This is a genomic window from Martelella alba (assembly GCF_006516955.1).
Classification (GTDB): domain Bacteria; phylum Pseudomonadota; class Alphaproteobacteria; order Rhizobiales; family Rhizobiaceae; genus Martelella; species Martelella alba.
Window position 1 is genome coordinate 1 of sequence record NZ_VHLG01000011.1, and the last position, 230,686, is coordinate 230,686.

Below are 230,686 nucleotides of genomic sequence, written 5' to 3' on the forward strand. Positions count from 1 at the left end.
GTCAACCGCGAAGACATTCGCCGCGTTGCCCGCAAGGCTTCCTTCTAAGACCTTTACAAAGGCTGACGATCCCTCCTCCCGATTGTCGCCATATGAAACGCCCGCCGGTTCCTCCCCCGGCGGGCGTTATTTTTTGCGCGCGAGCCAATCGGCTCTGCACAGAAATGATGCATGAAACTCTGTCAAAATACCCGTTTTCGCCAAGGATTGCGCCAGACGCATAGCCGCGTTGAGACAAACCACCTGCCTGCGTTGTGAGGAAAGGCCTATATCAGGGTCAACAGCAAGCGATGAACGCCAGCAAGACCTGAGCGACACGCTGAAACCCAATTCACGAGGAGATCGAAAATGAGCATGGCACGTTCCTTCAACAACTGGATGAAGTATCGTCAGACCGTCAGCGAACTGAACCGCATGTCGGGCCGCGAACTGGCTGACCTCGGCGTCAACCGCGAAGACATTCGCCGCGTTGCCCGCAAGGCTTCCTTCTAAGACCTTTTACAAAGGCTGACGATCCCTCCTCCCGATTGTCGCCACATGAAACGCCCGCCGGTTCCTCCCCCGGCGGGCGTTATTTTTTGCGCGCCAGCCAATCGGCTCTGCACAGAAATGATGCATGAAATTCTGTCAAAATACCCGTTTTCGCCAAGGATTGCGCCAGACGCATAGCCGTATTGAGGCAAACCACCTGCCTGAGTTGTGAGGAAAGGCCTATATCAGGGTCAACAGCAAGCGATGAGCGCCAGCAAGACCTGAGCGACACGCTGAAACCCAATTCACGAGGAGATCGAAAATGAGCATGGCACGTTCCTTCAACAACTGGATGAAGTACCGTCAGACCGTCAGCGAACTGAACCGCATGTCGGGCCGCGAACTGGCTGACCTCGGCGTCAACCGCGAAGACATTCGCCGCGTTGCCCGCAAGGCTTCCTTCTAAGACCTTTACAAAGGCTGACGATCCCTCCTCCCGATTGTCGCCACATGAAACGCCCGCCGGTTCCTCCCCCGGCGGGCGTTATGCGTTTGGGGGGCCGGGATCAAGTTCAATGGCCAGCTGATCGCGCCCGGAACGCTTGGCATTATAGAGTGCGGCATCAGCGCGACCGTAAATGGCACTCGGCGTATCGGCCGGACAGACGGCTGCAAGGCCCGCAGAAAAACTGAAGGAAAAGTCCGGCAGATCCGGCATGGGGCGTAACAAGCGGATCTGGTTGAGCATCCGGTCGATCAGGCTTGTGGCCTCGTTGAGGCCTGTTGACGGCAGAACAAGCCCGAATTCCTCTCCGCCCAGCCGGCCAAAACAATCCGTGCGCCGCACCAGCAGAGAAATATTGCGGGCAAATTCAATCAGCAGCCGATCGCCCGCCGCATGGCCAAAGTGATCATTGATCTGCTTGAAGTTATCGATATCGAAAATAGCAAAACAACCCTGACCGCTCCGCGCTTGCGGTCGCCGTGCAAGCATGTCCGTGAGGCGATCCATTATGAAACGATGATTGGCAATTCCGGTCAGATCATCCGTCAGCGAGGCTTGCAATGCCACGTCGCGCTCACGGCGCAGACTGCGTTCCTGCTTTCGCAGGTTGGTGATGTCGCTGGCGATGCAGAGCATCCAGCCATCCTCGTCCACAGTCTCGGTCATCCATAACCAGCTACCGTCGTGAACATCCGTTTCAAAGGCGCGAAAAGGTATCTTCCCACGACGTGAAAGCGTACTCTTGATCCAGAGATCGAAATTCGGATTGTCGATGATCGTCCCACGCTTTGCATGGAAATTGCGCCGCATCAGATCCGGCCAGAGCGGCAATTCAGTCTCATTGAGAAAAAAAGCGGTTCTATATTTCCGGTTGGCGAAAACCATGCGATCGTGTTCGTCGAACACAGCTATAATAACATCAGTCTCGCCCAGAAGGTGCAGAACTTTCCTCAGCTTTTCGTCCATGCCTGTGAAATTCACACCTTTCGTTGGGTGACAATCCGCACCAGAAATCCAGCCTCGCTGTTTTATGTTTCATATATAAGCCATGGTCAATATTAACACCGCCGCCAACGGACGGACACAGACAAAAGCCCAAAAATAAAGGCGCGGACACCATAGCGCCGCGCCTTTTCAGACCTGTCCGTGCCGGTATCACCCCCTGGCGACAACCACACGGAAACCATTGCCGCGCCATGAACCGGAGGGCTCCAGCGAACCGCGATAGATGCCATTGGCCTTCCAGTCCGGACTGGAGAAACAGCCGCCACGCAGAACCCGACGAATATTGCCGGGCGCATCAAGCGCCTCACGCCCGTCTTCGCTCCAGGGAAAGGCAAAATCCGGCCGAGACATGTCAGGACCCCACAATGTGGTGCACCATTCCCAGGCCTGCCCCGCCATATCGAGACAGCCGAAAGGCGAACGGCCTTCCGGAAACAGGCCGACCGTCGAGATATCGTTGAAGCCGGTCTCCTCGCCATTGCCATGCTCAGACGCCCAGACATTGCCCCAGGGCCAGACAAGACCATCCGCACCGCGCGCCGCAGCCTCCCATTCCCGCTCGAGCGGAAGACGAACGGTCTCATCGGCCGCGATCCGCCCTTCTGCCCGCCATTTATCCGTCAGCCAGGCGCAATAGGCACGGGCATCGTGCCAGGTCAGGTCCGTTGCCGGATGGGAAGCCCGCTCGGCCACCCGGCCATTGGCACTCGCCCAGCTTCTTCCGGTTTCCTCGACAAAAGCCAGATAGGCCGCATTGACGACCGGATAGATCGAGATGCGAAAATCACCGACCGGCGCATGATGGGCGGGGGCTGAATTGGGATGAATATCACCGCCCATTGGATAGGTCCCTGCGGGAACCGCGACAAGAGCCTCGAGATCACGTGGATCGCCCAGCCGTGCCAGCATGGCGCCGGCCCGGCGGCGCAGACCGACCGGGGCGCCGCCAGCTTCGATCGCCTGTACCAGCGCTGCGGTAACAAGGCCCGCCGTCTCGCTGCCGGAAACGGCCAGCGTTGCCGCAGCCAGCAGAACCGGCAGGCCGCCGTCAATTGCGGAAAGTCCGCGAACCAGCGCGTCAGCCCGGTCTTCGCCCGGCACCAGCCAGTCACAATAAAGACCAAGCGGCCCGGCAAGCCGCTGAGGCGCTGCTGCCACAGCCTCGACCAGCCGGTCGACGGGCATACGTTCAAGTTCCGCCGCCTTGCGATAGGCAGCCGCCCACCCGGCCGAGACCGGAGCAAGAACGGCAACCTCACGCGGCGCCAGCACCCGGCCGGTTTCAACGGCGAGAAGCCAGAGCCCCGGCAGCACATAATCGCGATCGGGATAGGGCTCGGAAAAGCCGTGAGCTGCGGCAAAATCCGCCCGCTCAGGCCGTGCAAGTCCGAGCAGACGATGTTCGGGCAGGCTTGCCGGACGACGAATGCCTTCCAGCGCGCGGCTTTCACACAGGACCAGCAAACGCAGACGCTCAGACGCCGCCACTGCCGTCATCAGGCGTGATAGCAGGGCTTCCGGTTCGGCGCGCATTTCGAGTGCATCGACGATGAAAAGCACCGGTCCGCGGGTCATGGCCAGCGCATCGGCTAGGGCAGTATCTGCGTCCTCACCCTCAGCGCAGTAAAATGCCTGTGGCAGATCGGGCGGCAGATCCTGCTCAAGACAATCGCCTTCGCTGTTTCGAAACGCGGGACGCGTCAGCCGCGCGCGGTTGAACAGCGCATCGCCATCATGGGTCCCCTTGATGCAGGCAGAAAGCTCGCGGGCAAAAGTGGTCTTGCCGCCGCCATGCGGCGCATGCAGAAGAAGCGCCGGAAACATGAAAGCCATCTCGGCCGCCGTATAATGCACCGGACGGCGCGGCCCGGCGTCGTCCTCACGAAACGCGCGCAGCCCCTTGGCTTCCTTGTCCTCATGGGTAAAGCCGGCAAGAAGCGGAAGCATCACCTCGCGACCCTCCCCGGTATAGCCCCCCGTCAGGATTGGTTCTGCCTCGATCATCATTTGAAAAGCTTCACAACCTCTAGATTGTGGAACCGCTGGATCTCGATCGCATAGCCCGCCGGATCTTCGAAGAAGAAATGCTCGCAATAGGTCCCGCGCAGCATATCCGACTGCCCGGTGACCCCGAGCGCCTTGAGCTTCGCATGCCAGGCGGCAACATCTTCTGAGACGATCGTCAGCAGGGCCGCACTTTTCGGCTGATGCTTCAGATGGCCCTTATTGCCGTCGACAATGCCGAAATAGGCATTTCCGGCAATGCGGTAGATCCGCGCCAGCCCCTGATCAAGCACCAGTTCGAAGCCCAGAACATCCTCATAGAACGGAGCAACGGCGTGAATGTCCTCGTAATAATAGAAGGTGATCGCGCATTCTTTCGGCAGTTCGGTCGTCATGTCAGTCCTCTTTGATGGTCAGGCAATGCGCAGAATACCCTTGGGATCGAGGCTGAAGCCTTCGAGCCCCGGTGCATGCGCCATGCAGTCGATCGGGTGAAACAGATAAAGCCAGTGCGGATTGTGATGCAGATGGCAGAGAACGCGGCCATAGGCGGCGCTGCGCGCCTCCGGATCGACAAGGCGGCGTGCCGTCTCGAACAGATCATCGGCAACGAGATCTTCAACGCCCTGCCACCAGACGGCACGCGACCGGCTGGAAATCTTGTCATCCAGCACCCGGAATGTGCTGTGCGGCGAACTGTCGAAGATCGCCAGATCGCCGGTTTTCTTTTCGCCAAGCTCGCGGGCATAGCCGGGCCGGTCAGTCGCCGTATCGATGGTGACGGCAAACCCCACGGCCTCGAGATCCCGCTTGATAAAGGCGGCGATCTCCGGCGCGCGCTCCGGCATATAGAGCGGTGTACGCAGGACGATCTCGCGCGACGCAGATGTTGCGCCGACAAGGTGGGCCGCCTCGGACGGATCAAAGGGGATCGCCGTCATGCTGTCCGACATGCCGTTATGGAACGGACTGACGATGGTTCTCGCGGGTATGCCGAGCCCGCCCATGACGTCATTGACGAGCCTGTTGCGGTCAATCGCCAGATTGGCGGCAAGCCGCATCTGCGGATGGGCAAACGCCCCGTCCCGGCCGTTCATATAGGCAATCACCGACATTGTGGTCGCCTGCTCGTGCCAGACAAAGCCTTCAAGCGCCCGCATCGGCGTTTCCAGACGGTCAAGATGGGTGGCAAGCTGAACAGTACCGGCGTGCAGAGCCTCAAGCCGGTCTTCCGCCTTCGGCATGGCGATCAGCCGCAGCTTTCGCCCGTCTCGATGCTGAAGGGTGACGGATTTTCCCTTATCGAAGGTCTCGACCTGCCATGGCCCGGTTCCAAGCGTCGGCGTGCCATCGGGTGCCATTTTCGGCAGGTAGAACTCGGAGAGAATATCCGGCAGATCAGGAAAGGGCTTTGGCGTCGAAATTCTGAGCACGGAGCCTTCCGCCGTGATCACCGCCCCCTCAAGATAGCGGGCATAGGACCAGGGCATGCCGAACATGTCACGGGCATCGCAGATTGCGTTGATAAAGTGCTTCGCATCCTCTGCCTGAACGGGTGTACCATCGTGATAGCAGGCTGCATCGCGCAAGCGCAGCATCCAGTGGCAGCCGTCATCGGAGAGCGTCCAGCGGTCAAACAGGCCGGGACGGGCCGCGCCCTTTTCCCAGCGCAGCATCGGCTCTAGCACGAGGTTCTTCAGCGTCAGGACGCTTGCATCATCCGTCACCCGGTCGGGCGGCAGGAAGTCGATCTTTTCAAGCGCAATCGTGATCATGCGGCACTCCTGCGGCGCGGGTTGAACCAGTCTGCAAGCGAATCCCCGATCAGATTGAAAGAGAGGACCGTGATCAGAATGGCAAAGCCGGGCCCGAGCGCCGTCCACGGACTGGAACGGACAAAGGTGAGATTGGCCGAAACATCAGCCCCCCATTCCGGCATCGGCGGCTGCGCGCCCAGACCAAGGAAGCCAAGTGCTGAGGTCTGCAGGATGGCGCTGCCAAAGGCGAGCGAGGCCTGAACCAGAAGCGGGCCGATCGAATTGACGAAGATATAGCGGTTGAGGATGCGCATGCGCGGCAGGCCAAGCGAATTGGCCGCCTCAACATAAAGCCTTGAGGAAACGCCGAGCGCCTGCGAACGGGCAACGCGGGCAAATTGCGGGGCAAGCGTGATGGCGACGGCCAGCATTGCATTTTCAAGGCTTGGCCCGAAGGCTGCCGCCAGTGCAATCGCCAGAACCAGTGCGGGAAAGGACAGGATGGCATCGACGATGCGCATGATGATCGTGTCGACATAGCCGCCAGCAAAACCGGCAACAAGCCCGAAAAATACACCGACGGCAAAGGCAATGGCCACGACGAAAACGCCGATTGCCAGCGTGTAGCGGCCGCCGGTCAGCACGCGCGAAAGCATGTCGCGGCCGAAATTATCCGTGCCGAGCCAGTGCGACCAGGACGGTGGCTGAAGCTTGGCCGCCATGTCGATGGCAAGCGGCGACGGCAGGAAGAAGGGGCCGATCAGCACGGCAAGAAGCATGACGGCCAGGACAAAAGTGCCAGCCATGGCGAGCGTGTTGCTTTTCAGGAAGGTGATGAGTTCGCGCATCATATCGTCCTCAGTTCATCTTGCGCCGGACGCGCGGGTCGAGAACGGCATAGAGAATATCGACCAGCAGCGACGTCAGCATGAACATCAGCGCAAAGACCAGCGTCGCGCCCTGGATCACCGGATAGTCGCGATTGCGGATCGCTTCATACATGTAGCGACCAATGCCCGGCCAGGAGAAGATCGTTTCCGTCAGGATCGCACCACCGAGCATTTCGGCGAATTTAAGCCCGACCACGGTGATGGCGGGCAGCAGCGAATTGCGCAAGGCATGGGTATAGACAACATCATGCTGGCTCAGCCCCTTTGCCCGCGCGGTGCGGACAAAATCCTCATCCATCACTTCCAGCATGGTGGAGCGCACGAAACGGCCAAGCGTTGCCGCGAGGAACACCGCCAGCACAGTGGTCGGCAGGACCATATGGGCAATCGCGCTGCCAACGGCGCCGGGTTCACCGGAAAGCCAGGCATCGATGATGGAAAAGCCGGTGACCCGATCGACAAAAAGATAGGAGGACATGCGACCCGAAACAGGCAGCCAGCCAAGCCAGGTGGCAAAAATCAGCTGCAGCAGCAGCGCCAGCAGAAAGGCCGGCATGGATACGCCGGTAAGCGAGATGACCCGCACGGTGTGATCGAAGCCGGAATTGGCCCGTGTGGCTGACAGAACACCGAGCGGAATGCCGATGATGACGGCGATCAGCACAGCGGCGATGGAGATTTCCAGCGTGGCGGGGAGACGGATCAGGATCTCGTCAAGAACCGGCTTTCCGGATTTCAGCGAGGTGCCCATATCGCCATGCAGCAGGCCGGTGAAATAGTTCCAGAACTGCAGCAGCGCCGGCTGGTCGAGGTCAAGCTGCGCTCTCAGCGCCGCGATCTGCGTGTCAGTGGCACCGGGTCCAAGCAGCGTAACCGCCGGATCGCCGGGAATAAGCCGGACCAGAGAAAAGACGATCACCAGGACCAGAAGCAGGACCGGGATCAGTGACAGCAATCGTCGCACGAGGAAGGCAAACATCAAACCACCTTGTTGGCATGGCCGGTCCGGCGGGGGCGCCGGACCGGCAGAAGCATTCATTCCTTCGGGGGGCTCGAATGAATGCTCCATTCCGTCTTAAACTACTTCCGCATCGCCGGCTGGCCGGTTGGATGGCCTGCCGGACGATGCGAAAGCGGGGCTAGGTCCAGAGGGGAGACAGACCTATTCTTTCGAAACGCCCCAATATTCGTTGAGCGGCGGTGCCGAATTGATCACCAGACCGTCGACATTCGAACGCGCGAAGATGATCAGCTTCGGCGAGAAGAGGTAGGCGGCGGGCACATCGGCAACCAGCTTTTCCTGGATCTCGCCATAGAGTGCCTTGCGGGCATCCATGTCGGGCTCCTGCTGCGCCTTCAGGATCAGCGCATCAAGCTCGGCATTTTCAGGCATACGGAAGGTCATCGCCGAGTTCTTGAGGCTCGACAGATAGCCGATCGTGATGTGGGCATCGGGGTCATTATACCAGGGCTGACGGCCGTCCAGCGCAATATCCCAGTCACCGGCGACATGCAGCGCGCGGTAGGAGGGGAATTCGGTCTGGGCGATCTCAGCTTCAATGCCAACAGCGGCGAGATTGGCCTGAACGAAGGTCGCGACATCCCCCCAGAGCGAACCCTGGAACGAATAGAGCTTCAGCTTCAGCGGCTTGTCGGGACCGTAACCGGCCTCAGCAAGAAGCTTCTTGGCTTCTTCCGGATCATATTTCGGCGCCAGATCCTTGATCTTCGGATCGAAGGCCCAGCTGTTGCTGGTCAGCGGACCATAAACGCGGTCAGCCGTTCCATCAAACACGCCGGAGAGCAGGCCGTCATAATCGATCGCATGGGCGATGGCTTCGCGAACCTTGATATCGGCAACCGGCGAATCCGTCTTGGAATTGTTGAATTCGAGCTGACGGATGATCTGCGAGGGCTTCTCGATGATCTTGATGTCCGCATTGTCAGCAAAGGCCTTCATTTCTTCGGACGGAACGGCCGAGAGCTGGCTCTGCTGCTGGATGATGTCGACGCCGCCATTTTCAAGCTCGAGACGACGGGTCGAGGCCTCGGGAATGATGCGGTAGATGATGCGCTTCAGCTTGGGCGCGCCGCGGAAATAATCCGGATTGGCGTCCAGCACGATGCGGGTATCCGGCTCATAGGCACGGAATGCGAAGGGACCGGTACCAACCGGATGATTGGCGAAATCATCGCCGTATTTTTCAACAGCCGTCGGCGAGACAATGGCCGACTGGGGCTGCGCCAGGATCGACATGAAGGCCGGGTAAGGCGCATTCAGGTGAATGACAACCTCATCATCCTTGGGCGTATCAATGCTGTCGATCATGCCGAGCGTTGCTGCGACATAGGGGTTCAGTTCCTTGGTGCGCTCCAGCGAGAACTTCACGGCCTCAGCGTTGAACGGCGTACCGTCCTGGAACGTGACACCATCGCGCAGATCGAAGGTGAAGGTCTTGCCGTCGTCGGAAATCGACCAGTCTTCGGCAAGCCGGCCTTCAAGCTCGGAAAAATCCGGAGCCTTCCAGGCAACCAGCGTGTCGAACACGTTGAGGATGACTTCACTGCCGACAGGCTCGGCCTTGTTGGCGCCGGGTTCAAGACCGGCAGGATCGGAAGGAACAGCGACGACCAGCGTTTCGCTTTCCTGGGCGGTTGCAGTGGTTGCAAAGGTGGCGACAACACCGGCCGGCGCGAGCGTGGCAAAGCCCATGGCCAATGCAGCACCTGACATCGCTCCGAACATCTTGCGGGTCAGGTTCATTCTGAACTCCTCTGTTTGTTATGACGGTCCGGTTCTCCGAACCTGACTTATTTGAATACTGGTGATATATCTTTTGCAATATCTATTTTCGATTTTTCATTGCTCTCATATTTTTATTAGAGCCAATTTTTAAAAATCGAATGATATTTGTGCATCTGCACATCACCCTGCACAGAATCCATGCATCAAGGATGCGGCCCACGCTTCACCGGCCGGTTAGGGTCGCCAATCCACTGCGACCAGGAGCCCGGATACATCGCCGCCTCAATCCCCACCGCCGCCAGGGCCAGCACCTCATGCGCCGCAGACATGCCCGCACCGCAATAGACACCAACCGGCTTTTTACCGTCGACACCCAGCCCCGAAAACAGCTCCCGCAGCGTCACACTATCGGTGAACGGGCCCGGGTCCGTCAGCGTGTCGAGTGTCGGCGCGCTGATTGCGCCGGGAATATGTCCACGCTTCGGATCACCGCCCTCAACGGCACCACCTATATAATTAGGGCGGATTCGCGCATCGAGTAGGACCCCGCTTTGCGCCAGTGCCAAAGCCTCATCGGCCGAGAACGTCCGCATCTGCCCGGCCGTCAGGACAATATCCGTCTCCGCCTTTGTTTCCGGGGCATTCACCACCGAAAGGCCGGCGGTGAGCCAGGCCGGCAAACCGCCATCAAGCACGCGGACATCCTTGAAGCCCGCCCATTTCAGCACCCACCAGGCACGCGCTGCCGTCATGGCACGATCCGCATCATAAACGACGATGCAGCGATCCTGCGTCAGCCCCCAGCGCCGGGCCGCGTCCTGGAGACTGGCGATGGAAGGCAGCGGGCGATTGCCCTTCTCTTCGCTTCCCGGCGCCTGAAAATCCGTATAGGCCTCGGCCTCGACCGCACCAGGCACATAGATGCCATTGCGCGAATCGACCCCGGTATAAGGATTGACCGACTGAACGGCGATGATGTGCGGCGGCGCATCACCACGGATCATCGCATCGAGCTCCTGCGCAGTCAGCAGAGCCTTCCGCCGGGTTTCCATATCAGTTTTAAACATCGCAGCGCTCCTAATTCGTATCCCAGATATATCACGAGAAACTTTGTGTTTGACAGATTGAATGCAATACGGTGTAAATTGAGGCAAGGAAAAACGATCTTCCGGTCCCCTCTTTCGTGGAAATTGCTTTCATGTCCGTTCTCTCGATCAACAATCTGACCACCGCCTTTGCTACGGCTCAAGGCTGGCGCAGCGTCGTCGACGGCATCAGCTTCGATGTCGATGCAGGCGAGACGGTGGCGGTGGTCGGCGAATCGGGTTCCGGCAAGAGTGTCACCGCTTTGTCGGTGATGGGGCTTCTGCCCAGGGCGAAATCGCGCGTTACCGGCGAAATCAATTTTCGCGGCCGCAACCTCGTCTCTCTTTCAGAAGAAGAGATGCAGGAAGTACGCGGCAATGAGATCGCGATGATCTTTCAGGAGCCGATGACGTCGCTGAACCCGGTCATGACTGTCGGCCGTCAGATCGCCGAGCCGCTGATGCGCCATCGCAGCCTGCCGCAGCGTCAGGCGATGAAGGAAGCGATTCGGCTGATGGACCGGGTGCGCATTCCTGCCGCGGCTAAGCGGGCCTATGAGTATCCACATGAAATGTCCGGCGGCATGCTGCAGCGTGTGATGATCGCCACTGCGCTTGCCTGCGCACCGAAGCTTCTGATCGCCGATGAGCCGACCACGGCACTTGACGTCACCATCCAGGCGCAGATCCTTGAACTGATCAAGGAATTGCAGTCAGAAGACCATATGGCGGTGATGTTCATCACCCACGACATGGGCGTCGTCGCCGAAGTCGCCGACCGGACCGTGGTGATGTTCCGCTCGAAGATGATGGAAGCCGGTGCCACCGAAGATGTCTTTGCCCGGCCCGAGACCGACTATACCCGCGAGCTTCTGGCCGCAGCACCAAGACTTGGTGATCTCGGCGACAGCCCGCTGCCCCGTCCCTATCCCGGACGCGACGGTGTTCTGGCCGCAGCCGTCGACACGGTTGATCATGGCGCTGGCCCGCTGCTGGAGGTGAAGAACCTCTCGACCCGGTTTGACATCAAGAAGGGCGTTCTCGGCCGGGTTCATGCGCGTGTCCATGCGGTGGAAAACGTCTCATTCTCGGTTCAGAAGGGCGAAACGCTGGCAGTTGTCGGCGAATCCGGCTGTGGCAAATCGACCACCGGCCGCTCGATCCTGCAACTGGTCAAACCCGTCGCCGGGACGGTGATGCTGGACGGCCATGATGTCGGCAAGATGAAGCGGCGTGAACTTCTGCGGCTCCGCCAGTCGATGCAGATGATCTTTCAGGATCCCTTCTCCAGCCTCAATCCCCGCATGCGCATCGGCGAGGCGATCGCCGAGCCGATGCTCGCCCATGGCATTGCCACACCGGCCGAAGCGCGCGACAGGGTTGCCACACTTCTCGAACAGGTCGGCCTTGCCGCGGACATGGCCAGCCGCTGGCCCCACGAATTCTCCGGCGGCCAGCGCCAACGCATCGCGATTGCCCGTGCGCTTGGCCTCAACCCCAAGCTGATCGTCGCCGATGAAAGCGTGTCCGCTCTCGATGTGACCATCAAGGCGCAGGTCATCAACCTGATGATGAAACTGCAGCAGGACCTCGGGCTTGCCTATGTCTTCATCAGCCATGACATGGCCGTGGTCGAGCGCATCAGCCACCGGGTTGCCGTCATGCTGCTGGGCGAGATCGTCGAAATCGGTCCACGCGCCGAAATTTTTGCCAATCCCAGCCACCCCTATACCAGACGGCTGCTTTCAGCCGTGCCGGAACCCGACCCTGCCCGCCGGCTCATGCGCCGCCACGTGCCGCTGCAGGAGCTGAAAAGTCCGATCTTCCCTGCAAGCTATGCCCCGCCGCAGCGTGTTTACGATGCCGTTGGGCCCGATCATTTCGTCATGCGCGAGGCTGAGGCTTGAAGCCGCCCGCGAAGAGCAAAGACAGACCATGGCCCGTATCCTCGTTTTGAACCCCAACAGTTCCCGCAAGGTCACTGCATCGATTGCGCTCTGCCTGCGCGACCTTGCCGCGACCACGCATCACCGCATCGATTGCGACCAGTTGCCGGAAGCGCCGCTCGGCATTGAAAGCGATGCCGATGTTGAAACTGTCGCCCCGATGGTGATGGAGCGCGCAAAGGCAACGGACGCCGATGCCCTGGTGATCTCCTGCTTTTCCGATCCGGGCGTCGAGGCCGTGCGCAAGGCCGTCACCCATATTCCGGTGATCGGCATTGCCGAGGCCGGCTACTATGCCAGCCTCCAGCTCGGCCGCCGCTTCGGCGTCGTCTCGCTTGGCCCGGCATCGATTGCCCGCCATGCGCGCCGCATTGACGAGCTTGGCATCACGCCGCGTCTTGCCGGAGACCGTTCGGCCTCGCTGACGGTGGAAGAATCCGGCGATGACGGGCTTGCGCGCGACAAGGTCATTCAGACCGGCAGGCTTCTGGCGCAGGAAGACAGCGCCGATGTCATCATTCTGGGCTGCGCCGGCATGGGCATGCAGCGTCCCTTCCTTCAGGCCGCGATCGGCCTGCCGGTGGTTGATCCCGTTCAGGCCGGCGTCGCCGCCGCCATCTCCGCATTGAATCTCGAATATATCGTAAAGGCATAAAAGCAATGGATCTCTTACTGCGCGGAACCATCATCACCCCGCTCGCCGCGCTTGCCGGCGGCTGGGTTGCCGTCAAGGACGGCAAGATTGCCGCCATCGGAGACGCGAGCGAAACGCCGCCGTCGGCAACCAGAACCGTTGATTACGGCGACAAGCTGATCCTGCCCGGCGTGATTGACGGGCAGACCCATGCCACCAGCGCCAAGGGGCTCGAAGGCATTGCCGACACCACCCGCTCGGCCGTCGCCGGTGGCATCACCACGCTGGTCGACATGCCCTTTGACAGCCCGGAGCCGCTGGACCGCCCGGAACGCCTGACGGCCAAGGTTGAAGCCATTTCCGCGCATTCCTATGCCGATATGGCCCTTTATGCGACCGTCACCAAACATACCGGCGTCGCGCATATCGATGCGCTGATCGAAGGCGGCGTTGCCGCGTTCAAGATTTCCTCCTTTGAAAGCTCACCGACCCGTTTCCCGCGCATTGGTGCCGATCTGATGCTCGACATCATGGAGAAGCTTTCCGACACCAACATTCCGCTCGGACTTCACAATGAAGACCAGGAGATCGTTCTGGAGCGCATCGCCCGCGCCCGCGCTGCCGGCGAAAACGGCATCAATGCCCATTCCACCGCGCGCCCCCCGGCTGCAGAACTTGCGGCAACGGCACAGTTTTTGGCCCTTGCCCAGGCGACCGGCGCCCATGCCCATCCGGTTCATCTGACCAGCGGTTCCGGCTTTGATATGGTCGAAGCCTTTGCCGAAATGGGCGTGCGCGCCACCGGCGAGACCTGCGTTCACTATCTCTGGTTCGATGCCGGTCGTGACGGCCTGCGCCTCGGCCCCCGCATGAAGGTCAATCCGCCGATCCGCCCCGGCGAGGTCGATAATCTCTGGGATGCCATTGTTGATGGCAAGGTCGCCTTCACCTCTTCGGATCATTCCAGCTGGCCAATTGATGGCAAGCTGACAGAATCGATTTTCGATGCCGGAGCCGGTGTTCCGGGTCTCGAGACGCTGCTGCCCGCCTTTTTCACGGCAGCCGAAGCGCGCGGCCTCGATGCGGCGATGCTGGCCGCCGATCAGCTGTCAGAGCGCCCGGCCGTCTTCTTCGGCCTGTCGGATCGCAAGGGTGCGATCCGCGTCGGCATGGATGCCGATTTTGCGGTACTGGAAGAAGGTGCCTTCACCTGGAATGAAGCGAAAGCCCATGACGGACTGACCTGGTCGCCCTTCCACGGCGAGGTGTTCACCGTGCGTGTTGCCGCGACCTATCTGCGTGGCGATCTCGCATTCGACGGCAAAGACATCACCGGCAAGGCTGGCTCGGGGCGCTATGTCGCCCGTGGCGCCGATTGCTGGTTCGGCAATTGAGGAGAACAAGATGAGCCTTCTGACTTCTGACGCAAAAGGCGTCTTCGTCATCTCGGTCACGCCGTTTCATGAGGATGGCCGGATCGATTTCGACAGTCTCGATCGCGTCACCGATTTCTATCTGGAAAAGGGCGTGACCGGCATCACCGTGCTTGGCATGATGGGTGAAGCGCCGAAGCTGACCCAGGCCGAAGCAAAAGAGGTTGTGGCCCGCGTGATCAAGCGCGCCGGCAAAACCCCGATTGTCGCCGGCGTTTCCGCCCCCGGCCTTGCCGCCATTTCCGAGCTTTCCAAGGCGGCGATGGATATGGGTGCGGCCGGCGTGATGATCGCACCGCCCGGCCGGCTGAAAACCGACGGCCAGATTGCCGGCTATTACCGTGAAGCCTGCGAAGCCGCAGGTGACGGTGTTCCGGTCGTTCTGCAGGATTTCCCTCTGTCGACCGGTGTTCAGATTGCACCGACCGTGCTTGGCCAGATCATCGAGGAAAACAGTCAGGTCGTCATGCTCAAGCATGAGGACTGGCCGGGCCTGGCGAAGATCACCGCCCTGCGCAAGGCCGAGAGCGAAGGCCGTCGCCGGATCTCGATCCTTTGCGGCAATGGCGCGCTGTTTCTGCCGGAAGAGATGGGCCGCGGCGCCGATGGTGCCATGACCGGTTTCGGCTATCCGGAAATGATGGCCGAGGTGGTCGCACTGACGGGCAATGGAGACATGGACCGGGCGCAGGATATCTTCGATGCCTATCTGCCGCTGGTGCGTTACGAGCAACAGCCGGGCCTTGGCCTTTCCGTGCGCAAATATGTGCTTGCTAAACGCGGCGCGATTGCTTCTGCAGCACTGCGCAAGCCGGGCGCAGGCCTTACCCCAGCGGCTGTTGCCGAAGTCGAGCGCCTGATCGAACGCCAGACAAAAAGACTGAAGGAACTTGCCTGATGGATTTCAAGCTCAAGGAAAAACGTGCCCTCGTTCTGGGTGCCAGCCGTGGCCTAGGTGCCGCATCAGCCATTCTTCTGGCCGAAGAAGGTGCGACCGTTGTCGCCGCCTCGCGCTCCGGCGCGCTGCCGCAAGGCCTCCCGGACGCCCTCAGGTCAAAGGTCACGGCCGTCACGCTCGATCTTGCCGACCCGGCTTCTGTTGCTGCCATGAAGGAAGAGCTGGCGAAGAACCCGGTTGATATTCTCGTCAACAATTGCGGCGGCCCGAAAGCGGGCCCGGCGCGCGGTCAGTCCGTGGCCGCATGGCAGGCCGCCTTCGCCGCCATGGCAACGCCGGTTTTCGACCTGACCGATGCAGCCCTTGCGGCCATGACTGAAAAGGGCTGGGGCCGCGTCATCACCATCGGCTCGTCAGGCATTGAAGTGCCGATCCCGAGCCTGGCCCTTTCCAATGGCGTGCGCGGTGCGATGGCTGGCTGGTCGAAGACGCTTGCCGCAGAAGTTGCCGACAAGGGCATCACCGTCAACATGGTTCTGCCCGGCCGGATCGCCACTGACCGTGTCGCCGAACTTGATGCCGGCAAGGCCGAAAAGACCGGCAACTCGGTTGATGCCGTGCGTGCGGCATCGCGCGCCACCATTCCCGCCGCCCGCTATGGCCGCCCGGAAGAATTCGCAGCCGTCGTCACTTTCCTTGCTTCCGAGCAGGCAAGCTTCGTCACCGGCTCGATGATCCGTGTCGACGGCGGCATGATCCGGAGCATCTGATGACCGACATCATCGCAATCGACCGGCGCGGCAGCGACAGCAACAAATGGCGGGCCTTCCCGCAAAACGTCATTCCGCTGCCCGTTGCCGATATGGATTACGCCGCTGATCCGGCCATCATCGCGGCCATTGAAAAGCGGCTGGCCCATGGCGTACTCGGCTATGGTTCTGCGACCGACAGCTTGAGGGCCGTGCTGGTCGATGCGATGATGCACGACTATGGCTGGAAGATCGAACCGGACTGGCTCGTTTTCCTGCCGGGCGTCGAACCCGGCTTCAACATGGCGCTCAACGCCTTCACCCGGCCGGGCGACACGGTGATGCAGGAATTTCCGGTCTATAAGCCTCTGCGCACCGCACCGGCCACCTGGGGTCTCAAAACCGCAGCCATCTGGCAGACGCATAGCGAAACCGGCCGCTGGGAAAGCGACCACGAGGCTTTGGAAAAGGCGGCATCACATGCGAGCCTGATGCTGCTCTGCAATCCGCAAAACCCGACCGGCCGCGTATACAGCCACGAAGAGCTCACCTTCAGGGCTTCGCTGTGCCTGAAGCATGATCTGCTTTTGGTCTCCGACGAGATCCATTGCGGGCTGACGCTGGATGGGCGCAAGCATATTCCGGTTGCCTCGCTTTCGAAGGATATCGAAAACCGTTCGATCACACTGATGGCCGCCAGCAAGACCTGGAACATCGCCGGACTGAAGGCAGCCTTTGCGATCGTGCCGAATGCTGCAATCCGGTCCCGCTTCATGGAAGCCAAGAAAGGCCTTGTCGACAGCGTCAACGTACTGGGACTTGCCGCGATGGAAGCAGCCTATCGCGACGGCGGTGCGTGGCGTCAGGCGGTCCGTGAGAAGATCGCCGAGAACCGCGATATGCTGCATCGCGCACTTGATGAAACCATGCCGAAGGCCAAAGCCCTCAAGGCCGATGCCAGCTTCCTGGCCTGGATCGACCTTTCTGCCTACAACCTTAACGCGCCGGCAGCATCCTGGCTTCTGCAGCATGCGCGGATCGGTGTCAGCGACGGTCGCGATTTCGGCGACGGTCTCGAACAGTTTGTCCGACTTAATTTCGCATCTGCGGCAGAAACCCTTGCCGAAGCGCTTCGGCGTATGGCAAAGGCACTGGAAAACAAAGAACGATAAAGAGGGAATGTCATGCCGCGTGGCAAGAGCGACAGCAAGACGACAGCGCGCAAAAATGGCGCGCAGACCGACAAGGCAAAGTCGCTGACGGACCAGGCCTATGACCGCCTGCGTCACGAGATCATCACCTGTAAGCTGCAACCGGGAACGGATCTTGGCGAACAGGAACTGGCCGAAAAGCTTGCCATGAGCAAAACGCCGGTGCGCGAAGCGCTGGCGCGACTGACGCTTGAAGGCCTTGTCGAGGCCTTTCCCCGGCGCGGCTACCGTATCACCCCGGTGACGGTCAAAAGCGTCAATGACGTTTTCACCGTGCGCAAGGCGCTGGAAGGCGTTGCCTGCGAGCTTGCCGCAGACCGGCTGACCGATGAGGAGATCGACCGGATCGAGGCTCTTTCCGACGCTACCTATGTGCCGGGCGAGGAGCCGACAATCGAGGCCTTTATCAAGACCAACAACGATTTCCATGCGGCCATTGCCGAGGGCGCGCGCGTGCCGCGCCTCGTCACGCTGATTTCCTCCTATCTGGAAGAATCAACCCGGCTTTTCTACATGGGCGCCGCCATGCGCGACGTGAATCCGGAGACCTCGACCGACCACGCCCGGATCGTCGCGGCCCTGCGCCGGCATGACAGTGATGCCGCCCGCGAGGCCATCATCCAGCACACGGAAAACACCCGTCGCGGCCTGCTGACCGCGCTGATATCCGACAGCGAGTCGCTGCTGGTGCTGTAGGGTCAAGGGCCGGGATTTACCCGGCCTGCGCCGCTCGGCTCAGTCCAGTGCCAGCGAGCGCTCGGTCTCGACATCGAACAGATGCATCTGGTTCATGTTGACCGAGAGCGGCACCTCAGTGCCCGCCCTGAGGCTTCCTTCCGGCTCGATGCTGGCACAGATGCCTTCATTTGCTACATTGAAATAGATCATCGTCGTCGCCCCGAGCGGCTCCACCAGATCGACAGCCGCTTCAAAGGGTTCGAAACCCGGACGGTCCTGGCGGATGGCGATGTTTTCCGGACGGATACCGAAGGTGACCGCCCGTCCGGCATGCGGCCGGAAACGGGCAGCCTTCTCGTCAGGCACGCGAAGCCGCGTTCCGTCATCCAGCACGACGAAGAGAGCACCGCCGACCTCTTCCAGCCGGGCGGGCAGGAAATTCATCGATGGTGAACCGATGAAGCCGGCCACGAAACGGGACACCGGGTTCAGATAGAGATCCTGCGGTTCGCCGACCTGCTCAACCAGACCGCCATTCATCACCACCACACGATCGGCCATGGTCATGGCCTCAACCTGATCATGGGTGACATAGACCGTGGTCGTCGGCAGGATCTGATGCAGGCGCTTGATCTCGGTGCGCATCGTGACCCTGAGCTTGGCATCAAGGTTTGACAGCGGCTCATCAAACAGGAACACTTTCGGATCCCGCACGATCGCCCGGCCCATGGCAACACGTTGACGCTGGCCGCCCGACAGGGCACCCGGCCTGCGCTCAAGCAGTTCGCTGATATGGAGCGTTTTCGCCGCCTCATCGATGCGCCTGGCGATCTCCGCTTTGGGCATGCGCTGCTGCTCCAGGCAAAAGGCGATATTTTCCCGCACGCTCATATGCGGATAGAGCGCGTAATTCTGGAAGACCATGGCAATGTCGCGCTTGCCCGGCGCCAGCCGGTTGACGACATCATCGCCAATCAGGATTTCACCGCCGGAAATATGTTCAAGGCCTGCAATCATGCGCAAAGTGGTCGACTTGCCGCAGCCAGACGGGCCGACGAAAACGACGAATTCCTTGTCGGCGATCTCCAGATCGATACCGCGTACCGCTTCGTAGATGCCATAGGACTTGACCACATTCTTCAGTGTCAGTCGTGCCATTTTCCGCTCCTATTCTTCCCCGAGCCAGACCTGCATGGCGCCCGCCTCGCGATTGGCCCAGAGGTGATAAGGGATTGCCCTGAAGGGCTTTTTCTTCAACACCGGCGGCGCGGTGGCATAAAGCGCGCCTGCCCAGCCATCGGTCGAAGCCTCAAGCCCCTCGCCTTCCAGAACGACGGCTCCGCCCAGAAGCGTTGCCTCGAATCGTGGCGTGAGTTTTGCGCCCGAGGCGACCCGGAGCCGCTGCGGCTCGATGCCGAGATCGGCTTCCTCGACGCAATAAACCACCGGCCCACGGCGGAAGGAAACCCGGTGGGCATCCTCACCGACAGCCGGGTGGGCATAGAGCCGCTCGACCGGCATATCGAAGGACAGGCGGATCTCGTCGCCATCGGCGAAGGTCGCGGCAATCGTCGCATAGCCCTTTTCGGCCTTGAGCGTGACCGCCTCGCCATTCAGCGTGGCGGTCGCCTTGCGGCACCAGCCGGGAATTCTGAGTTTCAGTTCCAGTTCGGCCGGTGCGGAAAGCCCCAGCGACAGGCGGATATCACCGTCCCAGGGATAGGCCGTATCCTGTTTCAGGCGCACGAAAGTTTCGCCAATTTCAAACTCGGCACTGTTGGCACCATAAAGATGCACGGCAATCGCATTGCCCTTGGTCGAATAATAATACTGGCCGAGCGAGGTGATAAAGCGGGCGATATTGGTCGGGCAGCAGGGGCAATAATGCCATTTCCAGCGCCGGTTCTGACCATGGCTTTCAAGCACATTCTCATAAAAATAATGCTCGCCATCCCGTGAAATGCCGGACAGCGCGCCGTTATAGAGTACCGTTTCCAGTCTGTCGGTGAATTTGGCATCAAGATCGATCTGCGCCATGCGGTGGGTCCAGAAGCCAAGAGCAACGGCAGCACAGGTCTCGGCATAGGCCGTTTCGTTCGGCAGATCATATTCGCGGGTAAAGCCCTCATTGGCCGCCGACGGACCAAGCCCGCCGGTCACATAGAGCTGGCGGCTGGTCAGATTGTCGAACAGCCGGTCGCAGGCCGCTTTCAACGTCGCATCGTCATTTTCATAGGCGAGATCCGTCATCGCCGAGAACAGATACATCGCCCGCACGGCGTGGCCTTCGACCCTGGTCTGCTCGCGGACCGGCTTGTGCGCCTGGCTGTAGGCATAGGTCTGGAACACGTAGTCATCGGGGTTTTCGCCGCGCCTGCGCGCCTCCTCGTCATAATAGGAGGGCATCTGGCCGCGCTCGTCGATGAAATAGGTGGCAAGCTTCAGGTGACGCGGATCACCGGTAACCCGGTAGAGCTTGACCAGCGCCAATTCGATCTCCTCATGCGCGTCATAGCCGCGCAGCTTGCCAGGCTCGGCACCGAATGTATCGATGATATGGTCAACGGCGCGGATCATCACATCGAGAAAGCGCCGCTTGCCGGTTGCCTCAAAATAGGCGACGGCCCCTTCCAGCAGATGGCCCATCGAATACATCTCATGCAGATCGCGCAGATTGGTCCAGCGCTTTTCCGGCTCGCGGCGGATGAACCAGGAATTGAGATAGCCATCGGCCATCTGGCCCTGTTCAAGCTTTTCGACAATCGCATCGATCTTGGCTTCGACATCCGGGTTGGGATTGTTCTTCAGCGTGTAGCTCGCCGCTTCGATCCACTTGCCGAAATCAGAATCGAAGAAATGCTGCATTGAAAGGCCCGAGGGCTGGATCGGCCGCGCCAGCGGTCCGGCCGGCTTGTCGAAATCGAGCACTTCGAGAAAGCCCTCCTCTTCCAGCCGCATATGCTGCGAGGGGATGGTGACATCACGGATTGTCTTCTGCCAGCTTTCCCAGAAACCGCCGTTAAAGGCGACTTTGGTGTGATCAACGGGCTCGAAGCGCTGAAAAAGGTGATCGGTCACGCCGGCAGCCTTCGTCTTGAGGGTCGAGGACATGAAAACTCCTATGCGATAAGGTATTACTTGACGGCGCCGGCGGTAAGGCCGCGCACGTAGTAGCGTTGTAATGCGAGGAAAAGCAGGATGCAGGGCACCATGGTGACGGTGATACCGGCCTGAAGCGCCCCCCAGTCGATGATGCCGTAGAGGCCGGATGAAACATTCACCAGCATGATCGGCAGGGTGAATTTGTTCTGATCCGACAGAAAGATCAGCGCCGCCAGAAACTCATTCCACGAATTGAGAAAGGCGAACATGGCAACTGTCGCCACGCCGGGCAGCACCAGCGGCAGAAGGATCCGCCGGACAAGTGTGAACTGCGAGGCGCCATCAATGCGCCCGGCCTCGATCAGCGCCAGCGGTATGGCATCAAAGGCGTTGCGCATCATGAAGATCGAAAAGGGCAGCTGGAAGGTGGTGTAGATCAACACCAGACCGAGCAGCGAGTTCTGCAGATGCAGGAATTTCAAGATCAGGAACAGCGGTGTCAGGATCGACTGAAACGGGATCATCATGGTCGCCATGATGATGACGAAGATCAGCGACTGGCCGGGAAACCGGAATTTGGAAAAGCCATAGCCGGCCGGCACGGAAACGGCCACGGTGATGAGGATTGTTCCCAGCGCGATGAACACCGAATTTCCGGCATAGACATACCAGCCCGCGCCGACATCCTCGAGGCGGCGGTAGTTTTCCAGCGAAAAGGCTTTGGAAAACAGCGCGACCGGATGGGCCAGGGCATCGGCCGCGGGCTTGAACGAGTTGGCGAAGGACCAGATCACCGGCATCAGGAAAAAGGCGGCAAGCACCACCATCACGGCGAACAGGATCATACGGCCCGCAAGCGCGCGGTAGCCATCTTCAGGCGCGACAAAGATCGGTTGCTTTCTCATCGTCCCCCCTCCGGGCGCTGGCGCATGAAGGACAGTTGGATCGAACTCAGCGCCACCAGCACGACCAGCAGCGCGAAGGACAGCGCCGAACCGTAACCGAGGCGGTAGGAGGAAAAGGACGCCAGATAGATGGTGAACACCGCGGAAATGGTCGAATTATTCGGTCCGCCCTGGGTGATGATGAAGAACTGGTCGAAAGCGAGCATGGACGAAGTGACGTTGAGGATCAGCGCCAGCAGCACGGAATTGCGCATCAAAGGCAGCGTGATCCGGCGGAAGCGGGAAAAGGGACTGGCACCATCGATGCGCGCGGCTTCGACAATCTCGTTGGGAATGCTCTGAAGACCGGTGAGCAGAATGACCATGGTAAAACCGGCCGTCTTCCACACCACCATCAGGATGATGACACCCAGCGCCGGCCAGAAGCTTTCCAGCGGCCGTGGCGCATGCGAGACGATACCAAGCCCGGTCAGGAGATGGGCGAAAACGCCGTTATCAGGATTGAGCAGCCACATCCATAGCGTCGAGGCGGCAGAAAAACCGATCACCACCGGCATGAAGAAAATGGTGCGGAAGAAACCGACGGAACGCAATGGCCGGTCAACCAGAAGGGCCAGCGGAAAGGCGACAGCCATGATCGCCGCAGTGACAAGGACTGTATAGAGCAGGGTGAAGCCCAGCGAATGCCAGAGCTGCTGATCACCGATCAGTTCGGCATAATTGTCCATGCCGATAAACTTGCGGCGGCCAAGCAGCGGCCAGCGGAAAAAGCTCATCCAGATCGTCATCACCAGCGGAATGACGAACAGACCGATGATGAACACCATGCTTGGCGCGATATAGGCAAGGCCAAGCCAGCCATGCGGCTCCTGATCGCCGTCGGGAGCCTTTTTTGCTCTCAAGCGCTTGAACGGCAAGATTTCACATCCTTCTCATCGAAGATTTCGGCTTTGGGCAGCCAAGGCACATCGCCTCCGCGCAGCAGCGGGAAAGCGTGGCGGCTGGCAGGCTAAAAGGCCCGCCGGCCGCCCTTCGCATTACGGATTGGTGCGGTCGAGGATCTTGGTGAACGCATCCTGAGCCGTGGAAATGGCGCCATCGATATTGTCGTCGAAAATGCCGGTCTGGATCAGGTTGATGAAGGGGCCGGTGCGCGACACGAACAGCTCATCGGAGGCGTATGTGTAGGGCGTGCGGGCCTTCGACAGGATGTCATAGGCAACGAGGTTGCGCTTGTCGAACTGGGCATAAGCCTCATCCGCCAGATCGGTGCGCGACGGCATGCCGGATTCCTGAGTAATAAAGACCTGCTGTTCCGGCTCCATGTAGAACTTGACGAAATCTTCGAGGATCGCCTTCTTCTCCGGGCTGATACCCTTGATCATCGCCAGCGTATCGCCACCGGCAAAACTGGAGGCACCGCCTTCAGGACCCGGGATCGGAGCGACGTCGAAATTGACGTCCGGATATTTGCTGGTCAGCAGATTGACGATGTAGGAGCCGGTCATCAGGATCCCGACCTTGCCGGATGCGAAGGCTTCAACGGCATTATTGCCATTGCCGGAACGCGACGTCGGGTGGATGGCGCCAGCCTTCCACATATCGGAATAGTCTGCCAGCGTTGCGCGCATCGCCGGCGTGTCGACAGTGGCTTCACGGCCATCTTCCGACAGAATGTCATCGCCAGCCGCCCAGATATGCGGCAGGAAGTCATAGATCAGCCAGGAACCGGAATTGGCAACGAAATAGAAGCCGTAAGTGTCATCGCCAAGTGCGCTGATCTTCTTGGCGTCAGCCGCGATTTCATCCAGCGAGGCCGGGGCCTTGGTCGGATCAAGACCGGCTTTTTCAAACAGGTCGGTATTGTAGGCGATGATCGAGGCATCGGGCAGCGCCGGCACGCCATAGATCTTGCCGTCATAGGTGGCAAGCCGGATATGCGACGGGCTCAGCGCATCGGCATAGGGCAGGCCATCAACGAAATCAGTAATGTCTTCCAGCGTGTCATTGGCGGCGAAGGTCGGAAGATAGATCAGGTCGAGTACGGCACCATCCGGCGGCGTACCGGCGGCAATCGAGGCACCAAGTTTCGGCACCATCTGTTCGGCAATCACCTGCGTGACATTGACCTTGTCGTCATGGCTGGCATTGTACTTGTCGGCAAGTGCCTGCAGCACCGGCCCCGACGACGTGCGCACCCACAGCGTCACATCTTCGGCGCTGGCGGCGGAGGTCATGACAGCCAATGTTGCTGCAGCGAGCATCAATTTGCGTTTCAGCATCTGCTTCCCCTTTTTGGTGGTTCGTCGTCGTTTAACTTCGACGTGAGTTCACGGTAGGTGAGATTATTTTTATTGTCGACACGTTGCGTGCAGAATTGTGCAAAAACCTTTTTGCAGCTTTGAAATCATTTGCTAAAAGGTTTTATCAACCGAGGGATACTGATGACGATCAAGCAGATCCAGCACCGCAGGCGAACGCTGCGCGACGTTGCCAAAGCGGCAGGCGTCAGCCTCTCGACCGCCTCGAACGCGCTTAACGGGGTCGGCCGCGTCAATGCGGAAACGCGTGACCGCGTGGCCCAGATCGCCCAGGAGATCGGCTTCCGCCCCAATGCGCTGGCCCGGTCTCTGCTTTCCCATCGCAGCCTCACCATTGGCATCATCACCGATGACACCTATGGCCGCCTGACCCTGCCGATCAGTTCCGGCGTTTCCGAAGTGCTGGTGGATCATGGCGTTTCCGCCTTTCTCTGCGCCACGAGCGGCGACAGGCGGCTGGCGCAACTGCATCTTCAGGCGCTGCTCGACAAGCAGGTCGACGGCATCATCTTCACCGCCATCCGGCTGGACAGCGAACCGCCGATCGATCTGCATTCCCTGACGATTCCGGTCGTCTATGCCTTCGCCATCGGCCCGAAACATTCCACCAGCTTCGTACCCGATGATGCCCATGGCGCCCGCCTCGCAATCAGCCATCTTCAGCAGGCCGGTTGCCGCGACATTCTGCACATTACGGGTCCGCGCGCCTGGCTTGCAGCGCGCATTCGCGCCGAGGCCTACCAGCAAAGCTGCCCATCCTCGCGCGATGTCATGTTTGGCGACTGGTCGGAAGAATGGGGCCATGAGGCCATCGATCAGCTGCTCTCAAGCGGCACGCCCCTGCCCGACGGCATTTTTTGCGGCAGCGACGAGATTGCCCGCGGCGTGATTGATGCGCTTCGGGACCGGACCATCCTGGTGCCCGATGACATTCGCATCATCGGTTTCGACAATTGGGAAGTCGTGTCGCGGCAGACCCGCCCACCGCTGACGACGATCGATATGGAGCTGAAGGAAATCGGACACCGGGCAGGACTGGCTATGCTCGATCTGACGCGGGGTGAACCCGTCGCAACCGGCATCGTCCGCCTGCCTTGCTCTCTGGTCAGCAGGAAAAGCGTCGGGGCCGAAGCCCCGGACGCAGCAAGGGAATAGATCAAAGCTTGTAGAGCAGTTCCGCCCGCAATGGCTGTGACGGTGTTTCGCCTTCCCTCGCCTGGCGGCTCAGATGGTCCCAGAACGGCTGAAACTGGTCAGCCGGATAGACCGCACCTGCGAAGGGATCGATGACCACGGCATCCGGGCTCCAGCCCTCATCCGGCCGCCCGATATCAAGCCCGTCACGCGACATTGCACCAACACCTTCCGCATGGGCTCCTGACGTTACGCGCGAGTAGCGCTCGCGATCCATCACGACAAATTGGTGATCCGGCAGACGGCCGGTCATATCGGCACTTTCAAGCTTCACCGGAATGCTGACGATCTCGATACTGCGCGCATATCCGCGTTTCTTCAGTTCCAGCGCGGCCATCTGTGCCATTTCCGAACTGCCGCCAATCTTCTCTTTCTTGCTCAGCCTGCTGTTCATCTTCATGTGATCTTCCCAGGCAAGCTTCTTCGCGCGCGCCTTCGCCCTCGGGGATGCGTCCAATTCCGTTTCATCGGTAGAAATCTTGCGCATCGCCGGCAAGCGCACCTTGGCCAGAAAGCGCGCAATATCACCCTTCCGCAGGGGCTGCCCGCTCGACGTCAAAGTCAGGCCGCTCAGGTCCGCCTCAGGCCGTGCAGGCACTTTCTGCTGCACGCGTTGCACGACCTTCCGCGCCAGTTCCATATTATTGCCGAGCCGCATGAAGGAACCGCTGCTCGTGCTGGACGAAGCGCTGGCATGGGAGGACCGGCTCGCTGTCTGCAATGACGACGCCGAGCTATGGACACTCGAAAAACCAGGAGGCGCGCTGGAACGCGGCATGGTCCGGGATGGGCCGGGCTGAGGGCTTGGCGGCCGCTCCTGTCTTTGCCTGCTCTCTTCACAGGCTCTGGCGATATCGGGGCCGCTCGGAATGGCCTTGAAGTTTAACATAGTTCGGCTCCTTCTTCTTTTTCTTTCTGATGTGGCCGAGCCGAAACAGCGAAGACGGAACAGTGATCAAGCAAGGGCCTGACAATCTTGAGGGGACTCACAGAAACCGGCAAGCCTGCCGTTGCGGCTCGACATGTAACCTCACCCCGACACTACAAATATAAAATTCACTTTTTGAAATGATTAAGAACTTTCAACAATATAAATAAATCGACTATCATTATAATTTATCCATATACAATAATATCTGAATTTTGCCACATATCAAATTCAATATATACTCAAGATTTTCGGATTCATCCAAAGCATAGGAAAGCACCGGCGAAATGAAGGTTGAAATACACAATAGCCCGATCAGCGCCAACCTCATCAATGAGATCCAGCCTTTTATGGCGGCCTGCTGGCGGGACACATATGCGGACACGCTCGGTCGGGAGACTGTTGAAAGACTGGTCGCCAAACTGGGTAACGGCAGCCTCGCAGACGATCTTCCCGGCATTGGTGAAACGCTGGTGCTCATCCGCGACGGCGGCTCCATCATCGCCACCTGCATTTACATCTTTGGTGAAAATGGCGGCGCGGTTTGGGGGCTCTATATCAAGCGGTCCTATCAGCGCCAGGGGCTTGGCAGCCAGCTTCTGCGCATTGTCGCAGAAGCGGGAGAGCAGGGCGACACGATACAGCTCCTTGCGCTGCAAGACAGCAGCCAGGCGATCAATTTCTACCTGCGCAACCAGTTCGTCATTCAGGAACAGATCACCACGGAACTCGTGCCGGGAATTGAGGCGCAATGTCTGCACCTCTCGACCCCCATCGAGGCTCTTCTTTCCACGATACCGCCAGCCCGCGCGCTCGACATGACGTGGTCAAAAAGCGCTACGGCCTGCGGCTGAGCATCATTTGGCACCGTCCTCAGCCATAAGATCAAGCTGCGCCCGCGCAGAAAGGGATTGCCCATCGGGACTGATGGCGATGATATCGTCGATTTTCAGATGGCCGCCTTCATCCACAAGCAGGAAACGGGTTTCCGAAAAAGCCTGATAGGCCGGTTCGGCGCCGATACAGGCCATGAAGCGAAAGCGGGCCGTTTCCACTGTGGTTCCACCCGTCACAAGCGGCGGCGAGATCGTCAGATCTTCAAGCGGGCATCCATCCTGAGCGTTTACGACGACGTCATAATCGAAGGGGCTGCCGCCATCGCCGACACCCGAAACGGCCACGGCCTTTTCAAAACGCGCATTGAAATCACGGCTGAAAAGGCGTTTCAGGCGATCTGGCGAAAACAGATCCTCCTGCACCGCTGCCTCGGGCGACCAGTTGTTGACGGTGACCGCCATGACCTCGGCGACGGGGTCATCCGTCGCACCGGCAAGAGCCGGCCCGGCCGCGATGAGGCCGAGCAGGCCAATCATCAGACATGCTTTCGGCATCATCTTGCAGCCCCCTTACACTTGCAGCCCCTCGCACAAGCGAGCGTACTATTGCTGCGCGCGCCGGCGATCTTCGGCCTGCGCTGCGAGGATTTCGGCAACCTTGGCAACAAGCTCTGCTTCCGGCACCGTCTCCTGCGCCACGCGCGCTTCGCGCCAGCTGGCATTGTCCTCGATCTCGCCCGAAAGCCGCTTGCCCTCGATCAGATCCTTGATCTGCACCACGCCCTCTGTGCGCTCATCACCACCCTGGATGATGGCAATCGGGCAGCCGCGACGGTCGGCATATTTCAGCTGATTGCCGAATTTCTTCCAGTTGCCCTGATACATTTCAGCACGAATTCCGGCAGCCCTGAGGGCCTGGGTGAAGCGCTGATAACGCCCCATCGCATCGCCATCGCCATCCATGACCGTGACCAGAACCGGCTCGATCACCGGGGTCTTGCCGAGCTTGCCGAGGTTTTTCAGTGCCGTCATCAGCCGTGAGACACCGATGGAAAAGCCGGTCGCTGGGACCGGCTGGCCCATGAAGCGCGACACCAGGCCGTCATAACGTCCACCGCCACCAACGGAGCCAAAGACAACCTTTTCACCCTTTTCATTGGTGACATCGAAGGTCAGCTCCGCCTCATAGACCGGACCGGTGTAATATTCGAGACCGCGGACAACGGAGGGGTCGATCTTGACCCGGTCAGGGCCATAGCCGGCTGCGTCAAAAATCCTCTGCATACGTCCTAACTCACTCAAACCATCGTAGAGAACATCTACGTCGAGCACATTAGGGAAGCCCTTTGGGAAACTCCCTTTCATGTCCGATATTTCGGCACCATTGTGATCGGTTTCGACAACAAACTTAAACTCAAACATGCAAAACAGAGCTTTAATCTGCTGCGCATCAAGCCCCGCGCCCTTGGTGAAGTCGCCGCTCTCGTCCTTGCGGCCTTCGCCGAGCAACAGCTTCACGCCTTCGACGCCGAACTTGTCGAGCTTGTCGATGGCGCGCAGCACCGTCAGGCGCTGACCGGCCTTGTCATCACCGCCAAGACCGATCGCTTCCAGCACGCCATCAAGCACCTTGCGGTTGTTGACGCGGATGACATAGTCGCCGCGCGGAATGCCAAGCGCTTCCATCGTATCGGCCATCATCATGCACATTTCGGCATCCGTCTGCACGCCGGGCGCGCCGACGACATCGGCATCGAACTGCATGAACTGGCGGAAACGGCCCGGACCGGGCTTCTCATTGCGGAAGACGTAACCGGCGCGATAGCTGCGGAAAGGCAGCTGGATCTCGTTGAAATTCTCCGCCACGTGGCGGGCGAGCGGCGCCGTCAGATCATAGCGCAGGCTCATCCACTGCTCGTCATCATCCTGCAGCGAAAATACGCCTTCATTCGGCCGGTCCTGATCCGGCAGGAACTTGCCGAGCGCATCGGTATATTCGAACAGCGGCGTTTCCACCGGATCGAAGCCATAAAGCTCATAAACGGCCTTGATCTTGCCGACCATTTCTTCCGTCGCCCGGATATCGCCGGCCTGACGGTCGACAAAACCGCGCGGCAGGCGGGCTTTCAGTTTCTGCGGCTTCTTGTTCTTCTTCTCGCTCATGATGCGGACCGTTTCATAGGTGATGCTTTGAAATTGCCGCTTGTCTTAGAAGATCAGGCGTCCTGCGGCAAGCCTCGCACGCCTGCCGATTGCCCTTCGGCCACGGCAAGAGCCACCATTTCGGCGGCAGCCTTGCTCAAATGCCGCTCACGATGGGACAGAAGGTGAAATGCCCGCGAGGGCAGTTCGAAATTGACCCGCGCCAGATCACCCGCTGCAAGCCAAGGGGCTGCGACAGAACCGGAGATCGCCGTTGCCGCCTGCCCGGCCCTGACCGCCGTCAGCACCGCTTCATTGGATGGCAGGACCATCGCGACGTTGAGTCCGCCGGCAGCAATACCGAAATCTTCCATCGCATGTTCGAATTCGGAACGTGTGCCGGAGCCGACTTCGCGCAGGACAAAGCTTGTCTGCCGCGCCAGCTCACCCGGCGTCACCGGACGGCCATCGGCGAGCGGATGAGACGGCGCAACGACGACTAGCAGCGCATCATCGGCCAGATGGCGCTTGCGCACCAGATCATGCTCGAAAGCCCCCTCGACGAAGCCGAGTTCGGCAGCACCTTCGGCAACCGCAGCCCCGACAATCGCCGTATTGCCGATAGTCACCGACAGTTCGATGCCGGGATAGCGCGCATGAAAGCGCATCAGCACGCGCGGCAGCCAGTAGCTGGCAATGGTCTGGCTGGCATAAATCGACAGCGCGCCGCGCTCCAGCCCGCCAAGTTCGGCCAGAACCTGCTCGGCCGAGCGGATCCGTTTCAGCGTCGCCCGCGCCTCTTCCAGAAACACCCCGCCTTCCGCTGTCAGCACAATACCGCGCCCGACCCGGTCGAACAGTTTGACCGCGTAAAACTCCTCCAGCTTGCGCACTGCACTGGAGACTGCCGACGGGGTCAGATGAAGCGCCTCTGCCGCCCGCGTCAGATGCTCGCGCTCGGCGACTTCGACGAAAATTACAAGTTGTTCAAAGGTCATCATGGGGAAATTATTCGCGCTGATCGAACAGAACGTAAATTATTATTCGATGGAAGTCCACAAAGTCCGATGAGAGGATACGGCCATCCCAAGATATTGCCGCGCCCGTTTCGCGCTTGCAAAACCGAACATCCACAAGACTGACGCCCTCCCCGTGCGCCTGATCAAACAAGAGATAAAAGAATGCAGATCGTTATCGATCAAGAAGCCGACCGCAGCCGGCTCAACCAGATAGCCAGGCTCATGCCCGGCCTTGGACTGGCCATCCTCGTTTCGGTTGTCGCCTTTGCCGCCGAGGCGGTTGAGGTGCACCTGACCGGTCACAAATTCATCGAGAATCTCGTCCTCGCCATTCTCATCGGCACGGCCATTCGCTCAACGGTCACCTTGCCGGATATCTTCCATCCCGGCATTCGCTTCTCGGAAAAATTCGTGCTGGAAGTGGCGATCGTCCTGCTCGGCGCCTCGATCAGCGTTCAGGCGCTGAAGGCAGCAGGCCCGGCGCTCGTCATCGGCATTGTCGGCACGGTGGCGGTCGCCATCTGCGTCAGCTACATGATCGGTCGCGGCCTCGGCCTGCATCACAAGCTGGCTACGCTGGTCGCCTGCGGCAACTCGATCTGCGGTAATTCCGCGATCGCCGCCGCAGCCCCGGTGATTGACGCTGAAGCCGAAGATATCGCGGCCGCCATCGCCTTCACCGCTGTACTCGGCGTGATCATGGTGCTGGCCCTGCCGCTGGCGCTGGCAACGCTTGGCCTGTCGCCATCGCAATATGGCGTCCTGTCGGGCCTGACGGTCTATGCCGTACCGCAAGTTCTGGCCGCAGCCCAGCCCGGCGGCATTATCGCCGTCCAGACCGGCACGCTGGTCAAACTCATCCGCGTCATGATGCTCGGGCCGGTCCTGTTCACGCTTGGCATGGTCAGCCGCGCGGCCGCCAGTTCAACCGGCGGCGCCAAGGTCAGGCTGAAGCATATCGCCCCCTGGTTCATCATCGGCTTTGCCATCATGATGGCGCTGCGCTCGACCAATGTCATTCCCCCGGCCATGGTCGCGCCGCTGGCCACGACCTCAAACATGCTGACCGTCATCGCCATGGCAGCACTCGGTCTCTCGGTCGATATCCGCTCGCTCGCCCATGCCGGTGGCCGTGTGATCCTGACCGCCATCCTGTCGATCGGCGTGCTGACGGCGATCGCGCTCAGCCTGATTTTCCTCCTGAACGTCGGCTAAACCGTTAAAACCGGCGCATCTTACTCCGGACGGATGAACGCCGCCCGGAGCTTTTCCGTTTTCTCCCGGCAGGCACAGCCTTCCAGGTGATCATTGACAAGCCCCATCGCCTGCATGAAAGCATAGACCGTGGTCGGTCCGACAAATTTCCAGCCGCGTTTTTTCAGCGCTTTCGACAGGCGGATCGAGGCTGGCGTCGTCGGATTGGCCCTGAGCGCCGCCAGATCCATCACGGCCGGGCGCTCTTCAGCGCCCGGTTCGAACGACCAGAAAAAGGCAGCGAGCGAACCGAATTCTTCCTTCAGCGCGATCGCCCGGCCCGCATTGTTGATCGTCGCTTCGATCTTGCCGCGATGGCGGATGATGCCCGCATCGCCGAGCAGGCGGGCAACATCGCCCTCATCGAAACGCGCCACGGCATTGAAATCGAACCCGGCAAAGGCGGAACGGAAATTCTCCCGCTTGCGCAAGATCGTCAGCCAGGACAGGCCTGACTGGAAGCCTTCAAGGCAGATTTTCTCGAACAGGCGAAAATCATCGGACACCGGTCGTCCCCATTCCTCGTCATGATAGCGGCGATAATCCTCCAGCCCGCCATGCCAGGAACAGGTAAGCGTCCCGTCTTCATCGGCCCGAAGCCCGTCTTGTACGTCCATCTCAATTTCCACTTTCAACGCGCTTGGCCGCAGTACATTACCGTAGCACCGCCGGTTTTTCACCGCCATAGGCCCAGTCGAGCAGCTCTGCCGTATGCAGAATCGGGATCTCGGTGCCAGTGCCGATCTGGGTGATGCAGCCGATATTGCCGGTCGCGATCACATCGGCCTTGGTCGCCTCGATATTCTTCACCTTCCGCGCCTTCAGCTTCGCCGAAATATCCGGCTGCATGATATTATAGGTCCCGGCCGAGCCGCAGCAAAGATGGCCCTCCGCCGGTTCCCGCACGGCAAATCCGGCGCGCTTCAGCAAGGCCTTGGGCTGGACGTTGAGTTTCTGGCCATGCTGCATCGAACAGGCGGAGTGATAGGCAACCGTGATATCACGCGCTGGCAGTTCCGGCAGATCAATGGTCGCAAGAAATTCCGTCACGTCCTTTGCCAGCGCCGAAACCCGCGCGGCCTTTTCCGCATAGGCGGGATCCTGGGCAAGCATATGCCCGTAATCCTTGATCGTGGTGCCACAGCCGGAGGCCGTGATAATGATGGCATCGAGCCCGCCTTGATCCGCCTCCCGGCACCAGACATCGACATTGCGCCGGGCTTCTTCAAGCGCCTGTTCCTCGCGTCCCATATGGTGAACCAGAGAGCCGCAGCATCCCTCGCCACGCGGCACGACAACGCTAATCCCGAAACGGTTCAGAAGTCGGATCGTCGCCGCATTGATCGCTGGATCCAGCACCGACTGCGCGCAGCCGGTCAGGATCGCCACACGGCCGCGTTTCGGCCCTGTCGCATGATGTTCACCAGGATCACTAAAGCCCCCGCGCGCGGGAAGCTGCGCCGGTGCCAGCCGCAGCATGGCTGAGAAAGGTTTCAGCGCCTCGACCCGCGCAAGCAGTGCGGCGAAGGGCCGGCCGAGCCGGGCCAGACCCAGCGCAAGGCGGAACCGGCCCGGATAGGGCAGCACCATGGCGAGCGCCTGGCGGGTCAGCCGGTTCATCAGCGGGCGCTGATAGGTCTTTTCGATATGGGCGCGGGCATGATCAACGAGATGCATATAGTCCACGCCCGACGGACAGGTGGTTGTGCAGGAAAGACAGGACAGACAGCGATCAATATGGGTAACGATCTCACGATCGGCCGGACGGTCGTTTTCCAGCATGTCCTTGATCAGATAGATCCGCCCGCGTGGGCTGTCGAGCTCATTGCCCAGCGTCACATAGGTCGGACAGGTTGCCGTACAGAAACCGCAATGCACGCATTTGCGCAGGATCGATTCAGCCTCGGCAACCTTTGGATCTTCAAGCTGGGCGGGTGAGAAATTGGTCTGCATCTTATCGTTCCCGAAGCGCACATGTCACTTTTGAGGAGGGAAAAATGCTCCGGCGCGGCCTCCTCTCCGCTCCGGACGCCCTTTCAAGGGCCAGCATCTATTGCCAGGTCAGATCAACCAGCTTGCCGGCTTGGCGATTGGCTCGCTGGCGCTCGCCTTCTGCATGCCGATGATGACGCGGGCAATGAACCAGATGGCGGTGGCAATGAAACCGAACACGCCAATCACCACGAATGTCAGAAGCAGCGAAATAAAACTGTAGAGCAGGCAGATCCAGAATGTGCGGATCGCCCAGACATAATGGCTCTCGACCCAGCCGCGCGCATTCGGCCGGTTGATATAGGCAAAGACAACACCGATCAGAAACGTGATACCAAGCGCGAAGCTCACCAGATAGAGGATATAAACCAGAAGCACATTATTGCGCCCCGGCTCGAACCACCCGTTGGCCGAAGGTGTTTCCGGTGGCTGAATTTCAGGTTCACTCATGCTGCAATCTCCTGTCGCTCCATCTTGCCGGGATTGAAGATCCCCCGCGGATCGAAGGTTGCCCGGATCCGCGCCGTCAGGGTGGCCACCGCCGCGGGTGCTGGCTCAAAAGCTGGCACAATCTGGCGCTCGCCGATACCGGCGCGCAGAAGCGTCGCATGGCCGCCGCCATGCCGCGCGATCAGCGTCCGCAGAATGCGCGCTTCGCAGCCGCCATCCATCCGCATCCAGATGAGACCGCCCTGCCAGTCATAAAAGGCGTCCACCGCCGCATCCTGTCGCAGGGCGGCAAGCAGCATCGCCCCTTTCGATGGTGCGACGGACACACGCCAGAGCGGCTTTTCACTGCCATCGCAATAGGGTCGCACATCAGCAATTTCGCGCCACAGCACCGCAGTTTGTGCCGCATCGAGATGCTGAACCGGGCCGTGGGATGCCAGATAATCGCCAAGCTTTTGCTGGCGGATGGCAACGGCCCCCTCCACCCCTTCAAGCCTGAGACAGGCGACACTGTCGCCAGCAAGATGGCCACTGAGAAAGCTGTTTCTGACCATGAAGGGCAGATGCGCAGCCCCCGAGACCTCAACCGGCAGCCCCATGACCGAGGCCATCAGGCGAATAGCCGCTTCATCATCAAGCCCGGAGATACAAAGCGTCACGGCATGTTTCGGCCGGGGCAGAACCTTGAAGGTCAGTTCCGTCAGAAAACCGAGTGTGCCGTGCGAACCGGCCATCAGCTTGACCAGATCCAGTCCGGTCACATTCTTCATCACCCGTCCGCCAGCGCGGATGATTTCACCACGGCCATTGACGAAGCGGATGCCAAGCAGGCTGTCACGCGCGGCACCGGCAAGGGCGAAGCGGCGCGGGCCGGAAACATTGGCAGCAAACACCCCGCCGATTGTCGGCGTCCCCTCGGTCGCCATGATGCCGCGATGATCCATCGGCTCGAAGGCGAGATATTGCCCTTCCGCAGCAAGCGCGGCCTCGATCTCAGCCAAAGGCGTGCCGGATCGCGCCGTCATCACCATTTCGGACGGATTATAGGCGACGATGCCGGACAGATGCGACGACGAAAGACCGGCTGAAGCAGAAACCGGATTGCCATACCCCGCGCGGGTATTGCCGCCGAAAATCGCAACGCTTTCGTGCCGGTCATGACAGTCGGCGATGATGTCAGCCGCATCTTCCTCGGTTTCGGGGCGATAGATTTCAGCCATCGGCTTTTCTCCCGTCGAGCGGAAAGACCTTGGAAGGATTGAGCAGCCAGTCGGCATCAAAGGCGGCACGCACCGCCATCTGCTGATCAAGATCGGCTTTTGAATATTGATGCCGCATCAGGTCGCGTTTCTCTATGCCGACACCGTGCTCGCCGGTCAGACAGCCGCCCTGATCGACGCAAAGCTTGAGAATCTCGGCACCGGCAGCCTCCGCGCGGGCGGCATCTTCCGGGTCGTTGATATTATAGAGGATCAGCGGATGCATATTGCCATCGCCCGCATGAAAGACATTGGCGACACGCAGTCCGTAACGGTCGGTAATCTCGGTTGTCTTGCTGAGCACTGTTGAAAGCCGGCTGAGCGGCACCGTGCCATCCATGCAGATATAATCGGCAATGCGTCCGGTGGCACCGAAAGCCGATTTGCGCCCCTTCCAGATCAGCGCCGCCTCGGTTGCCGACTGGCACTCCTTGACCGTCATGACCGCATGTTTGCGGGCAATCGCGACGATTTCAGCCAGCATCGCATCCATTTCCGCCTCGGAGCCCTCGACCTCGACGATCAGCAGCGCACCGGCATCAAGCGGATAACCGGCATGGGCGAAGGCCTCGCAGATTTCGATCGCCGGCTTGTCCATGAATTCGATGGCCACGGGGATAATTCCGGCGCCGATGATATCGGTGACGCATTGACCAGCCTGTTCGGAACTTGGAAAGCCGAACAGCACAGGCCGCGCGCCTTCCGGCATGGCGAGCAGCCGCACCGTCGCCTCGGTGACGATGCCAAGCTGGCCTTCAGACCCGCAGACAAGCCCGACCAGATCCAGCCCCGGCGCATCCAGCGCCTTGCCACCAAGCTCCAGCACCGTGCCATCAACCATGACCAGCTTGACGCCGAGCAGATTATTGGTGGTCACACCATATTTCAGACAATGCGCACCACCGGAATTCATGCCGATATTGCCGCCGATCGTGCAGGCAAGCTGCGAACTGGGATCGGGTGCGTAGAAAAAACCTTCAGGATTGGCGGCCTGCGAGATGGAAATATTGGTGACACCGGCCTGAACCACGGCAACCCGGTCATCAAAATCGAGATCAAGGATCGCGTTCATCCGCGACAGGCCGATGATCACGGCATCTTCCTGGGCGATTGCCCCGCCCGAAAGCGAGGTCCCGGCACCGCGCGGAACGACCGGAATGCCATTTTCATGGCAATAGCGCAGAACGGCGGAAACCTCCTCGGTTGTCGACGGCAAACAGACAGCCAGCGGCACGCGGCGATAGGCGACAAAGCCATCCGTCTCGAACGGCACCAGTTCGCGTTCTTCATGCACAAGCGCATCAGCAGGCAGCAACGCCTTGAGTTCCGCAATGATCTGAGCACGGCGGGCAAGGATGTCCGCCTTCGGTTCCAGAAATGCAATCGTACCGGACAAGACCGCCTCCTCCGCCGTTCGATCAAACATGCCTTGCGAAAGGCCACTCCTCTTGGAAAGGCGTTCTAGCACTGGCGCTGAACCATGACAAATGATAAGACTTTTTCCACGGTGGAATAAATCGGAACGATTATGAAAAACTTGCAGGACCTCGCCGTATTTGCCCGCGTCGCAACGCTTGGCAGCATGACGGCGGCTGCCGAAGAGCTGGGGCTGTCACCTGCCGTCGTTTCCAAAAGCATCAAACGGCTTGAGGATCACCTCGCCGCACGCCTGTTTCAGCGCACCACAAGGCAGATTGCGCTCACCGAAACGGGACGTGGCTATTATGAACGGCTGACCCCGCTCCTGGAGGGGCTGGAGGAGGCCGAGCGCTTTATCGAGGGCCAGACCCACCACGTTCAGGGGCGGCTGAAAGTGTCGGCTCCGACCTCCTTTGGCCGGCTGCATATCGCGCCCCATCTTGGCGGCTTTCTCGATCGCCATCCCGAACTGATTCTGGAGCTGGTATTGTCGGATGAATTCGTCGATGTGGTCGGTGGCGGGTTTGATCTTGCAATCCGCATCGGCGAGTTGACGGATTCCTCACTCGTCGCCCGCAAGCTGGCCCCGGTCAGACGCGTCCTCTGCGCCACGCCGGGCTATGTTGCGCGCATGGGCACACCGAAAACCCTTGCCGACCTTGCCCACCATACCTGTCTGCCAGCCCATAATGGCGATTTCTGGCGCTTGGAAGGACCGGAAGGCCCGGTGACACTCAAGCCCGAGGGCCGGCTGATTACCAATTCCAGCGAGGTGATCCGCGAGGCCGTTCTGGCAGGCAACGGCATCGCCCTGCGCTCGACCTGGGATATCGGACCCGAACTTGCCAGCGGCGAGCTCATGCAAATCCTGCCGGCCTATGAAACCGGCAACAAGGTTTCCCTCTCCGCCGTCTATCCCAGCCGCAGCTTCCTGCCGGCGAAGGTCAGGCTTTTCATCGATGATCTCGCCCGCCTTTACGGCCCCGAACCCTATTGGGACCGGGGACAGAAAAGCGCCGCGCAGTTATAGTCCTGCACGACGCGCAACAATGTCGAAATGCCAGATCAGGCGATAATCAGCAGTCCTGACAAAAGCGAAATCAGCAAAATCACCAGCACAATGAAGATCAGGATACGCGCAAGGCCCGCAGAAAGCCCGGCGACACCGCGGAAGCCGAGAAGACTGGCAACGGCCGCGACAATCAGCAGAACCAAAATCCAGTATAACATCCGTTTTCCCTTCTTATTATATTGAACTTGATCAAATAACGGTTCATTCATAGGAAAGTTCCGGGATACGGTTCCGCTCTACCTGCCAGGCACGGGCAATAGCTGTGCGCAACGGCGGCAGACCGTTTCAGCTGTCACGGAAAATTCATAGAGATGATGCCTTCAGCCTTGCATATTCGTGCTAGTTTCAGGCCCCTCCCTCAAACCCAACCGGCGAGTACGAACGGAAAAGGAGTACGGCAAGAATGCCATTCAAGGTTGATATACTAGATGTAAACAACCTAGAGGCCCGCCAACAATATGGCGCCCTGTGCTATCGGCGATCCGGCAAGAAAAAGCAGGACTGCGAAGTTTTGCTGATCACCAGCCGCGATACAGGGCGCTGGGTGACACCGAAAGGCTGGCCGATGGCCAACAAGGCACCGCATGAGGTTGCCGAGCAGGAAGCCTATGAGGAAGCCGGCATCAAGGGCACGGTCTCCGACAGGAAACTTGGCTCCTTTTCCTATCTCAAGCGCCTGAATGACGGCAGCGAAGTACCCTGCGTGGTCGACCTCTATCCGCTGCTGGTCAAAAAGGCCAAGGCGAAATTTCCGGAAGTCGAGGAGCGCACCCGCCGCTGGACCTCTGCCGAAGAGGCTGCCGAACTGGTGGATGAGAGCGGCCTGAAAGCATTGCTGATCGGTTTTGCCGGCGCTATGACCACCCGGTCCTGAAAACCGCCTCTCCGCCTCTTGCAGTGCCCGGACGCGCGGTTATGTATGGGACGCAAAGCGGGCTGCCGACCGGGAGAATGAAACCATGCGCGCCAATTATCGCCTTCAGCGCCTTTTCGTAGCCGATGCACTTGAAGCCGGTTGTCCGGTCGAGGCGACCTCCGACCAGTTTCACTATCTCGCCCATGTGTTGCGCGCCGCAGAAGGCACGGAAATCCTGCTGTTCAACGGTCGCGATGGCGAGTGGCTGAGCAGACTTTCCTATCCGAGCCGCAAGAAGATCGCCTTCGGGCCGGTCGAGCAGACCCGGCCACAGCCGCAACCCTCAACACTTCAGTATCTTTTCGCGCCACTGAAGGTCGGGCGCATGGATTACATGGTCCAGAAGGCCGTCGAGATGGGCGCGGGCCTCATCCGCCCTGTCATGACCCAGCATGTTCAAGGCCGCATCAACAATATGGACCGGCTTGCCGCCAATATTACCGAGGCTGCCGAGCAATGTGGCGTACTGGCCATTCCAGACCTGCTTGAGCCGATCCGGCTTGGCGACCTTGTCGACCAGTGGGAGCCGGACTGCCGCCTGATCTTTTGCGACGAGGGCGAAGAAAGCCAGAACCCCATTGCCGCGCTCACCGCAATCCAGGGCGAAAAACTGGCACTTCTGGTGGGGCCGGAAGGCGGATTTTCGGCCGAGGAACGCGCGCTGCTGCGCGCGCAGCCTTTCGTCACCCCGATCCCGCTCGGGCCGCGCATCCTGCGCGCTGATACTGCCGCCGTTGCTGCCATGGCCGTCATTCAGGCCACAATCGGCGACTGGGATTAAGGCCTGACAATTTTGTCATTCGCCCCTTGCCCATGACAGGTCCGGCCTCCACATGACAGCCAGTCTGATCGACTGTTCAAACAAATTGACTTGATCCCCTGTTCCTTTGGCGCGATGAGCGCTAAAGCCCTATTCCATCCAAAACAGGCGTCATCACCCAAGGGAAGCTTCATGGCACGCGACACGACCGACGAAACACCGATTACTTCCGTCAGCGCGCTTTCCGACTATCTTGCGGCAGGCTCGAAACCGGAAAGCGAATTTTCGATCGGCACCGAGCATGAGAAATTCCCCTTTTTCAGGCAGGACAACAGCCCCGTCCCCTATTTCGGCGACCATTCGATCCGCGCCCTTCTGCTGGGCATGCAGGAAAAGCTCGGCTGGGAACCGATCATGGACGGCGAAAACATCATCGGCCTTGCGGAACCTTCCGGCATGGGGGCGATCTCGCTGGAACCCGGTGGCCAGTTTGAACTGTCCGGCGCGCCGCTGAAGACACTGCATGAGACCTGCCGCGAATCAAACCGGCATCTGGCCGTACTGCGCGGCATTGCCGAACCGATGGGTATCGGTTTCCTTGGCATCGGCGGCAGCCCGAAATGGACGCTTGCCGAAACGCCGCGCATGCCGAAATCACGCTACGACATCATGACCCGCTACATGCCGAAGGTCGGCACGCAGGGCCTCGACATGATGTATCGCACCTCGACCATTCAGGTGAACCTCGACTTCTCCTGTGAAGAAGACATGCGCCGCAAGATGGCACTGTCGATGAAGCTTCAGCCGCTGGCGACCGCGCTTTTCGCCTCTTCTCCCTTTACCGAGGGCAAGCCGAACGGGCTATTGTCCTGGCGCGGTGACATCTGGCGTGACACCGATAACCAGCGCGCCGGCTTTCTGGATTTCGTGCTGGAACCCGATTTCGGCTTTGAGCGCTATGTCGAATGGGCGCTCGACGTACCGATGTATTTCGTCGTGCGCGACGGCAAATATCACGATTGCACCCACGTCACCTTCCGCCAATTCATGGCGGGTGCGCTGAAGGGTGAGATCGCCGATTATGAGCCGACCATGGGTGACTGGACCAACCATCTTTCCACCCTGTTCCCCGATGTGCGACTGAAGCGTTTTCTGGAAATGCGCGGCGCCGATGGCGGCACCTGGCGGCGCATCTGCGCGCTTCCCTCCTTCTGGGTTGGCCTGCTTTACGACGAGACCGCCCTTGCCGCTGCAGAAGACCTGACCAGGGACTGGAAGCCCGCCGACATTCACAGGCTGCGTGACGAGGTTCCACGCCTGGCACTGAAGGCCGATATGGCCGGTACCAGCCTTTACGACATTGCCCGCGAGGTGATCGAGATTTCACGCGCAGGTCTTAAAGCCCGCAACAACCGCAACAGTGACGGCACGGATGAAAGCGTGTTCCTGACACCGCTGGACGAGATCATCGCCAAGAAGACCACCTTCGCCGAAGACCTGCTTTCCCTTTACAACGGACGCTGGAACCAGTCCGTCGAACCCTTGTTCGCCGAATTCCAGTATTGATCGTCAGACAGGGCGGCTCTGCTTTCTGCGGTGCCGCCTTACCTTGTCTTGCCGGCTGAAACCGCAACAAAAATGCCCGGAAACGGGCTGACGTTTCCGGGCAAAAAAGCAGGGCAAGGCTGTTACCCTGCGGGGAAAATGACGCTTCAAGGCCATGGAGGGCAAGGTTTTCGCGATCGAACCCGCCAGGACTTTCAAAGTTCGTCAAACTTCACAAAACGCGCTCAACGGGGCCATTTCATGGCCCTGAGGCGGCGGCGCCTGATGCGGCGCCGGAACCGTGTTCACAGATGTAGTTCGCCGATACGCTTGCGTGCTGCGCGTTTCAGGTCGAGCATCGGATCTGCCATGGCTGGCGCAAGATAGGCGCGTTCCACATCGGCGCGTGTCAGGCCGATATCGTTCAGCAGGGCATCATCCATGTCGACCATGCGCTTCACGGCAAAACGGTTACGGAAGAACCGTACTGTGCCAGCAAAGGCCGAACGTGCGGCGTCAAAGATCGTGTAGGGTCTCTGGGCGATCGCCTTAGTGCCAACCGCCCGATCGATCATGCTCATTGTCGTTTCCTTTCATCGTCAGGCATGCTGCCGGCTCGCGGCCGGTCCACGTATCGTCTTTCAGGAATTGCGCAGGCGATACGCGATTTCTCAGGTCTCAGAGCGACAACGGACATCTCTCTAGATGTCGCTCGCTCCGGGGATGGGTGCGTCGTGATGCCAGAAGCTGGCTGCCGCTCGCGATGAAATATGCCACCCCTTCAGGCCGTTCCGGTCGCTCCGCTTTTCGTCGGTTCGCGTCTGGTTCGGCGTTGGTTGCACTTTCTCAATTTCTTATTGATCAGTCCAACGAATGTTTTTAATATCAAACATCAACAACGCTTATGGGAGCCTGAGATGCCTGCCCCGCTCGATATCGATCAGTTGCAGACCTTTGTCGCCATTGTCGACAATGGCTCCTTCACGCGTGCCGCCGAGCAGGTTTTCAAAACCCAGTCGGCCGTATCCATGCAGATGCGCCGTCTTGAAGAACGTGTTGGAAAACAGCTCTTTACCAAGGATGGCCGTGGCGTTCGCCTGACGGATGAGGGCGAGAAGCTGCTCAACTACGCCCGTAGGATTATCCGGCTGAACAATGAAGCCATGGCGGCTTTTGACGACAACCGGCTGGAAGGTTCGCTCAGGATCGGCACTCCGGACGACTACGCCGATCGCTATATGCCGGACATTATCAGCCGCTTTGCCAAGACCCATCCCAATGTCGAGCTCTATATTGTGTGCGAAGATTCCAACGATCTCGCCGAGCGGCTGAAGCGCGGCGAGCTGGATATGGCGCTTGTGACCCACAATCCGCGTACCCGCGATTCGGAGGTCGTGCGCACCGAGCCCCTGTGCTGGGTCGCCTCGGCGAATCACGCCATGCCCGGCGACCGGCCGGTCCCGCTGGCGGTCGGCCGTCATGATTGCCGCTGGCGGCAACTGGCGATCGCGGCCCTTCAGGGCGTTGATCGCGACTATCGCATCCTGTTCACCAGCTGGTCGGCAACGGTTGTCGCCTCAGCGGTTCTTGCCGGCATGGCGATCTCGATCCTGCCGGAATCAGCCTTGCGCACCGGGATGCGGGTGCTGACCCAGGCCGATGGCTTTCCGCCGCTGCCACCGGTTCAGATCGGCCTGATGCGCCGTCCGGGCGCGCCAGCTTCGCTGACAACCGCGCTTTCAAACCATATCATCGCCTCGCTCGACAATATCAGCCCGGTCGAGCTGGAAGAGCGATATGACAACAGTGCGGCAAACCAGCAGGCACCGCGCCAGCCGCGGCTGCGCCCCGGCCATATTCTCGCCAGCTGGTAAAGCGCCCCGGCGGCAGCAATCAGCCGCCCTGCATCATCAGGCGATACACGGCTGTGCTGCCGGAGTGATGATGCCGTGCGCCCGGCCAACCAATCATAATATCGAATTGCCATTTTCCCGGCTTTCGATAAGATCATCCTATCATGCCCACGATCCGCCAACTCCGTTATTTTGAAGCATTGGCCCGCGAACGCCACTTCGGCCGGGCAGCCGAAGCGGTGCATGTCAGCCAGCCAGCCCTGTCTGCCCAGATCATGGAGATGGAAGCAGAGCTTGGCAGCCGCCTCGTCGAACGCAGCCGCCGAACGATATTGCTGACGGCTGCGGGAGAGCGTGTTCTCGATCATGCAGGCAAGGTTCTGCGTGCCATGGAAGCACTGGAACAGGCGGCAAGGCCGGAAGCAGGGCCGCTTTCCGGTCCGTTTCGTATCGGCCTCATTCCAACGATCGCCCCCTATCTGATCCCCGCTCTGGTGCCCGCGCTGAAAGCCGGCTATCCCGATGCCGAAATCGCCCTGAAGGAGGCGGTGACGGACCGCCTGCTTGATGAACTGGAAAGTGGCGCGCTGGACGCAGTGATCGCGGCTTCGCCCGTCACCCGCGACACAATTCGCTCCCGGCCGCTTTTCACCGATCCGTTTCACCTGGCCGTTGCGCGCAATGACCGCACATTGCTGACATCCCCGCTGACCGAGGCGCATGTCGATACCGAACGCCTGCTGCTGCTTGAAGAAGGCCATTGCCTGCGTGACCAGGCATTGGCGGTCTGCCACCTGGCGCCGCAGCGCAACAGCATCAATGTTGGCGCCACGTCGCTGACAACGCTTTTGCAGATGGTGGCGAACGACATGGGTATGACGCTCATTCCCGAAATGGCAATCGCAACGGAGACGGCCCGTTTGCCACTCACGATCCTGTCTTTTGCAGACCCGGCCCCGGCTCGCGCGATCGGGCTTTTCTGGCGGGCCAGTGATCACCGCAAGGACGATATGCGCGCCCTTGCCGATGTTGTTCTGGAGTGTCGCAAGACTGCCGCGTAGATCGCTTATTGTGGCATAACAGCGGTAGATGAGCGGCTTACTGCGTCATTCGCGCTTGACGGCGCTCAAGGTTTCAGCCGAAATAGTCGCGCTAGAATTGTATTCCGGTACAGACAAATGGGGGTCTGTCAAAACAGGCGGGCGCTGGCTCTTCAGGAGGCTATCTTTATGAAATCATTTCTCAACGGCCTGATGCTGGCCGGATTGCTGGTGTTTGCGCCCGCCATGGCATCCGCCACAGAGCCGTTGGTATTCGGCGGCGATACCTATGATAGCGGCCAGACGCCAACCCTCAGCGAGGCAAGCCCGCGCAGTGCTTTTGTCGCCGGTGCGACCGCCTCGATTACCGCCCCGGTCGCCCGCGATGCGCATCTGGCTGCAGGCCAGGTCAGCATCGACGCAGCCATCGGCGGCGATGTTTATGCCGCCGGTTTCTGGGTACGTATCGATGACAGTGTCGGCGGCGATGTCACGGCCAGCGCCTATTCGATCACGCTCGGCAATCAGGCGTCTGCTGGCGGCAATGTCCGCGCTGCTGCCCGCGAGGTGACGATAGACGGGCCGGTGCATGGCAGCCTGTTGCTGGCCTCGCAATATGCCACCATCAATGCCGAGGTCACCGGAGATGTGATGATCCTCGCAGAGGAGATCCATTTCGGCCCCAATGCCAAGATCGATGGGTCGTTGATCTATGTTTCGGCCAAGGATGTCGACATTCCGGCAAGCGTGATCTCGCCGGATCGCGTCGTCCACAAGCAGGTTCTGGCCTCGGCCTTCGGCGCGTTGTCGCGCCTGAAGATCGGTGAAAAGACAATCGGCATCGAAAACGGCGTCACTGTCACCAAGGACGTTGCCACCCATGTCAAATGGCTGAGCTGGTTCGACTGGTCGCAGACCGGCGACTATCTTTTCTGGCTTGTCGTCAAGCTCGCCGTACTCGCCGCCATTCTCTATCGCCTGCCGGCAAGGGCCGAGGCCATCCGCGAACGGCTGATTGCCCGCCCCTTCGTCTCCTTTGGCTATGGTTATCTTGGCGTTTCCATGCTGATCGGCACAATCCCGCTGGCCGCTATGACGCTGATCGGCATTCCGCTCATCCCGATCTTTGCCCTGATCCTGATTGTCGGCTGGAACATTGCCGTCATCATGGCTGTCTATGCGCTGTCCTGGTCACTCGCCCGCGCCATCAAGCCATTTGAACCGACGCTCATTGCCAAGCTCATCGCCTCGGCGATCGGCTTCATCATCCTGTCGCTCACCAGCCTGTTCTGGATCGGCGGCTGGCTGATCTATCTCGTCATCGTTCTCCTCGGCATGGGCGCGATGATGGTGATCTGCGCGCAGGGCATGAAAGAGCGTCGTGCGCGGCGCAATGCACCGCCACCGCCTTCACCCAACGCTCACCTGCCACCGGCCACCACGGCTGCCGAAGCGCGCTACGTCGAAGAACAGATGCGCCGCCGCGATGAGGGTGATGACTGAGCAAAAAAGGAAAGAGCGGTCCCGGACGTCGGGGCCGCTCTTTTCACTTGCCATCACCATCGCGCAAATGCTGCGTCCTTCAGCGGACGAACACATATGGCTCATCTGCCAGCAATAAACATCGGGCCGCCCTTATGGCGCGGGAAGCCATAGCCGTGGATTTCCACCAGATCGATGTCCTCCGGTTTATGAGCAATCCCTTCGTCGAGAATGTCTTGCCCCTCAGCCGCCATCGCTGACAGCAGCCGGGTGGCAATGGCATCCGGCTCCATCACTGTCGCCGTCCCGATCCGGGCCGAAAGAAGCCTTGCGGTCTCACCGGATCGGACCGGCCGGCGTCCATCATAATCATACCAGCCGCCGCCGGTCTTCTGCCCCTTGCGGCCGGCACGCACCAGAATATCGCCGAGCGTCTCCGCGACCGCCTGCCCCGCCTTGCGCGCGCCCTCGCGCTGCAGGAAGGCGATATCAAGGCCGCCCATATCCTGAGCCTCAAACGGCCCCATCTTGAAGCCGAAGCCGCGCATGGCGGCATCTATATCGGCAATGGCGACGCCGCTTTCGACAAGCTTTTCGGCCTCGGCACGATAGCGCTTCAAAATGCGATTGCCGATGAACCCTTCGCAGATGCCTGCCTGAACCGGCACCTTGCCGAGCCGCTTGCCAAGCGCAAAGGCTGTTGCCAGCACATCACCGGCCGTTACCGGCACCGGCACGATTTCGAGCAGCTTCATCACATGGGCTGGCGAGAAGAAGTGCAGACCGATGAAACGCTCCGGGTTTGACAGACCTTCAGCAATCAGACGCGGATCGAGATAGGACGTATTGGTCGCAAGGATTGCATCGTCCCGGCAAACCCGGTCCAGTTCGGCAAAGACGGCACGCTTGACGGAAATGTCTTCAAACACCGCCTCAATCACCAGGTCGCAGCCGGAAAGCGCGGCATAGTCATACGCGCCGCTGACCCGTTCCATACGCGCCACCTGATCCGCCTCGGAGAGCCGGCCGCTTTTGACAGAGGCTGCGAAAATGCCGTCGAGATTGGCCATGCCACGCGCAAGCGCTTCCGCATCGCGTTCGATCAGCGTGACGGACAGCCCGGCATTCAGAAGCGCTGCGGCAATGCCCGCCCCCATAGTGCCGCCACCGACCACACCGACATGATGAATGGCGCGCGGCGTGATACCGGTAATTGCATCCGGCCGGGCCGCCGCCCGCTCGGCGAAAAAGACGTAGCGCAGTGCCGCAGCTTCATCAGAGCCGCGCAGCGCAAGAAACAGGTCGCGCTCGCGCTTCATCGCCACATCAAACGGCGCGGAACAAGCAAAACGGATTGCCTCAAGCGCTGAAAGCGGCGCACGGTGTCCAGCTTTTGCCGCCGCTTTTTCCGCCGCCTGCCAGAATTCGTCCGGCATGTCAGCCACAGGGCGTTCGCTGACCCTTGGCGGAAACGGTTTTTCGAGTGCAGCAAGCGCGAAGGCAACAGCATCGCGGACCAGATCGCCTTCGGCAACCGCATCCAGCAAGCCCGCCTTCAGGGCGGCCGGTGCCTTCATCGGTTTGCCCGTAGTCGCAAGCTTAACCGCCACTTCGGCACCGGCAAGACGCGGTGTCCGAACAGTGCCGGAAGCGCCGGGCATGACGCCGAGCGTCACCTCCGGCAGCCCGACGGAGGCAGCAGCGGCGGCGATGCGGAACCGGCAGCCAAGCGCAATTTCAAACCCGCCGCCGAGTGCTACGCCATGAATGGCAGCGATCCACGGCTTTTCCGCCGCCTCTATACAGGCGACCACATCCGGCAGATGCGGCTCTTGCGGCGGCTGGCCGAATTCGCGCACATCAGCACCGGCAATGAAGGTCCGTCCGGCGCAGGTCAGGACGACAGCGCGGACGAAAACATCGGCGTCAAGCGCGGCAACAGTGTCGACAAGCGCCTGTCTCAGCGCCGTCGAAAGCGCATTGACCGGTGGATTGTCGATGGTGACGACGGCGATATCGCCGTCATGGCGGATCGAAACAAGGCTCATATCAGATTCCAAGATAGGCTTCACGGACCTGCGGGTCGGCAATCAATGCTGCCGCCGGCCCTTCCATGGTGATGCGGCCTGTTTCCATCACATAGCCGCGATCGGCGATCTTCAGCGCGCCGAAAGCATTCTGCTCGACTAAAAGCACGGTGACGTCGCGGGATTTCAGCGCCTTGACGACATCGAAAATCTGCGCCACCAGCAGCGGCGCCAGCCCCATTGACGGCTCATCGAGCAGCAGGCAAGCGGGCCGGCCCATCAGCGCGCGGGCAATCGCCAGCATTTGCTGCTGGCCACCGGACAACCCGCCAGCGGCAAGATTGCGCTTCTGACGCAACACCGGAAACATCTGGAACGCATCCTCCATATCCCTGTCGACGCGCTCATCGGTAAACAGGAAGGCACCGAGGCGCAAATTTTCCTCCACCGAGAGATTGGTGAAGATCTGGCGGCCTTCCGGCGACTGGGCAATACCGCGCGCAAGCCGTTTGTAGCCCGGCACATCGGTGACGATCTCGCCGCGAAAGATCACTTCGCCGTCAGAAACTTTCTGCAGGCCCGAAAGGCACTTCAGCAGCGTCGTCTTGCCCGCGCCGTTTGCCCCGACGACGGTGACGATCTCACCGGATTTCACCTCGATATCGATGCCATGCAGCACCTCGATGCGCCCATAGGCCGAGCGCAGCCCCTTAACCGTCAGCATCGGCAGGCTCCTCCTCGTCGGCCGTTCCGAGATAGGCGGCAATCACCGCCTTGTTGCGGGCAACCGCCTCCGGCTCGCCCTCGGCAATTTTCTCGCCATGATCGAGAACAACGATATGGTTGGAAATGCGCATCACCATCTTCATGTCATGCTCGACCAGAAGAATGGCGATGCCGGAGGCCGCCAGTTCGGCAATCAGCCGGTCGATCTCTTCCGTCTCAACCGCATTGCAGCCGGCAGCCGGTTCATCGAGCAGCAGAACGCGGGGGGCAACGGCCAGAGCCCGGGCAATCTCCAGCCGTTTCAGCGCGCCATAGGAAAGATTGCCTGCCTGCCGCTCGGCCGCCTTTTCAAGCCCGACCTTTTGCAGCAGGACCATGGCCGCATCCCGTGCCTTTGCGGCGCGGCGGCGCGAACCGGGCAGAGACAGAAGATCGGCCACCAATGCGCCGCGTTCCTGAAGGTGAAAGCCGGCGATGACATTTTCCAGAACGCTCATTTCCTGAAAGATCTGCAGGTTCTGGAAAGTTCGCGTCAGCCCCATGGCCGCGAGCCTGTCCGGGGCAAGGCCCGTCACCTCTTTGCCTTCCAGCAGCACGCGGCCCTCGCCCGGCTGGTAAACGCCGGAAATCATGTTGAAGAGCGTGGTCTTTCCCGCACCGTTCGGGCCGATGACGGAGACGATTTCGCCCGGATTGGCAGCAAAGCCGACATTGTTGACGGCACGGATGCCGCCAAAGGAAATGCCAAGGCCGCTCACTTCGAGAAGGCTCATTCTCCCCTCCCTTTCAAACGCCGCGCAATCGAGGGCAAAAGCCCCTGCGGCATGAAGATCATTACCGCGATCATGATCGCGCCGAGGACCAGCTGCTCATATTCGGCAAACACCGTCAGCACCTGCGGTAAAAGCGTGAGGATCACGGCGCCGAGGGTGGCGCCCAGCACCGAACCAACGCCACCGAGGACCGCCATCGACACCATTTCGATGGAATGCATGAAGCCCGCGACATCCGGTGTGATGAACTGGTTCTGCAGCGCCAGCAGCGAACCGGCAATCGAGGCATAGACGGCCGAAATGACAAAGGCCTGCAGCTTGACGCGGGCGACATTGATGCCGACCGTGCGGGCAGCAACCTCGGAGCCATGCAGCGCCCGCATGGCCCGCCCCGTCGGGCTTTGCGCCAGATTGAGCGCGATCCAGACACCGATCACCAGCACGATGCCGCAGAAGAAATACCAGAACTCGCCGCCGGAGAGCTTGAGGCCCATATCCTTCAAGAGGCCACGCAGACCGAGATCCGGCACCGCCATGCCATCCGGGCCGCCGGTGATCTCGCGTTCATTGGTGAGAAACAGCGTCATCAATATGCCAAAGCCAAGCGTGGCAACGGCAAGGTAATAGCCTTTCAGCTTCAGGATCGGCCGGCCGATGATCGCAGCAATCACGCCGGAAAGGACAGCACCGCCGATTGCCGCAAGGCCAGGGTGAAGGCCGAGAAGCTCCGGCGCCAGCGCACAGGAATAGGCACCGATACCGGCAAAGCCGGCGGCGCCCAGCGAGATCTGCCCGGCATAGCCGATCAGCACGACAAGGCCGACGGCGGCGAGCGCATTGACGAAGATCAGCGCGCCGACGCGATAATAATAGCCGGACGGAAAGAACAGCGGCAAAAGCGCGATCAGTGCCGCAACAATGGCGATCTGGACCCATTTTGATTTCAAGCGCATGCCATCACACCCTTTCGGTCGACTTGTGGCCGAACAGGCCCTGCGGCATGACGAACAGCACCGCGAGGATGACGATGAAGGCGACGGCTTCCTTGTATTGCGACGAGATATAGCCCGCCGTCAGCGCCTCAAGCAGGCCGAGCGCGATACCGCCGACCAGCGCGCCCTTGGGATTGCCCATGCCGCCGAGCATGGCAGCGGCAAAACCCTTGAGCGCCAGCGCCACGCCAACGTCGTATCCCACAAGCGTGATCGGCGTGATCAGCACGCCGCCGAGGGCCGCGATACCGGCCGAAAGCGAGAAGGAAAGCGTCATCACCCAATTGATGTTGATGCCGACGAGCTGTGCGGCCTGGCGGTTATTGGCCGCTGCCAGCACTGCCTTGCCGGTCAGCGTCTTGGTGAAGAAGGCCCAGAGCCCGATAAAGACGAGCAGCGCGCCACCGATCACCCAGAGGCTCTGCGGCAATAAGGTTGCGCCGAGAATGCGGATCGGATCATCACCGGAAAAGGCCGGAAAGCGATGCAGCTGCTTGTCGAAGATCAGCTGGGCCGCCCCGCGAATGAAGATCGACGCGCCAATGGTGATGATGACAAGCGACACCACGGGTGCACCGCGCGCAGGCTCGATGGCGAGCTTGTTCAGAGCAACGCCGGCCGCTGCCGTGACCAGGATCGCGATCACCGCAGCAAGCGGCAATGGCAGACCGGCTGCATAGGTGAAAGCGGTGATCATGCCGCCCATCATGACGAATTCCCCTTGCGCGAAATTCACCACATCGGAGGCGTTGTAGATGATTGTGAAGCCGAGTGCGACCAGCGCATAAACCGCGCCAACCGTGATCCCGGAGAGCAGAAACTGCATCAATGCGTCCATGGAGAATGGTTCCCGAACGAAAGACGAAACAAGTGGAACGGCATGCCGTTCCGCGAAGGCCGGGCCTTTCTGAAGGCCCGGCGGTCAGACGGCGCAGCCTCAGTCGATCGAGGTCCAGCCACCATTCTGGATCGCAAGCATGCGGAAGGCGGAGAGATCGAGACCGAGGTGATTGTCCGGACCCATCGTGTAAATGCCGGTCGTGCCGACCAGACCGTTGGTCGCTTCCAATGCATCGCGGATCGCCTGCGGATCCTCGCTGCCGGCATTTTCCATCGCATTGGTCATCAAAAGGAAGGCGTCATTCGCGTAGCCGCCAAAGGTGGAAACCTTCTCGTTATACTTGCCCTCATAGGCCGTCTTGTAGGCCATGACGACATCCTTCTGCGGATCGTCGGCCGGCAGGATATCGGCGATCAGAAGCGCTGTTCCCGGCAGGCGCACGCCTTCTGCGGCATCATTGCCGACGAGTTCGATAAAGCCGTCGGAGGCAACGCCATGGCTCTGATAGAACGGCACATCAATACCGAGCTGATGGGCATTGCGGGTGACGATCGCCGGGCCCTGGCCGAAACCGGGATTGAGGATCGCCTGAACGCCTTCGGTATTCTTGATCTTGGTGAGCTGCGGCGTCATGTCGGCATCGCTCGGCCCGTAAATCTCGTCCGCCAGGATCTCGACACCGTAGGTGCCCGCCACATCCTTGCACTGGGCCTGCATCGAAGCGCCGAAACCATCGGTACCCGAGATCATGCCGATCTTGGTGATGCCGTTCTTTTGCATGTTCTCGAAGATCTTTTCGCAGGCCATGCGGTCGGTATGCGGGGTCTTGAAGACGTAAGGCTTGACCGGATCGATGATCTGGATCGCACCGGCGAGTGAAATGAACGGGATTTCTGCATCTTCGGCGACCGCCAGGATCGACATGGACGTGCCGGTGGTGGTGCCACCGATAATGGCCGCGACTTCGTCATCCTCGATCAGGCGTGTGGCAAAGGTGCGCGCCTTGTTCGGATCACCGCCGTCATCATAAAGCACGAGATCGATCTTCTCGCCATTGATGCCGCCCTTGGCATTGAGATCGTCGACCAGCATTTCGATGGTCTTCTTTTCCGGATCGCCGAGAAAGGCAGCCGGGCCGGTGGCCGAAACGCTGGCGCCGAGCTTGATTTCTGCATTGGCAGCGCTGGCGATGGTGATAAGCGCAAGCGTTGCAAGCGCCGTGGTTGCAAGATACTTCATTGGATATCCTCCCTAGTTATCCAGACTGAAACTGGCCCCGCCCCTCCTCAGGCGGCTTTGGGCCAGCGGATCATGACGCGCCGGAAACGCGGCGCGACGAATGCAGTGTCGGTCAGGCTGGCATTGCCCGATGGATTGGCGCCCGTGACATGAAAGTCCGAAAACGCCGCCGACTGATTGACGTAGATATTGCCGGTGAGATTGACCGAGAGATTGACGCCGGCTTCGGCAAAGGCCGATGCCGCCCGCTCGATCAGCGCGCCATCCGTGGCATAAAGCGCCGCAGTGATTGCGCCCTTGCGCCGGGCGATACCGGCTGCGCGGTCGATGGCTGCGTTTTCATCCTCCACCGGAATGACAAAGGAAACCGGACCGAAACATTCTTCGTTCTGAGGACCGTCCTCGCGCCCGTCGACGATGACGATCATCGGTGTGGCGCTTTCACCAAGCCCCGTCTCACCGCTTGAACGCACCACGCGACCGGCCTGCCTGGCCATGGCAACGCGTGCCTTGGTGGCGGGATTGGCAATGGTGCCGCAGATGGCGGAAGCCTGCTTGGCATCGGCCAGAAGCATGTCGATGGCGTCCGAAATGCCGGCGGCGACATCCTCGAAGCTCTTGTGACCCTCATTGCTGTCGACCCCGCCCTGCGGCACGTAAAGGTTTTGCGGCGAGGTGCACATCTGCCCGGAATAGAGCGACAGCGAAAAGGCGATGTTGGCACACATGCCGGCAAAATCATCCGTGCCGGTGATGGCGATGGAATTGACCCCCGTCTCCTCGGTAAAGACGAGCGCATCGCCCGCATTGCCGCGGAGCCATGCGGCGAATGTCGACGATCCGGTATAGTCGATGATCGCGAAGGCACCGGAAGCAACAAGCTGCTTGGTGATTTCGCGGCCGGGCTCATCCGCCGCCAGAAGCACGACATCCGGCGAAAAGCCTTCCTCCGCCAGCACGGCACGCAGAACCTTGACCGTGAGGGCGAGCGGCAGGATGGCACCCGGATGCGGCTTGACGATCACCGGATTGCCGGTGGCAAGGCTGGCAAACAGTCCCGGATAGCCATTCCAGTTCGGAAAGGTCTGGCAGCCGATCATCAGCGCCAGACCGCGCGGCACCAGCCGCCAGCGTTTTTCCATGACGATCGGCGCGGCCTTGCCCTGCGGTTTCTCCCAGGTGGCAGCAAAGGCCGAACGGGTCATTTCCGCATGAGCCGCCGCGACCGCTTCAAGGCCGCGATCCTGCGCATGCGGACCGCCGGCCTGAAAAGCCATCGGAAAAGCCTGACCAGTGGTGTGCATGGTGGCATGGCCGATGAGGAAACTCATGGCGTTGAGGCGGGTCAGCGCTTCGAGCAGAATGCCGGTGCGGGTTTCAGGATCAGCCGCCGCCCATTGCGGCAGAGCCTGGCGCGCAGCGGCCAACAATGATGCAACGGAGGCCTTGGGATAGGTGATGCCAAGGCTCTGCCCCCAGGGCGAACTTTCCCGGCCAATGCGGCCTTCTTCGGGATGACCGGGCAGCGCGAAGCCCGCGCCGCTGAGAGCGGCAAAGGCTGCTTCACCATCGGCGCGCGCCGTCTCGCCATAGAATTTGCCAGATGGCACTTCGGCAAAGGGCGTCCAGAATTCGCGCGTCATCAGGGCCTGCCCCGCGCGCTCCAGAAGCGCACGATGGCGGTCAAACAGATTTGTCATGTCTCCTCCCAAATTCTGAAAGCTATTATTGACCGACCGGACGGTTTATGCAACAACAATTATCGACAAAGCGCTGAGGAGAGCGCTTCAGGCACCGCAACGGCCGGGTTTGAAGGACCCGTGGCCAGGCGGCGCCGATATGAAATGAGAGTGGATACCCGAAGCTCACAAACGTGCGCTTCAGGCATTTCAGGGAGGAGACATGACTGCTAGCGAAAGCGTCGCCGTTGCGCGCGCCGGTGCGGTTCTGCAAGTGACGCTGAACCGGCCGGAAAAGCTGAATTCCCTTAATCCGGAGATGCATCTGGCCATGCGCGCCGCCTTTGAGCTTGCGCATGAGGATGGGACAGTCCGCGCCGTTTTGCTGACGGGCGCCGGTCGCGGTTTCTGCGCCGGTCAGGATCTCGGCGACCGCGACCCGCGCAAGGGCGGAGCGAAGCCCGATCTCGGCGAGACAATCGACACCTATTACAATCCGAACCTGCGGCTGATCCGCACGCTGGAAAAGCCGGTCATCTGCGCGGTCAATGGCGTGGCCGCCGGTGCCGGTGCCAACATCGCCTTCGCCTGCGATATCGTTCTGGCTGCAAAATCGGCGAAATTCATTCAGGCCTTCTCCAGGATCGGCCTCATTCCCGATGCCGGCGGCAGCTGGTCGCTCACCCATATTCTGGGTGAGCCGCGCGCCAAGGCGCTCGCCATGACGGGCGAGCCGCTTTCAGCCGAAAAAGCCGCCGACTGGGGCCTGATCTGGAAGGCTGTCGATGATGACAGCCTGATGGAGGAGGCAAACGCCCTTGCCGAAAAGCTGGCCGCTGGCCCGACGAAAGGTCTCGGCCTGACCAAACGGCTGATCCAGGCCGCCTCCACCCATGACCTTTCCACCCATCTCGACATGGAACGTGACTGCCAGCGCGAAGCCGGCTTTTCCGATGACTATGCCGAAGGCGTGACCGCCTTTCTGGAAAAGCGCGTACCAAGCTTCAAGGGGCACTGAGATGAGTGACGTGATGGAAACGATGACCCCGCAGCAACTGGCCGAAGCCTGTGCAAAGGCCATGTGGAACGACGACAATGCCACACAGAAGCTCGGCATGCGGCTCGAGCGCATTGCCCCCGGCGAGGCAGTGCTGTCGATGACCCTGTCGGAAGCCATGACCAACGGCCACGGCAATGCCCATGGCGGCTATATTTTCACGCTCGCCGACAGCGCCTTTGCCTTTGCCTGCAACACCTACAATCAGGTGACGGTCGCCCAGCACTGCGCGATCAACTACATCGCGCCCGGCGCGCTGGGTGACAGGCTGACGGCGACAGCCCGCGAGGTTTCGCGCCGTGGCCGCTCGGGCATCTACGATATTTGCGTAACCCGGCAGGACGGAACGGTGATTGCCGAATTCCGCGGCCTGTCGCGTACCATTAACGGCACATTGCTGCCGACGGCCGGTTGAGGAGCCGGAGCATTGAAGGAGGAAACCATGAACGCAATGCATAACCTGACCCCGGCGCGGGAGATCCTCGATCCGATCGAGATTGCCAGCCGTGACGAGATTTCCGCGCTCCAGCTGACGCGCATGACCTGGTCCCTGAACCACGCCTATGAAAACTCGCCCTTCTACCGCAAACGCTTCGATGAGAATGGCGTCCATCCGAGTGATTTCAAGACGCTGTCCGATCTCGCCAAATTCCCCTTCACGGTGAAGACGGATCTGCGCGACTGCTATCCCTTCGGCATGTTTGCCGTGCCGCGCGAGAAGCTGGTGCGTATCCACGCCTCCTCCGGCACCACCGGCCGGCCCACCGTTGTCGGCTATACGCGCAAGGATATCGACACATGGGCCGACTGCGTTGCCCGCTCGATCCGCGCATCCGGCGGCAGGCCGGGCGATATCTGTCACGTTGCCTATGGCTATGGCCTGTTCACCGGCGGCCTCGGCGCCCATTACGGCGCAGAGCGTCTCGGCTGCACCGTGGTGCCGATTTCCGGCGGCATGACCGAGCGCCAGGTGACCCTGATGAGCGATTTCAAGCCGGATATCATCATGGTGACACCGTCCTACATGCTGTCGATCCTCGACGAGTTCCGCCGCCAGGGCATTGATCCGCGCGAAAGCTCGCTGAAGGTCGGCATTTTCGGCGCCGAACCCTGGACCAATGCGATGCGCAACGAGATTGAAGAGGCCTTCGACATGCATGCCGTCGATATCTATGGCCTGTCGGAAATCATGGGACCGGGCGTCGCCAATGAATGCGTGGAAACCAAGGACGGCCTGCATGTCTGGGAAGATCACTTCTACCCGGAAATCATCGACCCCGTGACGGGCGACGTGCTGCCCGATGGCGAGATGGGCGAACTGGTCTTTACCACGCTGACCAAGGAAGGCCTGCCGATGGTGCGCTATCGCACCCGCGACCTGACCCGCATCCTGCCCGGCACGGCGCGCTCCATGCGGCGGATCGAGAAAATCACCGGCCGTTCCGACGACATGATCATTCTGCGCGGCGTCAATGTCTTCCCGACGCAGATCGAGGAAATGATCCTGAAATGCGACGGGCTGGCCCCGCATTTCCAGATCGAGCTGACCCGCAAGGATCGCATGGATGTAATGACGGTGCATGTGGAATGCACGCCCGATCGTGCGGCAAGCGAAGCCCGCGATGCCTCGGCGAAGGAGCTCGCCCACCACATCAAGTCCGTGATCGGTGTGTCGACGAAGATCAATATCTGCGATCCGGAAAGCGTTGCCCGTTCGGAGGGCAAGGCCAAGCGGGTTGTCGACAACCGGCCCAAATGATCGCCTGACCGATTGGTCAATCATAAATCCAATGATAGAAGGGGCGAGACCGCCCCTTTTGCCTGTCACAACAGGAGTTTGCCCTTCATGTCGAGAACCCGCGCCAATGATTTCGAGGAAAAGCGCCACAATCTGCTGCTGACGGCCGCCCATGTCTTTGCGGTGCAGGGCATGGAAAAGGCGTCAATGTCGCAGATCGCGCGCGAGGCCGGCGTGTCGAAATCGCTGCTCTACCACTACTACCCATCAAAGGAAGAACTGATCTTCGCGATCATCCATACCCATCTGGCGGCACTGGATGCGGAACTGGCCGCCGCCGATGATGAAGGCCTTGAACACAAGGCGCGGCTGCAGAAACTGGTCGCCACCGTGCTCAACGAATATCGCGGCGCCGATGACCAGCATAAGGTGCAGCTCAATGCCGTGGCGGCCCTGTCGGACGAGCAGCGCGCCGCCATCCGCGCCCTGGAGCGCAGCATTGTCGGGCGCTTTTCCGCCGTGATCCGTGAGATTCATCCCGATCTCGACAAGCCCGATCGCCCGCTGCTGATGCCTGTCACCATGTCGCTCTTCGGCATGATGAACTGGGTCTATATGTGGTTCCGCGAAGGCGGCGTTGTCACCCGCGACGACTATGCCGAGATGGCAACAACGCTGATCCTTGAGGGCGTCAAGGCCGTGCGCTGAAGCACGGCGACGTCTGGAACAATCCGGCCGGATTGACCCGCATCGCCATCCGCAATGCGGGTCATTTCGTGGTAGCTCATTTGTCCCGGCTCACGCCGCCTCGGGCGGCCAGGTCTTGGCGACCATGGTCAGCACATCATATTGGGCCACAACCTCATCCTTCTGATTGGTGACGCGGCAATCCCAGCGCACCTCGCCGTGACCGGCATTCTCGCGCGGATTGATCGCCTTGCATGTGAGCCGGACCTTCAGTGCATCACCGAAATAGACCGGCGTCAGGAAACGCAGATTGTCGACACCGTAATTGGCCAGTACCGGGCCCGGATCGGGATCGACGAACAGACCGGCGGCAAAGGAAGCAATCAGATAGCCATGGGCAACACGGTCTTCGAAGAAGGGATTGGCCCTGGCCGCATCACTGTCCATATGGGCATAGAAGGTGTCGCCGGTAAATTCGGCAAAATGCTCGACATCCTCCCTGGTGACTTGACGCGTTTGCGTGACGATCTGATCGCCGATCTTCAGCTCTGCCAGCGACTTGCGGAAGGGATGAATATCGCTGCGGCTTGTCGCCCCTTCGACCCATTCGCCGGTAATGGCGGCAAGCATGTCCGGCGTACCCTGCACGGCGGTGCGCTGCATGAAATGCTTGACCCCGCGCATGCCCCCCATTTCCTCACCGCCGCCGGCCCGACCCGGCCCGCCATGGATCAGCGGGGCGAGCGGCGAGCCATGCCCGGTGGAGGTTTTTGCCGAGAGGCGGTTGCCAACCAGCACGCGGCCATGATGGGAGGCAAGCCCCGTGACGGCTTCAGCGGCAACCGCAGGATCATTGGTGAAGAGTGAGGAAACCAGTGATCCCTTGCCTTTCTCGGCAAGTGCTACGGCCTCGGCGAGATCGCCATAGGCCATAATCGTGGCGACCGGCCCGAAGGCCTCGATCGCATGAATGGTCTCAGCCTCTGCAGGATTTCCGGCCCGCAGCAGAACCGGCCCCATAAAGGCGCCTTTCGCCGCATCACCGGCAATCAGCTCGACATGATCAGGATCGCCAAAGACGATCTCGGCATCTTCCCGCAGCATTGTCAGCTTCTCGCGCACGCCGTTACGGTCGGAGAGCGACGCCAGCGCGCCGACGCGCACGCGCTCATCATCGGGAAGGCCGACAGGCGCTGCCTGAAGCCGCTTCGCCAGCGCTTCGATGACGGCATTTTCAAAAGCCTCGGGTACGAAGATCCGGCGGATGGCGGTACATTTCTGCCCGGCCTTGACCGTCATCTCATTGGCAGCCTCGCGGATGAAGAGATCAAATTCCGGCGTCCCCGGTCCTGCATCCGGCCCGAGGATGGCGGCGTTGAGGCTGTCGGCCTCCATGTTGAAACGCACGGCATTTTCAACGATGGCGCGGCCGGTCTTAAGCTTGCGGCCCGTCTCTGCCGAACCGGTGAAGGTCACGACATCCTGCCCGCTCACGTGATCGAGCAGATCGCCTGCGCTGCCGCAGACAAGCTGCAGCGCACCTTCCGGCAGAATGCCGGTTTCGATGATGCGGCGGGTGACAAGCTCGGTCAGATAGGCGGTCTGCGAGGCGGGCTTCACCAGACATGGCATGCCGGCAATCAGCGCAGGCGCGATCTTTTCCAGCATACCCCAGACCGGAAAGTTGAAGGCATTGATGTGAATGGCGACACCGTTGAGCGGCGTCAGGATATGGCGGGCGACAAAGCTGCCATCCTTCGACAAGGTCTCGACATCGCCCTCGGGCAGGACACGTGTATTGGGCAGTTCCCGCCGCGCCCGCGAGGCATAGGTCAAAAGCGTGCCGATACCGCCTTCAATATCGACCCAGCCGTCACGTCGCGTCGCGCCGGTGGCGAAATTCTCGGCATAGAATTCTTCCCTTTGTGCCATCAGCGCCATGCCGACGGCTTTCAGCATCAACGCCCGCTCATGGATGGTCAACGCCCGAAGTGCAGCACCGCCCTTTTGCCGGCCAAACTCCAGAGCCTCGGCAAAATCAAGCCCTTCCGCACCGATCAGCGCCACTGTCTCACCGGTTGCAGCATTGGCAAGCGGCCTGCCCTCGCCTGTTCCCGTTTGCCAGGCGCCAGCCAAAAAGCTTTGCAGACGGCGCGGCTTTAAAACCGTGTCGGTCATGAAAATTCCTTTCTGAATTCGATCAGTCGGCGCGGCGACCTATTCGTCGTAGCTCAGCACAACCCTGTCGGTGAGCGGCAGGCACTGGCAGGAGAGCACGTAACCGGCCTCCACTTCGTAATCTTCCAGCGCGTGATTGGTTTCCATCTCCACCTCACCCTCGATTACTCTCGCCCGGCAGGTGGAGCAGATCCCGCCCTTGCAGGAATAGGGCGCATCGATGTGGTTGGCGATGGCCGCATCCAGAATGGCGGTTCCATCACGATGCATCTCGAAGGAACGCGTCGCGCCATCCAGCGTGACGGAAACGGAAACCGTGCCGGTGGCCGCCGCCGCCTCGGCGGAGAGTTCCGTCTTCTTCGCCCGCCCCGGCTGCGAGGACACGAACAGCTCGAACTTGATCTGCTCATCCTTCAGCCCGTGCTTCTTCAGCGTATCGGCGATGGTCAGCATCATCGGTTCCGGCCCGCAGATGAAGGCGGTATCGACGGCATCGATATCGATCCAGAGCCGGAAGAAGGCCTCCAGCTTTTCCGCATCGATGCGACCGGTGAACAGATCGATATCCTGACTGTCGGATTCCAGCACATGAATGACCGAAAGGCGGCCGAGATAGATGTTCTTCAGATCCTCCAGCTCCTCGCGGAACATGATCGAGGAGATGTGGCGGTTGGCATAGACGAGGGTGAAACGCGATTTCGGCTCGCGGGCCAGAACCGTCTTGATGATGGACAATAGCGGCGTGATGCCGGAGCCGCCGGCAAAGCCGAGATAGTCCTTCTCCGCAGCCTGATCGATCGGTGTGAAGAAGCGCCCCATCGGCGGCATGGCTTCGATCACGTCACCGGCCTTCAGTTCCGCATTGGCAAAGGAAGAAAAGGCGCCACCAGCGACACGCTTGATGCCGACTTTCAGGCACCCCTCGTCGAGGCCGGCGCAGATGGAATAGGAGCGGCGCAGTTCCTCGCCGTCAAAATCGCGGCGGAAGGTGAGATATTGCCCCTGGGTGAAGCCGAACAATTCGGCATCCTCGGGCCTTGGCCGCAATGTGACCACGACCGCGTCGCGCGTGTCATGGCGGATATCAGTTACTTCCAGCGGGTGAAACCGTGCCATCTGATGTCTCCTCCCTCAGATACACTTGAAATAGTCGAAAGGCTCCAGACAGTCCGCACAGCGATAGGACGCCTTGCAGGGGGTCGAGCCGAATTGCGAAACTTTTTCCGTATTGCCCGAGCCGCAGCGCGGACAGGCAACACGGAAATTCGAGCCGGCAGCCAGCCGGGACGCCCGGGCGGCAAGCCGCCCATCCGCTGCCGTTCCGTCAATCGGCGGGGCGATGCCAAAGGCTTTCAGCTTCGCGCGCGCCGCCTCGGACAAGAGGTCGGTGGTCCAGGGTGGCGAGAGCTGCTGCTCGATCCTGATCTTGCCGACCCCCTTTTCGCGCAGCAGGGCCTCGATCTCAAGATTGATCAGCGACACTGCAGGACAGCCCGAATAGGTCGGCGTGACAACCACAACCAGCACCGCGCCGTCGTGGCGCACGGCCCGCACGATGCCAAGCTCGGTCACCGAGATCACCGGAATTTCGGGATCCGGCAATTCACCGAGCCAGCCCATCACCGTTTCCGGTGACGGCAGGGCAAGCGTGTCAGCGCTCACCATTCAGCTCCCGGATAGGCGCGCTGCAGGAACTGCAGCTCGGCCAGCAGAAAGCCCAGATGCTCGGTGTGCCGGCCGGTTTTGCCGCCTCTATGGGCGTAGCCGTCTTCCGGGATCGAAAGCGTCGCTTCCGCCAGAACAGCCTTCACCGTCTCCAGCCATTCATCCTTCAGGCTTTCCGGCAAGGGCGCGATCCCGGCATCCGCGATGGTCTGATCGACGGCATCGCCGATGAACATCTCACCCGTATAGGACCAGAGATCATCGAGCGCCTTTTGCATGCGGGCATGGCTTTCCGCCGTGCCATCGCCAAGGCCGATCACCAGATCAGCGGAGCGTTCCAGATGATAGGAAACCTCTTTCAGTGCCTTGACCGCAATCTCGGCCACGCGGGGACTTCTGGAGGCAACAAGCGCTGACAGCAGGCCATAATGCCAGGCATCAACCAGAAACTGACGCATCACGGTCTGGGCCATATCGCCCTTGGGCAATTCGGCAATCAGCAGATTGCGGAACTGGGCGGCATCGCGCAGATAGGCAAGATTGTCGGCTGACCGCCCCTTGCCCTCCACCTCACCGGCAAGGCCAAGCCACATCTGGGTATGGCCGATCAGATCCAGGGCGCCATTGGCGAAGGCGATATCTTCCTCCAGCACCGGCGCATGGCCGCACCATTCCGAGACGCGATGGCCAAGCACCAGCGTGGTATCGCCAAGGCGACAGAGCCACGCGAACAGGGCCGGCGCAAGCTCAGCATCGGCGACAAAGGGATCCGGCGTGGTGGAAACCGGCATGGGGCGGATGCTGCCCGTATGGAGAGATTCGCGCGCAGTACCCATCACATATGCCCCACTTCATCGGGAATATCGAAGAAGGTCGGATGGCGATAGACCTTGCTTTCCGCCGGATCGAACAGCGGCCCCTTTTCAGACGGCGCTGACGCGGTGATGTCGTTTGATTTCGCCACCCAGATCGATACGCCTTCCTTGCGGCGAGTATAGACATCACGGGCGTGGCGGATCGCCATTTCCGCATCCGGCGCGTGCAGGCTGCCGACATGACGGTGGTTCAGCCCGTGCTGCCCCCGGATGAAGACTTCATAAAGCGGCCATTCCTTGGACATGTTGAAACTCCTCCCAGTCTCGCAATTATTCGGCGGCAACAGCGCTTGCCCGCGCTGCACGTTTATCAGCATGGGCGGCAAGCCCGTCGCGGAACCACTGGCCGTCTTCCCAGGCCTTGACCCGGGCAGCGAGCCGTTCGCGGTTGCAGGGACCATTACCCTTGATCACCGCGAAGAACTCCGACCAGTCCGGCTCGGAAAAGTCGTAGCCGCCCTTCTCCTCGTTCCATTTGAGATTGTCGTCAGGCACGGTGAGGCCGAGATATTTCGCCTGCGGCACGGTCTGATCGACGAATTTCTGCCTGAGCTCATCATTGGTATTGATCTTGATCTTCCAGGCCATGGATTGGGCGGAGTGGACACTGTCCTTGTCAGACGGTCCGAACATCATCAGCGACGGATACCAGAAGCGGTTCAGCGCATCCTGTGCCATCTCCTTCTGCTCCGGCGTGCCAAAGGCCATTTTCATCATGATCGAATAGCCCTGGCGCTGATGGAAGCTCTCTTCCTTGCAGATCCGGATCATCGCCCGCGAATAGGGGCCGTAGCTGGTGCGCTGCAGCGGCACCTGATTCATGATCGCCGCCCCGTCGACCAGCCAGCCGACCGCCCCCATATCCGCCCAGTTCAGCGTCGGGTAATTGAAGATCGAGGAATATTTCATCCGCCCGTCATGGAGCTTCTCGATCAGCGCGTCGCGCGAAACGCCAAGCGTCTCGGCGGCTGAATAAAGGTAGAGCCCGTGACCGGCCTCATCCTGAACCTTGGCCAGCAGGATGGCCTTGCGCTCCAGCGACGGGGCGCGGGTGATCCAGTTGCCCTCCGGCAATTGCCCGACAACCTCGGAATGGGCATGCTGGCCGATCTGACGGATCAGCGTCTTGCGATAGCCCTCCGGCATCCATTCCTTCGGCTCGATCTTCTCGCCATTGTCGATCCGCGCCTGAAAGGCCATCTCCTCCAGCGACATGTCTTCGCGGGCTTTCATGCCTTCCGATTTCACCATCTGTGCATACATGGTTGAGGCCCTTTCCTTCAGATCCGTTCCAAAATCATGGCGATGCCCTGCCCGACGCCAATGCACATGGTGCAAAGCGCATAGCGGCCACCGCTGCGGTGCAGTTGATTGACGGCGGTGAGCACCAGCCGCGCGCCCGACATGCCAAGCGGATGGCCGATGGCGATCGCCCCGCCATTGGCGTTGACATGTGGTGCATCATCTTCAAGACCCAGTTCGCGCAGCACGGCCAGCGACTGGGCGGCAAAGGCCTCGTTCAGCTCGATCACATCCATATCGGCCAGACGCAGTCCCGCAAGCGACAGGACCTTGCGCGTCGCCGGTACCGGCCCAACGCCCATGATACGCGGCGGCACACCGGCAGCCGCCATGGCGACAATGCGGGCGCGCGGTGACAGATCATTGGCGCCTGCCGCCTCTTCCGAGGCGATCAGCAGACCGGCCGCACCGTCATTGACACCGGAGGCATTGCCCGCGGTCACCGTCAGCTCCGGCCCGTTGACGCCCTTCAGCCGGGCGAGCGCGGCCATATCCGTTCCCGGGCGCGGATGCTCGTCCGTGTCAACGACAACCGGCGCCCCCTTCTTCTGCGGAATGGAGACCGGCACGATTTCTTCGGCAAAGACGCCAGCCGCATGGGCGGCCTGCCAGCGGGCCTGGCTCATCGCGGCGAAGCGATCCTGGTCCTCACGCGAAATACCGTAATCGGCAGCGACGTTATCGGCTGTCTCCGGCATGGAATGGGTTCCGAAGGCTTCATGAAGCTTGCGGTTCTTGAAGCGCCAGCCGATCGTTGTGTCGTAAATCTCAGCCTTGCGGGAAAAGGCGGTCTCCGCCTTGCCCATCACGAAGGGTGCGCGGCTCATGCTTTCCACGCCGCCGGCGATCATCAATGCCGCATCACCGGCGCGGATCGAGCGGGCGGCAAGGCCGATCGCATCCATACCCGAACCACACAGCCGATTGACCGTTGTGCCCGGCACATTGACCGGCAGACCGGAAAGAAGCACCGCCATGCGCGCCACATTGCGGTTGTCCTCGCCAGCCTGATTGGCACAGCCAAGGATCACATCGTCGACACTTTCCCAGTCGACCGACGCATTGCGAGCCTGAAGCGCTGCCAGCGGAAGAGCAGCAAGGTCGTCCGCGCGCACGCCCGAAAGCGCGCCGCCATAGCGGCCGACAGGTGTGCGAACAGCATCGCAGACGAATGCGTGCGTCATGACTTTCTCCTCCGCTGCAGCCGGTTTCTCGCGTCCAGCCGCCTTCAACCTCTGAATTCCGGCCCGCAATCGTCAGATTGACCGGGCAGTACCGGTCGGGAATCTCCACATTCACCGACCGGTCGGTCACTTATATAAAACAAAAAGCATCACGCTGAAAGAGATAAAATTGATTTTTGTGTGATATTTAATTGAAGCGCAGTTTCCGCGTTCAGCGCAGGCTTTCGCGTTTCAGCAGTGAAAGCCGCCTCAGTGTGGCTGCGGTTTCAGCCGGCACGGCACCGGCATCATCCATGAAATGCGCGCCGACATGGCCATCAGCGGCTGGCGACAATGCGAGATAGAGCCGGACAAACAGCCGGCGCGCCGCGCCGCCGCAAAAATCGGGTGGTAGTGCATTGGCCGGAAGGCGCGGGTCGAGCAGCGCGGCAAAACGATAGAGATGAACAAGCCGCAGCCTGAGCGCCAGCGCCACCGGCCCTGCCGGACGAAAGCCATCCGCCAGCGCTGCGGCAACAGGCGCAAAGCGATCAACGAAGTTCGTGTAACGCTCGCTCACCTCGTCCAGCGGCCAGTATCGTCGGGCGGCGGCAACCAGCGCCTCCCCCCCGGCAAGCGCTTCCGCCGCCAGAATTGCCCCCTGCGGGCGCTCAATATCCGACCGGTTCGGTGCCAGCGCCACATCAGCGCCAATCCCCACCCAGTCATCCGAAAGGGGGGCGTCGCCAAAGCCGAGCGCCACCAGAAAACCATCCGGCGCAGGTGCCGGATCGTAAAGAATGGCAGCAGCATGCAAGAATTCCTGCCGCGCCGCAGCCGCAAGCCGGTAATAGCTTTTACGCCCCTGGCGCTCCCCTTCCAGCCGGCCGCTTTCAACAAGCCGCGATACGGCGGTGCGCACCAGGCTTTCGGAAATGCCATGATCGGCGCAGGTCTCGATCAATGTGCCCATCCACAGACGCCCGCCGCGCGGAACCGCAACATCGCCGTAAAGCGTGACGATAAAGGCCGTCGCGCGCGGAATTGCCATATCAAGGCAGGCCGTGACCGCATCCGGCAGATCAGATTGACGCTCGAAAGCAAAAGGCATGAACCATCCTTGATAGCATCACAGATATTCGCGACATTATTTCCAAATGTGACATTTCAGACAAGCCGGAAATGCGGTGGCACCGCAATGCCAGCGCAGGACACCGGATAGAGATAGGCCTTTAGACTAGTAAACATAGAAAAATTTTACTTAACGTTTCCGATCTTCTATAGAGAGAGAAAACAGTCGTCGGGGGACGCAGGGATGGTCACAATCAGGGAAATCGCCAAGGCGGTCGGCGTTTCAGCCGGAACCGTTTCGCGGGTTCTGAACTATGATGCCACGCTTTCGATCTCCGAGCCGAAGCGCAAGGCGATTATCGAGACGGCCGAGGCGTTGAACTACGCCACGCCGCGCAATCGCAACCGGCCGAAATCTGGCCCGCTGCAGCTGCGTGATCGCCAGCAGCCGGTTGCCCGGCTGGCGACCGTGCATTTTCTTGAAGCCGATGAAGAACTGATTGACCCCTATTATATCGGCGTGCGGCTGGGTATCGAGCGCCGCTGCCGGGCCTATGCCACCGACATCGTCAAAATCTTTCATTCCGAACTTCGCAGCGAAGCCGCACAATTGCAAAATGCTTCCGGCGTCATCGCGATCGGCAAGCACAGGCCGGAGGAGATTGCCTTTCTCGCCGCACATAGCGACCATCTTGTCTTTGCCGACTTCGCCCCCAAGTCGGATGATTTTGACTGTGTTTACAGCGACCTGGCGATCGCGACGCGGACAATGCTTGATGGCCTTCGTGATGCTGGATACCGCCGCATCGCCTTTATCGGCGCCCATGACCGCATCAACGGCCCGACCGACCCCTATAGCGAGGTCCGCTGTCGCGCCTATGTCGACTGGCAGCGCGAAAACGGCACATTCGATCCGTCCCTCATCGCCCTCAACGATGATTGCAATAACGGCCAGAATCTACGGCTCGAGGTCGGCTACGAACAGGCGCGCGCGCTCCTGAGTGCTGCAGCCCGGCCGGACGTCATCGTCACGGCCAACGACAATATCGCCATCGGTACCTGCCGGGCGATCATGGAAGCAGGCCTTTCCATTCCCCGCGATATCGCTGTCGCGTCCTTCAACGACATTCCCGTGGCGCAATTCATCAATCCATCCCTGACAACGATGAAGATTTTCGGCGAGGCCATCGGCGAAACGGCCGTCGACCTCCTGGCCGAACGTATCAATGGCCGCCACTATGTGAAGCGGGTGACGATCCCGACCGAAATGATCTGGCGGCAGAGCAGCCTTCATCCACAGCAGACACGTAAAAACGCTGTTTAAAAAAATTTTACTAAAGTTTTCCTTGCGAAGAACAAGAAACTATATTTAGTTTGAGCTGCGGCAGGGAGAGAGCCGCGTTTGAACGACTGTTCTATTGGGAGGAATTCAATGGACACGCATTCCGTGCTGAAGCATGTCTCGGCCGTCGCCCTTGCCGGTGCCTGCACACTTGGTGCAACCGCAGCCTTTGCCGGCGAAATCACCGTCTGGTGCTGGGACCCAAATTTCAATGTCGCGATCATGAAGGAAGCTGGCGCGCTTTATACCGCCAAGCACCCTGATACGACGTTCAACGTTGTCGACTTCGCCAAGTCTGATGTCGAGCAGAAGCTGCAGACCGCCCTCGCTTCCGGCACCACCCAGGCGCTTCCTGATATCGTGCTGATCGAGGATTATGGCGCCCAGAAATATCTCCAGTCCTTCCCCGGCGCCTTCGCACCGATGAGCGACGTTGTCGATTACAGCGGCTTCGCCCCCTACAAGGTTGAGCTGATGACGCTGGACGACAAGGTCTACGGCATGCCGTTCGATTCGGGTGTGACGGGCATGTATTATCGCAGCGACTATCTGGCTGAAGCCGGTTTCAAGCCGGAAGACATGCAGAACATCACCTGGGACCGCTTCATCGAAATTGGCAAGGAAGTCGAGGCCAAGACAGGTCACAAGATGACCTCGATCGACCTCAATGATGGCGGCATGACCCGCATCATGATGCAGTCGGCCGGCCAGTGGTATTTCGACGGCAATGGCGACCTGAACATCAAGGACAATGCCGCGCTGAAGGCAGCCCTTAAGACCCAGGCCAAGATGGCCAATGCCGGGATCCTCTATCCGGCCACAGGCTGGTCCAATTATGTGAACGCCTTCACCTCCGGCAATACCGCATCGGTGATCACCGGCGTGTGGATCACCGGAACGATCAAGGCGCAGACGGATCAGGCCGACAAATGGCGCGTCGCACCGATCCCCTCGCTTGACGGTGTCGATGGCGCGACCCATGCCTCCAATCTTGGCGGCTCCAGCTGGTACGTCCTGTCCTCCTCCAAGGAAAAGGACGAAGCGATCGATTTCCTCAACGAGATCTACGGCAAGGATGTCGATTTTTACCAGAAGATCCTGACCGAGCGCGGCGCTGTCGGATCACTGCTCGCCGCCCGTGACGGTGAGGCTTACCAGGCGTCCGATCCCTTCTTCGGCGGTGAGCCCGTCTGGCAGATGTTCTCGCAGTGGCTGAACGACATCCCGCCGGTCAATTACGGCATCTTCACCAACGAACTCGATACAGCTGTGACCGCCAACCTGCAGTCGCTGGTGGACGGCAAGCCGATTGATGACGTGCTGGGCGCCATCCAGCAGCAGGCTCAGTACCAGATCCAGTAAGATTTCCCGACAGGGGGGCGGGCCCGACCGCCCGCTCCCGATCTGCACTTTAATGACCGCATGCGGCGCTGAAGCGCCCCGTGGCGGCGGGATTCGACCATGGCTAATGCAAGACCCGGCAATCTGAAACGGTTTTACAACGTCAACGGCTGGCTGTTTGTCGCGCCGTCGCTGCTGCTCATCGGCACCTTCATGATCTACCCGATCTTGAGGTCGCTTGTGCTGTCGTTCTACTCGGGACGCGGCATGATGATGAAATTCGTTGGCATCGGCAATATCCAGCGCCTCGTCAACGATCCGGTCTTTCTTCAGGCGCTGACCAATACGCTGACATTCCTGATCATTCAGGTGCCGATCATGATCATGCTGGCGCTGATCCTTGCGAATGCGCTGAACAGCCCCAATCTGAAATTTCGCGGCCTGTTCCGCACGGCGATCTTCCTGCCCTGCGTTTCCTCGCTGGTGGCCTATTCGATCCTGTTCAAGAGCATGTTTGCCACTGACGGCATCATCAATTCGACGCTTGCCGCAATCGGGCTGATCGACACACCGATCCCCTGGTTTACCGATCCCTTCTGGGCCAAGACGCTTGTGATCCTCGCCATCACCTGGCGCTGGACCGGCTATAACATGATCTTCTATCTCGCAGCGCTGCAGAATATCGACAAGTCGATCTATGAGGCCGCGCGGATTGATGGCGTGCCGGCCTGGCGGCGCTTCCTGCATCTGACGATTCCGATGCTGAAACCGGTGATTCTGTTTACCACGATCACATCAACCATCGGCACGCTGCAACTGTTCGACGAAGTTTATAACCTGACGGAAGGCACCGGCGGGCCGGCCAATGCGACGCTGACGCTCTCGCTATACATCTACAACCTGACCTTCCGTTTCATGCCGAATTTCGGCTATGCGGCAACCGTCTCCTACGTCATCGTGGTGATTGTCGCCCTCCTCTCCTTCCTGCAATTCTATGCCGCGAGGGAACGCAAATGATGCCGCGACACGCTTCCCGTTCGGCCGCCAGTTTTCTCAAATATGCCCTTCTGGCGCTGGCCGCCTTCATTTCCGTCTTTCCCTTCCTCTGGATGGTGATCTCGGCGACCAACACGACCGCCGACATCGTCACCGGCAAGGCAACATTGGGAACCGCGCTTTTCACCAATATCGCCACATTCTTCACCCAGGTCGATGTGCCGCTGGTGATGTGGAACTCGGTCAAGATCGCCGTCGCCGGCACCTTTCTGACCCTGCTGATTTCGTCACTGGCCGGCTATGGCTTCGAAATCTTCAAGTCAAAGCTCCGCGACCGGATCTACACGATCGTGCTTTTGACATTGATGGTGCCCTTTGCAGCGATCATGATCCCGCTTTTCATGCTGATGGCCAAGGTTCATCTGATCGACACCCATATCGCCATCATCCTGCCGACAATCGCCTGGGCCTTCGTCATCTTCTATTTCCGGCAGGCGACCAAGGCCTTTCCGAGCGAGTTACGCGATGCCGCCAAGGTCGACGGACTGAAGGAATGGCAGATCTTCCTCTACATCTATTTCCCGGTGATGCGCTCCACCTATGCGGCGGCCTTCGTCATCGTCTTCATGCTCAACTGGAACAATTATCTCTGGCCGCTGATCATTCTGCAGTCGAACGAGACCAAGACGATCACGCTTGTCGTCTCCTCGCTCGCCTCCGCCTACTATCCGGATTTCGGCACGGTAATGATCGGAACGATCCTGGCAACCCTGCCCACCCTCATCATTTTCTTCGTCATGCAGCGGCAGTTCGTCCAGGGCATGCTCGGCTCGGTGAAATAGGAGCACACCATGCGTCACATCACCAAATTCAATGACGGCTGGTTTTTTACCGAAGGCTTCGACAGCGCATGGCCCGGCAGCCTTCAGCCCGGCGCACCGGTCCGGCTGCCGCATACGGCCGTAGAACTGCCATTCAACTATTTCGACGAGACCTGCTATCAGCGCGCCTTCACCTATCAGAAGGTTATTGCGTGGGATTCAGCCTTTGAAGGCCGGATCGTCTCGCTTGTCTTCGATGCGGCCATGGCCGACAGCGTGGTCTATCTCAACGGTGTGCAGATCGCCGCCCACCGCGATGGCTACACGCCTTTCGAGGTGGATCTGACCCCGCATCTCAACACCGGCGACAACCTGCTGACGGTGAAAATCGATGGTTCGGAAAATCCGGAAATCCCGCCCTTTGGCGATATGATCGACTATCTGACCTATGCCGGCATCTATCGTGATGTCTGGCTGAAGGTGACGGGCAAAGCCGTCATCCGCAACATCAAGATCGAGACGCCCGATGTGCTCGCCGCGCACAAGAGCCTCTCCGCCTTGGTCTTCCTGAACGGCATTGCCAATATTGCCAAAGCCAGACTGCGCGCGCAGCTTTGCGACACCGACGGCACACTGCACGCGGTCGCCGACGTTACGGTGACGGGCGACCATGCGCTGATCGAGATGAAGGATCTAGACGATATCCGCCTCTGGGATATTGATGATCCGGCCCTTTACAACCTCACGGTCACGCTTGACGCCGATGGCGAGACGGACGAGATCAGCCAGCGCTTCGGTTTCCGCAGCGTGGCTCTGACGACAGATGGCTTCAGCCTCAATGGCCGCACCATCAAGCTGCGCGGTCTCAACCGGCATCAGTGCTGGCCGCATCTTGGCTATGCCATGGGCCGGCGCGGGCAGGAAAAGGATGCCGAGATCCTGAAATATGAGCTTGCCTGCAATGTGGTGCGCACTTCGCATTATCCGCAGTCGCGCTATTTTCTCGATCGCTGCGACGAAATCGGCCTGCTGGTGTTTGAGGAAATCCCCGGCTGGCAGCATATCGGCGGCGAAGGTTGGAAACAGGAATCGATCGCCAATGTCCGCCGGATGATCGAGCGCGACTGGAACCATCCGGCAATTTTCATCTGGGGGGTAAGAATCAATGAATCCGGCGATGATCACGGCTTCTACACGGAAACGAACCGGCTGGCGCATGAACTGGACAGTACCCGGCCGACCGGCGGCGTGCGCTGCATCGAAAACAGCGAGATGCTCGAAGACGTCTATACGATGAATGACTTCATCCTCGGAGACGAGGAAATGCCGGGGCGCAATCAGGGTCGCGTCTTCACCCGCGATCAAAGGCAGGTGACGGGGCTGCGCCAGCCTGTGCCCTACATGATCACAGAATATTGCGGCCATATGTATCCGACCAAGCGTTTCGATCAGGAGCAGCGCCAGGCCGAGCATGTGACACGGCACCTGCAAATGCTCAATGCGGTTGCCGGCGATCCGGCCATCGCCGGTTCGACCGGCTGGTGCATGTTCGACTACAACACCCATATGGATTTCGGCTCCGGCGACCGGATCTGCTATCACGGTGTTCTGGACATGTATCGCGAGCCGAAATTTGCCGCCTTCGCCTATGCCTCACAAGGACGGCCTGAGGACGCGGTGGTGCTGAAGCCGGTGACCTTCTGGGCGCGCGGCGAGCGCAATATTGGCGGCATCCTGCCGCTGATCATCCTCACCAATTGCGATTATGTCGAACTGACATTCGGCGATGGCGCGCCGAAGCGGATTGAACCCGACCGAACCACCTATCCGCATCTGCCGCATCCGCCCGTCGTCGTTGACCTTCGCTCGGTCACACCGGCAGAATTCGGTGAATGGGGCCGGGTCTGGCGGGACGGCACGATCACCGGCTTTCTCAATGGCAAGCCAGCCAAAACTGTCAAAATGGCCGCCGATCCAGTTCCAGCGCGGCTGGAAATTGCCCCCGATGCTACAGAGATGAAGGCCGGAGAGAAAGATTGCGTCCGCGTGATCCTGCGCGCGCTTGATCAGTGCGGCAATATCCTCCCCTTCTTCGATGACCCTGTAGCGGTGTCGCTTGAGGGGCCCGGGCGTATCATCGGACCGGATCTCATCGCCTTCAAGGGTGGTACGGCCGGGCTCTATATCGAAGCCGGCGACAGCCCTGGCACGCTTACGCTGACAACCCGCTGCCGTCCCTTCGGCGACCAGACCATCACTTTCACTTTGAACTGAGGCAGATTTTCATGGCTGATGTTTCACTGAACGCAATCTACAAGAAATTCGGAAATCTCGAAGTGATCAAGGGCGTCGATCTCGATGTCCGCTCCGGCGAGTTTGTCGTCTTCGTCGGGCCGTCCGGCTGCGGAAAATCGACACTGTTGCGGATGATCGCGGGCCTTGAGGACATTACCGCTGGCAAACTTGCCATTGGCGGCAAGGACATGACCGATGAAGACCCGGCCAAGCGCGGGATCGCCATGGTGTTCCAGACCTATGCGCTTTACCCGCATATGACAGTGCGGGAAAATATGGGCTTTGCGCTCCGCTTTGCCGGCATGGGTAAGCAGGAAATCGCGACTCGTGTTGCCGAGGCCGCGCGCATGCTGGAGCTCGACGCCCTGCTGGAACGCAAGCCGAAAGCGCTTTCCGGTGGCCAGCGACAGCGCGTCGCCATCGGCCGCGCCATTGTGCGCCACCCGGATGTTTTCCTGTTCGATGAACCGCTTTCCAACCTCGATGCGGAACTGCGTGTCCATATGCGCGCCGAACTTTCCGCACTCCATGACCGGTTGAAGACCACAATGATCTATGTGACCCATGATCAGGTTGAAGCCATGACACTTGCCGACAGGATCGTCGTCCTGCGTCAGGGCAAGGTCGAGCAGATCGGCACGCCGTTGGAGCTTTACAACAGTCCGGCCAATCTTTTCGTCGCTGGTTTCATCGGTTCGCCAGCGATGAATTTCCTGCCTGCAACACTTAGCTCCTTGCGGGACGGCCATGCAGTCCTCAATCTTCTGGGTGAGGAAGAACGCGAGATCAGCACCGATGGTCTTGCCGTCAGCGCTGGCACCCCGCTGACCGTTGGCGTCCGTCCGCAGCAGATCCGGATTGCAGCCGACGACGAAGCCGGAATTGACGTCTCCATCACCCTGGTCGAAGCGCTGGGTGCCGAAACAGTCGTCTATGCCGCAACGAAAAGCGGAGAACAGTTGCTGGCCGTTCTTTCCGGCCAGCATGCGCTGAAATCCGGCAAGACCATCCGTCTGACCTTCGACACGGCCGATATTCACCTCTTCAACGAAAAGGGACTGAGATTGGCAGTCGGGGAGCAAGTTGCCTGAACGGAGGATCAGCAGGCGATATTCAGGACGACAGCGCCAAGAAGCGCTGCCTCCTGTGAAAAGGAACTGCCAGCGCTGCCAAGGATTTCATCCGTTCGCGACAGACAGATGAAATCGACCAGCGCATCCTCGATCGCCACTGGTTGGTTCCGATCGCGCGATCTTTTGCGATAGATCAGCGTGTCAGGATATTGCGCACAGATCGCCTGTTCGGCGTCGTCATCATCAGTGGCGAGGAACAGACCGGTAAATCCTTCCGTCGCCATTTTCCGGTCGACTTCACTGAGGAACGTCTCCATCGGACTGTGCCGGATGGCATGAACATGGTCAGTGCGGCGCACGTGAACACCCAGCATCTTTGACGAATATCCAGCCGTTACGGCCTGCGTCAGACCGTCAATCATTGCCGACGGCCTCAGCCATGCATAGGGCACCTCTGGCAGATAGGAGCGCTGCCCGCTGCGAAAGATAATCAGATCCGACGCCGGCATGCGCTCTGCCATGATCGCATGATCCAGGCCCATGGCCCTTTTTTCCTGCGTCAGTTCACCGAAATGCTCCGATGTCAGATAGTGACGACCGGGGAAGCTGATCTTGCGCAAGATCTTGTCATGCAATGGATAGTTGCCATGCGATTGTTCGATAATCCGCACCACGGCATCAGGGACATCGAATAATCGCTCGAAGGGACAGTGAAGGTCGCGATCCATCGGCCAGATCAGTTCAACCGGGCGCTCAAGTCTTGCCGCCAGATCAAGGGCGCAATCGAGGTGACGGAGACGATTGGCGAGCCCGGCCAGCGTGATGGCTTTCACGGGGCGGGCGGATCGGGCAGCGCTCAACAATCGTTCTCCAATCAAATCAGACAGGTCGCTCTAACAAATCCAGCTGGCGATCACCAGAAAATATCCACCTGCCCCTTTATGCTGTCGTCCCTGCCTTGCTTGTCTTGCCTGAACCCGACAGAGCCCCCATGCGCCGGACAGGATCGCACAGACCAGAACAATTTAAAAACCCGACAGGCTCAGCTCGTAAAAACATCCCTGAGCCAGCTGAGTGCCCAGGCGACCATCGCTCTCATCTCGAAAAGGGCAGCGTAAACAGGGTGCCAGGCCCGCCGCCATGAGCGCGCGGCGCGCACACGATGCCGCAGCTGCGTCATCCATCTGGCGCACCCATCTGTTCCATACCGGTCAGTCGGCTTCCACCATGCCGGTACCAAACTGAGCCTCAGAGATAGGTGTCGCCGATCGGTTCGAAAGGCCCGCCATTGCTGCTAAACTGTGGAATATGGGCAAGACCTGCGACAAGCTTTGCATCCTCGCCAAGCGTTTCGAGCCAGTCCCGGGCCTCTGTCAGGATCACGCCGATGCCGACAACCTCGCCACCGGCCTTGCGCACCAGATCAACAGAGCCCTTGATGGACGAGCCGGAGGCAACCACGTCATCGACCACAACGACGCGCCTGCCCTTGAGAAGCGGCAGCGAGCGCCGATCAAGCATCAGGCGCTGTTCACCCTTGGAGGTGATGGATGAGATTGACTGCACCAGAGCGTCACCAAGATGGATTTTCGGCGACTTCTGCAAAATGACATAGTCGTCAAGGCCGAGTGCGCGTGTGACTTCTATTGCCACGGGAATGCCGAGCGTCGCCGCGCCGACAACGATATCCGGCTTCATCGGTGCCAGCTTTTCAGCCAGCTTGCGGCCGGCATGTTCACCGAATTTCACCCCAAGATCGATCACCATCATCAGCGAAATGGCAAAATCCGGCTTGATCGCAACGATCGGCAGTTCCACCTCCATTCCCGCGACATCCACCGTGAAGCGCTGATCGGTAACGTAGGGCATCTCGGTCATGATCTGTTTCCTTTTCAGATTTGAGCGGTTCTCGACATAGAAGCCAAGCTGGCGCAAGGTCATGCGCTTGTCCCGGTCGAGAAGCCGTACATGATAAACGGCAGCGCTGTTGAATGAGCCATGTGCACCGCCTGTACCAGAAGCGGAGCGCGTCGCGCCAGCGCAAATCTGAGCCGTGACATAAAGCCAACATCATCGATTTCCATGCTGTTCATGCAATGTCTTACCTGCCCGCCTTGATCAGCACTAGCCGAATGCGGATGGCCGGATGAGTGTTGACGGGTATCGCAACGACGATGCCCCCGAAACTGGCCGGCAGGCAGGACCACCCTCGGCGAAAGGCGAGTATCCTCCAGTAATCGCAAATCAACAGCAGGAGGCGACGAAAGCGCCGATACTTTATGCTCGGTGCAGATGCGCAAATGCTGCTGCCAGCGACTGCGTCTTTCGCCTGTCATCGCCGAGATCAAGACTGTCCATCACTGCCTGCAGGTGATGACGCATGGCCCGTGCAGCAGCGTCCTCATCGCCTGCGGCAATTCTGTCGATCAGCACGCCATGCCCATCCAGCGAGCAGCCCGCATAGGCGGGCCGCTGATAGAGCGAGACAACCAGGCTGTCGCGGGTCACCAGCTCGCTGACAAGATCGACCATCACTTCATTGCCGGTGAGCCGGGCCAACTCACGATGAAATTCCCCGGTCAACCGATGCGCCCTGCCATTGTCGCCGTGCCCTCTTGCCCGTTTTTCCTCGGCGACAATCTCACGCAGTATCTTCAACTGCCGAGGCTGAACCTTGCGGGTAACAGCACGGATAACGCCTTCCTCAACGATCTGGCGGGCAGCGTTGACCGCGCGCGCTTCTTCAATCGACGGACGTGCGACAAAGGCGCCCCGCATCGGCTCGATGACCACGATTTTCTGATCGGTCAGGCGATAGAGAATCGGCCTGATCCGGGTTTTGCTGACACCAAAGACCCGGCCCAGGTCATCCTGCCCGAGCTTTGCACCGGGCGCCAGACGCCCCTCAACGATGGCGTCGAATATCTCACGATAGATCTCGTCATCAGTCATCGGTCTGCTCTCTGACGCCATCCTCATCTTCAAACTCGCACGCCACCACGATCGGGCCTCATGCATTCATCCTTGCAACACATCAAGTCAGGTTGACAAGATCACAATTACAACCCGTCTTTCTCCGGCCACCGCATCAGGGTTGCCACCGGCAGCCTTCAGATCTCGGCCATTATCGTATACGATGTTTTCGCTATCATAGCCAATTCAATTAAGAATACAGTGCAGTGCGGTCCAGCGATCACCGCCTGCCCCGACGGCGAACCGCGCAAAACTGCATTGTATTCCGAGTTTTAGCAGCACTCCCGATGATGAGGCTTCTTCGGCGGATGCGGTCGCTTGCAGGTTCTCGCATGTGCAAAAGCTCGTCTTGGGATTCGACAGGATACGACCGTGGCAAAAATCGTTGACATTGCTGTAGTCGCATCCCCGCGCATCGCGGAAATTTGCTCAGCAAATCAAAAACGGCATTTGTATAATGCGTTAGCCCTCCCTATGGCCGCAGACTTCTCAAATTGAAAACCTGCAACAGCCGGCGTGCCGCCAACAGAAAAGCCCAAGTCAGCAATTCATTAGACAATAATCGTATACGATTTTAGTTGTGATATGGCAATTTTCATGCAGTATAGCTGCATGTAGAGAGCCTGCCTGCCCCTGAAGGGAGCGACCGGTGCGATCGACCGGACAATCCGTGGTGGCGCGAGGGCCGAACGCCAGGACAGAGGATTGGAACTCTTATGAAACATGCCCTTGCAGCCATCGCCCTTCTCGCGGCATCACCTGCCGCCGCCAGTGACCCCTTGCTCAATGACACTGTCGAATTCACAGGGCAGATCTTTCAACTCGACACGGCAGTGCCAGGCCTCGTGATCGCCGCCGTTCGCGGTGATGAAAGTGTCGTTTACGGCTTTGGCGAAGTGACAAAGGGCAGCGGTATCGAACCGGACGGCGATACGATCATAGGCGTCGGATCGGTGACGAAAACCTTTACCGGACTGACACTTTCCTCGCTCGCTGCCGATGGCACGGTTGCATTGACGGACCCTGTCGGTCCGCATGCCGGCGTGGTCGACGCCCTGCCGCAGAAGGACGGACACGAAATCCGCCTGGTCGATCTTGCCACCCATTCGAGCGGCCTGCCCCGTGAACTCGCCCCCGTTGACGGCGCCGAGAAATACAGCGACGCCTCCTTCAGGGCCAACCTCACCGACCATCCGCTGCTTTTTACGCCGGGCACCGGCGTCCTCTACTCAAATGTGGGGTTTGACGTGCTTGCCATGGCACTCTCCGACATCACCGCAGAGCCCTATCCGCAGCTGCTCAAATCCCGGGTCACCGATCCGATCGGCCTGACAGCCACCAGCTATATCAGACCGGCGGGCGAAAACGCCATGACTGGCTATGACTGGAATGGCAATGAAATGGATCCCGGCGACCCCATCGCCAATCGCGGCGGTGCCTCAGGCCTCTACACCACAGCCAATGACATGGTTGAATATCTGAAATGGAACCTGGACCGCCTTGGCACAAAGGATGCAAACATGCGCGCAATCAGCCATGCCGCCTGGCTGATGCGTGACGGGCTTTCGCCGGTCTATGGCCTTGATGAATCCGGTCACATGGACGCCATGGGGCTTGGATGGGTGATCATGATGCCTGAGGGAGATCACCCGCTGATCATTCAAAAGGCGGGCGGCACGAACGGCGTGTTCAGCTATCTTGCTTTCGCCCCCTCGCGCGGCGTCGGCGTTTTCATTGCCATCAACCAGTTCAACTTTTCCGCCGGCATGGAGATGGCCCATGTTGTCAATGATCTGATCGCGACGCTTGCGCCGCGCTGAGGCAAGCCCGACAATTCAACCCGCGCGCGCCGCAAAGCGCTGTTCATTGCAACAAGCCCTGCCGGGCGGCGCAGAAGCGAGATCCGTTCCTGTCTGGCTTAATGCCCGTCGTCACGACAGAACCGGCATATCCACCTCGTGCCGGTGAATGATGTGGCCGCCATTGCCGTCGATGAAGTGGATTGCATAGCTATATGGGCTATCGACCACGTCGGGCGTGTTTAATGCGTCAACGGACAGATCGAACATGAAGGCGGGACTGCCGGCGGCGCGCACATTGACACCCTTCCAGAGACACGTGATCGGCCGGTGAAGATGACCGCAAAGCAGCGTTACCGGCCTGTCATTCAGCGCCATAAGAGCGGCGAGCGTATCGGCTCCCTCCATCAGCGTTGCCGCATCGAGCACCCCCATGCGGGTCGGGCATGGCGGGTGATGCAGCGCCACAAGCGTCTCGCCCTCGAAGGGAAGCGAAAGACGCGATTCCAGCCAGGCCAGCCTTTGAGCGCACAGCCTTCCACCCACTTCACCGGGAACATGGCTGTCGAGTGCGATGATGCGCACAGGACCTTCCCGCCATTCATAGTGGAGAAATGTTTCATCCGCATAGGGCAGATCGGGAAAGGCAGAGCGCATCGGCCCGCGGGCATCGTGATTGCCCGGGATCGGCAGGACCGGCATCTCAAGCGGCGCAAGCACCTGTTTCAGCAGGTCATAATCTGCGGCAAGACCGTCATTGCTATTGTCGCCTGTCAGAACAACAAGATCGATCTTCGGGCGAAAGGCTGCAAGATCGGCAACGAGACGGCGCGCCCGCTCAACCGCATCCGGCCGCACCAGGCCGTTTGGGTCATAGGTCGCTGAAATGTGCAGATCCGAGATATGGGCGATCAACATGAATTTTCTCCGACAGTGGCAGCGTCAGCGAATGCCGGCGCGCATGAAGCTTTGAACGAATTGACGCTGGAAGATGAAGAAGGCGATCAGAAGCGGCGCGACCGATGTCAGCGTTGCCGCTGTCAGCGTCGGCCAGTCGATCCCCTGCTCAACGGCGGAAAACACCTGCAGGCCGACCGTGATGGGGCGCGTTGTGACCGAATTGGTGACGATCATCGGCCAGAGAAAATTGTTCCAGTGGTAGGACACCATGACAAGGCCATAGGCAAGATAGACCGGCTTTGCCAGCGGCACATAGACCCGCCAAAGCGTGGTCAGCGGCCCGGCGCCTTCCATGCGCGCCGCCTCATCCAGCTCCTTCGGCACGGTCTTGAAGGCCTGGCGGAACAGGAATATCCCGAATGCCGAGGCGAGATAGGGCAGCGCAATCGCCAGGATTGAATCCATGGCCCCCAGCGCCGAAACCGTCTGATAGTTCCGGACCAGCAAAACCTCCGGCATGACCATCAGTTGCACCAGAAACAGCATGAAGAGAAGCTGCGATCCCCGAAACGGGAAGACAACGAAAGCATAGGCTGCAAGCGTGCAGATCACGAACTGGCAGATGACGACCAGCACCACCAGCACAACCGTATTGAGAAAATAGCGATCGAATGGTGCCAGCGCCCAGACATGACGGAAATTCTCCAGTGTCAGAGGCGCAAACAGCGAGAATCTGGTCGCATAGGCAGCGGTGTGAAACGCTGTCCAGACGGCATAGCCGAGCGGCAGGACCCAGATGAGAGCCAGAAGAAGCGCTGCAACAGAGGCAGAAAGCGAGGTTTTTGCGTGCCCCTTCATCGGTAGAAAATCCTTTTGTCCGCATAGGCAAACTGAATGAGCGCAATCACGGCCAGAATGGCCAGAAGCACAACGCTGAGCGTAGCCGCATAGGCCGTGTCCCAATAGCTGAATGCCGTTTGATAAATATAGAAAAGCAGAAGCTGGGTTGCGTTGTCCGGCCCGCCCTTGGTCATGGCAATGACGTGATCCACAAGCCGGAAAGCATCAATGACGGCATTGATGGCCACGAACAGGGTCGTCGGCATCAGCAGCGGCAGAATTACCCGTCGCAGGCGCTGCAGATAATTTGCCCCTTCAAGGGTCGCAGCCTCAATCAGGACCGGTGAGACCTGCTGAAGCGCCGCCAGATAGAAAATCATGAAAAATCCGGCATTCTTCCAGATCGTGATGACGATCAGACTGCCCAGAGCCGTTTTCGGATCACCGAGCCAGTTATTGCCAGCCAGACCGAATATCCCGAGGATCTGATCGATCAGCCCGTAATCTGGCGCATAGAAGAACATCCAGATATTCGCCACCGCGATCATCGGCAGCATGGTCGGCATGAAGAAGGCCAGCCGGGCAAAGCCACGAAAGCGAATCTTCGCATTGACCAGCAAGGCCATGGCAAGCGCCAGCCCCATCGACAGCGGAATTGTCGTCGCTGCATAGATGAGATTATTGATCATGGCCTTGAAGAAGACCGGATCGGAAAACAGGGTGTGATAGTTATCCGTACCGATGAAGACGGCCCCGCGCTTGCCGCGCGGGGTCGAAAAGAAGCTGTCCCAGATGGTTGCGGCCGTGGGAAAGTAAGTGAAGGTCACCAGCAGCACCACCGCTGGCGAAAGCAGCGCCATGCCATAAACGAGGTTGCGGGAAACTTTCATATCATCTTCTCCACGGCCATGATCCAATCAAACAGGCTCCGGCCAGATCAGTTCTGATAGGGGCGCAGAATGCGCTCAGCCTGTTCCTGGGCACGGTCCATGGCGTCCTGCGGTGTCGCCTGTCCGGTGAGTGCTGCCTGCAGGCCGTCATTGAGCGCCTGACCGACACGGGCGCTGTCATAGGTGGACAGTTCAGGAACCGAAACCGCGATCTGCTGACGGGCCACATCGGCAGCCGGCACCTCGGAGACATAATTCTTCAACGTTTCGGTCTGCCATGCATCCTCACGCGGGGCGACATAACCGGTCTGGATGCTCCAGTCGGCCAGCAGGTCAGCCGAGGTCATGAACTTGACGAATTCGAAGGCCGCAGCCTTCTGCTCATCACTGGCATCCTTGAAGATGTAGAGATTGCCGCCGCCCAGCACCGAAGCCGGATCGGGATGGCCCGGATAGGGCGCAATACCGAAATCGAAACTGGCATTCTTGCGGATATTGGTAAGGTTACCGGTGGTGGTCCAGGCCATGGCGAGACGTCCTTCCAGGAAATCCTGAGGCGTTGTACCCCACTGCTGGATACCATCGGGATGGATGCCATATTTCGTGCCGAGATCGACCCAGAACTGCAGTGCCTCAACAACCTTGGGATCGTTGAAATAGGTCGTCTTTCCGTCGTCGCTCATCAGCCGGGCGCCGTTCTGGGCGGCCAGAGCACCAAAGAGCCACTGCGCCGAACCGGAATTGCCGGGAATGCCGATCGCATATTGCGTAACCGTGCCGCTTGCATCCTTGAGCGTCAGCTTCTGGCCCATTTCCACCAGTTCGTCCCAGGTTTTCGGCGGCTGTTCCGGATCAAGACCGGCAGCGCGAAAGGCATCCTTGTTGTAGAATTCAACCGCCGTTGAGCGCTGAAACGGCACGGCCCAGAGGTGGCCATCCACCTTTGCCGAAGCCAGGAAGGCCGGCATGAAGCCTTCAACCCAGGTCTTGTCATCATCCGTTTTGATGAAGTCGTCCATGGGCTCGACAACCTCATTATCCATCAGCGTGAAAATGTCGGTCGCCAGCAGCACGGCAACGGTCGGCGGCGTGCCGTTCTTGGCGGCCGTCATCGCCTTGGTGGTCGTATCGGTATAGTTGCCGGCATAGACCGCATCGACATGAATATCAGGATGGGCCTTTTCGAAATCGGCAACATAGCCATCCATGACCTGGGTCAGCGGACCGCCAACCTGAACCGGATAATAGAAGGTGATATCGGTGGCGAGAGCCGGAACCGAAGACAAAAGGAGAGCGCTTGCGCCGGCGAAGAGCGCATTCTTCATGACAGGGCTGAACATCAGAAACTTCCTCTGGGTTAGGGAATGGCTGGCGCGGCGGCATGGCCGGGAGAAGCCGATGGAACCCGTCGCTGACCAGTTTGCGCATCGAAAAGATGAACGGCTGCAGCCGGCCACCCGATCGAAATTGTCTCACCCGGATGGCGGGTGAAATGTCCGGGCATGCGGGTCTTCAGCTGCAGGTCGCCAAAGCGCACCGCAAGGACCGAATCCGCGCCGAAATATTCAATGGCTTCAACCGTAACCGGCATGCCATCATCTTGAATTGCGATGTCTTCCGGACGCAGGCCAACCACCGTCCCGGCCGGCAGGTTCCGGCCATATTCGCCAAGCGCTGCGCCGTCACACAGGTTCATCGGAGGCGCGCCGATAAAGCTCGCGGCAAACACGGTCTCAGGCCTGGCATAGAGTTCAACAGGCGTTCCGAACTGTTCGATATGACCATCGCGCATCAATACAACGCGGTCAGACATGCTCATTGCCTCGGCCTGATCGTGAGTGACAAAAATCATCGTGATCCCGAGACGCTGCTGAAGGCTGCGGATTTCCGCCCGCATTTCGGCTCTGAGCTTGGCATCGAGATTGGAGAGCGGCTCGTCCAGCAGGCAGACCGGCGCTTCGGCAACCAGCGCACGGCCCAGCGCCACGCGTTGCTGCTGACCACCGGAAAGCTGTGCCGGACGGCGATCCAGCAGCTTTTCCAGACCAAGCAGCGGCGCCACTTTCGCCAGCTTGTCCCTTTGGGCTGCACGGCTTTCCCCGCGCACCGAAAGGCCAAACACGATATTCTGCGCGACGGTGAGATGCGGGAACAGCGCATAGGACTGAAAAACCATTGCCACACCACGTTTGGCGGATGGCAATCCGGTGATATCGCGACCATCGAGATGGATTGCACCGGCCGTTGCCGCGTCAAGCCCGGCAATCAGCCGCAATGTCGTCGACTTGCCACAGCCGGAAGGCCCGAGCAGCGAGATGAACTCGCCCTCACGCGTCTCGAAGCTGATATCATTCAGAACCGTCACCGCGTCGTAACGCTTGCTTAGCCTGCTGACCGAGAGGATAGACATGATCTTGCTCCTCAGGCGAAAATCAGTTTGCGCTTGAGCGCATCCGGCACATCGCCAACGCGCAGGCGCGCCGCCTCGTCCGTGATGATATAGTCGACCTCATCAAGCGATGCCGTCACGGAAAGGGCGGCACGGCCAAACTTCGAATGATCGGCCACGACGACGACAGTCTGCGCAATGTCGATCATCGCCCGCTGCGCCTCTGACATCAGGGGTGAAGAAATGGCGAGCTGGCCACGATCGAGATTAATCGCCCCGACGCTCAAAAAAACCTTGTCGACATTGAAACGGCGGATTGCGTCTGCGGCCAGCGGTCCGGCAAAGCTGTGATTGACCTCGAAATATTCACCGCCCACCACATAGAGCTTGCCGACACTGGCGGCAGAAAGGCAGGAAAAAATATCGGCGCCATTGGTGACGAAGGTGAGATCCTTGCGCCCGGACAATTGCCGGGCGACATGCAGTGTCGTCGTTCCAGCATCAATCAGCACGGCATCGCCTTCCACGACAAGATCCGCCGCAGCCTTGGCAATCCGCGCCTTCTCCGCAGAGCGCTGCACCAGACGCTCGGCATTGCTGAAATCGCGCGTGATCTGATTGAGCCCGACCGCGCCGCCATGGGTGCGTTGGATCAGCCCTCGCCCTTCCAGATCCGCAAGATCCCGCCTGACTGTCGCCTCGGACACGCCAAGAAACGCACAGAGGTCCTGCGTATCAACATAGGATGATGACTGCAAACGCTCAAGAATCTGAGCATGTCTTTGCGGCATCAGGGAATGTGTTGCACGATCAATCAAAGCGAAAAACACCGATATTTACTGAACTCTTTCGCGATCTAAATGCCACTTCAACATGACACTAGAATGAAGGCCGTGCGCAAATTGATCGAAATCGATCATAATAGAGGCATCTCTGGCAAAGCGCTGCCTCACCCGGAAACACGACATCCAGCAAAGAAAGAGCGCCGGAACCTGCAACATTTCTGTTCGATGACACGGGGCGCTTTCCTGATCAGTCAAGCCACTGCCCGTGTTGCGCATGCCTCACCGCCCGCAGCCTGGCAATACACACCCGAATGCCGGAAAGAGACACCCGCGAGGCATCCAGTGACCGGGCGCAAATCATTCAGTCGTGACTTTTGAGTACCACTGCCTCGTCAGAGCTGGTGAAGATGGCTATGATCCCCGCCAATCCGAGATGGCCAAACAGGCCGAGAATTCAGAAAGAGGACGACCATGACCGACGCCGCCAAACCTGCCAAGATCGCCGACATGACCTTTGAGCGTGCGGTCGAAGAACTGGAACGCATCGTGGCCCGGCTGGAGCGCGGTGACGTGGCGCTAGACGAATCAATCGCCATTTACGCACGCGGTGAAGAGCTGAAAAAGCATTGCGAAAAGCTTCTGAATGCAGCAGAAGCCCGCGTCGAGAAGATCCGCCTCGATCGTTCCGGCACACCAGCCGGGACGGAACCGCTCGACGAGGCCTGATCAAAACAAGGAAGCACCGATGTCTTTCTTTCCAGGAAACGATCCGCAACCGGGTGATGCACCGTCCTGCGATGCCATCAGCCAGTTGATCATTCCGCGCACCAGCGACATCGGCGATTTCGAGGTGCGGCGGGCGCTGCCGACCATAAAACGACGGCTGGTCGGTCCCTTCATCTTCTTCGATCGCATGGGCCCGGCCCGCATCACCGGGATCAATGCGCTCGACGTCAAGCCGCATCCGCATATCGGCCTTTCGACCGTGACCTACCTGACCGAAGGCGAGATCAAGCATCGCGACACGCTCGGCAACCAGCTGGTGATCCGGCCCGGTGACGTCAATCTGATGACGGCCGGTAGAGGGATCGCCCATTCGGAGCGCACCCCGGACAATCTGCGCGATGACAGCCACACGCTTTCCGGTGTCCAGACCTGGCTGGCTCTGCCAGAAGCAAAAGAGGTGATGGATCCCTGTTTTGGCCATACCGAGCGGGATCAATTGCCTGACTTGAGCGACAAGGGCGTAACCGGCCGCGTTGTCCTTGGCAATTTCGCCGGATTGACATCCAAGGTTGCCACATTTTCCGACACGCTGATGGTCGATCTCGCACTTGAGGCAGGCGGCCGCCTGTCCTTTGCTGCAGCGCATGAAGAACGGGCGATTTACATTCTTTCCGGCAATCTCGAAATAGCTGACGATACCTTCGCTCCCGAACAGCTTCTGGTGCTCAGACCTGGCGATGCAATCACGCTGAAGGGTGCCGCCCCTGACGGATGCAGGCTGATGCTGTTTGGCGGCGCAGCACTGGAAAGTCCCCGTCATATATGGTGGAATTTCGTTTCATCCTCCAGGGAACGGATCGAACAGGCCAAGGAAGACTGGAAACAGAAACGCTTCGGACTGGTCGCCGGGGACGAATCCGAATTTGTTCCTTTGCCCGGCTCCTGAAATTGGTTAAGAAGAAGCCTTATATTCGTGTAAGCCGACCCTATAGCGTCAGCGCGATGCAAAACCATGAACTGTGACCGCGAGACGGCCACCAAGAGGCAAAAACAGTGACGGTACCGTCAAAAACGCGCCTGCTAGACAAGATCAACCTCCCGTCCGACCTCCGTGCGATCGACGATCGCGAACTGCCGCAGCTGGCGCAGGAGGTTCGCGAGGCGATGATTGATGCCGTGTCACGCACCGGCGGGCATCTTGGTGCCGGGCTGGGCGTGGTCGAACTGACGCTTGCCATTCACAAGGTTTTCAACACGCCTGAAGACCGGCTGATCTTCGATGTTGGCCATCAATGCTATCCGCACAAGATCCTGACCGGCCGCCGCGACCGGATGACAACGCTGCGCCAGGAAGACGGGCTGTCCGGCTTCACCCGCCGCGCCGAAAGCGAATATGACCCCTTTGGTGCGGGCCATTCCTCGACCTCGATTTCCGCAGGGCTTGGCATGGCGGTTGCCGCTGACCTCAAGGGCGAGCCGCGCAATGTCATCTCCGTCATCGGCGATGGCGCGATGTCGGCCGGCATGGCCTTCGAAGCGCTCAACAATGCCGGCGCACTTGGCGCGCGGCAGATCGTCATTCTGAATGACAACGACATGTCGATTGCGCCGCCGACCGGCGCGCTCAGTGCCTATCTGGCCCGCCTCGCCTCGGGTCGCGCTTATCTGGAAATCCGCGATTTCTCCAAGCGGCTTACGCAATATCTCGGCAAGTCCGTCGACAAGGCGATCTCGCGCGTGGTTGGCCATGCCCGCGGTTTCGTCACCGGCGGCACCATGTTCGAAGAGCTTGGTTTTTACCATATCGGCCCGATTGACGGCCATTCCTTCGAGCACCTGCTGCCCGTGCTGCGCAATGTCCGCGACAATGCCCATGGCCCGGTGCTGATCCATGTCGTAACGCAGAAGGGCAAGGGCTACGGGCCGGCAGAAGCCGCCGCCGACAAATGCCATGCCGTCAGCCGTTTTGATGTGGTGACCGGCCACCAGACCAAGGTCAAGCCCAATGCGCCGAGCTATACCAGCGTCTTCGCAGAAGCGCTGGTGCAAGAAGCCACCCATGACGACAAGATCGTCGCCATCACCGCAGCCATGCCATCGGGCACCGGGTTGGACAAGTTCCAGAACGTCTTCCCGAAGCGGCTCTTCGACGTCGGTATTGCCGAGCAGCATGCCGTTACCTTTGCCGCAGGACTTGCAACCGAAGGCATGAAGCCCTTCTGTGCGCTCTATTCGACTTTCCTGCAACGCGGCTATGACCAGGTGGTGCATGACGTGGCCCTGCAGGGCCTGCCCGTGCGCTTTCCTATCGACCGCGCAGGCTTTGTCGGTGCCGACGGACCGACCCATGCCGGGTCCTTCGACACCACTTATCTCGCCACCCTGCCCGGCTTCGTTGTCATGGCAGCCGCCGACGAGGCGGAACTGAAACATATGGTGCGCACGGCCGCCGCCTATGACGAAGGCCCGATATCTTTCCGGTATCCGCGCGGCGAAGGCCGCGGCATCGAAATGCCCGCCCGCGGCGAGATCCTTGAGATTGGCAAGGGGCGCATCATGACCGAGGGCAGCAAGGTCGCGCTGCTATCTTTCGGCACGCGCCTTGGTGAAACCCTTGAGGCAGCTGCGCTGCTGAACGCCTCCGGCCTTCCGACCACCGTGGCCGACGCCCGCTTTGCCAAGCCGCTTGACCTTGAGCTGATCCGCCAGCTGGCGCGTCATCACGAAGTTCTGGTGACGATCGAGGAAGGCTCGGCAGGCGGGTTCGGCGCCCATGTGCTGCAATATCTGGCCAATGAAGGCCTGATCGACCACGGCCTGAAGGTACGGCAGATGGTGATGCCCGATCTCTGGGTGGAACAGGCCAAGCCCGAAGCCATGTATGCCCGCGCGGGACTGGACCGGGAAGGCATTGTCGACACGGTTTTTGCAGCACTCGGCCAACCCCGTATCGCCACCGGCACGATCGGCTGAGTGCCAGCCGCCGAAAGCGCTTGCACCTGCCGGAAAAACCGTTCAAGGACCGCATATGTCCGGATCCCTCGCTCCCATGCGCCTCGACCAGCTTCTGGTCGCGCTTAACCGTTTCGATACGCGCTCGCGGGCGCGTGATGCGATCCAGCGCGGCACCGTGAAGGTCAATGGCCGAAGTGTCAAAAAACCAGGCGAGACCGTGACGCCCGATGCAGAAATCACCATTGACGATCCGGCCAGTCAATATGTCTCGCGTGCAGCCCTGAAACTGGTGCACGGACTTGTCCATTTCGGCCTGTCGCCGGCTGGCTGTCACGGGCTTGATATCGGCGCGTCGACCGGCGGCTTCACCCAGGTTCTGCTGGAGGCGGGCGCGCGGCATGTGACTGCGGTTGATGTCGGTCACGGCCAGATGGCCGCAAAGATCGCCGAAGACCCGCGTGTCACCAATATTGAAGGGTTGAATGCCCGTCAGCTTGCCAAAACTGACATCGGTGACGGCCCCTTCGATTTCATCGTCTCCGATGTTTCCTTCATCTCACTGAAACTGGCGCTGCCGCCCGCGCTCGACATCGCCGCACCGGGGGCCGCCTGTGTGTTACTGGTCAAGCCGCAATTTGAAGCGGGGCGTGAGGCGATCGGCAAAAAGGGCCTGCTGAAAGATCCGGCACTGGGTGCCGAGGTCGCAAAGGATCTGGAAAGCTGGCTGGTCAAGACCTGCGGCTGGACAAGTCTCGGGCTGACCACCTCTCCCATTGAAGGCGGCGATGGCAATATCGAATATCTGCTCGGCGGCAGAAAGGCTTGAAAGGACGCAAGACGGAATGGGTGCTGAAACCGTAATAATCGAGAAACTTGGCAGCCAGGGCGATGGCATCGCCAAAGGCCCCGTCTTTGTCCCCTTCACCCTGCCGGGCGAAGAGGTGATGATCGCCCGCAACAAGGACCACGGCACGCTGCTGGCCCTGAAAAAGGCCGCGCCGGAGCGCATCGCACCAGCCTGTCGCCACTTCGGCCCCGATGGCAGGAACGGCACCTGTGGCGGCTGTGCGCTGCAGCATCTGGGACCAGACAGCTATCGCGCCTTCAAAACCGCACTCGTTTCCGATGCCCTTGCCTTCCAGCATATCGACTGTCCCGTCGCGCCGCTGGTGGAAGCGGCCCCCGGCGAAAGGCGCCGTGCCAGCTTTGCCGGGCGAAAAACGGAAACAGGCATTGTCTTCGGCTTTTCAAGTCCGTCTAGCCATCACATCGTTGCGATAGAGGAATGTCCCGTCCTGTTGCCATCGCTGGTGGCTCGTTTTCCAGCCTTTAAACTTCTTGCAGGTATTCTGACGTCCAGTGCCGAGCCCTTCCGCATCGCGGTTCTGGAAACGGCGACCGGCCTCGATATTTCCTTCTCTGGCCTTAAAAAGCCTTCTGAAAAACGCCGTCAGGCGGCCATCAAGGCTGCGCTGACGCTGAAGGGCATCGCGCGGCTTTCGATCGATGACGAAATCCTTGTCGAACCCGACAAGCCCAGTCTTTCGATCGACGGCGTGGCGCTGGTGCCACCGCCCGCGGCCTTCAGTCAGGCCAGCATCAAGGCCGAGGACGCGATGGCCCAGCTTGTTCTGGACCATCTTGCCGGGGCGAAACGGGTTGCGGATCTGTTTTCCGGCTTTGGCACATTCGCGCTGCGGCTGGCGCAAAGAGCGCGGGTCCATGCGGTGGAATCCAGTGCTCCCGCGCTTGCAGCGCTAGACCATGCCGCCCGCAACCATCAGGGGCTCAAACCGGTCAGCATTGAGCGGCGTGATCTCTACCGCCGGCCGCTAATGCCGCAGGAGCTGAAGATTTTCGATGGCATCGTCTTCGACCCGCCGCGCGCCGGCGCCCGCGAACAGGCGGAAGAACTGGCCCGCTCGATCGTACCGAAAATCGTCGCGGTGAGCTGTAATCCGGCAACGCTTGCCCGCGATCTGGAAATCCTGGTCGCCGGCGGTTACCGGATCGACAAGATTACACCGATCGACCAGTTCCTCTGGAGCCCCCATGTGGAGGCCGTCGCCTGCCTGACCAAGATTGCCTGAGGGACAAATGCAAAAGGCCGGAGACGATGCTCCGGCCTTGTTTCGGTTGGATGCCCGATCAGTAATAGGGCGAATAACACTGCTGACGCGGCCCGTTATAGGGCTGATAGGTGTTATCAGAAGCCCGATAGGACTTATAGCGATCCTCACACCATTGATAATGGCGCGGATTGATGCCGTTGCCGGAGGTTGCATAGTTGTTGTTGTTATTGCCGGCAGCAACCGCACCGCCGATAATCAAGGCGCCCGCGCCAAGGGCGGCAAGCGGCACCCAGGCATTGCCATTCCAGCCCCAGTTGTCATGCGGCGGCGGACCGGGCGGCGGCCTGCGACCGGGGCCGCCATAACCGGGCGGCGGCCCTTGAACCTTGACGATATTTGGCTGATCGCCTGAAACGGGTGCTGCAATGCCAGGCATTGCACTGGCAGGCACCGTCGCAGCAGCAAGAAAGGCAGCGGCAACTGCACCGATAAGGGTCTTTTTCACGTAATCGAGCATCTTCATACTCCCTTCGACCGGATACAACGCATCTGTCAGCGCATGGTTCCCCAAACAGCTTGATTTTGCGTTACCGGAACACGTGTTAGCGAACACTATCTGAACCACGGATTAACACAGAAGCAGACGCTGCACCATTTCTCTCCCGTATGCAGGACCGTCAACGACGGCCAGCTTATTCACACGCAAAAGAGCCGGAGACATTGCTCCGGCTTCAGACGGCTGACAAAGTCATTCAGCTTGTCTGTTTGGAGTGGAATAGCCATCACCTGCGCCGTCATCCCCGTGCTTGTCACGGAGATCCAGATTCACAAGATATTGAATAGAAAAGTTTTTTCGCCGCGCGGACGCGCGTCGGCTGGATGCCTGTGGACCAAGCACAGGCATAACGTCAGAGAAGGGGATAGGCTTCGTCAGCAAACTGAGCCGGAGACGTTGCTCCGGCTCTTCTCGTTCACAATACCAAATCAGTAATAGGGCGAATAGCACTGCTGGCGCGGCCCGTTATAGGGCTGGTAGGTGTTATCAGAAGCCCGATAGGACTTATAGCGATCCTCACACCATTGATAATGGCGCGGATTGATGCTGCTTCCAGGCGATACATAGTTGTTATTATTGTTATTTCCAGCCGCGATGGCACCACCGATGATCAGCGCCCCGGCCCCCATGGCGGCAAGCGGCGCCCATGCATTCCCATTCCAGCCCCAGCCATTATAAGGCGGCGGACCGGGCGGCGGTCCCCAGCCACCACGCGGGGGCGGACCACCTTGCCAGCCGCCACGCGGAGGCGGGCCGCCATGCCATCCGCCACGCGGGGGCGGGCCGCCATGCCAGCCGCGGCCGGGCGGCGGGCCCTGTACTTTCACAATCGCACCGCGATGATCCGGCGCCGTGATCGGCATGGCATTGACCGGCAGCGTCGCAGCCGCCACCAGAGCCGCAGAAACGGCGCCGACAAAAGCCTTTTTCACATATCCTGGCATGGTCCAACTCCTGTCCATCCGAGACAAATGCTTCGGCGGAAATCCGGTTTCGGCAAAAGCGACCGGACCGCCATTCGATGTCCTGACTTAGCAAAAGCGACCTGAACCGGGGCTTAACAATGACCATGTCAAAAAGATATGTACCAGCCGCAAATCCGGCCGGAATGGCAAGCCCCGGCGGCTACGGCTGCCGGCACCCTGCTGCGCTGCCTCAATAATAAGGCGAGAAGCATTGTTGCCGCTGTCCATTATAGGGCTGGTATGTATTGTCGGCCCGGCGATAGGATCGATAGGTCTGAGCACACCATTCATAGTGGCGCGGGTTAATGCCTGTGACGGTGGTCTGGGCAGGCTGGTTCTTGTCATTTTGCGACGCTGCGATGACACCGCCAAGGATCAATGCACCAGCGCCCAGCACGGCAGCAGGCACCCAATCATCATCGTTATCATCGTCTCTGCGCCGTTCACGCGGGGGCGGACGGCGTTCACGATAATAATAGTCGTCCTCATAATAGTAATAGCCCGGCTCTTCATACCAATAGCCGGAACGCGGACCATCGTACCAATAGCCGCCCCTGGACTGAACCTTGACCACATGCGGAGAACCTCCTGCATCTGGTGCCGCAGCGAGCGGCATCGCCCCGGCCGGGGCGGTGGCAAGCGTTGCGAGCACAAGCGTCATGGCGCCTGCGATGTTTTTTCGGGTATTTCCGGTCATCATCAGTTTCCCGTCTGTTCGAAAGATGAAATCACAATCCGTAACTGGCGAAAGAAACCGGCACTGCCTCAAATCAGAATCTGGGAAAAATACCGGCTCGTGGAACCGTCCTAGGCGGCGATGCAGACGGAATACGGGCCATTTCCAGGCACCGGAAAATATAAGAAAACAATAAAGGCGCCGCTCTTCAGCAACGCCCTTTTTGACCGTGTGAACAGTCGGCGATGATTGCCGATCAGTCTGTTGCCTCACCCTTAAGCCGTGCGGCGACCTGATCCACCAGCGCCTGTTCCGCATAAAGTCCGCCCGTTGTCAGATAGAGCAGGCCGCCATCGGGATAGATGACCTGCCCCTTCTGCCAGGCCGTGGTCTGGTCAACGAGATCATTGTCGAGCAGTACCGAAGCCGCGGTACCGGTCTGGCCGATGGTGGCATCGCGATCAAGCACATAGAGCCAGTCAGGATTGGTTTTGAGGATATATTCGAAGGAAACCGCCTGGCCGTGCGTGCCGACATCAAGGCCCGGATCGGCAGCCGCAAAGCCATAGAGATCATAGACATTGCCGAAACGCGAACCAGGCCCGAAAGCGGAAACCTTGCCGCCCGTGGTCAGCAGCACGAGCGCGGTTCCAGCGTCTCTGGTCTGGCCCTGAAGCGCACTTACCGATTGTTCAAGCGCCGAAATCCTTGCCTCGACCTCGTCCTGGCGATCAAAGATCTGGCCGAGCGTGCGGGCATTGGCCTCAACGCTGTCAAGGAAGTGCGCATTGTCGATGGTGAGGTCGATGGTCGGTGCAATCTTCGCCAGCTCCGCATATTTCGGCTGCGAACGGCCGGCGACAATGATGAGATCCGGCTGAAGCGCATTGACCGCCTCATAATCCGGCTCAAAGAGCGAGCCGACCTTGTCATATTCATCACCGGCATATTGCTTCAGCTCATCCGGCAAAGGTGCTGTCGGCACACCGGCCACTTTCACGCCCAGCGCATTCAGCGTGTCAAGCGAAGCAAGATCAAAGACCACCACGGTCTTGGGATCGGTCTCCACCTCACTCGTGCCGCTGGCATGGGTGACTGAAATCATCTCGGCAAACGAAGGCAGCGCGGTGCAGGCCAAAAGGGCCGCCGCAAGAGAGAGGCGGCTGAGGGCAGACGGCATCTGGGACAAGGGTGCATCTCCTATTCTTGAATTTGTTTGTCAACATATTGAAACAAACAGACAAGGCAAGATCGGAGAGCGGCTTTTCACCTCACATTTACGTGCCTGCCCCGGCAGCAACACGTGACCTGAGCCCGAAAAGCCCCCAGACGGCCATGAGCGCAACAAGCGTCAGCAAAAAAATGGCGACAAGGGCGGCAAGGAAACCCAGTCTGGCGAGACAAAGACTGAAAAGCAGCGGTGCAACTGCCGTTGCAAGATTTTGCGGCAGAGCAATCCGCCCGGCCATCAGCGCATATTCACCCGGTGCAAAGAAACCGAGTGGCAAAACAGCCCGCGAGACCGCCCCCATGCCTGAACCGAAACCGTAAAGCAGCACGAAGACGACGGCAGCAGCCGGGGACGGCGCGAGGACGACAGCGACCACGCTTCCCAACAGCGGCAGGCAACCGGCTAGAAAGGCTGCCGGCAGCGGATCATCACTGCGCCCGATGAAAAGATCGGCCGCACGGGCGGAAATACTGAGAAACGAACGCATGGACGCAAGCCACAGCGCAAGCGCCGGGCCTGCACCAGCAAGGCCAAGGAGTTCGATCAGCGACGGTGAAATACCGAAACCGACAATGCTGAAGGCCGTTGAGAACAGGGCGATCAGCACAAAAGCGCGCCGCTTTTCCCGTGCCGGAAGCAATAAGGGCATCCGCGCAGCTTCGCGGCCTTGCGCGGCTGTCTCTGCCGGGCGGGGCCCCGGACCGAAGAAATTGAGTGGCGCGGCGACGAAGAACAGCAGGCCCGCGCCAAGAAGAAGCGCCATACGCCAGCCGGCATTTTCAACGACAAAGGTGAAGGCTGGCCAGGCGAAGCCTGCCGACATACCGGTGAAAATCATCATCAGCCCGATTGCGTGTCGCGCACCGCCCCCTTCCCGCTCGACAATCGCCGCATAGGCAGGATTGGAAAGCGCAAAGGCCCCGCCAAGCCCGATCACGGCCCAGGCGGCAAAATAGCCTACCGGCCCCTGGCATGCTGACAGCAGAACAAGCCCCAGCGCCATCACCATGGCACCCAGCGATAGAAAGGAACGGGCACCATAGCGCGCGACCAGCCGCCCGACCGAGGGCCCGGCAAAGGCCAATATCAACATAAAAAGCGTGAGCCCGCCGAACAACATATCCTGAGCAATGCCGAGCGCTTCGCCCATGGGCCGCACTGTGACGGACAGCATGTCAAAACCGGCCCCCCAACCGATCAGCTGCCCCGCAGACAGACTGCCAATCAGGCGCATGCGCCCCACTTGTGTACCTTGCCCCATCGGACATCCCCATGCCCGGCCCGCGATATCCGCCGTCGCCGTTCTTGACCTGTTATCATCTTGTGTCCATAAGATGAAAAAAATAGTTGACTTCAATGCTCAAAATTTCGCTCATCCTTCCGCTGTCCCTGATCCTGATTGCCGCAAGTCTATTGACAGGCGCCGGATCGGTTTCGCTGTCATCGCTCATGGCTGGCAGCAGCGACAACGCAGGACTGATCCTGCTTGCCAGCCGCCTGCCACGCACACTTGCGCTGATCCTTGCCGGTGGCAGCCTGGCAATCGCCGGCACCATCATGCAGATGTTGACGCAGAACCGTTTCGTCGAGCCATCGACGGCTGGAACGACGGAGTCGGCAGCCCTTGGCATGTTGACGGCGATGTTGATTTTTCCGGACATGCCGGTGATCGGGAAAATGGTCTTTGCCGCGCTCTTCGCCATGGCCGGCACGGCGCTGTTTTTGAAGCTGGTGCGCCACATCCCGGCCCGTTCAGTCCTCATGGTGCCGCTGACAGGCATCATGCTGGCTGGTGTCATCGGCGCGGTGACGAGCTTTCTCGCCTATCGTTTCGACATGCTGCAATCGCTCGGCGCCTGGTCCAATGGCGATTTCTCCATGGTCTTGCGCGGCCGCTACGAGATCTTGTGGATCGGTCTGGCGCTTGCCATTCTCGCCTATCTCACAGCCGCCCGTTTCACGCTTGCCGGGCTCGGCGAGGCGGTGGCCGTCAGCGCCGGTCTCAACTACCGCCGCGCCATGCTGACCGGCCTTGCCATCGTCGCCCTGACTTCCGCCTCGGTGGTGGTCACGGTCGGAACAATTCCCTTTGTCGGTCTTATCGTCCCCAATGTCGTCAGCCTGATCTTTGGTGACAATCTTCGAAAGACCCTGCCGATCATCGCCTTTGGCGGTGCAGCGCTGGTGCTTGCCTGCGATATTCTCGGACGGATACTGATCATGCCTTATGAAATTCCGGTTGGCACAATGATGGGTATCATCGGCTCGATGACATTCCTTTATCTTCTGCTTCGACGGGATGCCCATGCCAGCTGACATCCGCCGCCTCAGAGCCATTGTCACCCTCAGCTTGCTGGGCGCAGCAACCTTGATTGCCATCGCCCTGTTCATGACGCTGGGGGCGAAGGGATCATGGTCCTTCGTGCTGGCCTTCCGTGGCGAAAAGCTCGCAGCCCTTCTGCTGGTTGCCTATGCCATTGCTGTCTCCACCGTGCTGTTTCAAACCGTTGTTGCCAATCGCATCCTGACGCCGGCCATTATGGGATTTGACGCCCTTTATGTACTGTTGCAGACCGTGCTGGTCTTCCTGTTCGGCGCCGCAGGTTTTTCCACACTGGATCCAAACCTGCTATTCCTCATCGAAACAGCGACAATGCTGATATTCTCGCTGCTATTGTTCCGCTTTCTGTTTGCCGGAACGCGACGCAGCCTGCATCTCGTCATGCTGGTCGGCATTCTGTTCGGCGGCCTGTTCCGCAGCCTTGCAAGCTTTCTGCAAAGGCTGATCGAACCGACTGATTTCATGGTTCTGCAAGATCAGTTTTTCGCCAGTTTCAACGGTGTCGATGGCAGCCTGCTCGGCATTTCGGCTATCGCCATCCTTGCTGCATCGCTGATCGCATTCCGGCTCCTGCCCGAGCTTGATATTCTGCTGACCGGCCGCGAGACGGCCATCAGTCTTGGCGTTGCCCATGATCGGGTGGTCACAACAACGCTGATCGTCGTCACGATCCTGGTCTCGGTATCGACTGCGCTGGTCGGGCCCGTCACCTTCTTCGGCCTGCTGGTCGCCAATCTGGCCTATATCATTCTGCCAGGCGGCAGGCACCGGCTGGTTCTGCCGGCAGCAGTACTGATCGCCGCGCTGACGCTGGTCGGCGGGCAGACGCTGCTGGAGCGGGTCTTCGATTTCAACTCTGCCCTTTCGATCATCATCGAATTTGCCGGCGGGATCGTCTTCATTCTTCTTCTGCTCAAGGGAGTGGCGCGATGATCACCATAGACGGTGTCACCAAGAGCTACGGCGCAACGAAGGTGCTCGATAATGTGACGCTTGATATCCCCAAAGGGGGCGTCACCAGCATCGTCGGGCCGAATGGCGCCGGAAAGTCGACCCTGCTTGCCATCGTCGCACGGCTGATGAAGCCGGATTGCGGCCGGGTCACGGTTGGCGGGCTGGATGTCTTTGAAAGCGATGATCGTGCGCTCGCCCGCATGCTGTCGATCATGCGGCAGGAAAATCACATTGCGGCACGGCTGACGGTCGAGGACCTCGTCGGATTTGGCCGATTTGCCTGGTCACGCGGCCGCCTGACGGCCGAAGACCGCGACCATGTTGCCCGGGCCATGGCTGTAACAGACCTGACCCCGTTCGCGGATCGCTATCTCGATCAGCTTTCCGGCGGCCAGCGCCAGCGCGCCTTCTTCGCCATGGTGCTGGCGCAGGATACCGATGTGATGCTGTTTGATGAACCGCTCAATAATCTCGACATGAAACATGCCGTCGCCACCATGCGGCTGATCCGCCGCATGGCCAGCGAATTTGGCAAGACGGTGGTTCTTGTGGTGCATGACATCAATTTCGCTGCCGCCTATTCCGACCGGCTGGTGGCCATGCGCGAGGGAAAACTCTTCGCACGGGGAACCCCTGACGAGATTGTACGCGAAGACGTGCTGGAGGCGATTTTCGATACGCAATTCGCCGTCCGCGATTTCGGCGGCCGGCGCATTGTGGATTTTTACAGCTAACGGTCAGTTACCGTCTTTCTTCTCGGTGTCCTGCAGGTTCTTTTCCAGCGTTTGTGCCTGAGGTGTCTGCTCGACTTCCTTTAGCAGCGTGCCCTCCGGCTCGCCCGGCATATCGCCGTCGTCATCATCCTCTTTGACGTCAACGCCATCCACAGGTGGCAGCGTATCGTCGGTTTCCGCATTGCAGGGCGGCAGCGGTGCATCGCCGCAGGGACCGGGCGGTCCGGACTGGACGCGCGTATGGAGTCCATCAGCAACCGAAAGCTGCATGGCCTGTCCGACAGGGGACATGGCGAAAACAGCACCGGCCTGACATACGAAAATCGTAGCAGCTGCCGAAAGCGCTGCGATCTTATAGGAATAGCTCACGTTAATCTCCATCTCCCGCGCCATTATCAGATAGATCTAGCACAAGGCATAAGCGCATATCCAGCGCCTTAGGAGCCCTGTTCCATCCCGATCAGCACGTTGGCGACATTATAGCCGATCTCCGCCACGCCATAACCGCCCTCCATGACCACGGCGACCGGCAGACCAAGCCCCGCAATCATCGCCCCCATCTCCAGATAATCGTCTGTTGCCAGCCTGAAAAAGGAGATCGGATCTTTCTCGAAGGTATCGACGCCAAGCGACAGGACAAGCGCATCCGCGCCATAGTCGGCGATGCGCTTCAATGCCAGTGCCAGCGTTTCGCGATAGGCGGGCCAGCCGGTTCCGCGCGGCATCGGAAAATTGGCATTGAAGCCGAGACCAGCGCCGGTGCCCTTTTCCTCTGCAAATCCCCAGAAGTAAGGAAAGGCATCCTCCGGCTCGCCATGCAGCGAGACGAAGAAAATATCGTCACGGGCATAGGTAACATCCTGGGTGCCATTGCCGTGGTGAAAATCGACATCCAGGATCGCCACTTTTTCCGCGCCTCTGTCCAGCAGACGCTGGGCAGCAATCGCGGCATTGTTCAGGAAGCAATAGCCACCGAAGAGATCAATGCCGGCGTGATGACCGGGTGGACGGCTGAGCGAAAAGGCAAAGCGATTGGACGCGGCCAGCCAGTCGGCGGCAGAGAGCGCACAATCCTTGGCAGCGGCAACCGCCCGCCAGGTACCCTCGGTAATCGAGGTTTCACAGGAATTGGCATAATAGCCGAGCATGCCGTCGATATTTTTCGGCGGGCGGGCGTGATCGGAACGGCGCACCTGCAGCGAGATCGGGATCGCCTCGGTGGTGAAGCCAGCATCACGCCAGAGCGCCCAGGCTTTTTGCAGAAATTCAACGTAGCCGGCATCATGAAGTTTCAGCGGCACCGACAGGTCGTACCGTTCGGGTGCGGCGACATCGGTAAAGCCCTTTTCGCGCACGGCGGCCAGGATCCATTCGGCGCGAAACGGCCCCTCAAAGGGTTTTGCAAGCTCTCCGCCGTGAAGTTCCGTCTTTGCATCGCGGAACTTGTGATCTTCTGAATAGAATACGCGCATATGGCTCCCCTGCTTTTGTTTAAAAATGTGCTGAGCCGGTTCTAGAACCGGCGGGAGGGCGCCGTAAAGACTCCGGTCAAACCTCAAGCCTCTTGTAGAAAAAAGTCGTGCCGCAATAGCCGCCCGCCGGATAGAGAGCGTAATCGGGAACCGTGCCGACGCGGATCCAGCCGAGCCGGGGATAGATCGCTTCGGCATCCGAGCCGGTTGCAGTGTCCAGCACCAAAAGAAAACGTCCGCGTGCAGCGCTTTCGGCCTCGGCCGCGGCCATCAATGCCCGGGCAAGCCCGCGACCACGCGCTGAGCGCATGACGATCAGTTTCATCAGATCACCGCGATGCGGCTGATTGGGCTTTTGCGCGAAACCGATCTGAACCGTGCCAAGGATTTCACCCGCCTCTTCGGCAATCAGCAGGATATGACTGCCCATGGCGACCCCTTCGGCCGTTTCGCGCCAGAACCTCTCCGCCGCAACCACATCGAAAGGCGCCATAAAGCCCATCGAGGCATTGTCCTCCACACTGTCTTCCAGCAGCGCGACCAGCCCCGGCACGGCCTGAAGGGCCGTTTCAGCATCGAGAAGACGAATTTCAGCCGTCATGACGGTCCCTTTCCTTCACGCGCCCCGCTCGATGATCACGGCGTAGCGCACATCTTCGGCAGTCAGATTTTCAAATGCATGAGTGATGGCGATGTCCATGAAGAGGCAATCGCCGGTCTCAAGGCGGTAATCCCGATCCCCGACACGCACATCAAGCGCGCCTTCCAGGACCCAGAGATATTGCCGCGTTCCCGCAGACCCCGGCTCCGGCGGGAAGAAGATGCGCGCACCGGCGGGAAAGCGGACCGAAACGATATCGACATTAGACCCGACGCCTGCCGGTGAAACCGCGCGGCGGATATAGCCCGTTTCCGGATCGCGCCAGACCGGCTGATCACCGTGCCGCGACAGCGGATCGGCCGGACGGTCGGCATCGGCGAAAAAATCGGACAAAGTCGTGCCGAGCGCCGCACAAAGCTTGGCCAGAAGCAGTGCCGAAGGCGAGGCCTCAGCCCGCTCGATCCGCGAAATCATCGCCCGGCTGACGCCGGAGACATCCGCCAGCTGGTCAAGCGTCAGACTGCGAAGATTGCGCAGCCGTTTCAGGTTCACACCGATGGCGTGGTCAAAATTGCGATCCAGATCATCCATGATGAGATCATGGATTTCCACTATATGAGAGTCAAGCGCAAATTTTTGAGAATTGCGGTCAACCGCCCATACCCCGAAATGTCCGCCTCACTCCGCCCGCCAGGCCGTATCACCGCAAGGGCCGGTGGTATCGAGCACGGCGCGAAGATCACCACGCTTGACTGCGGCATCGATGAAGGCTTTGCGTTTGGGGGTAAGCTGGGCCTCCAGATCCGGGCTGTTGATGGCCAGGATACCGAAGCGGCTACCGGGATCGAGGATCATCCGCTGACGTGCGAAATCCGTGTCGATCAGCGATTTCTTGAGAAAATAGAGAAGATCGGGGTTCAGTTCCGTTCTGTCCGGCTCGCCATCCAGAAGGATCATGTTGAACAGGCCCTCCTCCGATCCACGCGCGGCAATCCGCTCGACCCGACGGATGGTCTCAACCATATAGCGATCCGCATCCGTTACCGGCTCGCCCTCAAAGCGCCCGCAATAACGCACGGTGAAGCGCAATGGCGTCGCCCAGATATCCTTGTGGAGCTTCAGCACATAAGGTGACGTCAGACAGGTCACGAGGTAATCATCACCATAGGCCTCGACGCCGGCGCGAAAGGCCTGATCCCGCTCCTCAGGCGTCCCCTGCCGGGCGAATTCAGGATAATAGCGTTCATAAGCCGTCAGATAGCGGCCGAAATAGTCCCCGCAATCTAGCACCATATTGCTGTCTTCAGGAGACAAAAAGACATAGAGCATCGTCTCGTCGTCCAGATCATGAAGGGCAGGGATGGGGTGATCGGCGAAGGACCAGGCAAGCTCGGCATGCACCGTGGACGCAAGCCCCGACAGCACGCTCAGCAAGACCGCGGCAAACCGCAACAACCGTGAAACGGACAAATTCTCATCCCCCTTCATCCCCGCCAGATACAACCATAAAGAAATTCGATAGAGAAATACACTCGACCAAATGTTTCTCTGTATTGGAAACAACAGCGGCATCGAAATGCCGCCGCCGAAGACATCAGCCCCGCAATCATCAAGATTGACGATCTCAATGAATTGCGCGCGGGCTATATTACGAGAGCGCAAGGTGCTTGGCTCGCGGTTAGGGCCAGAAGAACAACGGCGGCGCCTGCGCAATTTCGCTTTGAAGACGCCGCATCCGCTGCTATATGCGCGGGCATGAGCACAAATGACGATCGCATCCCGCTGGACCATATCCGCAACTTTTCCATCGTGGCCCATATCGACCACGGGAAATCGACGCTTGCCGACCGCCTGATTCAGACATGCGGCGGGCTGGCGGAGCGTGAAATGTCCGCCCAGGTGCTCGATAACATGGATATCGAGCGTGAACGCGGCATCACCATCAAGGCCCAGACCGTGCGCCTGCACTACAAGGCCGATAATGGTGAAACCTATGTGCTGAACCTGATCGACACGCCCGGCCATGTCGACTTCGCCTATGAAGTCTCGCGCTCGCTTTCGGCCTGCGAAGGCTCGCTTCTGGTGGTCGATGCCAGCCAGGGCGTCGAAGCCCAGACGCTCGCCAATGTCTATCAGGCGATCGACAATGATCACGAACTGGTCACCGTCCTCAACAAGATCGACCTGCCCGCAGCCGAACCCGAGCGCGTCAAGGAACAGATCGAGGATGTGATCGGCATTGATGCCTCCGACGCCGTGATGATCTCGGCCAAGACCGGGCTCGGCATTCACGATGTGCTGGAAGCGATCGTTCACCGCCTGCCTGCGCCAAAGACGGAAAAGGGCGAGAATGCCCCGCTGAAGGCGTTGCTGGTCGATAGCTGGTATGACACCTATCTCGGCGTCATGGTTCTTGTGCGCATCATCGATGGCGTTTTGAAAAAGGGCCAGACCATCCGCATGATGGGTACGGATGCCAAATATCCGGTTGAACGCGTCGGTGTTCTGACGCCGAAAATGCTGGTCGTCGACGAGCTTGGCCCCGGCGAGATCGGCGTGATCACCGCCTCGATCAAGGAAGTGGCTGATACCCGTGTCGGCGACACGATCACCGAGGACAAGCGCCCGACCGAACATATGCTGCCCGGCTTCAAACCGGCCCAGCCGGTGGTGTTCTGCGGCCTGTTCCCGGTCGATGCCAATGATTTTGAGGATCTGCGCGCTGCCGTCGGCAAGCTGCGCCTCAATGATGCATCTTTCTCGTTTGAAATGGAAAGCTCCGCCGCCCTCGGCTTCGGCTTCCGCTGCGGCTTTCTCGGACTTTTGCATCTGGAAATCATTCAGGAACGCCTGGAACGCGAGTTCGATCTCGACCTGATCGCCACGGCGCCATCGGTTGTCTATGAAATGTCCATGACCGACGGCTCGGAGATCGAGCTGCACAATCCGGCAGACATGCCGGAAGTGGTCAAAATCAGCGAAATCCGAGAGCCCTGGATCAAGGCCTCGATCCTGACGCCCGACGATTATCTCGGCAGTATCCTGAAGCTCTGCCAGGATCGGCGCGGCATCCAGACCGATCTCACCTATGTGGGCAACCGGGCTATGCTCTCCTATGATCTGCCGCTCAACGAGGTCGTGTTCGACTTCTATGACCGGCTGAAGTCGATCTCCAAGGGCTATGCCTCCTTCGACTATCATCTCGCCGACTACCGCGCTGGCAACCTCGTGAAAATGTCGATCCTCGTCAATGGCGAGCCGGTTGATGCACTGTCGATGCTTGTACACCGCTCGGCGGCAGAAAAACGCGGCCGCGACATGTGCGAGAAGCTGAAGGAACTGATCCCGAAGCACATGTTCAAGATCCCGATCCAGGCCGCAATCGGCGGCACGGTGATTGCGCGCGAAACCATTTCGGCGCTCCGGAAGGACGTGACGGCCAAATGCTATGGCGGTGACGCAACCCGCAAGCGCAAGCTTCTGGAAAAGCAGAAGGCCGGCAAGAAGCGCATGCGCCAGTTCGGCAAGGTGGAAATCCCGCAGGAAGCCTTTATCGCCGCGCTGAAAATGAGCGACGAGTAAAATTCACACCACTTGCGCAATGCATGAAGGCGGGATGGAAGGCATGGCTTTCCATCCCGTTTGCGTTTTCGCCCGGCCCTTTCCCTGCGATCAGGGGTGGATAAACCGCGATCCCGCCGCCATTCGGCCACGCCCCGTGCCATAATAGCGGCATGAGAAACGAAAGCCTCCCCATGCCGAACCAGACCGCCGCCCTGTTCCAAAGCGCTGCCGAACCGCTGGATATTCTGCGCAACGTCTATGGCTATCCCGCTTTTCGTGGCCGTCAGGCAGAAGTGATCAACCGGCTGGTGGCCGGCGGCGATGCGGTGGTGCTGTTTCCGACGGGTGCGGGAAAATCGCTCTGCTATCAGATCCCCGCCCTTTGCCGTTCCGGTCTGGGTATCGTCATCTCGCCATTGATTGCGCTGATGCGCGATCAGGTGGAAGCGCTGAAAGGGCTTGGCGTCAAGGCCGCCGCGCTCAACTCGACCCTCAGCCAGGCCGAATTTGCCGATATCCGCAGCGCCATCGCCGGCGAGGCGCTCGATCTTCTCTATGTCACGCCGGAACGGGTTCTCACCCCCGGCTTTCAGACCCTGATCGGAAACAGGCAACTCTCGGTCATCGCCATTGACGAAGCCCATTGCGTCTCGCAATGGGGGCATGATTTCCGCCCGGAATATGCTCGCCTCAGCGAACTGGCGGAAAGCTTTCCGGGGATCCCGAGGATCGCGCTGACCGCGACCGCCGATCCGCACACACGTGACGACATCATTGCCCGGCTGGGACTGCAGGGGGCCGATGTCTTCACCACCTCCTTCGACCGGCCGAACATCTCCTATGAGATTGTCGAGCGGAACCAGCCACGCGATCAGCTCCTTCGTTTTCTCGGACGACACAAGGGCGAAAGCGGCATTGTCTACTGCCTGTCGCGCGCCAAGGTGGAGGAAACCGCCGAGTGGCTGAACACGAAGGGCATCCGCGCGCTTGCCTATCATGCCGGCATGGACCGGGATCAACGTGACCGGCATCAGGATGCATTCATCCGTGAGGATGAGCTTTGCCTTGTCGCCACCGTTGCCTTTGGCATGGGCATCGACAAGCCCAATGTGCGCTATGTCGCCCATCTCGATCTGCCGGGTTCGGTCGAGGCCTATTACCAGGAAACCGGACGCGCGGGCCGCGACGGCCTGCCATCAGAGGTGTGGATGGCCTATGGCATGGCCGATGTGATCCAGCGCGGCCGGATGATTGATCAGGGCAATGCCCCCGATGAAATCAAGCGGGTGGAACGCGCCAAGCTGGAAGCATTGCTGTCGATCTGCGAGACGGCCGGGTGCAGGCGTCAAGCGCTTCTCGCCCATTTCGGCGAGAAGGCCCCCGAGCGCTGCGACAATTGCGACACCTGCCTGACCCCGGTTGAAACCTGGGACGGCACGGAGGCTGCCATCAAGGCACTTGCCGCAATCTACCGAACCGGCGAACGCTTTGGCGCCGGTCATCTGGTGGATGTGCTGCGTGGCGTTGAAAACGACAAGACCCGCCGTTTCGGCCATACGGACATGCCGGTATTCGGGGTTGGCAGCGATCTTTCCGCCACCGTCTGGCGCTCGGTCTATCGCCAGCTTCTGGCCGCCGGCTTCATCCATGTCGACCACGATGCCCATGGTGCGCTGAAGCTTGATGCGGAGGCCGCCCGCCCGGTTTTCCGGCATGAGCGACAGGTCCAGTTTCGCAAGGACCGAAGCGACAAGGCGCGCAGCACAGCCAGCCGCCGCCCGTCCGGCGCGAAGGATACGCTGGATCAGAAGGATGGCGAATTGTTTGAGAAACTGCGCGCCACCCGCATGGTGCTGGCCAAGGAAAATGCCGTTCCGCCCTATGTCATCTTTCCTGACACGACACTGGTTGCCATGGCGAGGGAACGCCCATCGGACGAAGAGGAAATGCTGGAAATTTCCGGCGTCGGACCGTCAAAACTGGAGCGCTACGGCGAGGCATTTCTCGCCGTCATACTCGAACATGGCTGACCTACAGCCTATTCCGGCTTACTTCGGCTCAGCGGTCAGCGTGTTGAAGCGGTGCTCATATTCACGGCGCAGCTCACGGCGCAGTTCGGCCTCGCGACAGCGGCGCTCCTTTTCCGGTGAATTGAGATCGAGCTTCGGCACCGGCGTTGGCTTGCCGGAATGATCGACGGCAACCATGGTGAAATAACAGGAATTGGTGTGCCGGCGCTCCCCGGTCGGGATGTTTTCAGCCTCGACGCGAATGCCAATTTCCATCGAAGTGCGACCGGCATAATTGACCGAGGCACGGAAGGTCACGAGTTCCCCCACATGGATCGGTTGACGAAAGGTCACCTGATCGACCGAAAGCGTGACGGCATAGACCTGGGAAAAGCGCGCGGCGCAGGAATAGGCCACCCGGTCCAGAAGGTTCAGCAGCGCACCGCCATGCACCTTGCCGGAAAAATTCGCCATATCAGGCGTCATCAGCACAACCATTTCAATCTGGCTCGGATCGTGGGCGCGGTCCATGGGCAGTCCTTTTCTCCGGTGAGGATCGGGTATCGAAGTCTCCAGGCAAATGCAGATTGAATCAAGTCAAGAGCACGGGGCTTCAACATGTTCCGCTTTGAAAAGCAGGGTTGCAGACAGAAAAGCCGGCATTTCGCCGGCCCAGACTGCTGACAAAGCCATTCAGCTTGTCTGTTGAGGTGGGATACCCCTCCGCCGTCATCCCCGTGCTTGTCACGGGGATCCAGTTTCATAAGGCTTTGAATAGGTGGCATCTATCGTCGCGCGGACGCGCGGCGGCTGGATGCCTGTGGGCCACGCACCGGCATGACGTTAGAGAAGGGGGCAAGGTTTGTCAGCAGCCTGAGGCCGGCATTTCGCCGGCCCCTTCCCTCCCATTATTCGATTTTCTGCTACCAGCGCAGTTTCAGCCCGACATTGGCACCGAGACCATAGCTGTCACCGAAATCGGCCAGGGCAGTTGACGCTCTCACTTCGGCGTAAAGCGCATAGTCGATATTCTCGGTTTTCCAGCCATAGGATGTACCGAAGCCGATTTCTCCGGTCCAGCGGTTCGATTTGCTGACACTGTCGTCACCGGCAAGAACAACTTCGCTGTCACCGAGAAACTCGTAATAGAGATTGGCGATACCGTAGACATTGGTATTGCGGGCAAAACCGCTTTCATCCAGCCAGACATTGTTCTTTTCAAGCGCAAGCCCCATGCGGGCGAGCAGGCTTTCGGCATTCTTGAAATCCACACTGTCCTGATAAGCGCCGGTGAAATCATCCGCCCCGACATTGGTGTAGGATAGCTGGCCCTGCGGGGTCAGCGCGAAACCGCTGTCGAGATCAAACTGGCGTCCGGCCTCCAGCGAAAGCGCGACGGCCGTTGCATCGGTCCCATTCACATGGCGCGACAGATCGTCGGTCTTGAGATTGCTCGTATAGAAGGTGGTTTCGGTCTGGGCATCGGCATAAAAACCATTGGTCCCGTACCAGGTGAGGTTGGCACCGATGCCATAACCTGATGGCAGCATGTCACCGGCACCGTATTGCGACCCCACACGGGCCGTCGCCAGGCGGTATTGCCCGGTCACGCCAGCACGCAGAACACCTTCGGCACCATCATAAAACAGACCGTCCACCCCCAGCTGGGTTTCGAATTGCGAAAGATCATAGTCATAGCCCGTTGCACTGGAGGCTGGATTGACATGGCTGCGCCCGCCAACCATCCGCAGCCAGATGCCATCGGATGCCGGAAGTGTTCCCGGATCGACAGCGCCAGCCATCTCATAGCCCTGTCGCTGACCGGTACGCTGACGCAGGGTCGGCAGCCGTGACATTTCCATGAGAACAGGCATATAGGCTTCATAGACCGGCAGGTAAGGTTGAAGGGAAGGCTGCTCATCACCCGTCTGTTCGGGGACAAGATACAGCCCCGGATCCAGACCATTGCCCGGATCACTGGACAGTTGATAGGAATATTTGCCCGACGCGATCTCACCCTTATATCCAAGTGAGAAATGGCTGCTGTCGACTTCTGAATTATCGGCATGATTGACCAGAAGAACAGGAGCCGGCACTGCCGGACTGCCAAGGTCGGCAACCTCGATTTTGGTATTGCCGTCAATACCGCCGCCAATGGTTGTGAGATCACCCTGGCTTGCGCCGAAATCGACATCCACGGCAAGCCTGCCGTCATTGGCCGAATAGTTGCCGCCAATCGCCAACCGGCCGTCGGCAGCACCATCCTGCATCGACAGGGTACCGCTATTGGTAACATCACCGTAAATTCTGGTCCTGCCGGAGCCGATGGAAAAGAAGGTGCTGCCCGCATCGGCTATGTTGAGATTGCCGAAAAGATCGAAATCCCCCGCCTGTCCGACCCGAACGGTGGAATTGTTCTTAAGTGTGAAGTCGCCAAAGCCGTTCGGATTGCCGCCGGAATAGCCATCAAGGTCCAGCTCGTTATCGGTAAAGGTCAGATCGGCATTATCGGCGGTAAACGTCTCCCAGTTGATGATATTGGCACCGACAAGACCGTCATTTACCGTCGAGACGAAAGCGATATCATCGACATCACTGACACTCATGAGGCGCATCGCATCGCTTTGCTGACCGCCCTCACCGTCCTCGCCGCCATCGAAGATCACATCGGAGAAACCATCGACATTGCCAACATAGATCTCGGCCAGATCATTGCCGCCCTGGCCGTAAAAATTGCCCTGAAGCAGTCCGCCAGTCCAGTAAAAGCTGTCAGTATCCTGATATTGCTCGCCCGGGCCTTGCGGATCATAGTCACCATAAATATTGCCCGAGACCACACCGTTGCGCAGGTTGAACCGGGATTTACCCGCGCCGAGCATGCTGTCACCTTTGATGGTGCCTGAGTTGGTGACGGAAACATAGCTGTCGGCGCGCTCCGCACCGTTCCAGATGGCATAATGGCGGCTGGATTTGCTGCCGTCGATCGTGCCGTATGTTCCGATTTCAATTCCACCGTAAAGTGACGTCGACCCCTCCGGCGTTTGCCTGAAGCCGATTGCGGCCTGCGCCTCACCGGTTGCGCTTACCTCACCGCTGAGAACCGAGATCTGCGTTATCCCGGTCATATCGGGCCGGTCATCCGTGTTTGCGTAACCTGTCAGACCAAGGGAACCCGCACCTGACACGGAGACAACGGGATTGCCCTGCCCGTCACGATTGCCCACGGTGATGCTGTCAACTCCGGCGCTATCGTTCGAGACAAAGCTGATCCCGTCAGCCGCCGCCCCTGAGGTGGCGATGAAGCCATCCTGAAAAGCAATATCCACACGGCCGCCAGCAGTCTGTCCATCATGGAGGACATGAATGCCATCGGCGCCATCGCCGCTCGTGGCGATTGATCCGCCATCCATCGCGACCTTGACGTTGGCATGACCAACAGCACTCACGTCAATGCCACGACTTTGCGCACCATGCGTGCGGATATCGGCGACGCCGCCCTGATCATTTTTGCCAATAACCAGATTGACAGGACCGCCAGTGCTGGCAAGGTCGATACCGCTGGACTGATCCCCCTCGGTCTCAATCGCCGCCGCAGCAAGCTGCGCATCAATTCCGGTATAGCCGCTGGCATCCGCCTTGATACCGGCAGAACGTTCCCCCGACGTACGTATATCGACCTGCGGAGCCTCGATCTTGATAAGGCCGCCGCCGTTGTGATGGACGTAGACACCAGCGGCATCATCCCCCTGCGTGGCGACGACCTCGCCCTTTGCTGCATCGTTTTGCAGATAGATTTCATTGGGTCCGGAATTACCGGTCTCGGCATAGATGCCATTTGAGCCATTTCCGGTCGTGGTGATCGTCCCGCCCCGGTAGGAGATGCTCGCAGTGCCAAGCGGGCTCGCCGCCGAAACCTTGACCTGCAAGCCATTGGCGTGATCGCCATGCGTGGTGACCGAACCGCCCGACATCACGATTTGCGCCGCCCCCATGCTGCCTTCCGTTATGGCGGATATGCCGTCCGCTCCGTCACCACCCGTCACGATGACACCGTCGCGCATCAGGACACGGGCAAGCCCGTCCCCCTTGGTCAGCGCGAAAAGCCCGTCCGAATTGGTGCCAGAGGTTGTGAAGGCGCGGTCCCCATCCTTGTCATCCATGGTGATGATCGCATCGCCGCTGCCTAGATTATAGGCCGACGCGGCATAGGCACCACCGCCATCAGTGGTTTGCGTATCCCCATAGGTCGAAACCCGTCCACCCGTTATCTGGACAATGGCATCGCCCGCATCGCTGGCGTCTTCAACCGAAGCCCTTAACCCGGTTGAATTATCACCCAGAGTGGTGACACTGCCGCCCTGAAGTTCAATCCAGGCATTTGCCTGGCCTTTTGCCTGAGCATAGAGCGCTGCACTTGAACTGCCCTTGGTCGCCACGGAAACAGAGGAAATCGTGGCACCTGCGGAATCATCCCCCATGATGATGATGACATCGCCCTTGCCAGAGGCCGTCGCAAATGCGCCATTCGAGCCGTCCCCCTGGGTTTCGATCCGGCCGCGGGAAAAATCGATCCGGGAAACCGCTCCCACCTCACTTTGCTGCGACGTGCGCGAGACCAGGCCATTGCTGTTGTCGCCCTCGGTCTGGACAACCCCATCACTCATGAAGACAAGCGCGGAGCCACTTCCGAGAGCATCAGCGACCAGTGCATTGCCCTGCAGCGAACCAGAATCCGAACGATCACCTTTCGACATGATCGTCCCACTATTCATATGCACTTCAGCGGAAGAGGCGCCATAGGCCTTAGCCATGCCGATAGTCGCATCCGGACCGAACGCGCTGAGCCTGCTGTTCCCGCCAATGACGATGGCAGCCTTGTCGCCAACGGCCGAACTCTCCGACGTAACCGCCTGCAACAGGGTCTGACCGGCGATCGGCGCACTGTCCCCCAGATTGATCGTTGAACTCGAAACGGTGATCGTTCGCGATCCTGGTCCCATATTTTCCGTGCCTAACGTGTAGGCTGTCATATATTCGGATCCATTCAGAGACTGGTCCGCACCCGAGATGACCAAAGTCAGATCCCCGTCATAAGTGTCCGGAGCATTAAGCATTATCGGCGCTCCAGCCGAACTGTCATCTGAGAGCGAAACCGGCGTAACCGCATTATCGACCATTAAGTTAGCATGTAATGACAAATATGATGCATTTGAGTCATTTTTATTGACGGTATGGCCGATTGTTTCAACTGACGTAATCAGATCGGGCATGGTGTACACCGCCCGGCCACCACTGCGCCGCTCCGAGTGAAATCCGGCCTCCCCTTTCCCATCAGAACCGCGACAGTCGACGACATCCCGCGGGCTGCACTCGCCCGCCGCCGCCTCATCAATCGTGCCCAGGCCGACCGCCGCCATTGTCAGTGCAGCTGCAGAAACAGACCCTCTCAGCATTGCAGCCGTCAGCGGCTTCCAACGCGACTGATTCGCTCTTTTTGATACTCGCATGTCGCGCGTTCTGCCGTCATTGGACATAAATTTCTCCAAGTTGGGGATTTATTTTGACGGCCTACGGGTAAGTGAAACCCTATTTTTGTTCAATTTCATTTTACTTATTTCAAAATTCAGGAAAATTTTATTCGTATTCAGCGAGCAATGCCCAAGTTACAAAATACTACCCACGGTTTTACACCGCGACACAACTTGTCACCCTCCTGACTTGCATCACGCTGAGCGCGCTTGTTCCATGCATGGCGTGCACTGCGAGCAAACCCGATCGCCCGGCACCTACAACCATAGAGAAATGCCCGACACGTCACGTTGAAATGAGAGCATGTAAGCTGACTGCAGCAGCACATCTGCACAGCACGGGAACTGCGGCAGTATCCTGCCCGCATACAAATGATCGTCGGCGCAAGCGTCGCCCCATCATTTCAAAAAAACTGAATTCAGTATCGCAATTTCAGCAATTAGACGAATTCTATCGTCACCATTCACAAACGGAGATAAGACGATGCGTGACCACGAGAACGGCGAAAGCAAGAGCATCCCCCGCGCCCGGAACAGCGCCATCAACGACAATATCGAGACGACGGATGCACCGGATCGGCACCCGAATATGATCGGCCTGCCACGACCTCGGCTCTATCGAGATGCAGCCCACCAATGCGTCATGTTCAGCATAGCCCCGGCGAGAAAGCCACCGCATCGAAGGCGCAGAGACCACCATTTCAACGACAGCCAACACCCGGGACCAGACTGGCAGAAAAGATATGCGGGGAGAAGGGAAACACGCAAAAACAAATACTTACCGATAGGCCCGCTGCGACGATGAGTTTATTTCGCTCCGACTGGCCTGTATCTTCGCCCCTACGGAGGAGCCGCTCGTTTCGGGCGCGCACCGCAGAGGCGACCAAGCAATCAGATGCGCCTTTGCCGCTGCACATCCAGAAGCCGACGGTAAGGCCGGGCGCGCTACCCTCTCCTTCGCCCTTGCAATCAGTCAGACCTGACCGAGGGGCCGAACCACAAGGCTCGCCCATGCAGTTCGACAGATATGCCTGTTACAAAATAATAAGACGACTGGGCAAGCGGCAGCTTTTCGATCATTTCGTGATGTATTGCACACTTTTTAGTTCAATTTCGATCACGATTTCGCCCATTATTTCTGTAAAAGCTGCCGATGTCCAATATGAAAGGGCAATTTCTTCAGGTCTTTTGCCGATTATATCGCGCATATAACAAGTCGGAGGATACCGATGAATACAATAAGTATCAAAAAAATGTGGGTATTCGTAACAGTTGTCGACTCCGGAAGCTTTTCCGAGGGCGCAAAGAACGCATTTATTACGCAGCCCGCAGCAGCCAGCATTATAGATGAAATTGAATCGACCGTTGGAAAAGAGTTATTTGTTCGAAACGGGAAAAATAGACGCGCCATACTGACCGAAAAGGGACAGGAAGCCTATGATGTGTTCGTCCGGGCTCTAACCGTCTATGACGAGGCGCTCTCGACGCTTCTTTCCGAGGACCGCAAGCTGAAAAAGCAAAAGATCCTCATTCAGTCACCCTATGTTGACATCGTGTCGGCGACCTGGCTGAACGAAGTCCTGCAAAATGAACAGCAGATGCGACTGATGATCGAGCAGGGAAGCTGGCGAGACATCATCAACGCACTTGAAGACCGCCAGGACTGCATCGCCCTGCTCGACGGTGATGTTAAACCCAAACATGGCGAATTCATTTCCCTTGGCCAGATCGAAATGGTTCTTGCCCTGCCGCGACATTCAGACGAATCAGCCTTGAGCAAGGCGCGCGACATCGACTGGGAATACATTCCTGAAAACACAATTATCTTTTCCGGTATCTGCCCACAGACATTGCAACAGGTCTACAGCAGGCTCCGCGCCGCCAACCACCTGTCCATGAACTTCACCGAAATCGGCTCCACCAGTGTTTTGAGAAGCTGTCTGGAAAAGAGCAACCTGCCGGCTCTGGTTCCGCGCTCGCTCCTGCCCTCCAGCCCCAACGGAGAAGAGATCAAGTTCCTGCCGCTGTCATCGTCAAAAGTGTTTGTCCCGCTCGGCCTCTACATCCCACATGGCAACAGTCTGCGCAAACTCTTCAGCGAGAAAGCCTCGGCCGAACTTATTCTTTCCGAGAGCCTGAGTTGACCGCAAAACCCGCGCGCCAAAACCCGCGCGCCATGTCAGCCATCTGCCCCCCTGATCCAAACGCCCTGCGCCACCTGAAACAACAACAGGCGCACCGCCCCAACTGAGGCCTTAACCCGAAAGACTGGAAGCAAAAATGGAACGCTCATGCAAGGCTCCCCTTCTTTCACGGCGGCGCACCGCCACAAAAGAAAGGAGCCCGGCAGCCAGCCTGACGCCCCCCTCTGGCACCCAGACCGCAGAGCCAATATTACAGATCATTAATCATTTTCAAAATCGAAAATATTGAATCAACTATAGTAAAAATGTTGATATAATGCATATGATAAACAAGCACGGAATATAACATGTCTAAAGATGATCTGTTTGCCAATAAAGATATCGATTTTGACGATATCATATTCAAGGGATCACTTGGTGGGCTCCAGACGATCGAGAAATACATTGAAACACGCAAGGGATTTATTACGCGTGAAATTTCTCGAATTAGTAACTCTGGAGGAGACCCCAGCGAGCATCTAATAGCAATCAATATGCTGGAACGCGCGGCAAGCCTGCTGGATCAGGTTCTGAAGCTTCAGCCCGAGTAGGCGACAAGACCATAGCGCTCCATCTGAAAGCTCCGCAGATCGCAGAGCATAGACGGGGTCACCCTGGAAGAAGTGGAAACGATGATACTCGCACGCGTCAGCAAGGAAGGCCTGGAGGACCGGCTGTTCTCGATAGAGGACGGGCTGTCGAGCCTTGGCTCCGGCCTGGATTGCGACATCGTTCTGCTGGACGAAGAAGTCCAGGAACAACACCTGACTTTTCGTGTAGAGGCCAGTCTGCTTTCGCTGATGCTGGCGCCGACGGCAAACGCCTTCCTTGACCGGAACCAGGAGGGGCAGGAGCCCGTCTTTCTGAGGGCAGAAGAATGGATCAACTGCTCGGGCGAAGACAGGCTTGGCATTGACGGCATCACGATAACATTCAGCGGCATCGCGACGGCGAACGCGGCGGCGTCACCGATCTCATCGGCGCGCCGTGCACTGTCTTCAAAGTTGCTGAAATGGCTTCTTCCCACCTTTGCCGGCCTTGGCGTTGCCTGCGGCATTACCCTGCTCATCAGCTCTTCGCCGGCAAGCAATAACCCGGCCTCGCCGCCTGCTTCGCCAACACATATGAGCGCAATCGAAACCGGTTCCCCGCCTGTAGCCTCGACGCCGGTTGCGGCCCAAAACCAGCCGGGGGCACCTCAGACGCAATCGGTAACTGAAAGCGCTCTGCAGGAGACCTTGACCAATATGGGGCTGCCACCCGCCGACCTCACAGATATCAACGGTGTATGGTCGTTCACAGTGCACGTACCCGACGAGAACGCCCGCGACAACGCCAATGAGGCTCTCGCGGCGCTGAACCTGCCGCTGGCGCCCGACATCATCCTCGACAGCGATATCGCCACCGCCGTCGAAACCTCGCTTTCGAACATGCGCAGCAAGGCGGAACTTGCCTCCGTAAATCTGGGCGTTGTCACACTGAAAGGTCCGCAAGAGACCGACGCCCAGCAGAAGATCATCACAACGCTCGAAGGTGATGTCAGCGGCATCACCAAGGTTGTGTTCGACCACGATGACGCCGACCAGATTGCTGCAATCAAGAAACAGATCAGCGGGCTTTGGAGCGGCGTATTTCCATATGTTCTTCTCAATGACAACACGATCATCAGACCGGGTCAGCAGATCAACGACAATGCCACTCTGGTCAGCGTCGAGGAGCATGCGCTGACCGTTGACCTGGATGGGCACAACAAAAGGATTGAGGTTGAATGACGACCCCTACCATGAGCTATAGCGATGATGACCTCTACATTCTCGGCAACATCGCATCGCTGGCGGTCAAAACGGGAATAGGTGAGCAGGCGCTCCCGATTCTCAAACTGGTACAGCAACAGCGCCCCAACAATGCCGCCGCTTTCATCGTTGAATCGATGTATCTTTTCTCCATTGGGAAAAAGCAGGCTGCTCTTTCGCTGCTGGAAACCTGCGGTGCCTTTGACGCCGAGAAAAACCGCGATGAGGCCCTGGCCTTCCACCTCTACCTCCTCCAGCAGGATGGCCAGCTGAAACGGGCCGTCAGGCTGGGCACGGCCTATCTGGAAGAGCGTCTCATTGATTCAAAATCAGCAATCGAAGCCACGCGCCTGGTCACCACCGAGTGCCAGAAAGCACTCGGCACCTTGCTCGACGGCAAAACAGGCGCAAACCGATAGGGGAAAACCATGGCCATAGCCTTTCCGACAACAATAGCACCCGTTCGGGCAGAACCCCCGACCGGTCTCAAGGAGGTTGGCGGCAACATCACCAAGGCATTTGGAGATGTTGAAAACTACATGCTGGCGGATGCCAAACAGGCGCTCAACCCCAACAATGCGTTCATGCGCCCGATCCCGCTGCCCGTCGAACAGATGTTTAACCGGTATGAAGCGCAGATCAGGACTCCCGAGGAACGCAAGATCTTCGAGACGATGAAGAAAAATACCTACGCGCTTTATGCACGCAAGAACGAGAATACGCAGCAGCAAGTTTCTCGCAACATCGAGAGCGAGCAGATCCAGCTATCCGTCAAAGCCGCAAGCAAGATCATCGCCGCAATTCAGCAGCTGCTGTCTTCACAATAAGCAACCGGACATCGGATTTCCGCCATGCCGTCGCAGAGGCTCAAAGAATGACAAGGCGTATTGCAGCCATCATCTTCATATTGCTGGCTCTGACATCCTGCAAGGAAGTCCTGAATACCGGGCTATCCGAGAGCGAGGCCAATCAGATCCTCAGCACGCTGATACAATACAATGTTGAGGCGACGAAGACCCAGGCCAAGGACGGCACATCGCAGATCCTCGTCGAGCGATCACAATTTTCATACGCGGTGAAGCTACTCGACAGTTTCGGCCTGCCGAAGCAGAAGTTCACCGATGTAAGCCAGATGTTCGAGAAGGATGGCCTCGTCTCATCGCCAACAAAGGAGTGGGCCAAGCTCAATTTTGCCCAGTCGCAGGAATTGGCGTCGATGATCGCGACCATCCCCGGCGTCACCAGCGCCAAGGTGCAGATCGCCAATCCGCGCCAGACCAACCCCTTCGAGGAAAAGCCGAAACCCAATGTGGCCGTATTGGTGCTGGCGGACAGAAACAATATCAGTCCCGATCTGGTACCGCAGATCAAGAAGCTGGTCTCCAATAGCGTCGACAATATCGACTATGACAATATCGGCGTCGTCATATCGCCGGTAACGCCACCGCCACCGCAGCAGGTAAAATTCGAAAGCATTGCCGGCATTTCCATTGCGTCCGGCTCACTCGCAGGCGCATTGCGGCTTTCTCTGCTGATCGCAGCAGGTGGAGCGCTGCTTGGTCTTGGTACCGCTGCGGCCGGCTGGTTCATCTGGAAATGGAGCCGCAAGCGCAAGGAGAACGCGTAATGACGATCCCGGTCAAGGATAAAACGTCTGCAATCGACCCCTTGTTGAACCCTGCGGTTCTGGCCCGGGTCACCGGTGTGAAACAGCCTGAAATCCTGTCAGCCCTTGCTGCCAGCCGGTTCCTAAAAGATGCGCTGACGGACCGCATAAACAGCCAGCTGCCACCGCTGCCGGACAATATTCCTGATGCACAGGAACGCAATTACATCCTTCTGTCCTCGCTGTCGGCCGAACAATTTCATTGCGCCGCACGGCGGATCACGCTTCTGATCTGCCGCCAGGCCGTCTTGAAGACGACAGCGGGTCAGCAGCTGAAAATGCTGAGTGAATGGGTCGGTGATGCGGGCTTCCTGCGCCAGGTCGTCCGCAGCCATAGCGCCGCACCGCAGGCAATATCGCCGTTGTCCGATCTCGACAGCGATCTGCTGGACAGTTTTGACCAGCTTGTTCTCAGCTACCTGTTGGGATTGCTTCACCCGGCGCATCGGGCCCGCTTCATCATGCAGCTTGACGAGGACGACCTGCCCGACGCCGAGATGCTTGGTGACGCCGACAGGAAGCGCCTTCTGGAACTACTTCACGAGGCCTGGCCTGTGCCTGAACCGAATGCAGAACCGGAGGCAGACCATGGCACTTCCCAGAATTGATCTCAGGCCGCTGACGCAGCTGCCCGCCGGCCCCATCATCCCGTCGGCGATGATTGCAGCCTGCGCACAGGCGCGCGACATTGAGCAAGAGGCAAGACAGGCCGCCGAACGGATCACACGCCAGGCGGAAGCCGATGCGGCCGAACGCCTGGTACAGAGCCGGCCTGAAGGCATCGCCGAAGGGCTGGCACTGCTGGCAGATGCCACTGCGCGGCTGCAGGACGAGCGCAAGGCGCTCTCCAGCCAGCTGCGCGCAATCCTGCAGCAATGTCTGGAACATGTACTGGGTGAAATACCGGTTGAAATGCGTGTACCGGCTATCCTGCAAAACATTCTTCAAGACTATGAGGACGAACTCGATATCCGCCTCATGGTGCATCCCGATAATCGCGCCGCCTTTGAAGCGGCCGTCAACACCTTCGTAGCGGCCCGGCCGGCCCGGACACCGATCCGCGTTACGGTCGAACCATATATGTCCGAGACCGATTGCCTCGTCTATGCCGGACCGGACGTCATCGACATCGCCGTGCCGACAATCGCACAGGAAATGATCGCGGCACTGACGCTTGATCCAGTACGCGATGACGGCAATACGACAAGGGGAGCGCAATAGAATGGCGCAGCATCCCGACAGCACGGATCTCGACGAAACGCCCATGCGTGCCAGTCTGGCACAACCTTTCCGCAGACGCGGGCGCGTCATCAAGGTCACCGGCCCATTGCTGCGCGCGACCGGCCAGTTCGGCATTGGCGAAATCTGTTCGATTTCACGCAGCAATGGCCCACCGCTTCTGGCCGAAGTTGTCGGATTTGATGCCAATGAAACCATCCTGACGCCCTATGGCCGCACTGCCGGCATTTCCTATTTTTCCGTCATCGAACCGGTGATGAGCGAATTCGAAGTACCCGTCAGCGAAGCGATTGTCGGCCGCGTGCTGGATTCACTCGGCCGGCCGGTCGATAACGGCCCGCCGCTGGGGCCCTGCGATCGCTACCCGGCCAATCGCCCGCCACCGGATCCAATGACGCGGCCTCCGATCGACCGTCCGTTTTATCTTGGCGTTCGCGCGCTTGATGGAGCGCTGACCTGCGGTGAAGGTCAGCGCATGGGCATTTTCGCGGCGGCAGGCGGCGGTAAATCCACCCTTGTCTCGCAACTTGTCCGCTTTGCCCGCTATGACCGCTGCGTTGTCGCACTCATCGGCGAACGCGGCCGCGAGGTCCGCGAATTTATCGAGCATCAGCTGGGACCGGAGGGCATGGCCCGGGCCGTGATCATCGTTGCAACATCCGACCGCCCGGCTGTCGAACAGGTCAAGGCCGCCTATACCGCCACAGCCATTGCCGAATATTTTCGTGACCAGGGCGGGCGCGTTCTTCTCATCATGGATAGCCTGACCCGTTTTGCCCGCGCCCAGCGCCAGATCGGGCTCGCTGCCGGGGAACCCCCGACACGCCGGGGTTTTCCGCCTTCGGTTTTCGAACAGCTTCCCGGCCTGGTGGAACGCGCCGGGCGAACACCCAGAGGGTCGATCACCGCACTTTATACCGTGCTGGTGGAAGGTGATGACATGAACGAGCCTGTTGCCGACGAGACGCGGTCCCTGCTCGACGGGCACATCATTCTTTCGCGCAAGCTGGCCAGTGCCGGACATTATCCGGCGATTGATGTCAGCCAGAGCGCGAGCCGTGTGCTGAACAATATTGTCAGCCCGTCCCACCTCAGCTCGATTCAGAAACTGCGCGGCCTCCTGGCCAAATATGACGAGATCGAGCTGCTGGTGAGGATCGGCGAATATGCTGCAGGGGCAGACCCGATGGCCGACGAAGCGCTGCAGCGCAAACCGGAGATCGACCGTTTCCTGCGTCAGTCGACGAAGGACTTTTCCGATTTCGATGAAACGCTGCAATTGCTCAGGGAGACCGTCGGCGATGCATAATTTCCAACAGATCGTCATGTTGCGCAAACGCCGGACGGAGCGCGCGCGCCGCGACGAGGTTCATGCCCACGCGGCGCTGGAGAAGAGCCGCAGCGCCCTTGCCGAAGCCCGACAGGCTGTCGATGACTTTCGCGAGGCAACGAAAAATCTCGAATGGGATCTGCTCCAGAGACTTCTGGGCCACGCCGTATCCATCAACGACCTCCTCGATATTGAAGTCCAGCTCAAAGCCGCCCAAAAAAAGGCGCAGGAACTCGTCGACAGGGTTGAGGTCTGCAAAAATACCGAACAGGAGGATGTGCAGCGGCTTGAACAGCAGCGGAGCAGGCGCATTGCCGCCTCACTGAAGCAGAACAAAAGCGAAGAACTGGAAACAGAATTCGCGACGCAGCGCCAGCGCGAACTGACCTTCGCCGAAGACGCGCTAATGGATGAGTTCAGCGAAATAGCATTCAACCGTCAGCAACAGGGGGACTGATGTACGATCCCGCCCCCCTGCTGGCAGCATTGCCCACCATGGAACCAGCCGCCATGCTGCTGGTCAACCGCCTGGCCGCGCGGCAATGGCAGCTACCGATCCAGGGCTCGCTCGAACAGCCCATGCCGATGACAATCGCCTTCATGCCCTGGCATCGCCAGGTCGCCGGCCCCTTTACAAAAGTGACGATAGACTGCAGCGCAGGCACGCTTGCCTTCCTCGTTGAAGCGAAATTCTGCGACCTCATCAGCGACATCACACTGCCAGGATGGCGCACGGAAAAGCGCGACAACCTGCCGACCGACTGGCGACTTTCACTCAGCTTCGAGCACTGGCTGACAGAATTGGGATTGATAGAAACGATCAACACATTTGACATCGCCAGTCTTGACCGCACCCCGTCCCCCACGGGAGCCGGGCCGCAGATCGCCTTTCGCCTCAATATTGGTGATCAGGTCTTCTTTGGATCGCTCGATATTGCCGCGTTCAATCAGGAAACACTTGGCTTTCTTGATCAAATCCCGCCTGTGGCCATGCTTGGCAGTTTCACCCCGGATTTTGCCTGCAGGATCACCTTTCCGCGCGTCAGCCTAATCGATGCCGACTATCGCCGCATCCGTCCCGGCGACCTCATCCTCTTAACCCCGATGCGTGAGGAAGCCATACCCGCCTCATTGCACATCCGCGGTGTTGGCGCTGCCGCCGCGCTGATCCACGAGGATGGCATGATGACATTGAACGAAGCGCCAAGGGAGAACACGCCAATGGAAGATGAAGACGATTACGGCACCGCTGAAGACGAATTTGCTCTGGAAGACGATCTGGAAATGGATGAGCACGACTTCGCCGATGCGCAACCGAACGGGCGGCAAGCGGGAAACACGCTTGGTGAATTGCCAATCAGGATCGACGTTCATCTCGCCGGCACCCGCATTACGCTGGAGGAACTGCAGACTCTCGGACCCGGCACCACCCTGCCACTGGCCGGACAGCTGACAGACCCCGTGACGATCCGGGCCAATGGACGGGCAATGGCAAGCGGATATCTGGTGGTCGTGGACGGCCAGCTCGCGGTGCAGATCAAGACCTGGCCGGGCAAACCGGTGAAAGGGGAATAGAATGGACCAGCTGGCAGACAAGTTCGCGCCCATTCTGCCGACGGCTATCTTGGTGATGAGCCTAAGCCTTTTGCCACTGCTCGTTGTAATGGGGACATCCTTCACCAAGATCTCGATCGTTCTGGTTCTCCTGCGCAACGCGCTTGGCGTTCAAGGCGCGCCATCCGGGTTGGTTCTCAATGCCACTGCCCTGACCCTCACTGTCTTCATCATGGTGCCGGTCGCCGATTCAATCTTTTTGAACCTGCAGGCGGCCCACATACGGATCGTGGACTGGGACAGCGCGGTCAAAGCCTATGATATCGTTTCAAAGGGATATTCCGACTATCTGCTCAAGTTCACCAATCAGAGCGAGCTTGGCTTTTTCAAGGATGCCGCCAAGAAGATCTGGCCCGCCAGTCTGGGTGACACGATTTCCGACACCAACATGCTGATTCTGCTGCCGGCACATCTGACGTCCGAGCTGACCCGCGCATTCCAGATTGCCTTCCTGCTGTTTCTGCCCTTCGTGATCATCGACATGGTCGTCTCGAATGTGCTGCTGGCAATGGGAGCGATGATGGTCCCCCCCATGCTCGTCTCCCTGCCGGTGAAGCTGCTGCTGTTCGTCTCCGTCAATGGCTGGACGTTGCTGCTGCACAATCTGGTGCTGAGTTACGCCCGCTGAAAGGCCGGGCGCCAAGTGAATGCCGCATTTTCGCCGGCCCGATAGAGCCAGGCGAAAATGCGGGAGCTTTGCCGGGTTCGGCGGATGCAACGGATGGCCGTCATCCGCCCCGATCCCTTGCCCCTCATGCCATCAGGGCGCAGGCGGCAGAAGACATCGCTATTGGACACGCAAGAGGAGGTTACGCAGATGTTACCCGATGACGTCATCACAGCAGCACAGAATGCGCTGGCACTGATTTTCTACCTGTCGATGCCGATCATCGCCGCCGCCACAGCGGTTGGCCTGATCATCGCCATTATTCAGACGCTGATTCAGGTGCAGGAGCAGACCGTGGCCTTTGCGGCCAAGCTCTCCGCGGTGGTGGTCATTTTGATGGTCGCCGGTGCCGGCATGTCGAGCGCCATGCAGACTTATGCAAAAGCGGCGTTCAACAATATTCCGAACTTCTGAGGCACAACGCCATGTCGGGCATGCAGCAATTGAATGACGCGCTGGGCAACCAGTCCACCACAATTATCTATTGCCTGGTGCTGGTCATCTGCCGGTTCTACGCCTTTTTTGCGCTTTCGCCCTTCTTCAGCAAATACGCCATGACGGGCTTTGTCCGCATGGGCGTTATAGTCTGTGTAAGCCTGCTTGTCGTTCCCTCCGCCTATGCGGAAGCCATGACCATGGACAGCAGCCTCACGATTAAATTTGCTTTCGCCTTGAAAGAACTGGCGCTGGGTTTCCTTCTCAGCATCCTGACATGGCTTCCCGTTCGCGGGCTCGAAATGGCTGGTGTGATCCTCGACACACAGCGCGGCGCCACGCAATCGCAGTCCTTTGACCCGATTTTTTCTGAGCAAACCACACCGACGTCGATATTTCTGGCTCAGGTTTTTTCGGGCTATTTCTTCGCATATGGCGGTTTTCTGATGGTGTTGATGACCGTCTATAAAAGCTTCGAGCTCTGGCCTGTCCTGCAGCCCTTTCCGACAATCGAAATAGACCATGTTTTGCTTTACCTGCAGATGGCAGGTCATGTCTTTTTCTCTGCCGTTGTGCTCATCGCGCCGATCGCCGGTTTCATGCTGATTGCCGATATCGCCATCGCCTTTCTGGCACGCAGCGCCCAGAGCCTGAATGCACTCACGCTTGGCATGCCGGTTAAATCGGCAATCCTGTTCATCGTGCTTATGTTCTATTGTGGCATTTTATTCCCGCGCACGATGGAAACCTTCTCACAAGCCCTAGACATGATGTCAAAGGTGTTCGCGCCATGAGCGGTGAAAAGACAGAACAGCCAACAGAACAGAAGCTGCGCAAACTTCGTCAGGAAGGGCAGGTTCCGTCGCGCAAGAATGTCGGTGAATTCGCACTTCTGACCTTCACGACATTTCTGATTATTGCATTGATGCCAAACATGATTGCCGCATTGATGGAGTTAACCAAAAGCGTGATCAACGATGTCGCGACCAATGCCGAACAACCCGGCATCGCAACCTATGATGCGATATTTCGGGTTATCTATCTGACACTGAGCATCTGTGGTGCAAGTGCGGCATTCACCCTCTTTGCAACACTGCTTCTGAACCGCTTCAACTTCTCCATGAAGCCACTGGAGCCGAAATTTTCCAAATTCAACCCGATGAGCAAGCTGAAATCGATCTTCGGCAAGTCCAATCTCTACACATTCATTCGCATGCTGATCTATTTTTCAGCGGTCAGCTATCTGACTTACGCGATCATTCGCTACAACATCAATAACGCTCTGCAAGCCAGCTATTGTGATCTGCAATGCGAAGCACCGCTTATGATCGCGCTGCTAAAATGGCTGATCTACGCAATTCTCGCGCTGCTGCTGGTGCTGGCAGCAATCGATTATCTCATCCAATCCAAGCTCTTTATCTCACAAAACAAGATGTCGAAGGACGATGTCAAACGGGAATACAAGGATCAGGAAGGCAATCCTGAAATCAAGGCAGAGCGCAATTCCATCGCCCGTTCGGATGCTGACGCCCCGACGATCGGTCAGGCCACACATATCGTCTACAGCGATAGTCATCTTGTCGCGGTGATCTATTATCGGAATGCCAATATGAAGCCTTATGTTGTGGCCAAATACAGCGGACCACAGGTACAGACACTTGTGCGCCAGCTCAAGCCAACCCGCCTGCAACTCTTCAATCTACCATCCGTTGCCTATGATTTTTTCCGCATGGGGCGTCTCAGCCAATATATGCCGGCTCCGTCAATGAAAGGTATGGAGAAGATCCTGGAGATTGAGGACAAGCGCAATGCCGCTGCTGAACAGAACAGCAATCCAGGCTGACATGGCGGTCGCGGGTCAGCGGGCCTGATATGAAGGAATGTCACCGCTGAACGGCGACATAAAATCCCCTGCCTGCAACCAAGACTATTTCCCCTTCGGCCTTTGCTTTTCAAGCAGGCGAAGACGCAGATAAATCTCGAGACATGCTTTTCCGGGACGCGCTCTATCGCCGCAGGAATTCTACCATCTTGAAATTGCTCTCGGCCTTTTCCTCCGTTACGACGGGCCCCGCCAGTGCCATGGCCTCGTCCTTCTCATTGCTGAGATAGGCCATAAGCGAGAGATTTTGCCGGACTTTGTCATCATTACGATTGGAACGATAGAGCTCGGATTCGAGTGTGTAGCTGGAAGTATAGGCACCGGTCAGCATCAAGGAAAGCGCCAGATTATTGAGCGCGGCCTTGTTGTCCGGTTGAACGGCAAGAATGCTGCGGTAAACCTGTTGCGCCTGGGCGTGCTGGCTCATCGCGTCGAGCAGGACGCCCTGAAGGTTGAGCACGACAATGTCACCGGGTGAATGTTTCAGCAATGCATCAATCGAAGCCTGACTGCCGGAATAATCCCGTTGAGCCAGCTGGACCCGGGCAACACCAAGCCCGCCCTCACGTTTTGCGCCAAGCCCGATGGCACGCTGGTAATAGGTGCGCGCCTTGAGATAGGCGCCCTGGGCAAAATAGGCATCGCCAAGCGAGAGCATGGCCCTCTCTGAGCGAGGATTATCCTTCGCCACCCCGTCGAGAATACCATAAGCCTGATCATAGGCGCCGGCATCCAGACCGCTTTCCCCCGCCGCGATCTGTGCCGAAACAGCTGAATAGGTGCTGTTTGGCCCCGCACAGCCGGTCATGGCACAAAAAAGCGCAATCGCGCCCCCAAGACACAACATCCTGTTGTGACGCCTGACCAAATGTGAGGCCGTATATGTCACCGACATCTCCCCGAAACGAATGGATCGCAGAAACATACTGAAAGAGAATCGCGAATCAGTCCATGATATATACTAACTTTAGGCTAACATCTCCACAGATAAGAAACGGATGTGTATATTTATTTTTACATATAAAATTTAATTATAATTTTAAATAAAAATTTAAATTAAAAAATATGTGCATCTGAACTATAGTAAAAATCATTTATCAACAGGAGAGCAAAATGAACAATGTGAAAAATGAAATAAATATAGATATATTCCCAGAATACATGAATCTTGTGAAAAATATATTTTATTTTGATATCATTGACACAACGAAAATCAATAAGCGATTCCCGACAAATGCCGAAATGATTGATGCAATGACGGAACTCAGCCTTCATGTCGACAGCTCAGATCTTGATGAAGACCTTAAGGCAGAGCTATTGGAACTCATTGATCAGGAACGCGACGTCATCGCCTTCTCCGAAATTTCGCGGAACAGCGTCGTCGCCATATAGCATGGCGTCAGAAGACACCAGGATCACACGCCCCCGGTGAATGGCGCAAAGAAAGGAACGAGCTGCACGGCCGCCGGCATCACCCTTCCGCTACGTCAGCGGTTATGACCCCAACCGGATAGATAACCGTTGTCGGCAACAGTTCAGAATAGGCCAATACCGGTATAAAGACCCCCTGCTCGAACAGCAAAGTGTGAAGCGGGAAGCGAATATCCTGTTGCGTCAGGAGAACAGGATGGCGGCCACGCTGATATTCTTCGCCAACCAGTTTTCGGGTTTGCGCGGCAACATGGCTGGAAAGTTGCGGCTCCAGAACCAGGAAATTTCCTTCATTCGTACTTCGTATCCCTTCGCGCAACAGGGATTCAATCGTGGGCGCAACAACAACGACCTGCAGCAATCCATCACTGGCATAACGCCGGGTGATAAACTCCGAGAGTTCATTGCGGACCTTCTGCAGTAGGAAGCCAGGGTCCTGGGCACGCTCCGACCATTTGAGAATGGCCTCCATAATCTTGACCCGGCTGGAGATCGGGATACGCTCTTTCAACAGCATCTGCAGAATCCGGCTCACATGATTATTCTGCATAGCCTCGCGCAGATCAGCGACCAGCGCCGAATGTTCGGTCGACATCTCGTTCAAAATCCGAAAAGTCCCCTGGAAGTCGGCAAACGCATCAAGATGCTCCGCCGTGGCGCGCCTGAGATGCATCATGAACAGTTCCAGCGCACTCCATGAGCCAATACCAAGCTCAGCGAGTTGGTCCACGTAATCGGTGGAGACCAGGACCCCTTCACGCAAACCATAAGTCTCGATGCAGGGAATACCGATAGCTTCAAGATAGCTGGAATGCGCTTTGACGAACACGCAATCGGTTCTGTATTCGGCACGCGCCACCTCTTCTCCGCGAATGAGAATGCGGTATTCGGTGCCCTCCTCCCAGTCGACTTCAAATCGCCAAAAGCCGGCAGGCACTCCATAATCTTCGCCCGTGCGCGCGCGGATACCGTCAAACAGGACCCAGAAATCATTGACATTCACCGAGCAGATGATGTTCGGCAGCACGACATTGATAATATCCGTTCGCGTCCCCCTCCGGGCAAGCTCACGCGCCTCTTCGTCGAAATGCTCCACGCGCGCGCGCCAATCATGGATCATCAGGCCCATGGAGCGCTTCCGTCGTCGCGCTGTCACGACCACACCGGCGATCATTCCCAGACCTACCGTGCAGAAAATCACCGTCGGAAAACCGGGAATCATCCCGAAAAGCGAGATCAAGACACCGGCAATGATGATTGTCCGCCCATTGGCAATCAGCTGTTGCACGATTTCGAAACCGAGATTGATCCCACCGGCACTGGTCACACGGGTCACCATGGTTCCAGCAGCGACGGAAATCATCAGGGCCGGGATCTGCGCCACCAGACCGTCGCCGACAGTCAAAAGCGAATAGACATGCCCAGCCTCGCCGAAGGACATGCCGCGCTGCATCATCCCGATCATAATGCCACCAAAAAGATTGATAGCTGTAATGATCAGCCCCGCAATTGCATCGCCCTTGACGAATTTCATCGCGCCATCCATCGCGCCGAAGAGCTTCGCCTCCTGCTCCAGGTTGCGGCGGGCGATGGTGGCATCCTGATGATCCATGTTGCCGGCACGCACGTCAGCATCAACGCTCATCTGTTTGCCGGGCATTCCATCCAGGGTGAAACGTGCTCCCACTTCGGCAACACGATCCGCCCCCTTGGTGATCACAAGAAACTGAACCACTGTGATGATCAGAAAGATAACGAGCCCGACAACAAGATTACCACCGACAACGACCTCACCGAAAGTCTGGATTACCTTCCCAGCGTCTCCCTTCAACAGGATCAAACGCGTTGTCGAAATCGAGATCGCCAGCCTGAACAGGGTCGTGACCAGCAAAATGGTGGGAAAGGTCGAAAACTGCAGCGCCGTTTCCGTTTGCATCGCCATCAGGAGGATGATCACCGCAATACTGATATTCAGTGTGATCATGATATCCATCATCAATGACGGCAGCGGCAGCACCATCATCAACAGAACAAGCGCAAAGACCAGAACAAGAAGAATGTCACGCTGCTGGCTCAGCACAAGTCCCAGCTTGGCAGTTTTCATGATATCACTGCCCACCCAGAGTGAGAGGAGCAGCCGCAGGCATGGCAGCCGGCACATCGCCAGCTAACGCCGGCGACGAAGTGCCCAGCCCCGACCCCAGCGCAACGGCTCCGGCACCGCTTCCCGTGAGGCGTGCAGTCGCGCCGCGATACACATTGGTCGAACGCCCATCCGCAGTATCGACAGCCTTCACAGTACTTTCGACGAGATTGACATAGCTCGGTGGCCCCGACGTCATAAGCACCTTGCTTTGCAGATCATAGCTAAAGAGAAATTTGGGCTGAAACAGATCCAGATTCTGCAAGATCGTCAACACCTGCATGCCATCGGCCTTTTGGAGCGAAAACACCTTTTGCTCAACATGGTCAACCGTATCGACAAAAAGGGTCGCGCCGTCGAAATACCAGACCAGGCGGAACTTGTCGGCCAGATAGTCAATATATTCCGCCCGGCTAAGTCCGGGAGGCTCCCCGCCATTTTGAACTGTAGGAACAGAAGGATCCATCACCAGGGACACCCCGATATTCAACGCAAAATATTTAAGGGCCGTGGTGAGCGTCTGATCCTCCCCTGCAAAGCTGTAATCTGCCCCGGCATCGGGCAGAGCCGGCGGCATGTAAAGACGACCATCGGACATCAATCGAGCAGAGGCCGCAGCTACCGAAACCGGCATAAAGACGGCCCCTCCAGCCAATCCGAAAACAAGAAGGACCAGGATTTTCCGCAAATGCGCTTTCATACCAAACGGGCGCTGCAACATCAGTAAATGAACCCCGGATTGCCATAGAGCTGCACAGCAATGCCCTTGCCGCCACGCTTCGTTGTCAAAAGGTTTTCGAGAATGCTCTGCGGCCGGCCGATTGGATCGCTCTCCCGTCCCCGCTGCTCCTTGCCGAAATAGGGCGTCAGGAGAATGATGAACTCTGCATTCGACGCATTGTCTTGCCCTTTCGCCCCACCCCAGACGAGCGCAAGAGCACGATTGATACCCCCCGAAAAACCGCCGCTCGCAGACGAATCCGACTGGGCATTCTTCAAGGTATTGAGCACGAAGCCCTGTCCCGACCGAAGCGTGACCGAGGTTTGAAACGAGCGCGCATTGATATTGGGTATGACGGTGCCATTCCCTACATCGGTGCCGCTACCACTCTGATTGGAAAGCTCGGTATTCACCGCCAGAGAAATGCGCTCGCCAGGCAACAGCTGCGGCGAAACGTCAATCGCCAGACCGACATTTTTATATTCAACGCCATAAAGCGGATAGGATCCGGAATTGGTAATCGCCATCGGAATGGCGATCTTTTCACCCGCATTAAATGTCGCCTTCTTTCTGTTGGTCGTCGTCAGGGTCGATTCACTGACAACACTCGCCGCGCCGGAGCTCAACAACCCCTCGACCACCGCAGCGGCATCAGACATCGAACTCCAGGCAATGCCAAGGCCGCCACCGAAACCACCGGACCGGCCGCGACTGCGCTGAACATCAATGATCTTGACATCAATCTGAATAATACCACTGCCGCGCTCCGAAAGATCATCGACAATCAGTGCGTCGGGAATAATCGGCTTCAAGCTTTCAAGCAGCGCATTGTGGACCCGGTCATCAGGCACCACACCCGACAGCATCACACTGCCACGTGACGCCTTGAGGGTTACCGACGAATCGGGAAACCTGTCGGCAATGAGCCGATTGATTTCACTGAGATTCTGCACCACCACAACATTGACCTTGAAGATCTCCTTGCCAGCGAAATCGGTGCCGATAAGCGTCGTCTGCCCGCTACTCACACCATAGATGAAAAAGCCGCTGGCTTGATCACCCTGAAGGTCGGCAACAGAAGGATCCGCAACAAAAAGAGCGGAGGCCTGCGCGGTACCGCGCACCAGAACGCCTTTCCCTTCCTCAACGAGAAGGCTGTCAGATGCCGCGCGCGCACTCCCCCCGAAAGACAGGGTGAGCAAGAGAAGCACCAGCAGCAGCGCAGGGCGGGCGAGCAGCGTTTTCACCGCCACGGCCAGAATTCCTATCATCACATCGCCCCCGCGCCATCCATTCATGCAGCATTCGCTTTGAGCGGCGCATCGCTGAAGTGCGGATCGCGCTTCCAGCCCGAACTGTCGAAAATATCGGTAAGGCGGGAGAAGGCATCCAGATTGACATGCGTTCCAATCGCGGAAATCGGCATCGGCGTCGAAGCGAGCAGAAAGCGCTCCTGCGCAGCCTCCAACGACTTCGGCTTCCCAGGCGCAGCAAGCTCGGCAGAGGCAACCTTCTCCGCAGACTCAGCTTCTTTCTTGCCCCGCAAACGATTGAGCAGGCTGTCCTCACTCCGCTCCGCCGGACTCGTTTTTTGCGACCGGCGACGTTCACTAACCTCGCTGACCTCCAGCGCTTCGGCATCTTCGCCACCATGACCTTCACTCTCGACACCATGCGAAAGAAGGTGCATCTGCTCGGCGGTATCACCGTCATAAGCCTCGGTCAGCATTGCGGAAAAGGAACCCGCAAAGGTATCGCGCCGCGCAACGAAATCATCCTTTGGCTGCGCGCGCTCCCTTACATCCTCTTTCGACGGCCTCGACACACCGGACGCGACATCCCGCGTCACAATTGCCGGTTCATTCGTTTTACTTTTGACGCTTGTGGTTGTCATTCCGAAGCACTCCTATCTGCGATCAGGCCTTGCAATAGGCCCTTAGTTGAGACGCCGCCTCATCCACATCACCGCAGGCAATCGCCAGTCGTGCGCGTAGGTAAGCGAGATTTCTGGTTTCCAGATGAATGCCCGCCAGAAGCTCCTCAAGATCATCAAGACGACCGTCCAGCAGCAACCCATAAGCATGCATCTCCAGAAACCGGTATTCATCCGGGAAAAGCATCTGACCAGCCCGCCCGTACACAATCGCCTTCTGCACGAAGCCGCACCGAAGGCTGATTGCCGTCAGCATCAGCAATAGATTCAGAGGCGTTTCCGCATTCACGACATTCATCCTCCCGATAATCGGTTCGGCAAACTAACAAAAAAGACTCCTACGGAGAATTATATTTCACACCGCACATAATTTTCAATAAAATATTGAAAATATTTTTACTTTTATTCACTTGATATTAAGTTACATGAAAAATTACATTAATATTAATTTATAGTTCTCACTATTGATGACAAAAGCTTCATAACATTTGACAAATTTCCAAGGAGACGTTGAGATTCAACGTTCGCCATGCTTCGGGCGGCCTCAAAATTCATGTTTTGAATCATTTGATTGTAACTCAATTTTGCATTTTTCAGGCTGCTCGCCGTTAATTCCTGCGCCTGCCGGTTAGCCTGAACAGTCTGCAATTGCGACAGCTGACGCTCGAGCGCATTGCCCTGCATTGACACATCCGAGATCGGGTCCACGCTGCATCCTTTCACCTGATCCGACCTTCTTATACACGGTATATTCAGGTCCGTTTCACACAAATACATCCAGTGACCATTTAAAAAACAACAGTCATGTATATTTCGCTTATAATCTCGCGATATTGACCTATAGTCATTTCAGAAAAAGAAATAAAGTGGGAGAAGGTTCTTCATATGGCACGCGAAAACCAGTTAAGGAAAGCTGTCATCTTGACAGAAAGGCAGTCTTTTCCAGGTGATCCGCCTGCGCGCCATGAAAGAAACCGGTTTGACGGACATGCTTCAGGTGGATTGCCACAGCCGCTCATATTTCCACGATGAGAGCTGGCGAACCGCTTCAGTGGAATCGGCGAAATAATGTTTTCTTGATCTTAATAGTTAATTCTGAACTATTTCAGCAATATAGAGACGTCTATATTGCACAGAGGGAAAATTCAAAGTCCGCTCATCAAACGACACGCCGCAAGTGGCAAGGGAATGCTTCTCTTTCCCATAGAGCGAGGGCGGCCAGCAGGCCCGCCCCCGGTATTTGTCTCGTCAAATCAGCCAAGCGAAATGGTGATTTCTTCCACATCAGCCTTAGAGGCGCCACGATAGGCTGTGACTTCGATCTCAACCTTGAAATCAGGCGCACCAAGCGGCGAGCAGGTAACGGTGCGCTGCGGATCGATGCCGCGGAAACGCTCACCGACATAGGTCATCACAGCCTTGGCGTCTTCGACATAGGGAATGAAGATCTTCGACTGAACGACATCCTCAAGGCAGGAATCGACGGCCTTCAGCGCGCCTTCAATATTGTCGAAGCACTGGCGAGCCTGCTCGACCGGATCGGTCGACATTTCGCGGGTCTTGTAGTTGCGACCAGCGGTGTTGGAAACAAAAATCCAGTCATCGACACAAACGATGCGCGAATAGCTTTCCTTGGTTTCAAAGACGGAGCCGGATTTGACTTTGGTGATCTTGACCATGTTTTTTCCTGTTCGGTTTTAAGTTGAAAAAGTCAAAGGAAGAGCGCATGCGGTCGAGGATCACATGACCGCATGGCAAAGGATGACGATTGAGACTGGGGGGCCGGCGCCGACCGGCCCTGTGTAGGTCCTAGAGCTTGTAGAGACGTTCAGCGACTTCGGCGCTGATGCGGCCTTCCGCAAGATCGCGCCGGATGGCTGCCGGATCGCGTGCAGCCGGATCCCCATAGCCACCGCCGCCCGGCGTGGTGATCGAGACAATCTGCCCTGGCTTCAGGTCAACCATGCCGGAGAACTCAGTCCGGCCATCACCAAAATCGAGCACTGTTCCATGGGCGGAGGTTCCGCCTTCAAGCCCCCAGGGCTCAGATGAGACGCGCGACGCCTCAACCGTGAAACGGCAGGCACGTTCTGCGCGATAGACACGGCGAACGCCCATACCACCGCGATAGGTGCCGGCACCCGCAGAATCATCCACCAGTTCGTAACGCAGAAGCGTCAACGGATATTCAAGCTCCAGAGATTCCACCGGCAGGTTTGACGTATTGGTGAGGCTGACATGGATGCCGGAAAGACCATCGGAGGACGGGCGCGCACCGCCACCGCCGCCGATTGTCTCGAGATAAACCCAGATCGAACCGTCTTCATGCGTGCCGTTGAAGATCGCGCCGGTGCAGCAACCATTTCCGGCAGCCATGACCTTGCCCGGCAGTGCCTTTGCCAGCGCCCCGTAAACAAGATCGCAGACCCGCTGTGCCGCAGCGATACGGCCATCAACGGCGGCCGGATGTTCGCAGTTGAGGATCGAGCCCTTCGGCGCCGTCACCGTCAGCGGACGGGCAAGCCCTGCATTGGGCAGGATCGTTGGATCGACAACCGATTTCACCGCAAAATAGCTGGCCGCCAGCAATGATGTGTAGATCAGGTTCAGACCGGCCCTGAGCTGCGGCGGGCCATCAAAGGCCAGTGTCATTTCATCGCCGGCAATGGTGATATCGACCGACAGCCTGATCTGGTCGCCACGCTGGTTTGAATCGAACTGATCGGAGAAGCTGTATGTTCCGTCCGGGATAGCGGCAATGCCGGCGCGCATCTTGCGCTCGGCATAATCCTGCAGCGCTTCGCCTGCTGCCAGCACCTTATCGGTGGTGTACTTACCGCAGAGATCCTGCATGCGTTGAACGGCGAGGCGGTTGGCTGACATCTGGGCGCGCAAATCCGACAGGCGCTCACGCGGCACCTGGCAGTTGAGCAGGAACATTTCCTGCAGGTCCTCGTTCAGCACGCCCTGACGATAAAGCCGCACCGGCGGAATGCGCAGGCCTTCCTGATAGATATGTTCATGGCCCCGATCGGCGAAGTCGGAATGATGCGCGGTATTGACCGCCCATGCCACCAACGTGCCATCGACAAAAATCGGTTCGGCAATGACGATATCCGGTAAGTGGGTCGCCCCGCCGGCATAGGCGTCATTGGCCATAAAGGCGTCGCCGGGTTTGATATCGTCCATTTTGAAGCGGCTGTAGATCGCGCTGATGACGCCGAGAAAGGAACCGAGATGCATCGGAATATGCTCGGCCTGGCACAGCGTGTTGCCGTTCCGGTCAAAAAGCGCCGTCGAGCAATCGCGCCGCTCCTTGATATTGGTGGAATAGGAAGCACGCACCAGCGCTTCGCCCATCTCTTCGACGATGGACTGGAGCGCCGAGCCGATGACTTCTACAGTAATGGGATCAATGGCGGTCATCGTTCAAACCTCCAGAATGAGATTGAGATAGGGATCGACCGTGCCGGTCATGCCCGGCAGCAGCACGGTGGTCGTATCCATCTGTTCAACAATGGCAGGGCCGGCAATGACATTGCCCGCCTTCATCAGGCTGCGCTCATAGACCGGGCAGGTCACGAAGCCACCGGCTTCGGACATATAGACCTCGCGCTCGCCGATCTTTGCCATCGAGGCATCGGGACCGGCATCATCCTGCTTCTGGAATTCCGCCTTGTCGACAATGCCTGCCGCCTCGACACGCAGCGTGACGATCTGGATCGGCTCGCCCTCGGCAATGAAGCCGAAGCGCTGACGATGCGCTGCCTCAAAGCCCTTTTCAAGCGCAGCGAAGGTCTCACGGGTGATAGGCCCTGCCGGAACGGTGACCGACAGCTCGTAATTTTGACCGGCATAGCGCATGTCCACCGTCCGGGTGACAACACGGCGATCATCGGCAATCTTTTCGGCGTCAAACCAGACACCGGCCTGCTCCGCCAATGCCGAAAAACCATCTTCCAGTGCGGGCTGGGCTGCGTCTGACAGTTCCATCAGCCGCGACAGGGCGAAATCGGATCGCAGATCGGTCAGCAACAGGCCAAGGGCGCAGAGCGTTCCGGGCGTAAGCGGTACGATCACTGTCGACATGTCCAGTTCGCGCGCGAGCCTGGCCGCATGCAGCGGCCCTGCGCCACCAAACGCCATCAACGCATAATCACGCGGATCATGACCGCGCTGCACCGAAATCACCCGGATCGCCTTGGCCATATTGGCGGTGACAACCGAGATGATGCCCTGTGCCGTTTCCATCACATCGACATTGAGCTTGTCGGCTAGTCGCTGGATCGACGCCAGCGCCAGATCACGGCGGACCTTCATGCGGCCGCCGAGGATCTCAACCGGGTTCAGCGTCTGCAGCACGATATTGGCGTCGGTTACCGTCGGCTCCTCGCTACCAAGCCCGTAGCAGACCGGCCCCGGATGGGCACCCGCCGAGCGTGGACCCACTTTCAGCAGGCCGCCAGTATCGACATGAGCGATAGACCCGCCGCCAGCACCGACCGTGTGAATATCCAGCATCGGCGCCTTGATCGGATAACCATGCACATCAGCCTCGCCGGTCAGATGGCAGATGCCGTTTTGCAGCAGCGCCACATCCGACGACGTGCCGCCGACGTCAAAGGTGATGATATTGTCAAAACCGGCCATCTTGCCGATCGCCTGCGCACCGACAACGCCGGTCGAGGGGCCTGACAGCACGGTGCGCACCGGCAGGTTGCTGGCCTGATCGAAGCCGATCACGCCACCGTTCGACTGGGTCAACTGCGGCGCGATTGCAAGGCCAATCTCGGCCAGCCTGTCTTTCAGCCGGCGGATATAGCGCTGCATCACCGGCCCGAGATAGGCATTGACGACCGTGGTCGACAGACGCTCATATTCGCGAAATTCCGGGGCAACGGCATGCGATGCCGAAACGAAGACATCCGGCAGTTCTTCCGCCGCGATTTCAAGTGCGCGCTCTTCATGTTTCGTATTGAGAAAGCCATAGAGGAAGCAGATTGCCAGCGCCTTCACATCCTGCGTCGCCAACGTGCGGAAGGCTTCGCGCAGCGCCTCTTCGTCCAGCGGCACGGCAACGCTGCCATCGGCCTTCAGCCTTTCGGGCACCTCGCAGCGCAGATCGCGGGTGACAAGCTGCTCGGGCTTCTCGGCAAACATGTCATAGAGATTGGGGCGCTTCTGCCGGCCGATCTCCAGAAGATCGCGGAAGCCATCGGAGACAACGAGGCCGGTCTTGACCCCGCGCAGCTCGATCAGCGCATTGGTGGCAACGGTGGTGCCGTGACCGAGGAAGGTGAGATCGGCCGCGTTTGCGCCAACCTTTTCCAGCCCCTCGACCACCCCTTGCGCGATCGCGCGGGACGGATCATCCGGGGTGGACGAGACTTTCCAGATCTCGATTGCCCCACTTTCATCGTTAAAAAGGCAGACATCGGTAAATGTTCCGCCGGAATCGACGCCGATTCTCCAGGCCATATCATGTTCCCTTTTGTTTTTACGCGCGTTGCGAACGAAAAAGTCTGCAACTTTTTCTGCCCGCGCTCTCAGCCGTTGCGCCGCTCTTCAGGCGGCCTTGGCAGTGTTCTTCAAGAAACGTTCATACCGGAACGGAGCCGGATCAACGCAAGGTTTTTCATTGCGGACAAGTTCTGCCATCAGGCGGCCGGCACCGGGTCCACTGCCGAAGCCGTGACCGGAAAAGCCGGATGACAGGAAAAGACCGGGCACAGCTTCAATCGGGCCGATAACCGGAATGGCATCCGGCGTTGCATCGATCATGCCGGCCCAGCTATGGGTCAGGCGCGCCGATGAGAAAGCCGGGAAGGCGCGTGCAAGATTGACGAGCGCATTGCGGTTGAATGGCGCATGCGGCACCGGATCCAGTATCCGGATCATCTCGAACGGCGTGATCTGATCGAGCGACCAGCGACGCGACATTTTCAATTCGGTGATGAACTGACGACCAACCCGAAGCTTCAATTCACGCCAGCTGGTCAGGAGCGTCGGCAGGAAATCGAAGAACAGGCGGAAACTGTCCGGCGTCACCGGCGCAACATTGGCATTGCGCTGGGCAACCGTGTAGCCGCCATCCAGCCGCTTGCGGAAGGCGAAATTGCCGCCGCCAACCGGCATGTTCGGCACGGCGCCAGCACCTTCAATCCGCGCGGCGGTGCCGAGGATTTTCAATTGCGGAAAGTTGAGACCGAGATTGCCAAGGAAAAGCCGCGACCAGGCACCGGCAGCAACGACAACGCTTGATGTTGCAATCGTGCCCTTTTCGGTGACCACTCCTGACACGCGGCCACCCGCGGTCTCAAGCCCGCGCACGGCGCAGTTCTCCATGATCTGCGCCCCGAGACGCACCGCTGCAGCGGCCATTTGCGGCACCGCCTGTTCCGGCTCGGCACGGCCGTCATTAGCGGTATAAAGGCCAAGCTTGTAAGGCGAGGTGATGCCCGGCAGCACCTTCTGCAAGCCGCTGGCGTCAAGAAGCGTCGAGGGCATGCCGGCATCGCGGGCATATTTTTCCCAGGCCGTGAACTCGGCGATCTCCGCTTTGGTGCGGCAGACATAAGTGATGCCGGTTTCGCGAAACCCTGTTTCGATGCCAAAGCGGCGATCGATATCGCGCCAGAGATTGAGGCTTTCAATCGTCAGCGGCAATTCCTTGGGATCGCGCCCCATCTGGCGTACCCAGCCCCAGTTGCGCGAACTCTGCTCGGCGGCAACTGTGCCTTTTTCGCACAAAACGACATTGACCCCGGCCTCCGCCAGATAAAGCGCCGTGGTGACGCCGGCAATGCCGCCACCGATAACGACAACATCGGCACTTTCGGGAAGCGGAGCGGAAAAACCCGGCCGTTGCAAATTCGGAAGCGGCATGGGGACAACTCCTCAGAGCATGTCTTCAAGGCGGCAATTGACCAGCATTTCGGCCATTGCAGCATTGTTCGGCAGTTCAATCGCGGTGCGCACCAGTTCAGCCATGGTTTCCGGCTGGATCATGTCCTCCGGCTTGACCTTGCTGGTGTAGGAGCTCATCTCGGTTCGCACGAAACTCGGGCAGATCGCCGTTGCCCGCACGCCCTTCTCCCAGGCGACATGACGGGTTGTATGGGTCAGCCCCATGACGGCGAACTTGGTCATGTTATAGCCGACAAAGGCATTGCGCACGCGCTTGCCCGACATGGAGACGATATTGACGATACGGCCGCGGCCGGTTTCTTCCAGATGCGGCAGACAAAGGCGGGTCAGACGCAGCGGAGCCTTGACATTGACCGCCCAGAGCCTGTCCAGCGCCTCCTCGTTGTCATCGCTCAGCGATACATGCTCGCCATTACCGGCATTGTTGACCAGACCGTCGATCCGGCCGAAATGCGCTGCCGTCGCCGCCACCCAATCCGTCGCCGTCTGCGGATCATAGGCGTCGAAATGGTGATAACGCACCGCCTCCGTTTCGGAACCATGCTGCTCTTCCAGCGCCGCGACGTTGCGCGCGCCGAGTGAAAGCCGGTAGCCGTGCTGGAGAAGATCCCTGACGATCGCGGCGCCAATGCCGCGATTTGCACCCGAGATCATAATGACCGGGGCATCCGGTGACGAATTTTGCATTTTTCAAATTCTCTTGCAACGTTATGACGAGATGTATCGCATTTTTGCGCACTTACATGATCGTTTATGATTGATTTTATGAAAGCTTGCAACGGTCAATTCGCATCCAAAGCCCATTTTCGGCAAAAAACTGCATAAACAGTAAGCAAAACTGACCGTCTTGGGAGGTTTGATGATCTTTTGTGCATTTTTAGTTGACAGTTTTTGGCAGGGCTGCTTACTTTGACAAATCCGAAGAAACGAACACGTCTCGGAGCCCCGCCAAAAAAGAGAGCGGGCGGGTGCAAACCTTAAGAAAGGGGAACCGAATGACCATCACCAGACGCGCGCTGATGCGCAATGCAGCCATGGCCGGTGCCGTTTGCGCCTTCGGCCGCAGCGCCTTTGCTGCCGACACCATCCGCTGGGACATGGCGGATGAATACAACGCCGACGCACTGTCGGGCAAAGCCGCCAATTACTTCATCTCCGAACTGAAGAAGCAGGTCGGCGACCAGCTGGCCATCACCTATCAGGGCGGCGGCGCACTCGGCTACAAGTCAGCCGACCAGTTCGACGCAGTCCAGGACGGTGCCGTTCAGACGGCCGTCACCCTGATGACCCAGCTCGGTGGCGTCGATCCGCTGTTCAATCTGTCGTCCCTGCCCTTCATCGCCAAGACGCCGCAAGAGGCCTATCAGCTGTGGCAGGCCGCCCGGCCCGAATACGAGAAGATCTTCGCCGACAACAACATGGTTCTGCTCTGGGCCATGCCAAACCCGCCATCGGGCATTTTCGCCAAGCAGCCGATCATCTCCCAGGATGCCCTGAACGGGTTGCGCATCCGCACCTATGATGTCAATGGCACCCAGACGCTGATGAAGGCAGGCGCTGCGCCATTGCAGATCGCCTGGTCGGACCTCATTCCGCAGCTTTCGACCGGCGCCATTGACGCCGTTCTGACCTCGGCCGACGGTGGCGTCCAGCTGTCGCTGTGGGATTACCTCAGCGATTTCACCGAGCTGAACTATGCCATGGGCCTGTTCATGTGCCATGTGAACAAGGATGCCTTCGACGCCCTGCCCCAGGACGTCCAGTCGGCCATGCTCGGCCTTAGCGATGCCTGCGACAAATATAACTGGCAGATCATGACCGACAGTATCGAGGCCTCCTACAAGATCCTGCGCGACAACGGCATGACCGTCACCAAGGCTGCCGACGTGCCGGACAGCGTATTTGCCACCCTCAATGCAGCGGGCGCCGCCGTGCGCGATGACTGGGTCGCAAAGACCGGATCGCGCGGCTCGGACATTCTTGCGACCTTTGATACGATGAAGGCTGGCTAACAGCCTCGTCGCGGCGGCCTGCTGCCCCGATCAAAAGCAGGCCGCCCATAACCCGCATTTCATTCAGCGCAGACGCCCCTGACGGCCTCGCCTTCAGATGCGTCTGCCGCCTGGAGGGCGATCATGGCGCTTGAAGAACACCACTCCCACCGTCTGTCCGAGGCCACCGACGATCCGAAATGGCTCAGGGCCATTTCACATCTGTCGACGGTTCTCAATCGCATCGCAGCTTTCGCGGCTGCCTGCATTCTGGTTTTCATGACAGCCTTCACGCTTCTGGAAATCTGCCTCAGGCTGTTTTCCAAATCGACCTTCATGGCCGATGCGCTGGTCGGCAATGGCGTCGCCGCCGTCTGTTTTCTGTCGGCTGCCTGGGCGCTGGAAGAGGGTTTCATGATCCGCGTGAAGGTGATCACCGACCGCGTCGGACCAAAACTCGCCTGGGCCTGTGAATTCTTCACCCTGATTGCGGTTGAGGCGCTGCTCCTCTTCATGGCGCATTATCAGTGGAAGACCGTCTACAAATACTGGAGCCGGGGTACCGTCTCCGAGACCTATCTGCCGATCCCGCTCTTTATCCCTGAAAGCTTTTTCCTCATCGGCCTTGGCCTGATGGCGCTTCAGGTCATCGTGCGCCTGCTCAGGCTCGTGGCTGTCGGCCACGCCGAAGAGCGCGCATTGACGCTTTGAGCGAGAGAGAAGGAACGTATCATGTCTGTTTCCATGTCCATCCTCGTTCTCCTGTTGCTGCTGGTGCTGTTTCTCGGCGCCGGCACCTGGATTTTTGCCGGCCTGATGCTGGTGGGCGCCGGGGCCATGTATTTCGCCCTTGATTTCAGCTGGGCCCGTATCGGTTCCATCGCGACAAAGGTCGTTTCATCTTCAGCCGTCTCATGGGAACTGGCCGCTATCCCGATCTTCATCTGGATGGGCGATATCATCTTCAGAACCGACATTTCCAACCGGCTGTTCCGTGGCCTGTCACCGCTGGTCTCGCGCATTCCGGGCGGCCTGCTGCACACCAATGTGATTGGTTGCACCATTTTCGCCGCCATCTCCGGCTCATCGACCGCAACGACCGCCACGGTCGGCAAGATCACCATCCCTGAACTCAAGGCCCGCGGTTACGATGTGGCGCTTGCCTCCGGTTCACTGGCAGGTGCTGGCAGCTTCGGCCTCCTGATCCCGCCGTCGATCGCCATGATCGTTTATGGCGTTCTGGCCCAGGTCTCGATCTCCAAGCTCTTTGCCGCTGGCCTGATCCCCGGTCTGATGATGGCGGGGCTTTATTCCGGCTATATCGCCATCGTGTCGCTGATCCGCCCCTCGGTCGCCCCGCCGCATGGCGAGCCGGTGGACTGGCGCAGCATTCTGATGGGCATTGTCGATCTTCTTCCGGTGCTGATCCTGATGACCATCGTGCTCGGCGCGATCTATACCGGCATTGCCACCCCCTCGGAGGCCGCAGCCGTCGGCGTCTTCGGCGCCGTCATCATCACCGTCGTCACCCGGCAGTTTTCCTGGTCGCTCTTTGCCGACAGTCTGAAAAACACCATCCGCGTCTCCTCTATGATCCTGATGCTGATTGCCGCGTCCGCCTTCCTGTCTTCGGCGATTGCCTATCTGCATCTGCCAACCATGATCACCCAGTCGATTGCGGCGATGAACCTGTCACCCTATGGCGTGCTGTTGATCCTGGCCGTGCTCTATATCGTGCTCGGCATGTTCCTTGATGGCACCTCGATGACCGTCATGACCGTGCCGATCGCCGTGCCGCTGATCGTTCATGCGGGTTTTGATCCGCTGTGGTTCGGCATCTACCTTGTCATCATGATCGAAATGAGCGCATTGACGCCGCCGGTTGGTCTGAACCTGTTCATTCTTCAGGCGCTGACTGGTGAAACCATCGGCAAAACAACGCGTGCAGCATTGCCGTTCTTCCTGCTGCTCTGTATCGGTACAGCATTGCTCGCCGTTTTCCCGCAGATTGTTTTATGGTTGCCGAACACGTTATAATCGCGCTTTCCGATCCTGCCGTGTGCCTTCAAACCGGATAAGAAGAATTGAATTTGACCGACGAAAACAACGCCGAAGAGCTCCTGCCCGCCGAACGACGCCAGCAACTTGTTGACTGGTTCAAGAACAACAAGGCGGGCACCAGCCAGGATCTGGCCCGGATGTTCAACATTTCGGTTTCCACCATCCGCCGTGATCTCGACCTTCTGGCGTCAGAAGGCCTTGTGAAACGCACGCATGGCGGCGCGGTCAGCATCCGCTCCCGCGCAACTTACGAACCCTCGACTGACCTGGCGCGGCGCACGGCGCTGGAGGAAAAGCAGGGTATCGCCCGCGAGGCTCTGCGCTTTATCGAAGCCGATCAGGCGTTGCTGATCGATACGGGAGCCGTTACCTGTCACCTCCTCGCCGACGAGATCGCCAATCTCGACCTGCCGCTGACCGTCATCACCAACGATCTCTATGTCGCCAAGGTTTTGACCTACAAGCAGAATATCAAGCTGATCGTGCCGGGCGGCGCCTGCCGTTTTGGCTCCTTCAGCCTGCTTGGCGAGCCGGGCTTAAGCTTTCTTGCCGATATCCGCTGCGACCTGTTCTTCATGTCGGCGGCCGCCGTCGATGAAACCTGCATTTCGGAGACCATGCTGGAGCTGGTTCAGCTCAAGCGCGCCATGATCGAAGCGGCCGGCAAGGTGATCCTGCTGGCCGATTCAAGCCGCTTCATGGAACGCGCCCTGCACAAGACCGCAGCAATCGACAAGGTCAACATCATCATCACCGATGAAGGGCTCAGGCAGGACGATATCGACAAGTTCCCATCCCCCGGCCCGACCTTCATCAAGGCCGCGATGAGTTGAGCGCCGGCCTCACGCCGCCGGCGTTTCACCGGGATAGCTGAGGCCGATCTGGGCGCGGATCGCATCGAGCGTTTCCATGATGGCAACGGTCTCGGCAATCGGCATGCGCGATGACGACCGCGCACCGGACGCAATCAACCGTTCCATCTCGAAGGCCTGAAACTGCATGCCGCGGTTTGCCACCCGGCCGTCATAGGTCTCGATCAGCTTGCCGGCATAATCCACCACCTTGAACATGGTCGGCGTATACCAGACGCTGTCAATCTCGATCCGACCCTTTTCGCCATAGATCACCGCCATATTGGGACCGGCGCAATCCAGCGCGGAAACACTTGCAGACATGGCATCGCCCGCATGGCGCATGTTGACGGCAATCTCGGCATCGACCCCGGTCCCGGTGAAACGTGCCATCGCGCTGACCGCGTCTGGCGCACCGAGAATGTCGAAGGCGAACGAAACGGGATAGATACCAAGGTCCAGCAATGCCCCGCCGCCCAGTTCCGGCGCATTGAGGCGGTGGCTGGGATCGGTCGGGAGAAACTGCCGGTGCTCGGCCTGAACCGAGCGCACGCGCCCGATCAGGCCGGAATCGATGATCTCATGAATGCGGATCATATGCGGCAGAAAGCGCGTCCACATCGCTTCCATCAGCACCAGATCCTTTTTGCGCGCAAGATCTGCAAGCGCCTTCGCTTCTCCGGCATTCAGCGTGAAGGCCTTTTCCACCAGCACGTGCTTGCCCGCTTCCAGCGCCAGAATTGCCGCATCCGCATGTTGAGGATGCGGTGTCGCGACATAAATGATATCGACCTCAGGGTCGGCCACCAGAGCCTCATAGCTGCCATGGGCATTGGCAATGCCGAACCGATCGGCAAAGGCTTGCGCCTTATCCGAAGAACGCGACCCGGCAGCGGTAACGACAAGCCCCGTTGCCAGCAGGTCGCTGGCGAAAGAGGCCGCAATCCCGCCCGTTGCAAGGATCCCCCAACGCAGTTTCTGTTCCATCGCTCATTCCTCCCGGGAGCCGGTTCGCTTGATTCGGCGCTCCGCCCTCACGGAGCAGAATAGGCTTATCCGTCATCGGCATTGAACAAAAGGCCCCGCGAAACCTAAAAAGCCAGCGGCATCCCTCAGTGCCCGGAGAAAACCAGTTGATTAACTGGCAGCGTCAGCACCTGAATCCGCAGGATGGCAGCATGCAGCACGCCGACCGTATCGACCACATGCAGCAGAATTTTCTTGCCCGCGCCAATATCCGGATCATCATAAAGGTCATGATTATTGGTGTAGACATTGGCGATACAGGCGCTGCCCGGCGGGATTTTTGCGGCCTGCCCGGGATAGAGTTCATGCATGCGCACCAGAACCGAGCCGGGATTGGCCGTGCGCGCAGCGGGATCAAGCAGCTCGTCGGTCGGGCGGAATTGACCAGTGGCAATCACATCCTGAACACTGTCGACGACCATAGGTATAATGGCGAAGGGCTGGGAGGCACAGGCCAGTTCGCCGATCATGCCAGGATGAATGACCTGCGCCGTCAGCTGTCCGAAACCGGCAATAAACTGCCCGCCCTCCTGTTCCTCGGGCACAAGAATGCCAGCAGGACGAACGAAGGGATTGACCACATCGCCGGGGCGAAGCTGGAACTGCTGGATCCGCCCTGAGATGCTGGCGCGGATGCTGCGTTTGTCGAGCGCGACCTCTGCCTCTCGAAGCGACGCTTCCGCACTGGCCTTTTCCGTCGGCAGCAATGTCTCGATATGCGCCTCGATCGCCTTTTGTCTGGCGATTGCGACATCGATGGCGCTCTTCGCCTCCTCAACCTGGCCGCTCAGCGTATCGATCACCTGTTGCGCGACAGCATTGGAATTCTTCGCCTGCAGGCCGAGATTGCGATCAAGCTCGGTCTGGATGCGAGCGAGAACGCTGCGGGCCTGCGCCACCGATGCAATCGCCGCCTGAAGATCCTGCCCGGCGACCACCTGCTGCGCTTCGACATTGGCGACCTTTTCACGCGCGGCATCAACGCTTGCCTGCTGCTGCCGGTCGTCCAGCGTGAAAATGACGTCGCCATCATGCACCAGATCGCCGCTTTTCACATGAACCGCCGTCACCCGTCCGGGGCTGTCCGGCAGGATCGTCACTGTGCGGAAAAACGAGGTCACGGCCGTGGATGTCGGATGAAAGAAGAACACTGTAGCAATCAGGATGACAGTCAGCATGGCACAGCCGGTAATGCCCCATCTCAGCTCATACCAGACCGTGAAGAGATTGATCTCTTGGCCGAAGCGCTTGTTCTGCCGGTAACGCCGGTAAAGATAGTCCGGCAGGATGGTGAAGATCGAACAGAACAATAATTCAAGCATCGCCGTCCTCCTTCTTCATACCGCCCGCTTCTCCAGCCTCAGCGGTGGCCATGACCACAGGCTCGGATTTTTCAGCCGATCGCAGCGCGTCCGGCGGCGGGGCCTCAGGCGGCGCTGTGACGGCCGCCGCCGGACGCGGCCTGCTCCGCGCGATGCGGTTCAGCGAGCGCGCCATGGAAACCATCGGCGTGAGAAAGTCCGGAATGCGGATCGCGACAATCAAAAGGGCTGCGACCCAGAAGATGTTGTTATGGGTAAAAAGCGACAACAGCGCGAGAATGCCGACCAGTTGCAGCTGAATGCTGTTGCTTCTGTGCGCCATCCGTTCCGGCAGCGCATGAAGATGAAGGTAAAACACCCCGATCAGGAGCACGATGACCAGCGTCAGAATAATCATCGCCACGAGCAGAACATCGGTCTGCCCCGGCCCCGTAATAAAAAATGGCAGATAGCCGTCATATTCCGTCTGCATTGCCACCCCCAAGCTTTGACCATGTTCCCAAAGTAAGGGTAATTGAATTCATTAAATTAATGAAGACAATATATATACATCCAAATGAAGAGAAATATTGCACCGCATCAAAAAACGTTTCCCCAGATAAAGACCACCCTTTATCGCGCATGCGTGAGATACATATTGTCCGGAGTACGACCCCGGACATGACGAATTACTGCCCCGTTTATCCTGAAGCCGATGCTCAAAACCGGTAACTGAACCGCAACGAGCCGATATGGGACTGATAATCCTTGGCGAAGCTGCCGTCATATTGCAGCTTGATCTCCATGCCCTGCCGCTTTGCGAGATCAAGGCCGAGCGAGACACGCCCGACCGTATCGGCAATCGGCGTGAAGGTGGAGAAGCTGTCCATGGAAGAAATGCCGGCGAAGCGTGCCGTCGTTTCCCATTCATCGGTGGACAGGAAGGAAACGCCGAGATCAGCATAGAGCCGTGCCGGCATATCCTCCAGAAAGGCGATGCGGGCACCGAACTCAACCCCTGGCGTGACACCGAAGGCGGTATCAGAATTGCCGTCGACCATCAGGTTGAGGGCGCCCGCGCCGGTCTCGTTGTAGCTGAACTGCTGCATGTTGATGACGTCGAAATCCACCTTCGGGCGCATATAATAGGCGTCACTGAAGGCAAATTCATAGGATGCGCGGGCGCGGGCAAAGAACATGGCCGAATCCGGCGATCCCTTGGCCGTCGCCGACAGGGTATCGAGATTGATATAGCGCTTCGATTCACCCCAGTTATAGCCGGCACCGCCGACAAGACCGAACAGCCAGGGGCCGATCTCCTTTTTCAGCGCGATCGCGCCGGTAAACGATTCCTGATCAAGCTTCTGCGTACCGGCATCATTGCGGAACCAGCTATCGCCATAGGCCAGGCTGGTGCCGAGGAACCAGCCACCGCCAATATCAGCCTGACCGCCAGCCTGGAAGCCACCGATAGATTTCTGATAGCCCTTCAGGTCACCATTGTCGTCCTGGGTCGAACCGCCACCAAGCACACGCGTCCAGACACATGATCCTTCGTCAGTCATCACACCGGACGTCTCAAAGGCCGGACAGGAAAGCACGCTGTTGGCCGCAGAAATCGCCGCTGCGGGCGAATCCGCCAGTGGCGCAGCGGCGGTCTGCGACGCAACGGTCAGCAGCATATCAGAGAAAGTCTCCGGTGTTGTCTGATGGAAGGCGCCAAAGACCTGCCCCAGCGAGATCTTGTCATCGCCAAAGAAGACTTCGCTCGCCCGGCCATCGGCAAGCCTGTCCCAGGCCTGCTGCAGGGCGCCCGCGGCCGAGGTCGCATTGCGGCCGAGCGCAACGCCGGTTCCGGTAAAATCAGCGCTGGCCACGGAGAACCCGACCCAGCCGTCAGATGAGGTCGTAACATCGGAGAAACTGAACACTGTCGATGACAGGATCGAAAGTTCGGAAAGATCGTCGCCATCGACCTTCAGGAACTCAGCCCTTGTATTCGGCAACAGCGCATTGGCATTGACATCAACGCCCCAGCGACCGGCAAAATCGCCTTCCACATGCAGCCTGTCACCGGCCCCCTTTTCCATGTCGACATCAAGGCTGGCGAGAAGGCCGCCGCGGCTTGATTTCGCACTGCGCCAGGTCTGTTTCTGGTCGCCGCTATAATAGCTGAAGGCGTTGAAATCAGTCGAAAGCCCCAGGCTCGCTGCATCATAAGCACTGCCAAGATCGGACGTGCCGACACCGACGAGATCGCCGGTAATCCGGGTCTCGACCGTATTCCAGGCGCCCCCCAGATCAATGGTGCCCGCATTGACGATGGCATCAATATCGGCAATCGCACCGGTCACAAACGTACCGGTTCCCTGATTGAGGAACATGCCGGTGCCTGCTATCGCCGAAGTCTGCACCACGCCATTGGCAGCTGAACTCGTGCTGTCAAATTTATGCTGCACGATATTGCCGGTGACATTGCTGAAACTGTTGATCGTGACCGTTGTCTTGTTGGCCTGCGATGTGTAGATCGCACCACCGGTGTAATCGTCGCTCGATCCAGCCGCCGTCGAGCCGGAAATCGAGCCTCCGTTCGACACATTGACGGTCAGCGTCTCGCCCGTGGTCTGCGCCCAGACGCCCCAGGATGTCGGATCTGCAACCGTAACCTTGCCACCAACGGTGACAACCAGCCCGCCCGACTGCGAATTGCCGCTCGTCTTGCCGTCCTCCTTGTTGTTGAAGCGCCCGAGCGTACCGGCATAGGTCTTGCCATTGCGGGTGAAGATGCCGCCGGAGCCGCCTATCGACTGGGCGACAATGCCATGGGCGTATTTGCCGGTCGTCGAAATCGTCGTATCCGCATCGAGCGAGACATTCGCAACACCGACCGTTTCCGAATTGCCGTCGTCGGCATAGTAATAGTCGGAGCCCTTGGCCTTGGGGTTGTTGTAATAGCCGTAGAAAGCATTGAGCCGCTGCGCCAGATCCGCCGCAACGCCGCCACCGCCACTCACCGTCTGCGCCAGAATGCCAAAGGCCCCATCACCGCTGGTGACAATCGAAGAACCGCCCTTGAGGTTGACATAGGCATGACCGGCGCTGTTCGGCGCCTGCTTCTGGACGAAGGAAATCCTGTCCATCACCGTCGCATCAGCCGTGATGAAACCACCACCGCCGCTGATCGACTGGGCCACAATGCCAACCGAACGCGTGCCATAGGTGTGGATCGCACCATAATGGTTGACCGTCACCGCCTTGCCATGGGCCGAACCCGCTTCACTGCCGGAACCGAGTGTTACGCTGAGAACATCCTTGATCGTATCATCATTGACCGATGTCTCAGTGCCGAGCGCCACGCCTGCAAGCCCGCCGCCGCCGCCGATCGACTGGGCAATGATCGCCTGCGAGGCATCGCCCTTCGTCACGATCTGGGTATCGGCAAGCGTCTGGACGGTAACGGTTCCGGCATAGCCGTAATTGCCGTTCGATGAGCCGCCTAACTTGATATTGACCTTCGAGACAGCGAGCCCGGAAGAAAAGCCGACACCGCCGCCGCCGGCAATCGACTGCGCAACCACACCATTTGCTGAAAATCCGCCCGTATAGACGTTGCTGGCATAGACGCTCACATTACCGCCGTCGCCGCCATCGCCACCGGATGCGCCGATCTTCAGGGACGCACAGCTATCCTTGTCGTCGGAGCTGGAACTATCCGAGGTGTCACAGTCTGAACTATCCGATGAACTGCCGCTTGAGCCCGTATCCGCATCATCGGAATCGTCACTGCCCGAGGAAACGGCAACCGCACCGCCGCCACCGCCGATCGACTGGGCAACAATGCCGGACGACATGGTGCCATAGGTGCGGATCGTTCCCGTTCCCACAACCGCATTCGAATTGGTAATATCCCGGCCGATGGTGATGGTGCCACCATTACCCCCCTGTCCGCCGGATGTGCCAATGGTGGCGTTGAAGGTCAGCTTGCTGTCACTGTCATCGCCGCCATCATCGCCGCCGCCATCATCACTGGTGGCTGTCGCGGCCACCGTTTCGGCATCATCACCGCCATCATCATCGCTTTCATCCTGCTTGATCGAAAGCGAGCTCTTGCCTGAACCCGCAGCGCCGCCGCCGCCGCCGATCGACTGGGCCAGAATGGCATCCGACCAGTCGCCGCTGGTGGTAATCGTGCCCTTGCTCCAGACATGGACCGCACTGCCATCGCCGCCGCCGGAACCTTTGGCGCCGAGGCCAATGGTCAGCGCCCAGTCGGCATCCCCCATGCCGCCGCTGCCCGAGGAGGCGCCACCGCCACCGCCGATCGACTGCGCGAAAATGCCACGCGACACATGTCCCGTGGTGGTCACTTTCGCCGCGCTTGAGCCAAGACCGACACTGACGATATTGCCATAACTGCCCGCGCCGCCATCAGCGCCCATCGAGATGTTGAGCGCTGCGGTTTCAATCCCCTTGGAGGCCTTGGTTGAACCCGAACCGGTGCCAGCATTGCCGCCACCGCCGCCAATCGACTGGGCAAGAACGCCATCGGCATAGTCCCCCGATGTCTGAACCTGTCCATAGACATACACATTCGCCATTCCGCCAATGCCACCCGAACCGCCCTTGCCGCCCAAAGCAACATCGACCGAAACGGCAAAATCAGCGCCTTCACCGACATCTTCCTCGCCCTCTGCCAGCCAGGATGTAATGGATTTGGCAACCGAGCTGGCGGTTGAATCACCGCCATTGCCGCCGCCGCCGCCAATCGACTGCACGACAAGACCGGCCGCACCATCCCCCTTGGTCACGACCGAAGCGCCGTCATAGACATGGGCAATGGCAAGGTCGCCATTGCCACCATCACCGCCAGTTCCACCATGGGCAACCGACACGGAAAGCGAAAGGGTGTTGCCCTCTTCATCGATGGGAACGCCGGCCGTGATCGCCTTGGCCGAGGCCTGGCCGCCATTGCCGCCACCGCCGCCAATCGATTGCACGACGATCGCATCGGCATCGGTGCCACTGGTCGCCACGGCACCATTAACATAGGCCAGCGCGTAAGCACCGTCGCCGCCCTGACCGCCGGAGCCGCCATGGGCAATGGAAATGCCGATGCCGATACTGGCACTGGTGGACTTGGCATTGCCGCCGACACCGCCGCCGCCGCCGATCGACTGTACCAGCATGGCCGTTGCATGGTCGCCGGAGGTGACGATCTGGCTGGTGCTGCCGAACTGGGTGACCTGGGCATTGCCGCCATCACCGCCAGCGCCGCCTGCACCGCCGGTGGCACTGGAAAAGCCGATGCCCCAGGCTGTCGCCTGGCCGCCGACACCGCCGCCGCCGCCGACCGACTGGGCAATCACGCCGGAGGCATAATCGCCCTTGGTCTGAATGACGACACCCTCTTCCAGACGCACGAACACATGGCCGCCCTGACCGCCGGGACCACCTGCACCGCCGACCGTGTGAAAAAGGCCCTTCTTGTTACGCCCCTGACCACCGCCGCCGCCAACCGACTGGGCGACAATGCCATGGGCTTCCGACCCGACCGTCGTCAGATTGGCATAGTTGTGAATATAGACATGACCGCCATCACTGCCGGCACCGTCCGAACTGCCGCTCGTCCCAGCGCCGATTGAACCACTCGCCCCGCCGCCATCATTGGTGCCGCCGCCTCCGCCGATCGACTGAGCCAGGATGGCGATGCCGCCACCGAGATCGGTAGAATCGGTACTGGCCGCCGCCGTATTCGCCGAGGCATAGCCACCATAGGTCAAGATCGCAGCCTTGTTGGTCACCGTCACCGTCGCGGCAACCGAGCCCGAACTTTGCCCGCCGACCGTCTGGCCCCCGTTCGGGTTGGTCACCGCTTCGCCGGTTGAATAGCTGGTCGTCGCCAATGTGCCGGTCGAAGACAATGCGCCACCGCCGCCGCCGATGGACTGGGCCATAATGCCATGGGAATCGACGCCATAGACCTTGATCACGCCCGCATTGGTAACCGTGACATCGCCGCTGGTAGACCCGTCCGCGCTCGTATCACCAAGTGTCATGGCATTGTTGCTGGCGTAAATGAGAATACCACCGCTGGCGACCGCCGAAGCCGACTGGGCGATGATGCCGTGCGAATGCGCGCCCTTGGTGGTGATGGCGAAATCATTGGTGACCGTAACCGCCTTTGCCTCGCCGCCAATGCCCTCGGTATGCTTGTAGCTCGATGTTCCGCCGCCGCCGAGCGACTGGACAATGATGCCCGAGGAATAGGCGCCCGAGGTGCTGATCTGGCCCCCGCCAGTGATGCTGGCGCTGGCGCCGTAGGAATAGCCTCCCGGCTGTTCGTTGTCCTTCTTGCCGCTTTGATAGGATGTTCCGCCCTGGCTGAGGGCATGAACTGCGGGCGAGTTGTCGCCATAGGTCAGAATTTTCGTTGACGACGCACCATAGACATTGATTTCAGCCGGACCGGCCAGCCCGCCCCACGGCGCCAGCTTGCCATCACGCGACAGGCCATCGCCTCCACGGGCAATCGCCAGCAGCGCAGCACCGGTTTTGCGCGTCAACTGCACCTCGCCATTGACGGTCGAAAAACGCACCGCACCGGCCAATTGCGTCGAAATGGTTCCCGTCATCGCTTTGGATGAACTGCCAAGCGTGATCGTGGCAACCGGGTTGTATAACTCCAGATCCCAGGTGCTGCCACCGTCGCCTCCGGTGACGTTATCCCCAAACTGGTTGGTATTATAGGGCGTATTGCCGCCATAAGAGGCAGCAATGATCGCAGGCCCGCTCACCGTGGCGTAAACTGAATTGCCCGCATAGACGGAGGCAACATGCGCAGTGCCACCGCCGGCCAGATCATCATCACTGCTATAGGTTGAAGGACCGCCAATGCTGAGCGCGGCGATACCAAAAGTAGTACCGGAAACAACCCCGGTCGAATGCACCGACACAGCCCCGGCCGCACCGCCATAGGCTTTTCCGGTATCGTGGGCATGTTTGGACGTCCCGCCCTTGGAAAGGGCGAGGATGCCACCACCGACCGTACTTGAAACGTCACCCGAACTGATGATCTTGATATCACCGCCGTTGCCGGCGCCGGTTTCCATCATGTCATCCGAGCCGCTCCAGTTGAGCGCACCGAGCGAAACGGCACTGAGACCTGCCGTCTGCGTCTTTGCAATCTTCAGATCGCCGACGGAAATGCCATCGCCCGGCTGTATCAGAAGTTCGGTGGCAGCAGCCTCAGTCACCGCAATATCGGCATTGTTGGTGATCGACAGACCGAGGCCGGTCCAACCCCAGTTGGAATGAACGGAATAGATGTGGCCGCGATAGGTATCGTCATTGCCGCCGCCCTCGCCGGGGCGGATCACGGCCATGTAGGAGCCGCCATAGGCATATTGCGATGTGGTCAGATTGCCCGCATCAATCGTACAGGTGATCGTCTCGGCAGCAATATCACCATTTCTCTGTGAGAACTGATCAGAATTGATATTCGAGCCGGTCTCTGTCGTTACACTGGACGGCGAACAGTTCGACTGTGCATAGGCACGGCTGTAGCCGCGTGAATAAAACGGAAGTGGCACGCCCGCCAGTGTGCCGAGAAGCGCAGTTGACTGGAAGAGTATCGATGACGCAACAAACCGCACCTTCGCCTTTTCCGTCTGCCGCGATGATTGCCTTGCAGCAACACCGACAGTAAAGCCGCCTCTCTTTTTCTGTATCATACACACATCCCCTGACAATCCGGTATAACCTCGGACGTCATTCTCCGCATTCGATGAGTACTTACTTTAAAATGAATCCAGATAGAGAGGGCAATAGGGAAAATATTTATATTACATTTTTTTCTACAATTCACACCGTCAATGAAAATGACATTCTGTCTGTTTTGACTTGAATATCGGCACGATAGACATTGAAATTCCATGCACTGCCGGATGCCATCGGACTGAAATATCCGTCTTGGCCTGCGGAATTTGCCGATATCAGCCCGCGACCTGTTTTCAAATGACCGCCCTGCGGGTTCCCCCCAAGGCAAAGGACGAATGAAAGAGACGGCCGGGCAGTGAGGACTTGTAACTGCCTGCCAAAGCAGGCACAGATAGTCGGCCTGGGTCTGAATGGGGAGCAGATCGGATGACGCTTTTCTGGCGTTACCGCTTATTGATAGGAGCCTGCGCGCTTGGCGGTGCGATCCTGTTTCTCTGCGCCTTTGCATTGTCACAGATTTATGCTGCGGAAACGACGGTCAGACATTACGGCAGCTTTGTGCTTCGGCAGGCCTATTCAGTCGGCAAGGAAAGTTCCGACACGCTTACTCTACTGAACCAGAAAACCGGTGAAATCTGTTCCGACGCCGATCTGACAGCATTGCGCAAAGTGGCGTTTGCAGCCGAATACCTGAAAGATGTCGGTCGGGTTTCGGCAGGCCGCCTCGTCTGCACAGCCATTTGGGGACGCCTGAATGAGCCGGCCCTGCTGCCGCCACCCGACCACATCGCCGCTGAAACCCACACCGCCCTATGGCGTGAAAAGGCTGGCATTCTGCCTGGTGGCCTTGCCGTCGATATCGCCGCGTTCGAAGACAGTGCCGTCATTACAGCCCCCAATGCCTTCAATGCAGTTTCGGATTTGCCGGCCGGACTGGGTATCGTCGTTCTGACTCGTGATGGTTCGCATATTTTCCGGCGTTTCGGTGAAACGAAAGATATGGGCGCAGACCTCGCCATCAATCCCGGCCTTGTCAATCTTGACCGTAATCGCTTTTTCTATAGCTGTTCGCCGCTCGATATATGCGTTGTGGCGCGCCTGAGACTCGAAGGCTTCTACGGCGCTGCTACATCGAAAAGCCTCGGCGTGGCGCTTGCCGGAATCTTGACGGGTGCATGGCTCGGGCTGGTGATCGCCTATGTCGATAATGGCCGCTCCTCTATTGAGAAACGGCTGAAACGCGCCATCAGGGAAGACCGCCTGGCGGTGCTGTTTCAGCCGATCCTGCATCACCAGGCAAAGCGCCTTGTCGGTGCCGAAGCGCTCGTTCGGCTGGTCGACGTCGATGGCAGATTGATCTCCCCCTTCCACTTTATAGAGCTCGCCGAAACGCTTGGCCTGTCCTATCAGATAACACAAAGCGTCACCAAGAAAGCGCTGACGGAGATGAAACCGTATCTGCAGGCCGATAGGCGCCTCTATGTCAGCATCAATGTCACCGCCGATGACTTCCTTCAGCCAGACTTTCTGGACTTCATGCAAAAGCAGGCCGCCCGCCATTCGGTTCTGCCTGAACAGATCGCCCTTGAGCTGACCGAGAGATCAACGGCCAGCCACGAACACCTCGCACGCAGAATGCAGGAGGTCAGACAGGCCGGCTTTCAGATCTTTATCGATGATTTCGGAACCGGCTATTCGAGCCTGTCCTATATTGCCAATCTGCCGATTTCGGGAATCAAGGTCGATCAGTCGCTTGTGCAGATGGCTACGCGCACCGATATCGGCATGTCCGTTGTCGACAAGATATTCGAACTGGCGCATACCCTTGACGTCAAACTGATCTGCGAAGGCGTCGAGCGGCAGGACGAAGCCAATCGCTTGTCTGCGGCCCATCCCGAGCTTATCATACAGGGCTGGCTTTATGGAAAGCCGATGCCGATCGAAAAGCTGAAGGCGTATATTCACCAGGCATAGAAACAGTCACCCACAGCGCCAGACGAACAGGAACGCCTGCCCCGCCAATGGCGGATTTGCCAATGTGCGAATGCGTTAAATACCGGAAAAAACAGAGTGGTACGGTTGGGTGGAGTTGAACCACCGACCTCAGGTGCCACAAACCTGCGCTCTAACCAACTGAGCTACAACCGCACAAGGATGATGCGTGATGCATCGCGGGCTGACATAGAGGGACTTGAAGCGTTTTGCAAGCCCCTCTTCATCATATAACCAAATTCATTGTGCATGAAACGCCTGCCCACCCCACCAGATCCCGACCTTTCGGGTGGCAGGCAGGGCTGTTGAAACGGCCTCCGGCATTAACCTTGGCCAGCGATTGCGCGCCCGGCGATCTGGACCCGGCGACTTCATGCTATTATTAAGAATAGGTTAAGAGACGGGCGGAAGCGAGAGATGACCCTCCGGCTGCCCGATAACAGAAAGAGCGCTTCCGGCCGGTGAAAGTCCGGAAAACGCAAATATGGGTGCCAAAGCATGACCACCGAGCCGATTGCCTTTGTCGACTTCGCGACTCATCCGCAGATCTGCGCAGCCTTTGCAGCTGGTCACACGCTTTTTGCCATCCGCTGCGCCGACAGCAGCATCGCCTTTTGCAATGCAGCAGGGGCAGCTTTGCTGGGCCATGAAACCATTCCCGCAGCCACAAGCGCCTGCTTTGCGCCCGACAGCATCACACTTCGCCAGTTTTCAGCCGCCGCCAGCGGCCTTGACCATGCAGGCGAGAGCCGTAACTTCACCATTCATCGCCTTGACGGTTTTCGCCGTACAGCCGTTCCCGCTCTTGCGAGACGGATCACTGTCGACGGCGACGACTTTTTTGTCTTCGATGCCGATCCTGGCCTGCCGAACGTCGGCCTGACCGCCGGCTTTACCGAAGACGGAGCGCAGCTTGCGATCCTCGGCAATGATGGCCGGATCATTGAGGAAAGCCAGGGGTTCTCCGCCATTGGCCTTGCCCCATCCACCCTTGAAACCATGAGTGCGGCATTACCGGAAAGCAATGCACCCGGTCTGCAGCAACTCATCGGTTCCCAGGCAGGCATCTGGCACGTGAGCCTCGCCTGGCTTGATGACGAGCGCCTCATTCTCTTTGTCTCCGGCGAACACGCCGAACCGGTGTTCGACCCGGAACCTGCGGAAAACATCACCCAGGCGCCACCGCTGCCAGCGACGTCCCGCTCCGTGATCGACATGATTGCCGCCATTGATGAGGGCTTTGCGACGATGGAGGCCGGGTCCGCTCCCGCACCGGCTGCCATGCCCGTTGTTGCAAAACGGCCTCTGCGCTTTGTCTGGCGTACGGATGCCGAAGGACGTTTCACCGAGGTCTCTAGCGAACTCACCGATGCCGTCGGTGTCGATGCCGCCGATATCGTGGGGCTGCGCTTTGAAGACCTCGAGAGCCAGATCGGTGTCAGCGGCGCAACAGCGATCGCCAGCCTGCTGACCCAGCCAAGCACCTGGTCCGGCCGAACGGTTGAGTGGCCGGTCGCCGGCACGGACAGGCGCATTCCGGTCGATCTCGCAGCCTTGCCCAGCTTTTCCCGCAAGCGCGCCTTCAATGGCTTTCGCGGTTTCGGCCTCGCCCGCATCGGCGATACCCGGCAGGATCCCGACGCAACCGGGCTCGCCCTGGTAACAACCGACCAGCGCCCAACTCCCGGCCTGAATGATGCCGAGCGCCAGGCCTTCGATGAAATCGCCCTGACGCTATCCGGACCACAGGCCGCCATCGCGGAGACACAGGAAAAGCGCTCTCCGGTCCTCAGGCGCACGGTGACCCATTTTGCAGGCAGCGAGGCAACCGCGGCTGTAGCGGAAAAGCGCACCGACAGGCCGGCCCTTGACCGCGCATCCATTGATGCCCTGCCGGACGCTGTGCTGATCCAGTCCGGAGACCATTTCACCCATGCCAATCCTGCCATGCTGGCGCTGAGCGGCTTTAGGGAACTCAACGAAATCACGGCTGCGGGCGGGCCGGATCATCTACTCCAGCGTGATGCCCGCAATCATCTGGTTCTGATGCGCGCCGACGGCACCGCATTGCCGGTTTCGCTGCATCTGCAATCAATCCGCTTCGAAGACGGCCGCGCCCTGTCGATGACGCTCAGGACCGAGCCGAGCGATCATGCGCTCCTTGCCGTGTCCAGTAACGACCTTGCCGCACCGTCCGTTGCCGCAGCCGTTTTCGATGCTCATGACGAAGACGACGAAGCGCTGCAGGCCATCCTCGATACGACGACGGACGGCATCGTCATCATTGATGCCGACGGACGGATCAGCTCGCTCTCCGCTTCCGCCCTTGGCCTTTTCGGCCGCGAAAGCGAAACGGTTCACGGCAAGCGCTTTACCGTGCTCTTTGCCGAAGAATCGCGCCATGACATCGAGGACTATCTTGACCGGGTGATCGACGGGCAGTCGCTGGCGCTGATGCATGAGGGCTGTGAGGTCATGGGGCGCGAGACAGGTGGCGGCCTGCTGCCGCTGGTGATGACGCTCGGGCGGTTGCCGCGTTCGGGCGGAGCCTGCGCTGTGCTGCGCGACATTTCCGAATGGAAACGGCGTGAAGATGACCTTCGCGCCGCACGCCGCAGTGTGACCCGTATCGAGCAGGAGCGGGAAAGCTTTCTCACCATGCTGAAGCTTGAGCTCAAAATGCCGCTTGATGCCATTATTGCCCTTGGTGACACGCTGCGCCATGAGCCCTATGGAACGCTCGGCGATCAGCGTTACAAGGAGATTGCCCGCGAAGTTTCGGAAAAAAGCCGTCAGGCCCGTAACGCCGTTGGCGACATCCTCGGTGAGACCCCGTCACCGGAGATGACGGAGGACCAGCTCATGTCGGCCTCCGGCATCAATGATGTGATCGCCGAAAGCGTGAGCATGGTGCAGCCGCGCGCCAATGCCCGGCGGATCATCATTCGCGCTGCACTCTCCCCCGGACTGACTGACACGCTGACCGATGCCGAACGGCTGAAGGAAATCGCCCTCGACCTGCTTTACGAAGCCGTTCATTTCACCCCTGCCGGTGGCCAGGTCGTAGTATCCACCGCCCGCGCCCCGGATGGCGGAACGCTGTTGCGTTTCCGTGATAATGGGATTGCGCCGGTCCGCCGCCGCCCGGCAGCCGCAACGGCGACCGGAAAGACCGCCGAACCTGAAAACGCCCGTATCGCCCATGCGCGCCAGCTGGTTGAAAGCCTCGGCGGCACCTTCACCGTTCAGGCCGTGCCGAATGAAGGCATGCTGGTGCAGGTCTTCCTGCCAGTCAATGCCGAGGCCGCATAAGCCCCGGCATCGGCAGCCTCCCCTCGCCCGAGGCCTATTGCAGATCACAGTGCAGCTGGTTCCAGTTGCGCTGAGCGACGATCAGCATCTTGCTGCAGGCGGGCTTGCGCTCAAACTCAGCTGCCTGTGACTGAAACGCTCTAATAAACCCGTCAATGCGCCCATGAAAAACCCGCCATGCCGGAGCATGACGGGTCAGTGCATTGATAAGGTGAAAACTCAGCCGATCTTCGGAGCCAGCGAACCGTCGGCGTAGCGTTTCGCCATATCGGCAAGTGCAATCGGCTTGATTTTCCCGGCATTGCCAGCCGTGCCGAAAGCCTCGAAACGCGCGATGCAGAGCTTGGTCATGGCTTCCATGGCAGGCTTGAGATATTTGCGGGGGTCGAATTCAGAGGGGTTTTCAGCAAAGACCTTGCGGATGGCACCGGTCATGGCCATGCGGTTGTCCGTGTCGATATTGACCTTGCGCACGCCATGTTTGATACCGCGCTGGATCTCCTCGACCGGCACACCCCAGGTCGGCTTCATCTCGCCGCCATACTTGTTGATGATCTCTTGCAGTTCCTCAGGCACGGATGAAGAGCCATGCATGACGAGATGTGTATCGGGAAGACGGCGATGGATCTCCTCGATCACGCCCATGGCCAGCACTTCGCCATCCGGCTTGCGGGTGAATTTATAGGCACCGTGGCTGGTGCCCATGGCAACGGCCAGTGCGTCGACCTGCGTATCCTTGACGAATTGCACGGCCTGGGCGGGATCAGTCAGCAGCTGGTCGTGATCGAGCTTACCCTCGAAACCGTGGCCATCTTCCTTCTCGCCTTCGCCAGTCTCAAGCGATCCGAGAACACCGATCTCGCCTTCAACGGAAGCACCGGCCCAGTGTGCCATGTCGGAAATGCGGCGGGTGATACCAGCATTATAAGCGTAGTCGGCAGGCGTTTTGCCATCCCCCTTCAGCGATCCGTCCATCATCACCGAGGTGAAACCGTGCTGCAGAGCGGTGACGCAGGTCGCTTCATTATTGCCATGGTCGAGATGCATGACGACCGGAATATGCGGATAGATCTCCACAAGACCGTCGATCAGCTTGGCCAGCACCACGTCATTGGCATAGGCGCGGGCGCCGCGTGAAGCCTGGATGATCACCGGAGAGGAAGTCTTGTCGGCAGCTGCCATGATGGCAAGCCCCTGCTCCATATCGTTGATGTTGAAAGCTGGAACGCCATAGCCGTATTCCGCCGCGTGATCGAGCAATTGCCTGAGTGTGATGCGTGCCATTCAAATGACCTCCTGAAATGAGTACGCCTGCCCGGCTTCGGGCGAGGATCGACAAGAAGACTGCCATGATCGCCCAAACCGGACCCGCATTCTTGTCGAATAATAGTGTCTTGGATAAAAATCACAATATGGTTTTATAAATATCACATTCTATGTTATTTTAACCGTTTATAGATGTGATATTTCGCACCTAATGTTGTGTTACATCAAATCAGGTCACACAGGAGCCCCTTTTGAAAGCGGAACAGCGACGCCAGGCGATGATGGAACTGCTGATGGAAAAGGGTGCAGCAAGTGTCGAGGCGCTATCCCAGCGCTTCGCCGTATCGAAAATGACCGTGCACCGTGATCTGGACGAATTGGAGGCGGCAGGGCAGTTACGCAAGGTGCGCGGCGGCGCATCCGTGCAGTCTTCAGCGATGTTTCAGGCCGATTTTCGCTACCGCCGCAAAATGGCCGCCACCGAAAAGGCACGCCTGGCAGAAGCCGCAGCCCGACTGATCGAACCCGGCATGACGCTGATCATCGATGACAGTTCAACGGCCGCCAATCTGTCCCGGCACATGGCAGAACACCTGCCGCTGACGGTGATTTCGAACAATCTCACCGTCATTACCGACCTTGCCGGGATGGCAGGTATCGAGCTTCTGGCGCTTGGCGGGCAATATTCGAGCAAGTTCAACGGCTTTTTCGGCCTTTTGACCGAGGACGCATTGCGCGGGCTGAGAGCCGATCTCAGCTTCATCTCCGTCTCGGCCGTCTATCGCGGCGAAGCCTTTCACCAGGACCCCGAAGTGGTGCAGACCAAGCGACTGATGGTCACATCGGCGGAACGCTGTGTCCTGATGGCCGATCACACCAAATTCGGCCGGCCGGGCCTGCATTTTCTGACCGGGCTCAATACGTTTCACGCCGTTTTCACCGGTGACGAACTTGACGCCACCTTGCGCGAAGACCTTGAAGAAAAGCAGATTGCGCTTCATTGTGTGCCCGGCTGAACGCCGTTCACCAATCAGGATCCCATATGGAAAAGCTGGAAACCATCAGTCTCTACGATGCAATCGGTGGCGAAGCGGCCGTCAGACGCCTGACGAAACGTTTCTATGAATTGATGGATACGCTGCCAGAAGCCCGCCATTGCCGCGCCATCCACCCGGCTGATCTCACAGGATCGGAAGCCAAATTCTACGATTACCTGACCGGCTATCTCGGCGGCCCGCCGCTTTATACGGAAAAGCACGGCCATCCGCGCCTCAGAATGCGCCACATGCCAGCGCCGATCGGACCGGAGGAGCGCGATGAATGGCTGCTATGCTTCCGTCAGGCGCTTGGCGAGGTGGTCGACAATCAGCGCCTTTACGACATCATTCTGCCGCCGATCGAGCGGCTTGCCCACCATATGCAAAACAAGGTCTGACCGCATGCCCGCCCTCGCCCTGCCCGGCCGTATCCTTTTGTTTTTTGCCGGCCTTATCGGCGCATCAGGCGTTGCCCTTGCCGCTGCCGCCTATCATGGCAGCAATCCGATGCTGCAATCAGCAGCGCTCATCTGCCTGGCGCATGGCCCGGCCCTGATTGGCCTTGCAATCCTTTCCGGACGCATCAAGGCAGCGCTTGCCGCCGGTATTGTGATGATTTTCGGAACGGCGCTTTTTGCTGGCGATATTATCGCCAAGACCTACGCCGGAACCAGCCTGTTTTTCCTGGCCGCCCCCATCGGCGGGTCGTCCGTCATCCTGAGCTGGGTTCTGGTCGCCGTTGCGGCGCTGATCCCGGCGCGCGGCGGCGCTTGACGGATTTCACCAGGCTCAGGCTGATAACGTCGCCACTCTCGCCGCCCCGATGACGGCGGCGGCACGGCTGCGGTTTCGGAAAGGCCAGGATCTTGGCGGATTCCCGCGCAGCGCAGCAATGCTCCCCGGCAAGTCCAAGTAATGGCAAGGCAAGCGTTCCATCGGCATTGAAGCCGGTTACGCGGTGCAGGCCAATCAGGCAGCTACACCGCCCCTCAAACCCGGCCCTGATCAATTGTCGCGCTCACTCATGGTCTGCAATGCGCGCTCAAGAGAGGATTTTGAACCGTTTCTGAGCGGAACGAAAGCCTTACCGAACTTCTTGCAGCCGGATTTCACCCGGACACAGGCGTCGTGGCTTATGCAATCGATTGGACAGAAAACACAATCGACTGACGGCAGCACACGATCAATCCGCGAGACCGCTTCGCGCAGACCGCCATCATGATGCAGAAGCTCCGCACCAAAACTCTCGGCTATCTGGCGCAGATGGGCAACCTGGCAATCACGCCCGCCAACATAGAGAAAACTGCGGCCGGAAAGCCCGTCCTCTGTCGCGGCCATCGGCGCGACCAGCTCGGTCGCCTCTTTCCGTATGTCGTTTCTGCGCTTGTTCTTCTTCGCCATCCTGCCCTCCATCACTGCGGCATTCCATGTCGATGGACCGAGCTTACAAAACATGACAAAAAAGGTAAAGTATTAAGATGGGCGAATTTGTCATGTTAAAATTCGACAGCAAATTTGCGCCAAAAGCCCATAAAACCGGCTATACTGTCCCGGGGGACAACGCTGGAGGACAGGTTGATGATTTCGTTCATTCCCGACTTACCTGACAACTGCCTTGGTATTTCACTGACCGGTACACTGACTTCGGACGACTACGAGGATGCACTGATTCCCGCCATGGACGGCATGCTGGCCAATGGCAAGGGCCGCTTCCTCTGCGTGATTGCGGAAAGTTTTGAAGGCGCTGATGCAGGGGCGATGTGGGACGACACCAAATATGGTCTCGGCCATTTCTTTGATTTCGAACGCATCGCCATCGTTACCGACCATACGGCTTACGGCCGTTTGGCGCATCTGTTTGGCTTCATGATACCCGCCAAGGTCAAAATCTTTCCGATGGAACAGCTTGCCGCTGCCAAGGAATGGATCATCACCAGCTGAGGGCGGTCAGCGGCAATAGCGATATCCGCCCTTCCTCGCCATCACATCCAGATGCATGTGATCCTGATGGGTCGCATCGCTGCCGGGCGAGAGGACGGTCGAGAAATAAAGGCAGGCCGAAGCACTTGCGGTGCGCTGAAAAGCACCGATCAGCGCGCTGTCGGTCTTGCGCGGCTTGAGGATCACCTCACTTCCATCGGAAAATTCGAGCGACCGGATATCCACCGCATTGCCTTTGGCATGTTCGGAAATCTTAGCGCCGGCAACACTATTGCGGCTGCGGCAGGCATAGGTCGAGGCCTGATTGATCGCGGTGAGATCAACCGAAGGGCCGAAAGCCGCATGGGCAGCAGGATCGACAAAGCCTTTCGCCCAGCCAGCCAGCGCCAGCGCCGTCTTGCAGCGCATCGGCCCTTCGGGCTTGAAGGCAATCCCTTGCGCGACCTGTTTCAGCATGATTGGTCTGGCGATACCACAACCACCATCGCCGGCGATCGGCGCAACCTCTTCGAAGACAGCGCCAAGTTCTGAAAGATCGGCAAGACAGGCAGCATAGGCTTCAGCATCCTCGGCTGGCGGCGGTGTCGTTTGAGGGGGCTCCGCAGCGTTTTCCGGCGGGTTATCGGCTCGCGCATCCGGGACCGGCGGTGTTTCCTCCAGCGTCACCGCCGCATCACCTGCAGAGGCGGGCGGCGAGACGGCCTCCAACGCAGGCCGCCTTTGCGGAACGGGCGGATCGTCAGGAAGGGAAAATCCCGAGAGGAAGAATACCGCAGCTCCGATCAGGCAGACGGTCCCGATGATCTGTCTTGCAGTCATGCATTCCTCCCTTCAGCCAGCTTTCCCTGCGCTTGTTGCACGGGGAAAGATAAAACGTCTGAGGGCCAGGCTTGTTCCGGAGGCGACAACCAGGCAAGACCGCGCCGCCTCCAGCCATCTCAGCATTTAGTGAGAACTCACCATCTGGTCCTCATCATCGGCGCGGCCATATTCCTCGCGCTCATAGACCTTCTGTTCATGCATGAAGCGGTTGAACATGTCCTGTGAGATCCGCGCTTTCACCGCCATGAAGAACATTGCAAGCGAGAACACAGCGGCAATGATACTGTCGACCGGATGCGGCACGACACCGATGCCACCGCCATAACCGCCGAAATAAGACAGCACCGTCAGCCCAACCATATAGATACCGAACCAGATCGCGCTCTGCGGCTCCAGATCCTCGCGCCCGATAAAAGCAAGGCGAATGAAGAACAGGGCAGCGCCGATGGCCAGAAGCAGATCCAGCAGCCACATCGTGCTCCATCCGGACCAGTAGATCATCAGCGTCGCAATGATGAAGGCGGCGGCGCCAATTGTCTTGACTGCCGGCACACGGAAAGGCCGATGCGCGCCCGGCACCAGCATGCGGAACGCCACCATGGAAACCGGCCCGGCAATGAAGGACAGAACAACAGCTGAACCATTCAACGCCAGGATCGCACTGAAGGGCAGCAGGATCAGCATGGCCAGCGCGACCACATAGTTGAGCAGCAGCGCCCAGGCCGGAACGCCACAGACATTCAGCCTGGCGATCAGGCGCGGAAACACGCCATTGTTCGACATGGCAAGCGCCAGTCGCGCATTGGAGCTGGTCGACACAAGACCGCTGCCGGCCGGTGACACGATCGCTGCGACATTCAACAGGCTCACCATCCACAAAACGCCGAGCGAAGTCGCCAGTGCACCCAATGGCCCCAGATGATGCGAGGCCTCAAGCTTGGCCCAGCCGCCGGCAAGATCCGCCGGGCTCTGTGCGCCGATAAAGGCAAGCTGGAGGCCGATATAGACAAACAGGCAGATCAGTACCGAGAGGATCAGCGCCAATGGGATAACACGCTGGGAATTGCGCACTTCTCCCGCGAGATCGATGGCATGACGGAAGCCGATAAAGGCAAAGACCACGCCGCCGGTGGCAACGGCAGAAAAGATGCCGGCCGTGCCGAAGGGCGCAAAACCGCCTGCCGCCGCATTGGTGAAATTGCCCGGCTCGAAGCGCGAGGCAATCACCACCACCACGAAAATCAGCGGCACGATCAGCTTGAACCAGGTCATCGCCGTGTTCAGCCGGGCAAACCATGTCACGCCGAACAGGTTGACCACAGTCAGCACCGCCAGAAAGGCCGCTGCCGCCAACATGCCTTCAACCGTCAGATTGCCGGAGGCATTGGTAAGCCACGGGAGATAGGATGATGCATAGCCAAGCGAGGCCTTCACCTCAATCGGGGCCGTGGTGCAATAGCCCACCCATGCACTCCACCCCATGGCAAGCGCCAGAAGCCGCCCATGTGAGAATTGCGGAATACGGGCCAGACCACCGGCGATTGGAAAGAGTGTCGCAATCTCGGCATAGGTCAGTGCGATCAGCAGCATTGCCACCGCACCGATCAGCCAGGAAATCAAGGAAGCGGGACCGGCCATCTGTGCCGTATCGAGCGGCGCGAACAGCCACCCGGATCCCAAAACGCCGCTCACGGCGACAAATGTCAGGCCCATAAGGCCAATCTCGCGTCGCATTGCCATTATTATTCCCCTTTATGCTGTACGCGCTCACATCTTGCGGCAGCCTCCCCTGTCAGGCCTTTTTCACGACGCTGCGTGGCCGCATGACCCACTATTCTGGTTGCAAATGATATATGTCAATCGCTTTGGTTTACGTGGCAAATATTTTCGCACAGAGAAAAGGTTGCAACAAAAAGTCCGGCCAAGTGCATTGGCCGGACTTAAGGCTTCAACAGGAAAGCAGTGCTGATTATGCCTGAACGCTTGCACGGATGTTGACGAGATCCTCGACGGGGCGGAAGCTGTCGGAACTCGCCGCCCGCCACCAGTCGCCGTAAATCGTGCTGTCGGGATCTTCCAGCAGGACATTTTCCGGCAGGAAAGGATGCAACTTGTCGAGCGAGATCGTTCCAGACGAACCGACACGATGCATCAGGTGATGCGGCTGCAGATCTTGAGGATGCTTGAAGCCCGCTGCCGCCACGATATCGGCAAGCGCCTCCAGGGTTTTCTTGTGGAAACGGGCCGCGTGACGCCCCTGCTCTTCCGGCACCAGCGCCCGCTGACGCCATTTATCCTGCGTCGCAACGCCGGTCGGACAGGTTCCTTCGTGGCAGCGTTGCGCCTGAATACAGCCAACCGACATCATGAAGGCGCGGGCCGCGTTGCACCAGTCGGCGCCGAGCGCCAGATTGTGGGCAAGCCCCATGCCGGAGAAGACTTTGCCGCTGGCGGCAAGGCGCACATGCTTCTTCACGCCGCCGCCGACGAGCGCATTGCGCATCAGAAGCAGCCCGTCCCAGAGCGGCATGCCGACCCAGTCGGCCAGTTCCAGCGGCGCGGCACCCGTGCCCCCTTCGGCGCCATCAATGACGATGAAATCGGGATAGATGCCGGTCGTGTGCATCGCCTTGACTAGCGCGAATGGTTCATGCGGCTGCCCGACGCAGAATTTCATGCCAACCGGCTTGCCTCCCGAAAGATCACGCATCTTTGCCGCAAATTCCAGAAGCTGCGCTGGCGTGGAAAACGCCGAATGCGAACGCGGCGACAGACAGTTCTCATGGGCCGGAACACCGCGCACGGCGGCAATTTCCTGCGTTACCTTGGCCGCCAGCAGCATGCCGCCATGGCCGGGCTTGGCACCCTGTGACAGCTTGATCTCGGTCATGCGGACCTGATCATTCTTGGCCTTGTCGGCAAACATGGCGGGATCGAACTTGCCATCCTTGTCGCGTGCGCCGAAATAGCCGGAGCCGATTTCCCAGACAAGATCACCACCATGTTCGAGATGGTAGCGGCTGACACCGCCTTCGCCGGTATCATGATAGAAACCGCCCATCCGCGCACCGATATTCAGCGCCCGGATCGCATTGGCCGAGAGCGAACCGAAGCTCATCGCCGAGATATTCAGAACAGAGGCGAAATAAGGTTTGGAACACTGCTCATTGCCAACAAGAACACGCGGTGATTGGTCCGGGTTGGGTTCCGGGCTCATCGAATGACACACCCAGTGATGCGGCTCCTCATAGGTGTCGCGTTCGGTTCCGAAAGGGATCGTATCGGGTTCGCCATTGGCACGGGTCTTGATCAGCTGGCGCGCTGCATAGGAATAGGGCGTGCCATGGGTATCATCCTCCACCGCATAGGCGCGGATAAAGGGCCTGAGCTTGAGCGCCCCCCAGCGAATACGCCCCGCCACGGGATAATTGCGGGTGATGGTCCATTGCGACTGAAACAGGTCATAGGCCGCAAGGCTCATGACCGGGATGGTCAGGATCAGAACCCAGTACCATCCAATCGAGATTGCGCCCGCCGACAGCAGGACCCCGCCGATCGGTACGATGTTGCGAACGAGAATATCCTTCAATGCCGCCCCCCAAAATTCAGGAAATGTCTTTAGGACCAAATCAATTGGCGTTTATCAGCTTTATAGGCGATACGGCCGTCCCGCACCAGCCGTGCGAGCACCTCCAGGCTTTCTTTCGACAGGCACAGCATTGAACGGCGCACAAAAAGGCCGGCGCATCGCTGCGCCAGCCCCCTGTTGCTCTCGTCTTCAGTGTATTATCCGGCGATCGCAGTCCGCCGTCGCGGACGATAGACAATTGCGATGACAACCAACCAATAGGCGCAAAAGGCAAGCAGTTCCATCAGATTTGGCCGGGCACGATAGCCCGTCATCGCGGCGAAGAAGCCGCCGGCCGATGTGCCATCCGACAGCAACGCATTGCTGTTCCACAGGCTCCGTGACAGACGCGGCAGCAAGCCGAGATCGATCATACCATCGACGCCGGTCATCAACAGGCCGCAGGCGAGAAACAGAAGCAGGATCTCGGTGATGCGGAAAAACACCCGCCAAGAAATGATCCGGCTGCCGGCCATCAGAAGACCATAGGTGAAAATGGCGAACACAAGTCCGCAAAGCCCGGCAAGGATACCCGAAAAAACCGATCCCAGCACGCCGGCGGAGAGGATGCCGTAAAGAAAGACAACCGTTTCGCTGCCTTCGCGCGCCACGGCCACCAGTGCCAGCAGGAACACGCCCCACCAGCGCCTGGCGGCAACCGCACCTTCAAGCGACGTCTCCAGGTCGTGCCGCATGGAACGGGCATGAGAGCGCATCCAGAACACCATTTGCAGGATCAATCCGGCAGCGACAAGCACGATCACGGTCTGGTAGATGGTCTGGGCATCGTCCGAAAGACCGTCCCCCAGCACGAGAAGCACTGCCGCCAGCAGCCCGGCGACGATGATACCCGCACCGACGCCCGCCCATAGATAAAGGCGCGGCTGCCGCGACGCGATCTTTTGACTGACCAGCCAGGCATCGAGAATTCCGATCACCAGCAGTGCCTCGACGCTTTCACGCCAGACAACAAAGGCAATGGATGCAAACATGTCAGTCCTCCGGTTCGACCGCGACGAGCACGGCCGGTGCGGCATCAGGGTGGAAATCATCAAAGAAGGCATATTCGCCGGGATCGAGATACTTGATCACAATGAAGGTCGTGACCCCCGGCCCGATCACCTTTTCCTTGCGCAGCGGAATGCTCTCAAATTCCGCTGGCGTGGCCCCGTTGTTGATCAGCTGGATCTCAAACCGGGTCTCGGCCGGGACCTCAAGACGCTGCGGAGCAACAACCCCGTCATCAAAAGTAATCGTGAAAACGGGATCATCGGCGCTTGCAGCAGGACCTGAAAATCCAGCAACAGCGATCGCCAGGCCGGCAGCGGCAAGGCCGCTGCCGGCGAACCGGCCCTGATGGTGCAGACGATCAGTAGCCACCCTTCTTGCCCACCCCGGTATAGACAAAATCATAGGCTGTTTCGAACGGCGCAAACCAGGGCGCGACACCGGTTTCCTCATCCACGTGACGGCCAAAGGCCATGCCATCCGGCGGTGCAATGGCAAAGACCAGATGATATTCGCCAGGTCCGTCCAGCTTGACATTGTCGCCGTAATGCGGCCCGTCAGAGGCAACCATCGGCATCAGCGGCCCGGACGAGACCGTCGCACCATCCTTGGTCAAAGTGTAGCTGATGACCAGATAGGGCATCCAGTCTCCGGTGGCGAAGCCGTTTTCATTATCCCGTGCCGCATGAATGTCAGCCTCCAGATGCACGTCGCTGTCTTCGGCAGCGCGCATCATGCCGGGCGGCTCCATTGCGATCGGCTGCAGGTAAACGGCGGCAACTTCCATGCCACCGGCCTCCTGCGGTTCGCCGATAGGATATTCAAGCGCTGAAGCGGAGCCCGCGAAAAAAACAGCGGCGGCGGTGAATGCGGAGGACAGCAGTACGGTCCGGAACAACATATTGCGGTGCATTGGCGTTTCCTGGTTGATGACGTCGATGCAGTAAATGTTTCACCCGAAGAAATCTGGAGTCAATAAAGAAAGTTTTAAATATCCGACACAACACTTGATAGTTGTCAAATCATTTACTGTTGTGCCGTGCTAAACATGAGAATGTTTATCCTGATTTAGTTTTCATGACGTCTTGAAGACACGACCGGCACCGTTGCTTGCCAACAGTAGAGACCGACAGCCGAAAGTCTTGAAATGACAGAGATATATCATCACCGGGACTTTCTGCCCGAGCCGAGACGCGCAGTGAGGAAACCGCCGGTCAACGCGACCCTCCCCCCGCGTCCGCTCTGGCTTGAGCGCCTGGAAGGCCTGGCGGTAGGCTGGCGCAGTCATTTCGGCTGGATTCAGACCTTGATGTTTGTCGTATTCCTCATTGTGCTCGGCGCGCCGCTTTTCCTGCCGGAACCGAAGCCGGAGACGACCCCGCTCTCAGACTGGACGCTTGCACTGCAATATCTTCTCTGGGGGATCTGGTTCCCGCTGGTCTTTCTGTCTGTCATCGTCTTCGGACGTGCCTGGTGCGGCATATTGTGTCCGATGGGCGCGGCCTCGGAGCTTGCCAACCGCTTCGGGTTTCAGGCAAAGATCCCGGCCTGGATCAGGTGGGAAGGAACGCCGGCCCTGAGCTTCATCATCATGACGCTCTACGGCCAGACCATTGGCGTCCGCGACCACCCGGAGGCCGCAGCCGGCCTGTTTGGCGGCACCATGCTGCTGGCGATTGCGATTGGTGGCCTTTACGGCCGCAAGAAACGGGTCTGGTGCCGGCATCTTTGTCCGATCGGGCGCGTCCTCGGCCTGTATTCGCGCCTCGGCGCGGTGCAGTTCACGCCCAAGATCAGGCTGCCCGGCGGCGACGCCTATACACAAAAGGGTGCCTGCCCGACCATGATCGACCTGCCCCGCAAGGCAGAAAGCCGCCATTGCATCGAGTGCTTTCGCTGCGTCCATCCCAATGCTGCCGGCAGCGTCCGTCTCGACATCCGCCGCCCCGGTCGCGAGATCGAGGACATCCGCGACCACCGCGCCAACCGCGCTGAAGCCTGGTTCCTGTTCATGGATACAGGTGTTGCCCTTGGTGGCTTCCTCTGGCTCGTGCTGCCGCAATATCAGCAATGGCGCCAGGCTTTCGGCGTGTTCGCGATCCGCCATCACTGGACATGGGTCACCGAGGTCGGCCCGGCCTTCCTGATGAGCGTGCATCCCGCGCGCGCGGAAGTGTTCCGCTGGCTCGACTTTGTGATGATTGTCGGCTTCATGCTGGCTGTGATGGCGGTGCTGACGGCGGTTCTGGCCACACTGACCTGCGCAAGTGCCTGGCTGTCACGTCGTGCCGGGGCGGACACAGGCTTTGGCCAGCTCTTCACCGAGCTTGGCTATCAATATGCCCCGGTCGCGCTGATGAGCCTGATCATCGGCCTCGGCGCTGAGCTTCTCGACCCCTTGCGCTATACCGGCCTCGGCGAGGCAGGGGCCGGTGCCATCCGTGGCGGGCTGTTCCTGACGGGGCTCATCTGGAGCATATGGCTCGGCTATCGCATTCTCGAGCGACAGCAGGTTTCCCCCCTGCGCCGTATCCTGCCGCTTCTGCCCGGCATTGCCGGAAGCCTGTTTGTCGGGCTCGGCTGGTGGCCCGCTATCTTCGGGCTTTGAGGCTCAAAGCCTGGAGGGCAGCGGGACATGCAGCCAGCGCAAGGCAATAGCGTTGAGCGCGCCGGATTTCAGCGCCTTGTCGATGCTGCTATTGACCGCCTTCAGCAAGGCAGGCTCCCCTTTACCCACTCCGATATAGCAAGGCGAATTGCTGATCAGGAACTTCGGTTCCGGCCGGCGCAGAAGCCCTGTCTCCATAATGGTCGCGGCGATGATGTTGCCGGTTGCAATCGCATCGACAGAGCCCGACAGGAAAGCCGCGATCGTAGCGCCATTGTCATCGTAACGCATGATCGTGGCATCGGCGGGTGCGATATCGGCCAGCGCCAGATCCTCGATCGAACCGCGCGTCACCCCGACAGTCTTGCCGGCGAGATCCGAGGGATCGGTGATCTTGATGTCACTCGGTGCGAAAATGCCGCTGTAAAAGGGGGCGTAAGCATGCGAGAAATCGATTGCCTGGCTCCGCTCACGGGTCTTGCCCAGCGACGAAATGATGAGATCGACGCGTTTGCTGACAAGCGCATCGATCCGCTCATTACTGGCCACGGGCACCAGAACCAGACGGACAGCAAGATCATCGGCGACCAACTGCGCCACATCGATATCATAACCGACCAGCGCACCGCTTGGGTCCTCGGTACCGAAAGGTGGAAAATCCTCCGGCACAGCGATGCGGATTGCACCCGCCGCCTTGATATCCGAAAGCGTGTCTGCCTGCGCCGGCACCATCCGGGCGGAAATGCCCAAAGCAAGCGCCAACACAACAAGCACCGAGCGAAATGCCTTGCCTGTCATATCATTCCCCTGATGCGCACTTCTGCCCCCTGCCCCGCCGATACGCGATATTGAAGCCTCGTGCGTCTATGGTAACGGAGTATGGCCGGGAACGGTCTATTCTTCAAGTTGCAGCGCCATTGTAAAACCAGGATAACCCGCAGTTTCAAATAGGTATCACGCTTGACTTGTCACAAAGAGCACGAGAGATTTGCTCACGCCCGCCCAAGAGCCATTTCAAGGCCTCTCCGACAAAAGGATCCCATCATGACGACAACGCCCTGGACGGCAGAGCCGCTGACATTTGGCCACGGACCACGCGTTCTGGAGATTTTTCTGGAACCGACCTGCCCCTTCTGCGTCAAGACGTTCAACAAGCTGGATGCATTGCTGGAAGCCGCCGGCGAAGACCGGCTGACGGTGAAACTGCGGCTGCAGTCACAGCCCTGGCACATGTTTTCCGGCGTCATCACCCGCTGCATCATTGCAGCCTCCACACTGCCGGATGGCCGCGAAATGGCGAAAAAGGTCTTCGCCGCCGTTGGCGCGCACCGCATGGAGTTTGAATTTGAAGGTCATGCCCGCGGCCCCAACATGGGTGCAACGCCCAACGACATCATCGCCCGGATCGAGGCCTATTCCGGCGTGCCGCTGAAGGCTGCCTTCGATCAGCAGGGCCTTGAGACCGAGCTCAAATGGCATGCGAAATATGCCCGCCAGAACGGCATTCACGTCTCCCCCACCTTCATGATCGACGGGCTGATCGCCCCGAAAATGTCGAGCGGCGACACGATCGAGCAATGGATCGCCGAACTCGGACTGAACTAGAGTTCAGGCAAGACGAATAACACGTGCACTTTTTCACCTGTTGCTCCAACCAGGCCTGTTGCCCCGGATGTCAGCCATCCGGGGCAAGTCGCAAGCGGATCGGTGGATCAGATACGCGAACTGAAGCCGAGAATTGACTTCACTTCCATGAAGTCGAGCATGCCGAATTCACCCAGTTCGCGGCCATTGCCCGACTGGCCATAGCCGCCAAACGGCGCATTGAAATCAAAGTCAGGATTATTGATGAACACCCGGCCGGCACGGAGCCTTAGCGCGACGGCATTGGCATGGTCCTGATCGCCGCTATAGACATAGGCTGCCAGTCCGTAGGCCGTGCCATTGGCAATCGCCACCGCCTCATCCTCATCACGATAGGTCATGACAGACAGGACCGGCCCGAAAATCTCCTCGCGAGCGATCGTCATATCCGGCGTCACATCGGCGAAGATGGTCGGACGCACATAATAGCCGCCGTTCAAACCGTCCGGCCGCCCTGCCCCGCCAACCACAAGACGCGCGCCCTCTTCCAGGCCGCGCGCAATCATCGCCGTGATCTTGCCGAACTGGGCAGGGCCACTGACCGGTCCGGTGGTCGTCTCCTCAAGCGTCGGGTCACCGACGCGGTATTTCTGCGCTTCGGCCTCAGCCTTTGCCAGCACCAGATCCAGCTGGCTTTCATGCACCAGCATGCGGCTTGGCGCGATGCAGGATTGACCGGAATTGATGAAACAGCGCGCCACGCCATCGCTGACGGCAAGATCAAGATCGGCATCCGGCAGGATAATATTGGCCGATTTTCCGCCGAGTTCCTGATGCACGCGCTTGACCGTCGGTGCTGCGGCCATCGCCACGGCGACACCGGCCCGGGTTGAGCCGGTGAAAGACACCATGTCGATATCCGAATGCGCCGCAATGGCATGCCCGACCACGGGCCCGGTTCCGTTGACGAGATTGAAAACGCCTTTCGGCACACCGGCCTCATCAAGGATATCCGCCAGCATCAAAGCGCTTAATGGCGAGATTTCGCTCGGCTTCAGCACCACGGTGCAACCGGCAGCAAGCGCCGGCGCAAGCTTGGTGACAATCTGGTTCAGCGGCCAGTTCCATGGTGTGATCAGCCCGCAAACACCGATCGGCTCATGCACGATCTTCGTCGTGGCAAGCGTGGTCTCCGGCTGGCGTTCGAAGTCATAGGCCTCCAGCACCCGGGCGGCTTCGCGAAAATAGATCACGCTGGAGCCGGTCTGCATCACGCGTGAGAGCCAGCGCGGCGAGCCCATTTCCATCGTCACGGCTGCCATCAGCGCCTCCTGCCGCGCCTCGAGGAGATCGGCGACACGGCGGAGCAGCGCCACGCGTTCGGCGCGCGGCGTCTCGGCGAATTCTGGAAAGGCGGCACGTGCTGCAGCAACGGCGCGGTCAACATCAGCGGCATTGCCGTAGGCGATGGTCTCGACCACAGTTTCCGTCGCCGGATTGATCATCGGTCCCGTGTCAGATGAGAGCGGTGCGACCCATGCGCCATTGATGTAGAACTGACGCGCTGACGTCATTTCATCACCCCGAAGGCCTTTGCCGTAGCATCCAGCGCTTCACGGGCAATGGCAAAGACGGTTTCCATTTCCTCCCTCGTGATCACCAGAGGCGGCATCAGGCTCATCGTATCGCCATTGGCCCTGAAGGCAAGGCCGCGCCGGGCGGCCTCAAGACTGCAATATTCACCGATCTTCGCCGCTTCGGGAAAGCTCTCTCTGGTTTTCTTGTCGGCAACAATCTCAAGTCCGCCCATCAAACCGACAACCCGGACATCCCCGATCAGCGGATGATCGGCAAAGGCCTGCATTTGCTTCGCGAAAAGCGGTGCCAACACATCGCCCGCGCGCTCAACCAGCTTTTCCTCGTCCAGAATACGGATATTTTCAAGCGCCACAGCACAGCTCACCGGATGGCCGGAATAGGTATAGCCATGGGCCCATTCGCCGCCCTTTTCGATCAGCGTGTCGGCAACCCGGTCGCCCATGACCGAGGCTGACAGCGGCATATAGCCCGAGGTAATCGCCTTGCCGAGCTGGATGAAATCCGGCGTGATCCCGTAATAATCGCAGCCGAACCATTGACCGGTGCGCCCGAAACCGCAAACCACCTCATCAACCAGCAACAGCACATCATATTTCTTGCAGATGCGCTGGATCTCCGGCCAGTAGCTCATCGGCGGGCAAATGGCACCGCCTGCGCTTTGCGCCGGTTCGGCGATAAAGGCCGCAACATTGTCAGCCCCGAGTTCCAGGATCTTGTCTTCCAGCCATGACGCGGCGAGAACACCGAATGCCTCTCCATCCATGCCATCGGGTGCATTGCGGTAAGGATAGGCGGTTTTCACCCGATGGACATTGCCAAGCGGCAGATCGCCGCCGGCACCATGCATCGGAGCCAGTCCCGAGAGACTTGCGGCCATGTGCGTCGAGCCGTGATAAGCGGCTTCGCGGGCGATGATCAGCCGCTTTTCCGGCCGACCTTCCAGATCCCAGAACCGCCTCACAGCGCGGATGGCGGTTTCATTCGCTTCAGATCCCGAGCACTGGAAGAAGACGTGATTGAGGCTCTCCGGCAGCATTGACGTCAGCTTTTCAGCGAGCAGTACCGCACTTTGATGGGTCGTGTTGAAGAAGGACTGGCAATAGGAAAGCTCGGCCATCTGTCTGGTTGCCGCCTCGACCAGTTCTGCCCGGCCATAGCCGAGACAGACATTGCCAAGCCCGGAAAGCCCGTCAATCATCCGGTTGCCGTCGCTGTCGGTCACATAAATGCCTTCTGCCTTCACCGCCACGCGGGCGCCGTTCTGGCGCAGCGCCTTGTGATCGGTGAAGGGATGCAGATAATGGGCACGGTCCATGACCTGCCAGGCTTGGGTTCCACGGGACGACGTATTCATGGGGCACTCTCAATCGGTTTCGCCGCTTGCTGCGGCCTCTCACCGATTTAGCCGTGATCACACGTCAACCGCCAGCAAAGCGGCTGGCCGCTCCAAGCGGCAAAACATGACGGAGAGTGCAAGGGGTGGATCTGCCGGACAGACGGCCCGGCAGATCGCGGTTTGATGTCAGGCAGACGTTGCCGCCTCCAGAAAACGCCGCGCAGCCTTGCCATGCTCTTCCCGGAGCTTGCCGACATCGACACCGAGCGGATTGCCGTCGACGACCTGCCATTTGCCAGCCACCATCATCCGGTCCGCCGCGTGGGCTCCGCAAAGGACCAGGGCAGCAATCGGATCACCCGCACCGGAGAAGCGCAATTCATCCAGCGTAAAGAAGGCGAGATCGGCCTGATAGCCGACGGCGATTTTGCCAATATCGCTGCGACCGATACAGGCAGCCGAGCCTTCCGTTGCCCAGCGCAGCACGTCGAGATGGGTGATGGCCGATGAGCCATAGGTCAGACGGCCGAGCAGCAGCGCCTGGCGCACCCCTTCCATCATGTTGGAATTGTCGTTGGAGGCCGAGCCATCAACGCCAAGGCCAACGATTGCACCAGCGGCCTCGAGATCCTTGGTGCGGCACTGGCCGGAGGCAAGCGTCATGTTCGAGGTCGGGCAATGGCAGACGCCGACACGATGGCGGCCGAGGCGTTTGATCTCGTCATCGGTGAAATGGATGCCATGGGCAAGCCAGACCCGGTCATTCATCCAGCCCACCTCCTCCAGATAATCAACCGGGCGGCACTGGAAGTGATGCATGCAATATTCATCTTCATCCAGCGTTTCGCCGAGATGGGTGTGAAGACGGCAATCATGCTTTTCCGCCAGAATAGCGGTATCGATCATCAGCTGTTTGGTGACGTTGAAAGGCGCGCAGGGCGCCAGCGCCACCGTCGACATCGAACCTTCAGAGCGGTCATGAAACTTGCCGAGCACACGTTCGCAATCGGCAAGCACTACGTCGTAATCCTGCATCAGCCGCTCATCGGCAATGCCGCCGCTCTTGGAGCCCATATTGACCGCGCCACGCGTCAGCGCCACGCGCATGCCAAGCTTCTCGGCCTCTTCCGCCTCGATATCGACGGCATCGGGCATGTCAGCCGCCACCGCATAGAGATGATCCGACGCGGTGGTGCAGCCGGACATTAAAAGTTCGGTCAGCGCCAGACGGACGCCAAGCCGGAAGGTGTCGCGGTTCAGATGCGTGCCCCAGAGCGGATAGAGCACTTTCAGCCAGGGAAAGAGTTCCTTGTTGATGGCTCCGGGATGCGCGCGCGTCAGTGTCTGGAAGAAATGATGATGAGTGTTGACGAGGCCCGGAATGATAACGTGGCGGCTTGCGTCATAAACCTCGTCACACGGCGCTAACGGGCCGTCATTGCCGACCAGTTCAACAATTTTGCCACCTTCGACAACAAGGCCGCCGGGGGCGTTTTCCGCCAGCATGGCGATGGGGTTCTTGATCCAGATGCGCATCATTTCAACTTTCAAGCATATCGGCGGAAAATAGGTCTTCGACGGCGAAATTTGTCGTGATCAGCCCGTCCTCCAGCATGTAACGGATGATGGTTTCCAGCATGACCCGGTTTCCGGCAAGGCCCGCAGGCCAGTAATCCTTGCCCATCACCGCCTCGGTTTCAAGAAGCGCCTCCATCTGCCAGGGCAGCATGGTGGAAAGGGCGGCGGCCTCGAAAAGCTTTGCCCGCGCCACGTTCTGCGCCCGCGAGAAAGCATCAAAAAGTGCTGGCACAACATGCGGATGCGCCTCGGCGATCGGGCGCTTGATCGCCAGAACATGCATGGCCGGAAAGATGCCGGTCTTGTTGAAGTAACCGATCTCGGTGGCCTTTGGATCGGCAAACAGCCGATCGACCTCGGCAGAGGGCCAGGTGCTCGGCGCACGCGCTGTGTAAAGCGCGTCAATCTCGCCTTTCGCCAGAAGCTGGGCCAGCCCCATGTCGCGGCGATCCTCGAAGGTGAATTGTTCGGGATAGAATTGCGGATGTTCATCGCCGGTGCGCGGCGTTTCAAAGCCACCGATCACATAGGTGGGCGATGTCCGGTCAAGGCCGTAAGCATCGTGGAATATGCCGCGCAGCCAGACAGCGGCCGCCATATCAAACACCGGAATGCCAATGCGCTTTCCGGCAAGGTCGGCAGGCTTTTCAAAACCGCGACCGGATTTCACGTAGATGCTGGAGAAGCGGAAATGCCGCGAAGGAAAGATCGGGATCGCCAGATAGGGCTTTTCGGCCGTTTCCAGCGTTCGTAGATAGGTCGCCAGCGGAAATTCGCATACATCGAAATCATGGGTGGAGAGCTGGCGGTTGAACAGCGCCTGCACGCCCATCATCGAAATCTCGGTTTCGATGCCTTCAATCGGCGCCTCGCCATTGGCAAGCGGGCGCGTGCGGTCGCTGTCGGAAAGCCCCAGCTTCAGTTTGAATGCGCTCATCGGTTCCCCGGTTTTTGTTGTTGAGATGTTTCTAAAGGCCAAGACGCGCCATCAGCACGTCGAGCAGTTCCGGCAGGGCCAGCGGCGTGGCATTGGCACCGCCGCGGGCATAGATCGCCTGGGCGTGGCTTTCGGAAATATCAAGCCGTTGCATCAGCCGCTGAACCGCATCCCGGCACTGGTCCAGTGTCGGCAGACATTCGATGCGGGCGGATTTCGCCAACTGGTCATTGGCACCTTCAAGCGTCAGATAACCGGAACCGATCTTGCGCCTTGCCACGACCTTGTTTTCGGACCGCTCTTCGGCGGCGATGACAAAGGAACGATGGGTGAGACCCGGCGCGACCCATGAAATGATATCATCATAGTTGCCGCCGATCCGGGCAACGACGGCGGCCACGGCATCGGCCATGGCATTATGCATCAGCACATAATGGCGCTTTTCCTCATCGCCCCAGCGCCATTTGGTATCCGACAGCTTCACCGCCGTGCAATCGGCCCGCCAGGGCGAGACCGCATTGCCCCGGCCTTCGAACAGGCCCGGATCGTCATAGGCGCAAGCCGGTGAGGCAAGGCCCTTGTACTCAGCGATATGCTCATAGGGCACAACGCCCATCGGCTCGGAAATCACCATGCGGTGGATCACCGTGCCGGCGTCGTTTTTTAGCGGCGTCAGATTGAGCACCTCGGGCGCGATCCCGTCTTCAAGACGCGCCACAAGGTCTTGCGGAAGGCTCAGATTGCCGGTCGGGCGAAACCCTTCGGCAATCAGCCGCTGATTGATGGCCTGATGCTCGGTTGAAAAGGGATAGGGCTTTGTCTTCGTGCAGGGCATGAAGAGCAAGATATGCCGTTTCCCCTCGGGCAGGTCGGGTTGATATTCGTCGCGGACGAAATCGAGCCATGCCGCGATCCGCGGATGCGCAAGCGAATCGACATTATCCTGCGGGGAATAGATGCACAGCTCCGGGTCAACATGGAAAGGAGCCTGTATCTTGCGCTTGGATTCTTCGATCCGCTGCTTACGGTTTTCAATCGAGACCATCAGTTATCCGTCATTTCATTTATGAGGCTTTGGCCGCCGGCAGTTCTTCCATCATATCTTCCGGCAGAACCAGTTCCGGCACGTCATAGGCCTTCAGGGCTTCAAAGTGATCATCCGCCTCGGCCAGGAATAATTCACGAGTAACCCCGCGCGAAACCCGGTCGATGCCGAATTTGAGCGAGGATATACCCGCCGCACCGGCAAGGCTCGGCATGGCGCCATAGGTGTAGTTGAAGACATGGCGCAGGAAGGGCGCCGTGCCCGGCACCTTCTCGGTCAGCTGGAAGCAATCCGAGAGATAGGGGAAACCGGCAATCACCGCATCCTTCATCGGCGCGTCCGGCGTGTAACGATCGCCCCAGACGGCAATCTTGTCGGCAAAACGGGTGAGCTCCGGACGGGAGGCGAAATCATTAACGAAACCGGTCCCGACGATCAGATAATCAAATTCTTCCGTGCCATGCGGGGTCGTCAGCAGCACCTTGCCATCCTTATAGGCAAGGCCATCAATCGGGCTACCGAGCTTCAGCGAAAAATTGGCAAAATCGGCGCAGCGCTTGTAGGTATCGGCAGGCGGCGGCTGGTTGCGGTCAAAAAGCGTCTTCATGATGCGCCATTTGCGGGCATCGTCGAGATCGCCGAAATGACGCAGGAAGCCGGTATATTCCATCCAGCGATAGGGATTGACGACCGGCAGGCGCTTGCGGCGGGCAAAAAGCTTCACGCTTGCAGCACCGGTTTCAAGCGCGACGGCGGCATTATCAAAGGCCGAAGCACCCGCGCCGATGACGGCGATCTTCTTGCCCTTCAATGCTTCGAAAGCAATCATCTCGGAGGTGTGACCATAGGCCTCGCGCGGCAGGTTTTGAGAAACGATGCCGGGTACGGACCAATGACCAGAACCGTCAATGCCGGTCGCCAGCACGATATTGCGGGCGTAAAGCACTTTCTCGCCTTCGGCCGACTTCGCCGTCACCGCGAAAAGGTCATCGCTGAGCGGTTCGACATCCGTCACCTCGACGCCGTTTTGAACCGGAATGCCGACCGTCTCGCGCAGCCAGAGCAGATATTCGCACCACAATTCCTTCGGGATCTTGCCGAGCGCATCCCAGCTTTCAACGCCATATTTCGCTTCCCACCAGGCGCGCACCGACAGCGAGCCAATGCCAAGCTCCGGTCCCGTCACGGTCTTCGGCGTGCGCAGCGTGATCATGCGGGCAAAGGTGCACCACGGACCTTCGGAACCGGCCTCGCTGCGCTCCAGAACGGCAATATTGGTGACTTTTTCGCGCATCAGCTTGAAGGCGACCGTCAATCCCGTCTGGCCACCACCGATGATGACGACATCCTTTACCTTCTGCCCTTGATATTCGCGCGGCTCGACCCATTCACGTGCCGGATAATCGGTGCATTCCAGGTCATGGCGGGCGCGGGCCTGCAACTGCGAAAGTTTGCTCTGATCGTTCAAGATTTCATTCCCCATAAGCTTGCGATTCTAAAAGAGGGAGCCGGACATCACCGCCATTGTCCGGCAGTTGCCCAAGCCCTTGCTGTCTGCTCTTCTTGCTGATGCCCTCATCGAAAACCAGTCGGAATGACACGGGCCAAGTCTATGCCTGCGCCCTGCCTGCTTTCCAGTTTTCTGACATGTCCATCAGTGCGGAAAAGCATAGCCATGTTATTTCGCAACGCAACAAAGTTGCGCGCGACGGTAGTCTCTGGGTGCGATTTCGAAGCGGCTGCGAAAAGCACGGCTGAAATGTGAAAAATCCTTGAAGCCGCGCTTGAGTGCGATCGTCGTGATGGGCAGACCTGCCTGCAACGGGTCTGCGAGATCGGAGCGGATACGCTCCAGGCGCTGCGATTTGATCCATTGCACCAGCCGCTCCTCCTCATGCTCGAACAACTCGTAGAGCGAACGCAACGACAGGCCTTCAGCCTTGGCAATACCGGCAGGAGACAGGGCGGGATCGTCCAGGTGAGCGAGAATATGGGTCTTGATCCGGCCAAGCTGCGCCTCGCGCCCGGCCGAAAGCGGCAGAGCCTCAGAGACCCCGCTCAATGCCGTTGCCAGCAGATCGATGACATGACTTTCGATGCGGGCCGACAGCATGGCCGTCGCCTCTTCCTGACGCATATCGGCCAGCGCCAGCACGAAGTCATAGAAGAAGCGTCCCGGCACGCGCTCAGTGGAAATCACGCGCGCCAGAAGCCGGTCGATATGGGGAATACGGTCAACAATCGGCCGGCGCGGCACTTTCAGCGAGATCTGGCGATAATGCCCCTCAAACGCCATGCGATAGGGCCTGCGACTGTCATAAAGCACCATGGAACGCGGCGTCGTCACCACATCGCGCCCGCCCTGATTAAAGGCGCTCACGCCCTCGACCTGCAGCGTCACCTCAAACCACTGGTCATCGCGATCGATATGTTCTTCAGCACGGCTGACCACCAGATCATTGGAGACGATATCGGCCATGGTGATCTCGCCGAAGGTGAGCCAGGAGAGCTTCCCGTAAAAACCTGCCGGATCGGCGCGCCGCACACCCGTTGGCGGGAAGACAGCATTGGTGGCAGCAAGCCAGTAATCCAGCCGCTCGGACGCAGCCACTGCATCGGTTGACAGCCGGCTCCAGCCGGTACGGACGGGTTCAGGCATGGGATGAAGCCTCCATTGGGACGACGCCATGGGAAATGCGGCTGGCGAAGAAGACAAGCGGACGCCCCTCCTCCACCCTGAGCGCCATGACCCGGCCGATCAGGATGCGATGATCGCCACCATCATAAATCCGGTCGGTCACACAATCGAAATGGGCAAGCGCCCCTTCGATCAACGGCAGGCCGCTTGCAGCCTCAATCGTTTTCACTGTGGCAAAGGGATCGGCCTGACCACGGGCAAAATGCGCGGCGACATGGCTCTGCCGCTCCGACAGGACACTGATGGCAAAGCCCTCCGCCGCCTCGAAGACGGGGCGCGAACGGGCATTGTCGCGCAGGCTCCACAAGACCAGCGGCGGCTCCATCGAGAGCGACGTGAAAGAGGAGATCGTCATGCCGATGGTGCGCCCGTCATGACGGGCAGCAACCACGGCGATACCGGTGGCAAACTGGCCAAGCGCGCGGCGCAGATGAAGCGGGCTTGCATGGATCATATCATGCATTGGAAGATCCCCTTTCCGGCCGGATGAACCGTTCGATTGCCAGCGGCACGCTCATCATCTTTTCCGCATGGGAAACAGCAAAGGGCGCCAGCCGGTTGGCAAGCGCGCTCAGATCGTCATTATCGGCCCGCAACTGCGCCACCGCCTCTGTCACCCGGCTGGCAAGACGATCAAAAGCAGGCGCCGTCAGCATGCGATCGCGAACGACGAACTGTCCGGCGACCATGACATCGCGTACCGTATCCGCCCCGGCACTGGTGATCAGCTGGTTGAGCGGATCGTTCAGCGGCAGGAAGTCTAGATGATCAAGATCGAGGAAAACGAGGTCGGCATCGGCACCGACGGCGATCCGGCCCGCATCGGGTCGCCCGGTCAGGATTGCACCCGCTGTGGTGGCCATGCGGAATGTTTCAAGCGCGGTTGGCCAATGCGATGCCGGCTCACCGTAGAGGCGGGCGCCGAAGGAAGAAAGCCGCATGGCGCGGAACATGTCCAGTGCATCGGAGGAGTTGGCGCCGTCGGTGGCAAGCCCGACGGTGATGCCACGCTCAAGCATCGGCCGCACATGGGCAAAGCCGACGCCAAGACGCATATTGCTTGCCGGAACATGGGCAATTTTCGCACCAGCCGCTGCAATCATGTCAAGATCATCAGGGTCGAGCCAGACGGCATGGGCGGCAACAAAATCCGGCCCCAGCAGGCCAAGATCCTTCAGATAGGCCACCGGAGACATGTCATATTTCTGGAAAGCCGTCACCCGCTGCAACCGGCTTTCGGCCACATGCATATGGATCGGAACTTCGAATTCTGCCGCGATTTCAGCGCATGCCAGCAGAAATCTCTCCGAGCAATGATGGGGAATGGTCGGCGCGATGGCGAGTTCGATGCCCTCAGGCAGTTCGTCGCGCCGGGAAAAGATAGCGCGCACGGCATCCAGTACCACAGCCCCGTCAATCGGTGCTGAAACGGCGGCCTTCAGATCATCGGGCAAGGTATCGGCAAGGCCAGGGATTGCCTGAAAGAAGGAAAGATCGGAGATCATCGGCGCCAGCCGCGCCCTGATCCCGGCATCGGCATAGGCGCGCGCGCAGGCGAAAAAGCCCTCGACCGTCGGCAACGGATATTCATAGACGAGATCGAAACAGGCCGTCGCCCCCTTCTTCAGCATCTCGGCAGCCGCGAGAAGCGTCGAGGCATAGATGGTTTCGGGCGAGCGCCGCCCCGAAAGCCAGGCTGCATGGCTGAGCGAGGTCTCCAGCATGAAGCGCTCGGCCATGCCCTTGTTGAGGCTCATATGTCCATGCGTGTGGCTGTTGATCAAACCGGGGATCACCATGCGCCGCGAGGCATCCACCACGGTCTTGCCGACAAGTGTGCCAGGCCTGGCAATGGCATCAATCCGTCCGGCTTTGACCAGAAGATCGCGATGTTCGACCGTACCGGACAAGGGGTCGGCGACCAGCGCGCCGGAAATCAGCACCGTGCCGTTCATGCGCCTGCCTCCGGCGGATGGGTTGCGATCCAGTGACGCGCGACCTCGGAACGCCCGGCGATCCAGACATCGGGATGTTGGCCGACCAGATCAAGAAAACGCTGCACCGCCTCGAACCGCGACGGCTGGCCGGAAATGCGGGCGTGAAGGCTCACCGTCATCATCCGCGGGCGGCGGGCGCTTTCGGCATAAAGCACACGGAAAGCAGAGGCGAGATGGGCATACATATCCTCGGCCGTGCCGAGCTTTGCGGTCGCAAGCCGGTTATCATTATGGGTAAAGGAATGCGGCACGACCAGATGCGAGAAACCGGCCGTCTTCACCCAATAGGGCAGATCATCGGCATAGCTGTCAGCATCATAGAGAAAGCCGCCATGTTCCACCAGCAGCCTGCGGGTCGCAGCGCTCGGCGAATAGCGGCTCTGCCAGCCGAGTGGACGGGTGCCGACCGTGCACTGCAGGCTTTCAACCGTGCGGGCAATCACTTTCCGCTCTTCCGCCTCGTTCATCAGGAAATGCCGGGCGAAGCGATCACCATGGGCACAAAGATCAAAGCCAGCAGCAGCGATCTCGCGGCCGATCTCCGGCGTCTTTTCCAGCGCCCGTGCACAGGCATTGACGGTGAGTTTGAGGCCCCGGTCGAAGAACAACTCAGACAGACGCCAGAAGCCGACCCGGCTGCCATATTCGTAAAGCGTTTCAGCGACGAAATCGCGCGTTCCGGCCGGCACTTCGCCGGGGATGCCATCGGTCAGCCCGACCTCGCTTGCGCTGTCACCATCGGCAATGGAGGCCTCTGCGCCCTCCTCGATATTGAGCACGACGACCAGCGCCATGCGTGCACCGCCCGGCCATTGCGGGTCCGGCGGGGTTTTGCCATAGCCGATGAAGTCGCGGTCGCCGTCGTTGATCATGGGCGCTCCACCAGCGGCCCGAGCGCCTCGGCAAAGGCCAGCAGCCGCTCCTCGCCGCGATGACCGGCGATCACCGACAGCCCGACCGGGCAGCGATCGACCATGGCCGCAGGGATGGCGATCTGCGGCAGACGGCAAAGGCTTGCGACACAGGTCAGCGCCAGCGTCTTTTCGCGGAAGACGATCTGGGCAGAAACATCGGCATCAAGGAAGGGCGGCAGATCATGGGCCGTCGGAATGACGATCATGCCATCATCGCCGAGCAGATCAAGAAGCCGCGTTGTCAGATGTTCGCGATTGACGACCGCTTTCGCATGGGCCTCCGGATCGACGGTCTTCGACAGGTTGATGCGCTGGTCGACCGATTCCGACAGCGCGCGGCCCGGCTCCATGCACCAATTGCCGAGCGTTGCCCAGAGATCGTGAAGCTGCAATGGCCGGAAGGTATCGAGCCAATGCTCGACGCCCTCCTCATAGAGCGTGATGTCCTGCGCCGGGCCAAGCTTTTGCGCCGCATTCAACAATGTCTCGCCAATGCCGTTGACCGGAATATCAAAGGCATCACGGGCAATCATCAGCCGGGGCGCGGCGATATCGCGCGAAAAAGCACCGAAATAAGCCTCCCCGACCCGCGCCAGCATGCTCGCATCTCGCGCCAGCCAGCCAACGGTGTCGAAACTCGGCGCCATGGCCATGACACCGGCGGTCGAGATCCGGCCGAAGGTGGTGCGAAGTCCGTAAAGCCCGCAAAAACTGGCCGGAACGCGGATCGACCCGCCGGTATCCGAACCGATGCCGAAATCGGCGATGCCCGCACCGACGGCAGCGGCCGAGCCGGACGACGAGCCGCCCGGCGCCCGGTCCGGGGCTGCGGGATTGATCGGCGTGCCGAAGGCCGGGTTCATGCCGAACATGCCGCAGGCCAGCTCATCCGTGTGGGTCTTGCCGATCAGGCTTGCACCGCTCATCAGCGCCGTCAGCACCGAAGGCGCCGTCGACAGCGACGGCTTGCCGTCACGGACGCGGTCCGCATTGCCGCAGGCGGTAACATGGCCTTCAATGTCGAAGAGATCCTTGGCGACAAAACTGCAGCCTGAAAGCGGGCCGCCCTTACCCCTCGCCATGGGCGCGTCAAAACGCGTGATGAAGGCGCTTCTGGCGATATCGTCGATTGTCGGCATCATTTCACTCCGCCGCATCGCGGATCGGGTTCGGCACGTCATAACTGCCCATGAAATCCTCGACAAAGCCCTTCACGCCATCCCAGTCATAGAAACGGAATGAATTGCCGCGCGTGACGAAGGCCGGGCCGGAATAGAACATTTCATATTGCAGATGGCGCGAGCCGAATTCGGAGCCGACCGCATCCCAGGCGAGCTTCATCAGCTTGACCCGTTCATTGCTGTCGCAGATGGCCGAGCGCTGGGTCTTGCCGATGATCGCGGCGGTGACCGGATTGTCGAAATCCTCGACCGAGGACGGCACCATGATCAGACCGCCGCCAGCGAGCGTGCGCAGGGTCTCGACCACTTCCGGATAGGTCGTCTGGGCAATCACCTGCGCAGTGCACAGCATGGTGCGGTCCGGCACGAAATAGCCGTTATGCACCTCACCTGAAATTTCCATCGCCGTGATCAGCGCCTCGATATTATTGACCTTGGCGGCCATCAGGCCGAGCGTTTCGCGCACCTGCGGATAGTTGATGATGTTGTTGGTCTCGGCAATCTTGCGCATCAGCCCGATCAGAAAACGCAGCTTCACCATCAGCCTGATGATGCACTGGTAGTTCTGATAGACATGGGTGCGGGTATTGTGCCACTGCGCCTGCGCCAGTTTCAGGTCCTGATTGACGAAAACGCGGTCCCAGGAAATCTTCACATCATCGAAATAGACGACCGCATCATTCTCATCGAAACGGCTGGAAAGCGGATAGTCGAAAGACGACGTCGCGTCCTTCTCATAGGAGCGCCGCGACATCAGCGTCAGCCCCTTGGCATTGATCGGCGTCACAGCGGTAAACGCATAGGCCTCATCCCCCGGCTGCAAGGCCTGAAAACCCGAGACCAGCAGTTCGTCCGCCAGAACGCCGCTGGTTGCCAGCATCTTGGCGCCACGGATGGTGATCCCCTCGGCATCCTCATCGACCACCCGGCAGACGAGATCGGGATCGGGCTGACCACCGGCGGATTTCGCCTTGTCCGCCTGCGGATTGATGATCACATAGGACAGGAACAGATCATTATCGCGGGCATATTCATAATAGGATTTGACGGCTGCGGCACGTTTGGGATCGAACTCCTCGAATGCCGGCAACCCCATACGGAAAGCCGAAATCGTCGAGGCAACATGGTCAGGCGAACGGCCGATCATGCCGCAGGTCTGAGCCGCCCATTTTTCCAGCGCCTTGCGCCGGAAGACGAGTTCTTCCCAGCTTTTCGGCAGAAACCAGGACTGCGACACGCGCTCGCCGGTCTTAGGCGATGTGAAAGTCATGTCATCGATATTTTCCGGCGCGGCCTGGAAATCATAAAGACCCGCCACCGATTTTACCGCGTTTTGAAACGCCGGATCGGTGACAACATTATCGACCTTCCGTCCGTCAATATAGACGGTGCGGTTGTCATTGTTGATCGTGTCGAGATAGGCTTGCCCATTCCTGGCCATTCATTGGACTCCGTGATGATACAGCGGATTCCGGCGCCAAGCTTTTTACCCATTGCAGTCGGAATGTGATGTTGATCAAAGCTAAAAATTGCCTAAACTTTTGTCAAGCCTGCGAAACGGGCACAACCTGCGGCAAATTGCGTGCGCGGCGCTGCCATCAAGGCAGCGCCATTGGTCGGGCTTCACATCACGCGAATTACACCTATCTTGTAAAAGCGGATGCGGCTCGGTTTCCGATCACATGCGCGCCATTTTCACCTCTATGAAGAGTTGCCCCATGAAATCGATTGGTTTTGCCTGCACCTCGGCCGACGCGCCGCTGGAACCCTATTCTTTCGAACGTCGCGAACCGCGCGACAATGACGTGGTCATGGAGATCCTCTATTGCGGCGTCTGCCACTCCGATCTGCACACCGCTCGCAATGACTGGGGTTGGAGTGTCTATCCGGCCATGCCCGGCCATGAGATTGTCGGCAAGGTGATCGCCGTCGGCTCCGCCGTCAGCAAATTCAAGGTTGGCGATCACGCCGCCGTCGGTTGCATGGTCGACAGCTGCATGGAATGCGACCAGTGTCGCAAGGGCGAGGAACAGCTCTGCCGTCAGGGCAACACCGGCACCTATAATGGTCGCGACCGCGTGACCGGCGAGAACACCTTCGGCGGCTATTCCAAACATCTGACCGTGCGCGAGGAATTTGCACTTTTCGTACCGGAAAATCTCGATCTCGCCCGCGCGGCCCCGCTGCTCTGCGCCGGGATCACCACATACTCGCCATTGCGCACATGGAATGTCGGCCCCGGCAGCCGTGTCGGCGTTGCCGGCATGGGCGGACTGGGCCATATGGCGATCAAGCTGGCCGTCGGCATGGGCGCCAAGGTGACGGTGATCTCCCGCAGCCCGTCGAAAAAGGCCGATGCCATGGAACTCGGCGCCGATGAATTCCTGGTCTCCGCTGATCCAGAAGCGATGCAAGCGGCGGCAGCCTCCTTCGATCTCATCATCGACACGATCCCCGTCCAGCACGATGTTTCGCCCTATATGCCGCTTCTCGACATCGATGGCACCATCTGTCTCGTCGGCCAGATCGGCCCCATGGCGGCCTTCAGCAGCCTGCCGCTGCTTGGTGGCCGCCGCCGCATCGCCGGCTCGCCGATCGGCGGTATTCGCGAAACCCAGGAAATGCTTGATTTCTGCGGCCGCAAGAACATTCTGCCGGAATGCGAAATGATCCGCATGGATGAGATCAACGAGGCCTATAAGCGGCTGGAAGCAGCCGATGTGCGCTATCGTTTCGTCATCGACATGGCATCGCTGGAAATGCCGGCTGCCTGAGCAGCCTTTGCCGATTGCGCAACGGAAAAGCCCGCCGGGTGGTTGCCCGGCGGCTCAGGCTGCTGAGAAAGCCATTCAGATTGCCTGTTTGGGGTGGAATAGCCTCCCCCTCTGTCGTCATCCCCGTGCTCGTCACGGGGATCCAGGCTCTTCATAGCATTGGATTTTAAGAGTCTTTCGCCGCGCGGACGCTCGTCGGCTGGATGCCTGTGACAAGCACAGGCATGACGTCAGAAAAAGCGGGCGCGGTTTGTTCGCAGTCCGAGCCCGCCAGGTATCGACCGGGCGGGCTTTTCAATGGAGAACCAGAACGAAATCAACCGCGTGGCATTGCGGCCTTGACGACGATCTCAAAAGCTTCTGCACCGGCAAATTCAGCCCGGCCGCAGGCGCCGGGCAGCACTTCATGAATACCGGTGGTCATGCCGGTCAGCACGACATCGCCGGCATGGAGAATGCGGCCGCGGCTGGCGAGATTTTCCGCCAGAAGGCGGACGGATTCGAGCGGACCATTGGCAACCTTGGCGGCAGAGCCCTCACCGACAACCGCGCCATCGACCAGCATCCGCGAGGTCATCGCATCAAAAGTCAGCCGCTTCCAGCCATCGATAACCGGTCCGACAACGGCACCGGCATTGTTGCCGTGATCGGAGACAACGGCGGTCGGGCCAAGCGCATTCAGCGTTGCAAGCGGGCTGGAAGCAATCTCGGCACCCGCATGGATCGCACCGATAGCGTTCAGAATGACATCATCACTGAAACCGTTCGGACCGGCTTCGAGATCCTTGGCGAAGACGACCGTGAATTCGGCCTCAAGTGCTGCAAAGCCACCTTCGAAGACGCTGACCTCAGCCATGCCACCCTTGGGCATACGACGGATATTGTCAGCATAGATCGGGCCGACAATGCGGGTTGCGCCGAGCTTTGCCTGCAGATCAGGATGAACGCCAGCGACTTTCCAGCCACCGACCGGGCGCATGTCCAGTTCCAGCGCCTTGTCCTGCACGCGATAGGCCTCTTCCAGCGTGGCCGGCAGATCGCCGGGGAAATCGTCGAGTTTGGTTGCCTGGCGCCGCGCCTCGACAAAGGCTGCGGCAATCGCTTCAATCTCAGTGTCGCTCTTGCTCATCTTCCCGCTCCTCTTCTGGCCATCGCGAGGACAGCCGCATTCGGGTCTTCCCAATATAAAGAATGCAGGCGACGCGAACCGCCGCCTGCAACTGATATAGCGTCTATATAACGCGCGTTTTCACGGTGCCAACCGATTACGGCTGCTTGCCGATATAGGCGAGAATGCCGCCATCAACATAAAGCACGTGGCCGTTGACGAAATCCGAAGCCTGAGAGGCGAGGAAGACGGCCGGGCCCTTCAGATCGCCGGTTGTGCCCCAGCGGTTTGCCGGGGTCTTGGCCAGGATGAAGGAATTGAACGGATGGCCGGGCTCGCGCAGCGGTGCGGTCTGGGGCGTTTCGATATAGCCCGGGCCGATGCCGTTGCACTGGATGTTGTAAGCGCCATATTCCGAGGCGATGTTGCGGGTCAGCATCTTCAGGCCGCCCTTGGCAGCGGCATAGGCCGAAACCGTTTCGCGGCCGAGCTCGCTCATCATCGAGCAGATGTTGATGATCTTGCCGCTCCGGCGTTCCATCATCGACGGCAGAACCGCCTTGGCAACGATGAAGGGGGCCGTCAGGTCGATATCGATGACCTTGCGGAAATCCTTGGCTTCCATCTCGTGCATCGGCGTGCGGGCAATGATGCCAGCATTGTTGACAAGAATGTCGACCGGGCCGACATCTTCGGCAATCTGGGCCACCATCTTCTGCACGGCCGGCTCATCGGTCACGTCGCAGATATAGCCCTTGGCATCGATTCCGGCTTCCTTGTAGGCGGCAAGGCCCTTGTTGAGGAAGTCTTCATTGATGTCGTTGAAGACGATGGTCGCACCCGCTTCACCAAGCGCCGAAGCGATGGAGAAACCAATGCCGTAGGAAGCGCCGGTTACCAGGGCAACCTTGCCCTTGAGGGAGAAATTGTCTGCAAAACTCATGGATCGGGTCTTTCCGTTCTTGAGAGATCTTCAGTGGGATGGACGGTGAATATCAGCGATCAACGCAATTCGTTGATCGGGATAACGTCCATGTCGTTGAAGGTCTGGTTTTCGCCACCCATCGCCCAGATGAAGGTGTAGTTGGTCGTGCCGCAGCCGGCATGGATGCTCCAGGACGGGCTGATCACGGCCTGTTCGTTCTGCACCAGAATGTGACGGGTTTCCTTGCCCTCGCCCATCATGTGGAAGACGGACTGATCTTCCGGCAGATTGAAATAGGTGTAGATTTCCATGCGGCGCTCATGGGTATGGGCCGGCATGGTGTTCCAGACATTGCCCGGCTCCAGCTGGGTCAGACCCATGGAAAGCTGGCAGGTTTCCAGAACGTCGGGATGAATGAACTGGTTGATGACGCGCTTGTTCGACGTGGCGGTGTCGCCCATCGGAACCTTCTTCGCGTCTGCCATCTTCAAAAAGGTGGTCTTGCAGGCCTTATGCGCCGGGGCAGAAACCATGTAGAATTTGGCAGGCTTGGCCGGATCGGCGCTCTTGAACACGACATTCTTGGTGCCGCGGCTGATATAAAGGCAATCCTGGAAATCCAGACCGAAGGTCTCACCATCGGCTTCGATCGAGCCTGCTCCACCGAGGTTGAAAATGCCGATCTCGCGGCGTTCCAGAATGTAGCTGGTGCCGAACGTGCCCATACAATCGATGCCCTTGTCGAGCGACACGGCTTCGCTGACCGGCATGCAACCGAACGTCACCATGCGATCGATATGCGTGTAGACGGCAACGACTGTATCGGCAACGTAAAGGTTCTCGATCAGGAATTCATCGCGCACTTCCTCGGTCGTGTAACGCTTGAAATCCTTCTGATTGACGGAATAACGGATATCCATTTCGAACTCTCCACAATGTCTCGGGGACCGCTTCTCCTCCGCCGGCTGACAACGACGATCTCGTGTGGAGATCGCGCATTGCGGGTCCCATGGGTGAAAGCCGACAGTTTCGCGTGTTAGGGCATAATGCTTTCGTTGAACAAATGACAGAGCAAAACCATCATTAATATGACTGATCTGCAACTAGTATGCATTTTTCTTTCATTGTCCTCACTTTCGTCAAGGCCCACGGACAAAAGAAGCGTTCGAAACGCAAAAAACCCCCTCGCGCGTCTGCGCGAGGGGGTGTGTTCAAGCGGATGATTTTCGTTGCCTCAGGCTTTCGGCAGAGGCTCGGAGACAGTATCTTCCGCCCCCTCATCCGGCAGCTCTTTCACCTGACCGACCTTGCGCCGGAAGACCTTTGAGACCAGCACGAACAGCAGCGGCACAAAGAAGATGCCGAGCACGGTTGCCGCCAGCATGCCGCCGGTGACGCCGATACCGATGGAATTGCGCGCACCCGAACCTGCTCCCGTGGCGACGGCCAGCGGCAGAACGCCGAGAATGAAGGCGAAGGACGTCATCAGGATCGGCCGCAGACGGGTCTTGGCAGCGTTCAGCGTCGCTTCAACCAGCCCTTCGCCATGCTCCTGCCGCAGGATCGCGAACTCAACGATCAGAATGGCATTCTTGGTTGCCAGACCAATGGTCGTCAAAAGGCCAACCTTGAAATAGACGTCATTGGTCTGACCGAAGAGAAGCGCCGCCCCGAGTGCACCCAGCACGCCGATCGGCACAGACAGCATGACGGCAAAGGGGATCGACCAGCTCTCGTAAAGCGCAACCAGGCAGAGGAAGACCACCAGAACCGAAATGGCATAGAGCGCGCCAGCCTGATTGCCTGACAGTTCTTCCTGATAGGAAAGCCCGGCCCAGGCATAGGAATAGCCCGGCGGCAGTTCGCCGACAATACGGGCGACCTCGGCCATCGCCTCACCGGAGGAAACGCCATCGGCAGTGCCCCCCTGAATTTCCACGGCCGACGAACCATTGAACCGCTGCAGGTTCGGCGAACCATAGGTCCAGCGCGTCGAGGCGAAGGACGAGAACGGCACCATGGCGCCGTCATCATTGCGCACCCGCCACTTGTCCAGATCTTCCGGCTGCATGCGGAAATCGGGCGCCGACTGCATATAGACCGATTTGATGCGGCCATTGTCGTTGAAGTCGTCAATATACTGACCACCCCAGGCCGCCGACAGCGTGTCGTTGATATCCGACAGGCTGACGCCAAGCGCGCTCGCCTTGTCGCGATCGATCTCGACCTTCAGCTGCGGCGTATCTTCCTGGCCATTCGGCCGGGTGCCAGACAGAAGCGGGCTCTCCCCCGCCATCTGCAGGAACTGGTTACGCACCTGCATCAGCTTGTCGTGACCGGCACCATTGACATCCTGAAGGTAGAAGTCAAAGCCGCTCGAATTGCCGAGCCCCGGCACGGCCGGCGGTGCCATGGCAAAGACCTTCGCGTCCTTGATCTTGGCAAAGGCGCCCATGGCGCGCCCGGCAATCGCCTGGGCCGAGAGCGACGGATCGGTGCGCTGGTCAAAATCCTTCAGCCGCACGAAGACCATGCCGACATTCTGGCCGGTTCCGCCGAAACCGAAACCGATAATGGTCATCGTGCCTTCAACCGCATCCTTTTCGTCATTCATGAAGTGATCGGTGACCTGTTTCAGCACACGCTCGGTGCGATCCTTTGTGGCTCCCACCGGCAGCGTGGCACTGACCATCAGGATACCCTGATCCTCCTCCGGCAGGAACGAGCTCGGCAGCTTGTTGAACATGAAGCCCATGACGCCGACCAGAACGAGAAACAGCACGAAGAAGCGGAAGGAGCGCTTGAGAATGCCGGTATTGGCCCGGTAATAACCATTGGCGCTGGCATCATAAAGCCGGTTGAACCAGCCGAATGGCCCGCGGGTTGCCGCGTGATGTTTCGGCGGTTTCAGGATCGTGGCACAGAGCGCCGGTGTCAGGATCAGCGCCACCAGCACCGACAGCAGCATGGCCGAGACGATGGTGACGGAAAACTGCCGGTAGATGACACCGACCGAACCGCCGAAGAAGGCCATCGGAATGAAAACGGCGGTCAGCACCAGTGCAATGCCGATCAGCGCGCCGGTGATCTCGCCCATCGACTTGATGGTCGCCTCGCGGGGCCCAAGCCCCTCCTCCCGCATCACGCGTTCGACATTCTCAACCACAACGATGGCGTCATCGACCAGAAGACCGATCGCCAGCACCATGGCGAACATGGTCAGCGTGTTGATCGAATAGCCGAAGACCGACAGAACCCCGAAGGTGCCGAGCAGAACCACCGGCACGGCAAGCGTCGGGATCAATGTGGCGCGGAAGCTCTGCAGGAAGACCAGCATGACGATGAAGACGAGGACAACCGCCTCGATCAGCGTCTTGACCACCTCATGGATCGAAAGCTCGACGAATGGCGTCGTATCATAGGGATAGACAACCTCGACACCGGCAGGCAGCGTGGATGAAAGCCGTGCGACAGCCGCCTTCACCGCATTCGAGGTGCTGATGGCATTGGCGCCATTGGCAAGGTTGATGGCAAGACCGGCGGTCGGAAGACCATTATAGCCGCTGGTGAAATTGTAGTTTTCCGCACCGATTTCCACCGTTGCGACATCATTCAGGCGCACGACGGAACCATCGGTCGTGCTTTTCAGCACGATATTGCGGAACTGATCCGCCGTCTGCAGCTGGCTGGCTGCCGTGACGGTGACGTTCAGCTGCTGGCCCGGAACGGAAGGCTGAGCCCCAAGCTGTCCGGCTGACACCTGCGTGTTCTGGGCCGAAACCGCTGAGGAAACATCGCTCGGCATCAGCTGGTATTTCGCCAGTTTGTCAGGATCAAGCCAGATGCGCATGGCATGGCTTGACCCGAAAAGCTGGGTGCCGCCGACACCATCAATCCGCTTGAACGTGTCGTTCAGCGTGCTGTCGACATAGTCCGACAGATCTTCCGCCGACATGCGGCCATCGGTCGACACGAAACCGACAATCATCAGGAAGCTGGAGGAGGATTTGTTGACCGAAATGCCGGAATTGACCACCGCATCGGGCAATTGCGAGGTGACGAGCTGCAGCTTGTTCTGCACCTCCATCTGCGCCACATCCGGATCGGCCTCATTATTGAAGGTCAGGGTGATCGAGGATGAACCGGACGAGGTTGAACTCGATGTCATGTAATCAAGATTGTCGAGCCCGGTCATGGCCTGCTCGATGATCTTGGTGACAGAATTCTCAACTGTTGTGGCGTCAGCGCCGGAATAGCTGGCATTGATACGCACCGTCGTCGGCGCGATATCGGGATATTGTGAAACAGACAGCGTATTGAGCGCCAAAAGACCGCCCAGCATGATCATGATGGCGATCACCCAGGCGAAGTTCGGTCTTCTGATAAAGAAATTCGACATGGGGGACCTCAATTCGCCTTGGTTGCGGATGCCGAGGTTCTGGCGGCAACATCGCTGGACGATTTGGGCGCTCCGTTCAGGCTCTGATCCCGGCTCTCAACTTCGCCGGTGGTCTCGTCAATCGTGACCTCGACGGTGTCGACATCCTGGCCCTCGCGCACATATTGCGAGCCCTCAACGATGACACGGTCACCATCCTCGACACCGGCATTGACCAGCCAGTTATTGCCGACGCTGCGGCCGACATCGAGCACACGCTGTTCAACCTGGCCATCGCCGTTGACAAAATAGGCTGTCGCCTGGCCATCGGTGTTGCGTGAAACGGCGCGCTGCGGCACGAGGAAAGAATTGTCGGCAACACCTTCTTCCACCATTGCATGGACATACATGCCGGGCAGCAAAAGCCGGTCGGGATTATCAAAGACAGCCCTGAGCGTGTAGGTTCCGGTGGTCTCGCTAACCGTCGATTCGGAGAATTCAAGCTTGCCATCGACAGGGTAGACCATGCCATTTTCCAGCATCAGCTTGACCTTGACGCCTTCACCGGAGATGCGCACCCTGCCCTGGGCGATCGCCTGCCTGAGGTTCAAAAGGTTGGTGCTGGACTGGGTCACATCGACATTGATCGGATTGATCTTGTGTATCGTCGTCAGGGCATCGCTCTGGCTTGCTGTGACCAATGCGCCGACCGTCAGCGACGACTTGTCGATACGGCCGGAGATCGGCGCGGTGATGGTGGTGTGGTCAAGATCGATCTTCGCGGTTTCGACAGAGGCCTTGGCGGCAGCAACCGCGGCATTCGCCTCATCCAGCGCCGCCTTGGCGTCATCAACATCCTGTTCGCTGATCGCCTCATTCTTGGAGAGCTTGGCGTAACGGTCAGCCTTGGCCTGCGCACTCGGTACGGCCGCTTCGGCCTGCTGCAACTGGGCCTTGGCGATATCAAGGGCTGCCTTGTAGCCAGCCGAGTCAATCTTGTAGAGCGCCGCCCCCTTCTCCACCTCGCTGCCTTCCTCGAACAGACGATCGGTGATGATGCCGGTGACCTGCGGGCGAACCTCAGCCTCCAGCGACGAGCTGGTCCGGCCCGGAAGCTCCGCCGTGATGGTGACCGACTGCGGGTGGAGCGTCACGACACTGACCTGGGTTTTGCTGGGTGCTGCACCGGCTCCGGCCTTTGTCGAGGACTGTTCGCTGCAGCCGACAAGTGCTGCACATAGTCCCAGCACAGCGAGGAGCGTGGTCGATCTGGTCAGTCGCATTCAATAGTCTCCGTGAAACGCCGACCCTCACCGGCTGGCAGGGTGGCAGCGACGAGGCCAGGCGCGCAGGGTTTCAGAGGCTTTTCAGGCGCGGCGCTTCGTCTTGCAGGAAAAACAAGGTGGAGCGTCGCTGCGATATCTGCCGAGGGGGGTCGAGAAACACGCAACAACGCTCCGCACCGGGACCTGTTCCGGCCGGCCCCGATTGGCTTGGATGCTATGGGTGTTACGTTGCTGCGATTGGTTAATCGCTCTCGTTTTGTTTCTGAGGGACCCTATTTTTGTAACTGAACGTTGCCAGTTGCACTCCGGCAATGTTCCGTCGCAAGAATCCACTGGCGTGGTGAGGCGAAATACTTCCTATTTCGCACGTAATGAGGCAAGCGAAGAACATGAACAGGGAAGAGCACATACTGATTGTCGATGATGACATGGAAATTCGCCGGTTGCTGGCCCGCTATATCGGTGGCCAGGGCTTCCGCGTGAGCCTTGCGGGCGATCGGCATGGCTATGAAGAACAGATCGAGAGCAGCAACCCGGATCTGATTGTACTGGATGTCATGCTGCCGGATGGTTCCGGTCTCGATATCTGCCGCAGCCTCTATAGTCGCGTGCCGCATATTCCGGTGATCCTTCTGACCGCCCTCAAGGAAGATGTCGATCGCATTATCGGTCTTGAGCTTGGTGCTGACGACTATATGGGCAAGCCGTTCAATCCACGCGAACTCGTGGCCCGCATCCGCGCCGTGCTGCGCCGAAGCCAGCAAAACACGCCGCCATCGCAGGAAGCCCGGATCTATAGTTTCGGAGAATATACCGTGGACCCGGAACTGCGCCGCGTCACCCGTGGCGACGGTGCAGATATCGAGCTTACCGGCGGTGAATTCGAACTGCTTTCGGTGTTCCTCGACCGGCCGGGCCGGCTTCTGTCCCGCGATCAGCTTCTTGATCTCACCCAGGGACGCGAACGCGATCCGCTGGACCGCTCCATCGATGTGCTGATGAGCAAGCTCAGGCGCAAGCTGGGCGAAAGTGATTCCGGCCCGATTTTCAAAACCGTCCGCAATGGCGGCTATCAGCTGACGCTTCCAGTCAGAGCCCAGGCGATCAGCCGATGAACTGGCTGCGCAATCGCATCATCATTCTTCTGGTCCTGTCGATTGTATCAGTTGTCGGCTTTGCGACCTTTGCCGCGATCAAGGCGCTCGAACACCCTTTTCCCGCCGCCGTTTTTGGCCCGATCGCCAACCAGATCCATATTGATGCGACACTCGCCATGTCACAGCCCGAACTGGCCGCCGCCCTTGGCATCAAGCTGCAAGGAGAGCCGCCCGACGGGGCCAGGGACGAGCACTATTCGGCCATGCTCGCCAAGGCGATGCGCCACAAGGGACTGTCCAACGAGGTTGCCATTTCTGAAAACAGAAACAATGCCAGCCTCGAAGCAGCCGTGCGGCTGGGCGAGAACCAGTGGCTGGTTCTGCCCATCCCCGATACGAGGCCGCCGCGCGATGCCCTGATCGTGCTGGCGATCTGGGTGGCATTGATCGTCATGGGCAGCGCGGCGATTTCCGTCTTCGCCGCCTCGATGATCCTCAGGCCGCTGCGCCTGATCCAGGCCGCAATCGAGCGGATCGGCCCGGAAGGCGTTCTGCCGCATGTGCCGGAAATCGGACCGACGGAAACACGCATGACAGCCAAGGCCCTGAACCGCCTTTCGGCCCACCTGAAGGCCGCAACAGAAAGCCGCATGCGCGTGGTCGCCGCCGCCGGTCATGACCTGCGCACACCGATGACACGTATGCGCCTGCGCGCCGAATTCATCGAGGATGACGAAGAGCGGGCCAAATGGCTTTCCGACCTCGAAGAGCTTGATTCGATTGCCGACAGCGCCATCCGGCTGGTGCGCGAAGAAGTCAGCAATGATACCATGACAGAGATCGACATTGGCCGCCTCATTGATGAAGTGGTCGACGGCTTGAAGCCCCTTGGCATGGAGGTGAGCGCCAGAACTCTGAAATCACTACTGATTTCGGGGGCACCACTGGCGATCAAGCGCGCGCTTTCCAATCTCATTGTCAATGCCGCAACCCATGGCGGCGGGGCAACCATCACGCTGGAGCGCCAGCATGCAACAGTGCGGCTAGTGATTGACGACAATGGTCCCGGCATCCCGGATGAGCTTCTCGCCCATGTCTTCGAGCCCTTCTTCCGCGTGGATATGGCACGGCGGAAGACCCTTCCGGGCGCAGGCCTCGGCCTTGCCATCGCCAAGGAAATCATTGAACGTTTCGGTGGTACGATCACAATCGAGAATCGCCTAAGCGGCGGCCTGCGCCAGACCGTCAGCTTTCCACTTTCTGTCCAAAAAGACTGATGCGTCTGCAGAAACGGTCCGCCAGCCCCCAGATGAAATACGTCAATAAGTTGAAATTTTTATAAATACAAGTATAAAGAATTTGTGCAACGCACCGCATTATACCAGAAAAAGTCCGATTAATAGGTAATTACTTAAATACACACAAAGGAAAAAGTCAGAACTTTTCAGTTATATGTGAATCTAAACAATCCAGTTGCAATTTTTCATGTTGTTATAATATTGTCTTTACATGGTAGAATTGCATAACAACTTCACATCTAATTTAGTCAACATGTACAGGCATGGAAGCTTGTCGGGCAAACGTGTCATCCGACGCCCGACCATCTCCGAGATGAAGTTGACCGCCCTGTTTTTTGCAGGGCTTGCGCTTACAGCGCTGACAGTCTGGCAATTATTTCATGTTTTCGACAGCGAACTGAGGACGCAACATGACGAGCTTGTGGCGGCTGCAGCTCTTGATCAGTCGAGCCTGTGGCTTTCAAGCTTCGTCGAAGGCTACGCGGCAGATCTCAGGGTCATTGCAGGCAGCAGCGCCCTGAAGACGATTTCTGACGATCAGGATGGCCCAAAGCGGCTTGCGGGCAACTTTATCGCATGGGTCGCGAGCAAGCGCGACATCGCCCAGCTTCGTTACATTGACGTCGCAGGAAATGAGATCGTTCGGATCGATCGCAACGGCTCGGACATCATCAACGTCACGCCAGATGCACTGCAGAGCAAGGCCAACCGCTATTATGTTTCCGCTGCACTGCAGCAACCAAAAGGCAGCATCTATATCTCGCCACTGGATCTCAACATCGAACATGGGGTGATTGAAGTGCCATGGCGCCCGATGCTTCGCCTGGCCATGCCGGTAAATTTTGTCGCCGGAGCACCAACCGGTGTCGTCGTCATTAACCTCGATGCGGGCAGGCTTATCGACGGGCTGAAGAACTTTGTTGCAAGCCCGCTCGGCGATATCGCGCTTCTCAACGCCGAGGGATATTGGCTTGCTGGCGCTCCGAAAGAAGACCTGTGGGGGTTCATGCTCAACCATGATCGCAGGCTGGCGGCAAGGCAACCGGCCCTGTGGGCAAACATGACATCACAGGGAGACGGCATTTTCTCCGATGCGGGCAAACATGTGGTGTTTCGCCGCCTTACCCCCAAGGGGGATGCCATTGACGAGGATGAAACGCGGAAAGCGACATGGTATCTCATGACCACCTATGCAGAGCCAGCCGGAATCTGGTCGCCTCAGATGTGGCCGCCCATCTTACTCATCACGGTCTGCAGCTTCATGCTGGCGGCCTTTGTGGCCCGGCTGGTATCCGCCCGGCAGCGCGCAGAAGCGGCGGTGCGCAAGGCCGAGCTTCAGCTGGCCCAGTCTACCCGGCTTGCAAGCCTGGGCGGTCTTGTTGCTGGCGTCGCCCATGAACTCAACACGCCAATCGGCAATGCCCTCACGGTTTCGACAACCTTGAGCGACCACACGAAAACACTGACATTCGAGACGGCAAGTGGCCGCATCGGCCGCAACCGTCTTGAAAGCCTGATTGCCGAGATTTCGGATGGTGCCGATATGTTGCAAGGGTCTCTCACCCGCGCCGCGGAGATTATCCGGAACTTCAAGCAGGTTGCCATAGATCAGACCAGTGATCGCCGGCGCAGCTTCGTGCTCGACAGCTATATCATCGATACACTCCATCTACTGTCGCCGCTTTTCAAGAGTGGCAGGGTTGCGCTGATCTACGATCGTCTCGAGCCTTTACGCATAGACGGCTATCCCGGCCCACTCGCTCAGGTAATCAGCAATCTGGTTGAAAATGCACTTCTTCATGGCTTTGGCCCTGAAGACACCGGCACAATTGCGATCAGCATATACAAGGGCAGTCGGAAGACGGCGGTCATCTCCGTCTCTGACAATGGCAAGGGAATGTCGGCTGATGTGCTGGCCCGGTCATTCGAACCCTTTTTCACCACGCGCTCGCAAGCAGGCGGCTCCGGCCTTGGCCTGTCGATTGTCCACACCATCGTGACAGAGATCCTCGGTGGCCGGATCGAGCTCTCCAGCCAGGAGGGCAACGGCACCGAGGTAGAAATATCATTTCCGCTTGTTATGCCCTTGTCGCCCCCGCCCCAAACTACCGAGGAAGCACGCCATGAGACAAGATGAACGCCCGCTTGACATCTATGACGATCTGCAGGCCGCCGATGGGACAGCCAAAGCGCCGCGCAGCTGGAAGATCCTCGTCGTTGATGATGACGAGGACGTGCATCGGGCGACAAAATTTGCACTGCGGGGCATTACCATTCTCGACCGGCCGATTGAGCTGTTTTTCGCCGCCTCCAGATCAGAAGCACAGGCGGCGATTGCGACGCTCGACGATATTGCCGTGGCGCTGATTGATGTTGTCATGGAAACACAGGATGCAGGCCTCAAGCTGGTTGAAGACTTGCGCGGCGCGGGCCTCGGAGACATGCGGATCGTCTTGCGCACCGGCTATCCCGGCTATGCACCCGAAGTCGCCGTCGCTACCAATTATGAAATCGACGACTACCACACCAAAGAAGAACTGACCCGAACGCGGCTCATCACCGTGCTGACAACTGCTATCCGTGCCTATGATCGCATTCGCGCCATTTCGAAAAGCCGCAAAGGGCTCGAACAGATCATAGAGAGCGCGCGCCAGATCTTTCAGCGTACAAGCCTTGAACTCTTTGCCCAGGGGGTATTGACCCAGATTGCCGCCTTGCTCCGACTCGAGCCTTCAGGCTTTGTCAGCATCCAGCCCGGTGACGGTACCGAAATGAAGGTCATTCTGGGCATTGGCAGCTTCTGCGCCCTGACCGGCGCGAACCTGGCCGACACCGGAGAAGCCATAACCCGCCTATTTGAATCGCATCGCAACAGCGATGAACCCGTCTTCAACGACGGCTATATGGGGCTCCATTTCCGCAACGAAAACGGTCGCGAGATGTTTGCCGTCCTTGAAACGGAAGGCACCTTTGACAGCGAGGATCTCGACCTCCTGAGACTGTTTTCCAGCAATATCTCCATCGGTTTCAAGAATCTCGCGCTGATCGAGGCACTTGATCGACTGGCTTTTCATGACTCGGTACTCGATCTTCCCAACCAGAATGCCTTTGAACAGGCCCTGGCGCAGGCCATTGCCAGGGGCAGCAACGGACAGGTCATAGAAATCAAGGTTTCGGCCTTCCAGCCCCTCGTTGCAGCCTTCGGACGATCGACAGCAATCCGGCTCATGCAGAAGGCTTACGAGAGGCTGGACCGGCTTGGTCACGGCCATTGCCGCATCTCTCTGGTCGCCGAAGGCGCGCTCGGCGTGATTGATGAAGAAAAGCGCATGACACCCGAGGGACTGGCCGAAACCATGAACCGCCCCTACCGGATTGATGATGTCGAACTGGCGCCGCAGCCAACCTCCGTAATCGTACCGCTGTCGCAACTGCCCGCAGATCCGGTTCAGGCGTCACGATCAGCAGCTGCGGCTTTCGTTCATGTCCGCCAGAACAACAAGGGGCAGCATGTCATCTATGATGCCGCGCAACACCAGGCGGTCCTGCGCCAGCAGATGCTGCAGATGGCATTGAAGGATCACACCCGCACCTTTGCCGGATTTGCCGTCTTTTTACAACCTAAAGTCGATCTTGAAAGCCGTTCCATCTGTGGCGCCGAGGCGCTTCTGCGCTGGACGATGGCCGGACAGACAGTCTCCCCGGCCGAGTTCATCCCGATCGCCGAAACGATCGGTCTGACCCGGCCATTGACCGAATTTGTACTGACCCAGGTCGCCGAATGGGTGGGCAGGCGCCGCGCCGCCGGCCTCAGGCTAACGCCAGTCGCCGTCAATCTCTCCATGGCCGATCTCAATATTCCAGGCTTTGCCGAATGGCTGATCGCCACAGTTCAGGCCTTAGGCCTCTCGCCGGACCTGCTGGAATTCGAGGTGACCGAGGCCGTTGCCATGCATGAGACCGTGGCAACACAGCAGATCGAACAGCTTTCGGCCGATGGTTTTCGTATCTCACTCGATGACTTCGGCACCGGCTATTCCTCGCTCGGCTATTTCGACAGCCTGCCGATCAGCACGATCAAGATCGACCGCCGCTTTATCGGGAAACTCACCGTAGAATCAGCCTACCAGAACCTCTCTGCCGTGATTGTGGCAATGACCGAGCGGCTGGGGGTCAATTGTGTTGCGGAGGGGATCGAGACAGAAGAACAACTGGAAGCGTTGAAGCTCCTGGGCTGCCGGATCGGACAGGGCTATCTCTTCGGTCGACCGGAGCCAATCGACAGCTTTTCCCGCAGGATCGACATGCCCGGCTGAGATCTGCCCAAACGCGCTATCGCCACCGCGCCACCTTAGGTTTTTTGCCCTGTCAAAACGGAGCCAAGTCGACAGAAAATATTTTTAATTCAGAACCTTAATCATAAAACCCCAACGATCTGGCTGGGACGGTTGCCGCTCTTTTCCCGCCGGTGGAAACCAGTGGTTAAGGTTTATTTTCTATCCATAGTCAGGTGTTTCACAGCGTGTTTGATGGTTCGGCTCACAATGCCTCTTTCCCGATTTCCCAGCCTGAATTCCAACCCCGCCGATAGCGGCAAGACGGATGACCGTGCCCTGGCGGAACGCCGGGAGGAGGAGGCGCAAAGCGCTTCCAACGCTGTCATTCTCGACCCCGACAAACTGCCGACCTGGCAGCGGCCGTTCGTATTGGCGCCCAATGTCCGCTTTACGCGGACACCAAGCCAGACCTATCCGGCACCGCAGATAAGACCTGAAGGCCCAATCCGGCCGACCCACGCTGCCGCCATCGCAACGCCTGTTGCCGATGCTTTGCCAGGGCCGTCGATCAGGGACGGTCAGGCTGAGGCCGACCCCGCTCATCCCGCCGAACCGGCTTTGACGCCGCCGCCCTCACCTGCAAGCGATCTGCAACGCCGGCTTGCCCGCGCACTCAACGAAGACTGCGCTGCGCAGCGCCCGCCCGTTCAGCCTGCCCGCGCGCCAAGAGCCCTCGATTTTCTGTCTCACCCACTCGAAACGCCTTCAGTGGAAACGCCTTCCAGGGCTGAAGTATCAGATCCGGCCATGCCTGAAACTGGAGATGCAGCACCTGCCACTGCGGCCCCGGCGACCTTCGGCTACATTGCCGACGCCCTGGTCTGGGAAATGATGGGGCTTGGGATCATTGAAGGCACGCCACAGGCTGTGACCGCCCTAAACACCGATCCTGGTGAAATGATCGCTGAAACCGCCCCCGCTCGGCCGGTTGAGACAGCCTTGCCGGTCGCTACGGCGGAAGCGCCCCTAGAGGTCGACGACGAAAGCCCGTCTCCCGTCGCCCTTTACCGTCAGATTACCGCCCGGCTGGCGCCGACATTGTCGCCCGATACCGAAGACGCTATCGAGCAGTCCTGCGATGCTGCCGGCGAGGACATGCCCGCAAACGATGCAGCGGGCACTGAAGCTGAAACCGACACTGAAACAGCGGCAGAAACCAAAGCCGATATTGAAATCGTGGCAGAAACCGAAGCCGAATGCGACGCCGCGCTTGAGGCGGAACCGCTTGAAGTACCGGTGCCTGTCCCGGCAAAGCGGCTGTCGCTGAAGCATCGCGACCGCTCAACTGCAGACTATCTCTTCCCGGCAATCGACCTTTTGCAGTCGCCGCGCCCGAACCCGGCAGCCGAAATGAGCCAGGAACATCTGGAACAGAGCGCCGGCCTTCTGGAAAACATTCTTGAGGATTTCGGCGTCAAGGGCGAGATCATCGATGTGCGCCCCGGTCCGGTCGTCACACTTTATGAGTTTGAACCGGCTCCCGGTGTGAAGTCTTCACGCGTGATCAATCTATCGGATGACATTGCCCGCTCCATGTCGGCGCTTTCCGCCCGCGTTGCTGTCATTCCCGGCCGCAATGTGATCGGCATCGAATTACCGAATGAAGAGCGCGAGACCGTTTACCTGCGCGAATTGTTCGAAAGCCGTTCCTATGTCGGCACGGACTTCCGTCTGCCGCTCTGCCTCGGCAAGACGATCGGCGGCGAACCGGTCGTTGCCGAGCTTACCAAGATGCCGCATCTTCTGGTCGCAGGCACGACGGGTTCGGGAAAATCGGTCGCCATCAATACGATGATCCTGTCGCTGATCTATCATCTGCGCCCGGATGAATGCCGGCTGATCATGGTCGATCCGAAAATGCTGGAGCTTTCCGTCTATGACGGCATTCCCCACCTTCTGACCCCGGTCGTAACCGATCCGAAAAAGGCCGTTCTGGCGCTCAAATGGGCCGTGCGCGAGATGGAAGAGCGCTATCGCAAGATGTCGCGTCTCGGTGTGCGCAATATTGACGGCTTCAACGAGCGTGTTGCCGAAGCCCGCGCCAAGGGCGAGACGATCATGCTGAGCGTGCCGTCGGGCTTTGACAAATCAACCGGCGAACAGACTTTCGAGGAGCAGGAACTAGACCTCACCGCCCTGCCTTTCATCGTCGTCATCGTCGACGAAATGGCCGACCTTATGATGGTCGCCGGCAAGGAGATCGAAGGAACGATCCAGCGTCTGGCACAGATGGCCCGCGCCGCCGGCATCCACCTGATCATGGCAACGCAGCGTCCTTCCGTCGACGTCATCACCGGCACGATCAAGGCCAATTTCCCGACCCGGATCTCCTTCCAGGTCACCACCAAGATCGACAGCCGCACCATTCTCGGTGAACAGGGTGCCGAATATCTGCTCGGCCAGGGCGATATGCTGCATATGAAGGGTGGTGGCCGCATCTCCCGCGTCCATGGGCCCTTTGTCTCCGACCACGAGGTCGAGAAGATTGTAGCCCATCTGAAGACGCAGGGCTCGCCGTCCTATCTCGGCAGCGTCACCACCGACGAGGAAAACACCGAAGAGATGGAAGAAGACAGCGCCGTCTTCGACAATACCGATATGGGCAGCGCCGGCGATGACGGCGACGATCTCTACGAGCGCGCGATCAAGATCGTCCAGCGCGACAAGAAGTGCTCGACCTCTTATATCCAGCGCCGCCTTTCGATCGGTTATAACCGCGCCGCCTCACTGGTGGAACGGATGGAACAGGATGGCCTTGTCGGCCCGGCCAATCATGTCGGCAAGCGCGAGATCCTTGAGCCAGGCAACTGACCCTCGCCTTCAATGAGAGATTGCCGGAGCCGGTCTCGCGCAAGCAGACCGGCTCAGACTGTTGACAAAGCTATTCATATTGCATGCTTGAGGTGGAGCGGCCCCTGCCTCCGTCGTCATCCCCGTGCTTGTCACGGGGATCCAGATTCATAATGCATTGAATAGACAAGTCCTTTCGCCGCGCGGACGCGCGTCGGCTGGATGCCTGTGACAAGCACAGGCATGACGCCAGAGAAGGTGGCTAGGTTTGTCAGCAATTCAGAAGCCGGTCTGTGAAAACAGGCCGGCTCAGATTGCTGACAAAGTCGTTCAGATTGCCGGTTCGGGGTGGAATGGCCGTCCCCTCCGTCGTCATCCCCGTGCTCGTCACGGGGATCCAGTTTCATAAGACATTGAATAGAAAAATTCTTTCGCCGCGCGGACGCGCGTCGGCTGGATGCCTGTGACAAGCACAGGCATGACGTCAGAAAAAGGGGCAAGGTTTGGCAGCAATTCAGAAGCCGGTCTCGCGCAAGCAGACCGGCTTTTTGCTGCCGTCTTCAATCCTTCCGATAGCCGGTCAGGGCATCGAGCTGTGCCAGAAGAAGCGTCAGATGCCGGCTCATGACGGGTTCGGCAAGCAGATCGATCTGCAGCATATTCTTCCACGAATAGGCGTGATCGACGCGGAAGCTGGAAATGGCGCTGATGAGAAAATGGACATCAACAGCCTCGATGCCGGCGCGAAAAATACCGGCCTCAGCGCCCCGGTCCAGAATACGGCGAAGCGGTGCGAAGGCTGCTTCGCGCAATCGCTCCGCCCCCGGCAATGCATTCAGCATCGTGCCTTCCTGGAAATTTTCCTGGAGCACCAGCCGGGTGAAGTCCGCATTGTTCTGGTGGTAGAAAAAGCTTTGTCGCGCCAGGGCATGCAGGGCCTCGCGCGGCGGCAGCGCATCAAGATGCAGCACATCCTCGGATGCGCGGATATCATCATAGGCGCGCTCCAATACCGCCAGATAAACATCCTCCTTGTTGCCGAAATAGTAATAGAGCATCCGCTTGGCGCAGCCCGCCTCGGCCGCTATGCGTTCGAGCCTGCCGCCATCAAATCCAAACCGCGCAAATTCATGCAGCGCCGCATCCAGCAGGCGTTGTCTTTTATCGCTGTCCTGCCCCACTTCCGCCGTTACGGCCATCGGTTCTTTCAATCATCGTCCTCCACCTGGAGACTGAAGCGGCCCCACCCTTAAGATGGGCGCGGCACCGCCGTGCAGCGGAACTTCAGCCAGAGGCAATCTGTGCCATCCGCCAGCCCCGCAGACAAGCCGCACCGGGTAACGGGATGACATATCGCCCGCGCCAACACCTTGTGGACAGGGGGGCGATTCATGCCAGGACAGCGTTCACATCGAGAAATGTGGCAAGAACACTTTGTTCACATTTTCGACACTTAACCAGGAGATTAAATACTCAATTCATTGAAAATAATGGATAATTATATGTTTTATTGATGGCGTCACGAAAAATGACAATCTTCAAGGTGGTATGGACTTTATTTCCCATGAGCGCTAAGTGCGGCCAATAGCCCTGTCTCGGGAAGCCTTTTCGCAGCCCGAATGCAGGCAAAAAGGAAAGAAACCCCCATGGAAAAATCAGAAAAAAAGCTTTCCGCGCTGGCAAAGGCATGGCTGTGGCTGCTCGGCATCGTGCTGGCAGCGGCTGCGTTGTTCTTTGTCATCGGCGGTGGAAAGCTGATCTCGCTTGGAGGAAGCTGGTACTTCCTGATCGCAGGTATCGTGCTTCTGCTCGCCGCGATCCAGTTTTTCAGGCAGCGCCCCGCCGGTGCCTGGCTTTATCTCATTGCCTTCGCCGGAACGATCATCTGGTCGCTGTTTGATGTCGGCCTCAATTACTGGGGCCTGATCTCGCGCCTTCTGGCGATGACCTTCGGCGCCTTTGTCATCACCGCTTCACTGCCGCTTCTCAACAAGGCGGCCGGCCGTTCGGCTGCAACCGGCAAAAGCCTGGCCGCTGCTGCCGTGTTCCTGGTGGCCGGCCTTGCAGGCTTTGGCTCGATGTTCAGCATCCACCCGGAGATCACCTCGGCAAAGCCTGCGGCAAGTCGCGTCGCCGTTACCCCGGAAACAGAGCAGAAGAACTGGTCCCACTACGGCAATACGGCCGGCAACAGCCGTTTTGCAGCGCTTGACCAGATCAATGTTGACAATGTCGATAATCTGCAGGTGGCCTGGACCTATCACACCGGCGACATTCCGATGTCCACGGGTTCGGGTGCGGAAGACCAGCTGACGCCGCTTCAGGTTGGCGACAAGGTCTATCTGTGCACAGCCAAGAACAACGTCATCGCCCTTGACGCAGATACCGGCAAGGAAGTCTGGCGCCACGACGTCAACGCCAATGTCGGCGGCGTGTGGGAACGTTGCCGTGGTCTCGCCTATTTCGATGCAACGCAGCCTGTTGTCCAGCCGAGCGTTGACGGCTCGACCCCGGTTCCGCCGGCAAGCCTGCCGGAAGGCGCCGTCTGCGCCACCCGCATCATCATGAATTCGATCGACGCCAATCTTTACGAATTCGATGCTCAAACCGGCGAAAGCTGCACCGATTTCGGCACCAATGGCGTTGTTGACCTGAAGGCTGGCATGGGCCCGCTCGGCAACAAGGCCTATTACACCATGACTTCGGCACCGACCATGGCCGGCACGACGATCGTGCTGGGCGGCCGCGTTGCCGACAATGTCCAGGTGGATATGCCCGGCGGCGTTCTGCGCGGCTTCGATGTCATGACCGGTGCCCAGCGCTGGTCCTTCGATACCGGCTCGGCCACGCCGAACGCAGCGCTGACCGATGGTGAAAACTATACCCGCTCCTCGGCCAACAACTGGGCCGGCAGCACCTATGATGCCGCCTCCAACACGGTCTATTTCCCGCTGGGTTCGCCCTCGGTTGACCTTTACGGTGTCACCCGCAGCGATATCGACCATGAATATGGTGCATCCGTTCTGGCCCTTGATGCCACCACAGGCACGGAAAAGTGGCACTTCCAGACGGTTCACAATGACCTCTGGGACTTCGACCTTCCCATGGCGCCGTCGCTGATCGATTTCCCTGAAGCCGATGGCACCAAGGTTCCCGCTCTCGTGATCGGCACCAAGTCGGGACAGCTTTACGTGCTTGACCGCTATACCGGCAAGCCGCTGACCAAGGTTGAGGAAAAGCCGGTCAAGGCCGCCAATATCCCCAACGAGCCTTATGCGATGACGCAGCCGGTTTCGGTTGGCATGCCGCAGATCGGCAACCAGCTCCTGCATGAATCTGACATGTGGGGTGCAACGCCGTTCGATCAGCTTCTGTGCCGCATCTCCTTCAAGTCGATGCGCTATGAAGGGCTCTACACGGCACCGGGCACCGACCTTTCGCTCAGCTTCCCGGGTTCGCTCGGCGGCATGAACTGGGGCGGTCTCTCGACGGATCCGAACAACGACCTCATCTTCGTCAACGACATGCGCCTTGGCCTGTGGGTGCAGATGTTCCCGCAGGAAAAGAAGGCTGCCCTGTCTGATGGCGGTGAGAGCCCGAATGCCGGCATGGGTGAGGTTCCGCTCGGCGGCACGCCTTATGCCGTCGTCAAGAACCGCTTCCTGTCGCAGCTTGGCATTCCCTGCCAGAAGCCGCCATTCGGCACGCTTTCGGCCATCGACATGAAAACCCAGAAGATCGTCTGGCAGGTTCCGGTCGGCACGGTTCAGGATACCGGCCCGCTCGGCATCAAGATGGGCATGCCGATCCCGGTTGGCATGCCGACACTGGGCGGCTCGCTCGTCACCCAGGGCGGTTTGATCTTCTTCGCCGGTACGCAGGATTTCTATCTGCGCGCCTGGGATGAGGCCACCGGCAAGGAAATCTGGAAGTCCCGCCTGCCCGTCGGCAGCCAGGGCGGCCCGATGACCTACAAGTCGCCGAAGACCGGCAAGCAATATGTCGTGATTTCGGCCGGCGGTGCCCGCCAGTCCATGCAGCGCGGCGATTACGTCATCGCCTACGCCCTGCCGGATCAGAACTGATCCCTCAAAGAACTGGCCTTCCCGTTTTTGACGGGAAGGCCGCAAAGCATCGGACCAAAAGCGACCGCCGGTCCCTGGCGAAACCGATGCGCCAAACCAAGAAATCCACACCATCATGACCAAAGAGAACGACAGCAGCAAAAGGAACGTACCGACCGCCCGCAATGACGGCCTGCTGAAAGGCCTGCGCCACGAGATCGCAGATCTCGGCGATGGTATTGTCGAAGCGGTGAAATGGGTTGGCAGACGGCCGCTGCATGTCTGGCTTCGCGCTGGCGTTCTCATTGCCGCCTGGTTCATCTGGTCGCTGAGCGCAGCGCATCTCCCCCGCGGCTTCTTCACCACCCCATCCGAGACGGCGCGCGCCCTTGCCGACATGCTGCAGGATTTTCGCCAGCTCTATCTGCGCGCTACGGTGAATACGCTTTATGTCTACTGGACCGGGCTTCTCATTTCCGCCCTGATCGGCATTCCGCTGGGGCTGTTTCTCGCCGCCGTGCCACTGATGGGTCGCACCTTCACCCCTTATGTGAATGCTCTTGCGGCAACGCCGCTGATCGCGCTGATGCCGATGGTCATCCTAATTTTCGGGCTTGGCGATGGCTCAAAAATCCTGATCGTGACGCTTGGCGCCATCATGCCGGTGATCATCAACAGCTATGCGGGGCTGCGCAATGCCGATCCGAAACTGGATGAAATGGCCCGCGCCTATGGTTTCTCCCGCATCAGCCTCTGGCGCCATGTCCGGCTGCCCGCAGCCTTCCCCGTCATCATGGCAGGCCTCAGGCTCGGCGCGACAACCGGCCTTGTCACCGCTGTTGTTGCCGATATCTACATGGCGATGACCGGGCTCGGCGCACTGCTGATCTCCTATGGCAACAGCTTCCTGATGGGCAATTATCTGATCGTCATGCTGACCCTTGCCGCCATCGGTGTCGGCACCACGGCGGTTCTGTCGGCCATCGAACGCCTTTTGACGCCAAAACCGGTACGCCGGCGGCTTTATTCGTAAAATTTTAGAAATGACTGGAAAATCCATGTTCCGTACACTCATTCTCGCAGCCATGGGCGCGATGCTGCTCTCCGGCGCTTCGGCGCATGCCGATCCCTTCCGCATCATCGTCACCGAAACGGAAGCACCGCTGGTCCCCAATTCGCTGATCTACCTTGCCCAGCAGGAAGGCTTTTTCGAGCGCGCCGGTGTCGACGTCACTCTGGTTCCGGTGCAGCAGACGCCGATGGCGATCGCCGCCCTTCAGGCCGGTGATGGTGATATGGCAAATATCTCGCTCTCGTCACTGCTGGACCTCCATGCCCAGGGCGCATCCGATTTTGTTGCCGTCCACTCCTCCGACAAGGCGATCCCTTTCATCATTGCCGGGCGTGATGACGTGACGCTGAAAAACATGGCCGGCAAACGCTTCGGCATCGGCCGCCCCAACAGCCTCGACGCGACCATGTCGTCTGCCGTGCTCGGCACCAAGGGTGTCAGCCTTGAGGCCATGACGCTGATGCCCCTCGGCCAGCCTGCGGTGCGCGGCCAGGCGCTGATGGCGGGCCGTGTCGATGCGACGACGCTTTCCATCGGCAGCTATCTGGCGCTTCCCGACAAGAGCGACCTGCACATTCTGGTGGATGTGAAGGACTATTTCGATGCCGCTCCGGTGATCACCAAGGTGGATGTTGTCCGCCGTCCCACACTTGAGGCGCGAGCAGGTGACCTTGAAAAGGTTCTTGAAGCCCTGACGCTGGCGGCGCGTGATTTTGCCGAAAATCCTGATCACTGGGTAAAGGCAATGGAAAAGGCCCGCCCCGACATTGCCCCGGAAACGCTTGAGGCCCTTGCAAAAGCCTATGCCAGCAGCTGGACCGTCAATGGCGGTTTCCAGAAAGACGAGTTGCTCTACGCCCAGACCTGGTATCAAAAGGGCGAGCCGACCAATACCGCCTATTTGGTAGACCCGGCCAACTGGATCGATTTCGCCCCGATGGATGCCGTATTGAAAGCGATCGGCCCCTCGGATCTTGGAGACAGCATTTCGCGCTGATTGAGATGAAAACACTCACCATTGATCATGTTGCGCTCAGCTACGGCAAAGAGCGGCTGGTTCTCTCCGATATCTCGCTTGTGGCGGACAAGGAGCGGATCACCGTCATTCTCGGCCCGTCGGGCTGCGGCAAGACCAGCCTGCTGCGCATTGCAGCCGGGCTTATCGCCCCCGACAGCGGCACGGTCATGATCGATGGCCGCTCGCCCGTTCCCGGACGCGACACGGCACTCCTGTTTCAAGATGCCCGCCTGCTGCCCTGGCGCACTGCGCGACAGAACCTCATGATCGTTCTGAGTTCCGGCAGGGCAGACACGGCCGATACGCTTCTGGCCCGTGTCGGTCTTGAAGGCGCCGGCGATCTTTACCCGGAAGAGCTTTCCGGCGGCATGCAGCAGCGCCTGGCACTGGCGCGGGCGCTTGCAACACCTGCCCCGCTTCTTCTGATGGACGAACCCTTTGCAAGCCTGGATGCGCTGGCGCGCGAGGACATGCAGAGCGAGCTGTTGCGGGTGCTTGATGCGGAGAAAGAACGCCGCATCCTGTTCGTCACCCATTCGGTCGATGAGGCCCTGATCCTTGCCGACCAGATTGTGCTGATGCGCCCTGCTCCGGGGCGTGTCGATCAGATCGTCCGGCCAGCGCTTGGCCCGGCAGGCAGTGCGCGGCGTGATCACCCGGCTTTCGCCGATATCCGCCGCGATCTCGCTGACGCGCTGCACCGTTCATAGAGCGTTTCCGCTCATCTGACTGACGATGAAGCAGTCAATCACCCTACAGACATAGGCGATCTCGGCTTCATCGAGAGCCCGCCCCTTTTCTATTCCATGCCATTTTTCCAGACAGCCGCGACAGCAGGTGGCGGTCGCATGCTGGGCGATAAAACAGGGATGGCCGCGCATCGGTGTCTGTTTGCCATCATTGGCCGGTTCGGCAGGCGAGAGCCTCTGACGGACGAAATCATCGACATGACCGTTGATCTCCGCCCTGCCCTTCTTCATCGCATAGGCCTTGTCAGCCTCAGACAGATGGAAGCGGCTGCGAAAGCGCGATTTAGACAGCCGGCCAAAAAGTGAATCGAGTTCGTCCATTGCCTCTGCGGGCAGGCTCAGTTGATCCTGTCGCCGCTTTCCTTGTCGAAGAGATGCATATGGGCGGTATCGCAGGCGATCGTGATCGGCGCAAAGCGCTCGAACATCACCCGTTCCGCCGTCAGCAGCAGGATCTGATCGTCGCCGACCGTCAGCGTCGCATGGGTTTCAGAACCGGTGGTTTCGGTAAAGTCGACCTTGCCGGAAACACCGTCATCGGCCATTGCCACATGTTCCGGGCGCACACCCATGACAATCTGCCGTCCGGCGGCAAGACCATCGATGACCGGCAGCGGCCAGATCGTGCCGGCTGCCGTTTTCAGCGCCAGAGCGTTATCCACAGGCACCACCTCGCCCTCGACAAGGTTCATCGGCGGTGCGCCGATAAAACCGGCAACGAAGACATTTTCCGGCCGGTCATAAAGATCAAGCGGCGTACCGACCTGAATGATATGCCCGTCTTTCATCAGCACGATCCGCTCGCCCATGGTCATGGCTTCCATCTGATCATGGGTCACATAAATCATCGTGGTGCCGAGACGGCGATGCAGCGCCTTGATTTCGGCGCGCAGCTGGCCGCGCAGCTTGGCATCGAGATTGGAAAGCGGCTCATCAAACAGAAAGGCTTCCGGGTCGCGCACGATCGCACGCCCCATGGCGACGCGCTGCTTCTGCCCGCCGGACAATTCGCTCGGATGGCGCTCCAGCACATCGGTGAGGCCCAGCATTTCGGCCGCCTTTTCCACCATGACATCGCGCTCGGCCTTGCCCTTGCCGGCCATGCGCAGGGCAAAGCCCATATTCTTGCGTACCGTCATATGCGGATAGAGCGCATAATCCTGGAACACCATGGCAATGTTGCGGTCCTTGGGCTGCAGCTTGTTGGCAACCGTACCATCCACCAGAATTTCGCCATCGGTCACAGATTCAAGGCCTGAGATCATCTTCAAAAGCGTGGATTTTCCGCAACCGGACGGGCCGACCAGCACAACGAATTCACCATCGCGGATATCAAGATCGATACCGTGGATGACCTCGCGGGCGCCATATTTCTTGACGAGCTTGCTGAGCGCGAGACTGGCCATATTCTTGTCCTTCCGGCGTTTATCATTGTCGGATCCGGCACCCTTTCGGGCTCCGAAGGCCGACTAGATCATTGGTTCGACGCATCGGCTTGTCGAAAAAGCGGTACTCCCTTTTTCGCCCGATACTCCAGTCCTTACAGCGCTTCGCGCCGCAAGAAAACCTCCCTCCATTTCTCTTGTAATCCACCGCCTGTCTTTGACAACAATCAAGCAGGCTCCAAGGCCGATACAAGACAAAGCCATTCAGATTGCCTGTTTGGGGTGGAATAGCCGCCCCCTCTGTCGTCATCCCCGTGCTTGGTCCACGGGGATCCAGGCTCTTCAGGGCATTGGATTATAAGGGGCTTTCGCCGCACGGACGCGCGTCGGCTGGATGCCTGTGGACCAAGCACAGGCATGACATCAGTAAAAGGGGCAAGGTTTGTCAGCAGTCTGAGCCGCGAACCCTGAGGTTCGCGGCTTTCACATGCCTCATTCAGGACGATGAGATCAGGCGACCGGCCAGACCTCTTGCAGCTTTTCGCCGGCCAGAATGCGGTCGCGCGCCTTTGCCTCTTCACGGCCAAGTTTGTCGGCCTGATCGGCGACCGCCTTGACTTCAGCCTTCGGGATCACAACCACGCCATCGACGTCGCCGAAGATCACATCGCCGGGATTGACTATCGCCTTGCCGATGGTCAGCGGCACCTGGCTTTCCTTCGGTTCCTTCTTGCCTGTAACGCCGATCGGGCTTGGCATGGTGCCGAACAGCGGATAGCCGAGCGCGCGGACCTGGGCGAGATCGCGCACCGTGCCATAGACGACCGTGGCGGCCAGACCGCGCGTCTTGGCGCCGGAACTCATCAGTTCCCCCGAGCAGGAGCCCGGCGCACAGGAAGCGTCGCATACCATCACCCCGCCCTTGGGCGCACGGTCGATGGCGTTGTGGTAGACATCCTGCGGCTCGCCCTTGCGGGTGGACGGCGCGAACAGAACCGTTACCGCCGGGCCGCAGATGACCTCGCCTGGCTTCAGCGCGCTCTGCAGCGAAATCCCTTCAAGGCAACCCCAGAGGCCAAGCGCCTCCATGCTGTCGTGAATATCGCCGGAATACCACTTCTTCAGGCGTTCGATTGCCTCCCAATCGGTGTCCGAATAATCAAAGTCAGCCATTTTCATCCTCTTTTCTGGCCTTTTTCTGGTTTGATTTCTCTATCGCCTGACGCAGATAATCGGCAGAATTGTCGATCTGCGCGCGCAGTCTCAGCTTGGAGCCCTGCTTGTCGCGCTTCATGATCAGGTCATAGATATCGGCGTGTTCCTGATACGCATCTTGCAGCGATTTGGTCGGAACACGGCTTGTAATGTGGATCACATTGTTGATGAGACCGGCGAGATTGTCGTAGATCAGCATCAGCATCTGGTTGCCGGTGGCGTGCACCAGCGCCAGATGAAAACGGGCATCGGCATCGACGAAACCGGCGAAATCCTCCGTGTCCCGCGCCGCCCGCATCGCCTCAAGCGCATCCTTCACATCGCCGGTCAGCGGTTCCTCGCGCTCGGTCAGCAGTTCAACCACTTCCGTCTCAAGCATCCGGCGCACGACCATCAGCTGCAAGAGATAATCAGGATCGGTGGAGAATCGCTGCTGGACCGTGACGGCCAGCGTATCAAGATAGCCGTCGACATCGTCACGCACCACTTCGGTGCGCTCGCCATGACGGCGCTGCACCAGCCCCTTGACCTCCAGCTCCTGAACCGCTTCACGCACCGCACGGGTTGAAACGCCAAATTCCTTGGCGATCGCGCTTTCAGAGCCCAGCCGGTCACCGACTTTCAGATCGCCGTTCAGGATCCGGCTTTCGAGGACAGACGACACGACGGAATGCAGCCGTCCACGCCGGCGCAGCGGAAATTCCGTCCCTTCCGTCATCTCAACGTCATTCGCCATAGCAGCCACCTCGGAGTTTCGATCTGTGTTGACAATACTTATGTCATGAGTCATAAGTCAAGTGTTAAGTCTTGCCGGGTTCGCGTGGAGGCGTCGTCCGGCAAGACAGCAAACGGGAGGTTAAGTGATGAAATCCACTATCAGGAACGTGATTCAGGCATCGGTCGCCGCAGCGACCCTTCTCGGGCTCGCGGGTGCTGCCCATGCGGAATGGCCGGATCGCGCCGTGACCATTATCGTTCCCTGGTCCGCCGGCGGCGGCACGGACGCCACCGCGCGCGCCGTTGCGGCCGATCTGCAGAAAAAATTCGGTGAGCCCTTCAATGTTGTGAACCGCACCGGCGGTGGCGGCCTTGTCGGCCATTCGGCGATCGCCAATGCAGCCCCTGACGGCTACACGATCGGCGTCATCACCATTGAAAGCACCATGTACAAGACGCAAGGCCTGCCCGGTGTTGCGCCTGAAGATTTCGACTATATCGGCCGCTACAATGCCGATGCGATCGGCATAAATGTCAAGGCCAGCTCCAGCTATGACACGGTTCAGACCCTGATTGACGACGTCAAAGCCAATCCCGGCACGGTGACGGCATCTGGCGCCAATCGTGGCGGTCTGTCGCATCTGGCCTGGGCCGGTCTGCTGAACACGCTCGGCATCGATCCCAATGCAAGCCCATGGGTTGCCTCTGATGGCTCGGCTCCGGCCCTGCAGCAACTGGCTGCCGGTGCGATCGATGTTGTCTCCACCTCACCCGCTGAAGCCCGTGCGCTTGTGGATGCCGGAGAAGCCAGGACACTGGCCCTGATTTCCAGTGAGGCCAATCCGTTGTTCCCCGACATTCCGACGACGGATTCGGTCTTCGGCATCAAGTTCTCGCCGCTGCCCTTCCGTGGTCTTGCCGGCCCCGATGGCCTGCCGCCGGAGGTGGTCGACAAGCTTTCAGCAGCACTTGAGGAAATCTGCGCCGATCCGGAATTCCAGAAATTCATGTCGTCCCAGGGCTTCTCCGTTGCCTATCAGGATGCGCCGACGTTCAAACAGACGGTAATGACCGACTACAATGATCTTGCGGCAACCATGAAAGTCCTGGGTCTGGCGAAGTAAGCCGGCAGGAGTAAGTCTCATGAAAATCAGCGACCGGATCACCGGGCCCGCTCTGTCGCTCTTCGGAGCGGTCGTGATTGTGGGGGCCATGCGGCTCCCCACGGTCCCGGGCGTGCGCTTCGGTGCGGATCTCATGCCGAGCCTGATCGGGATCGGTTTCATCTGCCTCGGCCTTGCCATCGCGCTGGGTGGTTTCCTGACCGAGAAGGGCAGAACCTTCCTCGACGTTTCTGAGTGGCATGTGCCGCTGCGCAATTATGCCGCTGCCATCTGGACGCTTGGCGGCCTGGTTATCGGTATTTTCCTGTTCCAGTCCGTCGGTTTCCCGCTCATCGGCATCATCTATATGGCCGGGCTGATGCTTCTGATGCGCGCTCGTATTCTGACAACGGTCATCGTTTCACCGGTTGTGGTTCTGATCCTCTATTACGGCTTCTCCAAGGGGCTGATGGTTCCGCTGCCCGCCGGCATTTTGGGAGGTATCCTTCCATGAGTCTTGACGTCATCGGCCAGGCGCTGGACATCGCGCTGCAGCCCAATGTTCTGATCGCCCTTGTTCTGGGCGCTGTCTACGGCCTCTTCATCGGCGCACTGCCGGGACTGACGGCCACCATGTCGACGGCACTGCTCGTGCCCGTCACCTTCTATATGGCCCCGGTTCCGGCCATCGCCCTGATCGTGTCATCAACCGCCATGGCCATTACCGCCGGTGACATTCCCGGTGCCTTGATGCGTGTTCCCGGAACGCCGGCTTCTGCGGCCTACACCGATGAAGCCTTCCGCATGACGCTGAAGGGCAAGGCCGGCAAGGTGTTGTCGCTCGGTTTCTTCTTCTCCGCCCTTGGCGGCCTGACAGGCGCGCTCGTGCTGCTTGTCACAGGACCATTGCTCGCCAAGATCTCGCTCAACTTTTCCAGTTTTGAGTTCTTCTGGCTTGCCGTTCTCGGGCTTTTGACCTGTGCTCTGGTCTCCGGCAATGATGCCGCGCGCGGCCTCACCTCACTGTTTTTCGGCCTACTGATTTCGACCGTCGGCCTTGATATCACAACCGGCGCGCCGCGCTTCACCTTCGGTAGCATGGATCTGATGGGCGGGATTTCCTACATCCCTGTCATGATCGGCATGTTTGCCTTTTCCGAGATCCTGCGCGGCTTCACCACCAATCAGCATGGCAATGGCGGCGAGATGCCGGCACTCGGCAAGATCGTCCCGTTCAAGGGCGTCCTTGGCCTGTTGAAGCAATACCCCTTCTCCTTCGTCCGTGGCGCTTCGCTTGGCACCGTGGTCGGCGCTTTACCCGGCATTGGCGGCGACCTTGCTGCCTGGATTGCCTATGGCATGAGCAAGCGGCTGTCGAAGACGCCGGAAAAATTTGGTACCGGCCACCCCGAAGGTCTGATCGAAGCGACATCTTCGAACAATGCGGGCCTGTCGAGCGCCTGGATCCCCGCCCTCGTCTTCGGCATTCCGGGTGACGCCGTCACCGCAATCGCCGTCGGCGTTCTGTTCATGAAGGGCGTCAATCCGGGGCCGCGTCTGTTTGTCGAGAACCCCTCGATGCCGACCGCGATCATACTGACCTTCTTCATCTCGAACCTGCTGCTTTTCCCGCTCGGCTTCGTGGCGATCAAGCTGGCCCGTCATGTTCTGGCCGTGCCGCGCAATGTCATTGTGCCGATCATCCTGATCTGCTGCTTCCTCGGCTCCTACGCCGTCAACAATTCACTGTTCGGCGTCTGGATCATGCTGGCAGCCGGTGTTGTAGGCTACATCATGGAACGCAACGGCTTCCCTATCGCACCTGTCATTCTCGGCCTCGTGCTCGGCCCCGTTCTGGAGCGCAACTTCATCATGTCGATGCAGATCGCCAACGGCAATCTGCTTGCCTTCTTCTACCGCCCGATCGCCTGCGCACTTGGCATCGCCATCATCGCGATCCTTGTCGCCACGGCCGTGCGGTCGATCCTCACCTATCGCCGTGCCGGAGAGCCGGTACCGGACAAGAAGGAACTGGCTGACGAAACACTTTGAACCGGTTTGTTCCGGCGGCATCTGACAAGACCTCCCCCCGACGCGCCGACGACAAGGAGCGCCATGCCGCCGGAACAGCCTTCCCACAATCAACTGCATGAACTGAGCGCCGGCCGCCCCATCCCCGCCCGGCGCCACATGAAAGGACGAACCATGGACAAGATGTTTTCTGTCGAGGGACGTGTCGCCGTTGTAACCGGCGGCCTCGGACAGCTCGGCACCCAGTTTTCGAAATCGCTGGCCTCTGCCGGCGCCAAGGTGGCGATCTACTCGCGCCGCCCCTTCACGAGCCAGCAGATTGCCGAGAAATTCCCCGGTCTTGAAGACAATATCCGCGTCTATGAAGCCTCGGTCACGGACAAGGCCGGCCTTGCCGCAGCCACAGATCAGGTGATCGCCGACTGGGGCGTACCGCATATTCTCGTCAACAATGCCGGTATCGATTCAAAACCCGACGGCTCCGCCGACCAGAATGCCCCCTTCGAAGTCTATCCGCAGAAATACTGGGACGAAATCATCGATACCAATCTCACCGGCGTCATGCTGACCAGCCAGGTCGTCGGCACCAAGATGGCCGAAGAGATGCGCGGCTCGATCATCAATGTCGGCTCCATGTATGGCATGGTGTCGCCCAATCAGGCGCTTTACGCCTACCGGCTGGAACGCGATGGCGTCCCCTTCATCAAGGCCGTCTCCTATGCCGCCTCGAAATCGGGCCTTTTGAACCTGACCCGCTATCTGGCGACCTATTGGGCACCGAAGAAGGTTCGCTGCAACATCGTCTCCTTTGGCGGCGTCAAGACTGGCTCCTATGACAAGGAATTCATCGATGCCTTTCTCGAGCGGGTTCCGCTTGGCCGACAGGCGGAAGTGGACGAATATAACGGCGTGATCCGCTTCCTGGCCTCGGATGCCTCGTCTTACATGACCGGCTCGAATGTCGTGGTCGATGGCGGCTTCACCGCCTGGTAACAGCCAGCCCCGCCGCCGGCCGATGCCGGCGGCAACCCCGATACCGGCCTTCCGGGGGGAGCCATGGAAGGCCTGCGGCAGACGCCGCCCTGATGGAGGATCAGAATGACCCGTATCGCTCTTGTGGTCAGTGGTGACCTGCGCGAAAGCGCCAATACCACGTGCTGGCCGGCACAAAAGGCCATGGAAGACAAACTCTCTGCCGTTCTCGCCGGCATGGGCCATGAATTGTGGCGCGCCCATCCGGTCAAGCCGGAAGGCCACGGCTTCATCGCCTCCCAGCGTGAAGGCATGGACGTGTTCAAGGGCATTGATCCGGACATGCCGCTGATTGTCGCCGAAGCGGTCTGGCAATATTCGCATCATGTTCTGCCAGGCCTTTCCAGCCACAAGGGACCGATCCTGACGCTTGCCAACTGGTCCGGCCAGTATCCTGGCCTTGTCGGCATGCTCAACCTCAACGGATCGCTGACCAAGGCCGGCATCGCCTATTCGACGCTTTGGAGCCGCGATTTTGACGATACCTTCTTCCTCTCCGGCCTGAAGACCTGGCTTGAAACCGGAACGCTTGCCCATGACCAGTCTCATGTAAAGGCCTATGATGACAGCAGCGCGCCTGACAGCGCCCGTGCCACGGCAAAGGCCATTGCCGATGAATGGCGCAGCGAAAAGCTGATCATGGGCATTTTCGACGAGGGCTGCATGGGCATGTATAATGCCATCATCCCCGACGAGCTTTTGATGCCGCTTGGCATCTTCAAGGAGCGTCTGTCGCAGTCGGCGCTCTATTATGCGGCAACGCAGGTTCCAGTGGCAGAAGGCCGCGCCGCCTTTCAGTGGATGGTTGATCGCGGCATGACATTCCATTTCGGCTTCGACCCGAAAACGGAGCTCACCGAAGATCAGGTGATCGATCAGTGCCGCATGTATGTGGCTGCCGTCCGGCTTGCCGATCAGTTCGGCTGCGCGGCTATCGGCATTCAGTATCAGCAGGGCCTGAAAGATCTCTGGCCGGCCTCCGACCTGATCGAAGGCATGCTGAACAATGCGGAGCGACCTCCCGTCACCCGTGCCGATGGCTCCGTCATCCGCGATGGCGAACCGGTCATCCATTTCAACGAGGTTGATGAATGCGCCGGTCTCGACGCCTTGATGATCAACCGCGTTCATGCTGCGCTCGGCCAGCCGGTGGAAACCACTCTGCACGATATCCGCTGGGGCGATGACGATCTTTCCGGCACCATTGATGAATTCGTCTGGGTGCTGGAGATCTCCGGCGCCGCGCCGCCCGCGCACCATCCCGGCGGCTGGGCCGGATCGGAAAGCTATCGCCAGCCGGCCATGTTCTTCCCTGCCGGCGGCGGCACGGTCAAAGGCTATGCGAAGGAAGGCGATATCGTCTGGAGCCGCGTCTTTGTCGAAGGCGGCAAGCTTCACATGGATATAGGCCGCGGCAAGGCGGTCACGCTGCCACCAGAAGAATGCGAACGCCGCTCGAAGGCAACAGACTACCCCTGGCCAATCATGAGCGCCACGCTTTCAGGGGTCACCCGCGACACCATGATGGGCCGTCACAAGGCCAATCATGTGCAGGTCGCCTATGCCAAAAGCGAGGCCGATGCTCAGCAGGTGATTGCTCTGCGCGCAGCCCTTGCCACCGAACTTGGCATCGCCGTCAATCTCTGCGGCATGATCTAACCTCTGCCAGGCCCAAAAATGCCCCGGCTCAGAACAACTGAGCCGGGTTTTTCATGGATCCATCAGGCAGAAAAGGAGCGGAGAAACCATTGAGGTTCCCCCGCCCAGGTCCGCCCACCCAAGGAGATTGTGGAGGCGATTGGTGTTGCCGAAGCGCCGGGCGCCTGCCCCTCCGCAAGCGCCGGGCCGCTCCGGCGATCAGGCCTTGTTCTTGTTGTAGACGTCGAAGAAGACGGCTGCGAGAAGAACCAGACCCTTGATGACCTGCTGGTAATCGATACCGATACCAAGGATCGACATGCCGTTGTTGAGGATACCCATGATGAAGGCACCGACAACCGCACCGACGATCTTGCCGACGCCGCCGGACATCGATGCGCCACCGATGAACACGGCCGCGATGACGTCCAGCTCGAAGCCGTTACCGGCACCGGGCGTCGCGATATTGAGGCGGGCGGCAAAGACCAGGCCAGCAAGACCGGCCAGCATGCCCATATTGACGAAGGTGAGGAAGGTCAGCCGGCGGGTATTGATACCCGAGAGCTGCGCAGCCTTCAGATTGCCGCCAATGGCATAGACGCGACGGCCAAACGTGGTCTTTTCAGTGATGAAGGCATAGATGACCGTCAGCACCGCCATGGTGATCAGCACGTTGGGCAGACCGCGGAACGAAGCCAGCTTCCAGGCAACAAAGATCAGGACAGCAGCAACAATCGCGTTCCGGGCGATAAAGAACGTGAAGGGCTCGTCTTCGACGCCATAGGCCTTGTTGCGCTGACGACCGCGCACCGCGAGCCAGACAATGGCAGCAGCAGCAATGACACCGGCTGCCAGTGCCGTCATGTTCGGACGACCAACGCCGAAGACATCTGGAATAAAGCCGGTCGACAGCAGCTGGAAGCCGCCCGGGAACGGGCCGACCGACTGGCCATCCAGCAGCCAGAGCGTCAGACCACGAAACACCAGCATGCCGGCCAGCGTCACGATAAAGGCCGGTATCTTCCAATAGGCGACCCAATAGCCCTGCCAGGCGCCGATCAGCATGCCGGCAAGAATACAGACAATAAAGGTCGGGATGACAGGCACGCCCCATTGCACCATCATCACGGCAGCCAGCGCCCCGATGAAACCAACGATTGAGCCGACCGAAAGGTCGATATGGCCCGCAACGATGATCATCAACATGCCAAGAGCCATGATGGTGACGTAGGAGTTCTGCAGGAACAGATTGGTAATGTTGACCGGGCGCAGAAGCACCCCGTTGGTCATGATCTGGAAGAAGGCGATGATGATAATCAGCGCCAGAAGGATGCCATAGTCGCGCATGCGCAGCGTCAGATACGACCGGATCGACGACTTCGCAACGCCTTCATTTTCAACGGGTGTATTCATCATCGTAACTTTCTATTTTCTGACGATGAAGGACATGATGCGCTCCTGGCTCGCTTCTTCAGCGGTCAGCTCAGCAACCAGTTCCCCCTCATTCATGACATAGATGCGATCGCACATGCCTAGCAGTTCCGGCATTTCCGACGAGATCATCACGATCCCCCGCTCCTCGGCCGCCAGCTGGTTCATCAGCGTGTAGATCTCGTATTTGGCGCCGACATCAATGCCGCGCGTCGGTTCATCGAGGATCAGAACATCGGGCTGGGTGAACAGCCATTTCGACAGCACAACCTTCTGCTGGTTGCCGCCGGAAAGGTTCATGACCTTCTGCGCCACACTGGGTGTGCGGATATTCATCGCCTGCCGGTAGTGTTCGGCGCGCTGGGCCTCCTCACCGGAATTGATCACCCCGTATTGCGACACGCCCTTGAGATTGGCGAGCGTGATATTCTTGGTGATCGGCTCTTCGAGAATGAGCCCGAGCGCCTTGCGGTCTTCGGTCACATAGGCGATGCCGGCGAACACGGCTTTGGGCACCGTCGAGGTATCGACGCGATTGCCGCCAAGATGGACTTCGCCGGAAATATTGCGTCCGTAGGAATGGCCGAAAAGGCTCATCGCAAGTTCGGTACGTCCCGAGCCCATCAACCCCGCAATGCCGACGATTTCACCGGCACGAACATTGAAGTTCACGCCCTTGATGACCTTGCGCTCGGCCTGATCCGGGTGCCAGACGGTCCAGTCCTTGACCTCCATCAGCATATTACCGATGTGACTTTCGCGTTCCGGGTAGCGGTTTTCCATATCGCGGCCGACCATCGCCTGGATGATGCTCGCTTCGGAAACATCTTCCTTGTGGCAATCGATTGTCGTCACCGTCGCACCGTCGCGAATGACGGTGATCTGATCGGCAACCTGTTCGACCTCGTTCAACTTATGGGAAATCAGGATCGAGGTGATGCCGTGCGACTTCAATTCCAGCAACAGGCTGAGAAGTTTTGCGCTATCACTCTCCGAAAGCGCCGCCGTCGGCTCGTCCAGGATCAGCAGGCGGACATCTTTGGAAAGCGCCTTGGCAATTTCCACGAGCTGCTGCTTGCCGACACCGATCTTCTCGACCAACGTCGCCGGCCTGTCATTCAGTCCGACCTTTTTCAGCAGGGCTTCGGTTTTCTGATAGACTTCAGGCCAGTCAATCACACCACCCCTGGCAACTTCATTGCCAAGAAAGATGTTTTCGGCGATCGAGAGCTGCGGGACAAGCGCCAGCTCCTGGTGAATGATGATGATTCCCTTCTTCTCGCTGTCAACGATCCGGCCGAAGCTCGCGACCTCACCGTCATAGACGATATCGCCGCCATAGGTTCCGTAAGGATAGACACCCGAGAGGACTTTCATCAAGGTGGATTTACCGGCGCCGTTTTCACCGACGAGAGCATGAATTTCACCCTCCTCGACGGTCAGATCAACATTTTTCAAAGCCATAACGCCGGGGAATGACTTCGTAATTGATCGCATTTCGAGCAATGTGGACATGGCACCCTCACTCGCAGTTGCGGAAGGCCGCCCGCCACGACAAACAGGTCGGGCGGCCCGCTCACTTCAGGCAGATCGATCAGTTTTCGATCTGATCCATCGTGTAGTAGCCACTGTCGTCGACCAGGATCTGCTTCCAGTTGTCCTTGGTGATTGCGACAGGCGCCAGCAGGTAAGAGGGAACAACCTTCACGCCGTTATTATAGGTCGTCGTGTCGTTGATTTCCGGCTGCTTGCCGTCCTGAATGGCCTGCACCATCTCGACGGTGACCTTGGCCAGCTGGCGGGTATCCTTGAAGATCGAGGAATACTGATCGCCGGCAATGATCGCCTTGACGTTGGGAATGTTGCAGTCCTGACCGGTGATGATCGGCATCTTCATGTCGCCGGAGCCATAGCCAATACTCTTGAGCGAAGAGATTGCCCCCATGGCAAGGTCGTCATTGGCGGCGTAGACGCCCTGGAGTTCCTTTTGCGTGTAAAACGCGGAAAGCAGGTTATCCATACGGGCCTGAGCGGCAGCGTTGGACCAGTTCAGCGTACCGATCTTGTCCATGGTCGTCTGACCGGAATTGACAACGATATCGCCCGAATCGATCAACGGTTGAATGACGGACATCGCACCGTTGAAGAAGAAGTAGGCATTGTTGTCATCCGGCGAACCACCGAAGAGTTCGACATTCCACGGATGAACATCGGGGAAGCGTTCCTTCAGCCCCTCGACCAGGCTTTCACCCTGAATGACACCGACCTTGTAGTTATCGAAGGTGGCGTAATAGTCGACATTCGGCGTATTGAGGATCAGACGGTCATAAGCGATGACCGGGATACCGGCGGCGCCGGCATTGGCCAGCGGGTTGGTCAGCGATCCGCCGTCAATGGCCGCGACCACAAGAACGTCAACGCCCTTGGTGATCATGTTTTCGACCTGGGACAGCTGCTGCGGAATCTGGTTATCCGCATATTGCAGGTCGGTCTTGTAGCCGGCGGCCTGGAACTGGTCGACCATGGACGCACCGTCCTTGTTCCAGCGGTCCAACCCCTTCGTCGGCATGGCAATACCGACATAGCCCTTGTCCGCGGCAAAAGCCGGAACAGCAAGAGAAGCAGCCACGATTGCCGTAGCCGCGAGCAAGGATGTAATGGTTTTCATGTCTCTCTCCCGTTTGAAATCAAAGACTTCAATCAGACTTTGTTTCAGTTGCCCGGACCGTCGCCACTCCTTCCACTGGAGATCGGCCAAACGGCTCCCGGACAGTCCTGCGCCTCATCTTCACTCCATTTCCCGTTTCAGAAGAAGCACCAGGACAGATCGGACGATACAGCGTGAGGAACGTGTGTCAATTCGTTTGCGCAACAAATCGATACTATTTTTCGCATTGCAAAATGAAACCTTAGACTAAAGTTTAAATGCACTGCGAAATCCCGCCGGAAATTCCCTAGAATTCTGTTTCTACGGAAATTGTACGGACTTTTATACTCAAGTTCACGTAAACGAAGGCAATATTTTCATATCACGGCAGTCGAAATCCGCCCCGCCACATGCGAATAATCAAAATCGCATGCGAGAATGATATTTTGCAGCGCCGCATTAAATCGCTTTAGATTCGGCAGATATGCCCGGCGCCAGGTGCACCGGGCATCACTTGTCAAAGATCAGTTCTTGATCTGATCAAGCGTATAATAGTGGCTCTGATCGACCAGAACCTGCTGCCAGTTTGAGGCATCAACAGAGACCGGCGCAAGCAGGTAGGAAGGCACAACCTTTACGCCATTGTCATAGGTGGTCGTGTCATTGATCTCAGGCTCACCACCCTCAAGCAACGCCTGAACCATCCCAACGGTCACCTTCGCCAGTTCGCGCGTATCCTTGAAGACCGTTGAATACTGGTCGCCGGCAATGATCGCCTTGATTGAGGGCAATTCCGCATCCTGACCAGTGATGATCGGCATCTTTTGGTCGCCGGAGCCATAGCCGAAGCCCTTCAGCGAGGAAATGATGCCAATTGACAGTCCGTCATAAGGCGACAGAACGCCGTTGATCGTCTTGTCGGTGTAGTTGGCAGACAGCAGGTTATCCATACGCGCCTGTGCCACAGAGCCATCCCAGCGCAGGGTACCGACCTGGTTCATGCCCATCTGACCCGAGACGATATCGACCTTGCCGGAATCAATCAGCGGCTGGAGGATCGACATGGCGCCATCGTAGAAGAAATAGGCGTTGTTGTCGTCCGGCGAACCACCGAAGAGTTCGACATTCCAGGTCTCGGCATCAGGGAAGCGTTCCTTCAGGCCATCAACGAGGCTGGTTGCCTGCAGCACACCAACCTTGAAATTATCAAAAGTTGCGTAGTAATCGACATTCGGGCTGTTGCGGATCAGGCGGTCATAGGCAACCACGGGAATGCCGGCCGCAGCAGCATTTTCCAGAGCATTGGAAAGGGTCGTGCCGTCAATCGAGGCAACAACCAGAGCGTTCACACCCTTGGTGATCATATTTTCAATCTGGGCGAGCTGATTGGGGATATTGTCTTCCGCATATTGCAGATCGGTATTGAAGCCCGCGTCCTGAAACTGCTTCACCATGGATTCCCCATCAGAAATCCAGCGCGAGGAAGATTTTGTCGGCATGGCAATGCCAACGGTTTCGCCGGCAGCAAAAACGGGTACGGCAAAGGATGCCGCAGCGACAGCCGCCACGGCCAGCGCCGAAATCATTCTTCTCATATCTCTCTCCCATGAGTCGCAACAAGTGCTGTTCAGACCTGCACCCGACAGAAATGCGCCTCACACCACAAAGATCAGGTGAAAGATCGCAGCTCACCAAAGCCTCCGGAACCGCGAATTCCCGATGCAGGACAGTGGCGAAACTGTGTCGAAATCAGGTTCAAGTCAAACGGATTAAACCGATATTGATATAGCAGTTTCGCTATATCCTTTATAAATCAAGCGTTCATATCGCCTAAAGCTTGCAACATTAGACGAACGGTCAAGAGAACAGAAACACGTCAGGGGCGTTACCTGAGAAAGACACGGACAAACTGCCAGACAAGCTTTTGCGTTGTTCGATGAACAGGCTTTTTGCGCCGAGCAGCATTTTCGCGGTTGAAGCCCGACCCAAGCTGAGATAAAGAGCACGAACAGTCCGGCTGGGTACGATCCCGCAAGCCGGACAGGCGCCCGTAGCTCAGCTGGATAGAGTGTTGGATTCCGATTCCAAAGGTCACAGGTTCGAATCCTGTCGGGCGCGCCAATAAAATCAATAACTTAGCTGAAAAACTCCAAAACTTCATGTTGCATGTTGTTGCGCACTGTTGCCGTTGATTTTCAAGGGTTTTCAGTGACTGTCGGCAAATAGACGCAACATGGATGCAACATGAAATAGCTCATTTGTACATGTTTCGTTCTCGTTAGCGGTCAGCATAGCCAGCAAAATTGTTGGCTACTTCATTTAGCCACCTGCGGCCCGTGAATGTTCCAATAGCCAGTGAATAAATCCATGTTGCGTCATGTTGCATCCTGCCACCCGAGACCAGCATCCGCTCAACTCGGTACGAGGCTGTCAAACCCTGAGATGGTGATAGAGCGCTCATTCGCCTTGGGATCGGACAAATATTCGGTCTTCTCTACCTGCTCTTGCTCCCATTTCCGCACCTCGTAATCCGCCTTGATACAGCGCTCGGAGCAGAAGCAGGAGTTCGTCTTCACCGGCGTGAAGGTGGTCCCGCAATGGCGGCAGGTGCGGCGCTCATGCGCCAGCGATTCGACAAGTTTCCGGTTCGAAGCCGTTCCCGCGCAAGACGCAGAGCAAAAGCGGCTTTGAAGCTTGCCCGGCTTGAACGACGTGCCGCACTCCTCGCAATTCATCAGCGCCGGGCGGAATTTGAAGCCTGCCGCCTTTCGCAGCTGGATTGACCGTTGCGCCGCGCATGCCGACGAACAGCATGTCGCGTCCTTATGGCCGGGCTTGAACACCTTGTCGCAGACAATGCAGGCTCTCGGTTCCTGCATGTCGCGCCAAATCAGCTTATAGGCATTCTGCATGATGTTCGACGTGCCGTCATGGGCGCGATTGCGCCGGTCGCAGGCGGCAAGAGCCATGCGCGCGCAATCGGCACAGCAGAAACGTTGCGCCACGGTGCGCTCGTCAGGATCGATTGGCCCATGGCACCAACCGCAGCGGTCGGGCGATTGCGTGAAGAAGCGCTGCCCCTCTTCCCATGAAGGCCGGGCATACCCCAGCCGCTTGAGGCCTTCCTCGACAAGAAGCGTTGCCTCACGGTCGGATGCTTCCCAACCATGCCCCTGCATGCAGAACGCCTGCCGAAGCGCCGTCCGGCACGGTGCCTCATATTCAAACTTCGACAGCCGCCATCCCGACAAGGCGGTCACCAGATACTCAACAATGGCTTTGCGCTGTTTCATATCGGTAAGACGCGGCGGAACGGCCTTGCGCTTGATCAGGCTCTTGCGACCACCGCGCACAATCCCGTGCCGGTAGGCCTTCCATTGGGTATCAATCCCAGCGCCGAGGATTGTCATGCTGATACTGAGCCGTCTTTTTCCCATGGTGCGAACCCCTCTCAAAAATATGCCATCTCTTCGGACCAGTCCTCGCTGTCGTAGACCGTGAGGCTGCTTTCCCCGGCCGCAGCCCGGCCAATCGCCATGGCGGCGGCAACTGCGCCGTCGATGCGGTCTTTGCTCTTGCTCTTGTGGAAAGCCTTGTTGCCCGCTGCGTCGGTGTGAACGGCGATGTTCTCGAAGTTCCATCTGAGGATCGGGTGACCGCCATGGATGAAGCGGCGGCCGAGGATGGCGCGTTCAAGTTCCTTGATCGCCGGTGCCATCGTCACCCAGCCCTGACGCATCTCGACGGCCGGGAAGCCGTCCTCCTGAAGGTTGTTCAGCATGTTGCGCGCCATATGCGGGTCAAAGGCGATCTCGCGGACATCAAAGCGGGCGCAGAGTTCGCGAATGTGATCCTCGACAACCCGGTAATCGATCACCTCGCCCGGCGTCGGGATGATATGGCCGTCATCGGCCCATTCGGGATAGGGAACACCGTCCCGGTCGGCGCGGCCGCGCAGATTGTCTTCGGGGCAGAAGAACCACGGAAAGACGATATAGCCGTCATCCTTGCGCCATGCCGCGACCACGGCCGTCAGGTCATTGACGGCAGAAAGATCGACGCCGATCCAGCACGGTTGATCTTCCATCTCGTCGGGATCAACGGGGAAATCTCCCTGATCATAGATCAGCATGTCAACGAAAGGATCGGCCGAGTGATCCAGCCAGACGTTCAGGTGAAGCTGGCGGAAGGCCTCACGCTCCCCCGGCCGTTCGCGCGCCTCACGGGCAAGCTGGCGCAGGCCCTCAATATCGGGAAAGCCATCGGCAAGGCCGGGATTGGCGCGGTACCAGACCGCCTCGTCGCGCCAGTCGGCATCGCGCGGTGTTTCGAACAGGATCGGCAATGTGCCGGGATCATCGATCTCGCCGCGCGCTACCTTGCGGGCATAGTCGTAGAAATCCGAGGCGACATTCTCACCACCGCGCCCGGCCGTCGAGATCACCATGAGCAACGAGCCGGATACCTTTGTCAGGCCGGTGCGCACCACGTCCCAGAGTTCGCGCTTCTTCCAGGCATGAAGCTCATCCACCAGCGCAAAGACTGGCGTGCGGCCGTGTTGCGTTCCGGCATCGGCCGAGATCGCTTCAAGGAAGGAACCGCTTCTAGGTGCTGTCAGCCGGTTCTTGCTGTCGGTGAGCTTCAGGCGGCTTTCGGCCTTCGGGATCGCCCGGACAATGCCGATTGCCTCGTCATAGGCAATGCGGGCCTGTTTTCGGTCGGACGCGGCAAAGATTGCCTCGCCGCCGGGAATGGCTTCGGGGCCGATGGTGTGCAGCAGGCCGAGCGCCGCGCCGAGCGAGGTCTTGCGATTGCCGCGCGGCAGCAGCATCGCGACATTGCGGACGACACGGCGGCCATTCTCGTCACAGGGGCCATAGATGCGGCGAACAATCCGTTCCTGCCATTGGGTAAGATCGAAGGCGCGCCCCGGAAGGCGTGACTTCGGGTGTCTGAGCATCCGCAGGAAAGTGACGGCGCGCTCACCATAGCCGAAGGGATCGGGGATCTCGGAACCGTCATAGATCCAGTGCGGGTAGCTGTCAGAAGCTGAAGAGACCGAACTGGTCATTCTCATCGTCCTTTTCCTGTTTCATGCCCGTGCGGGCGCGTGAGGCCGGTGTCAGGCCGAGTTCGGCCGAAAGCCGGACAATCACCGCCTGAGACTTGCCGAGCAGGCTACAGGCCGGGTTTTGCTTCAGGCTTCCGTCAGCACCGCGCACCACCGCGCCGAACTCATCAATTGCGGTCTGCGCCTGTCTTTCGTTCCACTTGGCGCGAATGAAGGTTTCGACCGTGCCGAGCATGGCCTCGTTGAGGATTTCCCGTTCGATCAGGTCCGACACAACGGTTTGCCACTCCGCGGCCATGGCTTCCGGCAGACTGGCGGGCATGACCGGCATGTCGGTGAGCGCATTGTCGAGTTCGCGGGGTTCAGCCTTCGGGCCGCGTGTCGTGCCCATGGGTCAGAAACTCCAGTTGCGGAATTCGTTGACGATCTCGCGGACACCGAAGGGGACATAGCGCGGGGTCTCACCGATCACGGTTGCCTCACGGTTCGCATACCAATGCGCCACCAGCATCAGAGCCGCCTGTTCCAGCGCGGGCGGCACATCGTCCTGCCCCTCGCCGCCATAGGTCACGTCAATGGCAAAGCCGAGCAGCCTTTCGAGGAGGTTCTGCGCAGCGGCGATCTGACCTGTCAGCAGGGCGTCATCATCATCGAATTCGACGGCGATATGGGCTTTCACCTGTTCAAGCGTCACAAGGGTCATGGGCGGGGTTCCTCGTCGGGATCGGCGACAACATTGGAGGCGAGCGCCAGAAGGAAGCGCATACGCTCACCTATCCCGTTGTCATTGGGAACACGGGCAACGGCCGTCACGCGGGCATTGAAGTAGCGAAGCGCCCGGCCGTTCTGACGCGGCAGGGAAATGCGAAAGTGAAGGATCCTGTTTGATCGAAGCGCTTCCCGCAAAAGCCCATGACCTTCCATGTCATCGGGCTGAAGCACTGCCGTCAGCCCGAACACGCCATCGGCAAAGCCGACCGCATCCAGTTCGCAGACCTGTTGCCATGTATCGGCAGCAAAGTCGGTGATCCGGCTGTCACGGCGTCTTTCGATGGCGCGGCGCTTGCCCCCCATGGCCAGCGTGGTGTTCATCGCCCGCAAAAGGTTCATCGGGCAAAGCTCCCTTTATGCTTTGCCCGCTCCTCAGCCTGCTTGGCACTGTTGTGGCAGTGACGGCAGAGCGGTTGCCAGTTGGCCCGGTCCCAGAACAGATCATCATTGCCCCGGTGCGGGCGGATATGATCGACCACCACGGCAGGCGCGCCGCAGCGGCGGCATTGCGGATGTTCTGAGAGGTAGGCCTTGCTCTCGCGCTGCCATTCCGCGTTATAGCCGCGCTTGCTGGCAGACGGCCGCTTGGCATCGAAGCGGGCCTTGCGGTCGCGGTTCATCGCGGCGACATAGCGGCACTGTTCCCCGCTGAAGTGGGTTTGTCCGCAATAGCCGCAGACGCGCGGTCCTTTCTTCGGCATGGTCAATCTCCGCAAAGCCGGTTGAAGAAGACGCGACCGTGTCACCTTGAACCCTGCAAGGCCGCCAAAGCCGCAAAGCGGTCGGGGGAAGGCAGGTGACTTTCCGGTGTTCGGCGGGTCGCAGCGCCGTCAAACAATCCCCCGATCAGCTAACCGGGCGCTCGCAAGCGTTGCCGGTGATCAGAACGGCCGAGACCGCAATCGACGTGCCGCCAGTCTTGGCAAGGGCAAGCCGCAGGTAACGGCCGTTGCCGCGATAGCCGACCTTGACGGTGATCGCTTCAGCCAGGCTTGCCGGGAAGCTGCCCTCCAT

The 230,686-nt window shown here is 59.0% G+C and carries 203 protein-coding genes and 2 tRNA genes (1 of these 205 cut by a window edge); 85 read left to right on the forward strand and 120 right to left on the reverse strand.

Annotated features, from left to right (window positions below):
- The first annotated feature begins 348 nt into the window (after positions 1–348).
- A complete protein-coding gene (locus tag FJU08_RS15510) occupies positions 349–492 on the forward strand; it encodes a DUF1127 domain-containing protein (RefSeq protein ID WP_141149944.1) in 144 nt (47 codons plus the stop codon).
- Positions 493–793: 301 nt separating this feature from the next.
- Positions 794–937: a DUF1127 domain-containing protein gene (locus tag FJU08_RS15515; protein WP_141149944.1), complete on the forward strand. Its 144-nt coding sequence runs from the start codon at positions 794–796 to the stop codon at positions 935–937.
- Between the two features lie 78 nt (positions 938–1,015).
- On the opposite strand, the gene FJU08_RS15520 is transcribed toward FJU08_RS15515, so the two are convergent.
- The 8 genes from FJU08_RS15520 to FJU08_RS15555 form a co-directional block, all read right to left on the reverse strand.
- Positions 1,016–1,942, reverse strand: a complete 927-nt coding sequence (locus tag FJU08_RS15520; RefSeq protein ID WP_141149945.1) for a GGDEF domain-containing protein — start codon at positions 1,940–1,942, stop codon at positions 1,016–1,018.
- Between the two features lie 189 nt (positions 1,943–2,131).
- The gene (locus FJU08_RS15525) at positions 2,132–3,988 is read right to left on the reverse strand and encodes a formylglycine-generating enzyme family protein (protein ID WP_141149946.1); all 1,857 of its coding nucleotides are present in this window, start codon (positions 3,986–3,988) and stop codon (positions 2,132–2,134) included.
- Positions 3,985–4,380, reverse strand: a complete 396-nt coding sequence (locus tag FJU08_RS15530) for a VOC family protein (protein ID WP_141149947.1) — start codon at positions 4,378–4,380, stop codon at positions 3,985–3,987. Before FJU08_RS15530 ends, FJU08_RS15525 begins: the two co-directional genes overlap by 4 nt.
- A gap of 18 nt (positions 4,381–4,398) precedes the next feature.
- Positions 4,399–5,760: an ABC transporter substrate-binding protein gene (locus FJU08_RS15535; RefSeq protein ID WP_141149948.1), complete on the reverse strand. Its 1,362-nt coding sequence runs from the start codon at positions 5,758–5,760 to the stop codon at positions 4,399–4,401.
- Complete coding sequence (locus FJU08_RS15540; RefSeq protein ID WP_141149949.1) at positions 5,757–6,590, reverse strand: ABC transporter permease; 834 nt, start codon at positions 6,588–6,590, stop codon at positions 5,757–5,759. Before FJU08_RS15540 ends, FJU08_RS15535 begins: the two co-directional genes overlap by 4 nt.
- A gap of 10 nt (positions 6,591–6,600) precedes the next feature.
- On the reverse strand, positions 6,601–7,611 hold the full coding sequence (locus FJU08_RS15545) for an ABC transporter permease (RefSeq protein ID WP_141149950.1): 1,011 nt from the start codon (positions 7,609–7,611) through the stop codon (positions 6,601–6,603).
- Positions 7,612–7,794: 183 nt separating this feature from the next.
- On the reverse strand, positions 7,795–9,396 hold the full coding sequence (locus tag FJU08_RS15550; protein WP_235890745.1) for an ABC transporter substrate-binding protein: 1,602 nt from the start codon (positions 9,394–9,396) through the stop codon (positions 7,795–7,797).
- A 185-nt stretch (positions 9,397–9,581) separates the two neighbouring features.
- Positions 9,582–10,445, reverse strand: coding sequence for a sulfurtransferase (locus FJU08_RS15555; protein ID WP_210245250.1), 864 nt, complete (start codon positions 10,443–10,445; stop codon positions 9,582–9,584).
- A 131-nt stretch (positions 10,446–10,576) separates the two neighbouring features.
- Between FJU08_RS15555 and FJU08_RS15560 the strand changes: the two genes are divergently transcribed.
- Genes FJU08_RS15560 through FJU08_RS15590 form a run of 7 tightly spaced genes read left to right on the forward strand, consistent with a single transcriptional unit; the run spans position 10,577 to position 18,030 of the window.
- Positions 10,577–12,370 (forward strand): ABC transporter ATP-binding protein, encoded by a 1,794-nt coding sequence (locus FJU08_RS15560; RefSeq protein ID WP_141149951.1) that lies wholly within the window; start codon positions 10,577–10,579, stop codon positions 12,368–12,370.
- 28 nt (positions 12,371–12,398) lie between these two features.
- Positions 12,399–13,064: an aspartate/glutamate racemase family protein gene (locus FJU08_RS15565; RefSeq protein WP_141149952.1), complete on the forward strand. Its 666-nt coding sequence runs from the start codon at positions 12,399–12,401 to the stop codon at positions 13,062–13,064.
- A gap of 5 nt (positions 13,065–13,069) precedes the next feature.
- Positions 13,070–14,437 (forward strand): dihydroorotase, encoded by a 1,368-nt coding sequence (locus FJU08_RS15570; RefSeq protein WP_141149953.1) that lies wholly within the window; start codon positions 13,070–13,072, stop codon positions 14,435–14,437.
- 10 nt (positions 14,438–14,447) lie between these two features.
- Positions 14,448–15,374, forward strand: coding sequence for a dihydrodipicolinate synthase family protein (locus FJU08_RS15575; protein ID WP_141149954.1), 927 nt, complete (start codon positions 14,448–14,450; stop codon positions 15,372–15,374).
- Positions 15,374–16,144, forward strand: a complete 771-nt coding sequence (locus FJU08_RS15580; RefSeq protein WP_141149955.1) for an SDR family oxidoreductase — start codon at positions 15,374–15,376, stop codon at positions 16,142–16,144. The genes FJU08_RS15575 and FJU08_RS15580 overlap by 1 nt, the downstream gene beginning before the upstream one ends.
- Positions 16,144–17,295, forward strand: a complete 1,152-nt coding sequence (locus FJU08_RS15585; protein WP_141149956.1) for a MalY/PatB family protein — start codon at positions 16,144–16,146, stop codon at positions 17,293–17,295. Before FJU08_RS15580 ends, FJU08_RS15585 begins: the two co-directional genes overlap by 1 nt.
- 12 nt (positions 17,296–17,307) lie before the next feature.
- Positions 17,308–18,030: a GntR family transcriptional regulator gene (locus FJU08_RS15590; RefSeq protein ID WP_141149957.1), complete on the forward strand. Its 723-nt coding sequence runs from the start codon at positions 17,308–17,310 to the stop codon at positions 18,028–18,030.
- Between the two features lie 39 nt (positions 18,031–18,069).
- Here the strand turns inward: FJU08_RS15590 and FJU08_RS15595 are convergent, their stop codons facing one another.
- The 5 genes from FJU08_RS15595 to FJU08_RS15615 form a co-directional block, all read right to left on the reverse strand.
- Complete coding sequence (locus FJU08_RS15595) at positions 18,070–19,170, reverse strand: ABC transporter ATP-binding protein (protein ID WP_141149958.1); 1,101 nt, start codon at positions 19,168–19,170, stop codon at positions 18,070–18,072.
- A gap of 9 nt (positions 19,171–19,179) precedes the next feature.
- Positions 19,180–21,123, reverse strand: coding sequence for a glycoside hydrolase family 127 protein (locus FJU08_RS15600; RefSeq protein ID WP_141149959.1), 1,944 nt, complete (start codon positions 21,121–21,123; stop codon positions 19,180–19,182).
- 23 nt (positions 21,124–21,146) lie between these two features.
- The gene (locus tag FJU08_RS15605; protein ID WP_141150124.1) at positions 21,147–21,959 is read right to left on the reverse strand and encodes a carbohydrate ABC transporter permease; all 813 of its coding nucleotides are present in this window, start codon (positions 21,957–21,959) and stop codon (positions 21,147–21,149) included.
- A gap of 56 nt (positions 21,960–22,015) precedes the next feature.
- Positions 22,016–22,936, reverse strand: coding sequence for a carbohydrate ABC transporter permease (locus tag FJU08_RS15610; RefSeq protein ID WP_235890746.1), 921 nt, complete (start codon positions 22,934–22,936; stop codon positions 22,016–22,018).
- Positions 22,937–23,056: 120 nt separating this feature from the next.
- Complete coding sequence (locus tag FJU08_RS15615) at positions 23,057–24,301, reverse strand: ABC transporter substrate-binding protein (protein WP_141149961.1); 1,245 nt, start codon at positions 24,299–24,301, stop codon at positions 23,057–23,059.
- 168 nt (positions 24,302–24,469) lie between these two features.
- On the opposite strand from FJU08_RS15615, the gene FJU08_RS15620 reads away from it, so the two are divergent.
- Positions 24,470–25,495, forward strand: a complete 1,026-nt coding sequence (locus tag FJU08_RS15620; protein WP_407943718.1) for a LacI family DNA-binding transcriptional regulator — start codon at positions 24,470–24,472, stop codon at positions 25,493–25,495.
- Position 25,496: 1 nt separating this feature from the next.
- Here the strand turns inward: FJU08_RS15620 and FJU08_RS15625 are convergent, their stop codons facing one another.
- Positions 25,497–25,934 carry a hypothetical protein gene (locus FJU08_RS15625; RefSeq protein WP_141149963.1) on the reverse strand — a complete coding sequence of 146 codons (438 nt, stop codon included), beginning with the start codon at positions 25,932–25,934 and terminating at the stop codon, positions 25,497–25,499.
- Between the two features lie 256 nt (positions 25,935–26,190).
- Between FJU08_RS15625 and FJU08_RS22790 the strand changes: the two genes are divergently transcribed.
- The gene (locus FJU08_RS22790) at positions 26,191–26,334 is read left to right on the forward strand and encodes a hypothetical protein (protein WP_181409870.1); all 144 of its coding nucleotides are present in this window, start codon (positions 26,191–26,193) and stop codon (positions 26,332–26,334) included.
- A 415-nt stretch (positions 26,335–26,749) separates the two neighbouring features.
- Positions 26,750–27,316 carry a GNAT family N-acetyltransferase gene (locus FJU08_RS15630; RefSeq protein WP_141149964.1) on the forward strand — a complete coding sequence of 189 codons (567 nt, stop codon included), beginning with the start codon at positions 26,750–26,752 and terminating at the stop codon, positions 27,314–27,316.
- Positions 27,317–27,319: 3 nt separating this feature from the next.
- Here FJU08_RS15630 and FJU08_RS15635 read toward each other — a convergent pair whose 3' ends face one another.
- From FJU08_RS15635 to FJU08_RS15645, 3 genes are read right to left on the reverse strand one after another with little or no spacing between them, the layout of a single operon-like run.
- Positions 27,320–27,856, reverse strand: a complete 537-nt coding sequence (locus tag FJU08_RS15635) for a hypothetical protein (protein WP_141149965.1) — start codon at positions 27,854–27,856, stop codon at positions 27,320–27,322.
- Positions 27,857–27,901: 45 nt separating this feature from the next.
- A complete protein-coding gene (gene hisS, locus FJU08_RS15640) occupies positions 27,902–29,461 on the reverse strand; it encodes a histidine--tRNA ligase (protein ID WP_141149966.1) in 1,560 nt (519 codons plus the stop codon).
- Positions 29,462–29,514: 53 nt separating this feature from the next.
- Entirely contained in the window at positions 29,515–30,438 is a 924-nt protein-coding gene (locus FJU08_RS15645; protein WP_141150125.1) for a LysR family transcriptional regulator, read from the reverse strand.
- Positions 30,439–30,621: 183 nt separating this feature from the next.
- Between FJU08_RS15645 and FJU08_RS15650 the strand changes: the two genes are divergently transcribed.
- Positions 30,622–31,674, forward strand: coding sequence for a YeiH family protein (locus FJU08_RS15650; RefSeq protein WP_141149967.1), 1,053 nt, complete (start codon positions 30,622–30,624; stop codon positions 31,672–31,674).
- A gap of 20 nt (positions 31,675–31,694) precedes the next feature.
- Here the strand turns inward: FJU08_RS15650 and FJU08_RS15655 are convergent, their stop codons facing one another.
- The 5 genes from FJU08_RS15655 to FJU08_RS15675 form a co-directional block, all read right to left on the reverse strand.
- Positions 31,695–32,330, reverse strand: coding sequence for a DNA-3-methyladenine glycosylase I (locus tag FJU08_RS15655; RefSeq protein WP_141149968.1), 636 nt, complete (start codon positions 32,328–32,330; stop codon positions 31,695–31,697).
- Between the two features lie 37 nt (positions 32,331–32,367).
- On the reverse strand, positions 32,368–33,666 hold the full coding sequence (glcF, locus tag FJU08_RS15660) for a glycolate oxidase subunit GlcF (RefSeq protein ID WP_141149969.1): 1,299 nt from the start codon (positions 33,664–33,666) through the stop codon (positions 32,368–32,370).
- Between the two features lie 108 nt (positions 33,667–33,774).
- Positions 33,775–34,155 carry a DUF4870 family protein gene (locus FJU08_RS15665; RefSeq protein ID WP_141149970.1) on the reverse strand — a complete coding sequence of 127 codons (381 nt, stop codon included), beginning with the start codon at positions 34,153–34,155 and terminating at the stop codon, positions 33,775–33,777.
- Positions 34,152–35,375: a glycolate oxidase subunit GlcE gene (gene glcE, locus FJU08_RS15670; protein ID WP_141149971.1), complete on the reverse strand. Its 1,224-nt coding sequence runs from the start codon at positions 35,373–35,375 to the stop codon at positions 34,152–34,154. Before glcE ends, FJU08_RS15665 begins: the two co-directional genes overlap by 4 nt.
- Positions 35,368–36,810, reverse strand: a complete 1,443-nt coding sequence (locus tag FJU08_RS15675) for an FAD-linked oxidase C-terminal domain-containing protein (protein WP_141149972.1) — start codon at positions 36,808–36,810, stop codon at positions 35,368–35,370. The genes glcE and FJU08_RS15675 overlap by 8 nt, the downstream gene beginning before the upstream one ends.
- Before the next feature lie 132 nt (positions 36,811–36,942).
- Between FJU08_RS15675 and FJU08_RS15680 the strand changes: the two genes are divergently transcribed.
- Positions 36,943–37,863, forward strand: a complete 921-nt coding sequence (locus FJU08_RS15680; RefSeq protein WP_141149973.1) for a LysR family transcriptional regulator — start codon at positions 36,943–36,945, stop codon at positions 37,861–37,863.
- Positions 37,864–37,898: 35 nt separating this feature from the next.
- Here the strand turns inward: FJU08_RS15680 and FJU08_RS15685 are convergent, their stop codons facing one another.
- Positions 37,899–38,063, reverse strand: a complete 165-nt coding sequence (locus FJU08_RS15685) for a DUF1328 domain-containing protein (RefSeq protein WP_141149974.1) — start codon at positions 38,061–38,063, stop codon at positions 37,899–37,901.
- A 245-nt stretch (positions 38,064–38,308) separates the two neighbouring features.
- Here FJU08_RS15685 and FJU08_RS15690 point away from each other — a divergent pair, with 245 nt between their 5' ends.
- From FJU08_RS15690 to FJU08_RS15700, 3 genes are all read left to right on the forward strand, one after another.
- Entirely contained in the window at positions 38,309–38,779 is a 471-nt protein-coding gene (locus FJU08_RS15690; RefSeq protein ID WP_141149975.1) for an NUDIX hydrolase, read from the forward strand.
- An 85-nt stretch (positions 38,780–38,864) separates the two neighbouring features.
- A complete protein-coding gene (locus FJU08_RS15695; RefSeq protein ID WP_141149976.1) occupies positions 38,865–39,602 on the forward strand; it encodes a 16S rRNA (uracil(1498)-N(3))-methyltransferase in 738 nt (245 codons plus the stop codon).
- A 171-nt stretch (positions 39,603–39,773) separates the two neighbouring features.
- Positions 39,774–41,147 carry a glutamate--cysteine ligase gene (locus FJU08_RS15700; RefSeq protein ID WP_141149977.1) on the forward strand — a complete coding sequence of 458 codons (1,374 nt, stop codon included), beginning with the start codon at positions 39,774–39,776 and terminating at the stop codon, positions 41,145–41,147.
- Positions 41,148–41,431: 284 nt separating this feature from the next.
- Here the strand turns inward: FJU08_RS15700 and FJU08_RS15705 are convergent, their stop codons facing one another.
- Positions 41,432–41,707 (reverse strand): YjiS-like domain-containing protein, encoded by a 276-nt coding sequence (locus FJU08_RS15705; RefSeq protein WP_141149978.1) that lies wholly within the window; start codon positions 41,705–41,707, stop codon positions 41,432–41,434.
- 336 nt (positions 41,708–42,043) lie between these two features.
- Here FJU08_RS15705 and FJU08_RS15710 point away from each other — a divergent pair, with 336 nt between their 5' ends.
- The 3 genes from FJU08_RS15710 to FJU08_RS15720 all read left to right on the forward strand — a co-directional run bounded on the left by FJU08_RS15710 (position 42,044) and on the right by FJU08_RS15720 (position 45,522).
- Positions 42,044–43,000 carry a LysR substrate-binding domain-containing protein gene (locus FJU08_RS15710; RefSeq protein WP_141149979.1) on the forward strand — a complete coding sequence of 319 codons (957 nt, stop codon included), beginning with the start codon at positions 42,044–42,046 and terminating at the stop codon, positions 42,998–43,000.
- Positions 43,001–43,143: 143 nt separating this feature from the next.
- Positions 43,144–44,040 carry a LysR substrate-binding domain-containing protein gene (locus FJU08_RS15715; protein WP_141149980.1) on the forward strand — a complete coding sequence of 299 codons (897 nt, stop codon included), beginning with the start codon at positions 43,144–43,146 and terminating at the stop codon, positions 44,038–44,040.
- 168 nt (positions 44,041–44,208) lie between these two features.
- On the forward strand, positions 44,209–45,522 hold the full coding sequence (locus tag FJU08_RS15720) for a bactofilin family protein (RefSeq protein WP_141149981.1): 1,314 nt from the start codon (positions 44,209–44,211) through the stop codon (positions 45,520–45,522).
- A 101-nt stretch (positions 45,523–45,623) separates the two neighbouring features.
- On the opposite strand, the gene FJU08_RS15725 is transcribed toward FJU08_RS15720, so the two are convergent.
- From FJU08_RS15725 to paaN, 7 genes are all read right to left on the reverse strand, one after another.
- Positions 45,624–47,549 carry a 3-hydroxyacyl-CoA dehydrogenase NAD-binding domain-containing protein gene (locus tag FJU08_RS15725; RefSeq protein ID WP_141149982.1) on the reverse strand — a complete coding sequence of 642 codons (1,926 nt, stop codon included), beginning with the start codon at positions 47,547–47,549 and terminating at the stop codon, positions 45,624–45,626.
- A 1-nt stretch (position 47,550) separates the two neighbouring features.
- A complete protein-coding gene (locus FJU08_RS15730) occupies positions 47,551–48,252 on the reverse strand; it encodes an ABC transporter ATP-binding protein (RefSeq protein WP_141149983.1) in 702 nt (233 codons plus the stop codon).
- Positions 48,239–49,027 carry an ABC transporter ATP-binding protein gene (locus FJU08_RS15735; protein ID WP_141149984.1) on the reverse strand — a complete coding sequence of 263 codons (789 nt, stop codon included), beginning with the start codon at positions 49,025–49,027 and terminating at the stop codon, positions 48,239–48,241. Before FJU08_RS15735 ends, FJU08_RS15730 begins: the two co-directional genes overlap by 14 nt.
- Positions 49,024–49,980 (reverse strand): branched-chain amino acid ABC transporter permease, encoded by a 957-nt coding sequence (locus FJU08_RS15740; protein WP_141149985.1) that lies wholly within the window; start codon positions 49,978–49,980, stop codon positions 49,024–49,026. The genes FJU08_RS15735 and FJU08_RS15740 overlap by 4 nt, the downstream gene beginning before the upstream one ends.
- Before the next feature lie 4 nt (positions 49,981–49,984).
- Positions 49,985–50,857 carry a branched-chain amino acid ABC transporter permease gene (locus FJU08_RS15745; RefSeq protein ID WP_141149986.1) on the reverse strand — a complete coding sequence of 291 codons (873 nt, stop codon included), beginning with the start codon at positions 50,855–50,857 and terminating at the stop codon, positions 49,985–49,987.
- Between the two features lie 99 nt (positions 50,858–50,956).
- On the reverse strand, positions 50,957–52,099 hold the full coding sequence (locus FJU08_RS15750) for an ABC transporter substrate-binding protein (protein WP_141149987.1): 1,143 nt from the start codon (positions 52,097–52,099) through the stop codon (positions 50,957–50,959).
- A gap of 47 nt (positions 52,100–52,146) precedes the next feature.
- The gene (gene paaN / locus FJU08_RS15755; protein WP_141149988.1) at positions 52,147–53,799 is read right to left on the reverse strand and encodes a phenylacetic acid degradation protein PaaN; all 1,653 of its coding nucleotides are present in this window, start codon (positions 53,797–53,799) and stop codon (positions 52,147–52,149) included.
- A 202-nt stretch (positions 53,800–54,001) separates the two neighbouring features.
- Between paaN and paaG the strand changes: the two genes are divergently transcribed.
- The 4 genes from paaG to FJU08_RS15775 all read left to right on the forward strand — a co-directional run bounded on the left by paaG (position 54,002) and on the right by FJU08_RS15775 (position 57,281).
- Positions 54,002–54,796 (forward strand): 2-(1,2-epoxy-1,2-dihydrophenyl)acetyl-CoA isomerase PaaG, encoded by a 795-nt coding sequence (gene paaG / locus FJU08_RS15760; protein WP_141149989.1) that lies wholly within the window; start codon positions 54,002–54,004, stop codon positions 54,794–54,796.
- Position 54,797: 1 nt separating this feature from the next.
- Positions 54,798–55,250, forward strand: coding sequence for a hydroxyphenylacetyl-CoA thioesterase PaaI (paaI, locus tag FJU08_RS15765; protein WP_210245251.1), 453 nt, complete (start codon positions 54,798–54,800; stop codon positions 55,248–55,250).
- Between the two features lie 36 nt (positions 55,251–55,286).
- The gene (paaK, locus tag FJU08_RS15770) at positions 55,287–56,594 is read left to right on the forward strand and encodes a phenylacetate--CoA ligase PaaK (RefSeq protein WP_141150127.1); all 1,308 of its coding nucleotides are present in this window, start codon (positions 55,287–55,289) and stop codon (positions 56,592–56,594) included.
- An 87-nt stretch (positions 56,595–56,681) separates the two neighbouring features.
- Positions 56,682–57,281 (forward strand): TetR/AcrR family transcriptional regulator, encoded by a 600-nt coding sequence (locus tag FJU08_RS15775; RefSeq protein ID WP_141149990.1) that lies wholly within the window; start codon positions 56,682–56,684, stop codon positions 57,279–57,281.
- A 90-nt stretch (positions 57,282–57,371) separates the two neighbouring features.
- On the opposite strand, the gene paaZ is transcribed toward FJU08_RS15775, so the two are convergent.
- The 8 genes from paaZ to FJU08_RS15815 form a co-directional block, all read right to left on the reverse strand.
- Positions 57,372–59,438, reverse strand: a complete 2,067-nt coding sequence (gene paaZ, locus FJU08_RS15780; RefSeq protein ID WP_141149991.1) for a phenylacetic acid degradation bifunctional protein PaaZ — start codon at positions 59,436–59,438, stop codon at positions 57,372–57,374.
- A 39-nt stretch (positions 59,439–59,477) separates the two neighbouring features.
- On the reverse strand, positions 59,478–60,554 hold the full coding sequence (gene paaE / locus FJU08_RS15785; protein ID WP_141149992.1) for a 1,2-phenylacetyl-CoA epoxidase subunit PaaE: 1,077 nt from the start codon (positions 60,552–60,554) through the stop codon (positions 59,478–59,480).
- A 15-nt stretch (positions 60,555–60,569) separates the two neighbouring features.
- Positions 60,570–61,058 carry a 1,2-phenylacetyl-CoA epoxidase subunit PaaD gene (paaD, locus tag FJU08_RS15790; RefSeq protein ID WP_407943719.1) on the reverse strand — a complete coding sequence of 163 codons (489 nt, stop codon included), beginning with the start codon at positions 61,056–61,058 and terminating at the stop codon, positions 60,570–60,572.
- 38 nt (positions 61,059–61,096) lie between these two features.
- The gene (gene paaC / locus FJU08_RS15795) at positions 61,097–61,894 is read right to left on the reverse strand and encodes a 1,2-phenylacetyl-CoA epoxidase subunit PaaC (RefSeq protein WP_141150128.1); all 798 of its coding nucleotides are present in this window, start codon (positions 61,892–61,894) and stop codon (positions 61,097–61,099) included.
- A gap of 44 nt (positions 61,895–61,938) precedes the next feature.
- Positions 61,939–62,223, reverse strand: coding sequence for a 1,2-phenylacetyl-CoA epoxidase subunit PaaB (gene paaB / locus FJU08_RS15800; RefSeq protein WP_141149994.1), 285 nt, complete (start codon positions 62,221–62,223; stop codon positions 61,939–61,941).
- A 25-nt stretch (positions 62,224–62,248) separates the two neighbouring features.
- On the reverse strand, positions 62,249–63,241 hold the full coding sequence (gene paaA / locus FJU08_RS15805; protein WP_141149995.1) for a 1,2-phenylacetyl-CoA epoxidase subunit PaaA: 993 nt from the start codon (positions 63,239–63,241) through the stop codon (positions 62,249–62,251).
- 17 nt (positions 63,242–63,258) lie between these two features.
- On the reverse strand, positions 63,259–64,464 hold the full coding sequence (gene pcaF, locus FJU08_RS15810; RefSeq protein ID WP_141149996.1) for a 3-oxoadipyl-CoA thiolase: 1,206 nt from the start codon (positions 64,462–64,464) through the stop codon (positions 63,259–63,261).
- A 211-nt stretch (positions 64,465–64,675) separates the two neighbouring features.
- The gene (locus FJU08_RS15815; protein ID WP_210245252.1) at positions 64,676–65,554 is read right to left on the reverse strand and encodes a PaaX family transcriptional regulator C-terminal domain-containing protein; all 879 of its coding nucleotides are present in this window, start codon (positions 65,552–65,554) and stop codon (positions 64,676–64,678) included.
- A 204-nt stretch (positions 65,555–65,758) separates the two neighbouring features.
- On the opposite strand from FJU08_RS15815, the gene FJU08_RS15820 reads away from it, so the two are divergent.
- From FJU08_RS15820 to FJU08_RS15845, 6 genes are all read left to right on the forward strand, one after another.
- On the forward strand, positions 65,759–66,838 hold the full coding sequence (locus FJU08_RS15820; protein WP_141149997.1) for a LacI family DNA-binding transcriptional regulator: 1,080 nt from the start codon (positions 65,759–65,761) through the stop codon (positions 66,836–66,838).
- Between the two features lie 108 nt (positions 66,839–66,946).
- Positions 66,947–68,218, forward strand: a complete 1,272-nt coding sequence (locus tag FJU08_RS15825) for an ABC transporter substrate-binding protein (protein ID WP_141149998.1) — start codon at positions 66,947–66,949, stop codon at positions 68,216–68,218.
- 99 nt (positions 68,219–68,317) lie between these two features.
- Entirely contained in the window at positions 68,318–69,214 is an 897-nt protein-coding gene (locus tag FJU08_RS15830; protein WP_141149999.1) for a carbohydrate ABC transporter permease, read from the forward strand.
- Positions 69,214–70,035, forward strand: coding sequence for a carbohydrate ABC transporter permease (locus FJU08_RS15835; RefSeq protein WP_141150130.1), 822 nt, complete (start codon positions 69,214–69,216; stop codon positions 70,033–70,035). The genes FJU08_RS15830 and FJU08_RS15835 overlap by 1 nt, the downstream gene beginning before the upstream one ends.
- A 9-nt stretch (positions 70,036–70,044) precedes the next feature.
- Positions 70,045–72,288 carry a glycoside hydrolase family 2 protein gene (locus tag FJU08_RS15840; protein WP_141150000.1) on the forward strand — a complete coding sequence of 748 codons (2,244 nt, stop codon included), beginning with the start codon at positions 70,045–70,047 and terminating at the stop codon, positions 72,286–72,288.
- A gap of 11 nt (positions 72,289–72,299) precedes the next feature.
- Entirely contained in the window at positions 72,300–73,400 is a 1,101-nt protein-coding gene (locus FJU08_RS15845) for an ABC transporter ATP-binding protein (RefSeq protein ID WP_141150001.1), read from the forward strand.
- An 8-nt stretch (positions 73,401–73,408) separates the two neighbouring features.
- Here the strand turns inward: FJU08_RS15845 and FJU08_RS15850 are convergent, their stop codons facing one another.
- The 4 genes from FJU08_RS15850 to FJU08_RS15860 all read right to left on the reverse strand — a co-directional run bounded on the left by FJU08_RS15850 (position 73,409) and on the right by FJU08_RS15860 (position 76,334).
- A complete protein-coding gene (locus FJU08_RS15850) occupies positions 73,409–74,242 on the reverse strand; it encodes an O-fucosyltransferase family protein (protein WP_141150002.1) in 834 nt (277 codons plus the stop codon).
- A 388-nt stretch (positions 74,243–74,630) separates the two neighbouring features.
- Positions 74,631–75,260 carry a phosphoribosyltransferase family protein gene (locus tag FJU08_RS15855; protein ID WP_141150003.1) on the reverse strand — a complete coding sequence of 210 codons (630 nt, stop codon included), beginning with the start codon at positions 75,258–75,260 and terminating at the stop codon, positions 74,631–74,633.
- A gap of 59 nt (positions 75,261–75,319) precedes the next feature.
- A complete protein-coding gene (locus FJU08_RS22795; RefSeq protein ID WP_181409871.1) occupies positions 75,320–75,475 on the reverse strand; it encodes a hypothetical protein in 156 nt (51 codons plus the stop codon).
- Between the two features lie 184 nt (positions 75,476–75,659).
- Positions 75,660–76,334 carry a GntR family transcriptional regulator gene (locus FJU08_RS15860; protein WP_181409872.1) on the reverse strand — a complete coding sequence of 225 codons (675 nt, stop codon included), beginning with the start codon at positions 76,332–76,334 and terminating at the stop codon, positions 75,660–75,662.
- A 737-nt stretch (positions 76,335–77,071) separates the two neighbouring features.
- Between FJU08_RS15860 and ampH the strand changes: the two genes are divergently transcribed.
- Positions 77,072–78,175, forward strand: coding sequence for a D-alanyl-D-alanine-carboxypeptidase/endopeptidase AmpH (gene ampH / locus FJU08_RS15865; RefSeq protein ID WP_141150005.1), 1,104 nt, complete (start codon positions 77,072–77,074; stop codon positions 78,173–78,175).
- A gap of 111 nt (positions 78,176–78,286) precedes the next feature.
- Here ampH and FJU08_RS15870 read toward each other — a convergent pair whose 3' ends face one another.
- Genes FJU08_RS15870 through FJU08_RS15895 form a run of 6 tightly spaced genes read right to left on the reverse strand, consistent with a single transcriptional unit; the run spans position 78,287 to position 83,964 of the window.
- Positions 78,287–79,072 (reverse strand): metallophosphoesterase, encoded by a 786-nt coding sequence (locus FJU08_RS15870; RefSeq protein ID WP_141150006.1) that lies wholly within the window; start codon positions 79,070–79,072, stop codon positions 78,287–78,289.
- Between the two features lie 24 nt (positions 79,073–79,096).
- Positions 79,097–79,912, reverse strand: a complete 816-nt coding sequence (locus tag FJU08_RS15875; protein ID WP_141150007.1) for a carbohydrate ABC transporter permease — start codon at positions 79,910–79,912, stop codon at positions 79,097–79,099.
- Entirely contained in the window at positions 79,909–80,784 is an 876-nt protein-coding gene (locus tag FJU08_RS15880) for a carbohydrate ABC transporter permease (protein WP_141150008.1), read from the reverse strand. The genes FJU08_RS15875 and FJU08_RS15880 overlap by 4 nt, the downstream gene beginning before the upstream one ends.
- A gap of 47 nt (positions 80,785–80,831) precedes the next feature.
- The gene (locus FJU08_RS15885; RefSeq protein ID WP_235890747.1) at positions 80,832–82,124 is read right to left on the reverse strand and encodes an ABC transporter substrate-binding protein; all 1,293 of its coding nucleotides are present in this window, start codon (positions 82,122–82,124) and stop codon (positions 80,832–80,834) included.
- 17 nt (positions 82,125–82,141) lie between these two features.
- Positions 82,142–83,194 (reverse strand): ABC transporter ATP-binding protein, encoded by a 1,053-nt coding sequence (locus FJU08_RS15890; RefSeq protein ID WP_141150009.1) that lies wholly within the window; start codon positions 83,192–83,194, stop codon positions 82,142–82,144.
- 11 nt (positions 83,195–83,205) lie between these two features.
- Positions 83,206–83,964 (reverse strand): DeoR/GlpR family DNA-binding transcription regulator, encoded by a 759-nt coding sequence (locus FJU08_RS15895; RefSeq protein ID WP_141150010.1) that lies wholly within the window; start codon positions 83,962–83,964, stop codon positions 83,206–83,208.
- 465 nt (positions 83,965–84,429) lie between these two features.
- Here FJU08_RS15895 and FJU08_RS15900 point away from each other — a divergent pair, with 465 nt between their 5' ends.
- From FJU08_RS15900 to FJU08_RS15920, 5 genes are all read left to right on the forward strand, one after another.
- Positions 84,430–84,684 (forward strand): exodeoxyribonuclease VII small subunit, encoded by a 255-nt coding sequence (locus FJU08_RS15900; RefSeq protein ID WP_141150011.1) that lies wholly within the window; start codon positions 84,430–84,432, stop codon positions 84,682–84,684.
- Positions 84,685–84,703: 19 nt separating this feature from the next.
- Positions 84,704–85,630: a pirin family protein gene (locus tag FJU08_RS15905; protein ID WP_141150012.1), complete on the forward strand. Its 927-nt coding sequence runs from the start codon at positions 84,704–84,706 to the stop codon at positions 85,628–85,630.
- 107 nt (positions 85,631–85,737) lie between these two features.
- Positions 85,738–87,657: a 1-deoxy-D-xylulose-5-phosphate synthase gene (gene dxs, locus FJU08_RS15910; RefSeq protein WP_141150013.1), complete on the forward strand. Its 1,920-nt coding sequence runs from the start codon at positions 85,738–85,740 to the stop codon at positions 87,655–87,657.
- A gap of 55 nt (positions 87,658–87,712) precedes the next feature.
- On the forward strand, positions 87,713–88,465 hold the full coding sequence (locus tag FJU08_RS15915; protein WP_235890748.1) for a TlyA family RNA methyltransferase: 753 nt from the start codon (positions 87,713–87,715) through the stop codon (positions 88,463–88,465).
- Between the two features lie 16 nt (positions 88,466–88,481).
- Positions 88,482–89,729 carry a class I SAM-dependent RNA methyltransferase gene (locus FJU08_RS15920; protein WP_141150014.1) on the forward strand — a complete coding sequence of 416 codons (1,248 nt, stop codon included), beginning with the start codon at positions 88,482–88,484 and terminating at the stop codon, positions 89,727–89,729.
- A gap of 58 nt (positions 89,730–89,787) precedes the next feature.
- Here the strand turns inward: FJU08_RS15920 and FJU08_RS15925 are convergent, their stop codons facing one another.
- The 5 genes from FJU08_RS15925 to FJU08_RS15945 form a co-directional block, all read right to left on the reverse strand.
- On the reverse strand, positions 89,788–90,228 hold the full coding sequence (locus FJU08_RS15925) for a BA14K family protein (protein ID WP_141150015.1): 441 nt from the start codon (positions 90,226–90,228) through the stop codon (positions 89,788–89,790).
- A 467-nt stretch (positions 90,229–90,695) separates the two neighbouring features.
- On the reverse strand, positions 90,696–91,211 hold the full coding sequence (locus tag FJU08_RS15930) for a BA14K family protein (RefSeq protein WP_141150016.1): 516 nt from the start codon (positions 91,209–91,211) through the stop codon (positions 90,696–90,698).
- 211 nt (positions 91,212–91,422) lie between these two features.
- The gene (locus FJU08_RS23080) at positions 91,423–91,929 is read right to left on the reverse strand and encodes a BA14K family protein (protein ID WP_235890750.1); all 507 of its coding nucleotides are present in this window, start codon (positions 91,927–91,929) and stop codon (positions 91,423–91,425) included.
- A 235-nt stretch (positions 91,930–92,164) separates the two neighbouring features.
- Entirely contained in the window at positions 92,165–93,088 is a 924-nt protein-coding gene (locus FJU08_RS15940) for a siderophore ABC transporter substrate-binding protein (protein ID WP_141150133.1), read from the reverse strand.
- Positions 93,089–93,185: 97 nt separating this feature from the next.
- Positions 93,186–94,373 (reverse strand): MFS transporter, encoded by a 1,188-nt coding sequence (locus FJU08_RS15945; RefSeq protein ID WP_181409873.1) that lies wholly within the window; start codon positions 94,371–94,373, stop codon positions 93,186–93,188.
- Between the two features lie 122 nt (positions 94,374–94,495).
- Between FJU08_RS15945 and FJU08_RS15950 the strand changes: the two genes are divergently transcribed.
- Genes FJU08_RS15950 through FJU08_RS15960 form a run of 3 tightly spaced genes read left to right on the forward strand, consistent with a single transcriptional unit; the run spans position 94,496 to position 97,168 of the window.
- Complete coding sequence (locus FJU08_RS15950) at positions 94,496–95,455, forward strand: ABC transporter permease (protein ID WP_141150018.1); 960 nt, start codon at positions 94,496–94,498, stop codon at positions 95,453–95,455.
- Positions 95,445–96,413 carry an iron chelate uptake ABC transporter family permease subunit gene (locus FJU08_RS15955; RefSeq protein ID WP_141150019.1) on the forward strand — a complete coding sequence of 323 codons (969 nt, stop codon included), beginning with the start codon at positions 95,445–95,447 and terminating at the stop codon, positions 96,411–96,413. The genes FJU08_RS15950 and FJU08_RS15955 overlap by 11 nt, the downstream gene beginning before the upstream one ends.
- Complete coding sequence (locus tag FJU08_RS15960) at positions 96,410–97,168, forward strand: iron ABC transporter ATP-binding protein (RefSeq protein ID WP_141150020.1); 759 nt, start codon at positions 96,410–96,412, stop codon at positions 97,166–97,168. Before FJU08_RS15955 ends, FJU08_RS15960 begins: the two co-directional genes overlap by 4 nt.
- A 3-nt stretch (positions 97,169–97,171) precedes the next feature.
- On the opposite strand, the gene FJU08_RS15965 is transcribed toward FJU08_RS15960, so the two are convergent.
- The 5 genes from FJU08_RS15965 to FJU08_RS15985 all read right to left on the reverse strand — a co-directional run bounded on the left by FJU08_RS15965 (position 97,172) and on the right by FJU08_RS15985 (position 100,711).
- Entirely contained in the window at positions 97,172–97,537 is a 366-nt protein-coding gene (locus FJU08_RS15965; RefSeq protein ID WP_141150021.1) for a hypothetical protein, read from the reverse strand.
- 68 nt (positions 97,538–97,605) lie between these two features.
- Complete coding sequence (locus FJU08_RS15970) at positions 97,606–98,640, reverse strand: histone deacetylase family protein (RefSeq protein WP_141150022.1); 1,035 nt, start codon at positions 98,638–98,640, stop codon at positions 97,606–97,608.
- 76 nt (positions 98,641–98,716) lie between these two features.
- Positions 98,717–99,241, reverse strand: a complete 525-nt coding sequence (locus FJU08_RS15975; RefSeq protein WP_141150023.1) for a GNAT family N-acetyltransferase — start codon at positions 99,239–99,241, stop codon at positions 98,717–98,719.
- Positions 99,242–99,256: 15 nt separating this feature from the next.
- Positions 99,257–99,832, reverse strand: coding sequence for a helix-turn-helix domain-containing protein (locus FJU08_RS15980; protein WP_141150024.1), 576 nt, complete (start codon positions 99,830–99,832; stop codon positions 99,257–99,259).
- A gap of 87 nt (positions 99,833–99,919) precedes the next feature.
- Positions 99,920–100,711, reverse strand: a complete 792-nt coding sequence (locus tag FJU08_RS15985) for a hypothetical protein (protein ID WP_141150025.1) — start codon at positions 100,709–100,711, stop codon at positions 99,920–99,922.
- 285 nt (positions 100,712–100,996) lie between these two features.
- Between FJU08_RS15985 and lepA the strand changes: the two genes are divergently transcribed.
- Positions 100,997–102,823, forward strand: coding sequence for a translation elongation factor 4 (gene lepA / locus FJU08_RS15990; protein ID WP_141150026.1), 1,827 nt, complete (start codon positions 100,997–100,999; stop codon positions 102,821–102,823).
- 173 nt (positions 102,824–102,996) lie between these two features.
- Positions 102,997–104,835, forward strand: a complete 1,839-nt coding sequence (recQ, locus tag FJU08_RS15995; protein WP_141150134.1) for a DNA helicase RecQ — start codon at positions 102,997–102,999, stop codon at positions 104,833–104,835.
- Between the two features lie 18 nt (positions 104,836–104,853).
- Here the strand turns inward: recQ and FJU08_RS16000 are convergent, their stop codons facing one another.
- Positions 104,854–105,345 (reverse strand): acyl-CoA thioesterase, encoded by a 492-nt coding sequence (locus FJU08_RS16000; RefSeq protein ID WP_141150027.1) that lies wholly within the window; start codon positions 105,343–105,345, stop codon positions 104,854–104,856.
- Between the two features lie 392 nt (positions 105,346–105,737).
- Positions 105,738–109,928: an autotransporter outer membrane beta-barrel domain-containing protein gene (locus FJU08_RS16005; protein WP_181409874.1), complete on the reverse strand. Its 4,191-nt coding sequence runs from the start codon at positions 109,926–109,928 to the stop codon at positions 105,738–105,740.
- Positions 109,929–111,571: 1,643 nt separating this feature from the next.
- Between FJU08_RS16005 and FJU08_RS16010 the strand changes: the two genes are divergently transcribed.
- The 15 genes from FJU08_RS16010 (at position 111,572) to FJU08_RS16075 (ending at position 123,112) form a co-directional block, all read left to right on the forward strand.
- Positions 111,572–112,486, forward strand: coding sequence for a LysR family transcriptional regulator (locus tag FJU08_RS16010; protein WP_141150029.1), 915 nt, complete (start codon positions 111,572–111,574; stop codon positions 112,484–112,486).
- A 347-nt stretch (positions 112,487–112,833) separates the two neighbouring features.
- Positions 112,834–113,076, forward strand: a complete 243-nt coding sequence (locus FJU08_RS16015) for a hypothetical protein (RefSeq protein ID WP_141150030.1) — start codon at positions 112,834–112,836, stop codon at positions 113,074–113,076.
- Positions 113,077–113,157: 81 nt separating this feature from the next.
- Positions 113,158–114,297 (forward strand): hypothetical protein, encoded by a 1,140-nt coding sequence (locus FJU08_RS16020; protein ID WP_141150031.1) that lies wholly within the window; start codon positions 113,158–113,160, stop codon positions 114,295–114,297.
- On the forward strand, positions 114,294–114,737 hold the full coding sequence (locus FJU08_RS16025; RefSeq protein ID WP_141150032.1) for a hypothetical protein: 444 nt from the start codon (positions 114,294–114,296) through the stop codon (positions 114,735–114,737). Before FJU08_RS16020 ends, FJU08_RS16025 begins: the two co-directional genes overlap by 4 nt.
- 9 nt (positions 114,738–114,746) lie before the next feature.
- Positions 114,747–115,145 carry a hypothetical protein gene (locus FJU08_RS16030; protein ID WP_141150033.1) on the forward strand — a complete coding sequence of 133 codons (399 nt, stop codon included), beginning with the start codon at positions 114,747–114,749 and terminating at the stop codon, positions 115,143–115,145.
- Positions 115,146–115,192: 47 nt separating this feature from the next.
- Positions 115,193–115,945, forward strand: coding sequence for a type III secretion system inner membrane ring lipoprotein SctJ (gene sctJ / locus FJU08_RS16035; RefSeq protein WP_141150034.1), 753 nt, complete (start codon positions 115,193–115,195; stop codon positions 115,943–115,945).
- Complete coding sequence (locus tag FJU08_RS22800) at positions 115,945–116,592, forward strand: hypothetical protein (RefSeq protein ID WP_181409875.1); 648 nt, start codon at positions 115,945–115,947, stop codon at positions 116,590–116,592. Before sctJ ends, FJU08_RS22800 begins: the two co-directional genes overlap by 1 nt.
- Complete coding sequence (locus tag FJU08_RS16040) at positions 116,573–117,205, forward strand: HrpE/YscL family type III secretion apparatus protein (RefSeq protein ID WP_181409876.1); 633 nt, start codon at positions 116,573–116,575, stop codon at positions 117,203–117,205. The genes FJU08_RS22800 and FJU08_RS16040 overlap by 20 nt, the downstream gene beginning before the upstream one ends.
- 1 nt (position 117,206) lies before the next feature.
- Entirely contained in the window at positions 117,207–118,532 is a 1,326-nt protein-coding gene (locus tag FJU08_RS16045; protein ID WP_141150036.1) for a FliI/YscN family ATPase, read from the forward strand.
- Positions 118,533–118,548: 16 nt separating this feature from the next.
- Positions 118,549–119,010 carry a type III secretion system stalk subunit SctO gene (sctO, locus tag FJU08_RS16050; RefSeq protein ID WP_181409877.1) on the forward strand — a complete coding sequence of 154 codons (462 nt, stop codon included), beginning with the start codon at positions 118,549–118,551 and terminating at the stop codon, positions 119,008–119,010.
- On the forward strand, positions 119,010–120,128 hold the full coding sequence (locus tag FJU08_RS16055; protein ID WP_141150038.1) for a FliM/FliN family flagellar motor switch protein: 1,119 nt from the start codon (positions 119,010–119,012) through the stop codon (positions 120,126–120,128). The genes sctO and FJU08_RS16055 overlap by 1 nt, the downstream gene beginning before the upstream one ends.
- Before the next feature lies 1 nt (position 120,129).
- A complete protein-coding gene (sctR, locus tag FJU08_RS16060; protein WP_141150039.1) occupies positions 120,130–120,795 on the forward strand; it encodes a type III secretion system export apparatus subunit SctR in 666 nt (221 codons plus the stop codon).
- Positions 120,796–120,888: 93 nt separating this feature from the next.
- Positions 120,889–121,248 (forward strand): EscS/YscS/HrcS family type III secretion system export apparatus protein, encoded by a 360-nt coding sequence (locus FJU08_RS16065; RefSeq protein ID WP_181409878.1) that lies wholly within the window; start codon positions 120,889–120,891, stop codon positions 121,246–121,248.
- Between the two features lie 11 nt (positions 121,249–121,259).
- The gene (sctT, locus tag FJU08_RS16070) at positions 121,260–122,063 is read left to right on the forward strand and encodes a type III secretion system export apparatus subunit SctT (RefSeq protein WP_141150041.1); all 804 of its coding nucleotides are present in this window, start codon (positions 121,260–121,262) and stop codon (positions 122,061–122,063) included.
- Complete coding sequence (locus tag FJU08_RS16075) at positions 122,060–123,112, forward strand: EscU/YscU/HrcU family type III secretion system export apparatus switch protein (RefSeq protein WP_141150042.1); 1,053 nt, start codon at positions 122,060–122,062, stop codon at positions 123,110–123,112. Before sctT ends, FJU08_RS16075 begins: the two co-directional genes overlap by 4 nt.
- Positions 123,113–123,275: 163 nt before the next feature.
- On the opposite strand, the gene FJU08_RS16080 is transcribed toward FJU08_RS16075, so the two are convergent.
- Positions 123,276–123,998 (reverse strand): tetratricopeptide repeat protein, encoded by a 723-nt coding sequence (locus FJU08_RS16080; protein ID WP_181409879.1) that lies wholly within the window; start codon positions 123,996–123,998, stop codon positions 123,276–123,278.
- Between the two features lie 266 nt (positions 123,999–124,264).
- On the opposite strand from FJU08_RS16080, the gene FJU08_RS16085 reads away from it, so the two are divergent.
- On the forward strand, positions 124,265–124,543 hold the full coding sequence (locus tag FJU08_RS16085) for a hypothetical protein (protein WP_141150044.1): 279 nt from the start codon (positions 124,265–124,267) through the stop codon (positions 124,541–124,543).
- Between the two features lie 79 nt (positions 124,544–124,622).
- Here FJU08_RS16085 and FJU08_RS16090 read toward each other — a convergent pair whose 3' ends face one another.
- The 11 genes from FJU08_RS16090 to FJU08_RS16140 all read right to left on the reverse strand — a co-directional run bounded on the left by FJU08_RS16090 (position 124,623) and on the right by FJU08_RS16140 (position 136,993).
- Entirely contained in the window at positions 124,623–126,686 is a 2,064-nt protein-coding gene (locus FJU08_RS16090) for a flagellar biosynthesis protein FlhA (protein WP_181409880.1), read from the reverse strand.
- Positions 126,687–126,690: 4 nt separating this feature from the next.
- The gene (locus FJU08_RS16095; RefSeq protein ID WP_141150046.1) at positions 126,691–127,446 is read right to left on the reverse strand and encodes a secretin N-terminal domain-containing protein; all 756 of its coding nucleotides are present in this window, start codon (positions 127,444–127,446) and stop codon (positions 126,691–126,693) included.
- The gene (locus FJU08_RS16100) at positions 127,446–128,717 is read right to left on the reverse strand and encodes a pilus assembly protein N-terminal domain-containing protein (RefSeq protein WP_181409881.1); all 1,272 of its coding nucleotides are present in this window, start codon (positions 128,715–128,717) and stop codon (positions 127,446–127,448) included. The genes FJU08_RS16095 and FJU08_RS16100 overlap by 1 nt, the downstream gene beginning before the upstream one ends.
- Before the next feature lie 23 nt (positions 128,718–128,740).
- The gene (locus tag FJU08_RS16105) at positions 128,741–129,340 is read right to left on the reverse strand and encodes a hypothetical protein (protein ID WP_141150048.1); all 600 of its coding nucleotides are present in this window, start codon (positions 129,338–129,340) and stop codon (positions 128,741–128,743) included.
- Positions 129,341–129,362: 22 nt separating this feature from the next.
- Positions 129,363–129,668: a hypothetical protein gene (locus FJU08_RS16110; protein WP_141150049.1), complete on the reverse strand. Its 306-nt coding sequence runs from the start codon at positions 129,666–129,668 to the stop codon at positions 129,363–129,365.
- Between the two features lie 155 nt (positions 129,669–129,823).
- Entirely contained in the window at positions 129,824–130,087 is a 264-nt protein-coding gene (locus FJU08_RS16115) for a hypothetical protein (protein ID WP_141150050.1), read from the reverse strand.
- A gap of 545 nt (positions 130,088–130,632) precedes the next feature.
- Entirely contained in the window at positions 130,633–131,058 is a 426-nt protein-coding gene (locus FJU08_RS16120; protein ID WP_141150051.1) for a RidA family protein, read from the reverse strand.
- 130 nt (positions 131,059–131,188) lie between these two features.
- Positions 131,189–132,805, reverse strand: coding sequence for a hydantoinase B/oxoprolinase family protein (locus FJU08_RS16125; RefSeq protein ID WP_141150052.1), 1,617 nt, complete (start codon positions 132,803–132,805; stop codon positions 131,189–131,191).
- 3 nt (positions 132,806–132,808) lie between these two features.
- A complete protein-coding gene (locus FJU08_RS16130) occupies positions 132,809–134,857 on the reverse strand; it encodes a hydantoinase/oxoprolinase family protein (RefSeq protein ID WP_141150053.1) in 2,049 nt (682 codons plus the stop codon).
- An 87-nt stretch (positions 134,858–134,944) separates the two neighbouring features.
- On the reverse strand, positions 134,945–136,264 hold the full coding sequence (locus FJU08_RS16135) for an NAD(P)/FAD-dependent oxidoreductase (protein ID WP_141150054.1): 1,320 nt from the start codon (positions 136,262–136,264) through the stop codon (positions 134,945–134,947).
- A 12-nt stretch (positions 136,265–136,276) separates the two neighbouring features.
- Positions 136,277–136,993, reverse strand: coding sequence for an SDR family NAD(P)-dependent oxidoreductase (locus FJU08_RS16140; protein ID WP_141150055.1), 717 nt, complete (start codon positions 136,991–136,993; stop codon positions 136,277–136,279).
- Positions 136,994–137,301: 308 nt separating this feature from the next.
- Here FJU08_RS16140 and FJU08_RS16145 point away from each other — a divergent pair, with 308 nt between their 5' ends.
- The 4 genes from FJU08_RS16145 to FJU08_RS16160 all read left to right on the forward strand — a co-directional run bounded on the left by FJU08_RS16145 (position 137,302) and on the right by FJU08_RS16160 (position 141,191).
- Positions 137,302–138,318: a TRAP transporter substrate-binding protein gene (locus FJU08_RS16145; protein ID WP_141150056.1), complete on the forward strand. Its 1,017-nt coding sequence runs from the start codon at positions 137,302–137,304 to the stop codon at positions 138,316–138,318.
- A gap of 123 nt (positions 138,319–138,441) precedes the next feature.
- Complete coding sequence (locus tag FJU08_RS16150) at positions 138,442–139,008, forward strand: TRAP transporter small permease (protein WP_141150057.1); 567 nt, start codon at positions 138,442–138,444, stop codon at positions 139,006–139,008.
- 21 nt (positions 139,009–139,029) lie between these two features.
- A complete protein-coding gene (locus FJU08_RS16155; protein WP_141150058.1) occupies positions 139,030–140,334 on the forward strand; it encodes a TRAP transporter large permease in 1,305 nt (434 codons plus the stop codon).
- A gap of 53 nt (positions 140,335–140,387) precedes the next feature.
- Positions 140,388–141,191: a DeoR/GlpR family DNA-binding transcription regulator gene (locus tag FJU08_RS16160; protein ID WP_141150059.1), complete on the forward strand. Its 804-nt coding sequence runs from the start codon at positions 140,388–140,390 to the stop codon at positions 141,189–141,191.
- Between the two features lie 9 nt (positions 141,192–141,200).
- On the opposite strand, the gene FJU08_RS16165 is transcribed toward FJU08_RS16160, so the two are convergent.
- The 4 genes from FJU08_RS16165 to FJU08_RS16180 all read right to left on the reverse strand — a co-directional run bounded on the left by FJU08_RS16165 (position 141,201) and on the right by FJU08_RS16180 (position 151,266).
- A complete protein-coding gene (locus FJU08_RS16165; protein ID WP_141150060.1) occupies positions 141,201–142,196 on the reverse strand; it encodes a Gfo/Idh/MocA family protein in 996 nt (331 codons plus the stop codon).
- Positions 142,197–142,321: 125 nt separating this feature from the next.
- Positions 142,322–143,557: an HlyD family secretion protein gene (locus FJU08_RS16170; RefSeq protein WP_141150061.1), complete on the reverse strand. Its 1,236-nt coding sequence runs from the start codon at positions 143,555–143,557 to the stop codon at positions 142,322–142,324.
- Complete coding sequence (locus FJU08_RS16175; RefSeq protein ID WP_181409882.1) at positions 143,550–144,029, reverse strand: hypothetical protein; 480 nt, start codon at positions 144,027–144,029, stop codon at positions 143,550–143,552. The genes FJU08_RS16170 and FJU08_RS16175 overlap by 8 nt, the downstream gene beginning before the upstream one ends.
- A 226-nt stretch (positions 144,030–144,255) precedes the next feature.
- Complete coding sequence (locus tag FJU08_RS16180) at positions 144,256–151,266, reverse strand: autotransporter outer membrane beta-barrel domain-containing protein (RefSeq protein ID WP_235890752.1); 7,011 nt, start codon at positions 151,264–151,266, stop codon at positions 144,256–144,258.
- Positions 151,267–151,678: 412 nt separating this feature from the next.
- Between FJU08_RS16180 and FJU08_RS16185 the strand changes: the two genes are divergently transcribed.
- Entirely contained in the window at positions 151,679–153,226 is a 1,548-nt protein-coding gene (locus FJU08_RS16185) for an EAL domain-containing protein (protein WP_141150062.1), read from the forward strand.
- 97 nt (positions 153,227–153,323) lie between these two features.
- Here the strand turns inward: FJU08_RS16185 and FJU08_RS16190 are convergent.
- Positions 153,324–153,400: transfer RNA gene (locus tag FJU08_RS16190), tRNA-His, on the reverse strand.
- A 342-nt stretch (positions 153,401–153,742) separates the two neighbouring features.
- Here FJU08_RS16190 and FJU08_RS16195 point away from each other — a divergent pair.
- On the forward strand, positions 153,743–156,556 hold the full coding sequence (locus tag FJU08_RS16195; protein WP_141150063.1) for a PAS domain S-box protein: 2,814 nt from the start codon (positions 153,743–153,745) through the stop codon (positions 156,554–156,556).
- A 219-nt stretch (positions 156,557–156,775) separates the two neighbouring features.
- Here FJU08_RS16195 and fba read toward each other — a convergent pair whose 3' ends face one another.
- Positions 156,776–157,840 carry a class II fructose-bisphosphate aldolase gene (gene fba, locus FJU08_RS16200; protein ID WP_141150064.1) on the reverse strand — a complete coding sequence of 355 codons (1,065 nt, stop codon included), beginning with the start codon at positions 157,838–157,840 and terminating at the stop codon, positions 156,776–156,778.
- A 233-nt stretch (positions 157,841–158,073) separates the two neighbouring features.
- Between fba and FJU08_RS16205 the strand changes: the two genes are divergently transcribed.
- The 3 genes from FJU08_RS16205 to FJU08_RS16215 are packed head-to-tail and all read left to right on the forward strand — an operon-like array spanning position 158,074 to position 159,633.
- Positions 158,074–158,838 carry a DeoR/GlpR family DNA-binding transcription regulator gene (locus FJU08_RS16205; RefSeq protein WP_141150065.1) on the forward strand — a complete coding sequence of 255 codons (765 nt, stop codon included), beginning with the start codon at positions 158,074–158,076 and terminating at the stop codon, positions 158,836–158,838.
- Positions 158,839–158,864: 26 nt separating this feature from the next.
- The gene (locus FJU08_RS16210; protein WP_141150066.1) at positions 158,865–159,257 is read left to right on the forward strand and encodes a group II truncated hemoglobin; all 393 of its coding nucleotides are present in this window, start codon (positions 158,865–158,867) and stop codon (positions 159,255–159,257) included.
- 4 nt (positions 159,258–159,261) lie between these two features.
- Positions 159,262–159,633, forward strand: coding sequence for a DUF423 domain-containing protein (locus FJU08_RS16215; RefSeq protein ID WP_141150067.1), 372 nt, complete (start codon positions 159,262–159,264; stop codon positions 159,631–159,633).
- A 231-nt stretch (positions 159,634–159,864) separates the two neighbouring features.
- On the opposite strand, the gene FJU08_RS16220 is transcribed toward FJU08_RS16215, so the two are convergent.
- Complete coding sequence (locus FJU08_RS16220; RefSeq protein WP_235890754.1) at positions 159,865–160,197, reverse strand: DUF2325 domain-containing protein; 333 nt, start codon at positions 160,195–160,197, stop codon at positions 159,865–159,867.
- A 240-nt stretch (positions 160,198–160,437) separates the two neighbouring features.
- Here FJU08_RS16220 and FJU08_RS16225 point away from each other — a divergent pair, with 240 nt between their 5' ends.
- A complete protein-coding gene (locus FJU08_RS16225) occupies positions 160,438–160,800 on the forward strand; it encodes a SpoIIAA family protein (protein ID WP_141150069.1) in 363 nt (120 codons plus the stop codon).
- A gap of 6 nt (positions 160,801–160,806) precedes the next feature.
- Here the strand turns inward: FJU08_RS16225 and FJU08_RS16230 are convergent, their stop codons facing one another.
- From FJU08_RS16230 to FJU08_RS16255, 6 genes are all read right to left on the reverse strand, one after another.
- On the reverse strand, positions 160,807–161,619 hold the full coding sequence (locus tag FJU08_RS16230; RefSeq protein WP_141150070.1) for an extensin-like domain-containing protein: 813 nt from the start codon (positions 161,617–161,619) through the stop codon (positions 160,807–160,809).
- 126 nt (positions 161,620–161,745) lie between these two features.
- Positions 161,746–163,362 (reverse strand): APC family permease, encoded by a 1,617-nt coding sequence (locus FJU08_RS16235; RefSeq protein ID WP_141150071.1) that lies wholly within the window; start codon positions 163,360–163,362, stop codon positions 161,746–161,748.
- 229 nt (positions 163,363–163,591) lie between these two features.
- Positions 163,592–165,211, reverse strand: coding sequence for an FMN-binding glutamate synthase family protein (locus FJU08_RS16240; protein WP_141150072.1), 1,620 nt, complete (start codon positions 165,209–165,211; stop codon positions 163,592–163,594).
- Between the two features lie 197 nt (positions 165,212–165,408).
- The gene (locus FJU08_RS16245) at positions 165,409–166,242 is read right to left on the reverse strand and encodes an FTR1 family iron permease (protein WP_141150073.1); all 834 of its coding nucleotides are present in this window, start codon (positions 166,240–166,242) and stop codon (positions 165,409–165,411) included.
- Between the two features lies 1 nt (position 166,243).
- Positions 166,244–166,630 carry a cupredoxin domain-containing protein gene (locus FJU08_RS16250; protein ID WP_407943717.1) on the reverse strand — a complete coding sequence of 129 codons (387 nt, stop codon included), beginning with the start codon at positions 166,628–166,630 and terminating at the stop codon, positions 166,244–166,246.
- Positions 166,620–167,171 carry an iron transporter gene (locus FJU08_RS16255; RefSeq protein WP_141150075.1) on the reverse strand — a complete coding sequence of 184 codons (552 nt, stop codon included), beginning with the start codon at positions 167,169–167,171 and terminating at the stop codon, positions 166,620–166,622. The genes FJU08_RS16250 and FJU08_RS16255 overlap by 11 nt, the downstream gene beginning before the upstream one ends.
- Before the next feature lie 396 nt (positions 167,172–167,567).
- Between FJU08_RS16255 and FJU08_RS16260 the strand changes: the two genes are divergently transcribed.
- Positions 167,568–168,866, forward strand: a complete 1,299-nt coding sequence (locus FJU08_RS16260) for a 4Fe-4S binding protein (RefSeq protein ID WP_210245253.1) — start codon at positions 167,568–167,570, stop codon at positions 168,864–168,866.
- 3 nt (positions 168,867–168,869) lie between these two features.
- On the opposite strand, the gene FJU08_RS16265 is transcribed toward FJU08_RS16260, so the two are convergent.
- The gene (locus FJU08_RS16265; protein WP_141150077.1) at positions 168,870–169,664 is read right to left on the reverse strand and encodes a transporter substrate-binding domain-containing protein; all 795 of its coding nucleotides are present in this window, start codon (positions 169,662–169,664) and stop codon (positions 168,870–168,872) included.
- A gap of 246 nt (positions 169,665–169,910) precedes the next feature.
- Between FJU08_RS16265 and FJU08_RS16270 the strand changes: the two genes are divergently transcribed.
- Positions 169,911–170,471, forward strand: coding sequence for a DsbA family protein (locus FJU08_RS16270; RefSeq protein WP_141150078.1), 561 nt, complete (start codon positions 169,911–169,913; stop codon positions 170,469–170,471).
- A 107-nt stretch (positions 170,472–170,578) separates the two neighbouring features.
- Here FJU08_RS16270 and FJU08_RS16275 read toward each other — a convergent pair whose 3' ends face one another.
- From FJU08_RS16275 to FJU08_RS16330, 12 genes are all read right to left on the reverse strand, one after another.
- Complete coding sequence (locus FJU08_RS16275; RefSeq protein ID WP_141150079.1) at positions 170,579–172,024, reverse strand: aldehyde dehydrogenase family protein; 1,446 nt, start codon at positions 172,022–172,024, stop codon at positions 170,579–170,581.
- On the reverse strand, positions 172,021–173,403 hold the full coding sequence (locus FJU08_RS16280) for an aminotransferase (RefSeq protein WP_141150080.1): 1,383 nt from the start codon (positions 173,401–173,403) through the stop codon (positions 172,021–172,023). The genes FJU08_RS16275 and FJU08_RS16280 overlap by 4 nt, the downstream gene beginning before the upstream one ends.
- Positions 173,404–173,571: 168 nt before the next feature.
- On the reverse strand, positions 173,572–174,924 hold the full coding sequence (locus FJU08_RS16285; protein WP_210245254.1) for an 8-oxoguanine deaminase: 1,353 nt from the start codon (positions 174,922–174,924) through the stop codon (positions 173,572–173,574).
- 1 nt (position 174,925) lies between these two features.
- On the reverse strand, positions 174,926–175,900 hold the full coding sequence (locus tag FJU08_RS16290) for a substrate-binding domain-containing protein (RefSeq protein WP_141150081.1): 975 nt from the start codon (positions 175,898–175,900) through the stop codon (positions 174,926–174,928).
- Positions 175,901–175,931: 31 nt separating this feature from the next.
- Complete coding sequence (locus FJU08_RS16295) at positions 175,932–176,945, reverse strand: hypothetical protein (RefSeq protein ID WP_141150082.1); 1,014 nt, start codon at positions 176,943–176,945, stop codon at positions 175,932–175,934.
- 19 nt (positions 176,946–176,964) lie between these two features.
- The gene (locus FJU08_RS16300) at positions 176,965–178,413 is read right to left on the reverse strand and encodes an NAD(P)-binding domain-containing protein (protein ID WP_210245255.1); all 1,449 of its coding nucleotides are present in this window, start codon (positions 178,411–178,413) and stop codon (positions 176,965–176,967) included.
- A 210-nt stretch (positions 178,414–178,623) separates the two neighbouring features.
- Positions 178,624–179,604, reverse strand: a complete 981-nt coding sequence (locus tag FJU08_RS16305) for an AraC-like ligand-binding domain-containing protein (RefSeq protein WP_181409883.1) — start codon at positions 179,602–179,604, stop codon at positions 178,624–178,626.
- Positions 179,597–180,106: a flavin reductase family protein gene (locus FJU08_RS16310; RefSeq protein WP_210245256.1), complete on the reverse strand. Its 510-nt coding sequence runs from the start codon at positions 180,104–180,106 to the stop codon at positions 179,597–179,599. The genes FJU08_RS16305 and FJU08_RS16310 overlap by 8 nt, the downstream gene beginning before the upstream one ends.
- Positions 180,099–181,598: an amidohydrolase family protein gene (locus tag FJU08_RS16315; RefSeq protein ID WP_141150085.1), complete on the reverse strand. Its 1,500-nt coding sequence runs from the start codon at positions 181,596–181,598 to the stop codon at positions 180,099–180,101. The genes FJU08_RS16310 and FJU08_RS16315 overlap by 8 nt, the downstream gene beginning before the upstream one ends.
- Complete coding sequence (locus tag FJU08_RS16320) at positions 181,595–182,512, reverse strand: polysaccharide deacetylase family protein (protein WP_141150086.1); 918 nt, start codon at positions 182,510–182,512, stop codon at positions 181,595–181,597. Before FJU08_RS16320 ends, FJU08_RS16315 begins: the two co-directional genes overlap by 4 nt.
- Positions 182,509–183,693 (reverse strand): amidase, encoded by a 1,185-nt coding sequence (locus tag FJU08_RS16325; protein ID WP_181409884.1) that lies wholly within the window; start codon positions 183,691–183,693, stop codon positions 182,509–182,511. The genes FJU08_RS16320 and FJU08_RS16325 overlap by 4 nt, the downstream gene beginning before the upstream one ends.
- Positions 183,694–183,697: 4 nt before the next feature.
- Positions 183,698–185,176: a 4-hydroxyphenylacetate 3-hydroxylase family protein gene (locus tag FJU08_RS16330; RefSeq protein ID WP_141150088.1), complete on the reverse strand. Its 1,479-nt coding sequence runs from the start codon at positions 185,174–185,176 to the stop codon at positions 183,698–183,700.
- Between the two features lie 277 nt (positions 185,177–185,453).
- Between FJU08_RS16330 and FJU08_RS16335 the strand changes: the two genes are divergently transcribed.
- Entirely contained in the window at positions 185,454–186,509 is a 1,056-nt protein-coding gene (locus FJU08_RS16335; protein WP_141150089.1) for an NAD(P)-dependent alcohol dehydrogenase, read from the forward strand.
- Between the two features lie 316 nt (positions 186,510–186,825).
- On the opposite strand, the gene FJU08_RS16340 is transcribed toward FJU08_RS16335, so the two are convergent.
- From FJU08_RS16340 to FJU08_RS16360, 5 genes are all read right to left on the reverse strand, one after another.
- The gene (locus FJU08_RS16340; protein WP_141150090.1) at positions 186,826–187,638 is read right to left on the reverse strand and encodes a 2-keto-4-pentenoate hydratase; all 813 of its coding nucleotides are present in this window, start codon (positions 187,636–187,638) and stop codon (positions 186,826–186,828) included.
- A gap of 136 nt (positions 187,639–187,774) precedes the next feature.
- Positions 187,775–188,560, reverse strand: a complete 786-nt coding sequence (locus FJU08_RS16345) for a gluconate 5-dehydrogenase (protein WP_141150091.1) — start codon at positions 188,558–188,560, stop codon at positions 187,775–187,777.
- Positions 188,561–188,619: 59 nt separating this feature from the next.
- The gene (gene kduI / locus FJU08_RS16350) at positions 188,620–189,462 is read right to left on the reverse strand and encodes a 5-dehydro-4-deoxy-D-glucuronate isomerase (RefSeq protein ID WP_141150092.1); all 843 of its coding nucleotides are present in this window, start codon (positions 189,460–189,462) and stop codon (positions 188,620–188,622) included.
- Between the two features lie 314 nt (positions 189,463–189,776).
- On the reverse strand, positions 189,777–192,941 hold the full coding sequence (locus tag FJU08_RS16355) for an efflux RND transporter permease subunit (protein ID WP_141150093.1): 3,165 nt from the start codon (positions 192,939–192,941) through the stop codon (positions 189,777–189,779).
- 8 nt (positions 192,942–192,949) lie between these two features.
- Positions 192,950–194,203 carry an efflux RND transporter periplasmic adaptor subunit gene (locus tag FJU08_RS16360; protein ID WP_141150094.1) on the reverse strand — a complete coding sequence of 418 codons (1,254 nt, stop codon included), beginning with the start codon at positions 194,201–194,203 and terminating at the stop codon, positions 192,950–192,952.
- 392 nt (positions 194,204–194,595) lie between these two features.
- Here FJU08_RS16360 and FJU08_RS16365 point away from each other — a divergent pair, with 392 nt between their 5' ends.
- The 5 genes from FJU08_RS16365 (at position 194,596) to FJU08_RS16385 (ending at position 203,749) form a co-directional block, all read left to right on the forward strand.
- Complete coding sequence (locus FJU08_RS16365; RefSeq protein ID WP_141150095.1) at positions 194,596–195,321, forward strand: response regulator; 726 nt, start codon at positions 194,596–194,598, stop codon at positions 195,319–195,321.
- Entirely contained in the window at positions 195,318–196,580 is a 1,263-nt protein-coding gene (locus tag FJU08_RS16370) for an ATP-binding protein (RefSeq protein ID WP_141150096.1), read from the forward strand. Before FJU08_RS16365 ends, FJU08_RS16370 begins: the two co-directional genes overlap by 4 nt.
- Positions 196,581–196,872: 292 nt before the next feature.
- Positions 196,873–198,738, forward strand: a complete 1,866-nt coding sequence (locus FJU08_RS16375) for a sensor histidine kinase (RefSeq protein WP_181409885.1) — start codon at positions 196,873–196,875, stop codon at positions 198,736–198,738.
- On the forward strand, positions 198,725–200,917 hold the full coding sequence (locus tag FJU08_RS16380) for an EAL domain-containing protein (protein ID WP_141150098.1): 2,193 nt from the start codon (positions 198,725–198,727) through the stop codon (positions 200,915–200,917). The genes FJU08_RS16375 and FJU08_RS16380 overlap by 14 nt, the downstream gene beginning before the upstream one ends.
- Before the next feature lie 228 nt (positions 200,918–201,145).
- Positions 201,146–203,749: a DNA translocase FtsK gene (locus tag FJU08_RS16385; RefSeq protein WP_181409886.1), complete on the forward strand. Its 2,604-nt coding sequence runs from the start codon at positions 201,146–201,148 to the stop codon at positions 203,747–203,749.
- A 539-nt stretch (positions 203,750–204,288) separates the two neighbouring features.
- On the opposite strand, the gene FJU08_RS16390 is transcribed toward FJU08_RS16385, so the two are convergent.
- Complete coding sequence (locus FJU08_RS16390) at positions 204,289–204,939, reverse strand: TetR/AcrR family transcriptional regulator (RefSeq protein WP_210245257.1); 651 nt, start codon at positions 204,937–204,939, stop codon at positions 204,289–204,291.
- Positions 204,940–205,374: 435 nt separating this feature from the next.
- Here FJU08_RS16390 and FJU08_RS16395 point away from each other — a divergent pair, with 435 nt between their 5' ends.
- The 4 genes from FJU08_RS16395 to FJU08_RS16410 all read left to right on the forward strand — a co-directional run bounded on the left by FJU08_RS16395 (position 205,375) and on the right by FJU08_RS16410 (position 210,592).
- Positions 205,375–207,813: a membrane-bound PQQ-dependent dehydrogenase, glucose/quinate/shikimate family gene (locus FJU08_RS16395; RefSeq protein WP_141150100.1), complete on the forward strand. Its 2,439-nt coding sequence runs from the start codon at positions 205,375–205,377 to the stop codon at positions 207,811–207,813.
- Positions 207,814–207,928: 115 nt separating this feature from the next.
- Entirely contained in the window at positions 207,929–208,825 is an 897-nt protein-coding gene (locus FJU08_RS16400; RefSeq protein WP_141150101.1) for an ABC transporter permease, read from the forward strand.
- Between the two features lie 25 nt (positions 208,826–208,850).
- Positions 208,851–209,861, forward strand: coding sequence for an ABC transporter substrate-binding protein (locus FJU08_RS16405; protein ID WP_141150102.1), 1,011 nt, complete (start codon positions 208,851–208,853; stop codon positions 209,859–209,861).
- Positions 209,862–209,866: 5 nt separating this feature from the next.
- The gene (locus FJU08_RS16410; RefSeq protein WP_210245259.1) at positions 209,867–210,592 is read left to right on the forward strand and encodes an ABC transporter ATP-binding protein; all 726 of its coding nucleotides are present in this window, start codon (positions 209,867–209,869) and stop codon (positions 210,590–210,592) included.
- Here the strand turns inward: FJU08_RS16410 and FJU08_RS16415 are convergent.
- The 4 genes from FJU08_RS16415 to FJU08_RS16430 form a co-directional block, all read right to left on the reverse strand.
- Positions 210,587–210,952 (reverse strand): DUF4186 domain-containing protein, encoded by a 366-nt coding sequence (locus tag FJU08_RS16415; RefSeq protein WP_141150104.1) that lies wholly within the window; start codon positions 210,950–210,952, stop codon positions 210,587–210,589. The two genes, FJU08_RS16410 and FJU08_RS16415, sit on opposite strands and share 6 nt — an antisense overlap.
- A 17-nt stretch (positions 210,953–210,969) precedes the next feature.
- Positions 210,970–212,037: an ABC transporter ATP-binding protein gene (locus FJU08_RS16420; RefSeq protein WP_141150105.1), complete on the reverse strand. Its 1,068-nt coding sequence runs from the start codon at positions 212,035–212,037 to the stop codon at positions 210,970–210,972.
- A gap of 489 nt (positions 212,038–212,526) precedes the next feature.
- Complete coding sequence (locus FJU08_RS16425) at positions 212,527–213,189, reverse strand: RraA family protein (RefSeq protein ID WP_181409887.1); 663 nt, start codon at positions 213,187–213,189, stop codon at positions 212,527–212,529.
- Positions 213,182–213,967, reverse strand: a complete 786-nt coding sequence (locus FJU08_RS16430) for a FadR/GntR family transcriptional regulator (RefSeq protein ID WP_181409888.1) — start codon at positions 213,965–213,967, stop codon at positions 213,182–213,184. The genes FJU08_RS16425 and FJU08_RS16430 overlap by 8 nt, the downstream gene beginning before the upstream one ends.
- 127 nt (positions 213,968–214,094) lie before the next feature.
- Between FJU08_RS16430 and FJU08_RS16435 the strand changes: the two genes are divergently transcribed.
- The 5 genes from FJU08_RS16435 to FJU08_RS16455 all read left to right on the forward strand — a co-directional run bounded on the left by FJU08_RS16435 (position 214,095) and on the right by FJU08_RS16455 (position 219,773).
- Positions 214,095–215,072, forward strand: coding sequence for a Bug family tripartite tricarboxylate transporter substrate binding protein (locus tag FJU08_RS16435; RefSeq protein ID WP_141150108.1), 978 nt, complete (start codon positions 214,095–214,097; stop codon positions 215,070–215,072).
- Between the two features lie 19 nt (positions 215,073–215,091).
- Positions 215,092–215,565 carry a tripartite tricarboxylate transporter TctB family protein gene (locus FJU08_RS16440; RefSeq protein WP_141150109.1) on the forward strand — a complete coding sequence of 158 codons (474 nt, stop codon included), beginning with the start codon at positions 215,092–215,094 and terminating at the stop codon, positions 215,563–215,565.
- Positions 215,562–217,103 (forward strand): tripartite tricarboxylate transporter permease, encoded by a 1,542-nt coding sequence (locus FJU08_RS16445; protein ID WP_141150110.1) that lies wholly within the window; start codon positions 215,562–215,564, stop codon positions 217,101–217,103. Before FJU08_RS16440 ends, FJU08_RS16445 begins: the two co-directional genes overlap by 4 nt.
- 153 nt (positions 217,104–217,256) lie before the next feature.
- Positions 217,257–218,075 carry an SDR family oxidoreductase gene (locus FJU08_RS16450; protein WP_141150111.1) on the forward strand — a complete coding sequence of 273 codons (819 nt, stop codon included), beginning with the start codon at positions 217,257–217,259 and terminating at the stop codon, positions 218,073–218,075.
- A gap of 105 nt (positions 218,076–218,180) precedes the next feature.
- On the forward strand, positions 218,181–219,773 hold the full coding sequence (locus FJU08_RS16455) for a fucose isomerase (RefSeq protein ID WP_141150112.1): 1,593 nt from the start codon (positions 218,181–218,183) through the stop codon (positions 219,771–219,773).
- 198 nt (positions 219,774–219,971) lie between these two features.
- Here FJU08_RS16455 and mmsB read toward each other — a convergent pair whose 3' ends face one another.
- From mmsB to chvE (FJU08_RS16475), 4 genes are all read right to left on the reverse strand, one after another.
- Positions 219,972–221,165 carry a multiple monosaccharide ABC transporter permease gene (gene mmsB, locus FJU08_RS16460; RefSeq protein ID WP_141150139.1) on the reverse strand — a complete coding sequence of 398 codons (1,194 nt, stop codon included), beginning with the start codon at positions 221,163–221,165 and terminating at the stop codon, positions 219,972–219,974.
- 12 nt (positions 221,166–221,177) lie between these two features.
- Positions 221,178–222,698 carry a multiple monosaccharide ABC transporter ATP-binding protein gene (gene mmsA, locus FJU08_RS16465; RefSeq protein WP_141150113.1) on the reverse strand — a complete coding sequence of 507 codons (1,521 nt, stop codon included), beginning with the start codon at positions 222,696–222,698 and terminating at the stop codon, positions 221,178–221,180.
- 79 nt (positions 222,699–222,777) lie between these two features.
- Positions 222,778–223,851 carry a multiple monosaccharide ABC transporter substrate-binding protein gene (gene chvE / locus FJU08_RS16470; protein ID WP_141150114.1) on the reverse strand — a complete coding sequence of 358 codons (1,074 nt, stop codon included), beginning with the start codon at positions 223,849–223,851 and terminating at the stop codon, positions 222,778–222,780.
- A 503-nt stretch (positions 223,852–224,354) separates the two neighbouring features.
- Positions 224,355–225,425 carry a multiple monosaccharide ABC transporter substrate-binding protein gene (gene chvE, locus FJU08_RS16475; RefSeq protein ID WP_181409889.1) on the reverse strand — a complete coding sequence of 357 codons (1,071 nt, stop codon included), beginning with the start codon at positions 225,423–225,425 and terminating at the stop codon, positions 224,355–224,357.
- 449 nt (positions 225,426–225,874) lie between these two features.
- Between chvE (FJU08_RS16475) and FJU08_RS16480 the strand changes: the two genes are divergently transcribed.
- Positions 225,875–225,951: transfer RNA gene (locus tag FJU08_RS16480), tRNA-Arg, on the forward strand.
- Between the two features lie 290 nt (positions 225,952–226,241).
- Here FJU08_RS16480 and FJU08_RS16485 read toward each other — a convergent pair.
- The 7 genes from FJU08_RS16485 to FJU08_RS16515 form a co-directional block, all read right to left on the reverse strand.
- Positions 226,242–227,267 carry a hypothetical protein gene (locus FJU08_RS16485; protein WP_141150115.1) on the reverse strand — a complete coding sequence of 342 codons (1,026 nt, stop codon included), beginning with the start codon at positions 227,265–227,267 and terminating at the stop codon, positions 226,242–226,244.
- Between the two features lie 14 nt (positions 227,268–227,281).
- Positions 227,282–228,901 (reverse strand): terminase large subunit, encoded by a 1,620-nt coding sequence (locus FJU08_RS16490; protein WP_141150141.1) that lies wholly within the window; start codon positions 228,899–228,901, stop codon positions 227,282–227,284.
- Entirely contained in the window at positions 228,873–229,292 is a 420-nt protein-coding gene (locus FJU08_RS16495; RefSeq protein ID WP_141150116.1) for a phage terminase small subunit P27 family, read from the reverse strand. The genes FJU08_RS16490 and FJU08_RS16495 overlap by 29 nt, the downstream gene beginning before the upstream one ends.
- A gap of 3 nt (positions 229,293–229,295) precedes the next feature.
- A complete protein-coding gene (locus tag FJU08_RS16500; RefSeq protein ID WP_141150117.1) occupies positions 229,296–229,604 on the reverse strand; it encodes a head-tail connector protein in 309 nt (102 codons plus the stop codon).
- Positions 229,601–230,011, reverse strand: a complete 411-nt coding sequence (locus FJU08_RS16505; RefSeq protein WP_141150118.1) for a hypothetical protein — start codon at positions 230,009–230,011, stop codon at positions 229,601–229,603. The genes FJU08_RS16500 and FJU08_RS16505 overlap by 4 nt, the downstream gene beginning before the upstream one ends.
- Complete coding sequence (locus FJU08_RS16510) at positions 230,008–230,373, reverse strand: HNH endonuclease signature motif containing protein (RefSeq protein ID WP_141150119.1); 366 nt, start codon at positions 230,371–230,373, stop codon at positions 230,008–230,010. The genes FJU08_RS16505 and FJU08_RS16510 overlap by 4 nt, the downstream gene beginning before the upstream one ends.
- Before the next feature lie 145 nt (positions 230,374–230,518).
- Positions 230,519–230,686, reverse strand: partial view of an SH3 domain-containing protein gene (locus tag FJU08_RS16515; protein ID WP_141150120.1) — the 3' end only. It continues 213 nt past the right edge of the window; 168 of the gene's 381 nt are visible here — the last part of the coding sequence; the start codon falls outside the window, past its right edge — the gene reads right to left on this strand; the stop codon is at positions 230,519–230,521.

Bases quoted from the DNA above. Each gene is read 5' to 3' on its own strand.
- FJU08_RS15715 (WP_141149980.1), top strand. From the start codon at position 43,144: ATGCCCACGATCCGCCAACTCCGTTATTTTGAAGCATTGGCCCGCGAA.
- FJU08_RS16215 (WP_141150067.1), top strand. From the start codon at position 159,262: ATGCCCGCCCTCGCCCTGCCCGGCCGTATCCTTTTGTTTTTTGCCGGC.
- FJU08_RS15630 (WP_141149964.1), top strand. From the start codon at position 26,750: ATGAAGGTTGAAATACACAATAGCCCGATCAGCGCCAACCTCATCAAT.
- FJU08_RS15605 (WP_141150124.1), bottom strand. From the start codon at position 21,959: ATGATCCTGTTCGCCGTGATGGTGGTGCTTGCCGCCTTTTTCCTGATG.
- FJU08_RS16360 (WP_141150094.1), bottom strand. From the start codon at position 194,203: ATGCGACTGACCAGATCGACCACGCTCCTCGCTGTGCTGGGACTATGT.
- FJU08_RS15955 (WP_141150019.1), top strand. From the start codon at position 95,445: ATGCCAGCTGACATCCGCCGCCTCAGAGCCATTGTCACCCTCAGCTTG.
- FJU08_RS15740 (WP_141149985.1), bottom strand. From the start codon at position 49,980: ATGCGCTTGAAATCAAAATGGGTCCAGATCGCCATTGTTGCGGCACTG.
- FJU08_RS15920 (WP_141150014.1), top strand. From the start codon at position 88,482: ATGGGTGCTGAAACCGTAATAATCGAGAAACTTGGCAGCCAGGGCGAT.
- FJU08_RS16100 (WP_181409881.1), bottom strand. From the start codon at position 128,717: ATGATAGGAATTCTGGCCGTGGCGGTGAAAACGCTGCTCGCCCGCCCT.
- FJU08_RS16145 (WP_141150056.1), top strand. From the start codon at position 137,302: ATGACCATCACCAGACGCGCGCTGATGCGCAATGCAGCCATGGCCGGT.
- FJU08_RS16305 (WP_181409883.1), bottom strand. From the start codon at position 179,604: ATGCCTGAACCCGTCCGTACCGGCTGGAGCCGGCTGTCAACCGATGCA.
- FJU08_RS16425 (WP_181409887.1), bottom strand. From the start codon at position 213,189: ATGGCTGACTTTGATTATTCGGACACCGATTGGGAGGCAATCGAACGC.
- FJU08_RS15530 (WP_141149947.1), bottom strand. From the start codon at position 4,380: ATGACGACCGAACTGCCGAAAGAATGCGCGATCACCTTCTATTATTAC.
- FJU08_RS16330 (WP_141150088.1), bottom strand. From the start codon at position 185,176: ATGGCCAGGAATGGGCAAGCCTATCTCGACACGATCAACAATGACAAC.
- FJU08_RS15875 (WP_141150007.1), bottom strand. From the start codon at position 79,912: ATGAAGGGGCACGCAAAAACCTCGCTTTCTGCCTCTGTTGCAGCGCTT.
- FJU08_RS16275 (WP_141150079.1), bottom strand. From the start codon at position 172,024: ATGACGTCAGCGCGTCAGTTCTACATCAATGGCGCATGGGTCGCACCG.
- FJU08_RS16335 (WP_141150089.1), top strand. From the start codon at position 185,454: ATGAAATCGATTGGTTTTGCCTGCACCTCGGCCGACGCGCCGCTGGAA.
- FJU08_RS16135 (WP_141150054.1), bottom strand. From the start codon at position 136,264: ATGCCGCTTCCGAATTTGCAACGGCCGGGTTTTTCCGCTCCGCTTCCC.
- FJU08_RS16015 (WP_141150030.1), top strand. From the start codon at position 112,834: ATGTCTAAAGATGATCTGTTTGCCAATAAAGATATCGATTTTGACGAT.
- FJU08_RS15690 (WP_141149975.1), top strand. From the start codon at position 38,309: ATGCCATTCAAGGTTGATATACTAGATGTAAACAACCTAGAGGCCCGC.
- FJU08_RS16320 (WP_141150086.1), bottom strand. From the start codon at position 182,512: ATGATCAACGACGGCGACCGCGACTTCATCGGCTATGGCAAAACCCCG.
- FJU08_RS16505 (WP_141150118.1), bottom strand. From the start codon at position 230,011: ATGAACCTTTTGCGGGCGATGAACACCACGCTGGCCATGGGGGGCAAG.
- FJU08_RS15720 (WP_141149981.1), top strand. From the start codon at position 44,209: ATGAAATCATTTCTCAACGGCCTGATGCTGGCCGGATTGCTGGTGTTT.
- FJU08_RS15555 (WP_210245250.1), bottom strand. From the start codon at position 10,445: ATGTTTAAAACTGATATGGAAACCCGGCGGAAGGCTCTGCTGACTGCG.
- FJU08_RS16325 (WP_181409884.1), bottom strand. From the start codon at position 183,693: ATGCCGACAATCGACGATATCGCCAGAAGCGCCTTCATCACGCGTTTT.
- FJU08_RS22795 (WP_181409871.1), bottom strand. From the start codon at position 75,475: ATGAACAGCATGGAAATCGATGATGTTGGCTTTATGTCACGGCTCAGA.
- lepA (WP_141150026.1), top strand. From the start codon at position 100,997: ATGAGCACAAATGACGATCGCATCCCGCTGGACCATATCCGCAACTTT.
- FJU08_RS15975 (WP_141150023.1), bottom strand. From the start codon at position 99,241: ATGACGGCTGAAATTCGTCTTCTCGATGCTGAAACGGCCCTTCAGGCC.
- FJU08_RS16455 (WP_141150112.1), top strand. From the start codon at position 218,181: ATGACCCGTATCGCTCTTGTGGTCAGTGGTGACCTGCGCGAAAGCGCC.
- FJU08_RS16150 (WP_141150057.1), top strand. From the start codon at position 138,442: ATGGCGCTTGAAGAACACCACTCCCACCGTCTGTCCGAGGCCACCGAC.
- FJU08_RS15950 (WP_141150018.1), top strand. From the start codon at position 94,496: ATGCTCAAAATTTCGCTCATCCTTCCGCTGTCCCTGATCCTGATTGCC.
- FJU08_RS15680 (WP_141149973.1), top strand. From the start codon at position 36,943: ATGAAAAACTTGCAGGACCTCGCCGTATTTGCCCGCGTCGCAACGCTT.
- FJU08_RS16245 (WP_141150073.1), bottom strand. From the start codon at position 166,242: ATGTTTGCATCCATTGCCTTTGTTGTCTGGCGTGAAAGCGTCGAGGCA.
- FJU08_RS16235 (WP_141150071.1), bottom strand. From the start codon at position 163,362: ATGGCAATGCGACGCGAGATTGGCCTTATGGGCCTGACATTTGTCGCC.
- FJU08_RS16435 (WP_141150108.1), top strand. From the start codon at position 214,095: ATGAAATCCACTATCAGGAACGTGATTCAGGCATCGGTCGCCGCAGCG.
- FJU08_RS22800 (WP_181409875.1), top strand. From the start codon at position 115,945: ATGACGATCCCGGTCAAGGATAAAACGTCTGCAATCGACCCCTTGTTG.
- FJU08_RS16415 (WP_141150104.1), bottom strand. From the start codon at position 210,952: ATGGACGAACTCGATTCACTTTTTGGCCGGCTGTCTAAATCGCGCTTT.
- FJU08_RS15560 (WP_141149951.1), top strand. From the start codon at position 10,577: ATGTCCGTTCTCTCGATCAACAATCTGACCACCGCCTTTGCTACGGCT.
- FJU08_RS15940 (WP_141150133.1), bottom strand. From the start codon at position 93,088: ATGCCGTCTGCCCTCAGCCGCCTCTCTCTTGCGGCGGCCCTTTTGGCC.
- FJU08_RS15625 (WP_141149963.1), bottom strand. From the start codon at position 25,934: ATGAAGATGAACAGCAGGCTGAGCAAGAAAGAGAAGATTGGCGGCAGT.
- FJU08_RS15830 (WP_141149999.1), top strand. From the start codon at position 68,318: ATGGCTAATGCAAGACCCGGCAATCTGAAACGGTTTTACAACGTCAAC.
- FJU08_RS16185 (WP_141150062.1), top strand. From the start codon at position 151,679: ATGACGCTTTTCTGGCGTTACCGCTTATTGATAGGAGCCTGCGCGCTT.
- mmsA (WP_141150113.1), bottom strand. From the start codon at position 222,698: ATGTCCACATTGCTCGAAATGCGATCAATTACGAAGTCATTCCCCGGC.
- FJU08_RS15645 (WP_141150125.1), bottom strand. From the start codon at position 30,438: ATGACCTTTGAACAACTTGTAATTTTCGTCGAAGTCGCCGAGCGCGAG.
- FJU08_RS16410 (WP_210245259.1), top strand. From the start codon at position 209,867: ATGAAAACACTCACCATTGATCATGTTGCGCTCAGCTACGGCAAAGAG.
- FJU08_RS15750 (WP_141149987.1), bottom strand. From the start codon at position 52,099: ATGAAGTATCTTGCAACCACGGCGCTTGCAACGCTTGCGCTTATCACC.
- FJU08_RS16170 (WP_141150061.1), bottom strand. From the start codon at position 143,557: ATGCTTGAATTATTGTTCTGTTCGATCTTCACCATCCTGCCGGACTAT.
- FJU08_RS15840 (WP_141150000.1), top strand. From the start codon at position 70,045: ATGCGTCACATCACCAAATTCAATGACGGCTGGTTTTTTACCGAAGGC.
- pcaF (WP_141149996.1), bottom strand. From the start codon at position 64,464: ATGACGCACGCATTCGTCTGCGATGCTGTTCGCACACCTGTCGGCCGC.
- paaG (WP_141149989.1), top strand. From the start codon at position 54,002: ATGACTGCTAGCGAAAGCGTCGCCGTTGCGCGCGCCGGTGCGGTTCTG.
- FJU08_RS16290 (WP_141150081.1), bottom strand. From the start codon at position 175,900: ATGAGCGCATTCAAACTGAAGCTGGGGCTTTCCGACAGCGACCGCACG.
- FJU08_RS16340 (WP_141150090.1), bottom strand. From the start codon at position 187,638: ATGAGCAAGAGCGACACTGAGATTGAAGCGATTGCCGCAGCCTTTGTC.
- FJU08_RS16075 (WP_141150042.1), top strand. From the start codon at position 122,060: ATGAGCGGTGAAAAGACAGAACAGCCAACAGAACAGAAGCTGCGCAAA.
- FJU08_RS16365 (WP_141150095.1), top strand. From the start codon at position 194,596: ATGAACAGGGAAGAGCACATACTGATTGTCGATGATGACATGGAAATT.
- FJU08_RS15725 (WP_141149982.1), bottom strand. From the start codon at position 47,549: ATGAGCCTTGTTTCGATCCGCCATGACGGCGATATCGCCGTCGTCACC.
- glcE (WP_141149971.1), bottom strand. From the start codon at position 35,375: ATGGCTGAAATCTATCGCCCCGAAACCGAGGAAGATGCGGCTGACATC.
- FJU08_RS16010 (WP_141150029.1), top strand. From the start codon at position 111,572: ATGAATACAATAAGTATCAAAAAAATGTGGGTATTCGTAACAGTTGTC.
- recQ (WP_141150134.1), top strand. From the start codon at position 102,997: ATGCCGAACCAGACCGCCGCCCTGTTCCAAAGCGCTGCCGAACCGCTG.
- paaB (WP_141149994.1), bottom strand. From the start codon at position 62,223: ATGTCCAAGGAATGGCCGCTTTATGAAGTCTTCATCCGGGGGCAGCAC.
- FJU08_RS15730 (WP_141149983.1), bottom strand. From the start codon at position 48,252: ATGCTGACGGTTAAGGGGCTGCGCTCGGCCTATGGGCGCATCGAGGTG.
- FJU08_RS16005 (WP_181409874.1), bottom strand. From the start codon at position 109,928: ATGCTTAATGCTCCGGACACTTATGACGGGGATCTGACTTTGGTCATC.
- FJU08_RS16510 (WP_141150119.1), bottom strand. From the start codon at position 230,373: ATGCCGAAGAAAGGACCGCGCGTCTGCGGCTATTGCGGACAAACCCAC.
- FJU08_RS16295 (WP_141150082.1), bottom strand. From the start codon at position 176,945: ATGGTCTCGATTGAAAACCGTAAGCAGCGGATCGAAGAATCCAAGCGC.
- FJU08_RS16490 (WP_141150141.1), bottom strand. From the start codon at position 228,901: ATGACCAGTTCGGTCTCTTCAGCTTCTGACAGCTACCCGCACTGGATC.
- FJU08_RS16155 (WP_141150058.1), top strand. From the start codon at position 139,030: ATGTCTGTTTCCATGTCCATCCTCGTTCTCCTGTTGCTGCTGGTGCTG.
- paaA (WP_141149995.1), bottom strand. From the start codon at position 63,241: ATGTATGCACAGATGGTGAAATCGGAAGGCATGAAAGCCCGCGAAGAC.
- FJU08_RS16025 (WP_141150032.1), top strand. From the start codon at position 114,294: ATGACGACCCCTACCATGAGCTATAGCGATGATGACCTCTACATTCTC.
- FJU08_RS15600 (WP_141149959.1), bottom strand. From the start codon at position 21,123: ATGTCCTCGACCCTCAAGACGAAGGCTGCCGGCGTGACCGATCACCTT.
- FJU08_RS15905 (WP_141150012.1), top strand. From the start codon at position 84,704: ATGTCTTTCTTTCCAGGAAACGATCCGCAACCGGGTGATGCACCGTCC.
- paaI (WP_210245251.1), top strand. From the start codon at position 54,798: ATGAGTGACGTGATGGAAACGATGACCCCGCAGCAACTGGCCGAAGCC.
- FJU08_RS15700 (WP_141149977.1), top strand. From the start codon at position 39,774: ATGGCACGCGACACGACCGACGAAACACCGATTACTTCCGTCAGCGCG.
- FJU08_RS16220 (WP_235890754.1), bottom strand. From the start codon at position 160,197: ATGGCCGCGACAGAGGACGGGCTTTCCGGCCGCAGTTTTCTCTATGTT.
- fba (WP_141150064.1), bottom strand. From the start codon at position 157,840: ATGGCACGCATCACACTCAGGCAATTGCTCGATCACGCGGCGGAATAC.
- FJU08_RS16210 (WP_141150066.1), top strand. From the start codon at position 158,865: ATGGAAAAGCTGGAAACCATCAGTCTCTACGATGCAATCGGTGGCGAA.
- FJU08_RS16080 (WP_181409879.1), bottom strand. From the start codon at position 123,998: ATGTTGTGTCTTGGGGGCGCGATTGCGCTTTTTTGTGCCATGACCGGC.
- FJU08_RS15900 (WP_141150011.1), top strand. From the start codon at position 84,430: ATGACCGACGCCGCCAAACCTGCCAAGATCGCCGACATGACCTTTGAG.
- FJU08_RS15650 (WP_141149967.1), top strand. From the start codon at position 30,622: ATGCAGATCGTTATCGATCAAGAAGCCGACCGCAGCCGGCTCAACCAG.
- paaN (WP_141149988.1), bottom strand. From the start codon at position 53,799: ATGACAAATCTGTTTGACCGCCATCGTGCGCTTCTGGAGCGCGCGGGG.
- FJU08_RS15595 (WP_141149958.1), bottom strand. From the start codon at position 19,170: ATGGCACGACTGACACTGAAGAATGTGGTCAAGTCCTATGGCATCTAC.
- mmsB (WP_141150139.1), bottom strand. From the start codon at position 221,165: ATGAATACACCCGTTGAAAATGAAGGCGTTGCGAAGTCGTCGATCCGG.
- FJU08_RS16195 (WP_141150063.1), top strand. From the start codon at position 153,743: ATGACCACCGAGCCGATTGCCTTTGTCGACTTCGCGACTCATCCGCAG.
- FJU08_RS15565 (WP_141149952.1), top strand. From the start codon at position 12,399: ATGGCCCGTATCCTCGTTTTGAACCCCAACAGTTCCCGCAAGGTCACT.
- FJU08_RS15615 (WP_141149961.1), bottom strand. From the start codon at position 24,301: ATGCTGAAACGCAAATTGATGCTCGCTGCAGCAACATTGGCTGTCATG.
- FJU08_RS16030 (WP_141150033.1), top strand. From the start codon at position 114,747: ATGGCCATAGCCTTTCCGACAACAATAGCACCCGTTCGGGCAGAACCC.
- FJU08_RS15575 (WP_141149954.1), top strand. From the start codon at position 14,448: ATGAGCCTTCTGACTTCTGACGCAAAAGGCGTCTTCGTCATCTCGGTC.
- FJU08_RS16495 (WP_141150116.1), bottom strand. From the start codon at position 229,292: ATGGGCACGACACGCGGCCCGAAGGCTGAACCCCGCGAACTCGACAAT.
- FJU08_RS16285 (WP_210245254.1), bottom strand. From the start codon at position 174,924: ATGATGCGCATCTGGATCAAGAACCCCATCGCCATGCTGGCGGAAAAC.
- FJU08_RS16095 (WP_141150046.1), bottom strand. From the start codon at position 127,446: ATGTTGCAGCGCCCGTTTGGTATGAAAGCGCATTTGCGGAAAATCCTG.
- FJU08_RS15590 (WP_141149957.1), top strand. From the start codon at position 17,308: ATGCCGCGTGGCAAGAGCGACAGCAAGACGACAGCGCGCAAAAATGGC.
- kduI (WP_141150092.1), bottom strand. From the start codon at position 189,462: ATGGATATCCGTTATTCCGTCAATCAGAAGGATTTCAAGCGTTACACG.
- paaE (WP_141149992.1), bottom strand. From the start codon at position 60,554: ATGGCACGGTTTCACCCGCTGGAAGTAACTGATATCCGCCATGACACG.
- FJU08_RS15685 (WP_141149974.1), bottom strand. From the start codon at position 38,063: ATGTTATACTGGATTTTGGTTCTGCTGATTGTCGCGGCCGTTGCCAGT.
- FJU08_RS15895 (WP_141150010.1), bottom strand. From the start codon at position 83,964: ATGCCGCAAAGACATGCTCAGATTCTTGAGCGTTTGCAGTCATCATCC.
- FJU08_RS16345 (WP_141150091.1), bottom strand. From the start codon at position 188,560: ATGAGTTTTGCAGACAATTTCTCCCTCAAGGGCAAGGTTGCCCTGGTA.
- FJU08_RS15815 (WP_210245252.1), bottom strand. From the start codon at position 65,554: ATGCCTTTTGCTTTCGAGCGTCAATCTGATCTGCCGGATGCGGTCACG.
- FJU08_RS15570 (WP_141149953.1), top strand. From the start codon at position 13,070: ATGGATCTCTTACTGCGCGGAACCATCATCACCCCGCTCGCCGCGCTT.
- chvE (WP_141150114.1), bottom strand. From the start codon at position 223,851: ATGAAAACCATTACATCCTTGCTCGCGGCTACGGCAATCGTGGCTGCT.
- FJU08_RS15545 (WP_141149950.1), bottom strand. From the start codon at position 7,611: ATGTTTGCCTTCCTCGTGCGACGATTGCTGTCACTGATCCCGGTCCTG.
- FJU08_RS15860 (WP_181409872.1), bottom strand. From the start codon at position 76,334: ATGACTGATGACGAGATCTATCGTGAGATATTCGACGCCATCGTTGAG.
- FJU08_RS23080 (WP_235890750.1), bottom strand. From the start codon at position 91,929: ATGACCGGAAATACCCGAAAAAACATCGCAGGCGCCATGACGCTTGTG.
- FJU08_RS22790 (WP_181409870.1), top strand. From the start codon at position 26,191: ATGAAGGAACCGCTGCTCGTGCTGGACGAAGCGCTGGCATGGGAGGAC.
- FJU08_RS15585 (WP_141149956.1), top strand. From the start codon at position 16,144: ATGACCGACATCATCGCAATCGACCGGCGCGGCAGCGACAGCAACAAA.
- FJU08_RS15520 (WP_141149945.1), bottom strand. From the start codon at position 1,942: ATGGACGAAAAGCTGAGGAAAGTTCTGCACCTTCTGGGCGAGACTGAT.
- FJU08_RS16405 (WP_141150102.1), top strand. From the start codon at position 208,851: ATGTTCCGTACACTCATTCTCGCAGCCATGGGCGCGATGCTGCTCTCC.
- FJU08_RS16125 (WP_141150052.1), bottom strand. From the start codon at position 132,805: ATGACCGCCATTGATCCCATTACTGTAGAAGTCATCGGCTCGGCGCTC.
- FJU08_RS16045 (WP_141150036.1), top strand. From the start codon at position 117,207: ATGGCGCAGCATCCCGACAGCACGGATCTCGACGAAACGCCCATGCGT.
- FJU08_RS16000 (WP_141150027.1), bottom strand. From the start codon at position 105,345: ATGGACCGCGCCCACGATCCGAGCCAGATTGAAATGGTTGTGCTGATG.
- FJU08_RS16400 (WP_141150101.1), top strand. From the start codon at position 207,929: ATGACCAAAGAGAACGACAGCAGCAAAAGGAACGTACCGACCGCCCGC.
- FJU08_RS15710 (WP_141149979.1), top strand. From the start codon at position 42,044: ATGCCTGCCCCGCTCGATATCGATCAGTTGCAGACCTTTGTCGCCATT.
- FJU08_RS15510 (WP_141149944.1), top strand. From the start codon at position 349: ATGAGCATGGCACGTTCCTTCAACAACTGGATGAAGTATCGTCAGACC.
- FJU08_RS16120 (WP_141150051.1), bottom strand. From the start codon at position 131,058: ATGGTCAAGATCACCAAAGTCAAATCCGGCTCCGTCTTTGAAACCAAG.
- FJU08_RS15870 (WP_141150006.1), bottom strand. From the start codon at position 79,072: ATGTTGATCGCCCATATCTCGGATCTGCACATTTCAGCGACCTATGAC.
- FJU08_RS16440 (WP_141150109.1), top strand. From the start codon at position 215,092: ATGAAAATCAGCGACCGGATCACCGGGCCCGCTCTGTCGCTCTTCGGA.
- FJU08_RS16055 (WP_141150038.1), top strand. From the start codon at position 119,010: ATGTACGATCCCGCCCCCCTGCTGGCAGCATTGCCCACCATGGAACCA.
- FJU08_RS15705 (WP_141149978.1), bottom strand. From the start codon at position 41,707: ATGAGCATGATCGATCGGGCGGTTGGCACTAAGGCGATCGCCCAGAGA.
- FJU08_RS16130 (WP_141150053.1), bottom strand. From the start codon at position 134,857: ATGGCCTGGAGAATCGGCGTCGATTCCGGCGGAACATTTACCGATGTC.
- sctR (WP_141150039.1), top strand. From the start codon at position 120,130: ATGGACCAGCTGGCAGACAAGTTCGCGCCCATTCTGCCGACGGCTATC.
- FJU08_RS15880 (WP_141150008.1), bottom strand. From the start codon at position 80,784: ATGAAAGTTTCCCGCAACCTCGTTTATGGCATGGCGCTGCTTTCGCCA.
- FJU08_RS15845 (WP_141150001.1), top strand. From the start codon at position 72,300: ATGGCTGATGTTTCACTGAACGCAATCTACAAGAAATTCGGAAATCTC.
- hisS (WP_141149966.1), bottom strand. From the start codon at position 29,461: ATGAGCGAGAAGAAGAACAAGAAGCCGCAGAAACTGAAAGCCCGCCTG.
- FJU08_RS16280 (WP_141150080.1), bottom strand. From the start codon at position 173,403: ATGAATACGTCGTCCCGTGGAACCCAAGCCTGGCAGGTCATGGACCGT.
- FJU08_RS16230 (WP_141150070.1), bottom strand. From the start codon at position 161,619: ATGACTGCAAGACAGATCATCGGGACCGTCTGCCTGATCGGAGCTGCG.
- FJU08_RS16395 (WP_141150100.1), top strand. From the start codon at position 205,375: ATGGAAAAATCAGAAAAAAAGCTTTCCGCGCTGGCAAAGGCATGGCTG.
- FJU08_RS16180 (WP_235890752.1), bottom strand. From the start codon at position 151,266: ATGATACAGAAAAAGAGAGGCGGCTTTACTGTCGGTGTTGCTGCAAGG.
- FJU08_RS16140 (WP_141150055.1), bottom strand. From the start codon at position 136,993: ATGCAAAATTCGTCACCGGATGCCCCGGTCATTATGATCTCGGGTGCA.
- FJU08_RS16090 (WP_181409880.1), bottom strand. From the start codon at position 126,686: ATGAAAACTGCCAAGCTGGGACTTGTGCTGAGCCAGCAGCGTGACATT.
- FJU08_RS16450 (WP_141150111.1), top strand. From the start codon at position 217,257: ATGGACAAGATGTTTTCTGTCGAGGGACGTGTCGCCGTTGTAACCGGC.
- FJU08_RS15980 (WP_141150024.1), bottom strand. From the start codon at position 99,832: ATGGATGATCTGGATCGCAATTTTGACCACGCCATCGGTGTGAACCTG.
- paaK (WP_141150127.1), top strand. From the start codon at position 55,287: ATGCATAACCTGACCCCGGCGCGGGAGATCCTCGATCCGATCGAGATT.
- FJU08_RS15525 (WP_141149946.1), bottom strand. From the start codon at position 3,988: ATGATGATCGAGGCAGAACCAATCCTGACGGGGGGCTATACCGGGGAG.
- FJU08_RS15945 (WP_181409873.1), bottom strand. From the start codon at position 94,373: ATGCGCCTGATTGGCAGTCTGTCTGCGGGGCAGCTGATCGGTTGGGGG.
- FJU08_RS15775 (WP_141149990.1), top strand. From the start codon at position 56,682: ATGTCGAGAACCCGCGCCAATGATTTCGAGGAAAAGCGCCACAATCTG.
- FJU08_RS15665 (WP_141149970.1), bottom strand. From the start codon at position 34,155: ATGAGTGAACCTGAAATTCAGCCACCGGAAACACCTTCGGCCAACGGG.
- FJU08_RS16065 (WP_181409878.1), top strand. From the start codon at position 120,889: ATGGCCGTCATCCGCCCCGATCCCTTGCCCCTCATGCCATCAGGGCGC.
- FJU08_RS16355 (WP_141150093.1), bottom strand. From the start codon at position 192,941: ATGTCGAATTTCTTTATCAGAAGACCGAACTTCGCCTGGGTGATCGCC.
- FJU08_RS15855 (WP_141150003.1), bottom strand. From the start codon at position 75,260: ATGACCGAGATGCCCTACGTTACCGATCAGCGCTTCACGGTGGATGTC.
- FJU08_RS16225 (WP_141150069.1), top strand. From the start codon at position 160,438: ATGATTTCGTTCATTCCCGACTTACCTGACAACTGCCTTGGTATTTCA.
- FJU08_RS15535 (WP_141149948.1), bottom strand. From the start codon at position 5,760: ATGATCACGATTGCGCTTGAAAAGATCGACTTCCTGCCGCCCGACCGG.
- FJU08_RS15635 (WP_141149965.1), bottom strand. From the start codon at position 27,856: ATGATGCCGAAAGCATGTCTGATGATTGGCCTGCTCGGCCTCATCGCG.
- FJU08_RS15550 (WP_235890745.1), bottom strand. From the start codon at position 9,396: ATGAACCTGACCCGCAAGATGTTCGGAGCGATGTCAGGTGCTGCATTG.
- FJU08_RS15835 (WP_141150130.1), top strand. From the start codon at position 69,214: ATGCCGCGACACGCTTCCCGTTCGGCCGCCAGTTTTCTCAAATATGCC.
- sctT (WP_141150041.1), top strand. From the start codon at position 121,260: ATGTCGGGCATGCAGCAATTGAATGACGCGCTGGGCAACCAGTCCACC.
- FJU08_RS15515 (WP_141149944.1), top strand. From the start codon at position 794: ATGAGCATGGCACGTTCCTTCAACAACTGGATGAAGTACCGTCAGACC.
- FJU08_RS16445 (WP_141150110.1), top strand. From the start codon at position 215,562: ATGAGTCTTGACGTCATCGGCCAGGCGCTGGACATCGCGCTGCAGCCC.
- paaZ (WP_141149991.1), bottom strand. From the start codon at position 59,438: ATGACCGACACGGTTTTAAAGCCGCGCCGTCTGCAAAGCTTTTTGGCT.
- FJU08_RS16260 (WP_210245253.1), top strand. From the start codon at position 167,568: ATGTTTGTCGTATTCCTCATTGTGCTCGGCGCGCCGCTTTTCCTGCCG.
- FJU08_RS16105 (WP_141150048.1), bottom strand. From the start codon at position 129,340: ATGACAACCACAAGCGTCAAAAGTAAAACGAATGAACCGGCAATTGTG.
- FJU08_RS15580 (WP_141149955.1), top strand. From the start codon at position 15,374: ATGGATTTCAAGCTCAAGGAAAAACGTGCCCTCGTTCTGGGTGCCAGC.
- FJU08_RS15925 (WP_141150015.1), bottom strand. From the start codon at position 90,228: ATGCTCGATTACGTGAAAAAGACCCTTATCGGTGCAGTTGCCGCTGCC.
- FJU08_RS16485 (WP_141150115.1), bottom strand. From the start codon at position 227,267: ATGGGAAAAAGACGGCTCAGTATCAGCATGACAATCCTCGGCGCTGGG.
- ampH (WP_141150005.1), top strand. From the start codon at position 77,072: ATGAAACATGCCCTTGCAGCCATCGCCCTTCTCGCGGCATCACCTGCC.
- FJU08_RS16265 (WP_141150077.1), bottom strand. From the start codon at position 169,664: ATGACAGGCAAGGCATTTCGCTCGGTGCTTGTTGTGTTGGCGCTTGCT.
- FJU08_RS16020 (WP_141150031.1), top strand. From the start codon at position 113,158: ATGATACTCGCACGCGTCAGCAAGGAAGGCCTGGAGGACCGGCTGTTC.
- FJU08_RS15540 (WP_141149949.1), bottom strand. From the start codon at position 6,590: ATGCGCGAACTCATCACCTTCCTGAAAAGCAACACGCTCGCCATGGCT.
- FJU08_RS16310 (WP_210245256.1), bottom strand. From the start codon at position 180,106: ATGCATGATATGATCCATGCAAGCCCGCTTCATCTGCGCCGCGCGCTT.
- glcF (WP_141149969.1), bottom strand. From the start codon at position 33,666: ATGCAGACCAATTTCTCACCCGCCCAGCTTGAAGATCCAAAGGTTGCC.
- FJU08_RS15735 (WP_141149984.1), bottom strand. From the start codon at position 49,027: ATGAGCCTTCTCGAAGTGAGCGGCCTTGGCATTTCCTTTGGCGGCATC.
- FJU08_RS16430 (WP_181409888.1), bottom strand. From the start codon at position 213,967: ATGGCGAATGACGTTGAGATGACGGAAGGGACGGAATTTCCGCTGCGC.
- FJU08_RS16370 (WP_141150096.1), top strand. From the start codon at position 195,318: ATGAACTGGCTGCGCAATCGCATCATCATTCTTCTGGTCCTGTCGATT.
- sctJ (WP_141150034.1), top strand. From the start codon at position 115,193: ATGACAAGGCGTATTGCAGCCATCATCTTCATATTGCTGGCTCTGACA.
- FJU08_RS16085 (WP_141150044.1), top strand. From the start codon at position 124,265: ATGAACAATGTGAAAAATGAAATAAATATAGATATATTCCCAGAATAC.
- FJU08_RS15890 (WP_141150009.1), bottom strand. From the start codon at position 83,194: ATGTCTATCCTCTCGGTCAGCAGGCTAAGCAAGCGTTACGACGCGGTG.
- FJU08_RS15915 (WP_235890748.1), top strand. From the start codon at position 87,713: ATGTCCGGATCCCTCGCTCCCATGCGCCTCGACCAGCTTCTGGTCGCG.
- FJU08_RS16040 (WP_181409876.1), top strand. From the start codon at position 116,573: ATGGCACTTCCCAGAATTGATCTCAGGCCGCTGACGCAGCTGCCCGCC.
- FJU08_RS16385 (WP_181409886.1), top strand. From the start codon at position 201,146: ATGCCTCTTTCCCGATTTCCCAGCCTGAATTCCAACCCCGCCGATAGC.
- FJU08_RS16175 (WP_181409882.1), bottom strand. From the start codon at position 144,029: ATGCAGACGGAATATGACGGCTATCTGCCATTTTTTATTACGGGGCCG.
- sctO (WP_181409877.1), top strand. From the start codon at position 118,549: ATGTTGCGCAAACGCCGGACGGAGCGCGCGCGCCGCGACGAGGTTCAT.
- FJU08_RS15820 (WP_141149997.1), top strand. From the start codon at position 65,759: ATGGTCACAATCAGGGAAATCGCCAAGGCGGTCGGCGTTTCAGCCGGA.
- FJU08_RS16500 (WP_141150117.1), bottom strand. From the start codon at position 229,604: ATGACCCTTGTGACGCTTGAACAGGTGAAAGCCCATATCGCCGTCGAA.
- FJU08_RS15695 (WP_141149976.1), top strand. From the start codon at position 38,865: ATGCGCGCCAATTATCGCCTTCAGCGCCTTTTCGTAGCCGATGCACTT.
- FJU08_RS15970 (WP_141150022.1), bottom strand. From the start codon at position 98,640: ATGCGCGTATTCTATTCAGAAGATCACAAGTTCCGCGATGCAAAGACG.
- FJU08_RS16165 (WP_141150060.1), bottom strand. From the start codon at position 142,196: ATGGAACAGAAACTGCGTTGGGGGATCCTTGCAACGGGCGGGATTGCG.
- FJU08_RS15885 (WP_235890747.1), bottom strand. From the start codon at position 82,124: ATGTTCAGCCCTGTCATGAAGAATGCGCTCTTCGCCGGCGCAAGCGCT.
- FJU08_RS15960 (WP_141150020.1), top strand. From the start codon at position 96,410: ATGATCACCATAGACGGTGTCACCAAGAGCTACGGCGCAACGAAGGTG.
- FJU08_RS15930 (WP_141150016.1), bottom strand. From the start codon at position 91,211: ATGCCAGGATATGTGAAAAAGGCTTTTGTCGGCGCCGTTTCTGCGGCT.
- FJU08_RS15825 (WP_141149998.1), top strand. From the start codon at position 66,947: ATGGACACGCATTCCGTGCTGAAGCATGTCTCGGCCGTCGCCCTTGCC.
- FJU08_RS15655 (WP_141149968.1), bottom strand. From the start codon at position 32,330: ATGGACGTACAAGACGGGCTTCGGGCCGATGAAGACGGGACGCTTACC.
- FJU08_RS16255 (WP_141150075.1), bottom strand. From the start codon at position 167,171: ATGCACCGCAATATGTTGTTCCGGACCGTACTGCTGTCCTCCGCATTC.
- FJU08_RS16270 (WP_141150078.1), top strand. From the start codon at position 169,911: ATGACGACAACGCCCTGGACGGCAGAGCCGCTGACATTTGGCCACGGA.
- chvE (WP_181409889.1), bottom strand. From the start codon at position 225,425: ATGAGAAGAATGATTTCGGCGCTGGCCGTGGCGGCTGTCGCTGCGGCA.
- paaD (WP_407943719.1), bottom strand. From the start codon at position 61,058: ATGGGCTGGCTCGGTGAATTGCCGGATCCCGAAATTCCGGTGATCTCG.
- FJU08_RS16380 (WP_141150098.1), top strand. From the start codon at position 198,725: ATGAGACAAGATGAACGCCCGCTTGACATCTATGACGATCTGCAGGCC.
- FJU08_RS15745 (WP_141149986.1), bottom strand. From the start codon at position 50,857: ATGGACGCATTGATGCAGTTTCTGCTCTCCGGGATCACGGTTGGCGCG.
- FJU08_RS16420 (WP_141150105.1), bottom strand. From the start codon at position 212,037: ATGGCCAGTCTCGCGCTCAGCAAGCTCGTCAAGAAATATGGCGCCCGC.
- FJU08_RS16315 (WP_141150085.1), bottom strand. From the start codon at position 181,598: ATGAACGGCACGGTGCTGATTTCCGGCGCGCTGGTCGCCGACCCCTTG.
- paaC (WP_141150128.1), bottom strand. From the start codon at position 61,894: ATGCCGGTTTCCACCACGCCGGATCCCTTTGTCGCCGATGCTGAGCTT.